This window comes from Lachnoanaerobaculum sp. ICM7, from assembly GCF_000287675.1.
Classification (GTDB): Bacteria; Bacillota; Clostridia; order Lachnospirales; family Lachnospiraceae; genus Lachnoanaerobaculum.
Genome location: NZ_ALJL01000023.1, coordinates 1 through 230,686, shown reverse-complemented (window position 1 = coordinate 230,686; position 230,686 = coordinate 1). Strand labels below are relative to the sequence as shown.

Genomic DNA, 230,686 nt, shown 5'->3' with positions numbered 1-230,686 from the left:
AGGCAATATTCAGCAACGGTGCTTGCCTACTATTTTTTGTACAAGCTTTTATTTCTATGTGAAAATATCTAAAAGCATAAAATATTGGCAAAATACTTTAATAACTTATAGAAAAATAAAAAGTAAAGGAGAGGAAATCGTGTTAAAGTATATTATCAAAAGGTTGATATTCGGAATAGCAACAATATTCATCGTATCAACCTTGACTTTTTTCCTGATGCAACAAGTTCCGGGTGGACCTTTCGCTGCGGATAAGTCAATTTCAAAAGCGGCTCAAAAAGCATTGGAGGTAAAATATGGCCTTGATAAGCCTATCACAGTGCAGTATATAAATTATTTTAAAAATGCATTGAAAGGTGATTTTGGAATAAGTATAAAGCAAAGAGGAAGAGACGTAGCTCAGATAATATCCACAAAATTTCCTGTTTCTGCCAGAGTGGGTGGAATATCTATAGTCCTTGCATTAATATTCGGAGTGCCTTTGGGTTCCATTGCCGCACTTAACAGAGGAAAGGTACTTGACAGACTTATTATAATGTTTGCAACTTTGGGAATAGCGGTACCGAGTTTCGTTGTTTGTACTATTCTAATGTACTTCTTAGGCGTAAAGCTTGAACTTTTGCCTACATATGGACTTACATCACCGTTAAACTACATTATGCCGGTACTTGCGCTTTCATTTTATCCTACAGCTTATATTGCAAGACAGATGAGATCTTCAATGCTTGACGTACTTGGACAGGACTATATGAGAACAGCAAGAGCAAAGGGTCTCTCAGAGAATGTTATTTTGTTTAAGCATGCGCTCAGAAATGCTATTTTGCCTATCATTACATATATGGGTCCGCTTGTAGCGTATACACTTGTAGGAAGCTTTGTTGTAGAGAAGATATTTACCATTCCGGGACTTGGGGGTGAATTTGTAAGTTCTGTTATAAATCAGGACTATACAGTTATCATGGGAACCACCATATTCCTGGCAACTCTTATTATTTTTATGAACGTAGTGGTAGATATCACATATACGATCGTAGATCCTAGAATAAAACTTAAGTAAAGCCTATAAGAAAGGAGAAGGTTGTCACAAGTACTTTGTGGCATCCCTATATATAATGAGCAAACATATTATTTCAGGGCATTTAAATTTATCGCCTGAAGATTTTTTGCCTGCCAGCAAAGAAGAAAAAGAAAGTCTGGTAGTGATGCGTCAAAGTGTCAGCTTCTGGCAGGACGGATTTCGAAGACTTTTAAAGAATAAAGTGGCACTTGCATCTTTGGCAGTATTTTTTGTTATATTGATACTTGCATTTATAGTGCCGATATTTTACCCATATAACTATGCAATACAGTTAAAGGGTAGTGAGAGACTTATGCCTATGCAGTATTCTGCAGGAGAACTTGCAAGAATCGCTGCAGGAGAGAAGGTATTTCCACATATACTAGGAACTGACAGTCTTGGAAGAGACTATGCCATAAGAGTAATGATGGGAGCCAGAATTTCACTTATAGTAGGACTTTTGGCATCATTTATCGTGCTTATAATCGGTTCAATTTACGGTTCCGTTGCGGCATTTACCGGCGGATGGGTTGACCTTATAATGATGAGAATTGTAGATATAATATATACAGTTCCTGATATATTACTTATAATACTTCTTACATTTGCGCTTAAGAAGCCTATGAAGCTTTTGGCGTCTGCACCTGGATTTGGTTGGATCAATGTTCTCGGTATAAACCTTATAAGTATATTTATAGTTTTTGCCCTTCTTTACTGGGTAGGTATGGCAAGAATTGTCCGTGGACAGATACTTGTATTAAAGGAGCAGGAGTATGTAACAGCTGCAAGAGCACTTGGTGCAAAGAGCGGCCAGATTATCAGAAAGCACTTGCTTACAAATACTATCGGTACATTGATTGTTACAACTACATTGCAAATACCTTCTGCTATATTTACAGAAAGTTATTTGTCATTTTTGGGACTTGGTGTGGCTGTTCCTATGCCGTCTCTCGGTTCACTTGCTTCCGATGCAATAACAGGATTGCAGTCATATCCACATCTTTTGTTCGCACCGGCAATACTTATCAGTTTGATAATACTTAGTCTTAACCTTTTGGGAGACGGACTCCGTGATGCATTTGACCCTAAGCTAAAGAATTAAAGGAAGGTAATTATGAGTAAACATCTTGTAGATATAGAACATGAGAGACTTTCCTTCTTTACTCCGGCAGGAGAGGTGAAAGCCTTAGATGATGTTTCCTTCTATGTAAACGAAGGAGAAGTGCTGGGAGTAGTAGGAGAGTCAGGCTCCGGAAAGAGTGTTACAAGCTATTCTCTTATGGGGCTTATAGCAAATCCGGGAAAGATCATAGGTGGAGATTTATACTTCAACGGATATCATATCAATGAAATGAGTGAAAAAGAAATGAGAAAAATCCGTGGAAATGAAGTTTCAATAATTTTCCAGGATCCTATGACCAGCTTGAATCCGGTATATACTATCGGAAACCAGATAATGGAAGTTATACTTCTGCATACAAATAAGAATAAAAAAGAGGCTAAGGAAAGAGCAAAAGAGCTTCTTACTTTGGTAGGAATAAACGAGCCTGATAAGAGACTTAAGCAATATCCTCATGAGCTCTCCGGAGGTATGAGACAGAGAGTTATGATTGCGATGGCGCTTGCCTGCGAGCCTAAACTTCTGATAGCGGATGAGCCTACAACAGCGCTTGACGTTACTATTCAGGCACAGATTATAGAGCTTATGATTGAGCTTAAGAATAAGCTTGGCATGGCAATTATTATGATTACACATGACCTTGGTGTAGTTGCAAATATCTGTGACAGAATAGCGGTTATGTATGCGGGAAAAATTATAGAGAGCGGTCTTACAGACGATATTTTTTACAATCCTAAGCATGAATATACAAAGGGACTTTTAAAGAGTATTCCTAAGATGTATGAGGCTGATTATGAAAGACTTGTACCTATCGAAGGTACACCGGTGGATATGCTTAATCCGCCGAAGGGTTGTCCTTTTGCTTCCAGGTGTGATTCTTGTATGAAGATATGCTTAAGAGAAATGCCGCCTGTTAAGGATTTCAGTGAAACTCATTATTCACAGTGTTGGTTAAATGAGTTGGAAGAAGATAATAATACAGAGGGAGAATCAGTATGTCTGAAAAAATAATTAGAGTTGAACATTTACAACAATTCTTCCCTGTTGGAGGTTTTGGTAAAAATAAAAAATATGTAAGAGCTGTGGATGACGTTTCTTTCTATATTGAAAAGGGAGAAACTCTGGGACTTGTAGGAGAGTCGGGTTGCGGTAAAACCACAACAGGTAGATCTTTACTTAGACTCTATGAGCCTACAGACGGAAGAATAATGTACAAAGACCAAGTGCTTTTTGACAGCGGAAAGGTACCTCTTGTAGATGAGAACGGTAATGATATTATCGAAAACGGTGTACCTAAGCTTGGAAAAAAGACAGCGGTAAATATGTATCCTTACAGAAAAAAACTTCAGATAGTTTTCCAGGATCCTTATGCATCACTTGATCCGAGAATGACAGTCGGAGATATTATCGGTGAAGCTATCGATATCAATAAGATTGCGGCTTCAAAAAAAGACAGACAGGACAAAATTATTGAAGTTTTAAAGACTGTAGGTCTTAACTCCGAGCATGCCAACAGATATCCTCACGAGTTCTCAGGAGGACAAAGACAAAGAGTAGGTATTGCAAGAGCGCTTGTAGTAGATCCTGACTTTATCGTTGCAGATGAGCCTGTATCAGCACTTGACGTTTCCATTCAGGCTCAGGTTGTAAATATGTTTGAGGATTTACAAAAGGAAAGAGGGCTTACTTATCTGTTTATCGCTCATGACCTTTCTATTGTAAATCATATAAGTAACAGAATCGGTGTTATGTATCTTGGAAGAATGGTCGAGCTTGCAGATTCAGGAGAGATTATATTCAGACCGCTTCATCCATATACAAAGAGTCTTATCTCTGCAATACCTGTAGCAGATCCTAAGGTATCAAGAGAAAGATCGAGAATTGTACTTGAAGGTGAAGTGCCTTCACCTCTTAATCCGCCAAGCGGATGCCATTTCAGAACCAGATGTAAATATGCTACAGAGCAGTGTGCAATGGAAGTTCCGAAGTGGAGAGAAGTGGAAAAAGGACATTTTGTAGCCTGCCACAATATTGAGAGGATAAACTAGAAATTAGAACCTGTTGGTTTTGATAAAAATATTTAGGAGGATTTATGAAGAAACAATTGGTTTTAGCTACATTGATTCTTACCGGTGCACTTGTACTTGCAGGTTGCGGCGGTGGCGGATCAAAGTCGGCTACAAAGGCGGGAGGCAAGATTCTTACTATCGAATTGGGACCGGAAGTGGAATCAATTGACCCTGCACTCAATACAACAAATGACGGAGCAAACTATCTCACATATCTTTTTGACAACTTGTTAAGAATTGACAAGGAAGGTAAGGTAGCTCCAAGTTTGGCTGAAAAATATGAAGTAAGTGATGACGGACTTACATGGACATTCCACTTAAGAGACGGCTTAAAGTGGTCGGACGGTTCAGATCTTACAGCAAATGACTTCGTATATAGCTGGCAGAGAATGATCGACCCTGAGGTTGCCGCACCATATGCGGAGATAACTCTCGGAATGTTGGAAGGTTATGAGGAGGCTATAGGTAAACCTGATGCCGACGGTAATCCTACGATAGATCCTGATGTTACAAAACTCGGTGTTGAGGCAACCGATGACAAGACTTTGGTTGTTCATATGTCATCACCTACACCTTATTTTGACAAGCTTGCAACATTTGCCGCACTTTCACCTGTAAAGAAGGATGTGGTAGATGCAAATCCTGACGGATGGACACTTGATCCTAAGACATATATATCTTCAGGCCCGTTCAAGCTTACAGAGTGGAAATCAGGCAGCTATTTAATGCTTGAGAAAAATGAGAATTACTGGAACAAGGATGCCGTAAAGCTTGACGGTATCAAATGTCTTCTTATGCAGGATCAAAATGCCGCATTCAGTGCATATGAGTCGGGAGATGCTTTAATGATTAAGGATATTCCTACACAGGAAATTACAACATTGCAAAAGAGATCTGACTATCACCTTGATCCACAGCTTGGAACATATTTCATCGACTTGAACAACACATTGGATGAGTTCAAGGATGCAAGAGTTCGTCAGGCGCTTTCACTTGCACTTGACAGAAAGTATATCTCAGAGACTATTACAGCAGGTACATATACTCCTGCAAGCGGATTTGTAAGTGCCGGTACATCAGACTGGGACGGCTCACTTTGGGCAGATAATATTACAGATCCTTCAGTATATATAAATGTTGACGATTTCGCAGGTAACCTTGCAAAGGCTAAGGAGCTTTTGGCTGAGGCGGGACATCCGAACGGTGAAGGACTTCCTACACTTACATACTCAACAAATGATTCGGCTTATCACAAGAAGATTGCCGAGTATTTACAGCAGGCATGGAAAGAGCTTGGAGTTAATGTAGAAGTTAATATAGTTGAGTGGAAGTCATTTACACCGCAGAGAAGATCCGGAAACTATCAGATTGCAAGAGACGGTTGGGTAATGGATTACAACGATCCTTCAAATATCCTTCAGCTTACACAGACAGGAAACGGAAATAACAGCTCAAAGTATTCAAATCCTGAGTATGATGCACTTTTAGAAAAAGCCGCTAAAGAGGTGGATCCGCAGACAAGATTCGGATATTTCCATCAGGCTGAGGAGATGCTTATGAGAGACATGGGTGTAACACCGCTTCTTTACTACAATGAGATGTATCTTCAGAGCGATAAGGTAAAAGACAGCTATCATACGGCTGACGGTATATATCACTTTGAGTATGCCGATATTGCAGAATAAAAAATATTAGAATTTTAGGAGAATTTATGAGAAAAAGATTGTTTTTGGCTACACTGACAATTGCTGCAGCAGTAGCACTTTCAGCATGTGGAGGTTCAAAATCCGCAAGTAAGAGCGGAAAGATCCTTACTATTGAGGAAGGACCTGATGTTGAAACAATTGACCCTGCACTCAATCAGTCAGCTGACGGTGCAAACTATTTAACAATGATATCAGACAACTTGCTTAGACTTGATAAGGGCGGCAAGATAGCGCCAAGTTTGGCTGAGAAATATGAAGTAAGTGATGACGGACTTACATGGACTTTCCATCTAAGAGACGGACTTAAGTGGTCAGACGGTTCAGCGTTCAGTGCTAACGACTTTGTATACAGCTGGCAGAGAATGGTTGACCCTGAGGTTGCAGCACCATATGCAGAGACTGTACTTGGAATGGTAGAAGGATATGATGAGGCTATCGGTAAGCCTGATGCGGACGGTAATCCTACAATAGATCCTGATGTCACAAAGCTTAAGGTAGAGGCACCGGATGATAAGACTTTGGTTGTTCATATGTCACATCCTGCACCTTATTTTGACAGACTTGCGGCATTTGCAGCACTTTCACCTGTAAAGAAAGATGTAGTAGAGGCAAATCCTGACGGATGGAGTCTTGATCCTAAGACATATATCTCAACAGGTCCTTTCAAGCTTACAGAGTGGAAGCAGGGAAGTTATTTATTGGTTACAAAGAATGAAAATTACTGGAATAAGGATGCCATAAAGCTTGACGGTATTAAATGTCTTCTTATGCAGGATCAGAATGCGGCTTTCAGCGCATATGAGTCTGGAGATGCATTAATGATTAAGGATTATCCTGTACAGGAGATAACAACAATACAGAAGAGACCGGATTATAAGTCCAGTCCTAAGCTTGGAATATCATATATCGATATCAACAATGATTTGGATGAGTTTAAGGATCCTAAGGTGAGAGAGGCACTTTCACTTGCACTTGACAGAAAGTATATGGCGGAAACTATTTCAGCAGGTATACTTGCACCTGCAACAGGTTTTATACCTGACGGTGTAGTGGATTGGGACGGAAGCGCATGGGCTGATAATATCACAGATAAGTCTGTATACTTTGATAATGACAATTTTGATGCAAACCTTGCAAAGGCTAAGGAACTTTTAGCAGAGGCAGGACATCCAAACGGAGAAGGCCTTCCTGCTATGTCATATACAACAAATGATGCAGGCCTTAACAAGAAGGTTGCAGAGTACTTACAGCAGGCTTGGAAAGAGCTTGGAATAAATGTTGAAGTAAATATCGTTGAGTGGAAGTCATTTATACCACAGAGAAGATCCGGAAACTATCAGATAGCAAGAGACGGATGGGTAATGGATTACAACGATCCTTCAAATCTTCTCGAGTGTGCATACAGCTCAAACGGAAACAACAGCTCAAGATACAAAAGTCCGGAGTTTGATGCGCTCCTTGATAAGGCTGCACAAGAGTCTGATGCAAAGACAAGATTCGGATATTTCCATCAGGCTGAGGAACTTCTCTTAAAGGATGCCGGAGTTATTCCGATACTTTATCAAAATGAGACATATCTTCAGAGCGATAAGATAACAGACAGTTTCTATACATCAGACGGTATTTGGCATTTTGAGTATGCCGATATAGCAGAATAATATATTATATTTTAGAGTCGGAATTTGCTTTCCGACTCTTTTTGTATAAATATTGATAATCTTTGATGCATAAATTTGAGTTTCTAATGTTTTAACTTGTCAAGATATTATTTATTTAATTTAAAGGGTAGACAAAGATATTCAATTATGGTATATTTATTCACATAATTGAATAAAGTTAAAAATGGAGGAGGAATTAATGAAAAAAAGATTTATTGTTGCCGCATTGGCAATAGCCGGTGCAATGGCCCTGTCAGGGTGTGGCGGTTCAAAATCAGGCGGTGAAGGTACAAAAAGTGGTGATACTACACAAACAGCTGCAGGTAAGAAGATACTTACAATTCAGCTCGGACCCGATGTAGAGTCAATTGACCCTGCACTCAACTCTGCCGTAGACGGTGCAAACTATATATTGTTTGCTTTTGACAATCTTTTAAAGATGGATAAAGACGGAAAAGTTGTACCGGGACTTGCCGAGAAGTATGAAGTAAGTGATGACCAGCTTACATGGACATTCCACTTAAGAGACGGCTTAAAGTGGTCTGACGGTTCAGTTCTTACAGCTGATGATTTTGTATACAGCTGGCAGAGATTGGTTGATCCGAATGTTGCCGCACCTTATGCACAGACCGTACTCGGAATGGTGGAAGGCTATGATGATGCCATCGGAAGACCTGACGCTGACGGAAATACAACAGTAGATTCGGATCCTACAAAGTTAAAAGTAGAGGCACCGGATGAAAAGACTTTGATTGTACATATGGCAAAGCCTACACCATACTTTGATAAGCTTGCCGCATTTGTTTCTCTTTCACCTGTTAAGAAGGATGTTGTAGAGGCAAATCCTGACGGTTGGAGTATCGATCCTAAGACATATATCTCAACAGGCCCTTTCAAGCTTACAGGATGGGAACCGGGTAGTTACCTTATGTTTGAGAAAAACGAGAACTATTGGGATGCGGATTCCATAAAGCTTGACGGTATCAAATGTCTTCTTATGCAGGACCAGAACGCAACTTTCAGTGCATATGAATCAGGTGATGCTTTAATGATTAAGGATGTTCCTACACAGGAAATCACAACATTAAAGGAAAGATCTGACTTCCATATCGATCCTATACTTGGAACATACTATCTTGATTTAAACACTACCTTAGATGAGTTTAAGGATCCGAAAGTAAGAGAGGCACTTTCACTTGCTTTAGACAGAAAGTATATTTCAGAAACAATTACATCAGGTACATATACTCCTGCAAGCGGCTTTGTAAGTGAAGGTGTAACAGACTGGAACGGCACAGCATGGCAGGATAATATAACAGATAAATCCGCTTATATAAATATCGACGATCATGCAGGCAATCTTGCAAAGGCTAAAGAGCTTTTAAAAGAAGCAGGATATGAGAACGGTGTCGGTTTACCTGAGATGGTTTACTCAACAAATGATGCAAGTTATCACAAAAAGATTGCCGAGTATTTACAGCAGGCATGGGGTGAGCTTGGTCTTAAGGTACAGGTAAATATAGTTGAGTGGAAGTCATTTACACCACAGAGAAGATCGGGTAACTATCAGATAGCAAGAGACGGTTGGGTAATGGATTATAATGACCCTTCAAATATCTTGGAGCTTGCATTAACCGGAAACGGAAATAACAATGCCAAGTACAGCAATCCGGAGTTTGATGCTCTTATGAGTAAGGCGGCTACAGAGAAAGATCCACAGACAAGATTCGGATACTTACATCAGGCTGAAGACTTTATAATGAAGGATACAGCTATGGTTCCGCTTCTTTATTACAATGATTTCTATCTTCAGAGTGATAAGATAACAGGAAGCTGGCATTCACCTGACGGCTTCTGGCACTTTGAATATGCCGATATAGCAGAGTAAGAATTGAATAGTAAAGCATACATTTTAGTATAAAAGCGGGTTGTCGTTAATTTTAAACGACAACCTGCTTTTTGAATTCAGGTATTTTTATTCATCTATAAATTCGGTCATATACTTTCTTTTTCTTAGAGGACAATTTTGTCTTTGCAGATTCACATTTTCCCTTTCCTCTATTGAAATGTTTTCAAAGAATACTTTCCACAGTTTTGAATAAGGATTTTTAATGTCATTTAATTTCGTAGCGGCTTCAAGTTCATTTTTTTCAATGCTTTGAAGATAACATTCACTGTCTTTTGGGTGAATAAGAGCAATACTTCTTGAAGAATCTATAATGATCCAGTTAAGAGAAGGCATTCTATCTTTAAAATGATAGGAGAGCTCGGCAAGTATATTATGCTTCGGTTCTATAGTTGCCAAAAACAGATCCTTATCCACCTCTTTAAATCTTGTCACCTCCTTATAGGAGTGAATCTCACGACTTACTGCTGTTTGAAACTTTAAAAGCTTCATTACAATTTCCTCACCCGACATATAGTTGATTTTTTTGCCATGTTTAAAAGCAAGTCTCAGGTAATTATAAATATCATTTCCCGTATCTTTATAATACAAAAAAGCCATATAAACAGTCTCATATGTCTGTATGGAAAGCTTGCATTTAATACTTTCTATAACCTTTTTTGCTTTATTAATATCAGTGCTTACATATATAATTTCAGAAAACAGATCTTGCTGTGTAAATAAATGTTTTTGCAGTTTTATACTTTCATCCTTGTGGCAAAGACTGTATTCCCAAGCTGTGTATATACATGATGCCAAGGCGTAGAAGTTATCATCGTATGTAAATATTTTCATTATTTCAACCCAAAATCATCAAATAGGGACAACTGTTTTTCGGTGCTGTATTGATAGTTCTCATTACCGTTTAATCCGATAAGTCTATTTGTTATATATTTTTCATCCAATAAGGTTTTGTACATCATTTTGCCGTTACAGGTTAAAAAGTACTGTGCCCTTTTTAATACTACACCCATCTTGGCAATGGAATTAAAGTCAAGAATTGAGTATCTGCGAGAATTTACAATTCTTTTTGCCGCCTTAGGACCAATACCCGGTACTCTAAGTAAGCTTGCCATGTCGGCTGTCTGTATTTCTACAGGGAAGAACTCCAAATGCTTAACAGCCCAATTACATTTAGGATCCATATAGGTGTTAAAGTCCGGATTATCTTTACTTAGAAGTTCCTGTGCATTAAAACCGTAAAATCTAATAAGCCAATCAGCTTGATAAAGCCTGTGTTCTCTTAAAAGCGGCACAGGTGTGCCGAGATTTGGCAGGGCTGAATCCTCATTAATAGGAATATATGCGGAATAAAATACTCTTTTTAAATCAAAGCTTTTATACAGATTTTGCGCAGTCATAAGGATAGTATAATCGCTGTCATCACCGGCACCGATAATCATTTGTGTGCTTTGTCCTGACGGTACAAACGGGCGGATATTAGCTTGTTTAGTACTGAGTGGCGATTTTAAAATATTATCACCTTCAATTTGGGCTACATCATTAAATATACTTCCGGGAAGATATTTATTTATATTGCTTCTTGGGAGCTTTGAACTCTTTCCGATACTTAACCTATTCATCTCTATGGAATCCTTTATTTTTTTCATGGGATCTGCTATAAGATTAAAGCTTTTATTGGGAGCGTATTTTTTAAGGCTTGATTCACTAGGGAATTCAATATTAACACTCATTCTGTCTGCAAGAGAGCCGGCCTGTAAAAGTAATTCATCCAAAGCACCGGGTATTGCCTTAACATGGACATAGCCGTTAAACATGTATTCGTTCCTTAACAGCATGAGAGTTTCACAGATCCTTTCCATAGTAAAGTTCGGACTGTTAATTATACCGGAACTTAAAAACAACCCTTCAATATAATTCCTTTTGTAAAATTCCACAGTCAACTCACAGATTTCTCTAGGGGTAAAGCATGCACGGCGTATATCATTACTTTTTCTGTTGATACAATATTTACAATCAAAAATACAATGGTTTGTCATAAGTATTTTAAGCAAGGAAATACATCTTCCGTCTCCACTGAAAGTATGGCATATCCCTGAGGCTACACTGTTACCAAGCATTCCTCCTTTTCCCTTTCTATCCACTCCGCTTGAGGTGCAGGCAACATCATACTTAGCAGCATCTGATAGTATTTCAAGCTTTTTAAAAATATCATCATTAGAACATATGTTTATCATAAATAAATTATACACAAACATATGTTCGCGTGTCAAGCTGTTAAAAGTTGCAGCAATCTATGGTGCAATTCCGGCATTAAAGCCTATGAAAGTACTTAGGGAGGGTAATATATAATGAAAAAGGGGGAGAAAAGCCAAGTGAGTGTAGAGCCGGAAAAAGAAAAGACCATAATAAATGGGCAGAAACTTCATAGATTGGGGTTTCTGCTTTTTTATATTTATATTGACTTTTTCGCTACAAAAAATTAAAATTGTAGCGAAAGAGGTTGAGAATATGGATGAAAGAAATATTATTGATAGGTTACTTGAAGAACGGAACGGTTATATTAGACTGGTTGAAGCTCAAAATGAAGGATTGTCAAAGTATTATGTTTTGGATTATGTCCGTAAGAATGAAATGGAAAAGATTGCACCCGGAATATACATTTCACCTGATGCATGGGAAGACAGACTTTATTCGATTCAGCTAAGGAATAGAAAAATTGTTTTTTCCCATGAAACAGCCCTGTATATTCATAATCTTTCCGACAGAGAGCCTTTTTCACCGGTAATTACTGTTGGACGAGGTTATAATGCGAAGCATCTAAAAAATAGCGGTGTTGTTGTACATACGGTAAGACAGGAATGGTTAGATCTGGGCTTGACAAAGGCGCAGACTTTTACCGGTAATACTGTGAGAATCTACGACAAAGAGCGTTGTATATGTGATATTATCAAGAATAAGAAAAGAATGGATATTCAAGTATTCCAAAAGGCTTTGACATCATATTTTTCAGATAGTGAAAAAAATATTCATAATCTCATGAAATATGCAGGTATTATGGGGGTCTCAGATAAGGTGAGGCAATATGCAGAGGTATTGTTATGATTAAAAGTGCTACAGCTTTAAAGGCAAAGATAAAAAATAAAGCAGGTCGTGACAGTGACAAATCGCAGATAATACTAAGAATATATCTGATGGAGCGACTTCTGGAGAGAGTTTCTTTATCACAATATAGAGACAACTTTGTGTTGAAAGGGGGGCTTTTAGTATCTTCTCTGGTAGGTGTAGATATGCGTTCAACTATGGATGTAGATACTACGGTAAAATCACTTCCCTTAAATAAGAGGTCAGCACAGAAGATTTTGGAAGAAATAATAGCAGTTAAATTAGAGGATAGAGTTGCTTTTCGTATAACCAAGGTACAGGATATTATGGAAGGTCATGAGTATGAAGGTATTCGTTGTATGATAGAATGTACGATAGATAAGTTAAAACAGACTATTAAGGTCGATATCTCAACAGGCGATGAGATTACTCCGAGAGCGATAGCATATAAGTTACCACTTATTATTGAGGACAGATCAATTAATATTTGGGCGTACAATTTGGAGACACTTCTTGCAGAAAAACTTGAAACCATCATGGTAAGAGCCGAAGCTAATACAAGAATGAGAGATTTCTATGATATACATGTTTTACTTGAGCAAGATGTAGTGACTATTGACAGAGATACAATGAAATCTGCATTTTATGCTACATGTAAGAGACGAAAGTCTACTGAGCGGATTGTGACGATAGATGATGTTATAAATAAGATTGCTGATGATGAAGTGACGAAGCAGCAATGGAAGAACTACCGAAAAACCAACTATTACGTAGGTGCATTAGAATGGGATGATGTAATAGAAAGCACGAGAACATTAAGAACAATGGTTAAGTAAAAAATAACGATATTGTAGATTGTTCCTGAAAATGAGATATTTTTTATATAGTTCTGTCTTTGACAGTTTTGAAATATAAAATACACTTCAAACCCTGTGTTTTAGCGGCTTTGAAGTGTATTTGCATTTCGTTTTGAAACTATAAAAATAGTATTTTATATTAACGGGTAGTAAGTTTTTTGCCAATTGCAAGTTTATTTATTGTTTCTATACCGGTATTACATCCACATTAAATTCTTGCAATTGTAGATTTTGAAACATGAAATATTTCAGTAAGTTGTCTTTGAGGCAGTCCGGTACTTGCAACATTGAGAGAGCTTTCTAAAATAGTTTTTTCATTCAGGTATCCGTTTTTGAAGTCATTGTTTTTTAGCTCATCATTTAAATAATCATCAAATTTAACATTAGCCATCATTACTCTCCTTAAATTCTTTTTTAAGCATATCTGAATGATAGCATATATAGGTCAGAACTACAAATTTAAAGGTATAGTTAAAGAACTATAATATATGTGTTAAAAATACAAATAAGAAGCCGTCTGAAATGTATCCGGCATCTACAATACATATATTAGTAGAAGAAATAAAAAAAGTAGAAAGTCCGGAATAATTTACTTTTTAGCTACCAAAATTTAAAATAGTAGCGAAAAGGGCTGATAATATGGATGACAAAATACCCTTACCTGCATTGTAGATTATATCTGCTTTGCAGGTATTTTGCGTTGAGATACACAAAAATTGATTGACAACTTGTCAGTTAAAGTGTATTATATGACTGAGCGGAGGTATAAAATGAGAGATGTAAAAGAACCTGAAATACGGCGTACCGAGATTATGGATGCTGCAATGATACTTTTTATGGAGAAGGGGTATACCAATACAACAACTCAGGATATAGTCGATAAAGTAAATATATCAAGAGGATTATTATATTATCATTTCAAAAATAAGGAGGATATTTTATATTGTCTTGTAGAAAGATATTCAGAGAGATTGTTGAAAGATATTTACAGTATCGTCTATGATGAAGATAAATCCGCTATAGAAAAAATCAGGTCTTTTATAGATATCACAATTATATCTTCACAAAATATTACTGCAGAGGATACGGTACTGCAAAAAACAGTTGAACTTAAAGAAAATCAATATATGATAGATAAGTTATCCCATAAGCTGGTTGAAAAGCTTACAGTATATTTTGAAAAAATTATAAATCAAGGGATAGCGGAAAAGAATTTTTCTGTAAAATATCCGACAGAAACGGCAGAGTTTCTTATGACGGCATATGTTTTTGTATCAAATAACATGAGCATAAAATGTTCAAAAAAAGAACCTGTCAATAATTACTTAAATGCATTTAAGACAATGCTTGAACAAAGCTTAAATGCGAAAAGGCTCTTTAGAGATTAAAGATAAGAGATTGATTTTTATATACATAAAAAAATCGACAGCTGATAATATGCTGTCGTTTATTTTAAAGAATAACTGACAATTTGTCAATAAAGGAGAATTATGTTGGAGATAAAGAATTTCAGTAAATTTTACGGAGATAAAAAAGTAGTCGATAACCTGTCAATTTCTGTACAGTCCGGAGATATTTATGGTTTTATAGGGGCAAATGGAGCCGGAAAAACCACAACAATAAAAGCGGTAGTCGGCATTCATGACTTTGAAGGTGGAAGTATAACCGTTGGCGGGCATTCAATTAAATCACAACCTGTGATTTGTAAAAAAATGATGGCATATATTCCGGATAATCCCGACCTTTATGAACATTTGACAGGGTTTCAGTATATAAATTTTATTGCTGACTTGTTTGAAGTTTCTACTGAAATACGTAAAGAAAGAATTCAAAAGTACAGTGATTTATTTGAGATGACAAAATATCTTTCAGGATTGATATCTTCGTATTCACATGGTATGAAACAACGAACGGCAATTATTTCAGCACTGGTACATGATCCGAAGTTGTTTATTTTGGATGAACCTTTCGTTGGACTCGATCCGAAGGCGGCTTTTTGTTTGAAGAGTATAATGCATGAATGTGTGTCAAACGGTGGAGCGGTTTTCTTTTCAACACATGTATTGGAAGTTGCAGAAAAATTATGTAATAAGATTGCAATTATAAAAAACGGGAAGTTAATAGCAAGCGGTAATATAGGAGATGTAAAAGGAGATAAATCCTTGGAAGCTTTTTTTATGGAGGTAGAGGATAATGAAAGAATTGTGGATACTTATTAGAGTGCAAATATATAATTTCTTTCCGATAAACGAAATCAGATATTCGAAAAATAATAAAAGCTCCGGTAGTATTACAAGCTTTGGAATAACTGTGCTTTTTGTATTTTCATTTATATATAATATCATGACAGCAAAAACGCTGGTGCAAGTAGGGCAGCAGGAATTGATACCTGCATATATGTTGGCAGTATCAAGTTTTGCTATATTATTTTTGACAATATTTTATTCTAACGGGATTTTATTTGGTAGCCGTGATATGGAAGCACTCTTATCTTTGCCGGTGAAAAACTCAGATATCATAAGCAGTAAATTCATGTTTATGTATTTATTGAACTTTTTTATAGGTTTGATGTTTATGCTTCCCGGAGGAATTGTTTGGGTAGGGAGTGAAAGCTTAGGGTCGGAAGAAATTATCCTGTTTTTTCTGTCTATATTCTTTGTACCGTTGATACCTATGTGCATAGCGTTATGTATGGGAATAATTATCGTTGTTGCCTCATCCTTTTTTAAAAGAAAAAATATTGTTGCTCTGATTTTTTCATTTACGATGATATGTACAATAGGATATATTGCAGTAACAGCCATGGGTAATGAAAACAGCATCGGCATTATACTTGCCAAGCAAATCACAGGACTGTATCCGATATCTAAGCTGTTTATGCAATATTATAATTTCCCTATGTACATTAGAGAAGGATTTTTTATTTTTCTTTCAACAGCAGTTTTTTATATATTTATAAAAATTGTTTCGGTGAAGTATAGACTGCTCAATACTTTTGTGAAAAGAACACCCGGATATGCCGACAACAAAGAAACATATAAGAGAAAACTGGTATTTATTGCCCTATATAAAAAAGAAGCGGGTCGATTTTTAAACTCTTATATGGAGATGTTGAATGCAGGGTTTGGAGTAATACTTTTATGTATTTTCAGTATATTTTTATTGTTTAATTCTGTGGAACAAATTGGAGGGTATATGGGAGTTGAAAATATAAATGAATATTTTTCAAATCTGTCTCCACTTTTTATTGCGGCTATGTTGGTTATCAGTTGTCCGGCAGCTTCAGCCATATCTTTAGAAGGAAAAAATATTTGGATTTTGCAAAGTTCTCCTGTCAAGGTAAAAACAATATTAAATTCAAAGATAGCGCTAAACCTTACACTTCATATGATAGGATATATAATTTCAGTATTTGTATTCATATTAAAACTTGATATGAACTTTATTCAAATACTTAACCTGATTATTGTTCCTATATGCTATTCGCTTTTTATAACAGTGACGGGAGTTGCCTTAAATAAAAAACACCCCAACTATAATTGGGAAAGTGAAATGATAGTGGTAAAGCAGAGTATGCCTGTTATTTTATCCGGGCTTATAGGGATTGTTGCACTCATTATTCCGATTTTTCTTTATTTAGTTTTAAAGCTTATAATAACATATACATTGCAAGCGACATCGATTTTTTTACTTGTTATTTCAAGTGTGGTTTATAAAAATTTGAGCAATTCAAAATTTATTTAATTTAATAAGGAAATAAATGGTTTATAATACTACGAAAATCATTCTTAAAAAAGAAGCTCCACAGATATAATATAATATATCCGGAAGCTTCTTTTCACATTATGATATAACCTTCTTATTTTGTTCTTTCAAATTCTTCTGTGCTGTTGCAAGCATTAGCTTAATTCTGTTGAGCTGGTTTACTTCCGAAGCACCCGGATCATAGTCTACCGCTATGATATTTGCTTCAGGATGTGAACGGCGAAGCTCTTTTATAACACCTTTACCCACAACATGGTTTGGCAGACAACCAAAAGGCTGTGTACAAACAATATTTGGAGTGCCGGTCTCTATAAGCTCAAGCATCTCTCCGGTAAGGAACCAACCCTCACCTGTCTGATTTCCGACAGATACATAGTCCTTTGCCATATTTGCAAGATGATCTATTCTTGAAGGTGCGATGAAATGCTTACTCTTATCAAGTGCCCTTCTTGCATCACTTCTAAGTGCCTCAAGTACTTTGATACCTACATTTGCCATAAATGCAGACTTCTTTGACATACCGAGGTTCTCAGCTTTAAAGTTACTGTTATAGAAACTGTAAAGCAAAAAGTCCAAAAGGTCAGGCATTACAGCCTCAGCCCCCTCTTTTTCAAGCAAATCAACTATATGGTTGTTTGCAAGAGGAGAGAACTTAACAAGAATCTCACCTACAATACCAACTCTAGGCTTTTTGATATTGAGTCTTGGGAGATTATCAAAATCCTTTACAATAGCTCTTATATTTCTTTTAAACTCACCGAAGTTCGGCTTTCTTACAGAAAGTGAATCAATAACACGATTTCTCCACTTTTTATGAAGTCTGTTGGCAGCTCCTCTTTCCTTTTCATAAGGTCTTGTAGCATACAAGACTCTCATAAAGAGATCACCGTATACGACAGCCTGCATTGCTTTTATTATCATTGCAGGGGTCATCTTGAATCCCTCATTTGTCTCCATACCGTTGGCATTTACTGAGATTACCGGGATCTGTTCCATATCAACTTTTTCAAGAGCTCTTCTGATAAAGCCGATATAGTTGCTGGCTCTACATCCGCCACCGGTCTGACTCATAAAAATGGCAGTCTTATTCGGATCGTATTTTCCTGAAAGAAGTGCCTCCATTATCTGTCCTACAACTATAAGTGAAGGATAGCAGGCATCATTGTTTACATATTTAAGACCACAGTCTATAGCGGAACGTGAATCATTTTGGAGTACCTCTACATGGTAGCCGAAGGCATTTAATGCCGGCTCTAAAAGGTCAAAATGTATAGGAGACATCTGTGGACAAAGAATTGTATATTCATCCTTCATCTCCTTGGTAAACACTTTTCTGTGATAAGCGGAAGATTTTATTTTTCTTTCAAAATTTTTCTTATCTCTTACACGGAGTGCAGCGATGAGTGAACGTATACGAATTCTTGCTGCACCGAGATTGTTTACCTCATCGATTTTAAGTACAGTATAGATCTTTCCTGAACCTGTAAGTATATCACTTACCTGATCTGTGGTAACGGCATCAAGTCCGCAACCGAAGGAGTTTAGCTGTACAAGGTCAAGACAATCATCCTGCTTTACAAGGCTTGCGGCAGCATAAAGTCTGGAGTGGTACATCCACTGATCGCTTACGATAACAGGTCTTTCTATCTTTGCAAGATGAGAAACGGCATCCTCTGTAAGTACAGCAATACCGAATGAAGTGATCATATCAGGAATACCATGATGTATTTCAGGGTCCACATGATATGGTCTTCCGGCAAGAACTATACCGTGGCGGTTGTTCTTATGAAGCCACTCTATAGTCTTTTCACCTTCTCTTTCGATATCTTTCTTTGACTGAATAAGCTCTGTCCATGCCGCATGTGCAGCGAACTTTACTTCTCTTTCGTTTATGTCAAATTCCTGCTTCATTACCTTGATAAGCTGATTTGTAAGTACCTCTTCATTTGTAAATGCCATGAAAGGATTCAAGAATCTGGTATTTGTCTCTCTGATTTCTTCCACATTATTCTTGATATTCTCAGCATACGAAGTAACGATAGGGCAGTTGAAATGGTTACCGGCATCCGGCTGTTCATTTCTTTCATAAGGTATACATGGATACCATATTGTACGAACTCCATTCTTTATGAGCCATGAAATATGTCCATGAGTAATCTTTGCAGGATAACATTCAGACTCACTTGGGATGGATTCAATACCCAGCTCATATATCTTCTTTGTTGACATAGGAGAGAGCACTGTTCTAAATCCAAGGTTTCTAAAGAATACAGCCCAGAACGGGAAGTTCTCATACATATTTAAAACTCTCGGTATGCCGATAGTACCTCTGAATGCCTTGTCGGCTGTAAGCGGCTCATAGCCGAACATACGATTATATTTATATTCATAGAGGTTTGGAACATCCTTTTTAACTCTGTCCTTACCAAGACCTCTTTCACATCTGTTTCCTGATATGAAGTTTCTTCCACCTTCAAATTTGTTTACTGTCATTACACAGTTATTGTTACAGCCACGGCATCTGGTCATGGATGTGTCATACTGCAGTGATATGATATCATCAAGAGCGAGCATGGTGGTCTGCTTTCCTTCATATCTTTCTCTTGCTATAAGTGCCGCACCGAATGCACCCATTATTCCGGCAATATCCGGTCTTGTAACAAAACCGCCTGAGATCTTTTCAAGTGCACGGAGTACCGCATCATTGTAGAATGTACCACCCTGTACAACTATATGTTTTCCAAGATCTGCCGCATTTGAGATCTTAATAACCTTAAATAAAGCATTTTTTATAACTGAATAGGCAAGACCTGCTGAAATATCGGCTACAGTAGCACCTTCCTTTTGTGCTTGCTTAACATTTGAGTTCATGAAAACGGTACATCTGGTACCGAGGTCTACAGGATTCTTTGCAAATAGTGCTTCTTTTGCAAAGTTTTGAACTGAGAAGTTCAAAGAGCCGGCAAAGGTCTCGATAAATGAACCGCAACCTGCAGAACAGGCCTCATTTAGCTGAACAGAGTCTACTGTACCGTCCTTGATACGGATACATTTCATATCTTGACCTCCGATATCAAGTATACAGTCGACATTAGGCTCAAAGAATGCTGCCGCATAGTAGTGTGCAATAGTCTCAACTTCACCTTCATCAAGCATAAAGGCGGCTTTTAGAAGTGCCTCACCATATCCTGTAGAACATGAATATACAATCTTTGCTTCAGGATTGATTTTTTCTTTTACCGACTTTATAGCTGAGATAGCTGTAGCCAGCGGTGAACCGTTATTATTTGAATAGAAATTCCAAAGAAGGCTACCGTCTTCACCTACCAAAGCAATCTTTGTGGTGGTGGAACCGGCATCTATTCCAAGGAATATATTTCCCTTGTAATCCTCAAGATCTGCAGTTTTTACACTGTGACCGAAATGTCTTCCGCTGAATTCCTCATAATCAGCCTCGGTCTCAAAGAGCGGATCAAGTCTGGCAATCTCATGTGCCATCTCAATACCTTCTTTAAGCTTGGCAATAAGATCTGAAATACCGATCATAGCATCCTTGCTTTCACAGTTAAGTGCCGCACCTATGGCTGCAAAAAGATGTGAATTGTCAGGATCTACAATATATTCATCTGTAAGATTCAGAGTTCTTATAAATGCCTGCTTAAGTTCTGAAAGGAAGTGCAGTGGACCACCGAGGAATGCCACATGACCTCTTATAGGCTTACCGCATGCAAGACCTGAAATAGTCTGATTTACCACCGCCTGGAAAATGGAGGCGGAAAGGTCCTCTCTTGTAGCTCCCTCATTAATAAGCGGCTGTACGTCAGTTTTTGCGAAAACTCCGCATCTTGCGGCTATAGGATAAATTGACTTATAACTCTTTGCATATTCGTTAAGTCCTATAGCATCTGTTTGGAGGAGAGAAGCCATCTGATCGATAAAGCTTCCTGTACCTCCGGCACATATACCGTTCATTCTCTGGTCGATACCGCCTGTGAAGTAGATGATTTTTGCATCTTCTCCACCAAGCTCTATTGCAACATCTGTTTGAGGTGCAACAGCCTTCAGTGCGGTTGCAACTGAAACAACTTCCTGTACAAAGGTTGACTTTAGATGCTTTGAAAGGGTAAGACCGCCTGAGCCGGTGATCATCGGAATGATATTCACTTCCCCTATTTTTTCGAAGGCATCTGAGAGCTGTGCTGCCAAAGTCCCCTGTATATTTGCATAATGTCTGCGATAATCTGAAAATACTACTTCATGCTTGCTGTCAAGAATAGCAATTTTGACCGTAGTCGAACCTATGTCTATACCAAGTACATAGGTTTTCTCTGTGTTTTGCATATTATAACCTCTTTTATAAGCTTGTGATTATATAATATGGGGCTATGCCCCTGTGAAACCCGGTTGCAGGATTATACCTTACAATCCGTTAAAATCAGTAGCTTGAACATGCCTTTTATTTTGAAAAATAAAATTGCACACAAAACCACACATGTGAAAACATGATTTTATATCATAGCATATTGCTAGGAATAAGGCAATGAATAAGAGGTTAAAAGTGTATTAAAGATTACAAAATGGCGTCTTTCATCTCTTTTACATATGCTCCGATATATGAGGGAGCTTTGGTTTTGTACTGTTTTAAGAGCTTGATAATAGCTGAACCTACTATTACTCCGTCTGCAATCTGGCTCATATCTCTAGCCTGCTCGGGAGTTGAAATACCGAAGCCTATAGCACATGGAATATCGGTGTTTTCTCTTACTATCTTTACTATGGAGTTCAAATCGGTAGTGATCTCGCTTCTGGTTCCGGTTACACCAAGGCTTGATACAATGTATAAAAATCCTTTGGCTTCTTTTGCAATCATTGCAATGCGGTCATCGGATGTAGGTGCAATAAGAGAGATGAGATCTATGTTATATTTTTTTGATATCTCAAGGAATTCATTTCTCTCTTCAAAAGGAATGTCGGGAAGTATAATACCGTCAATACCCACCTCGCTGCATTTTGCAAAGAACTTTTCAGGATCGTAGGAGAATACTACATTTGCATAGGTCATAAACACAAGAGGAATAGTGACTTCTTTTCTAAGTTCTACGACCATATCAAATACTTTATCTGTTGTAATACCGGCTGCAAGAGCACGAATATTTGCACCCTGTATAACTACGCCCTCAGCTGTAGGATCAGAGAAGGGTATACCTATTTCTATTAAATCGGCTCCGTTTTTTACCATTTCAAGTATTGCCGCTTTTGTAGTTGCCACATCAGGATCACCACAGGTTATAAAAGGAATAAATGCCTTTTTATTTTTTAATGCTTCATATATCTTATTCATGTAAGTCTTCTCCTTTATATCTGGCGATAGCCGCACAATCCTTATCACCTCTTCCTGAGATGGTAATTACAATGATTTGGTCCTTATTCATGGTAGGTGCTATTTTCAGGGCATGAGCAACGGCATGAGCGGACTCTATAGCAGGTATAATTCCTTCCATCTTAGAGAGGTATTCAAATGCCTCTACGGATTCATCATCTGTTACAGGTACATAGCTTGCTCTTTTTATATCATGAAGATATGAATGCTCAGGTCCTACACCCGGATAGTCAAGTCCGGCAGAGATGGAATATACAGGCGCTATCTGTCCGTATTCATCCTGACAGAAATAGGATTTCATACCGTGGAAAATACCAAGTTTTCCTGTATTTATAGTAGCGGCTGTTTCAAATGTATGAATTCCCTTTCCGGCAGCTTCACAACCGATAAGTGCCACATCCTTGTCTTCAATAAAATTGTAAAAGCTTCCTATGGCATTTGAGCCTCCACCTACACAGGCAAGTACGGCATCAGGTAATTTGCCTTCTTTTTCAAGGATTTGTTCCTTGATTTCTTTTGAAATTACAGCCTGGAAATCTCTGACTATAGTAGGGAAAGGATGAGGTCCCATTACAGAACCGAGACAGTAATGAGTATCGTCTATTCTGCTTGTCCATTCTCTCATAGCTTCTGAAACGGCATCTTTTAGAGTTTTTGTTCCGCTTGTAACAGGAATAACTGTAGCACCAAGCAGTCTCATCTTATATACATTAAGTGCCTGACGAATAGTATCTTCTTCACCCATAAATACTACACATTCCATGCCTATTAAAGCGGCGGCTGTTGCGGTTGCAACACCATGCTGTCCTGCACCTGTTTCTGCAATAAGTCTCCTCTTGCCCATCTTTTTTGCAAGTAGTGCCTGTCCGAGAACATTGTTTATCTTATGAGCACCTGTATGTGTAAGGTCCTCACGCTTTAAATAAATCTTTGCACCTCCAAGGTCTTCAGTCATTTTCTTTGCAAAATAAAGTTTTGAAGGTCTGCCTGCATAATCATTTAGAAGATAATTAAGTTCTTTGTTAAACTCAGGGTCATTTTTATAATGATTATATGCTTTTTCCAATTCTATTACTGCATTCATAAGAGTTTCAGGGATATACTGTCCGCCATGAACTCCAAATCTTCCTTTATTATCTGTCATTGTCTACCTCTCTTACTAAACTCACAAATTTTCTTATCTTAGCGGCATCTTTTTTGCCCTCGGTTTCTATTCCGGAGCTTACATCCACACCGAATGGATACAGTTTAATTATTTTTTCCTTTATATTATCTATGGATAGTCCGCCTGCTAAAAAATATTCATTATCAAAGCCTTCAAGTAGTGCTTCATCAAAGGTCTCTCCACAGCCTGCTCCGGCATCCAGCAAAATAAAATCAGTGTCATTTTTGACTGATTTTATATCAGCCTTTGATTTTATTTGATAGGCATATATTATAGGTACATTTATCTTTGTCTTTAATGTATTTATATAGCTCTCATCTTCATTTCCATGAAGCTGTACAATATCAATGATTTTATTTTTCACAAGATAAGCTATGTTTTCAATATCTTCATTTACAAATACACCCACAGCCTTTACTCTGTTATCAAGCTTGCTTTTCAGTGTATTTGCCGTATCAAATGATATATATCTTTTGCTTTTCTCGGCAAATACAAAGCCTATATAATCCGGTAATACTTCATTTATTACCTTGATATCATCTTCACTTTTTATGCCGCAAAGCTTAATTTTTGTCATATCTACCCTTTAACCAATCCAAAGCGAATTTCTTATTTTCCGCACGCATAAGGACTTCACCTACCAAAGCGGCATCAGCTCCCATATCGATGATATTTTTTATATCTTCAGGGCTGTTTACGCCGCTTTCGGAAACAAATAAGATATTCTTAGGCACAAGGTCTCGAAGTCTTTTACTGTTATTCGTGTCTACGGAAAAGTCCTTTAGATTTCTGTTATTTACTCCGATCATGCGGGCATTTATCTTTAAGGCTTTTTCGATTTCAGATTCATCATGACATTCCACAAGTGTGGAAAGTCCCAAATCATCACTGATATCTTTGAAATACTTCATTTCTTCAAGCGAGAGTATGGAGCAGATTAAAAGGATGCAGGAAGCTCCCATTGCCTTGGCTTCATATATCATATATTCATCAACAGTAAAATCTTTTCTAAGCAGTGGAAGATTAACGGTGTTTGATATTTCCTTTAAATACTTATCACTTCCAAGAAACCACTTAGGCTCTGTGAGCACGGATATACAGTCTGCACCCGCCTCCTCATATTCTTTTGCGATTGCAAGATATGGGAAGTCCTTTGCAATAATACCTTTAGACGGAGAAGCCTTCTTACATTCACATATAAAAGACAGTCCCGGTTTTTTTAAAGCATTTTCAAAAACAAACTTTGGTGCTTGAATATTTTCAGCCTCAGACCTTATTAAAGACAGCGGAATGTTTTTCTTTTGCTCTTCGATTCGCCATTTTGTATATGTGGCTATTGTATCTAAAATAGTTGTTTCTTTACTCATTGCTTGCCCTTATAAAATCTTCCAAAACCTTAAGCGCTCTTTTGCTTTCGATAAGATTTCTTGCAAGATCTATTCCTTCCTGTATACTGCCTGCTTTATCACCTATATAAAGAGCCGCTCCGGCATTTAAAAGTACGGCATCTGTTTTAGGTCCCTTTTCACCATTTAATATGGCAAGAGTAATGGCTGCATTTTCCTTAGGATCGCCACCTGCCAAATCTCGTCTTTCACAGCGTGTAAGTCCGAAATCTTCAGGTTTTATCTCATAGGTGGTAAGCGAGCCGTTATTTATCTCGCAAACCTTGGTAGGAGCGGAGAGTGATATTTCATCAAGCTTATCCATACCGTATACGACCATGCCTCTTTTAACTCCAAGATCTACAAGCACTTTTGCAAGAGGTTCTATAAGGTATTCATCATATACTCCAAGAAGCTGGCGATTCGGTTTTGCCGGATTTGTAAGAGGTCCCAGTATATTAAAAACTGTTCTAAAACCAAGCTCCTTTCTGATTGCTCCTACATATTTCATGGAGCTGTGATATTTTTGAGCAAAGAAAAAGCATATACCGACCTTTTCCAAAAGCTCTTTGCATTTTTTTGGGTCTTCTTCAATATTTACACCCAATGCTTCCAAACAGTCCGCTGTACCGCATTTTGAAGAAGCCGCTCTGTTTCCGTGTTTACTTACTTTCATACCACCGGCAGCAGCAACTATAGCTGAGGTGGTGGAGATATTAAAGCTTCCGGCATTGTCACCGCCTGTACCCACTATTTCAAAGAGGTCAAAATCCGTATCAACAGCAGTGGCATGCTCTCTCATAGCCATGGCACAACCTGCGATTTCCTGTGTGGTTTCCGCTTTCGCACTCTTTGTAGAAAGAGCTGCAAGAAATGCGGCATTTTGTGTAGGTGAAGTCTCACCGTTCATAATCTCATTCATTACAGCATAAGCTTCATCAAAAGTTAAATCTTCTTTATTTACAATCTTTACAATAGCTTCCTTAATCATAGTATCCTTTCAGTTCATTATCTTATAGGTTTTAAAGTTTGTAATCCCAATCGCAGTTCTTTCTTAAAGCTTCGTAGGATTTTACGCAACCTGCGGAACTCGTTTGTTCGCTTGAAGAACAGCGAACTACACTCAAACAAGTCCTCGGTTGCTTAATCCTATCTCGCTTTTGCGAAAGAACTAATCGCTACAGGGATTACAAAATAAAACCTATAATGTATGGCTAAAATTTCAATTCTGTAAAAAATTCCTCAACATTTCCTTTCCATATTCTGTCATTATGGATTCCGGATGGAACTGTACGCCGTAGATTGGGTAATGTCTATGTTCCACCGCCATTACTTCACCGTCATCTGTTTTTGCTACCACTTTTAAATCGTGAGGAATGGTATCGTTACTTGCGGCAAGTGAGTGATATCTGGCAACCTTGCTTTTATTTGGAAGCCCTGAAAAAATAGTACTGTCGGTATCAAAATATGTAAGAGAGTCTTTTCCATGCATAAGCTCTTTGGCATAGGTTATAGTTGCCCCAAATGCCATACAAATTGCCTGATGTCCAAGACAAACTCCGAGGATCGGAATACTTTGTCCAAGCTCCTTTACTACATCTATAATTACACCTGCATCCTCAGGCCTTCCGGGACCCGGAGATATAATAATTTTTGCGGGAGCAAGAACTTTTATTTCTTCCACATTCATTTCATCATTTCTTATTACTTTTATATCAGGATTAATTTCACCTACCATTTGAAACAGGTTGTAGGAAAAACTGTCATAATTATCAATCAATAAAATCATTTGTTTATCTCCTGAGCCTTTCTTAGTGCATCTACTACAGCACCTGCCTTATTTATGCTTTCCATATATTCCTTATCAGGTTTGGAGTCTGCTACAATACCGGCACCGCTTCTGATAAATACTTTTCCGTTTTTCTTATAGGCAAGTCTGATAGCAATACAGGTATCCATATTTCCGGTAAAATCAATATATCCTATAGCTCCTCCGTAAACCCCTCTTTTGTTGTTTTCAAGTTCACCGATAAGCTGACAGGCACGAATTTTTGGTGCTCCTGAGAGGGTACCTGCAGGAAGAACAGCTTCAAGTGCATCCAGTGCATCATTTTCAGGTCTTATTTCACCCCTGACTGTAGAGCCTATATGCATTACATGTGAATATCTTTCTATAGAGTGGAGTTTTTCCACCTTTACACTTCCAAATTTGCTTATCTTGCCAAGGTCATTTCTTCCCAGGTCTACCAGCATATTGTGTTCAGCCAGTTCCTTTTTATCAGCCAGGAGTTCTTCTTCCAAGAGAAGGTCCTCTACCTCATTTTTTCCTCTGGGTCTTGTACCGGCAAGTGGGAAGGTATGTAGTATTCCGTCTTCAAGTTTTACCAAAGTTTCAGGTGAGGCTCCTGCAATCTCAACATCGGTACCTGAAAAATAAAACATATACGGTGAAGGGTTTACTGTTCTAAGTACTCTGTAGGTATCAAAAAGGCTTCCGCAAAAGTCCGCCTGCAATCGATTTGAAAGCACTATTTGGAAGATATCGCCTTCTTTGATATGATGCTTTGCTTTTGCAATCATTTCTGAGAATTCTTTTTCTGAAAACAAAGGTTTTACTTCAGAGAGCAATTTCCCTGTTTCATATGATTTTTCACCTGTAAATAAAAGGATCTTTATTTTTTCAAGTTTTTTAACAGCTTCCTCATAGGCTATAGTAGTATCTTCATCCAGTGAAATATTTGTAATAAGGATGATTTTTTGCTTTACATGGTCAAATACAATAACATCCTTAAAAAGCATTACATCAATATCTTTAAAGCCCTCAGAATCATCTACATTCCTTTTTATACTTGGTTCCTTGTAGTTTATATAGTCAAATGAAAAATATCCGACCAGACCGCCTGTAAAAGGAGGTAAAGAGGCGAGTCTTGGACTTTTATATTTTTTCAACAAATCTCTTAGATAACCGGTAGGATCGGAGCAGGTAAATTCCTCACCGTCCACATTCATTTGTTTATCTATGCAGCTTATGGAATGCTCAGGGTCAAAGCCAAGGAATGTGTACCTACTCCAGTTTTCGTTAGCCTTTGCAGATTCCAACATATAGGCATGAGTTGAGGCCTTTTTTAGAATTCTTATCGCTTCAATAGGTGTGATAAAGTCGGATAATATTTCCATACTGATCGGTGCGAGAGTATATTCTTTATTTTCTTTTATCTTTTCTATTTCATTTAATGTAGGGTAATACATACTATAATGTCCTTCCTTCAAGTACAACTCTTTTTTTGATTTCATCCATAAGCGCTGCAAACTGATCAAGGTCAAGTGATTGTGCACCGTCACATAATGCCTTTGCGGGATCATTGTGTACTTCAACCATAATACCGTCTGCACCTACAGCAAGTGCTGCTTTTGCAAGCGGCGGTACGAGTGATCTGATACCTACCGCATGACTTGGATCAACCAACACCGGAAGATGAGTTTTCTCTTTTAAAAGTGCGACTGCTCCAAGGTCCAAAGTATTTCTTGTGGCGGTTTCAAAGGTTCTGATACCTCGCTCACAGAGTATGACATTTTCATTGCCGGAAGCCATGATATATTCGGCGCTCATAAGGAATTCCTCAACAGTGTTACAAAGCCCACGCTTTAAAAGTATAGGTTTTTTCAACTTTCCGACTTCTTTAAGTAAATCAAAGTTTTGCATATTTCTTGCACCGATTTGAATAATGTCAACATTCTCAAACAGCGGTAACTGTGTCTGATTCATTACCTCTGAAATAATCGGAATATTTACTGCGGCCTTGGCACTTTCCAAAAAGTCAATTCCTTCCTTGCCAAGTCCCTGGAAAGCATAAGGAGAAGTTCTCGGTTTAAATGCGCCTCCACGAAGTATTACAGCTCCACTGTCTTTAACACTTCTTGCGACCATTGTAATCTGTTCGCTTGTTTCCACACTGCAAGGTCCTGCAATAACGGTAAATGTTCCGGTACCTATACTGATATCGTTTACCTTTATGACGGTATCATCAGGATGAACGGTTCTGCCTGCCGCTTTATATATTTCTGTAACCCTTTTTCCATAGTCAACTATCGGATGAGTTGCCACAATGGTGTCCATATCTATTTTTGAAGTGTTCCCGATTAAGCAAACTGCCGTATGTTCTGTTCCGGGTGCATATATTGTATCAAATCCTATATCTTCAAATTCTTTTCTAAAGTTTTGTATCGCCTCTTCACTGATGCCTGCTTTTAATATAAAAACCATAAGTCCTCCTGAGTAAATAAAAAAGTCCCTGACAAATAAAAACCTAAAAAGGCTGATATTTGTCAAGGACGAAATTTCAACAATAAAAAATCGCGGTGCCACCTTGATTCACAGTATGACCTGTGCACTTTAAGATACCTACATATCCCTTGCAACTGACGTATGCGTACGTTGTAGTATACTTTGCCGAAGCATTTGACTACACCCTCCATGGTCCATTTGCTAGACTGTTTCTTATCCGGCTCTCACCTTCCCGGACTCTCTGTGAAGTCATGACTAACTTTATCTCCATATCAACGGTTTGATTATTTTTTTGAATTCTAATATAAAAATTTTCTTATGTCAACAAAAATATTTTTAGGTGTATACTAAGAACTCAAATCATTTACATACAAGCAGTATAAATGTTATAATAGGCGCGTGTTCTTTGGCAAAAGGCTTTAATACACAAAGTCCATCAAAAAATAGATGTAGGAAAGGAGTGCGATGGGTTTTTTAGAAAAATTGGAAAGAAAAATCGGCAGGTACGCTATCAAAAATTTGATGATGTATTTGACTGTATTATATAGTATAGGTTTTGCTATATCTCTGATAAATATAGAAATATATTATAATTATTTATCACTGGATATACCTAAAATACTCTCGGGTCAGGTGTGGAGAATTCTTACATGGACTATGTATGCACCGGATCAAAGTATATTTTTCGGAGCTATAATGCTGTATTTGTATTATAATCTCGGAAGCAATCTTGAAAGGGTTTGGGGAAGTTTCAGATTTAATCTCTATATGTTTATGGGATATTTCTTCCTTATTGTCGGAGCATTTGTGCTGTATGCAATATACGGAGATTTTGTAAGTTATTATCCTCTAACACCCGACAGCCTTAATATGTCAATATTTTTGGCTTTTGCCGTAACTTATCCTGAGATGAGCTTTTATGTATACTTTGTACTACCGATAAAGGCAAAATATTTGGCATTTGTATATTTACTTATTGAAGCATATAGCTTTATAATGGGTGGCGTCATTACAAAGGTATCAATAGGGCTTAGCTTGTTTAACTTTGTAATATTCTATTTACTTACAAGAAATTGGTATAGAATATCACCGAAGAGTATAGCCGGAAGGGCGAAATTTAAAAAGGCGGCCAAAATAAGACCGGCAGGAGAGTCGATACATAAATGTGCGGTTTGTGGAAGAACCGAAAAAGATGACGATACACTGGAGTTTAGATTCTGTTCTAAATGTAAGGGGAATTTGGAGTATTGCTCAGACCATTTATATACACATATTCATGTGGAATAGAGTTTACATCCGTATTTTGAAGTATTATTGGTTTGCCGTTCATTTTTAAATATATCTTGATACATTTAAAAATGAGTGGTAGTATTTACGCTTATAAAAATAAAGAGGAAAAGAAATGAAGAGAACAAAGATTATCTGTACCATGGGTCCAAACACAAACGATAAAAAACTTATGAAAGATATGGCGATTGCAGGAATGGATGTTGCCAGATTCAATTTTTCACATGGCGATTATGAGGAGCATCTGGGCAGACTGAATATACTGAGAGAAGTAAGAGAAGAGACAGGAAAGCATGTTGCGGCTCTTCTTGATACAAAGGGTCCTGAAATAAGAACAGGTTTACTTGAAGGCGGTCAGAAGGTAACATTAGTAGCCGGAAATGAATATACACTCACAATAAACGAATGTGTAGGAAATGATAAGAAAGGCTTTATCAATTACAGCGGTCTTAACGATGATGTAAAGGCGGGAGACAGGATACTTATAGATGACGGTCTTATCGAGCTTGAGGTAGAAGCTGTTGAAGGATCCGATATACATACTAAAATTCTAAACGGCGGCGAGCTTGGAGAGAAAAAGGGTGTGAATGTACCGGGAGTCTCTATAAAGTTGCCTGCACTTACAGATAAGGATATCGAAGATGTAAAGTTTGCCTGTGACAACGGATTTGATTTTATTGCGGCTTCCTTTATAAGAAACGGAGATGCGGTTCGTCAGATTAGAGAAATATTAAAGGAGAAGGGTTCAACTATCCAGATTATTTCAAAGATTGAAAACCAGGAAGGCATCGAAAATATGGATGATATCATTGAAGCAAGCGACGGTATAATGGTTGCAAGAGGTGATATGGGTGTTGAGATAGATGCCGCAAAATTGCCTTTTATACAGAAAAAGATTATTGAAAAATGTTCTGTAGCAGGAAAGCCTGTAATTACAGCTACACAGATGCTTGATTCGATGATAAGAAATCCAAGACCTACAAGAGCCGAGGTTTCAGACGTTGCAAATGCTATATATGACGGTACCGATGCAATAATGCTTTCAGGTGAGTCCGCAATGGGTAAGTATCCTCTTGAGGCACTTAAAATGATGGTAAAGATAGCAAAAGAGACTGAGATACATCTTGATCATGCACTTTACAGAGGCAGAAAAGTAAATAAGATGGACAAGAAGAATATTTCAAATCAGGTTGGCTATGCAGCAGTATATACAGCAGACCAATTGGATGCAAAAGCAATCATAGCACCTTCAATTACAGGATTTACCACAAGAATGCTTTCAAAGTGGAGATCAAGTATACCTGTTTACGGAATGAGTCCAAGTATTTCAACGGTTCGTCAGATGCAGCTTTTCTACGGTGTAGTTCCTGTATGGGCAAAGAGAGCGGATACTACAGATGAGCTTATATCATCTTCAGTTGAGACATTAAAATCAGGAAAATACATTAAAGAAAATGACCTTGTAGTAATTACAGCAGGCATCATACCTGAGAAAATTGAGAGAGGACCTGCAAAATATACAAATACAATGCAGGTAGAAATAGTAAAATAATTAATAGATAAAATAAAAAACCAAATAAAATATCCTACTTTTTTATACAAAAATAAGTAGGAATATGGTAAAATACAGATAAATGAATGACCGTAGAGGTCCTATAAATAAAGTCACAAGGATGCATACATTCGAGTGACTTTATTGGGATTATAAAGGAGAGAAAACATGAAAAACCCAATAGTAACATTAACAATGACAGACGGCTCAGTAATCAAAATCGAACTTTATCCTGAGGTGGCTCCAAACACTGTAAGAAACTTTATCAGCCTGATTAATGAGAAGTTCTATGACGGACTCACATTCCACAGAGTAATTTCAGGATTTATGATACAGGGCGGATGCCCACAGGGAAACGGAATGGGTGGTCCGGATTATCAAATAAAGGGAGAGTTTAACCAGAACGGATTTCAGAATGATTTGGCACATAGCAGAGGAGTTATATCAATGGCAAGAGCTATGAGCCCAAATTCAGCAGGTTCACAGTTCTTTATAATGCATCAGGATGCACCTCATTTAGACGGAGCATATGCTGCATTCGGAATGGTAATCGAGGGAATGGATGTAGTAGATAAAATAGCGGCTGTAGATACAGATTACAATGACAGACCGAATACAGAGCAGAAGATTGCAACTATGACAGTGGATACATTCGGCGAGACTTATGAAGCTCCTGAAAAGTGTTAATATTTCAGGACAGCATTGTGATATATTGATATCAGATGAGAATGTGGCTTTGTGGGAGGCATTTAACTCCCACAAAGCCACAATTGCTATACTTGGTAAAGAAGATATAGATATATCGGTTTCAAAATATGCAGTGGAAAGTCTTGGAGATATTGATGATGAATATATAAAGAAGGTTGCCTACAGAACTTTGGGTATGCCTTTTGATATAGGCAAAGTGGAAGGTATAAATATTCGTGAGATGAGACCCGACGACTTTGAAATTTTATCTTCTTTTAAGGAATTTCCTTTTAAAACCAAAAATGACTTACAGGAATATATTTCTCTTCACTATGATTTTTACGGCTATGGATTATATGTATTTGAAAACGATAAAGAGTTCATGGGTCTGGCAGGATTTTATAATAAAGACGGAAAATGTTATATTTCATATATGACTGAAGAAAGATACCGAAGGTGCGGATACACATTTAAAGTTTGCAGATATTTACTGGATTACCTAAGAGAGTCGTTAAAAATAATTGATGTATATGCACAAATAGACAAATCAAATATAGCATCTGTTAATTTTGCTAAAAAACTTGGAGTGATAATAAATGAATGCTTCAGCAAAAATTAGGATATTTGTATTAAATCATTTGGTTGATTTTAATAGAGTGATGTTTAGTTGTATATGCGGGTTAGAAAAACCTAACTGTTGTTTTTATACAAATTTTAATGTATAATTTTAGGAACAATATTTTTAGGGGCAGTAAAATACAGAGGTTTATTGAATGAAAGTAAGGGCATTTGCAAAAATTAATTTATGCTTGGACGTACTGAGAAGAAAAGAAAACGGCTACCATGAAGTAGAAATGGTTATGACAAATGTTGATATATTTGACGTACTTGAAATAAAAGAACTTGAAGAAAAAAAGATATTACTTAAATCATACAATACGGATTTGGCAATGGATGAGACCAATCTTATATACAAGGCCATAGTGCTTTTGCAAAATGAAACCGGTAAAGATTTTGGTGTTGAAGTTTTGCTTGAGAAGAATATCCCGATGGAAGCCGGAATGGCAGGTGGAAGTGCGGATGCGGCGGCAACATTAAAAGCGGTGAATGAACTTTTTAAACTTGGCGTAAGCGATGAGAGACTTTTGGAACTGGGAGCAAGTCTTGGTGCCGATATACCTTTTTGTATAACGGGAGGAACGGTACTGGCAAGGGGAATCGGAGAAAAGCTTAGGCACTTAAGTCCCTTACCTAAAATGAAACTTTTAATAGTAAAACCGAAAGCGGGGCTTTCTACAAAAACGGTATATGAGAGTCTTGATATAGAAGGACTTAACAAGGCAGGTTTTAAACATAAAGATGTACGGGAAATGGTTTCCGTCATAGAGAGTGATGAAGCCGATAAGACAAAGATAGAAAAAATTGCAAAGCGACTTGATAATATTTTGGAGGTACCTTCCATAAAGCTTTTGCCTTTGATATCGGATATAAAGCAAAAAATGCTTGAGAATAATTGTCTGGGAGCTCTTATGAGTGGAAGCGGAACCGCAATATTCGGTATCTATGAAAATGATGAGGATATGCAAAAAACCAAAGAGATATTGGAAAGAGACGATAGAATAAATTATATACAGATTACAAATACGCTATAGAAAGATGTATGGAGGATACAATGACAGCTTTTTCGCATGCAGATGGAGATGAATATATGCCACTGAGAGATGTGGTTTTTAAAACTTTAAGACAGGCAATTCTAAGAGGAGAGTTGCAGCCGGGTGAGAGACTTATGGAGATAGCTCTCTCAAAGAAGCTTGGAGTGTCAAGAACACCTATAAGAGAAGCTATTAGAATGCTTGAACTTGAAGGCCTTGTGCTTATGATTCCGAGAAAGGGTGCAGAGGTTGCAGGGATTACCGAAAAGAATCTTAGAGATACTCTGGAAGTAAGAAGAGCCCTGGAGGAGCTTGCAATAGAACTTTCATGTACAAAGATTACGGATGAGGAGCTAAATGAGCTTGAGCAGGCTGAAGAGGAATTTGTTGATTCAATAGAAAATAAAGATATTATTGATATTGCACGTGCAGATGAGAAATTTCATGATATAATATTTACAAGCACAGGCAATGATAAGTTGGTTCAGATGATAAATAATCTACGTGAGCAGATGTATCGTTACAGACTTGAATATGTAAAGGCTGAAGCAACAAGAAATCAGCTTATGGAAGAGCATGAAATGATATTAAAGGCATTAAAGAGTAGAGACAAGTCGGAGGCTAAGAGAATCATTGCCGAGCATATAAATAATCAGGAGGTCAATGTTTCCAAGAAGATTAAGGAAACACCTACAAAATAATGAGGAAATTAGCGATAATATTCGGAGGACAGTCCTCTGAACATGAGATATCTGTAATATCTGCAACCAATATATCAAAACAGGTGGATACTGATAAATATGAGCTCATTTTAATCGGTATCACCAAGGAAGGTAAATGGCTCAAGGTTGAGAATATATCTTCAATGGAAGACGGAAGTTGGATTAATTCAAGAACAAGTGCATTTATTTTGCCTGATGCGACAAAAAAGTGTATAATAGTAGAGACAGATGGGGAATATAAAGAAATTCATATGGATGTGGTATTCCCTGTGCTACATGGACTTTATGGTGAAGACGGTACTATTCAAGGGCTGTTGGAACTTGCAAAGATTCCCTATGTAGGATGTGGAGTTTTGGCCAGTGCCGTAGGTATGGACAAGCTCTATACAAAACTTGTAGTTGACAAGCTCGGTATAAGACAGGCCGCATATGAGCCGGTACTTGACTATGAAGCGAGGAAGGATTTTGAAGGAGTAATAAAGAGGATTGAAAACAGATTTGATTATCCTGTATTTGTAAAGCCTTCAAATGCCGGTTCTTCAAGAGGTGTATCAAAAGCTTCAAACAGAGAGGAACTGGAAAACGGAATAAGAGAAGCTCTAAATCATGACAGAAAAGTTCTTGTGGAAGAGACTATAGTTGGACATGAGGTGGAATGTGGAGTGCTTGGTAAACCGGGAGATGTAATGGCAAGCGGAGTGGGTGAGATAAAATCTGCGGCAACATTTTATGATTACGATGCAAAATATAAGCTTGATTCACTTACATTGCTTGATTCAAAGCTTCCTGACGGAGTAAGAGAAAAACTTCCTGAGTGTGCAAAAAAGATTTTTACAGCTTTGGACGGATTTGGACTTTCAAGAGTGGACTTCTTTGCAAGGGAAGACGGAGAGATTGTATTTAATGAGATAAATACAATGCCCGGATTTACCGCAATAAGTATGTATCCTATGTTATTTGAGGCTGCAGGTATAGGAAAGAAAGAGCTGATTGACAAACTCATTGATTTGGCTTTTGAGAGAAGGTGATTTTTCTTGAATTTACCTATAGGAATATTTGATTCGGGTGTCGGAGGGCTTACGGTAGCAAGGGAAATAGTGTCGCAGATGCCAAATGAAAGTACTGTTTATTTTGGAGATACGGCAAGAGTTCCATACGGCTCCAAGTCAAGAGATACTATTATCAAATACTCCGGACAGATTGTAAAATTTTTACAGACAAAAAATGTAAAAGCTATTGTAATTGCGTGCAATACCGCCAGTGCTTTTGCGCTTGACATATTAAAGACAGAGATTGATATACCGATTATGGGTGTTATTCATGCAGGTGCCATAACTGCCGCCAAAACTACAAAGGTGGGAAGGATTGGAGTTGTGGGTACCAGCGGAACCATATCAAGCGGTATATATGAGAAAACTATTCATCAGATAAATAATGAACTTGAAGTAATACAAAAGGCCTGTCCGCTTTTGGTTCCTTTGGTAGAAGAGGGACTTATAAATGACAGAGTTACAGATGAGATTATTTCAAGGTATGTTAGTGAATTAAAGAGCAGACATATTGACAGTCTGGTATTGGGATGCACCCATTATCCTTTACTGTATAAGACTTTCGGAAGGATTATGGGAGAGGAAGTTTCCCTTGTAAATCCTGCATATGAGACCGCGAAAGAGTTGAAATCTTTGTTGGAGAGTGAAAATCTTTGTGCTGTGGATGACGGCGAAGTTTTTCATGACTTCTATGTTAGTGATATGGCGGAAAGATTTAGTGATTTTGCATCTTCTATTATGCCCGGCATAGTAAAGAAAGCCGGTATAGTCAATATAGAGGAATTTTAGTGATAATAAACGATATTGTTACGATTAAAAAACATTTAAAGCTTTGCAGAATGCATACAAATTGGATTGGCTAGACAAGAGTGTACATAAAGCAGACAGGCATTCTTTGTTGAGCATAGTTATCAGTTTTTTATTTAAGGTTATTTTATATAGAATAGTGGGGAGATACATTTTTCTAGTAAACTATCATTCTTTTATTTTAAACTTGATATTTGCATAACAACCAGTGGTAGCTTAGGGTTGGGTAGAGACCGCATTGCGGCTTCTACTATGGTTTTAAGGTAGAAGATTATGAAAGAATTTGTAGATATTGAGATTAGCGGCTCTCATTTGAGGTATGATGAGAACGATCCTATTGCCGTGAATATTTCAGGAAATCACTATATTGATGGTGATATACACAAAATAACTTACGTGGAAGAAGCCCAAGGTTTTGATGAAATTATCCTTAATACAATAATAGTAGAGAAGAACAGGGTTGAAATTATCAAAGAGGGTGTGGTGAATTCCAAGATGGTATTTGCCAATAACAGTAGGTACAAAACAATATATGACACTCCCTTTGGAAGATTGGATATGGAAACAGAGACAAAGCTTTTACTCATAGATATGAGTGAAGATGAGATAAATGTCTATGTTGAATATATACTCTACATAGAGGGAGATAGGGCATCTAATTCCAAGATGCGCATTCACATAGTTGAAGCTGTGGATAGAGTAGATAATAAGGGTGGTTGATCCACCCTTTTTTTAGAACAGGTTAGTTAAACCTAAGTTGAGGAGAAAATATGGATAATAAATTAAAAATTTCATTTAATTCACCGATTATTTTGGGCTTTGTTATTTTAAGCTTTATAGTATTTGTGGCAGACATTATTACAGGCGGACTTTCTACAGGATTGTTCTTTAGTGTTTACAGATCGTCTTTTATAAGTCCTCTTACATATATCAGATTCTTCGGTCATGTACTTGGTCATGCAAACCTTGATCATTTCCTTGGAAATATAATGCTTATACTTGTAATCGGACCGATGCTTGAAGAAAAGTACGGTTCGGCAAATATACTTTTTGTTATTCTGGCAACAGCACTTGTAACAGGATTGGTACATTTCTTTGTATTCCCGTCTTCAGGATTGCTTGGGGCAAGCGGTGTAGTATTTGCATTTATACTGCTTTCATCATTTGCAGGATTTAAAGAAGGAAAAATTCCTTTTACATTTATTCTTGTAGCACTTTTATATATCGGAGAGCAAATATATCAAGGATTCTTTGTACAGGACAATATTTCAAATCTTACTCATATCCTCGGAGGTATAGTAGGTGCCCTGCTTGGATTTGTGATGAATAAGGGGAGAATGAACAGGTACTAGGGCATTTATGGAGAGAGAAATTTTATCACTCATCTACATATGAATTGATGAGTAAAGGGATTTCCGATATGCATTGTATGAGTGATGAATATTTGATTGAGGATTTGGAGCGAGAATATAGTGGCGAGTATGGAAATAGGAAAGCTATATGAAATATATTCAACAGATGATGAGTGCTTTAGCGTAGGATATCTGCTATACCAAAATGACGATATCTGTATATTTAAAGCTTTTGATGATCAAGGAAGAGAAGCGGGGATTTATGCTTTTAAAAAAGAAATAATAAGCGTATGCCTTACGGGTACGGAATATTTAGCTAAAATGAAATTATATATAGATTACTGGAAGGATAAAGATATAAAAACGCTATCTATGAATGACTTGGACGGTGAAATATCTATTAGAAATATCCTCGAATATATAATTTCGAGTAAGAAAATAGCAACTATTATGATAAATTCGGATGATGATATGTATACAGGCTTTTTTTCAGAATCAGATGCCGTATCGGTGGCTATGGAATGTGTAGATATATCAAATGCAAAAGTTTATGATAAAATAAAAATTAATGTAGAAGATATATGCTTTATAGAATTTAACAGCGCGGACAATGATGTGCTTTTATATGCGAACAGGAATCTTAACGGAAAGCATGACTGTTGCAAATAGATTATCTACAAGTGGTCTATTGTTTAAAAGGGAGATATCACAAAAAATATATACTTTGTGATATCTCCCTTTATATTAATTATAGTGTCCACGACAGGATAGAATTTCTAAAACTCCATCAGAAATTCTATATATTAATCTATTGGTATCATCGATACGCCTGCTCCAAAAGCCGCTGAATTCACCTTTAAGAGGCTCAGGTTTGCCTATACCGTCAAAATAATTGCGTTCAATATCCTTGATAAGCCCATTAATACGTTTTATAGTTTTTCTGTCTTGGCTTTGCCAATAAAGGTAGTCTTCCCATGCTTCATCAAACTATATTTTATGCATAAGTTTTACTCCTCTATAATATCATGCTCTACACCAAGTCCGGCATTAAGGGCAGTCACTCCTCGGCGTAAATGAGCTACATTACTCTCCGAATAAAACGGATCCATAGAGACTTCAAAAGGTATACGATGCTCTCTGCCAACTTTCTTGGCAAATATAGTAAAGGCCGCACTCATAGAAAGTCCAAGCTCATTACAAACATTTTCCATTCTCTTTTTATCCGCCTCATCGAGACGAAAGTTTACATTAACTGTCTGTGCCATAAAACTTCTCCTTTCTTATATTCTTGAATTTATTATAGCATTTGTAAAGAAAAATACAAGAAGAATAATATAAATTATATTTGCATAATGTAATAAATATTGATTTTTACAGATACTCTCCAATTTCCAAAAATATGATATAATATAATAAGTATTGAATGAAAAAGAGGAGAAATATGTCTTTTACACATCTACATGTACATACAGGATATTCATTATTGGACGGATCCTGTAAGATAAAAGAGATAATAAGTAGAGCAAAAGAACTCAATATGACATCACTTGCCATTACAGATCATGGAGTGATGTATGGAGTCATAGATTTTTATAAAGAGGCAAAGGCACAGGGTATCAAACCGATACTTGGTTGTGAAGTGTATGTAAGCCCTTCATCAAGATTTGAAAAGCAGGCAAAGCAGGGAGACAGATACTATCACCTTATTTTACTGGCAAAAAATAATAAGGGCTATGAGAACCTGACAAAGATAGTTTCAAAAGGTTTTACCGAAGGTTTTTATTATAAACCGAGAATAGACTTTGAACTGTTACAGGAATATCATGAGGGTATAATAGCGCTTTCAGCCTGTTTGGCAGGTGAAATCCCAAAGCTTATATCAAGAGGCAGAGAGGATGATGCAAGAAAGGCCGCACAAAAATATAAGGATCTGTTTGGCGAGGATTCTTTTTATTTGGAGCTTCAAAACCATGGAATTCCCGAGCAAAAGTATGTGAATCAGGTTCTGGTAAAAATCGGAAAAGAGCTTGATATTCCGCTTGTGGCAACCAATGATATACACTATATAAATGCTGAAGATGCAAAAGCACATGATATACTCTTATGTATACAGACCGGTAAGACAGTGTCCGATCCCGACAGAATGAGATATGATGGCGGACAATTTTTCTTAAAGTCCGAAGATGAGATGAAGGCACTATTTCCATATGCAACAGATGCTGTTGAAAATACCGGTAAGATAGCGGATATGTGTGATGTGGAAATAAAATTCGGTGAGACCAAATTGCCTGAATATCCTGTGCCGAATCAAATGTCGGCAAAGGAATACTTGGAAAGTCTGTGTCAAAGCGGTTTTGAAAGAAATTACCCGGACGATTATCCAAACAGAGAAGAAATAAAGAGCAGAATGTACTATGAGCTTGGCGTAATAGAAAAAATGGGTTATATAGACTATTTTTTGATAGTTTGGGACTATATAAATTACGCAAGAAGCAAGGGTATCTCAGTAGGACCCGGAAGAGGGTCCGCAGCAGGAAGTGTAGTATCATACTGCCTTGGAATTACTGATATTGATCCTATAAAGTATAATCTTATTTTCGAGAGATTTTTAAATCCCGAGAGAGTTTCCATGCCCGATATAGACGTGGACTTTGCGGATGAAAGACGTGGTGAAGTTATTGAATACGTGGTAAACAAATACGGCAGTGAAAGAGTATGCCAGATAATCACTTTCGGTACATTGCAGGCAAGAGGTGTTATAAGAGATGTCGGAAGAGCTATGGAGATTCCATATGCCCGATGTGACAGCATTGCAAAGATGATACCTATGGATAAGGATATCACATTGGGGCTTGCACTTGAGAGAAATAAGGAACTAAAAGAGCTTTATGACAGTGATGAAGTGGTGCATGAACTTATAAATTACAGCTTGAAACTTGAGGGACTGCCAAGACATGCAAGTATTCATGCTGCAGGTGTTGTAATATCCAAAAAAGCGGTTGAAGAATATGTACCGCTTGCACTTGGAGTGGATAATGCGGTTACAACACAATTCACCATGACGACTTTGGAAGAACTGGGCCTTTTAAAGATGGACTTTTTAGGACTGCGTACGCTTACAGTTCTACAAAATGCACTGGCGATGATAAGGAAAAATTATGATGTAGATATCGATTTAAAAAATATAGATTATGACGATAAGAAGGTATATGATTTTATATCCACAGGAAGGACCGATGCGGTATTTCAGTTGGAGAGCGGCGGAATGCAAAGCTTTATGAAAAGACTCAAGCCTGAAAACCTGGAGGATATAATTGCCGGTATTTCACTTTATCGTCCGGGTCCTATGGACTTTATTCCAAAATATATTGCAGGTAAGAACAATAAAGGTAAGGTAAGTTATGATACTCCGCAACTTATTTCCATACTTGAGCCGACCTACGGCTGTATAGTTTATCAGGAGCAGGTAATGCAGATAGTACGTGATCTGGCGGGATATACCATGGGCGGAAGTGATGAGGTTCGCCGTGCCATGAGCAAGAAAAAGGCACATATTATGGAGATGGAACGAAAGAACTTCGTATACGGAAATGAAGAAAAGGGTATCAAGGGTTGTATAAATAACGGTATAGGGGAAGATGTGGCAAACAAGATCTTTGATGAAATGATAGACTTTGCGAGTTACGCCTTCAACAAATCACATGCAGCCTGTTATGCGGTTATCTCATATCAAACGGCTTATCTTAAATATTATTATCCGAAGGAATTTATGGCGGCTTCACTTACTTCAGTAAGTGATAACCCGACCAAGCTTATTGAATATATGGGCGGTCTTGCCGATATGGGTATAAAGATATTACCTCCGGATGTAAATCTTGGTGAGGGAGCATTCAGTGTAGATAAGGATGGCATAAGATTCGGACTGTCCACCATAAAAGGTGTAGGAAAAGCGGTATCTGATGCGATTGTAAGAGAGAGGACTTTAAACGGAAAATTTCTTTCTCTTGAAAACTTTATAAACAGGCTTCCGCAAAAGGATTTGAATAAGAGAAGTATTGAAGGCTTTATAAAGTCGGGAGCGCTTGACGGTATGGAGGGAAACAGACATGAAAAGATCTTGAATGCGGAACTTTTCATAGATAAGAAGTCCAAGGAGAGCAAGGCGGTAATACCGGGTCAGATGTCATTTTTTGATGTGGTAAGTGAAGAGGATAAGGATAGCTTTGTGTCTGAACTCATTCATATAGAAGAGTATCCGAAAGAAGAACTTCTAAAATATGAGATGGAAGTTATGGGAATGTACGTCAGCGGGCATCCTCTGGAAGAATATATTTTACTTTTGGAAAAACACTCCGATGCAAGAAGCATTGACTTTTATCCGGATGAAAACGGAGAGATTCCTTTAGAGTCGGGAATTAAGTTGACCATTGGCGGATTGCTGGTTGAGGTAAATAAAAGATTTACCAAAAAAGGCGATATGATGGCAATATGCACTCTGGAAGATCTGTATGGGAGAGTGGAACTTGTTGTATTTCCTAAAGCATTTGAAAACTACGGCAATGAGCTGGTAGAAGGTGGAAAAGTATTTGTTAAGGGGAGAGTTGACACCTCGGGAGAAGAGGAAGGCAAACTCATAGTAGATACTGTAAGAGAGTTCGGAAGAGTTAAAAAAGAACTTTGGATACAGTATGCCGATAAGGAAAGCTATGAAGAGGATCTTGGAAATCTTCTTACAGATATAGGTATGATGAGCGGAAATGACAGCGTAATTATATATCTGAAAAAAGAAAGAGCAAAAAAGGATCTTGGCGGTGAGTGGGGAGTGCCGGCAGATGATGCTGTCAGAATACTTGCAGAGAGACTTGGCAACGACAATGTAAAGGTTGTGGAGAAGATTTAAAATATAAAAGTCAGATATGTAACAAAACGCATAGAAAAATATTGATTATTTTAGTATAATTACTTTGTGCTCAATAGAGTAATCATAAAAGTAAGAAAGGAAATCATAGACAAAAGTCTATGCGGTTTTAATATGGCAAATAATGAATTTAGGGAAGAACTTGACCCTCAAAGCAGTGTAAACAAAGTAATAGGTATTGTTTCCGGAAAAGGTGGAGTAGGTAAAAGCCTTGTGACATCATTGATGGCTGTTAAGGCAATGTCAAAAGGTTTTAGAGTAGGTATTATAGATGCCGATATTACAGGACCTTCCATACCTAAGGCATTCGGTCTTAGCGGCAAGCTGGGAGTTACATATGATCAGCTTATGATTCCGGCAGCTACCAATACAGGAATCAATGTAGTAAGTACAAATCTCATCTTAGAGAATGAGACAGATCCGGTTATATGGAGAGGTCCTGTAATAGCAGGTGTTGTAAAGCAGTTTTGGAAGGATACAGTATGGAATAATATCGACTATATGTTTGTTGATATGCCACCCGGTACAGGTGATGTTCCGCTTACAGTTTTCCAGTCAATACCGGTTGACGGAATTATAATAGTTACAAGTCCTCAGGAGCTTGTTTCGATGATAGTTGCAAAGGCTGTAAACATGGCTAAGAAGATGAATGTTCCGATACTCGGACTGGTTGAAAATATGAGCTATTTTGAATGTCCTGACTGTGGAAGCAGACATGAGATATTTGGAAAGAGTCATATTGATGAGATTGCAAAAAAAGAAGGTTTAAAGGTGCTTGCAAAACTGCCTATAGACCCTGAGGTGGCAAGACAGGTGGATGCAGGTCTTGTGGAATATGTTGAGGCACCGTGGTTTGATGAGGCGGCAGATTATATTTTAAAATAATTATTTTGACCGGCATATACCGGTAAGAGTATGCAAAAGAAGTGGAGAGCTTATGTATATATCAAATAACCCGAATAACGAATTGGAGCAGTCCATTGTACAAGTTCCCGATTTGGTACAGATACCTGAAGAAATACACGAAATGGCACAGAAATTTCAAGAGGCCATGATGATGTATACCTGTGCGATCAGGGAAGTAAAGACAAAGTTGGAAGTTTTAAACGATGAACTGTCTGTTAAAAACAGAAGAAACCCTATAGAGGTGATAAAATCAAGAGTAAAAAAGCCGAAAAGCATTGTGGAAAAGTTAAAAAGGCGCGGACTTCCGCTTACACTTGATTCAATAGTCAATAATCTGGATGATGTGGCAGGTATAAGAGTTATCTGTTCATTTCTTGATGATATTTATGAAGTGGCGAATATGCTTACAAGACAGGACGATGTAAAACTGATTGCTGTAAAGGATTATATAAAAAAGCCGAAGGAAAACGGATATCGCTCTTACCATCTTATTATCGAGATACCGGTATTTTTCTCGGAGAAAAAGCAGCCTATGAGGGTTGAGGTACAGATAAGGACTATTGCCATGGATTTTTGGGCGAGCCTTGATCATCAGCTGAAATACAAAAAAGATTTTATTGATTCCGATGATGTTGAAAGACAGCTTAAGGAATGTGCCGATGTGATAGCAAATACGGACCAACAAATGCTTAATATAAGACAAAGCATAGAGTCAAGAGGTATAGAAGTAAGAAAACCGAGATAAAAAGTGGGGCTGTAACTTATGAAAAATTAAGTTACAGCCTTTTTGTTAATCAATAGTATATATATTGGATTTTAACCAAAGCTTCATCTTGCTGAAGCCGAACATATATATCAAAAACAGTGTGCTGGTTATTATCCATGAAAGCGGATAAGCCCAGAGTATTGTATAGAAATTCGGGAATTTCGGTACCATTACAATTATCCAGACTATTCGAAGTACGCATACACCTCCGGCGGTCATTATCATAGGTATCCAGCTGTCACCGATTCCTCTGAGAGACCCTGAGAAGATCTCAATAATAATGTATGCCGGGAAGGCGACAACCATAAAATTCAGCATATCCGTACCTATCTTTAACACATTCTCGTCCTTGGTAAACAGGGTATAAATACTTCTTCCAAAGAGCTTTAACATTATCATTACTATTCCGGTAACTACGACAGATAAAATCATTCCGTATATTATTCCTTTTTTTACTCTTTCTTTATTACCGTAGCCGAAGTTTTGTCCGGTGAAGGTGGTAACGGAGATTCCGAGAGACTGTATAGTCATCCAAAAGAGAGTGTCTATTTTACCGTAGGCGGTAAAGGCGGCAATTGTATCGGTACCGAGACTGTTTATAGATGCTTGAATAAGTATATTTGCAATGGTGTACATGGCAGACTGCATTCCTGCGGCAGTACCTATACTTATCATTTTCCTGAGCTCCGAAAAATTTATTTGTAAATTTTTTAATCTTAATTTTAATGCATCATTTCTTTTATAGAGCACTATAATAACCAATACTGCACTGATTATTTGCGATGTAACGGTTGCAATTGCTGCACCTGTTACGCCCATATTCATATAGCGTATCAATATAATGTCTAAAACTATATTCACAAAACAGCTTATAACAAGGAATATAAGCGGAGTTTTGGAATCACCTACAGCACGAAGAAGTCCGGCTCCCATATTGTAGATAAGATTAGGTGCAAGTCCCAGAAAGTATATTTGAAGATAGGGTAATGCCATAGACATCATATCATCCGGAATATTCATATTTGCAAGCATTGTCTTTGAAAATATTATACCTAATATACTGACTATGATTCCCACTATAAGTGAAAATGCAATTGAAGTATGAACGCATATACTTACAAGCCTATCATTTTTTGCACCATAGTGTTGTGAGACGATTACACTGAAACCGGAGGATAATCCTACAAAAACGCCTATAAAAAGATTGATTATTGTACTTGTGGTTCCACCTACGGCCGCAAGTCCGAGCTTTCCGACATTTTGACCTACGATAACGGCATCTGCAGTGTTATACAGCTGTTGGAAGAAAGTTCCAAGGAGTATGGGGAAGAAGAATAATAAAAGCCCGAAGGTAATATTCCCCTTGGTCATATCCTGCTTCTTGGTTTGTTGCATAAATATCCTTTCTTTTATATCATTTCTTCAGGTTTAAATACCTCATCAAATTTTTCCTCTGTCATAAGATTCATGACAAGAGTCGCCTCTTTCAGAGAAATATTTTTCTCATGTGCAAGCTTGGCAACTTTTGCAGCGTTCTCATATCCGATATATGGACTGATTGCGGTTACAAGCATCAGTGAATTATGCAGATTTTCATGCATTTTTTGTTTGTTTGCCTTGATACCGCACACACAGTGAACTCTGAATGAGTCCATTCCTTCAGATAAAATTCTGACAGACTGAAGGAAGTTATGGATAAGCACAGGCATAAATACATTCAGCTCAAAATTTCCCTGGCTTGATGCCATATTTACAGCCGTATTATTTGACATTACCTGTACACATACCATAGTCATTGACTCACACTGAGTCGGATTTACTTTTCCGGGCATTATTGAGCTTCCGGGTTCGTTTTCAGGAATAAATATTTCACCCAAACCGCATCTTGGACCGCTTGAAAGCCATCTTATATCATTTGCTGTTTTCATCAAATCGCCTGAAAGAGATGAAAGTGCTCCATGTACAAAGGCAAGTTCGGATTTTGAAGTTAAAGCATGGAATTTATTGCTGTCGGTGACAAAATCTTTACCGGTAAGTTTTGAGATATTCTTTGCAACCAGAGTGTCAAATCCCTTAGGAGCATTGAGGCCCGTACCTACAGCAGTGGCACCGAGAGCAAGCTTTTTTATAAAGGGAAGCGCACTTTCTATTTGCTTGTAATCATTTTCAAGGGAAGCCCTCCATCCGCTTATCTCCTGTGAAAAGGCGATAGGAGTGGCATCCTGTAAATGTGTTCTTCCGGATTTTACAATTCCTTTATTTTCCTCTTCAAGTTTTTTAAATGCCAGTATAAGCTTCTCTAAAGAAGGCAGGAGTTTATCCTGTACTTCCAAGACTGCGGCTATATGCATTGCGGCGGGGAAGGTGTCGTTTGAACTTTGTGACATATTTACATCATCATTCGGATGCAAAAGCTTTTTACCCAAAATCTTATTTCCTCTATTGGTAATTACCTCATTTACATTCATATTGCTTTGAGTACCGCTGCCGGTCTGCCATACGGAGAGCGGAAAGTGCTCGTCAAGTTTACCTTCAAGTATTTCATTGCAAACCTTACTTATAATGTTTGACTTTTCCTCCGTCAATTTTCCAAGTTCAAGATTTGTAGCGGCACAGGCTGATTTCAGATATGCAAATGCTCTTATAACCTCCATCGGAATTTTTTCGGTACCGATTTTAAAGTTTGAAAGACTTCTTGCTGTTTGAGCGCCGTAATATTTGTCCACAGGTACTTCAATACTGCCCATAGAGTCATGCTCTATACGATATTCCATAGTTTTCTCCTAACATCATTTATGCTATAATCAGTTTAACAAAAAACAAAATAAAAAAACAGGTCAATAAATGAAAATAAAAAAACAAGAGTCAAGATTTTTAATAATACTGGACATATTGATGCAATTGGCAGTGATACTTTCACTTGCATGGTTTGTGGTGTATATATTTGGAGCAAAAACCTTTATGGTCGGTCAGTCCATGTCACCGCAGATAGAGCAGGGAGAGGCTGTACTTATAAATAAAGCCACATATACTTTTTTAAAACCTAAAAGATATGATTTGATAGCATTTCAAAATACAGACGGAAGAGTGTGTATCAGAAGAGTCATAGGGCTTCCCGGTGAAAGTGTTAATATAAGAGAAGGTTTGGTTTATATAGACGGTGAAGTATTGGATAAATTTTTTGAGGCTTCATCAGGCGGTTTGGCTGCAGACGAAATTAAGTTGGCAAGTAATGAATATTTTGTATTGGGTGATAACAGAGTCGGAAGTGAAGACTCAAGGATCTCAACAATAGGAAATGTGACGGAAGATATGATCATAGGTAATGCATGGATTAGAGTATTGCCTGTAAAAAGGATAGGTTTTATAAAATAGAGCCTTATGAAAGGATAGTTTATGAAGATACAATGGTACCCGGGTCATATGACTAAGGCAAAAAGAGCCATGTCGGATGCTATAAAACTTGTGGATATTATTATAGAGATGACGGATGCCAGAGCACCTGAGGCTACAAGAAATCCGGAAATTATGGAACTTGGATCCAATAAGTCCAGAATTATTATATTAAATAAAGCCGATCTCTCCGATGAGAGTGCGAACAACAGATGGGCAAGCCATTATAAGGAGCAGGGTTATGAGTGCATGTTTATGGACTCCAGAAAGAAAAACGGAGTAAATGTTTTGATAAAGGCTATAGAGAATGTTTCAAAGGATAAGAGAGAAAGAGACGCCAAGAGAGGAATTAAAAACAGACCTGTAAGAGCAATGGTGGCAGGTATTCCGAATGTCGGCAAGTCAACACTTATAAACTCGGTTTCAGGTAGAGCAATGGCAAAGACCGGAAATAAGCCGGGAGTAACTAAGGGAAATCAGTGGATAAAACTTAAAGGTCAGATAGAACTTTTGGATACTCCGGGAATACTTTGGCCAAAGTTTGAAGATGAAAACATCGGAGAGATGATTGCATTTATCGGCTCTATAAACGATATGATCATAGATATTAGAGAGCTGGGGCTTGAACTTATTAAATGGTTTATAAAGAATAAGCCTGAGATACTTACAGAAAGATTTGAGATGGAAGACGGTGATGATGAAAATGCCGTTTTAATAAAAATAGCAAACTTAAGAGGTTGTACAAAGAAGGGCAATGAGCTTGACTATGATAAGGCCGCAGGTATCTTTGTAAATGAGTTCAGGTCGGGAAAACTTGGAAGAATTACATTACAAATGCCGTAGGGAAACAGGATGAGGAAAATAAGTGAAGAAAAACTTGCCCTTGAGAGAGTAAGACTTGAGGGCATGAGAGAATTTGAAAATAAATACAGCGATTTAGCATATGTGGCAGGTATAGACGAGGCAGGAAGAGGGCCGCTTGCAGGTCCTGTGGTGGCAGCAGCGGTAATTTTACCGAAGGATATATTCCTTCCTTTTTTAAATGATTCCAAAAAGGTGACGGAAAAAAGAAGAGATGTTTTATTTGATGAAATAAAGCAAAACGCCATAGCATACGGTATAGGTATTGCTTCAAATACTTTGATAGATGAGATAAATATATTACAGGCTACTTATGAGGCAATGAGAGAGGCTATAAATGCACTGGAAAAAACACCTGATGTTTTACTGGTGGATGCCGTACATATACCTGATATAAATATAAAGCAGGTGGGTATAGTAAAAGGAGATGCCAAGAGTGTAAATATAGCTGCAGCAAGTATACTTGCAAAGGTCACCAGAGACAGGATTATGGTAGAGTATGATAAAATTTATCCGGAGTACGGCTTTGCATCAAACAAGGGTTACGGTACGGCAACACATATAGCGGCTTTAAAGGAAGTAGGACCATGTGCTATACACAGAAAATCATTTATAGGAAATTTTGTAAGTGAATAAAAGAGGAATAGGAAACAAGGGGGAGGCAATTGCTGCCTCTTTTCTTGAAAATAACGGGATTGTAATACTTGAAAGAAACTACCAAAACAGATTCGGTGAGATAGATATTATCGCCAGAGAAGGAAATGTATTATTATTTATAGAAGTAAAGTACAGGAAAGATGAAAGCTTCGGATATCCGCTTGAGTCTGTAGGATATTTTAAGCAACAGAAAATAAGAAAACTTGCAAGGTACTATCTTAATGAAAAGCATTATTTCATGCACAGTATAAGATTTGACTGTATAGGAATAATGGGCGAGAAGATAGACTGGATAAAAGGAGCATTTTATTGAGTATAAAGATATTAAAAAAGAATGATAAAAATATTTTGAAACTGAAAAAGGCGGAAAACGGAGTGGAATATTTTTCGTTTGAAGCATTGGAAAAATATACCGAGCTTATTAACGGGTTTTCCACAAGGATAGGAGGAGTAAGTGAAGGACCTTATGCCTCCATGAATTTAAGCTTTAGCAGAGAGCCTGATAATAAAGAGGGTGTGCTTGAAAATTATAAAAGAATGGCAAAAGCCCTTGGCGTAAAAGAAGACAGTTTTGTGCTCTCATATCAGGAGCATTCCACCAATGTAAGAGTAGTGGATAAAAGTGATATGGGTAAGGGAGTATCGGTTGAAAGAGACTACAGAAATATTGACGGACTGATAACTGATGAGAGAGGCATTACCTTGGGAGCTTTTTTTGCAGACTGTATTCCGCTTTATTTTTATGACAAAGAAAAACAGGTGATAGGACTTGCGCATTCGGGGTGGAGAGGTACATGTAAGAAAATGGGTGCGGTAATGATAGATGAGATGGCAAAAAAATTCGGTACGGATGCAAAGGATGTAATTGCCTGTATAGGTCCGGGGATTTGTCAAGACTGCTATCAGGTAAGCGAAGATGTGTATGAAGAGTTTTCAAAAAACTTTAAAAGTGAAGATATCGAGAGTATTTTCAGAGAAGACGGAGAGGATCATTTCAGACTTTCACTTTGGAAAGCAAATGAAATAGTATTAAAAGAGGCGGGAGTTTTACCTGAGAATATATTTACATCAAATATTTGTACCGCCTGCAATCCGGATTTACTTTATTCCCATAGAATAATGGGAGATATAAGAGGAAATATGGCCGCATTTTTGGCGTTAAAATAAATTATTGTCTAACTGTAACCTTGGACTTGCTAAAAGTCGATAAAGTAATTATACTGTTAATATTTGAATAAAGGAGGCTATATGGAAGATTTTTTCAAGAAGTTAAGCATATATGGAAGTATTGCTAAAGAAGAAGGACAGAAAATAGCACAGAATGCTTTAAATAAGGGCAGAGAAATTGCCGATATTACAAAGCTCAAAAGAGACATAAAGATAGAAGAGGATATTATAAAGTCCTACAAAATGGTTATAGGAGAGTATGTAGCAGCCAATGATCTTTTAAAAGATGATGAGCTGGTATTTGATCAGAGATCAAAGATACTTGAATGCCAAAAGAAATTAGATGAGTTGAATGCAAAGCTTGAAGAAATGAGCAAAAGCAATAGATAGGTATAAGGAGAATATGATGAAACCATACGCAGAATTGACAAAAGAGGAACTTTTGGAGCTTAAGAAAAGCTTGAAGGCTGAATATAAGGCAATGCAAAACAGAGACTTAAAGCTTGATATGAGTAGAGGAAAGCCTTCACAGGAGCAGCTTGATATCTCTATGGGACTTATGGATGTACTTACATCAGATAAGGACCTTATGAGCGAGAACGGTTCGGATTGCAGAAACTACGGTGTACTTGACGGTATCCCTGAGGCAAAGGAACTTATGGGTGATATGATGGAGGTTCCTGCAGATAACCTTATTATCTATGGAAACTCAAGTCTTAATGTAATGTATGACTGTATTTCAAGATCATATACTCATGGAGTAATGGGCTCTACACCTTGGTGTAAGCTTGACAAGATAAAATTCCTTTGTATAGTACCCGGTTATGACAGACATTTTGCAATAACTGAGTATTTCGGATTTGAGAATGTATGCGTACCTATGCTTGAGAGCGGTCCCGATATGGATATGATAGAGGAGCTTGTACAAAAAGATGATTCCATAAAGGGAATCTGGTGTGTACCGAAGTATTCAAACCCTACAGGAAACTCATACTCTGACGAAGTTGTAAGAAGATTTGCAAGATTAAAGCCGGCAGCTAAGGATTTCAGAATTTACTGGGATAATGCATATACAATTCACCATCTCTATGATCTTGATCAGGATCATCTTATAGAGATTTTGGCTGAGTGTAAGAGAGCGGGAAATCCGGACCTTGTGTATAAGTTTGCTTCAACATCTAAGGTTACATTCCCGGGTTCAGGTATTGCGGCACTTGCCACATCACATAACAACCTTGAGGATATTAAAAACCAGTTAAAGAATCAGACAATCGGTCATGACAAGGTAAATCAGCTCAGACATGTAAGATATTTTAAGGATATTCACGGTATGGTAGAGCATATGAGAAAGCATGCCGACTCACTCAGACCTAAGTTTGAGATGGTAATAGATACACTTGAAAAAGAGCTTGGCGGTCTTGGTATAGCAAGCTGGACAAAGCCGAAGGGCGGATACTTTATCTCTTTTGATACAATGGACGGATGCGCAAAGGAAGTTGTATCAAAATGTAAAAAAGCAGGTGTTGTAATGACAGGTGCAGGAGCTACATTCCCTGGTGGAAAAGATCCTGATGATAAGAATATTCGTATCGCTCCTTCATTCCCGCCTGTAGCGGATTTGGAGATAGCCGCAAACCTTCTGTGTCTATGTACAAAGATGGCGGCAGTTGATAAACTCTTAGGAGAATTATAATGATTAGTGCAAATGGAATAACCCTCAGATTAGGGAAGAAAGCCCTTTTTGAAGATGTTAATATAAAATTTACACCGGGTAACTGCTATGGACTTATAGGTGCAAACGGTGCGGGAAAGTCAACATTCCTTAAGATACTCTCAGGACAGATAGAACCTACAAACGGTGATATAGTAATAACACCGGGAGAGAGACTTTCATTCTTGGAGCAGGACCATTTCAAATATGATACATATACTGTTTTGGATACAGTAATAATGGGAAATGCAAGACTGTATGAGATAATGAAGGAAAAAGATGCAATATATGCAAAGCCTGACTTTACCGAAGAAGACGGTATAAAGGCGGCTGACCTTGAAGGTGAGTTTGCAAATATGAACGGTTGGGAGGCCGAATCCGATGCGGCGGCACTTCTGAACGGACTTGGAGTCGATACGGAACATCACTATACACTGATGAGTGATATGCCGTCAAACCTTAAGGTGAAGGTACTTCTTGCAAAGGCACTCTTCGGTAATCCTGATATACTCTTACTTGACGAGCCTACAAACCACCTTGATTTGGATGCTATTGCCTGGCTTGAAGAGTTCCTTATAAACTTTGAAAACACAATTATAGTTGTATCTCATGACAGATATTTCCTTAATAAAGTCTGTACAATGATTGCAGATATTGACTATGGCAAGATACAGCTCTATGCCGGAAACTACGATTTCTGGTATGAGTCAAGTCAGCTTATGGTTCGCCAGATGAAGGAAGCCAACAGAAAGAAAGAAGAAAAGATCAAGGAGTTGCAGGAATTTATCCAAAGATTCTCTGCAAATGCTTCAAAATCAAAGCAGGCTACATCCAGAAAGAGAGCTTTGGAAAAAATCGAGCTTGATGATATTAAGCCTTCTTCAAGAAAATATCCATATATCGACTTCAGGCCTGCAAGAGAGATAGGTAATGAAGTTCTTACAGTTGAGAATCTTTCAAAGACTATCGACGGAGAGAAGATACTTGATAATATCAGCTTTGTGTTAAACAGAGAGGATAAGGTAGCACTTGTAGGACCTAATGAGAAGGCAAAGACTGTACTTTTTAAAATCCTTGCAGGAGAGATGGAGCCTGACAGTGGAAGCTATAAATGGGGTCTTACCACTACACAGAGCTATTTCCCTAAGGATAATACAAAGGATTTCTCGGGTGATGAGACAATAGTTGACTGGCTTACAGGATATTCTGAGATAAAGGATGCTACATATGTAAGGGGCTTCCTTGGAAGAATGCTCTTTGCAGGTGAAGACGGTGTAAAGAAAGTGAATGTACTCTCAGGAGGAGAGAAGGTTCGTTGCATGCTCTCAAAGCTTATGATAAGCGGAGCAAATGTACTTATACTTGACGAGCCTACCGACCACCTTGATATGGAGTCTATTACAGCACTCAATACAGGACTTGAAAAGTTCAAGGGTGTACTTATTTTCTCATCAAGAGATCATCAGGTAGTTCAGACTACTGCAAACAGAATTATGGAGATCATTAACGGAAGTCTTATAGACAAGATTACAACCTATGATGAATACCTTGAGTCTGATGAGATGGCAAGAAAGAGATTTACATATACAGTTTCAGCAGATGAAGAGAGTGATGATTGATATGGCAAGTACAAAGAAAATGATTTCATGGAATGTCAACGGACTTAGAGCCGCTGTTACCAAGGGATTCTTAGACTTCTTTAGAGATATTGATGCCGATATTTTTTGCATACAGGAGTCAAAGCTCTCAGAAGGTCAAATAGAGCTTGATTTGCCGGGATATTATGACTATTGGAACTATGCGCAAAAAAAAGGTTACTCCGGTGTAGCTGTTTTTACAAAAGATAAGCCACTAAATGTAACTTACGGCATCGGTATAGAGGAACATGATAATGAAGGAAGAGTTATTACGGCGGAGTATGAGGACTTTTATCTTATCACCTGCTATACTCCAAACTCTCAAAGGGGCCTTACAAGACTTGACTACAGAATGACTTGGGAGGATGCTTTCCTCTCCTATATCTTAAAGCTTGAAGAAAAAAAGCCGGTAATATTCTGTGGTGATTTGAATGTTGCTCATAAAGAGATAGATTTGAAGAATCCTAAGACCAATAGGAAAAATGCCGGATTTACAGATGAGGAAAGAGGCAAGATGGATGTTATTTTGACCTCAGGCTTTTGTGACAGCTTCAGAGTACTGTATCCGGATAAAACGGATGCTTACTCATGGTGGTCCTACATGGGCGGTGCAAGAGCAAAGAATGTCGGTTGGCGTATTGACTATTTTATAGTTTCTGATAAATTAAAAGATAGAATAAAGGAAGCTAAGATACATAGTGATATCTTAGGTTCGGATCATTGTCCGGTAGAACTGGATATCGAAATATAAATATATAATTTAAAGGAGGTGCGTTATGGTAGTTCAGAAGGAGAGAGGTAGAAGTTATTCTTATCCGCTTGGTATAACTGTGACGCCCTCTTATTTTTGTGTAAAGGTTATAAGAAAATGTGAACGACTTTATTTAAACCTTTATGAAAGAAATGAAGAAGCTCCTGTAGAAAGAATAGAGTTTCCTAAGGAATCAAGAATAGGAGATGTGTGGTTTTTACAGATAAATACACGTCTTAAGAAAACTTTTGAGTATGCTCTTGAAGATGAAAAAGGACTTTTTCCGGATGAATACGGTAAATGTTTTTCAGGTAGAGACAGTTTCGGTAAAACAAGCCTTATGGATAATCCAAGAAGATGTCCGGTATTTATAAGTGAATTTGATATGGAGAATGATCTTGAAAATAACTTGGATAATAAAACTTTGGATGAAGCATTTATTTACAGGCTTCATATAAGAGGTTTTACAAAATCAAACAGCTCAAAGGTTGTGGACAAGGGTACATTTAAAGGACTTATAAGTAAGGTAGACTACTTAAAAGACCTTGGCGTGGATTTTGTGGATATAATGCCTGCTACCGAATTTGATGAATTTATAAGAGTCGGTGGAAGCTGGATTTCTCTTTTTGATAAGGAGAAGAAGGTAAAACAGGAAAAAATCAGAATAAACTATTGGGGATACGCAAACAGTTTAAACTTTGCACCTAAGGCTAGCTTTTCTACAAGAAAAAACAGAAATCCTGTAAATGAATATAAGCTTATGGTGAAATCTCTGCATGAAGCAGGTATCGGAGTTATACAGGAATTTTTCTTTGCCAAGAAGAATATCAGCTATATAATTGATGTATTAAGATACTGGAAAATAGAATATCATATAGACGGTTTTCATCTCACAGGAGTTGACTACTGTGAGGATATTGTAAAAGATCCTTATCTTCTTGAGTGCAAATTTATCTTTACAAATAAGATATATGAAAGTAAGAACAAAAACATTATCTCTATGGATTATGATTATATGAATAATATGAGAAAATATCTGAAGGGTGATGAGGGAATGGTTCCTTTCGTTGCGAATGTGATTGCAGATAAGAGTAATTATATGAATTTTATTGCAGATATCAACGGATTTTCATTTGCTGATATATACAGATATGATTATAAGCATAATGAAGACAATGGAGAGGACAATGCAGACGGATCAAATATGAACTTCTCCTGGAACTGCGGATTTGAGGGTGATACCAAAAAAACTCAGGTGCTTAATCTAAGAAAAAGGATGTATTTGAATGCGGTTTTACTTTTGATGATATCAAAAGGTACTCCATGTATATGCAGCGGCGATGAGGTACTACAGTCAAAGAACGGAAATAATAATACATACTGTCAGGACAATGATATAAGCTATTTCAATTGGAAGCTCGTAAACAAGAATAAGGATTTTCTTGACTTTGTAAGGGCTATGCTTGAATTCAGAAGAGAGTATATTTTGGGTGGGGAAAAGTCGAAAACCTCTGTTCACGGTATGCAGGTGTGGAAACCGGATTTTGAATACTATAACAGACAGATGGGAATACTTATAGAAGGAAAACAGGATATATATATTATCTTAAATATGCATTGGGACAGACATGAGTTTTCTCTTCCTACTATAAAGAGGGGAAGCTCTTGGAAGATATTGGTAAATACGGATGATATAAATACTCCTTTTAAGAAAGAAGCTGTAAATACAAAAGACCAAAGAAAGATATCGGTTGAAGGCAGAAGCTGTATGGTACTTATTGCCGAAGAAGATAAAAAGGCGGATGTAAGAAAGAAGAAGGTATGAATGTAATTATTATAGCGGCAGTTGCGGTAGCGACAATAACGGTTTCTCTAATGATGAATATATCAAGGCCTAAGAGTTCCGAGGATGATATGGCTGAATACTCAAAGTCTAAAGAGGATAAAAAAGAGTTTTCAAAGCCAAGCCTTAAAAAGGGATTTCAGGAAGAGGCAAGTGTAAAATGCATGGTTGCAAATGCCACATGTTCCCGTTTAAAATATATGGATTTTAAAGGCGATATTTATGATGTGAAGTATGACGGTAAAAATGTTAACATCGAAAGAGAAACCGAAAAAGATGATACATTAAAGGATTATAAGATAGAAAAAGCCTATATGCAGGGAGGTTTTTCTCTTATAGAGGGCAATGAAACAGCCGAGAGAATAAATAACTTCAATCAAAATATGAAGCATATAAGGGTTTATGATAAAGACGACAATGAGTATAAGTCCATAACCTTTAAACAGGGTATAAATGATTTTGTCGATATAAAAACTCTTGATGAACTGTGCGACTTTTTGAAAAAAGAAGTTCCACAGGGCGGTATTGTTTTAGATAAACTTGTAAAAATAGGATTCGGAAAGAGAAACTTGTGGACAACCTTCAGCTATGATTACGGGGACGGCAGAAGTAAAGTTATAAAAAAAGATGATACCCTGAAGTTTGAAGATTTGTTTGAAAGATGGGAATAAAGAGAAGTCACAAAAGTTGAAGCTTTTGTGACTTTTTTAGTGGGATAACATTGATAAAAATTATACAATAATTATTAAATTTAAATATATATTTATAAAAATTGGGTTGAAAAGCATAATGTTTTCATATAAAATAGAGATAAATAATTAAATATCGTAACAAAATTAAGGAGGGAATATGAGAAAGAGCTTAAGAAATTTAGGCAGTTTGTTATTGGTATGTAGTTTGGTCGGCATGAGTTTGACAGGTTGTTCACAGAAAGCGGAGGAAAAGACGGCAAGTGATACTGCGAGTGAGGCGGTAGCAGAGAACAAAGAGTTCTCTTATCCTATGAAAACAGATAAGACATTGACTTATTGGATTCCACTTAATGTCAATGTTTCGGCTAATTACGGAAATCTTGGAGAAACCGATTTTTATAAAAATCTGCACGAGCAATCCGGAATTGCTGTAGAGTACAAGCATCCTGCACTTGGTCAGGAAAAAGAGCAGTTCAATCTTATGCTGCTGGATGAGGAGTTACCCGATATTGTAGAATGGGAGTGGTTCGGATATGAAGGCGGACCGCAAAAGGCTATTGATGACGGTGTAATAATTCCTTTGAATGATGTATTTGACAAGTATTGCCCGAATATAAAGGCATATTTAAAGGATCATCCGGATGTGGACAAAATGATAAGAACAGACAATGGTGATTATTACTGCTTCCCGTTTATAAGAGGCGGAGACCTTCTGCTTACAAGTATGGGACCGATGCTTAGAGGTGACTGGCTTGATGAACTTGGTCTTGAAGTACCGAAGACCGTGGATGAATGGGAAACAGTGCTTACAGCTTTCAAAGAGAAAAAGGGGGCTACAGGAGCATTTGCCTACTGGTATTCAGTACCGGATCTTACAAACAACAATCCTTTTGCCTGTGCATATGGTGCAAGAAGAACATTCTATTTAAAGGACGGTAAGATTGTATACGGTGCTATAGAAGATTCATATAAAAATTATCTTCAAAAGATGAGTGAGTGGATGAAGGCCGGACTTTTAGATCCGGATCTTGCAACACTTACAAACGATCAGGTAGCGGCAAAGATAACAAGCGGAGCAGCAGGTGCATCATTTGCCTGGGGCGGCAGCGGCATGGGAAACTGGACTAAGGCCGGAAAAGAGACAAATCCTGATTTCAGACTTGTCGGAGCGCCATATCCTACACTGGAAGCAGGACAGAAACCTGAAATGGGACAAAGAGATAATTTCTATCCGGGCGGACTTGGATGTGCGGCAATTACAACAAGCTGTAAGGATGTGGAAGTGGCAGCAAGACTCTTGGATTACGGATACAGTGAAGCCGGACATGTGCTTTTTAATTTCGGTAAAGAGGGAGTGAGCTATGAGATGAAAGACGGCAAGTATACATATACAGACCTCTTACTCAATAATCCGAATATGTCTATAACTCATTCTATGGCAGGACATGTAAGAGCAAATTATAACGGACCTTTTGTTCAGGATGAAGAATACATACTACAGTATTTCTCACTGGATGAACAAAAAGAGGCACTAAAGCTTTGGTCGGATACAAATATGAAGAAGTATACAATACCGCCTATAACTCCTAACGCGGAAGAGAGTAAGGAGATAGCAAGAATAATGACTGAAGTAAATACATATAGAGATGAATGTACATTAAAGTTTATTCTTGGAACTATGGATATGTCTGAATGGGACAATTATGTAAGTACAATAAAGTCAATGGGAATTGACAAGGTATTGGAAATGGAGAATGCGGCATTGGAAAGATATAATGCAAGATAGTAAAATATGATATTTGACAGGCCGATGCTTTTTTGCATCGGCTTGCAAAGGTGATAATATGAAGAATACGATATTTTCTAAAATAAAAAAAGATTTAAAACTGAATAAAAGTTTGTATATTTTAGTTCTACCGGTTTTGATATTTTATATTATATTTCACTATAAACCAATGTATGGTGCGGTTATTGCATTTATGGACTACAATCCGAGACTTGGAATAAAGGGAAGTGAATGGGTAGGTTTTGCGCAGTTCATAAGATTTTTTAACAGCCCGTATTTTGTAAGAATACTGAGAAATACAGTTTTATTGAGCGTATACGGAATTATCTTCGGATTTCCCGCACCTATAATACTTGCGCTGCTTTTAAATGAATTGAAACAAAAGAAGTTTAAAAAGACTGTTCAGACAGCAACATATTTGACGCATTTTATTTCATTGGTTGTGGTAACCGGAATTATAAAAGAGTTTACACAAAGCACCGGACTTATAAATGATATAATTGAGTTTTTCGGCGGTACAAGAACATCGCTTATTCAAAATCCTGCACTTTACAGGACAATATATATCACCTCTGATATATGGCAGGAAATAGGTTGGGGTTCAATAATATATCTGGCGGCATTGTCAGGTATAGATGAGCAACTGTATGAGGCGGCATCTATAGACGGTGCAAACAGATGGGATAAACTTTTACATGTTACTTTGCCGGGAATAAGCACAACTATAATTATTATGCTTATATTAAGGCTTGGTCAAATCCTTGGATCAAGCTATGAAAAGACAATACTTTTATATAATGAGGCAACTTATGAAACAGCGGATGTTATTGCCTCATATATTTACAGAGTGGGTATATTAGAGAGAAACTGGAGTTATTCAACAGCAATAGGTCTGTTTAATTCAGGTATAAATTTTATATTCCTGCTGGTGGCAAATAAACTGAGTAAAAAAATCAGTGAAACAAGTCTGTGGTAAGGAGGGATAATGAAAAAGAAAAATTCTAATTCATTCAGTATATTTAATCTGTTTAATATATGTATTTTATCCATACTTGCTTTGTTATGTATATATCCCATATGGTATGTTCTGACGGCTTCTCTATCAAACGGAAATCTGATCATGCAGCACAGCGGTTTACTTTTGCTCCCGATAAAGCCGAATATAGCGGCATATATTGCGGTGTTTAAAAATAAAATGATTTTATCAGGTTATTTGAATACTATAAAAATTCTTATTATAAGTTTGATATTGCAAATAACAATGACATCAATAGGAGCTTACTTCTTTTCAAGAGAGAGAGTATTATTCAAGAAGCCTTTGATGTTTATTATCACTCTGACTATGTTTATAAGCGGCGGAATGATACCTTTTTATCAAAACTTAAGATCATTACATTTGATGAACAGCCATTGGGGGCTTATTCTTCCTTTTATGATAAGTACCTACAATATGATTATTTTAAAGACATCATTTGAAAGTATACCGAAGTCACTCAGTGAGGCTGCAAGAATAGACGGAGCAGGACATATAAGAATTCTGTTTTCAATAGTATTGCCGCTTTCAAAGCCCGTACTTGCGGTTATGCTTTTATACTACGGTGTAGGTGTATGGAACGGATGGTTTTGGGCTTCCACAATACTTACAGACAGATCCATGTATCCGCTTCAGGTTATACTTAGAGAGATACTTTTATCAAATGATACTTCGGTTATGACACAGGGAGTATCTTCAGGAGATTTGGAAGCGGTGGGAGCAACGATAAGGTATGCGACCGTTATCGTTGCAACTTTGCCGATACTATGTGCATATCCTTTCTTACAAAAGTATTTTACAAAGGGTATTATGATAGGTGCAGTGAAAGAATAAATTATGAAATATTTTGAAGCAATAAGAATACATTTTGAAGAATTTAAGAGGGATATAGAAAACTATAGCAGGGAATTATTGTATAAAGAGTTACCTGTACTTAGTGATGAAGATTTTTTACTGTATGAACAGACCGGAAACAGACTTATATATGAAAAACTATATTTTGAGAGAAGAAAATTTTTGAATGTATTCTTCTTTGTCACATTATGGCATAAGGAAAAGATATATATAAAAAAGCTTGAAGAGATAATATACACAATATGTAAAGAAGATACATGGGCTTTGCCTGCACATGTTGATATGAGTAAAGACGACAGAAAGTATACAATAGATTTATTTGCGGCTGAAACTGCGCAGGCCCTGTCATGTATATACCATTATTTGGGTAAGATATTATCTGAGGAATGTACGGACATTATAAAAGAAAATGTGTGGAATAGGATAATAAAACCTTATGTGGAAAGCGAATACGGATATCACAGATGGGAAAACCTGGATAACAACTGGATTTCCGTATGTGCATCAAGTATAGGCAGCGCTGTATTGTATCTGCCTGATGATAAAGGTATAAGAGATAAAATACTTGACAGAGTCAAACTTTGTCTGGACAAATATATCGGAGGATTCAGTGAAGACGGTGTATGTCTTGAGGGGATGAGCTATTTTACATATGGTATGGAATATTTTTTCGGCTTTGCAAGGCAGCTGTATGAATATACGGATGGTGAAAAAAACTTGTATACCGATAAGAGACTTGAAAATATTGTATTGTTTCAGCAAAACTGCTTTTTACCGGGTGGTAACACTATAAGTTTTTCCGACGGCTTGGCCAATGACAGATTCAGACTTGGACTCAGTTGCTTTTTAAAGAGTAAATTTAAGGGCTTTGAAATTCCACCTATAGATTTTGCTATGAAATTTGACACTGATAGTTGCTATAGATTTATGGCAAATCTTCAAGATGATTTATGGGTGAGTGAATTTTTAGAAGATAAAAAAAATGAAGAGCACATAAAAAAAGATGAGTACAAATTTATCCTTTATAAGGAAGCACAGTGGGCTGTATGGAATAGTGGTGATACCGGATTGGCGCTTAAAGGTGGAAACAATAATGAGCCTCATAATCACAATGATATCGGAAGTTTTATACTAAGCTATGCCGGAGAAATATTCCTTACAGATCTTGGATGTGGTGAGTATACAAAGGATTATTTTAAAGATGATACAAGGTATAAAATATTTAATAACAGAAGTATTTCGCATAATGTACCTCTTATAAACGGCAAGGAGCAAAAAGCGGGTGACAAATATAAATGTTCAAGTTTTGAATCGCCAAAAGTCGGACAGGTTAAAATGTCTTATGCAAAGGCTTATGGTTTTGAGAATATTAAACTTTACAGGAATGTGGAATGCTACAGTCATGATAAGTATATTGTTATAGAGGATATATTGGAAAGCCGCTCTGAGAAATACAGTTTAACTGAAAATCTGGTGACAAATATAAAGCCTGAAATTAAAGACAACAGAATCCTTTTACATGGAAAAAGGGCATTGCTATGTATAGATGTAGAAAATAAAAGAAATATAAATATAAATGAAGTATGTTTCAGTAACCACAACGGTGTGGAAGAGAGAGTATGGCAGATACAGTTTGACTGCGAAACTAAGGATGACAATTGTCGTATTGAGCTTAAGTTAAGTTTTCACAAAAAAATTAAGTAAGTTTTCAATTTACTATTGACAAAACTGACCTGATAGAGTATCCTATTAAAGTCAGTTTTGGGTTATCGCCAAATGGTAAGGCACTGGACTCTGACTCCAGCATTTCTAGGTTCGAATCCTAGTAGCCCAGCTTTTACAACTCCCATTCAAACAAAGATGTTTGTGGGAGTTTTTTAGTATATACAGACGAGGATTTTTTATGAAGAAGGTAGCACTTGCAGGGACTGAAAGCTTGACAAATTATATAGATGCATTAAAAGAAAACGATATAGAAGTTATCGCAACTCTTGATGTGGATGAAGCCATAAAATGTGACGGTTTGCTTCTTCCCGGTGGTGGAGATATAGATCCTGTTTACTATGGTGAAGAAATGAACGGATCAGACGAGCCTGATAGAGAGCTTGACAAAGCACAAAGAGATATTTTGGATGCATTTGTAAAGGCAAAAAAGCCTATCTTAGGCATTTGCAGAGGTATGCAGCTTATAAATATATACTTTGGCGGAAGTTTACATCAGGATCTTGTAACAAGAGATATCCATACAAGAAAAAATGATAATGACAGCATACACAGTGTAAAAAGTGTAGAAGAAGGAAATTTGTTTGAAAAATTTTACGGTAAAACTTTCAATATAAACTCCGCACATCACCAAGGCGCAAAAAAACTCGGGAAAGGACTGAAAGAGGTTTTACGCTCCGAGGACGGAGTATGTGAAGCCGTTATACATGAAGAATTACCGATTATAGCTACACAGTTTCATCCTGAGAGAATGTCTTATAAACAAAGAAGAGATGATGCGGTAGTAGGTGAGGAAATTTTTGAGTATTTCAAATCTCTTTTAAAATAAGAGACTGTGAGGTAAGGTAGTCAAATGTATTCATTTAATGAAAGAATCAGATATAGTGAGTTGGGGGAGAATGGAGAGCTGTCTTTGGTAGGACTTTTGAATTTGTTTCAGGACTGTTCAACATTTCAATCCGAGGACCTTGGACTTGGAATAAAATATTTACAAGGAAAAAAGGAAGCCTGGTGGGTTAATTCCTGGCAGATAGATATAAGCAGATTGCCGGGGCTTGCACAAAAAGTGGAAGTAGGCACATTTGCCTACAACTTTAAAAGCTTTTACGGATATAGAAATTTCTTTTTAAAAGATGAAAACGGTGAGTTTTTGGTAAAAGCGGATTCCATATGGTTTCATTATGACTTGGACAATAAAAGACCTACCAAACCTACAGATGAAGCTTTAAAAAGATATTTGGCAGGAAACGAGAAACGCCTCGATATGACGGAGATTGTCAGAAAGTTTGATATACCGACAGAATATGAGCTTGGCAGTGAAATCGTGGTAAGTAAAAATGATTTGGATACAAATCATCATATGAATAATGCAGTATATGTAAGTAAAGCAAAAAATATTATTGAAGAAGATTTCAAAGTAAAAAAAATAAGCGTACAATACAAGAAGGCGGCCGTATTGAATGATGTGATTTTACCTAGAATTACAAAGAATGAAAATTCATATATTGTAAATCTGGCAGATCCAAATGGAGATACATATGCTATCGTCAGATTTGAATATTAAGGGGGATTTATGGAATTAGGAAAAATACAGAGCCTTAAAGTTGACAGAAAAAAGGATTTCGGTGTATATCTTACGGACGGAAACGGTGAAGATGTACTTCTGCCTATGAAGGAAGTGCCGGAAGGTTGTGAAGTAGGAAGTGAGATAGAAGTATTTGTATATCGTGACAGTAAAGACAGACTTATTGCGACTACAAGAAGACCTAAAATTTTAGTTGGAGAAGTTGGAAGACTCTTGGTAAAATCTACCACAGGAATAGGAGCATTTCTTGATATAGGACTTGAAAGAGATGTGCTTTTGCCTTTTAAGGAGACTGTGAATAAGGTAAAAGAGGGAGATGAGATACTTGTATATCTTTATGTGGATAAGAGTAACAGACTTGCAGCCAGTGCAAAGGTCTATTCACATCTTTCGCCAAACAGCCCGTATAAAAAGGATGACGAGGTAGTCGGAACAGTATTTGAAATTAAGAAGATGGGTATATTTGTAGCTGTAGATGACAAGTACAACGGTATGATTCCGCCAAATGAGAGTTTTGAGGACATCAAAATCGGTGACAGACTTGAAATGAGAGTTATAAGGGTAAGAGAAGACGGAAAGCTTGACTTGAGTCCGAGAAAGAAGGCTTACAGACAGCTGCTTACAGATGCGGATATTCTTTACAATATAATTGAAAGCAGAGGCGGAAGTTTAGGTTTTGATGAGAGCGTTTCTCCGGATAGAATAAAGGTGGAGCTTAAGCTTAGCAAGAATGCTTTTAAAAGAGCGGTAGGACATCTTTTGAAAGAAGGCAAAATAGAAATAGTTGACGGAGACATCAAATGTCTTTAATCGATGATGTGATAAATAAAGCAAAGGAATACATAGGGGTTACTGAAGAACCGCCGGAAAGCAATAATGTGGTATTTAATACAGATTATTACGGGCAGGAAGTGTATGACGGCAGTGTGGCAACATATCCATGGTGTGTGACTTTTCTTTGGGATATTTTCAGGATATCCGGAGCGGAACATGTTTTTTGTGACGGAATGAAGACCGCTTCCACAGAAAGCGTATACAGTTATTACAAAAATAAAAATATGCTTTTTGATAAGGGACAAAGAGGAGATATCATTCTTATTCTGACTGCAGAGGCATCAAAATCAAGAAGAGTAAATCATGCGGGAATTGTAGTATCGGCAAACAGAGACGGTACATATGAAACCATAGAGGGTAATACCGGCAGCGGAAATATCGCAAACGACGGTATGGTAATGACAAGAAAGAGAAGCTTTGAAGGTAAAGGCTATACAATAGTGGGGTTTGCAAGGCCAAGTTATGAAAATAAGGTTGCTAAACAAAACTCTAAAAATACAGGGTTTAATGAAATCCCGGTAAGTGCAAGATTAACTGTTACAGGTAATAGTGTAAGAGTCAGAACAGCACCAGATACTTCTTCTTCCATAGTAAAAAACTTAAGTGAAGGAGAAATGTTAAAGGCTGTCGGCAGGATTGCAAGCAGACACAATCCTTGGTTTCATATATCCGAAGGCTATATAAGCGGAAACTTTGTAAGGGGATGGATAAAGGATTACAATGATAATAACAGATGGTGGTATGTGGATAAGGACTACAAATATGCCAAAGCGGAGTGGAAAACTATAGAAGGAAAGGATTACTGCTTCGGTAAGGACTCATATTTGTTTGTAAAATGCTATATTAAATCATCTGTAAACGGTACTTATTACTGGGTAGATGATGACGGTATTTACCAAAAGCGCTATGATACCGAAAGCCCAAGCCCAAAATACAGAATAGTGGAAAATTATAAGAGTGAGAATGCTTATAAGATATAAAAAAGGTCCGGCAGTTTGTTGCCGGACCTTTTTAGGTAAATATATTTTATTCACCTTGATACATGAACTTTATTATTCTTTCAACGTCTTCTTTATCATGTGCTACAAGATCGAGTTCCTTGATATAGCCGTTTGAAAAGATGTTTGCCATTGAAAGATACTGTGTAAGCTTACTCTTAAGGTTGATTCTGTCACCTTCAGGGGAAACAAGCTCAACTGTTCCTTTGCATTCATCGATTACCTTGAAAAAAGCATCAACATCTTTGATATTTTGTACTTTCACATAAACCTCCATACAAATATATTTTTCTACAGTATAGCAAAATAGACATGCAGAGTAAAGAAGTGAATTTCTTAGATATGGCAAATATAAGTTTATTGTGCTACAATAGGCAGATGTCACGGGGTGACATAATATGAGTATTTCAATAATGGAGATGGAAATGCAGATAATAATTGTAGGCTGTGGCAAGGTTGGTTCGACTATTGCGGAGCAACTTAGTGCAGAAGGACATGATATAACAATAGTTGATACAGATGAAGCGGTTGTAAAGGCTTTGGCGGCCAGACTCGATATAATGGGTGTTACAGGAAACGGAGCAACACATACTATATTGGAAGAAGCCGGAATAGAAGATTCCGATCTTTTGATTGCAGTTACCGAATCGGATGAGTTAAACCTTCTATGCTGCATGGTAGGAAAAAAGGCCGGAGCGGAGCATACCATAGCCAGAGTAAGAAATCCGGAGTACAGTCAGGATATAGGTTTTATGAAAAAAGAACTTGGACTTGCTATGACCATCAATCCGGAGTATGCGGCTTCTACAGAAATGGCAAGACTTTTAAGATTCCCTTCAGCTATAGAAATAGATACTTTCGGAAGAGGAAGAGTAGAGCTTTTGGAATATAAGATTTCCGAGGGCAATATACTTGTCGGAAAGAGCCTTATAGATGTCGGAAGAAATATAAAGTCGGATGTACTTATATGTGCAGTGGAAAGAGAAGATGAGGTAATTATACCTAACGGAAGCTTTGTATTACAAAGCGGTGATATTGTAAGTATTGTGGCCTCCACAGAAAATGCAAAGGACTTCTTTAAGAAAGTCGGATGCAACAGTAGCGGTGTAAGAGATACCATGATAGTCGGTGGAGGAACAATCGCCTACTACCTGGCAAAGCAGCTCTTACCTCTTGGAATAAAAGTAAAGATAATAGAAAAATCATATGAAAGATGTGAGGAACTTTCCGCAATGCTTCCGAATGCGGTCATTATCCACGGCGATGCGGCCGACAAAGATGTATTATTGGAGGAGGGAATAGAGAAATGTTCATCCTTTGTTTCGCTTACCGGAATTGATGAAGAGAATGCATTCCTTTCACTTTATGCAAAGAGTGTTTCAAATGCCAAAATAGTTACAAAGATAAATCGTATTGCATTTGATGATATTATAGAGAAGTTCGATCTTGGAAGTATGATCTATCCTAAGCATATCACGGCGGAATATATTGTAAGATACGTAAGAGGATTACAAAACAGTGTAGGAAGCAATAATGTCGAGGCACTTTATAGGATTATACATGGCAAGGTAGAAGCTTTGGAGTTTTATATAAAGGAAGATTCGGGTATGACAGGTGCCACCTTGGAGGCATTACCGATAAGAGAAGGTGTACTTGTTGCCGGTATTATCAGAGACGGAAAAGTGATGATACCTAACGGTAAGTCAACATTACAAAGAAATGATTCTGTTATTATAATAACAAGAATTACAGGTATGCAAAATTTAGAGGATATATTAAAGTAATGAACTATTCAATTATATTATATATAGTGGGAAAGGTGATGATGCTGGAGTCTGCCTGCTTTTTGATACCGGCGGTAACATCACTTATATACGGTGAACACGAGGGCATGGCGTACTTGATTGTGGGTGCTGTGTCTGCAATTATAGGATACCTTATTTCCAGTAAGAAAAAATTTGAAAATGTTTTTTTTGCAAGAGAAGGTTTTGTAATGGTTGCCCTATCATGGATAGTACTCAGTGTGGTGGGAGCAATTCCATTTGTACTTACCGGTGAGATTCCGAATATGGTAGATGCTTTATTTGAAACGGTATCAGGATTTACCACAACAGGAGCAAGTATACTTGAAGATGTGGAGAGCCTCAGTCATACATCACTTATCTGGAGAAGCTTTACACACTGGGTAGGCGGTATGGGAGTTATTGTACTTCTTCTTGCCATACTTCCTATGGCAGGCGGCTACAATATGCATCTTATGAAGGCGGAAAGCCCAGGACCGGTAGTCGGAAAACTGGTTCCAAGACTTAGAGATACCGCAAAGATTCTTTATCTTATATATCTGGCAATGACGGTTATAGAGTTTGTTATTTTACTGTTTGTAAAGATGCCGGTATTTGATGCCCTCTGTATTACTTTCGGTACGGCAGGTACCGGAGGTTTCGGTATAAAGGCGGACAGCCTTGGAAGTTATTCCTATGCGATACAGGTGGTGGTGACCGTCTTTATGATACTTTTCGGTGTTAACTTTAATGCTTACTTCTTGCTGCTTGGAAAGCATAAAAAAGATGCCTTCAAGATAGAGGAGGTCAGATGGTATTTCGGAATAATCTTTGCTGCAATTATTATTATTACAATAAATATCAGAGGCTATTTTGAAAATATTTTGACAGCACTAAATCATGCGGCATTCCAGGTAGGATCGATTATTACCACCACAGGATATTCAACCACAGATTTTGATTTGTGGCCGCAACTTTCAAGAAATGTAATAATTTTCCTTATGATGTGCGGTGCCTGTGCAGGAAGTACAGGTGGTGGAATTAAGGTTTCAAGAATTATAGTTATGTTAAAATCGGTATTCCAGGAGATAGGTTACTATATTCATCCAAGAGGTGTAAAAACTATAAAAATGGACGGTAAGGTACTTGAAAAGCCGGTACTTACCAGTATAAGAGTATTTATGCTCACATACATCATGATATATGTAATATCAATGTTTTTACTCTCACTCAATAATTTTGACTTTGAAACCAATTTTACAGCCGTGGCGGCTACATTCAACAATATAGGTCCGGGACTTGCAAAGGTGGGACCTATGGCAAATTTCAATATATATTCATATTTTTCAAAGCTGGTGCTAACATTTGATATGTTGGCGGGAAGACTTGAGTTATATCCGATGCTTCTTTTATTCAGCCCGGGAGTATGGAGGATAGGAAAAGATAAATAAATTTATTTTTAAAGCACTTGCAAAATCTTTGCAGGTGCTTTATAATTCCTACTAATATGATAGGAAAGAGGAAATAAAGATACAATGATTGAACTGAAAAATGTTACAAAGACTTTCAGTGCAGGAAGTAATACGGTTCATGCTGTGAAAGATGTATCTTTAGTGATAGAAAAGGGAGAGATATTCGGGATCATAGGATTTTCCGGCGCAGGAAAATCCACACTTGTAAGATGTATAAATCTTTTGGAAAGACCGAATTCGGGTAAAGTGTTTGTAGACGACAAGGATCTGACAGCCCTTTCAGCTAGAGATTTAAGAAAAGCAAGAAAAAAAATCGGAATGATTTTCCAGCACTTTAATTTGATGCCGTCAAGGACGGTGGCTGATAATGTAGAATATTCACTTTTTGGAAGCGGACTTACAAAGGCTCAAAAAAAGGCTAAGGTTAGAGAACTCTTGGCACTTGTAGATATAGCGGATAAAGAGAATTCATATCCGAGTCAGCTCTCAGGAGGTCAAAAGCAAAGAGTGGCGATAGCCAGGGCTCTTGCAAACGATCCTAAGGTGCTTTTATGTGACGAGGCGACTTCAGCACTGGATCCTCAGACCACGGCTTCAATTTTGGAACTTTTGCAAAGTCTTAATAAAAAGCTTGGAATCACAATAGTGGTCATTACACATGAGATGTCTGTTGTAAAGCAGATCTGTGACAGAGTGGCGGTAATGGAAAACGGTAATGTGGTGGAAGAAGGAGATGTATTCTCAATATTTGCAAATCCTAAACATCAGATTACAAAGGACTTTATAAAGACTACCTCAAATCTTCAAAAGATAGAGGGGCTTATAGCATCAGGTTCTGATGTGGTTAAGTTAAGTCCGGGAGAAGTTATACTTAGACTAAGTTATAAGAAAGCCAATACTTCGGAGGCTCTGATTTCGGAAGTTTCCAGAAAGTTTAATATAAATCTTAATATAATATATGCGGATGTGGAAATAGTAAAAGGAGCACCTATCGGCGGAACCGTGGCGATAGTCAGCGGTCAAAAGGCTGATATAGATGCCGCCATAAAGCATTTGCATGATAAGGAAGTAGGAGTGGAGGTGATAAAGGATGAAAGAATTTTTACACATTCTCTTACCAAACATATCGGCTAAACCGAATGAACTTGTCGAAGCTACTTTACAAACTTTGAATATGATGGTATTATCAGGTGCAATTTCACTTTTCTTCGGTCTTATATTCGGAGTTATGATAGTTGTGACCGCACCGAAGGGGATACTTAAGAATGCGTTTATCTATAATATTTTAGATAAACTTATCAATGTATTCAGATCCATACCTTTTGTAATACTTCTTGCGGCTCTTATACCTTTTACAAGAATGGTGGTAGGAACTGCAATAGGAACAAAGGGAGCTATACTTCCGTTAGTATTCGGTACGGTACCTTTCTTTACAAGACAGATTGAAAGTGCATTGCATGAAGTGGACAATGGCCTTATAGAGGCTGCACAGAGCATGGGTTCGTCACCTATAGAGATTATTTTCAGAGTGTATTTAAGAGAAAGTATGACCGGAATTATCAGAGGCGTGCAGATTACATTTATATCACTTTTGGGACTTACAGCAATGGCAGGAGCTATAGGCGGTGGCGGTCTGGGAGATTTTGCAATCAGATACGGACATCAAAGAAATCAAACTGATGTAACTTATGTAACGGTAATCATTATACTTGTAATGGTAAGCTTGATACAGGGCGTTGGAAACAGAGCAATAAAGAAAAACACACATTAACAGGATTTTATGCAGTGATTTGATTATATTCGGAGCACTGATAAAATATATATAATCATAAGGAGGTTTATTATGAGAAAATTAAGTAAATTATTGGCGGTAGGCGCTATCTTGACTTTGGGACTTACTGCATGCGGTTCAAATCAGAAGGCGGATACAAGTGCGGAGAGCACAAAGGCGGATGCAAGCAGTGCGGCAGAAGAAAGCACTAAAGCAGAAGAGAGCAGCAAGGCTGAGGGTGATACAACAATCAAAATCGGTGTTGTAGGTGAGAACAATGAGCAGTGGACTCCTGTAATAGATGCTATGGCAAAAGAAGGCATCACTGTAGAGCTTGTAAAGTTTGCAGACTATTCATTGCCGAACAGAGCTTTAAATGACGGAGAGATTGATTTAAACGCTTTCCAGCATAAGGCATATCTTGCAAATGATATAAAGGATAACGGATATAAGATTGAGGCAATAGGTGATACAATTGTTGCACCCCTTGGAGTATATTCAAAGAAGATCGCAGATCTTTCAGAGTTAAAGGACGGCGATACAATTGCAATCCCAAGTGATGCTACAAACGGAGGTAGAGCTTTAAAGGTACTTGAGAGCGCAGGAGTGATCAAAGTAAATCCTGATGCGGGATATACACCTACACTCAGTGATATTACAGAGAATCCTAAGAATATCAAGTTCACAGAAGTAGAGGCCGCAAATACACCAAGTCTTTTACCTGATGTAGCTGCCGCAGTAATCAACGGCGGACACGCTGTAGACAACGGTTTAAATCCTGAGAACGATTCTATCTTCCTTGAGAAGGTACAAGAGGGAACAGACAATCCGTATATAAATGTTATTGTTGCAAGAAGTGAAGACAAGGACAATGAGAATTACAAAAAGATTGTAAAGGCATATCAGAGTGATGATGTGAAGAAAGTTATTGAAGACGTATATAAGGGTGCTTATTTACCTGCATGGAAATAAATTTCTCTAAGAAATAAATAAAAGCTGTCGTATATTTCAAAGGTCGGAATATATGGCGGCTTTTTTTATAATAATACAGACTTGTGGAAGCGTTCATATATTGTTCATATCTAATTCAAAAACCTTTTACATAAAAAACAAACTTTAGCCACTTTTGTTTTCTATAATACAAAACATAGACGAGAGATAGCTAGTCTATAAAAATAAAAGATTTTTTTCATAATACTCGAGCCGATACATTTCGGCTCTCCTCCCAAAAAATACAAGCCGACAGAGATGTCGGCTTTTTTATTATATTTATTGACATTTATTACTTTAAAATATAAACTTGCTTGATAGTAAAAAAATAATGAGAGGATAGATTTACCTAATAATATATGGATCAGTTTGCAAGAACTCAGCTTTTACTTGGTAAAAAAGCTATGGAAAAATTAAAAAATTCAAGAGTGGCGATATTTGGAGTAGGCGGTGTAGGAGGATACAGTGTCGAGGCACTTGCCAGATCGGGCGTAGGAGCTATTGATTTGATAGATGACGACAAGGTATGCCTTACAAATATAAACAGGCAGATAATTGCAGATGTAAAAAGTATAGGAAAATACAAAGTTGATGTTGCAAAAGAGAGGATACTAAGTATAAACCCTAAATGTAAAGTAACTACACATCAGTGCTTTTACCTGCCTGAAAATGCCGGGGACTTTGACTTTTCACAATATGACTATGTAATAGATGCCGTGGATACCGTGACTGCAAAAATAAATCTTGTAATGCAGGCAAATGAAAGCAATGTAAAGATAATAAGCAGTATGGGTGCAGGAAATAAGCTCGACCCTACCGGCTTTATTGTGAGCGATATATATAAGACAAGTGTGTGCCCACTTGCAAAGGTTATGAGGCGTGAGCTTAAGAAAAGAAATATAAAAAAACTTAAAGTGGTATATTCAAAAGAAGCGGCAATAGTACCTTTTGAGGATGAAAGTATAAGTTGCAGTTCTCACTGTGTATGTCCTCCGGGAACTGAGAGAAAATGTACCGACAGAAGATCGATTCCCGGTTCTGTCGCTTTTGTACCTTCTGTTGTGGGACTTATAATAGCCGGAGAAGTAATAAAGGATTTGATAAAGGATGTTACAGAATAAGTATCATCAATTAAATAATATATTGAGAGGGAAATATGATTGAAACTATTACGAAGCTGAACGCGGCTCTAAGCGGGTTCATATGGGGTGTGCCGGCAATGATAGCGCTTATGGGTGTAGGCATATATTTGAGTATCAGGACAGGATTTTTACAGATAAGAAAATTCGGATATATAATGAAGACCACTGTAGGCAGAATTTTCAGGAAAAGAGATATAGCAGACGGTGCACTTTCTCCTTTCCAAGCTGCTACTACGGCACTTGCGGCCACAGTGGGAACAGGAAATATTGCAGGTGTTGCAGGTGCGATATCAATAGGCGGTCCGGGAAGTGTATTCTGGATGTGGATATCCGCAATACTTGGAATGTGTACCAAATTTGCAGAGGTTACTCTTGCCGTATATTTCAGAAAAACAAATAAGCATGGAGATCTTGTAGGAGGACCGATGTATTATATTCAAAACGGTCTTTCAAAAAGATGGCTGTTTTTGGCGTACCTTTTTGCAACATTCGGTACACTTACGGTATTCGGAACAGGAAATGCCACTCAGGTAAATACTATTACGGCAGCTATAAATGTAGCACTCGAAGGATATGGAATAGTAAAACCGGGTGGACATGAGACGATAAACCTGGTTATAGGAATCATTGTAACGATACTTGTGGGAATGGTTTTACTTGGAGGTATAAAAAGAATAGGATCGGTGACTGAAAAGCTCGTACCTTTTATGGCGCTTATATATGTAATATTGGCGCTTGGAGTTGTTGCTTTAAATATAAACAGAGTACCTGAGGTCTTTGGAAGTATTATATATGGAGCATTCAATCCAAGAGCGGTCACCGGAGGTATTATAGGAAGCTTTTTTTTAAGTATGAAAAAGGGAGTGTCCAGAGGTATATTCTCAAATGAGGCAGGACTTGGAACAGGCCCTATTGCACATGCATCAGCAGATACAGGCAAGCCGGTAAAACAGGGATTTTTCGGAATATTTGAAGTGTTTGCCGATACCATAGTTATATGTACACTTACAGCTTTGGTAATACTTTGCTCGGGAGTGAGTATTCCTTTCGGTTCGCCTTCAGGTGCCGAGCTTACCATAGGCGGATTTATAAAGACCTATGGAAACGGAGTATCAATATTTACAGCGATTGCTATGTGCTCATTTGCTTTCTCAACAATTATAGGATGGGGACTTTACGGTGCAAGATGCATAGAGTTCTTACTCAGTGAAAAGGTTATAAAGCCTTTTATGGTGGTATATTCTTTGACGGCAATAGTAGGTGCAACGATGGATCTTGGGCTTTTATGGGATATATCGGAGACTTTTAACGGACTTATGGCAATACCTAACCTTATAGCACTATTCCTTCTTTCAAATGTGGTTGTTAAGCTGACAAAGGAATATTTTGAGACAGAAGGAAAAGAAAAATAAAAAACGCTTGACAATAAAATAAAATTGTGTAAAATATAATTATAAGCTATTTAAGATTTGGAGGAAAAAAGTTATGGCAGTAAAGATAATTACAAGTGAAAATTTTGAAGCGGAAGTTTTAAATGCAAAAGAACCTGTATTGGTAGATATCTGGGCACCATGGTGTGGTCCATGTAAGATGCTTTCACCTATAGTTGATGAAGTGGCTGAGGAGGCAGACGGTTTCTCAGTAGCTAAGATCAATGCGGACGAGAATCCTGATTTGGTAAACAAATTCCATGTTATGTCAATACCTACACTCCTGGTATTCAAAAACGGTGAGGTTGTGAACAAGTCGGTAGGTCTTATAACAAAGGATGAAGTAAAGGCTTTGTTGGCATAATTGTAACTGATTAATAGCATTATCGCATATTCAGATATATTACATTAAAGAAAGAAGTGATTATATGTACGATATAGTAGTAGTCGGCGCCGGAACAGCCGGATTGTCAGCTGCAATATATGGAGTAAGAGCGGGAAAATCGGTACTCGTACTTGAAGGTGCATCTTATGGAGGGCAGATAATAAATACTCCTGAGATAGAAAACTATCCCGCTATAAAGAAAACTTCAGGTTTTGAATTTGCCACAGATTTATTCAATCAGGCAAAAGATCTGGGTGCTGAAGTAAAATATGAAAAGGTAGTGGGCATAAGCCTTGAAGGAAATATAAAGAAGGTAAAGACCGAAAAGGAAATCTATGATGCTAAATCGGTAATACTTGCTACCGGAGCAAAGAACAGACCTCTCGGTCTTCCTAATGAGAAAAAATTGGTTGGTTCAGGAATATCATACTGTGCAACTTGTGACGGAATGTTTTACAGAGACAGAGTTGTTGCCGTAAACGGTGGAGGTAATACAGCTATAGAGGATGCAACATTCTTAGCCAATGTTGCAAAGAAGGTATATGTGATACATCGTAGAGATGAGTTCAGGGCTGAGGAAGCTGTAGTGGCGGCTTTAAAGAAGAAGGACAATGTAGAGTTTGTTTTAAACTCAAATATTGTAGAGATAAAGGAAGAGTCTTTTGCAGTTACAGGAGTGATTGTAGAGGATAAAAATACCGGTGAAAAAAGAGAAATTGCAGTGGACGGACTCTTTGTAGCAATAGGTCAGGTGCCGGATAATGCGGCTTTTGCAGATGTGGTGGAGCTTGATAAGGCAGGTTATATCGTATCAGGTGAAGACTGTAAGACAAAGACGGAAGGCGTATTTGCGGCAGGAGACGGAAGAACAAAGGAAGTGCGTCAGCTTGTAACGGCGGCAGGAGACGGTGCTGTAGCAGGAATTGCAGCGGCAAAATATGCAGAAACACTTAATATATAATTAGGAGAAAAGATATGAATATATATGATTTTAAAGTAAAGAACAATAAGGGTGAGGAAGTCAGCCTTAGTGATTATAAGAACAAGGTAGTACTTATAATAAACTCTGCAACAGAGTGTGGATTTACACCACAGTATGAGCAGTTACAGAAGTTATATGAGGATTATAAGGATAAGAATTTTGTTATACTTGATTTCCCATGTAACCAGTTCGGACATCAGGCACCGGGAAGTGATGAGGAGATTGCTAAGTTTTGCAGCTCAAGATTCGGTGTAACTTTCCCATTGTTCTCAAAAATAGAAGTAAACGGTGACGGAGCTTGTGAGGTATTTAAGTATCTTAAGAGTGAGAAAGGTTTTGCAGGTTGGGGTGCTGATAATGATATGTCAAAGCTTCTTACAAAGATGCTTGGCGAGGCTGATCCCGACTATGCAAGCAAGCCTGATATCAAGTGGAACTTTACAAAATTCCTTATCGATAAGAATGGAAATGTTGTAAGAAGATTTGAGCCTACAGAGGGTGTTGAAGTAGTAGAAGAGGCTGTAAAAGCATTAATCTAATATAGAAAAGCAAAGGAGCGTTTATGAAAATAAAGGCTCCTTGAAGTTTTTTAAAGGAAAGAGGGAATACTAAAATGGCAGATAAGTACGACTTACTGAAACTTGAAAATCAACTTTGTTTTCCACTATATGCTTGCTCAAAGGAAATAGTAAGAAGATATAAGGTATATCTTGATAAGCTTGATCTTACATATACGCAGTATATTGTAATGATGGTAATGTGGGAAGATAAGGAATTGAATGTAAAAGAGTTGGGGGATAAGCTCTTCCTTGACTCCGGCACACTTACACCTGTATTAAAGAAGCTTGAATCAAAGGGTTATGTTACAAGAGAGCGCTCAAAGATAGATGAGAGAACACTTATAGTTACATTGACAAAAAGCGGAGAAGAGCTTAGAGAAAGTGCGCTTGACATACCGGTAGGTATGAGAGGCTGTTTGAATATAAATGATGAAGAGATGGCACAGCTTCGTACCATGCTGAAAAAAATCTTAAGTGAAATGGGAGATGTTGCATAGACATTGAAAGAGCTGACAATTTACAGCAACGGTAGGAAGAATGAGTGCAGAAAAAGAACTTTGGGACATATATGATGAAAACAGGATGCCTACAGGAGAGACTGTAGACAGGTATAATCTTTCTCTAAACCCTAAACAATTTCATCTGGTTGTAATAGGAATACTCTTTACAGAGGATAAAAAGGTATTGATTACCAAACGTTCACCTGATAAGAGATATGCAGGAGGACTCTGGGAGATACCCGGCGGTGGAGTAAGAGCGGGAGAGAATTCACAGGATGCAGTACGAAGAGAAATTTTCGAAGAAACGGGTATAAATCTTTACGACAGAGACTATGAAAAGCTGTATAACTATAAGAGGATAAATACTGAAAGCAACAGTTATTTTGTGGATATGTACTGTTATCTTATATCAGAGGAAGATATTCGAAATGTAAATATACAGGTAGAGGAAGTGTCCGCTTTTAAGATTTTAAGCATTTCTGAGATAAAGGAGATAGCAAAAAGAGGTGAATTCCTACATTTCGATAATGTAAAGGAAGTTTTATATAATTTATAATATATTTTTTGGAAGCTGCGAGAAAATCGCGGCTTTTTTGTATGTAAATCGTTATTTTATTTTACTTCTATTTAGGTTAAACTATATGTAATATTTATTACCGGAAAGGAGTAATGTATGAAAAAAAGAGTTTTTCTCGGATTGGTAGCAAGTACATTATTGATGGCTGTGCCTACATTTGGAGCAACCGGAGGTTGGAAAAGAGATAATAACGGATGGTGGTATCAGTTTTCTGACGGGTCATATGTAAGGTCATCATGGCTTAGTATAAACAATGTCTGGTATTATATGAACGGATCCGGCTATATGCAAACAGGCTGGTTAAAAGAAGGAAGAGACTGGTATTATCTGGATACAAACAACGGAGATATGAAAGTAGGCTGGGTCAATGTCAATAATACATGGTACTATATGAATCCTTTCAACGGCGGCAGAATGGATGTAAACACATATACACCTGATGGATACTTTGTTGATGCAAGCGGAGCATATCAGCCGGAAGGAAGAATGACGGAAACAAACGGCAGACAAAACAACAGTGCAAATACAACATCGGAATCGACTTCAAATCAGACTTCCACAGCCGCCTTTACGCAAAGAGTTATTGAGCTTGTAAATGAGGAGAGAGCACAGTACGGACTTTCACCACTCTCAGCCGACAGTGCACTTATGAACAGTGCAGGCATAAGGGCAAAGGAGCTTGTGACATTGTTCTCACATACAAGACCTGACGGTTCAAGCTATCGTACTTTAATGCCTTCAGGACTTATGACCTGGGGAGAAAATGTTGCAATGGGACAGAGAAGCCCTGAAAGCGTTATGGAATCGTGGATGAACTCACAGGGTCATAGAGAAAATATACTAAGTGATGATTTCAGTTTAATAGGTGTAGGGTGCTATAGCGACGGCAGTACACTTTATTGGGTTCAAAACTTCGGTGCAAGAAGGTAAATACTTTATAAGTATCAAAATCAACCTATACTTTAAAGCAGTATTTTGCTTTGAGGTATAGGTTTTTTTACTAAAGACTATACTATATTTGTAAAGATTTTTTGACATTATGCAGATATGAAAATAAATACTATAAACCTATAGACAAAAAGGGTTTATAGTGATATTATCATCTCCATAAAATAAATGCAGAGATACAAAGAGTATCTTGGAGAGTAACATTATGGATTTTGAATTTATAAAACAGGTGTTTCCCTTATACGTGCATGCAGCCATACTGACATTGAAAATAGGTATATTGGGAATCATACTTGCAATAATTGTAGGGCTCTTATGTACACTTGTTTTACATAAGAAGATACCGGTACTTAGTCAATTGGTAAGTGTATATATTGAATTGAGCAGAAATACACCGCTTATAATACAGTTGTTTTTTATATACTACGGTTTGCCGAAGCTTGGACTAAAGGTAGATGCCTTTGCATGTGGGGTATTCGGACTTGCATTTCTGGGAGGCAGCTATATGTGTGAGGCTTTCAGAAGCGGAATAGAAACTATAGATAAGATACAGGAAGAGAGTGCATTAAGTCTTGGACTTAGCCACAATCAGACACTCTTTTATATTTTACTTCCGCAGGCTGTTTCAATAAGCACGCCTGCATTTGTAGCCAATATAATATTTCTTTTAAAAGAAACATCTGTGTTCTCAGCTATCAGCTTGATGGATCTTATGTTTACCGCAAAAGATTTGATAGGCTTGTATTATAAAACTGTTGAGAGTCTTGTACTGCTGGTATTTTTCTATTTAATTATATTATTACCGGTTTCAATACTCGGTTCCTATGTAGAAAGGAGGGTACGATATGCCGGATTTGGGTCTTGATGTGGTATTTAAAGGAAAGAATGCAATAAGACTTCTTGGCGGACTTGGTATAGCACTTAGAATCAGTTTAATATCTGTGCTTATCAGTATTCCCTTGGGTATTTTGGTCGGTATTTTGATGACTTTTAAAAACCCTATTTTAAAAGCGGTACTTAGAGTATATCTTGAAATTATAAGAATAATGCCGCAGCTTGTACTTTTGTTTATAGTATTTTTTGGAAGTACAAGAGCACTTGGAATAGATATCTCAGCTGAACTTTCGGCAATCATAGTATTCAGCCTTTGGGGAACTGCGGAGATGGGAGATCTGGTAAGAGGTGCTATTATAAGTATTCCGAAACATCAGTATGAGAGCAGTGAAGCACTTGGACTCAGTAAGAAACAGACCTTTATTTATATCATAATACCTCAGACAATAAAGAGGCTTATACCTCTTTCGATAAATCTGATTACCAGAATGATAAAGACTACATCACTTGTACTTATGATAGGAGTTGTTGAGGTAATAAAGGTGGCACAGCAGATAACGGAGGCAAACAGAAATTCAAGTCCGAATGCGGCTTTTGGAGTATATCTGGTGGTGTTTATGATGTATTTTATCGCTTGTACCCCGATAAGCATGCTTGCAAGATATCTGGAAAAAAGAAATTAGTGTGATGGAAGGAGATAGTATGCCGGCATTATTGGAAATAAAAGATGTTGTAAAAAATTATGACGGAAAGAATGCAGTGCTTGACGGTGTAAGTCTTGAACTGAATAAAGGTGAGGTAATAGTACTGATAGGGCCAAGCGGTTGCGGTAAGTCCACATTACTTCGATGTATAAACGGTCTGGAAGAAATACAGGGTGGAAGTATAAGCCTTGACGGAAAAGTCATTGACTATAAGCAAAATGATTTGACGAAGCTCAGACAAAAAATAGGTATGGTTTTTCAAAGCTATGAGCTTTTTCCACATATGACAATACTTGAAAATATCATTTTGGCACCTACAAAGGTGGCAGGAGTAGGTAGAGAGAGTGCAAAGAAGGAAGCGATGGAGCTTCTTAAAAGAGTAGGTCTTGCACACAAATCAAATGCCTATCCGAGAGAGCTTTCAGGTGGACAAAAGCAAAGAGTAGCAATAGTAAGAGCATTGGCAATGCATCCTGAGATTTTATTATTTGATGAGGTTACAGCGGCTCTTGATCCTGAGATGGTAAGAGAAGTACTTGATGTAATGCTTGATTTGGCTAAACAGGGCTCAACTATGATTATTGTAACTCATGAGATGCAATTTGCAGAGGCTGTTGCAGACAGAGTGTATTTCCTTGATAAGGGAAATATAGTGGAGACGGGCAGGCCGAAGAGCTTTTTCACTTCACCGAAGACTGAAAGAGCAAGACAATTTTTGAATATTTTCGAATTTGAATCCATTAAGGATGATAAGGAAGAATATAATATATAGATTTTCATATAGGAGGAATATAAAATGAAAAAAGGTAAATTAATAGGATTATTAGGTATTTTGGCTGCAGGAGCTTTGGCACTCAGTGCATGTGGTTCATCTTCAAAGAGTGCGGCTAAGAATAAATTCAGAACTTTAGATGAGATAAAGAGTGCCGGAACTATAAATATAGGTGTTTTCTCAGACAAGCATCCTTTCGGATATGTTGATGAGAACGGTGAATATCAGGGATATGATATCTACTTCGGAAACAGACTTGCAGAGGACCTTGGAGTTAAAATCAATTATGTAAGTACAGAGGCTGCAAACAGAGTGGAATATCTTGAAACAGGTAAGGTGGATATCATACTTGCAAACTTTACAGTTACACCTGAAAGAGCTGAGGCGGTAGATTTTGCACTTCCATATATGAATGTAGGACTTGGTGTTATATCATCCGATAAAGACCCTGTAACAAGCCTTGACAATTGGAAGCCTGAGGATGAGATGATAGTTATTTCAGGAACAACAGCTGAGACTTATATGATTAAGAATTATCCTGATATTAAGCTTCAAAAGTATGATACATATGCAAATGCCAAGAATGCACTTTTAAACGGTTCAGGTAAGGCATGGGTAAATGACAATACTGAGGTTATCGCATTTGCAAAGAGCAATCCGGGATATACTGTAGGTATTGATAATCTTGGTGCTAAGGATACAATCGCACCGGCTGTAACAAAGGGAAATACTACATTACTTGAATGGATAAATACAGAGATTGAAGATCTTGGAAAAGAGAACTTCTTCCACAAGGATTATGAAGAGACACTTACAGATACTTATGGCAGTGAATATGCAGATACACTTGTAATAGAAGGCGGAAAAGCGGAATAAGGATTAAAGCGGGTTTTTGGAAAAAAGCCCGTTTTTTATTTATAAGTGTAAAAAATTAATATATAATATTAAGCAAATATATTTGCAAGAGGTGTAATATGAATGTAAGTGAAGTAATGGAGAAGATGATAAAAGAAAGTAAGGGCAGCTTTCGGGATATCAATCATTTTTTAAAAGTATGGGGATATGCAAGAAATATAGGAAAGGGAGAGAATCTGGATGATAATACTCAAAAAACACTTGAAATAGCCGCTATAGTGCATGATATCTCCTGTCCTTCGCTTAGAGAAAAGTATGGTGAAGCGGACGGTAAGAAGCAGGAAGAGGTGTCTTCACCGATGATTAGAAAATTTTTTGAAGGCAGTGATATATCAAAATCTATGGTAGACAGGATAGACTTTATGATAGCACATCATCATACATATACAGATATAGAAGGTATTGATTTACAAATTTTACTGGAGGCCGACTTTTTGGTAAATGCAGATGAGATGAAGTTGAAAAAAGAAGCAATAGAAGAGATGATGAGAAAGGTTTTCAAAACGGAAACCGGTATAAGATATCTGAAAGCATTATTTTTAGACAGATAGAAGAAGAACCCTCCAGGTTTTGGAGGGTCCTTTTAATTCAGTATTTAGTTTTGTTTAAGTATTTTTTATATAACAGATTATACAATCTTCGGATAAATAGTAAGATTCAATTCGCCGTTTACATATTCGCCGAGGAAAATATCCTGTATGTTTTCAATGCCCTGTTCATTGATTGAAGAAAGCAACCATTTTTCATCGTGTCCGATAACCTCAAGTATATCTTGGTTTATTCTGCCGTTTGAAATAATAGGGAACTTAGGTGTAGCTGATTGCATATCTATAATGGTAAGCTTACCGTTAGTTTCCATTATTGCAGACTTTACCTCTTTTGTAGAAAAGAGTCCTTCCATCCGTATATGCAGCATAAGCTGGTCTGCAGATATTCCTACTTTGGCGCAGTTTTCAACATTTACCTTACCGTTTTTTATAAGGATAACAGGATTTCCGACTACCAATGACTTTACAGTCTTAATATTGACCAGTAATTTTACGATAATAACAACTAAAGACCAGACCAAAATAAAAATAAGGAATGTTAAAATGGAAATGGAAGTGTTATAGATAACACCGCCTATAATTCCACCGAGTACATAGTTTTGTATCTGGTTTAGGGGAGTATTTATAGAGAATTCATACTTTCCAAGTATATGTATCTGTAAAATCATTACCATGATACCCAGAATAAATTTTATACCGACTAATAAATATATATTCATAAATTATCTCTCCCCGTTTATATATACATTATGATCTATCACATGTGTACGCTGCAAATTATAGGAGTTATTGTCATTATTTAGATGCACCGTATAGTCCTCGTCATTATATCGTACTATAATGCCGTCTTTTAAAGTGGTGGAATTTACCAGTACTTCTTCAGGTGATAAATGTGCATCGGTAGCTACACTCTCTATAAATTTTACCAGCACATGTGACTGGGAAAAGTCTTTGTGATTTTTAGTATAACTTTCCACATGGATGCCCAAAAGTATAAATGTAAAAACCGCAATACCTATAGAAATGTCTCTGAGCCTTGTCTTCATTCTGTCTCTCATAAAGCGAAAACCGGTGATTATAACAACAGCCAAGAGTAGAATGATAAAAGCGGATCTGATGATCATACCGATAGACTGGTGCTCTATAATATAGTCTAAAGTATAAAAATTCATATGATACTTGCCTTCCTTTTAATTATATTCGTAATTTATAGCATAAATTATATTTGTATTCAATCTGTTTTATTATATGAAATATTTAAATATTAATAAAACAGCATCCAATATATCAGTATATATCGGATGCTTCTATAAGTGCTTTTGTATATTCGTTTTCCGGGTGGTGGATTATTCTGCTTGTTACATCTTTTTCCACGATATGCCCATCTTTCATTACGGCTACATCATCACACATATAATGAACCAAAGATATATCATGGCATATAAAGAGTATTGCCATTCCCAATTCATCCTTCAGTTCACCCAGTAGTGATATTATTTTTCTTTGAACTATCATGTCAAGTGCCGAGGTTGCCTCATCACATATAAGAAGTTTCGGAGAACAGGCGATAGCTCTGGCAATAGCAGCCCTTTGACATTCACCTCCGCTTACCTCACCGGGATATTTATTATAGAAAGAAGAATCAAGACCGCAGCGGTTCAAAAGTGAAACTGCTTTGTTTTTATAATTGCCTCTAAAACCGAAGTTTTTTAAATTTAAAACTATGCTCTCGCCAAGGCTTCGTATCGGATTAAAGCTTTCTCTAGGAAGCTGAAAAATCATTTGAAGATCCTTATATATCATCCTGTACTGTGATGGAGAAAATTTGCTGATACATTTACCGTCAAATATCACTTCTCCGGACGTTACCGTTATCAGACCGGTAATTGCTCTTGCAAGAGTACTTTTTCCCGACCCGCTCTCACCTACAACACCAAGACAGCGTCCTGATTTTAATGTAAGATTAATATTTTCAATACTTGGCTTTGTCTCGCCGTCAAATTGCTTCGTAAGATTATTTATAATTAAAATATCATTCATATATACTCCGAAATAAAGAGATATCCTAACCGAAAGCGGAAAATATCAGCTCCTTTGTGAAATCGCTTTTAGGAGAGGAGAGTACTTCACATGTTTTTCCGTAATCAACCGTTTTACCGTTATTTAATACCAATATACTGTCAGTGATACTTCTTGCTATTTTTATATTATGGGTTACAAGTATAACAGCGGTATTGTATTTTTCACGCAGTGATTTCAGCTCGTTTACAATCTGCACTGCCACTATAGGATCAAGTGCACTTGTAGGCTCATCGGCTAAAATTAAAGAAGGATTGTTTAACATGGCAAGTGCTATACCAACTCTTTGATTCATACCTCCTGAAAGCTCAAATGGGTAAGCTCTTAAAATCCTTTTCGGGTCGGGTAATGAGAGGTTTTCAAAAATGCCTGTTGCAATATCAAGAGCTTCTTCTTTTGAAATCTGTCTATGCGCCTTCATACTTTCAAAAACAGTGTCACCTATAGTTTTTAAAGGATTGGTGTGAATACCGGATTCCTGAAAAACCATACTTATACGATTGCCACGAATCTTTCGCATTTCAGAAGCATTAAGTGATAAAAGGTCTGTGTTCTCAAAAATCATATTTCCGGTAAGTACCTTGGGGCCTGAAAGCCCCATAATACTTTTTAGCAATGTGGATTTTCCACAACCGCTGTTTCCGACTATACCCAGAATTTCACCTGAATTTAGAGAAAATGAAAGATCATATAAAATCTGTCTTTTTTCATATGAAATATTTATTTTCTCAAATTTCAAAAGTTCTTTCATTATTCGATTACCAGATCCTTGCTGAATTCATAATAGTCACTTGGCATAGGAGTAAGACCTTTAATATTTTTCTTGCTTACAAGACTCATTTGTAAGTGTGAAACAAATATAAAACCGCAATCATCCACTAAAATATCACTCATATTTTTTGCTATCTCTTCACGTTTCTCATTTTCAAATGTTGCTGAAAGAGTTTTGGCAAGTTCGTCAAGTTCGGCATTTGAGTAATGTCCTCTGTTCTTTGGTGACTCGGTAAGAGAAGTCATATCAAAGAAATACCCTTTGTTTCCGGTAGGATTTGTAACCATAGCACTGCCGAAGATATCCCAGGTAGTGCTATCCTTAATTACCTCAAGATAATTCTCAGTACTGTTTATATTAAGCTTGATACCTATATCCTTTAAGTTTGCCTGTATACTTTGTGCAAGTATAGGAAGCTCGGTTCTTCCAGGATATGTGATGTAGTTAAGTTCTAAATTTTTGCCGTCCTTATCTACATAGCCGTCATTATCACTGTCGCTCCAGCCTGCATTTGCAAGTAACTTCTTTGACTTATCAGGTGAAAAACCATAGCTTGAGACTTCGCCGTCTTTCATAGGGAACGGGCCGTTTGCAACCTTTCCATGACCTCCAAGTAAAACATTTACAAAGCCCTCCTTATCAATGGCCATAGCTATGGCATATCTGATATTTTTATCTGTAAGAAGCTTATTGTCAAAGTTTAACTGCAGGAAGAATGCTCTGCTTGTAGCCACAGAGTTTATATTATAATTGTCATTCTCAAAAAGCGGATAACTTGCATAAGGAAGTCCGGAGGTTGCATCAAGTTCTCCAGATTGAAGTCCCATAGTCAATGTGTCACCGTCTGTGATAGACTTTACGGTGATGTTTTTCTTTGAGACTTCACCGCCCCAGTAGTCATCTCTTGATACAAGGCTTATTTCACTGTCAGACACTGCAGTTGCCTTGTAAGGACCTGTACCCGAAACATTTTTGCTTGCATCCACACCTGCCTGCATATCTATAATTGCGGTATAAGGTTCCGCAAGGAAATTTAAAAGAGCAGGATTAGGCTCTGTAGTCACAAATGTAATTGTTTGACCGTCTGCCTTTATTTCCTGTATCTTCATATCCTTTGGAGCTCTGTCATGAACGGCTATCAAATCTTCAAAGCATTCTTTTGCAGCGGCTGCATCAAGCTTTCTGCCTGATGAAAAATTGATGCCGTCTTTGATTACAACTTCAAGAGTATTGTCATCTACAAACTTATAAGAGTCGGCAAGCCAAGGTACAAGTTCTATATCTTCATTTAATCTGAACAAAGTCTCACCGACACCATATTTTACACAGCTCCAGCCTGAGTAGTCCTCATGTGGATTAAGACCTGCATCCGACATACCTACACCGTAACTGCCGGTGCCGTATACAAGAGTCTTTGCAGTATCTGAAGTACCGACTGAAACTGAAGAGGTTTCAGTATTTGCAGAGCTCTCATTTGCGGTCTTTGAAGGAGAGGCACATGCTCCCAAAAGTAGTGTTGCCGCAAAGGCAACAGAAAGTGATTTTATTTGTTTTTTCATGTATGTAAAAACTCCTTTATATATTTACGGATAAACATATGTTTAACTGTTTATGTATTGTTTAATAATTTCAAAAGTACATTGACTTATACGTTGAAGTAATCTCTAAGCGATTCACCGAATATATTGAATATAGAGACTGTGATAAAGATAGCAATTCCCGGTGAAAGTGTGATCCATGGAGTTAGTTGAAGCAAACTCCTGCTTTCACTTATCATGCTTCCCCATTCAGGAGTGGGAGGGGTGGCGCCAAGTCCCAAAAATGACAGTGCAGCCATTTCCATAAGGCTTGTACCTATATCAAGGCTTGAGGTCACTACTATCGGCCCTATAATATTCGGAAGTATTTCTGTAAATACTATCTGTATTGTATTGCTACCGCTTATTTTAGCGGCATTTATGTATGTAGAGGTTTTAACGGAAAGCACCAGACCTCTTGATAGCCTTGCATATCTTGGCCAACCCACGGAGGCGAGAGCTATTATTGCGCCGAATATACCGTTTTTAAAAAGTCCGGCAGTGGCAATTGCAAGTACAAGACCCGGGAATGCCAAAAATATATCGGACAGACGCATAAGCAAAGTGTCTGCAATCCCTCCAAGGTATCCGCAAAATATCCCTATTACAACACCTATAACAGCCATCAAAAGTACTACAGCCAAAGCTGAAAATATACTGATCCTTGATGCGGCAATCACCCTTGAAAACATATCTCTGCCATATATATCCGTTCCCATTATATGAGGAAAGGATGGGGGAGATTTTGCCGTCATCAGGTTTTGCTCTGTAATATCAAATGGTGTAAGCATTGGAGAAAAGAATGCAAATATAAGCAGTGCAATCACCAAAAAAGACGGAAAGATTAATTTTTTAGTTCGCATATTTTCCACCTCCGATTCTAAGTCTCGGATCCAAGAAATAATATGAAATATCCGACATTAAATTTATAAATACATATATAAATGCCATCCACAGTACATATGCCAAAATCACAGGATAGTCACGTAAATTTATAGATTCAATAGCCAGCTTTCCTATTCCGTCCCACATGAAAATACTCTCAACTATGGAGCTTCCACCAAGAAGACTGCCGAAACTGAGTGACATTAATGTTATCAGAGTGAGAGATGTAAGCCTTAGTACATTAAAGAATATGATTGTGTTTTCTTTTATACCTCTTGCTCTTGCTCCGGTCACATAAGGCTTTGACAGCTCCGACACAATGAGTGCACGGATCTGTCTTATATACTTTGCGCTCATCGCCAGTGCAAGAGTAAGTGTGGGAAGTATCAGACTTTTTATGCTTGTTCCCTGTGAGATTACCGGCAGAAGTTTTAGCTGTAATGCAAAAATATATGAAAGCACAAGCGCCACAAAAAAGTTTGGCAGAGAATTGCCTACAAATGACAGGGCTTTTATAATATTGTCAAATACAGAGTTTTTCTTTACCGCTGAAAGTATACCAAGCGGCAGGGAGATAATTAGGGTAGTGAGCAAAGAGCTTACACTGAGTAAGAGAGTATTCGGAAGTTTAGAAAAGATATAGCCGAATACCGGCTTTCCCGACACATAGCTGATACCCATATCACCTTGAATTACACCCAAAAGCCAGCTTAAGTATTGAATAATAAAGGGACGGTTTAAACCCAGTTCCTCCCTCTTTTGATTTATAAGTTCCGGAGAAAGTACTCCGCCTATGGCTTCATATCTTACAGCCACCGCATCGCCGCCTGTAAAGTATATAAGCGCAAAGGATATGAAGCTTATGCCTATAAGTATAGGAATTAATGATAATAATCTTTTTAAAATATATTTAAACAATGTTTCCACCAAGAAAAGGTAAAATTTATTTGTTTAAGCAAAGCTGTAAACATGATAATAGAATATAAAAGAGAGAGGTATATGTCAAGAGAAAATGAAAATGAGTTTCAAATTAAAAGGCTTTATTTCTCAATATAAAATATTGAAAAATAAAGCCTGTATATTTATCTTATGTATAAAACAGAAGGATCAAATGAGTTTGTATCTTTCACACCTGTATACATCATAAGCTCAGAAAGCTCTTCATTCATTCTTTTTATTTTTTCAATAACACCGCTTTCACCTTCCTTTAAAAGTGGAGAAAGTATTCCCCTGCCGACAGATACGGCATCTGCACCAAGCGCCAAAGCCTTGTAGGCATCATATCCTGTATCCATTGAACAGTCTACAAATATCTCTATACAGCTTACCTCCGTTTTTATATCGGGAAGTATCATAATTGGCGGTATACCGAAAGGAATGCGACCGTGGTGGTGAGATACCACTATAGCACTGCAACCTGCCTGCTTTGCCTTTACGGCGTCTTGAACCGATAAAACTCCTTTTGCTACAAAAGGTATTTTTGCAAATTTTGCATATTCTGACAAATCGCTTTGAGTAACCGGGCCCAAGGCTATTCCGTCAACTATATCATATTTCCCGTCCGTTCCCGGAACATGGTCAATATCCACACCTACCGCAACAGCACCGCATTTTTTTGCAAACTCTATCTGTTCAAAGATAATATCATGGTCGGCAAAAGGTTTTATTATTCTTACTGTCTTGGCTCCTATATCCGCTATTTCTTTGAATTCATCATCAGGCTCCATACCTACCCAATTGAGTATATTTAATGCCTTTGCAGCCTTTGCATATTCAAGCATAGGCTTTTTGCCGTCCTTGCCGACCTTATTTAAATGAGAAAACGCAGGCATCATTATAGGAGAGTCAAATTCCGTCCCAAATATTTTTTTATGCTTATCGGGAAGTATTGCATCTATTATTCTCATCTCCACAAGAATATTATTTAAATAGTTTCTGTTGTGCACATTTGCATCTTCCGCCTTACCGCTGGTTACAGGAATAAGTCCTGCAGGTCCGGGCCATTTTACATTTTCTGACATAATTACCCTTTCTAAAAATATATTATCTATATATTGATTTTAGGTTAATAATAACACAGATGAAATTTTTTTTGCAAATTTTACAAAATTTTCTCTGATATGCACATATGTACGCTTACACTATATGGTAATAAAGCCATTGACCAAGCACAATATATTGTGTATACTATGAATTCGAGAGAGTTATATACTCTTAAAAAGGTACTTATAAGAACTGCGACAATAAGCAGATATTATGTAATAATAAAGAGAGGTTAGGTTACCGACATGAGGATCATTAAAAGAAGCGGCGCTGAAGTTGATTTTGATATTTCAAAGATTATTTCTGCAATCTATAAAGCAAATGCCGTAGTAGGTGAAGATGATAAATTAAAGAAAGCTCAGGTTGACCGTATTGCCAATACTGTAGAGAATCAGTGCATGAGTATGAACCGTGCGATGAGCGTGGAAGAAATACAGGATATGGTAGAGGACGGCATCATGAGAGAGAATGCTTATGAGGTAGCCAGAAGATATATTACATACAGATATGTTCAGAGTATAAAGAGAAAACAAAATACAACAGATGATAAGATATTGGCGCTTATAGAATGTGACAATGAGGAAGTAAAGCAGGAGAACTCAAATAAGAATCCTACTGTTGCCTCAGTGCAAAGAGATTATATGGCGGGAGAGGTTTCAAAGGATCTCACAGAAAGAATACTTCTTGATCCTGAGATAGTGGAAGCTCATAAGACAGGTATTCTTCACTTCCATGATGCGGATTATTTTGCACAGCATATGCACAACTGTGATCTCGTAAATCTTGAGGATATGCTTCAAAACGGAACTGTGATATCAGGCACATTTATTGAGAAGCCGCATAGTTTTTCAACAGCCTGCAATATTGCAACACAGATAATTGCACAGGTTGCTTCAAGCCAGTATGGCGGACAGAGTATTTCGCTGACACATCTTGCGCCTTTTGTAGATATAAGCAGACAAAAAATACGTGACGAAGTGGAATCCGAGATGTATGGTTTGAATGTCTCAAAGGAAAGAAAAGAAGAGATAATTGAAAAAAGACTTCGCAGAGAAATCACAAAGGGTGTACAGACTATACAGTATCAGGTAGTGACTTTGATGACTACAAACGGTCAGGCTCCGTTTATTACAGTATTTATGTATTTAAATGAAGCAAAGAATGAAAGAGAAAAAGAAGATCTTGCACTTATCATTGAAGAAATGATAAGACAGAGATATCAGGGTGTGAAGAATGAGGATGGTGTATGGGTAACACCTGCATTCCCAAAGCTTATATATGTTCTGGAAGAGGACAATATTCGCCCGGGAACCAGGTATTATCATCTTACAAAGCTTGCTGCAAAATGTACCGCAAAGAGACTTGTACCTGACTATGTTTCAGAGAAAAAGATGTTTGAGTATAAGGTGGATAAAAACGGTAACGGAAATTGCTACACACCTATGGGATGCAGAAGCTTCTTAACGCCTTATGTGGATGAGAACGGTAATCCTAAATATTACGGTAGATTTAATCAGGGTGTTGTAACTATAAATCTTGTGGATGTGGCACTTTCATCAGGCGGAGATACTACAAAGTTTTGGAATATCTTCGAGGAAAGACTTGAACTTTGCCATCGTGCACTCAAAGCAAGACATGAGAGATTAAAGGGAACACCTTCAGATGTTGCACCTATACTTTGGCAGCATGGAGCCCTTTCAAGATTAAAGAAGGGTGAGCCTATAGACAAGCTTTTGTATGGGGGATATTCAACCATAAGTCTTGGATATGCCGGACTTTATGAGTGCGTAAAGTATATGACCGGAAAGAGCCATACAGATGATGTGGCAAAACCTTTTGCACTCAGTGTAATGCAGAAGATGAATGATAAATGTAATGAATGGAAGCAGGCGGAGAATATTGATTATTCACCATATGGTACACCGCTTGAGTCTACTACATACAAATTTGCCAAGGCACTTCAAAAGAGATTCGGTATTATAGAAGGTATCACAGATAAAAACTATATTACAAACAGCTATCATGTACATGTATCTGAGGATATTGACGCATTTACAAAGCTTAAGTTTGAGAGTGAATTCCAAAAACTTTCACCGGGCGGTGCCATCAGTTATGTAGAGGTTCCGAATATGCAGGATAACCTTGAGGCGGTAATGAGTTTGCTTGGATTTATCTATGACAATATAATGTATGCTGAGCTGAATACGAAGTCAGACTATTGTCAGGAATGCGGATTTGACGGAGAGATAAAGATCGTTAAAGATGCGGGTAAGCTTGTATGGAAATGTCCTAAATGTGGAAATACGGATCAGAATAAGCTCAATGTGGCAAGAAGAACCTGCGGTTATATAGGAACACAGTTCTGGAACCAGGGAAGAACTCAAGAGATTGCGGACAGAGTACTGCATCTGTAAAAATAAATATAAAGTTAAAGGCTGTTGCACTAAAATGCGGCAGCTTTTTTAATGCAAAAAGGGACTGTCGGGAAATAAGTAATTTTGTTTTTCTATAATACTGTCTATTTTTGGGCATACCCCCCTTGGCTGAAATTTTGTCTTTAAATTTTTTCTTATGCGGTTTTCTCCTGTGGTTTGCCTTCAAATTTTTTTAGTTTTACATGGAGAAAACGATGATCTTCCTTCATTCGCATAAAGGTTGCCAATAGAATCCGGAAGACCTGCAAGATGACAATTAATGCTTCCACGCCATTCTTTTTGTAATCGTCTCATAAACTGATAGTTTAAGTCATCTAGGATATCTGAAGTAAGTTTCTTACTTTTAAATTCATAAAAAGCATCTCTTTTAGGCTTTCTCCCTTGTGTAAGCCATATAAAAGCAATATCTCTTTCACATAAATCCACAATACGATCAATAGAGCGTATTCCTCGCATATTTGTATAAGTAATAACTGCACACATCATGACCCGGTTGTACCCTGTTCTTCCCTTGTCCGAACAATTGGCTAACAGTCCGGAAAAATCTAAATCCTCCATAACTTTTTTTAGGGTATAGACCGGATCGTCATCGGGTAAGCTCAATTCATGGAAACTAAATATAAATTTACCTTGTAAGTATTGAAAATATCGTTTTCGTATGATAATCCTGTCTTTGACAGTTTCAAAACTTAAAAAATAGTATTTTATTTTCCTTTACTTTGTTTTTGTATTGTCCTCATTTGACTTTTTGTTATAAATTCAAAATCTGTATTAAAATGACAAATCTCATGCAGTTTATCTGTGAGCTCTGTTCGTTTATATAGAGGTATGAAACCTTGCTCTTTTATATATGCAAAATTAAAATCTTTTAAGGTCTTTAGAATTTATTCGCATGTATACTTGTGTTCTAAAAATTTTTCAAGATATCTGTAAATAATCAAGGCTAAAAAGCAGGTTAAGAAGTGATACGTAATTCTATCAGTTCTTTGTAAAAATAAAATTGAAACGTCTAGTTATTGAAAAAACGATAACTAGACGTTACAATAAAACAAGTGAATTATTTTTTAAATATCTGATAGTAAGAGAAAGTTCGAAAGGGATAATGAAATGAAAACTCCAAAGCTGTATAATGATTTGATCAATGAGAAAAAAATTACCAATGAAATTATTGCAGAATGTGTATATTATGTGAATAAATGAGCTAAAAATTATCGTGATAAAATTAAAGAATACAAAAATGGAAGGTCCCATCAGCATTTGGAGAGTAATATTGAAAAAGCGGAAGAGGAAATGGGGAAATACTATCAACTAAAAGAAGAATTTTTGAAAGTATTTACCCCGAATCTGATCCACAAACAATTCATTGGCGAAAAGAAAAAAAGAGTATATAGTTATGAAAAAAACTATGAGAAATTGTTGAAAGAAAAAACTAATGATATTTTTTGGAAAAATAGTTACTATGATTACGATAAAGATATGGAGATCGAGTTTTTTGATTATCATCTAGGAACAAAAAAATATCTATATTTCTTATATTGCGAAATTGGGGAATATAGTTTTCATTCACCCGTTTCTGAGAAAATTGCCGAAAGCAATACAGAATTAGAAATTCAAGAAATCGACGAAAATTTCAAAACCCATGGCTCTAAGATTGAAGGATTGCTGTCAATGCAATTTGTAAAAAAAGTCTTGGAATTACTGCAAAGCGAAGATTATACAATTGTGGATTAAGAGTAAAACAATGAAATGTGCATTATGTAAACAAATGGTCGAAGAATAAGATGATTAAACCAAAGGATTTAGTTGAATGCTTTATAAGACTAAATCCTTTTTGTTTAATTTTAATTAGCTAAGAATTATGATAAAATAAAGTAAGTATATTTTTATAGTTATAATTCTGTTTTTTCAAATCGATATTCAAAAATAGATTTTACTCAAACTGACTTTGATGTTGAGTTAATAAGAGGTAGATTGAAAACTGATCCAGATACGGCTTTTTTCTGGTCAGGACGAACAGATGGCATTGGAGGCATGGATGTTGCGAAAAAAATAGCAAAAAATAAAGGAGGAGTTACATTAGATCTACGATTGATGATACGAATATTGTAATGCCTGAATGGGATTTTAATACTCCTTCAAGTGTAACAGCTTGGGAGGAAGCTTCGAATGTATACGCAGCGCAAGTATCTGGTGAAATAAGAGCTGTAGTTGGTAGCGAACTACGACCAGGAAATATTTGGGAAAACATCGAACTACCAAGATTGAAGGCCAATCCAAATGTTACTAAGATTACAACAATAGATCCTAAAACAGGGGTAGAAAAAATTATATTCGAGAGGTAGAAATGAAAATTACAGGAACAAGATCAACAATTACTTTTGATTTAGAGAATGGTTTTCTCTTAAAAGCACAAGGAGAATTGCTGATCAATAAAAAATTTGTTGTTTATAAAGATAGTATGACACAATGGGAGCCCCCTCATGAGAATCTTCCGATAACTCAAAGAGAAATAGAAAATATTATTAATACAGCTAAAAAAATGGAGAGCAATCAAACTATTCAACTAGACTTTGTATAATTATGTTGTATTCTAGGAGAAATGAATCTCTATACAGCTGGTCAGTTTGCCTATCATGGGACCAAGTTTCTAGGTGGAAGCGAAGAAGACGCTCAAACCGCAAACTTTTTAGGGAACCTGATAGGAGGGTATACAGCTTCTTCAGCAACTAGCAAGTTTAGTCTCAATAAGGTGAAAGTAGATGTCGGAGTACCGAAGTATAACCGAGAGCAGATTCTAAAGAATATAGAAGAAAGCAGGCTTGCGAGAGAATCCAGCAACTTTGACCAATATTTGGCGAAGGAGAAACTCCAACGAAGCTTAAACAAATCCCCATTAGTTAGTCGGGAACTTCCGAAGGTAAAGGGTGTACACGATGTCGAAGTACCGAATGAATTAAAAGATAGATTGTTAAATCAATTCATCAATGCGAAAAATTCTCATGAGTTAATGAATATCTTGCATCATCAGGATGAGGAATTGAGAGGGAGTTTGTTGGAAATGATATTTACTAGCGAAAACTAATTGAGACATTTCGTACACAATGGTTATTCTTTAATAACTAATCATGTTTTAATGCGTAATAGTTTTACATCTCTATGCTTATTGGCTTGAATTGCACTAGCTACAAGCTTGGTATAGGGGTGTTTTTGTTTACTGAAGAAGATAAGTATGTTTTAAAGTTTGAAAAACTATTTTAAACTAAACAAAAGCAAATCTTTAGACGGTCGTGACCATTACTTTGTTTTTTCTATCAAGATGAACAAAGATAGTAGGGGCATTAGACAGTATGAATACCAGAGACATTGTTTTAGTTTGTAAGAACTAAATCCGACACTTTTAGAAGACTATAAAAAGGATATCAATGAAAGGCTCAGACAAATTCATGGCTATCAGTCCGCAAAAAAGCTGTTTGAGTTAAATCAAACAGCTTGATAGATACTCACTTAATCAGAGAAAAAACGGTGTTGCACTTATTCTTGCAATTTATCATGTACAAAACAATAACAATTTAAATGGTGTGAACTTTTTAGTAAATTCTAGCTCAATTCGTGTATTTTTAAGGTAAAATTCACACCATTCAATTGAAAGTTACTCAAATTAGATGAAATATTTCTTTCTGAAAACGTGGGAAAACATTGATTTTAAGCGGATATTGAAACTTATTCAAATAAAAATGTTTCCAACCAGGTCTTGCTTCAAACTCGGTTTTCATAATTCTAAAGCATTCTTCTATTTGCCAACGCTTTTCACTTATACTTAGTATTTCACTTACATTATCGTCAAGTAGGTCTGTTGAGACGGCATACATACCATCATACTTGGCTTCCTCATCTATTTTTTCTGTATTAAGATAGTTATATACATTTGCTGTTTCACCATCGTCAGTTACCACAATACTGCCAAGAAACCTGGCCGGATCATTAGGATTTCTTCTTTCTTTTTTGGTACTGCCTCTTTCAAGCATTAACTTAGCTCTTTCACCCATATGATTGTGCTTTCTTATTTTTTCCAAACCAAGTCCGGCATCACTACAGTAAATAAACTTTTGACAATCAAACTCTTTTAAAATTTTTTCTTCAAGTGGTTTAATAGAGGTTTGTTCATTTGTATTATAGGGTTTGGTCTATGTTCTTTGCTTTTGCCATATCTCTTAATGCCATCTTCATCCTCAATCTCAAAATAATAGTTAGTACAATCATAAAAAAGAAGTTTATCATTGCGCTTACCTACTAAATGACTATTTCTATAAGTTTCAGATTGTATAAGGTCACATTCTTTACCGAGTACATTTAAAGAGTGATATACATCATGTAATTGGTAAGATGGTGGCTCTAAAAATCCCATAGAACAAGAGTAACTTGAGCGTTTACCGGAAGGTTCGAGTATTCTTGAGTAAATCAAATCGGATAATATCGAGTTGATATCAAACTTGAAGTTATACTTATCCCTTATCTTTCTGCAAACTTTATGTAAGCCAAGTTTGCGTACATTTACAGAGGTGCTAACCCCTTTGTCATTTATAAAGTTTTTGGAAATGTAGAAGGACTCTGCATTTTTTGATTTTGATGTAGTAACTTTCATAGATAACTCCACACCTTATTATACTAGAAAATACTATATATTAAAACGAATATTTTGACAAAAATTTCAAGTGAGAAGTGTAGGCTATATGCGGGTTACAGGACTTTTTTTATGCTTATTTAGGCAAACAAACTGTCAAAGACCCGGGAAGATGAGGTTTAAACAAATTTAAAAAAATCAATTTTTTAAAATTATATTAAAAAAATGGAATTAGATTGACATAAAAAACATTCATGTATATAGTTATAATATAAATATTTAAGAACGGAATAGAAAGTCCTTTGTATAGAAGATGTAAATAATTGTGAAATAATGGACAATACAAAGATTCAAAGTATATTCAAGCACTGGCAGTATGGTTTCACAATGAAATGTTTTCTTATAGTGTTTGGGATGTTGTGGGTTGGTCATAAATGTTTAAATGTATAATAATTTCATTTGTATTAGGCTTATATTTTTTATTTTGCAAAGATAATAATATATCCAGAGCCTTGGCAAATATGAAAGCAGGATATTATAATTATAATAAGATTTCTAAACTACTATCTATCTACTTTTTTGGAATAGCTGCTTCAATGGCAGTATGTATAATAGGAATAATTGTTGATAGTTTATTTTTGAAAATATCAAGTTTTTTTCTTCTACTTGCTCTATATATATTTGTTTATATATATGAAGCAAATGATCATTTAAGATGATTTTTTGAAACATTATTTTTTTATGTAAAAACTTAGGGTGGTGTGACTCATTTTGAGCTACACCACCCTTTCTTATGACTATCATTTCCCGACAGCCCCTTAAAAAATTTTATTCTGATTTAACCTTGCAGAAGTTTTTCTTTCCTCTCTTAACAAGAAGTCCTTCGCCTGCAAAATCTTCTTTTGTAAAAGTTTTCTTTACATCATTTATAACGTCACCTTCTATGGAAACACCGCCCTGTTCGATATTTCTTCTGGCTTCGGATCTGGTCTTTGAAAGTCCGCTTACTACAAGCACACCTGAAAGATCTATAGTACCGTCTCTGTAATCCTCATCCTGCAAAACATATGTAGGAACATTGCTCATATCGCCACCGCCTACAAATAGAGACTTGCTGGCAGCATTTGCCTTATCGGCCTCTTCCTTGCCATGTACAAGCTCTGTAAGATGCATTGCAAGGATTTCCTTAGCTTCATTAAGTTTGGCACCTTCCCATTTAGACATTTCCTCTATCTGCTCAAGAGGAAGGAAGGTAAGCATTCTAAGGCATGTGAGAACGTCAGCATCAGGAAGATTTCTCCAGTACTGGTAGAACTCAAAAGGAGTTGTCTTATTCGGATCAAGCCAAACTGCACCGCCTACCGTTTTACCCATTTTCTTACCCTCTGAGTTCAGTAAAAGGGTAATAGTCATAGCATGTGCATCTTTTCCAAGCTTTCTTCTGATAAGCTCAGTACCGCCAAGCATATTTGACCACTGATCGTCACCACCGAACTGCATATTGCAACCGTAGTCAAGGAAAAGCTTATAGAAGTCAAAACTTTGAAGTATCATATAGTTAAACTCAAGGAATGAGAGTCCGTTTGCCATACGGTTTTCATAACATTTTGCTCTAAGCATATTGTTTACTGAAAAATGCGGACCTATATCACGGATAAATTCCATATAGTTGAGATCTCTAAGCCAATCGGCATTGTTTACCATTCTGGCTTTATCCTCACCGAATTCAATAAAGCGACTCATCTGCTTTTTAAAACATTCACAGTTGTGGTCGATATCTTCTATAGTAAGGACTTTTCTAAGGTCGCTTCTTCCTGAAGGATCACCGATCATACCGGTACCGCCACCTACCAAAGCGATAGGTTTATTGCCTGCCATTTGAAGTCTCTTCATAAGACAAAGTGCCATAAAATGTCCTACATGGAGACTGTCTGCAGTAGGATCAAACCCTATATAAAATGTAGCCTCACCATTATTTATCATCTTGCTGATTTCTTCTTCATTTGTAACCTGGGCAATAAGTCCTCTTGCCTTTAATTCATCATAACAATTCATACATATCCATCCTTTATTTATTGCAGCTTCGGCTGATAAAATTTCATAAAAAGAAGTATAACAAAGTAATGAAAAATTATCAAGCTTATACTTTGAAAATTTAAAGTTTAGAACTTTAAAGCAATAAAGACTTGATAATTTTTCACGATTATTTTATACTGTTAAAATGTCATATGGAGATACCATGTAACTGTAAGGAATACATAATAAAGTTTGGAGCTGTTGAAGTTCAAAACATATATAATGAAAGAGGCAATTATGGGAATAAAATATATCAGTAATCTACCAAGTCCGGAAGAAATCATAGATAAGTACCCTTTAAGTAAAGAACTTGAGGCAAAGAAAAAAGAATTTGATAAAGAAATAGCGGATGTAATCACAGGAAAAAGCAAAAAGTTTTTGGCTGTAATAGGTCCTTGTTCTGCAGACAATGAGGATTCCGTACTTGATTATGCAAGCAGGCTTACAAAAGTGGCGGAGGAAGTCAAGGATAAAATAATAGTTATTCCAAGAGTCTATACAAATAAACCGAGGACAAACGGAGACGGATATAAGGGACTTTTGCATCAGCCGAATCCTGAAAAAAATCCCAATGTACATGAGGGAATTATTGCAATCAGAAAGATGCATCTTAGAGTTATAGAAGAAACAGGATTATTTACTGCAGATGAGATGCTCTACCCGGATAACCTCGGATACTTGGACGATTTAATGAGCTATATTGCAGTCGGTGCAAGATCTGTGGAAAATCAGCAGCACAGACTTACATCATCAGGAGTCGATGTACCTGTAGGTATGAAAAATCCTACCAGCGGAGATATGTCCGTAATGCTGAATGCGATATATGCCGCACAACAGTCACATGAATTTATATATAGAAACTATGAGATAAAAACTGACGGAAATCCTCTATCACATGCGATACTCAGAGGTGCAGTAAATAAGCATGGCCAATGCTTGCCAAACTACCATTATGAGGACCTTAAGCTTCTTTTAGATCTTTATATGGAAAGAGATATTAAAAACCCTGCTGTTATTGTGGATGCAAATCATTCAAATTCAAATAAGAAATATAAAGAGCAGGTTCGTATAGTAAAAGAGGTGTTACACTCTATGAGATATTCACAGGAGATAGGAAATTTTGTAAAGGGTGTAATGATTGAGAGCTATATAGAAGAGGGAAACCAGAAAATTGAGGAGCATATATACGGAAAATCTATTACGGATCCATGTCTGGGATTTGAAGATTCAAAGAAGCTCCTTTTGGAAATGGCTGAAATGTTATAATGAATTATGCAAATATAAAATATGATGATATAGCAAACGGTCCGGGAGTAAGAACGTCTTTATTTGTATCAGGTTGTACACATGCGTGTAAAGGCTGTTTTAACGAGACGGCATGGGATTTTAAATACGGTGAAGAATTTACAGATGAAACCATAGGAGATATATTAAGGTCTGTAGAGCCCGAGTATATATCCGGTATTACCATACTTGGCGGAGAACCTATGGAAAAGGCAAATCAGAAGGGAATACTGCCGCTTGTAGAGGAGTTTAAAAAGAGATATCCTGATAAAAGCCTTTGGATATACTCGGGATACACTTATGATGTGGACCTTGTTCCCGGCGGAAGAGCCTATTTTGATGAAACATCAAAAATCTTATCGCTTTGTGATGTGATGGTGGACGGTGAGTTTGTACAGGAGCTCTATGATATTACATTGAGATTTAGGGGAAGTTCAAATCAGAGAATCATAGATGTGAAACAAAGTGTTAAAGAAGGGAAGACAGTACTTTGGGAGGGAGATGCCATATTTGCCGACCACAGCATGTAGATCAATTGAAAACGATCTTCTTATAAAAGATGATAAAAAATCGTATACAGGCGGAAATCAAGGTTGGTTTCTAAGCCTTGGATATAAAGATATAGCGGAATACGGTTGCGGAATAATTGCCATATGCAATTTTTTGATGTGCTTTTGGAAGTCTGTATACAAAAGTAAAAATACAGTCGGTAAAGATACATTTACAGCCTTTGTACTTATGGTCTACAGGAAGTATTTAAATATTCTTGATACACACATTATAAAGGGACTGACAGGATTTGCTCTTGCAAAAGCGGTTAATGCTTATTTCAAAGATAATAGGCTTCCAATGAAAGCAAGATGGGGATTCGGATACAATATACTCTTAAAAGTTAATAAGAGTTTGCAGGAAGGTATGCCTGTAATTTTGGGTGTAGGACCGGATCTTTTATCTTTTTTAAAAAAGGAAAAGGGTATAGAGGTTACAGATATTCAAACCGGTAATAAAGCAAAGATATATGCACATTATGTGCTGATTTATGACTGTAAAAAAGAAAACGGAGAAAGCTTTTTTTATATATCATCATGGGGGAGAGGCTATAAGCTTTCTTACAGTGATTTTATAAGATATCAAAAGAAAACATTTTTGGGATTTTTATTATCAAATATACTGGAAATACATAATATATAAATGAGGGATACTATGGAAGAAAAAAACTTTTTGTAGTATCCTTTTATTATATGTTTTTAGGATGGCATTTATGAGAAAAAAAGTTTTAAATCAATCGATAAAAGTAAAAATCGGTATTTTCATTATTGCTGTAGTTTCGGCATTGATAGTGAATTTATGTTTTGATTTTTTTGTTGTGGAATATACATCTTCAGGTTTCGGTGAGATAATAAATGAGATATCACTTTGTTATGAGTTGCAGGATGCGATGACAAAGGAAAAGGCGGACTTCAGTACTTTTATAAGAAACAGGGACAATATAGATGAATTGTTGGCAAGTTGTAAAAGAACGGATGAAATAGTTGATAAGTTGGAACTTGATATAATGCATATGGATAATGAAAGATATGCCAAAATATGGAGTATAAAAAACAGTTATCCGGTATATGCTGCCAAAAGACAGGAAATTCTGGATGATAAATATGAAGCTAAGGACTTTATAGAAAAAGTATATAATGTGTATGAAATGCAGGATTATCTGATAAGTTATGGGGAAAGACTGATGGATGTCACTCTCAGTGAGAACAATGTAATATATCAAAAGAGGGCTGAATTCTTTAAGAAAATGCCTCTTGTACTTGGGATAATACTGATACCTATCATAGTATTGATAATTTACATGGCATTCAAGCTACAGGCTCTGATAATCTCACCGATAAACAGGATGGTGGAGATATCAAAAAATATCGCAAAAAATGATTTTTCAGATAAGGATATAATAATACGCAATAAGGATGAGATGGGAGATTTGACAAACGCCTTTAACAAGATGAAGCATGCTACCTCCGTATATATTTCAAGCTTAGAGGAAAGATATGAGCTTTCGGAACTTTTGCACAAAGAGGCAATGGAAAAGATGAACATGGAAAAAAGGCTTAATGAGGCGAGATTTGACCTTCTTAAAAATCAGATAAATCCTCATTTTCTATTCAATACCTTAAATATCATAGCCGCATCCGCCAATCTGGAAGATGCCAAGGATACCGAGGATATGATAAGGGCACTTGGAAATATATTCAGATACAGCTTAAAGACCGATGAAAAGCAGGTAAGCCTTGAGAGGGAACTTAGCATCGTAAATGACTATATGTATATACAAAAGATGCGTTTCGGTGATCGTGTTTCATACGATATAGTTTCAAAAGTTGACAACGGCAATGTTTATATTCCGTCATTTTCACTTCAGCCTATAGTGGAAAATGCCATAGTCCATGGGATTTCCAAAAAGGAAGAGGGTGGTAAGGTAGTAATAAGAGTATGGGAAAAAGAAAATATGCTTCACATTATTGTTGCGGACACAGGTGTCGGAATGAATGCTGAAAGGCTTAAACAGCTGAAAGACTTTATGAGAGAGAGGCCTACGGCAAAACTCGGAATAGGTTTTGGAAATATTTATAAGCGTATAAAGAACATATATAAAACAGGTGATTTGAGAATATACTCCAAAGAAGGAAAGATGACAGTGGTATATTTTCTGATACCGCAAACCGTTTAGGAAGGAGAGAATGTGAATTTACTGATAGCGGATGATGAAAATCTTGAGCTGAAGGTACTTGAAAAGACAATTAAAAAGTTTTTTTTAAATGAGCTTGACATTTTCATGGCAAGTAACGGAAAGCAGGCGGCAGGTATAGTTGAAAATACAGATATAAATATTGCACTTTTGGATATTGAAATGCCGGGAATGAACGGAATAGAGCTGGCAAAGCTTATAAGAGAGAAAAATCACGATTGTATTATTATTTTTATAACAGCATATGACAGATTTGAATATGCCATAGAAGCGATGCATATAAAAGCATTTGACTATCTTTTAAAGCCGTGGAATGAGGAAAAACTTACAGGACTTATAAGTGAAGCTATATCAAGTATAAAAGAAATAAGTTCTGATGACGGTAAAAATGAAAATCTTCAAGATTCACAAAAAAGCATTATAAAAAAATATATAAAGGAAAATTATAAAAGAGATATAAGTGCCGGAGATGTGGCAGGTATACTTGGTTATTCGGATGTTTATTTTTCAAAGATATTTAAGCAGCTTTTTGACGATACATTTATAAATTATCTGACCAATCTGAGAATAGAAAAGGCAAAGGTACTTTTAAAGGATGTCAGTTTTAATATAAAAGAAGTTGGTGCAAGTGTGGGGTATACGGATTCAAACTACTTTACAAAGGTGTTTAAAAGAGCGGTAGGAATGAGTCCTTCAGAGTACAGAGGTAACATTTAATTTAAAGATTAAAAATTTACTTATTATATTAAAATATTACCATTCACATAAGTTTTTCTTAAATATAGAATATATAAAAGAGATGTAAGACTTTTTAGTCTTAAGTATTTATTTTTTGGAGGAACAATGAAAAAGAGATTTTTTGCATTAGCGATCGCTACATTAGCGTTATCAGCTTGCGGACTTAAGAGTCCTGAGACAACAACAACTGCTGCAAACGGTGGAGAGACAACTGCTGCAAAGGCAGACAGCGGTAGTGAGGGTGCAGAGGTAACCTTGGTTTATGCGGAGGTAAACCCGCTTGATACAATCGTAGGACAGAGCGGTACAGCATTCAAGGAGAAGGTAGAAGAGCTTTCAGGCGGAAAGATTCATATCGATGTTCAGGCAAGCGGTGTACTCGGTTCAGAGAACGATGTACTTGACGGAATGCTTGGCGGAACAGGTACAGTAGATATGTCAAGAATTTCAGCTTTCGCTCTTACAAGCTATGGTGCAAAGAAGGCTTCACTTCTTTCATTACCATACACGTTTAACTCAAGAGAGCATTTCTGGAAGTTTGTAGACAGTGATTTGTCAAAGGAGTTCTTAGAGGAAACATCAGATCTTAACCTCGGTATCAAGAGCTTGTACTATGGTGAGGAAGGTTTCAGACATTTCTTTACAAAGAATCCTGTAAATTCTGTTGAGGATTTAAAGGGAATGAAGATGAGAGTTTCAAATGACCCTGTAATGAACGGAATGGTTGAGGGACTTGGTGCATCTCCTACAGTAGTTGCATTTAACGAGCTTTATTCAGCACTTCAGACAGGTGTTGTGGACGGTGCGGAGCAGCCTATAACAAACTATAAGTCAAACGCTTTCCCTGAGGTGGCTCCAAATATCATCCTTGACGGTCATACACTGGGAGCATTCCAGGTAGTAATCACAGATGACGCTTGGAATAAGCTTACACCTGAGCAGCAGGATATCCTTGTTGAAGCAGGAAAGTATGTAGGTGAGGTAAACAGAGAAATCGCTCAAAAGGCGGAGGATAAGGTTTTAGAGGAGCTTAAGTCATCAGGTGTAAATGTTGTTGAAGTTACAGATAAAACACCTTGGAAAGAAGCTACAAAGAATGTTATCGAAAAGAATACAACTGATCAGAAGGAATTATATCAGCAGATAGTTGACTTGGATAAATAATATTATTGCCTCTTGGAGACTTCTCCAAGAGGTTTGTTGATAGAATAAGAGGTAATTATGTCAGATTTTTTTAAAGCGGTAGACAAAATAAAACCGGCATATGATGCTACATACAAATTTGTTCTGCTTATATGTAAACTTTTATTGATAGGAGATATTGCCATCACAACAATGGCGGTTGCCGGAAGATATATATCATTTATACCGGATCCTGCATGGAGTGAGGAGATAGTTCTTACATTTATGGCATATATGGCAGTGCTTTCAGCAGCACTTGCAATAAGAAGAGGTGCACATATCAGAATGACGGCCTTTGATCCATATCTTCCGAAGGGAGTGGTAAGATTTTTGGATGTACTTTCAGATATTGCAGTTTTAATACTTGCAGTGGTAATGATAGTTGTGGGCTGGAAATATGCTATGAAGATTGGTGCAAAGGGTACTTATGTAAGTATGCCGGGAGTTTCAAAATTCTGGCAGTACTTCCCGATACCTTTAGCAGGTGTTGCAATGTTAATATTTGAGCTTGAGGCACTTTATAATCATATAAAGGCTATTTGCTTAAAAGAAGATCCAAAGGAGGTGCAGGCATGAGTACAGGAGTAGCAATTGCTATATTACTTATAAGCTTTTTTGTAATGATATTTTTGCGTTTCCCGATTGCATATGCGGTAGCACTTTCATCTTTGCTCTGCCTTTTGGCACAGGGACAACCGCTTTCAACAATATGTCAGCAGATGGTTAAGGGTATTTCATCATTCTCACTTATGGCGGTACCGTTCTTTATAACAATGGGCTGCCTTATGGGAAGCGGCGGTATATCGGAGAAACTTATTGCACTGGCAAATGCCTGTGTAGGCTGGATGCGTGGAGGTATGGCGATGGTTAATATCGTGGCTTCATACTTCTTTGGAGGAATTTCAGGTTCAGCAGCGGCAGATACGGCATCACTTGGTTCAATCCTTATACCTATGATGGTGGATCAGGGATATGATGCGGATTTTTCCACAGCGGTTACAATTACATCATCATGCGAGGGACTTTTGGTACCTCCTTCACATAACATGGTTATATATGCTACCACAGCGGGCGGTGTATCGGTAGGAAGCTTATTTCTTGCAGGATATATTCCGGGTGCATTGCTTGCGGTATCACTTATGATCGGTTCATATATTATTTCAGTGAGAAAGAATTATCCAAAGGGTGAGAAGTTCTCGATGAAGGTGCTTTTAAAGCAGCTTAGTGTATCATTCTGGGCATTGGCGGCAGTACTTATCGTAGTAGTAGGTGTAGTAGGCGGTGTGTTCACAGCTACAGAGTCGGCTGCTATAGCGGTTATCTACAGCCTTATTGTCAGCGTATTCATATATAAAGGTCTTGACTGGAAGGGTGTATGGAAGACTCTTGATGAATGTGTAAATACATTGTCAATTGTACTTATCCTTATCTCAACATCAAGTATTTTCGGATATTGCCTTACAACACTTCATGTTCCGGATATGGCTGCAAGTGCAATCACAGGATTTACAAACAATCCTATAATACTTGCATTACTTCTTAACCTTATCTTGCTTATACTCGGATGTATCATGGATATGGCACCTATCATACTTATCGCCACACCGATACTTCTTCCTATTGCAAACTCTATAGGAATCGGACCGATACAGTTCGGTATCATGGTTATCTTAAACTGCGGTATAGGTCTTCTTACACCACCGGTTGGAGGAGTGCTCTTTATCGGTTCAGCCGTAGCAAAATTGCCTATGGAAAAGGTAGTAAAGGCAACATTGCCATTCTATCTGTGCATGATAATTACACTTTTACTTATAACATTTATACCTGTTATAAGCCTTGGACTTCCAATGCTTTTGGGTAGTTTATAAATAACAATATAATAGCGAGCTGTTGCAAAATAGACCGGAAATACATCTATGGGGCAGCAGCTCTTTTTATATTCATTGTATACAAAATATATTTTAAAAAATTTAACTGTACAAGCTCGAAAATACTTGTTAAAAGTTATAAAACATAGTACAATTTGTTAAAGAGATGACAATGAATTAAAGAGCTGTGTCTTAAAAAGACAGGGCCATTAAGTCAAAAATAAATATTATAATATATTTTGGAGGAAAATATGAGCAAGATAGTAGTAGTTGGAGCAAATCATGCCGGTACTTGTGCAATCAATACAATCACAGGATTCAATGAGGGAGATGAAGTAGTAGTATTTGATCAGAACTCAAATATCAGCTTTTTAGGTTGTGGTATGGCACTTTGGATAGGCGGCCAGATATCAAAGCCGGACGGACTTTTCTATTCAAATAAAGAAAAGCTTGAGTCTCAGGGTGCAAAAGTAAATATGAACAGCAAGGTTGAAAGAATAGATTTTGATAAAAAGTTCGTATGTGCAACTTTGGAGAACGGTCAGAAAGTAGAAGAGAGCTATGATAAGTTGATACTGGCTACAGGTTCACTTCCTATAGTACCACAGATACCGGGTAGAGACTTGGAGAACGTTCAGCTTGTAAAGCTTTTCCAGAATGCCGAAGAAGTAATTAAGAAACTTGAAAATCCTGATATCAAGACAATTGCAGTAGTAGGTGCGGGATATATCGGAGTGGAACTTGCAGAGGCGTTTGAGAGACATAATAAGAAGGTAATAGTTGTTGATATAGCAAATACTTCGCTTTCAAGCTACTATGATCCTGAGTTCAGTGCACTTATGGATAAAAATCTATCAGATCACGGTATTAAACTTGCTTTCGGTGAGACTGTAAAGGAGATTAAGGGTAACGGTAAGGTAGAGGCCATAGTAACAGATAAGAATGAATATCAGTGTGATATGGTTATTCTTGCTATCGGATTCAGACCTAATACGGAGCTTGGAAAAGATTATCTTGAAACAATGTCAAACGGTGCATATATCGTTGATGAAACTCAGCAGACAAGCAAGAAGGATGTATATGCAATCGGTGACTGTGCAACAGTACTTTTCAACTCTACAGGAGAGAAGTCATATATTGCGCTTGCAACAAATGCTGTACGTTCGGGAATTATAGCCGCATATAATGCCTGCGGCAAGAAACTTGAGACCATCGGCGTACAGGGATCAAATGCCATTTCAATTTATGATTTAAAACTTGTATCTACAGGACTCAGCGAACAGAAGGCAAAGCAGCTTGGTATGGATGTGCTTTCTACTTCATTTGAAGACTTACAAAAGGCAACATTCATTGAAACAACAAATCCTAAGGTAAATATAAAGATAGTATATGACGCAAAGACAAGAGTAATACTCGGAGCGCAGATGGCATCTACATATGATATGTCAATGGGTATACATATGTTCTCGCTTGCAATACAGGAGAAGGTGACTATAGACAAGCTCAAATTGCTTGATATATTCTTCCTTCCACATTTCAATCAGCCATATAACTACATCACAATGGCTGCATTATCCGCAAAATAAAACTTATAGTAAACCAAAAGGGAGCATATTTGATATGCTCCCCTTTTTATGAAGTGTGTTAATTATTATTTATTTTTAGCAAGTTTTTTGAACTCGTCCGCTACGAACTGAACTTTTGTACCGATAATAACCTGTACGGCAGTCTTTGAAGGCCTGATAACACCTGCAACACCTGCAGATTTAATCTTTTTTTCGTCAACCTTTGTATAGTCTTTGATCTCAAGACGAAGTCTTGTGATACAGTTATCAATAGATGTAAGGTTTTCAGGACCGCCTACACCCTCTAGGATAATAGCTGCAACTGCAGTAAAGTCATCATTAGCTAAAACAGCTTTCTTTTCTTCTTCCTCATCATCCTCTCTACCCGGAGTCTTTAAGTCAAACTTTGTGATAACGAAGCGGAAGATTGCATAGTAGATAGCACCGTAAACCACACCGATTGGAATCAAAAGAAGTGGATTTTGTGCAAATGGCGCCTTAAAACTAAGTACCCAGTCAACAAGACCTGCACTGAAGTTAAATCCTGCTCTTATAGGAAGAAGTGAAACTACGGCAAGTGAAATACCTGTTAAAAGAGCGTGGATAAGGTAAAGTACCGGTGCAAGGAACATGAATGCAAACTCCAGCGGCTCTGTAACACCTGTAAAGAATGATGAAAGAGCGGCAGCAAGTAAAAGACCGTAAGCGGCTTTCTTTCTTGCATCCTTAGCTGTGTGATACATAGCAAGTGCAGCGCCGGGAAGACCGAACATCATTACAGGGAAGAATCCTGACATATACATACCTGTCTGTCCGAGAACACCGCCTTCTGCGCTTCCCCAGAATTTACCGATATCATTGATACCTGCAACATCAAACCAGAATACTGAGTTAAGTGCATGGTGAAGTCCGAATGGAATTAAAAGTCTGTTGAGGAAACCGTAGATACCTGCACCTACAGCACCTGTGCTGAGAATTGCTTCACCAAAGCTTACCAATGCTCCATAAATAAGAGGCCAAATAAAGAATAAAACAATAGCTGCAATAAGTGAAAATCCTGCAGTAACAATAGCCACGCTTCTCTTACCGCTAAAGAAAGAGAGTGCGTCAGGAAGCTTTGTTGTTTTAAACTTATTATAGCAAGCTGCACCTATAAGACCACAAACAATTCCGATAAACTGAGTCTGTGTCTTACCGAAAGCTGCAGGGACAGCATCCGCTTCAACACCTGTAAACATAGCTACAGAACCCTTTGATAAAAGAGTTGTGATAACAAGCCATGAAACAAGACCTGCAAGTGCGGCGGCACCGTCACCGTCATCACTCATACCGACAGCAACACCTATGGCAAACAAAATAGCCATATTGTCGATGATAGCACCACCTGCCTTTAAAAGAAAAGCCGCTACTATATTATTTCCACCCCAACCGGTAGGATCGATCCAATAACCTATACCCATCAAAATCGCCGCCACAGGAAGGCAGGCTACAGGAAGCATCAAAGACTTCCCAAGTCGTTGTAAATACTTCATAAAAATTTCTCCTTATTATTTAAGATCATCCCTTTGCCGGCCGGTCAAAGAGAAAATTTATTATTTTGGTATTACTACCAATATTTCACTGTCCTTATTCACAGCTTTATCTGTGATACTTTCAACAGATTTAAAATCCATAGTATTGCAAATAAGCATCATGGTAATGGTATTAAATCCTGCCGATTTTATCTTTTCAAGATCTGCCTGTATAAGCGGATCTTTTGCTTTAACTCTATCTCCTGCTTTTACAAAGGAAGAGAATCCCTCACCGTTCATCTTTACTGTATCAAGACCGATATGTATGAGAATTTCCTCACCGGTATCGGCTAATATACTGACAGCGTGTAAGGTCTCAAAAACCATGGTCACCTTGCCGTCAGCAGGAGAGGTTACAAGACCGTCGTTTGGAACGATTGCTACTCCCTTTCCAAGCATCTCTGATGAAAATGTCTCATCAGGAACTTCTTTTATAGAAACACTTTTTCCGCTCATAGGGCTGAAAAATGCATTTTTCTTCTTCTTAAATAAACCAAACATATTTTACTCCTCTGCCATAGTTACTCTTTTTATATGAATTGCCAAATAGGTCATTTCCATTCGGGTTATTTTTGAACGGGTTTCAACCTCTATATATTCTGCAATTCTTTTTCCGCATTCAAATTCTTCGGGATATTTTTCCTTCATCATATCCTCAAAAATCGTATCATCATCATGGAGCATTTCATTTCTATAAAGTCTTTGAATAAGAAACTTTACGTGAGTTACAAACCTTTCATAATGAATAGAATTTTCATTAAGCTCTACATTCAATTCACTTTTTACAATATCCATTATATCTCTCATAAGATGTGGAAGGCTCAAAGTCTCCTTCATATGAGTGCTGTACTGCGCATTTACAAAATGAAGTGCAATAAAGCCTGCCTCCGAATCCGGAAGAGAAAGTCCTATTCTATCATTTATGAGTCTGAGAGTATAGAGTCCAAGCGCATATTCCTGAGGATAAAATCTTTTGATTTCCCACATCAGGGCATTCTCGGGAGTCATACCTTCTTTAAATCTTTCAATGGCAAAATTCACATGGTCAACCAGAGTAAGATAAATACTTTGGCTGAGTTTGAGCTTTTCTACATTGATTGCATATGAAATGACATCATCAGTAAGAGTTATTCTTTCAATAGGGATATCCGCAATCATATCCTGAAACTTAAGAAGCATTTCATTTTCCTTGATACGAAATACCTTCTCTATTTCAGCCTCCGATAGAGTATCTCCTTTTTTTCTGCCAAAGCCTATACCCTTACCCATGGCAATAATTTCCTTGTTTTTATGGTCATGGGTCAAGACGATATTATTATTTATAATTTTTTCAATGATCATCGCACCACCATAAAGCAATAAAAAAAACCAAATAAACCATAGTACTATGGTAAATTCGGTCTTGCCTGCGTCTCAGTAACAATCCTAAAATATTAGAATTTATGTAAGTATTATGACAGAATTCTTAAGATAAATCAATCGGCAAAATGTAGGAAATTATATTTGTAAAATTGGGGATAATAGATAAAGAATCAAGAAAATGTGATGAATACAGTAAAAATTAAAGTATTAATATATTGCTAATAAATACATTAAAAGCTAAAATATTTAATATAATAATTCGTAAAATCTATGTATTTATATCAGGAGGAATATGCTGGAGAAACTGAAAAAAGAGGTATATGAGGCAAATATGCTTTTGCCAAAATATGGTCTGGTGACATTTACATGGGGAAATGTATCGGGCATTGATGAAAGCGGAAAATACTTTGTAATAAAGCCAAGCGGAATAGAGTATGACAGACTTACACCTGAGGATATGGTGGTAATGGACCTTGACGGCAACCGTGTGGAAGGAAGATATAATCCTTCATCCGATACAAAGACGCATCTTATACTGTATCAAAACTTTAAGGATATAGGTGGGGTTGTACACACACATTCTCCCTATGCAACGGGATTTGCACAGGCAGGAGTGGATATTGCCTGTATGGGAACCACACAATGTGACTATTTCTATGGAGATATTCCATGTATAAGGCATCTTACAAAGGAAGAACTTGATGAGGACTATGAACTGAATACCGGAAAAGTTATAGTGGAAACCTTTAAGGATAGAAAGATTGATCCTTTATATATACCCGGATGTATATGTCACAGTCATGGCCCTTTTGCATGGGGCAAGGATGCATATACGGCAGTACATAATGCAGTGGTAATGGAAGAAGTTGCGAAAATGAATTTGTTTGCAATAAGTATAAATCCGGATGCGAAGAAAGCGCCGAAATATTTACAGGATAAGCATTTTTTGAGAAAGCATGGTAAGAATGCCTACTATGGTAATTAGAGGGAATATGGAAGTAAAAAAGATAATAGAAGCCGGAGATATATTCTTAGGAATTGAGTTCGGCTCTACAAGAATAAAAGCTGTATTGACTGATGAAAACGGAGAAGTACTGGGAACAGGTATACATGATTGGGAAAACAGCTTTATAGAGGGCATTTGGACATATCCTCTTGATGAGATACTCTTAGGACTTTCAAGCTGTTATACAAGTATAAAGTCAGATATAAAAGAGAAGTATGGAGTGACTATAAAGCAGATAAAATACATGGGTATAAGTGCTATGATGCATGGATATATGGCATTTGATAAGGATATGAATTTGCTTGCTCCTTTTCAAACTTGGAGAAACTCAAATACCGAAGAAGCTGCAAAGGATTTAAGTGAAAGCTTTAAGTTCAATATTCCGCTCAGATGGACAATAGCACATCTGTATCAGAGAATACTTGATAAAGAAGAGCATGTAGAGAAGCTTAATTTTGTTACAACATTGTCATCATATATTCACTACATGCTTACGGGTGAAAAGAACATAGGTATAGGCGATGCTTCCGGAATATTCCCCATAGATTCAACGGCTATGGATTATGATGCATCAATGCTTGATATTTTTGAAGAAAAGATTGCAGAGTACAAATTTCCATGGAAGATAAGAGAGATATTGCCAAAGGTAATGCCGGCAGGGCAAAGAGCCGGAGTACTCACAAAGTTGGGTGCAAGTCTTTTAGATAAAGACGGTGACTTACAAGAGGGAAGTATACTTTGCCCACCGGAGGGTGATGCAGGTACAGGAATGGTAGCGACCAACTCTATTAAAAAAGGCACAGGAAATATGTCTGCAGGTACAAGTATGTTTGCAATGCTTGTACTTGATAAGAAACTTAATGATTACTATGAGGAAATAGACATGGTGACTACACCGGACGGATATCCTGTGGCTATGTCACATGCAAATAACGGTACAAGTGATTTGAATGCCTGGGTTGGCTTATTTAGAGAATTTTCAAAGCTTTTCGGTATAAATATTTCAGATGGAGAATTGTTTGAAAAACTCTATACAAATTCATTAAACGGTAGTCCCGACTGTGGCAATCTGATGTCATTCGGATATTTTTCAGGAGAGGGTATTACGAAGCTAAATGAAGGAAGACCTTTATTTTTACGAAGCCCTAAGAGTGAGTTCAATCTGGCAAACTTTATGAGAGCACATTTATACAGCTCACTTACAGCAGTTAAAGTGGGGCTTGATATCTTAACAGAGAAAGAGAATGTAAAGATAGAGAAAATGATGGGACATGGAGGACTGTTCAAAACAAAAGGAGTCGGACAAAGATACCTTTCTGCAGCTATCAATGCTCCTGTAGAAGTGCTTGATACTGCAAGTGAAGGCGGTGCGTGGGGAATAGCATTGTTGGCATTATATGTCAGTCAGGCGGATAAGTACAGCTTAGATGAGTTCCTGTCTAATAAGATTTTTGACAAAAACACCGGAAGTGAAATTATGGCTGATGAAAAGGATGTGGAAGGATTTAAGACCTTTACACAGAGATATCTGAATGCTGTAGATATTGAAAAGTTTAGCGTGGAAAAATTCGCTGAATAATAGTGATACTAAATTTAATAAATATAATTATTCTACTTTTATTTTAATTATATTATGATAATGAAAAAGAGGATATAAGCTTATGAAAAAAGTATATTTTGGAACGAACTTAAAAATGTATAAAAACATACAACAGACTGTAGATTATTTGAAGGAATTAGAGAAAGGAACTGAATTAATAAATAGAGAAGAGTATGAATTTTTTGTTATTCCTTCATATATATCTTTACCAAGTGCAACTAATTCTGTTTCACAGGATAAAATAAGAATAGGTGCACAAAATATGGGATGGGAGGAAGAAGGACAGTACACAGGCGAAATTTCACCACGTATGCTTGATGAGATAAGTGTAAAACTTGTGATGGTAGGCCATTCAGAGAGAAGGCATGTATTTAGGGAAACAGATGAAGAGGAGAATAAAAAGGTTCTTTGTGGTTTAAAGCATGGTTTTACAATGCTTTTATGTATTGGAGAAACAGAGAATGAGAAGGAGTTTGGTATAAGCAATGAGGTGCTTCGTAGTCAACTTATAAAGGGACTTCATTGTGTAAGAAAAGAAGAAGTTAAAAAAATTTGGATTGCTTATGAACCTGTTTGGGCAATTGGAGTAAATGGTAAGCCGGCATCAGAGGAATACGCTAATTCTAAACATAAAGTGATAAAAGAATGTCTGATAGATATTTTTGGAGAATGTGGACTTGAAATTCCGGTGTTGTATGGTGGTAGTGTTAATCCTCAGAATGCTGATTCATTAATTACACAAGAGTATATTGATGGATTATTTGTAGGAAGAAGTGCTTGGAATGCGGAACAGTTTTCGTCCCTTATATTTAAAAGCATAGATACATTAAAAAAACATAATAAAAAGGTGATGTAATATATACTTAATGTATGTTTGATTGTTATATATAGAAGTATAAAAACTAAAAACAGATTAATAATATGGGATATAGGCTATCATAATAAGGTGATAGCCTATATTTCATAATATACATATTAATATATACTTATGTTAGATTATGATATACTTATAGTATAGGTAAGGATTTAATATACATTTTGGTGGTTAGGCATTATGGAAAAGAAGAAAGTATTAATTGTAGACGATGAATATTTTATTGGTAAATTAATATATAAATTAATTGCATGGGACGAGAAAAATTTAGAGTGTGTGAGTATTTTAGACAATGGAGAAGATGCAATAAATTTCATTAAGAATAATACTCCTGATATAGTTATAACCGATATAAGAATGCCCGGAGTCTCAGGACTGGATCTTATCAGGGAGACAAGAGATACTTCAAATAAAATTCAATATATTATCATAAGCGGATATCGTGAGTTTGAGTATGCCAGAGAAGCAATGAAATACGGTATAGATCATTATGTACTAAAACCTATAAATAAAGATGACTTAAGCGAAGCTCTGGATGATGTTATAAATATACTTGGCGAAATTGAAAACAAAGAAGCCAGAGAAAAAAGACTTATAGAAACAGTTGAGAATAGTAAAAAGATAATTAAATCAAGTATTTTGAAAGATATGATAGAAAATAATGATTATGATAACAGTATTTTTCTAAATAAAGATTCAAGGCTGTTTAGAGCCATAAATATAAAGTTGGATTATGAGAATATAGACCAGGTTTATAAAAGACAGGATAGTATAACGGTAGCCAAGGTGGTTGATATAGTAAATAAAATCCTCGAGGTAAATGTGGGAGAAGTCATAGGGTGTAATAAGGAATTTATGAATATATTCTTTTTATTTAACTATAGCATGGAAGAAGCAAAGTCTATAGGGAGTATACTAAATGCTATTCTAAGCAAAATAAATGAATATTTAATAGGATTTGAAAGATACCGTGCAACCATAGGAGTAGGTAATGAAAAGAGCGAGCTAAATGATATAAAAATATCAATTAATGAAGCGCGTTATACTGTAGAAAAAAGATTAAGTATTGGAATTAATAGGGTCATATATTTTGAGGACTTAAATAGGGTAAATTCATCTAATGAATATGTAGATATAATGAATGAATATAATGATGAATTAAAAAAAGGTATGGAATCATTCGATATAGAAAAAATAAAGTATATATTATCTGAGATTTTTAGAAAGATATCTGATGGACAAAATGAGGATATTGTTTATCAAATATATGACCGGATTTATGGGCTATTTAAAGATTATAGTGATGAAAAAATAGAGGAAGAGTATAGAGATGCATTATCGCTGCTTAATTCATGTTGTAATTTAAGCGATTGTAAAAAAGTTATATTAAAATATGTATTAGATTGCTTGGAATATATAAAAAGCAAATCGGAAGGTCGGGTATTAAAACCTATAAGAACTATGATTTCATATATTAAAGACAATTATAGGGAAAAAATCACTATTGAAGATATGGCAGAGATAGTAGATCTAAACCCGATATACTTGGGTAGTTTATTTAAAAAGGAAATTGGGTTAAACTTCTCTTCATATCTGATAAAAGTAAGGATAGATGCTGCGAAAAGTTTATTAATAGAAACAAATTATACTATTGCAGCAATAGGGAGTGAGGTGGGTTATAAAGATACCAGATACTTTAGCCAACTATTTGAAAAGACGGTGGGAATAAAGCCGGCTTTGTATAGAAAGATACATTCTTAGAGGGAGCCATATGAGATTTTTTATTAAAATTGTATGTATGGTGGGTATTGCTATAGTTCTTAGTGTTGCTGAAATCATCTATAGTACAAATGTGTTTTTTAAAATAACCAAAGAACTTATACTAATTGCTGTTTTTTTATATTTATTAAAAACCTTTTTGGAATATTCAAGACTGTTAAATACAATGAATGATGTATTTGAGGATAATTTGAAGGAAAATGATTTTTGTAATGAACTGATAAATTATATAGAAAAATATACAAATGAAAAAATCAAAAAAAATATCGTTGAAATTTTTAATAAACAAACTGAATTGACAGCATTACAAAGTCAAATAAATCCTCATTTTCTATATAATACGCTAGATTCAATAAGAGGAGAAGCATTATGTAATGATGATGATAATGTTGCAGATATGATAGCGACATTAGGATCTTTTTTTAGATATAGTATAAGTAAAAATGGAAATATGTCCAGGTTAAGAGATGAGTTGGAAAATGTTAAGAACTATATGAAGATACAGGAATATAGATTTAGGGGACGATTTCACTTGGAGATAGAAGTAGGGGAAGAGGACATAAACGTATATGATTGCTATGTTCCAAGGCTTATTCTGCAACCTATAGTAGAAAATGCAATTTATCATGGTCTTGAAGGAGTACGTAACGGTGGTGTTGTAAGGATAGAAGTGAACTTAATTGAAAAATATTTAATGATTATGATAATGGACAACGGAAGGGGAATGAAGGTAGAGGAACTAAAAGAACTTAATAGAAGAATATTTGAAGGAGACTATAGAAAGTTAGTAGATAATCCCAATTCAAATAATACAGGAATCGCTTTACCTAATATACATAAAAGAATTAATTTACTGTATGGAGAGGATTATGGGTTAACGGTGTATAGCAGTTTTGGACAAGGAACAGATGTTGAAATATTGCTACCGATACAGCTGAAAGCTTATGAGGATGAGTTATGATGAAAATCTTGTTTCAGGTAAAAAATTTGAGTTTGAAAAAAGAAAGCATGGGGAAACTATATAATGCTTCAATATCTTTTTTTGGTGGAATGATATATTCTCTTGCGGGTTTAGATTATTCAGGCAGAGATATTTTTCTGAAGATTATTAAAGGCAACATTGACGAGAAGAAATATGAAGGAGTGTTTTTTGTTGATAATAAACTATTGAATAGTGCAAAAAAAATTAAAGAGTATATATACATATTCTCATTACAAAACAAGATAATAGATGATTGGACCGTGGCTGAATATATATATTTGAGAGAGGGAAAATGGTTCTTAAGTAAAAATAACTTAAGAAATATGATAAAGAGAATAGAGGTGGTTTTAGGAGATTTTGGGTTAGATATTTCAGGTAGTAAAAAAGTAGGGGAGTTGGGTGTCCTGACAAGGTATCAGATAGAATTTATAAGAGCAATTATTCTAAATAAGAAGATTGTGATAATTGAAGATGAGTTTACAAATATGAAATATGAATATATAGAACTATTCTCAAAATGGATTAAAACAAATATGAAAGAGGATATGACAATAATATTGAATACATATTCACAAATGGCTTCATATAAATGTTCTGATATATTTGTTTGTTTCAAGAAGGGTTGCATAGTAAAAGTATGTAGAAAAGATAGTATCGAAGGTATAGATAAATTATATAATTTTATAGTTGGAAGTACTATGAATGAAAAAATAAGTAGTTTAAGTAGTGTATATACATATAATAGATTACATAGTAATGATGAAGTATATTCGGTAAGTGGGAATTTCTTCGGTAAAAATATTGAAACATATAGTTTTTCAAAGGGAAAGGTATATAGCTTTATAATAGAAGATCATAATAATAGATATAAATTTTTTGAGGCTATATCCGGAGTTAATAATAGAGATAAAAAATATTTTATAGAAGGATACTATCAAAAAGTTATACGTGTACAAGATTTAATTGAGAAGAAAATAATTTCCGTTGATGGGATAGGAGAGAGAGATTTTTTGGCTGAAAATATGAGTATAGAAGATAATCTTTTATTACCTTCTTTGAACAAAATATCTAATCTTAATTATTTAATAAATCAATATGAATTAAAAAGGGTTATATTTGAAGAATTAAAATCTAAGGATATAAATAAGTCGGATTTGGTGAGTGCATTAGATGTAAACCAAAAGATATGTGTTTCACTGGAAAGATGGCTTATTTTTAGACCAAAGGTTTTTATTATATTTGAGCCGTTTATATATTGTGATAACTATGGATTGTCGTTGATTAAAAATTATCTGAAAAAATTTGCTAAAGCGGGGACGACAGTAATAGTAATAAAATCAAGGACTGAGTATATGGAAGACATTTCAGATGAAATTATATGTATATAAAAGATAAACTATCTTGAATTACTCACACAAATTCTTTGTTTATTCACATTGTTTTAGAGTGATATTATAAGTATATTGTATATAAATAAAACAGTACGTAGGGAGGTAGTAATGAAGAGAAGAATTTTGGGAGCAATCGTTGGTTGTTGTTTGACATTCACACTTCTTGCAGGATGCTCAAATACAGGGGGCAAGGTAGAAAATACAGGGGCTAACACCGAAGCTGCTCAAACAGCTACAGGTGAGGGCAAAGATATGACATTTGTTATAGTTCCAAAGACTGTACATGCATGGTTTGATCAAGTAAATATAGGTGCTAAGAAACAAGCAGATATGCTCTCAGCACAAACAGGAAGAAAAATAACAATTGATTATCGCGCACCTGAGAATGCAGATGTGACTGAGCAGAACTCAACACTTGAGCAGGCGGCTGCAACTCATCCGGATGGGATTTGCCTTGACCCGGTAGATTATGAGGGCAGTAAGGCAGTTATTGAGGAGATAGAGGCTAGAGGCATTCCGGTAATACTTTTTGATGCACCAACTCCGGAAGGAAGTAATTTGACAAGCGTTGGAAATGATTTTTCGGAGCAAGCTACAATTGCTGCAGATAAACTGGCAGAGTTGATCGGCGAGAAGGGAAAAGTTGCAGTTATGCAAGGTGCACCATCGGCTCCAAATCATGCAGAGAGATATAAAGCACATTTAGAAGCATTGAAAAAGTATCCTAATATTGAAGTTATTGATGGTGGAATTGATAATGACAGTATAGAAACTGCAAAGACTCAAGCAGCAGCAGTTTTGGCCGCAAATCCTGATTTGGCAGGATTCTTAAACTGTGATGCCGGTGGTTCCGGTATAGCAGCAGCTATAGAGGAAGCAGGTAAGTCAGGTACAGTTAAGTTCGTAGCTATGGATAATCTTATTGAGATATTAGATTATGTACCAAATACTATTCAAGCTACATCATCAACAATGCCACAGATGCAGGGAGAATACGCAGTTCTTATGATGTGGCAAAAAGCAAATGGTATGGAAATTCCAAAGAAGATTGATACAGGAATTGGCTATATTGATGCTACAAATATAGATGAGTGGAAACAAATAGTATCAGGAAAATAGAATAAAATGTAGAAGATATGAGACCTATGGCTAATTAATTGGCTCATGGGTCTTTTTTAATACCAAAAATTATAAAAAGAGGTCAATGTGTCAGTATTAGAAGCAAAAAATATAAGTAAAAAATTTCCTGGGGTTTTGGCTCTGGACTCAGTAGATATTTCATTTGAACCTGGAGAAATACATGCAGTAATAGGAGAAAACGGAGCCGGAAAGAGTACATTGATAAAATGCCTTACAGGAGTATATACACCTGAAGAAGGAGAAGTTTTAGTAGAAGGAAGAAATGCAATAAAAAATAAGGACTTATTTAAAAAGGTTGCGTATGTACCGCAAGAGATAGATCTGTTTAAACATATGACTGTTGCAGAAAACTTGTTTATGCCTTTTGAAAAATTTGATATTAAGGGCACAATAAATCAAGGAGAATTAGGGAAAAAAGCGTTACCTATTTTAGAGAAGTTTAATATACCGGTAAGTCCAAGTGACTTGGTGAGAGATATTTCAGTATCATCACAGCAGTTACTTCAAATTGCAAGAGCCGTATCGAATGTAGATTATGAAGTTCTTATGTTGGACGAACCTACCACCAGCCTTACTGTTAAGGACACCAGAATATTATTTGATATTGTTAAAAGGATAGCAAGTGAGAATAAAGCTGTTGTTTTTATTTCTCATAAACTTGAAGAAATATTTGAGTTATGTGATGTAATTACAGTATTTAGAAATGGTAAGAGGATATCATATGCAAAGATAAGCGAAGTCGATGATAGCTGGATAGTAAAGCAGATGACAGGTAGAGAAAAAGTGCTTGATCAGAAGTTTTATTCAGAAAAAGTTAGCAATGAAAATATTATGGAAGTAAAAAAACTGAGTGGTGAAAGATTCCATGATGTCAGTTTTAATTTGAGAAGAGGGGAGATACTCGGATTTACAGGTTTGGTAGGAGCCGGAAGGAGCGAGTTAATGCAAGCTATTCTGGGAATACTACCTATATATTCCGGTGAAATCATATTTGAAGGTGAACCTTGGAAAAAGGGTGATAGTAATTGGAGCGTGTCTAAAGGGTATATTTATTTACCGGAAGAAAGAAAAAAAGATGGAATTCTTCCGATGCTTTCAATTAGAGAAAATATATCAATTACTGCTTTAGACAGTTTAAGGTCGGGTCTTGGCCTTTCAAGAACAAAAGAGCAAGACTTGGCGGATGATATAATTAAATTATATGATATAAAAACTCCTGATGCAGATAAGCAGATACAATTCTTAAGTGGAGGAAATCAACAAAAAGTAATTATCGGAAGATCCATGAATGCAAAACCTAAAGTTTTAGTATTTGATGAGCCGACAAAAGGAATAGATGTTGGAACTAAGATTGAAATATATAAATTGATGAAAAGGTTAGCAGAAGAGGAACAAATAGGAATAATAATGATATCTTCGGAAATGGAAGAAATAATGAAGTGTTCCAATAGAATCATAGCTCTTTATGATGGCCACAATGCAGGAGAATATGATGCATCAACTGATGATAGAACTCTACTTGGAGCGATAATAGGATTAAATAAGGTTAAACAGGTGACAAGTGATGAAAAATAAAAATAGCATTTTAAATATATTTAAGCGTAGCAATATGACTGCCATCGGAATGGTTTTAATTATAATGTTTGTTATTGCATGTATAGGATCTCCATATTTTCTGGATGTATATAATATTCAGTCTTTACTAAGAGATCTGGCTATAATAGGTATGATAGGTATTGCACAATCTTTATTACTTTTAGTGGGAGAACTTGATTTATCAGTTGGAAAGATAGCAACCTTATGTGGAATATTATCAGGAATGCTTATGATTTATGCAAAAATAAATCCTTGGTTAGCTCTTATATGTGGTTTAATATTTGGAATATTTTTTGGATTACTAAACGGACTTATTATAACAAAGCTTAGATTAAATTCAATGGTTGCCACAATAGGTATGCAGGGAGTTTATGGTGGAATAAACTTGGTCTTAACGAAGGGAAAGGCAATAACAGGAATACCGGAGCAAATTCAGTTTTTAGGCAAAGGAAGCCTTGGTATTGTGCCTATGCCATTTATCTTTTGTATAATAGTATTGCTACTTGTGTTATTTTTAGTAAAGAAAACTAAAACAGGTAGATATATATATGCTATAGGTAACTCAAGAGAAGCGGCAACTATTTTGGGTATAAAAGTAGATAAAATAAGGGTGTTCATTTACGTTGCAGTTGGTTTGATATCGTCATTGGCAGGATTGTTGTACGTTTGCAGACTTGGCTCCGCACAGTCTACATTAGGTGAAAGCTGGCCAATGAACTCAATTGCAGCATCAGTTATAGGTGGTGTTTCATTAAATGGAGGTATTGGAAATCCGGCCGGTGCATTAATAGGTGCAGCTATTATAAGCATAATATCAAATATGATAGTATTATTTGGAGTAAATGCATATTGGCAGCAAGCAGTAAGTGGAATAGTAGTGGTTCTTGCAATTTCTTTCAGTTCTATAATGGAAATAATTAGAGAAAGAAGGGCAAGATCATGAAGCTGGGTTTAAACTTATCGTTTGCTGTAAAAAGGTGGATGGAACCTGAAATATTAGCAAAAATATGTAAAGAAGACTTTAATATAGATCATATACAATTCTCATGGGACTTTATAGACCCATGGTGGAGTGAAAAAGAAAGAAACAGCATTGCCAGGCAGTACAGAGATGCTTTTAATAGCTTTGGATTGGTGATAGACAGTAATTTTGCAGGAAATGCCGCATACACATTTCCACATTTCTTGGGCCCGATAAAAGAACAGAGAAATTTGGCGTTAGAATACTTTAAAAGAGCTGTAGATGTTTCACTTGAACTTGGTACAGATATTATTGGAAGTCCTGTAGGCGGTATGTCAAATAAAGTTTCATACGACAGTAAATTAAGGGAGGAAGCATATAAGGAGTTGTTGGAATACTTGTTTGTTTTGGCAGAATATGCTTCCGAAAGCGGAATAAAAGAGATACAAATAGAAGCAACTCCATTGGAAACAGAGTTTCCGCACTCACCCGGAGCATCATTGAAACTTATGGAAGATTTGTCGGGAAGCAGTATACCATATAAGTTATTGATTGATTGGGGACATGCATTATTTAATCCGTTGTTAAAAGAAGAAGCAGATATTGATATATGGTTTGGAAAATGTAAAAAACATATAGGTGGAATACATTTACAACAAACAGATGGACTATATGATAGGCATTGGGATTTTACAAATCCAAATGGAATAATAACGCCGGAGAAAATCTTAGAGGCCACAAAAAAGTCCGGTTTGGATGACATTTATCAATATTTGGAAGTTGTTACAGCTTATGAAGAAAAGGATGAAATTGTTTTTGAAAACATGAAAAAAACAATGGACTTCTTACATAAGAATCTTGGAGTGTAAACTATGGAATATAAAAAGTTATATGAGGATATTTTACAAGAGCACCGAAGAGTATATGAAAGTTTGGATGAAAAAGACTTATATAGATTTATAGATACAGTAAAAAAATATAATAGGATATTTTTAATTGGTGTGGGTAGAGAGGGAATGGCAACCAGAGCGTTTGCTATGAGACTCATGCATATGGGAAAAGAGATACATTGGATATGGGATGATACTACACCTTCTATAAATAAAGGAGATTTGCTCATTGCTACATTAGGAGACGGTGAGATTGGACATATAAGGTATATTTGCCAAAAGGCAAAAGAAAATGGCGGATACATATATATGATTACCGGATCGAAATCGGGGAGTGCTGTAAAAGAACTGGCAGATGATGTACTATTCGTTCCGGCAAGTGTTTATAGAGGTAGAGATAAAGTTGTAGAATCGATTCAGCCAATGGGAAACCTATTTGAACAAACTTTATTTATTGTACTTGATATGGTAGTAATGATGATAGTAGACAGTTGTGATTTAACATTTGAGGATATGTCAAAGAGACATAGGAATGTGGAGTAATATATGTCAAAAAAAATTTTGAATAAAGATATTGGTAATTCAGTTAAAGAAATGTTGTCCGGATATGTATATGCTTATAATAGATATTATAAAAAGCCGGTAGATGAGAATTCTATTATATATAAAGGGCATAGAAAAGATAAGGTTGCCATCGTTATAGGTGGTGGAAGCGGACATGAGCCACTTTTTATAGGATATTGTGGAGCAGGTTTGGCAGATGCCGTAGCATGTGGAAATATTTGTGCATCCCCAAATCCTAAGTTGATTTTTGATACAGCTAAAGAGGTGGACCAGAGAAAAGGCGTTCTGTTTATATACGGATGTTATGCCGGTGATAACCTGAATTTCGATATGGCTGAAGATTTATGTAATAGTGTAGGTATTAAGACGAAGAACGTAAGGGTACAAGATGATTTCTCATCCGCACCCAAAGAAAGAAAATATGATAGAAGAGGAATTGCAGGAGATGTATTTGTATTTAAGATAGCCGGTGCGGCAGCGGACGCCGGTGAATCTTTAGAGGAAGTTCATAGGATTACTTCAAAAGCAAGAGATAATGTGAGTACTATCGGGTTAGCAACAAGTCCTGCAACACTTCCGGGAAATGATAAACCAACATTTGAGCTTGAAGATGATGAGATGGAATACGGAATGGGATTACATGGTGAGCCCGGAATTGAAAGAACAAAACTTGTAGATGCTGAGACCATAGTAGACAGGATGTATAGTGAAATAAAAAAAGAGATGGACCTGAAAAAAGGAGACGAGATTTGTGTCCTTATCAATGGTCTCGGATCCACGCCATTATTTGAATTAAATATAGTTTATTATAATTTATATAGACTTATGCATAAAGATGGTTTAAAGGTACATGATGCAGATATAGGTTCTTATTGTACATGTATGGAAATGGGAGGATTTTCAATTTCTGTATTCAGAATAGATGAAGAACTTAAAAAATACTATGATATGCCATGTTTCTCACCATATTATGCTAAGGGAAGTTATGTAAATCAGATAACCGAGTCTGATGATAGCGAAAATTTCTTTGAAGTGAAAAATGAAAATGTTGAAAATGAGTCAATTGAAAGAAGTAAATCCGGTGTATTGGAAACACTAAATGTAAGTGATACAAAAAATATGTTACTTTACATTGCAAATAAAATAATATCCAATAAGCCATATTTGACAGAAGTAGACAGTAAGATAGGAGATGGTGACCATGGTATAGGCATGGCGCTTGGAATGGAAGAAGTAAAAAAAGTATTACATAAACTAAATGGTGTAGACAGTGTATATAAATTGTTTGAAGAAGCAGGTAATGCTATGTTGATGTCAATGGGTGGTGCTTCAGGAGTGATTTTTGGAAGTATGTATTTAGCGGGTGCTAAAGATATGGCACCAAAAGCATCTTTAACAGCATTTGATTTGGCTGATATGGAAGAAAAGAGTTTAAATTCCGTGGTTGAGATAGGGCATGCAGGGCTTGGCGATAAAACAATGGTAGATGCATTGCATCCTGTAGTTATAACAATGAAGAATAATGCCGATAAAGGGTTATTAGAAATGCTTGTAGCTGCTGAGGAAGCTGCAAGAACAGGTGTAGAAAACACAAAGAAATATGTGGCTAAATTTGGAAGAGCTAAGTCTTTAGGCGAGAGGGCAGTTGGATTCCAAGATGCAGGAGCAACATCAGTATATTTGATAATACAAGGCATGAGAGAATTTGTTGAAGGGAAATTGGAGGTATAGATGATGAAAATAGCTATAGGTTCAGATCCAAATGCTGTTGAAGAGAAATATAGATTAATAGAATTTATAAAAAAAAGCGATTTGGGTGAAGTTACAGATTTTGGAAGTGATGATGCAATATATGCAAATGTTGCGATAGAAGTAGCAGAACAGGTTGCCAATAAAAAATTTGATAGAGGTATACTGCTATGTGGTACCGGTTTGGGGATGTCCATTGCTGCAAATAAAGTAAAGGGAGCATATGCTGCTTTGATTTCAGATATTTATTCTGCCAAAAGAGCTGTATTGAGTAATAATGCCAATATAGCATGTATGGGTGCATTTACTATTGGAGAAAAGCTCAGAGAAGAGTTGATATATGCATTTCTTACAAATGAATTTGATGAAGGAAGCCCTTCTAAAGAGAAGGTGGACGCATTTATTTCATATGATATGAACAGATAATTCAAGTAAAAAGAGTTCCGTGATTTTTATAAAATCACGGAACTCTTTTTTATTGCAATACAAACTTTTCGACATGTGACTATTACCAAAAAAGTTTTACTAGATATATATCTTATAGTGATATATAATAAGAAAGTAATAGAAAGTTTAAATCATAAATTAAATAAATTTTAATAGACGGCTCTAGGGGCTGTGCAGGGGAACGGTTTAATGGGTGGAAAAGAATGCTCCACATATATAAATATAAACGTATTGTGGAGAATAGCGGCTTTTATAATATCAACAGTATTTTATATTTCGGTTTCGGTATATAACAAAGAGAATATAAATCTGATTATTTTTTTGGGAATGTCAGTCTCATGTGCATTAAGTTGCTGGTTGTATAAAAAGGTCTGTGAGAACAGAATGCACTTTAGGATTATGTTCGTTTTGGAAGTATTTGCTTATGGGATATTTATATTTCTTAGCGGAGGATTTAACAGTCCGTATTTGTGGTATGAAGTCAACTGTATTTTATTGATGGTTGCTTTAGACAAAAATATCACAGTGACATTCATTGCATGTATCTGGTGTTTATTTTGTGCCATAGCCGGAAAGAGTATAGAAAATTCGTCTTATCAGGATATCAATATCATTCTGGGCATGGGTATGCTTATGTGTGAGTTTTATATAATCCGTTATTATGTAGCATACATAGGAAAGCAAAATGAAGAACTTGAAAGCTTGAATACGGAGTTGAATAAAGAAAAAGAACTTAGCAATTATGCCTTTGTAATGTTGACGGAGCTGAGTGAAAGCTTTGGACTTTTTGCAATGACGGATCCGAAAAAAATCATGGAAAAGCTGTCAATGCTGCTTAGAAATAACAATTTGTATCGGGAATTTGTGCTTGTAAAATTTGAACGTGATGATTTTCCTGAGATTATAGAGAGCTGCGGTATTGAAAAAGATGTATATGATGATATATCGGCAAAGGCAAAGTTTCAATATGAAGATTCCGGTAATGGTGAGAATATCGAAGTATTAAATATAGAGTCGGACGGTAATACTTATGAATTAATAAAAATAGGAGAGTCTGATTATCTAAGCGGTATTTTGATAAGGCGCGCATCGGAGTTGCATGATGACGGAAAGGATTTCTACTTACAGTTGATAAAGACGGTATTCAATAATCTGGATACCTACGCCCAAATAGAAAGATATGTAGCTGTAGAGGAACAAAATCGTATAGCAAATGAAATACATGACACGGTAATACAAAAACTTTTCGGAATCACCTGTAATCTGGCGGTTTTGGAAAGCAAGGCAAAGATGTCGGAGCAGTCCATAGAAAAAGGTGAGATAATAGAGTCTATACAGATGCTGAAAAAATCAGTGGAGAGCACGATGGCGGAACTTAGAGAAAGTATCTACGGAAAAAGATTCAAGGATAATATAAATACATTTATTCATGCGCTATATGCATATATGGAGGAACTTGAAAGGCTTAATGATGTAAAGATAAATTTAAATTTGGATGAAGAAGCGGATTATATAAAGATAGCGCAAAAGATAGCTCTATACAGAGTTGCATGTGAGGCTGTGAATAATGCTATAAAACATGGCAAGTCAAAAAATATAAATATAGAATTAAAAATGCAATCCGATACTGTAGAGCTTTTGATAGAAGATGACGGAACAGGTTTTTCAAGAGAGGATAAAAACTTCTCAGAAGGTAACGGATTGAGAAATATGCGAAATATAGCCGTTTTATTAAAAGGATATTTGAGTGTGGTATATGACGATAAAAAAGGCGTTAGAGTTAAACTTAGTTTACCAAGATAACAGGAGGACGGAATATGGTACTTGTTTTAGACGATCACCCTATTGCAAGACAGGGACTGGAATCAATTATAAAACTTCATAAGCCTGAGGAGGAGACTCTACAGGCGGGCACTGTCGGTGAAGCTATCGATTTGGTAGAGCACAAGCATATAGACATAGCATTTGTAGATTTGCATTTACATAATGAGAGCGGATTTGAGTTTTTGGAGTGGGTACAAAGACATGATAAAGCTATAAAGACATTTGTAATAACTTCATCTTCAAGTGAAAGCGACTTTGTAAAAGCAAAAAACCTCGGGATAGATGCGTATGTATTAAAGGATGCGTTTATAGACGATATTATGTATAGCCTCAAAGTTGTTGATAGGGGAGGAAAGTTCTACTCTTCAAATCTGGTTGACAATATGGGAAGCTTTACGGAAGAAGAAAAAAAGATAGAGACTTTGACAAAAAGAGAACTGGAAGTTGCATTGCTTTTAAGAGAGGGCTATACAAATGCAAAAATTGCAGAGGCCTTGTTTGTATCTGAAGGTACTGTAAAGAAACATATTTCAAATATATTCGGTAAGCTTGATATGTACAGCAGAACGGAAGTATTGGTATTTGTTGAAAGAAATATAGAGAAATTTGAGTTGGCTCTAAATTCGGTTGATTCAAATCATAATTTATAAATATAGAGATAGGATAGAGGGAGTATGCGCAGGAAAAAAATGTTTTCAAAAAAACCGTATGTATTTTTAATTTTATTTTTCGGATTGGCTACAATAGGAGGGGCTTATTCAAGTTGGCATTCGGCTTTATCGGCAGAGGTAAAGATGACAAGCGGAGTGTTGGATGTTTTATTTGATGAAGATGCTGATGAAAAGTATTCGGTATATCTGACTGATGAAAGTGGAGATAGTGAAAACTTGATAGGTGCCGAATTCAGAACAACAGATAAGGAAGTTGAGATTACATTTAATGAAGGGTTACCTGTGAATTCATTACTTGAAGGAAAACTCTTGAAATTGGATTTTCCTCTTACAACTTCAGAGGACAGTACCGTTAATAAATTAAATTATACAAAGCTTGATATGACAAAGACAGGAGAGGTCTTGGAGTTGAAAGCTGATAAGGCTGTGCTTGCATATGAGGGAGTGGCTTATTCTCTTGGAGAAGATGAGGCTGCTTTTATGCAACCTCTGCAGTTTGAAGTTTACAAGACTTTAAGTGAAGAGTCAAATGATGAGTTTGGCGGACAGATTTATTTAAAACTTCAAGCTGACAGTGCAGAAAAAATACTTGAATTGCCGGTAAGTTTCATTATAAACAGTGAGAAAATGCAGGAAAGTATAGATCTAGATTTTAATGAAGGAAATCTTGTAGCTTCAGTAGGAAACGGTGTAGTGGTGACATATTCCTGTGATATACCTTTTGATGTATTTCAGGGAGGATCTAAAGTGCAGGACGGCGGTAAATAGGAGAGGAATATGAAAAAAAGAATTTGTTTATGTATAGCCGCATCGGCAATGGCTTCAATATTCTGCCTGACTTCATGGGCATACTGGAAAGATGAGTTGAAGGTAAAAGCAAATGTTGCATTTATTTATGATGCACAAATAGAAGTAAAAGAAGAGGTAGAGACAAAAGAAGTTAAGTCGGATGAAAGTGCGACTATAAAAGAGGAAAAGGAAGATACAGTTAAAAAATCCGAACAAAATGATATTGTTAAGCCCGATCAAAGAGATCTTGTTATAAGGCCGAAAAAGTCTGCAGAAACATTACAGGAAAATTATAAACCTATAAATGAAGATAAGCCTGAAAATATCAAAGAATTAAAATAATATGAAAAAGATAAGCCTTGAAAAAAAATATATTATTTATGCAAGTATACTTTTATTATGTGTTATAATTCCGGCTTTACCATACCTTAAAGTAAAGAGCTCAGGTATGCCTTTTATTACATCATTATATTGGTGCACTCTTATAGGCATTATACTTTTTATTTTACCATGGCTTTATATACCTGTAAAAAATCCGGCAAGCAGATATCTTGTCGGATACGGTTTATCCGGGGGGATAATATTTATAGCACTGAAATTTGTGCCTGCTGTTTTTATGAAAAAGTTGGGAGCCAGCCCCTATGATACATCAATTTCAGGAATATTTGTAAATGCTTTGACAATAATACCTGCAATTACAGCAAAGGAAATGGTTAGGTATTATTCATTTGCGGCTGTATGTAAAACTTTAAAACATAAGAGAACAGCTATATTTCTTATAACAATAATAATGTGCCTTATAGAAATCAACTTTGGAAGTCTTTTGGCTATAAAAGAATTCAAAGAGTTGTTTATATACAGTACACAGATTTTATTGCCGATAGCGGCAAAGAATATTCTCATGTCTGTATTTGTATTCTACGGAGGTGTTTTGCCAAGTGTAGTGTATATCGGGATAATACAGATTTTTGAAAAATGCTTTCCGGTATTGCCGGAATTGTCATGGCTTCTTGACGGAGCTATAGGAATTGCTTTCCCGATTATCTATGCCGTGTTTATATCGGATCATGTTTTTGCAACCGGAAGAAAAAGTATAGAAAATAAAAAAAGTGATGTGATGTATCTGATTTCACTTTTAGTTGCAACAGCTTTTGCCTGGTTTTGCGTGGGGGTATTTCCGGTATATCCTTCTGTAATACTTACAGGGAGTATGGAACCTTTAATAATGCCGGGAGATGTGGTACTTGTGCATAAAATATCAAATGAAGATGAAATATATGAGCTTTCAGAGGGTGATATTATAAACTTTAAGCGGGGGAATATCATAATAACCCATAGAATTAAAGAAGTATTTAAAGACGAAGCGGGTAATGTAAGCTTTGAGACTAAGGGAGATAACAATAATGCGGTTGATGAAGAGAAAGTACAGCCGAATGATGTAAAGGGTACAGTGATAAAAGTTGTACCTAAGATTGGTTTGCCGACATTGATACTGAAAGGACAGGATAAAATTCCGGAGGGAGTTATAGACAATTAATGAAAATCATAAAAGAGAACAAGAAAAAGACAAAAGATGTACATACCTTGGAACAGGATAAAAAAGAAGATATTAAATTGACAAAAAATACAAGAATTTTTCTTTATACTGTAGGCGGTATATTGTGTCTGATAAGTTTGATACTTTTATTTATAAATATAAGACCGCATACCCGGACAGAGGAAGTGGTGGTAAATTCCTATAATATAACAACAGGTGCTTCTTATAGGGTACATCTGAAAGAAAACAATGTTTTTGAAGAAGAGTTTTTGGAAGAAGGAAGGGTATATCCAAGTGCGATTACGGATTTTATAAATATTGATTTTAATTCTGAAATAGCTATGACAAATGCTGTCAGTATATCCGGAGACTACATTATACAGGCTGTTTTGGAAGGATATCAAACCGGAAAAGATGAAGATAAAGTTCCTGTATATGAAAAAATATATCCTGTTATTGAGGGCAGGGTGATTGAGAGTGTTACAAGCAGTGCATCAATAAATGAAAGTCTAAGTATAGACAGAGCAACATACAGAAATTATGCACAGGAGATAGAAGATGCACTTGGCGGAGAAACAGGAAAGGATTTCTATGTTGAGCTTAGCGGAAAATATACTGTGGACGGAGAGGAAAAGCCTTTTTCATACAGAATTGATATACCTATAAACAATGATAAATTCTATGAAATAAGAAAGTCCGAGCTAGAGGAGGACAGTGGTGATATTAAAGAGTCAAATCTTGTTAATGTTATGCCTGCTTTCAGTTCTTATGCGATATTTATATTATTGCTTTTTGTAGCTGCAGGTATTATTGTATTTGTAAGATTCTTTACTTCAAATATGGAGGGAAAGGAACTTGAACAAAAGAAACTTTCAGAGTTGATGAGAAAGTACGGCAGCAGAATGGTTTGCATCGAGAATATACCGGATATTTCGCAAAAGTCTGAAATAAGAGTAAAAAGTATTACAGATCTGATAGAATTGGCAGATGAAATCAGAGAGTCCGTACTTTATATTGAAGGTGAAAACAAGCTGCCTAAGGACGGTAAGATATACATACTTTCAAAGGAATATATATACTTCTTTGAGAGTAATGTTTAGATTTGATATTCATATACTACTTTAGTGGTAGTCCAAATTATGACTTGAGTACATTTTATAAATGTAACAAATGCTATACAATTGGGACATAAGTGAAAAACGAGAAAATACCCGTTTTTCAAAAATTGAAATCATGATTCACAATTTAATATCCGATTTTTAGGAGGGAAAGATGAGAAAATCAAGAAGAAACACATTAGTTGGTGGAATAGTAGCATTGGGGTTAGTATTGGCAGGAACAGGTTATGCTTATTGGACAGATTCATTAAACGTAACAACTAAGGCAACAACAGGAGATTTCGGTGTAAGGTTCGTTGACCTTGGATTATACGGACAGTACTCAGATGAGACAATGAAGGGCGCAGGCTGGTCAATCGTAGACGGTATAGATGAGTCGGGATTTGTTGGTGATCAGTTCTTCTTAAGAGGTCCTAAGGACTACAACAGTATTGCGGCACCGGGAACAATCGACGCTTACAAAGAGAGATCAAAGGGATACAACAGTGTTGAATTCAATGCAGAACTTGTAGACAAAGAGGGATTATCAAAGAAAGTTGGACCATACAATAAGGCAGTTACAGATGCAAGCGGTAAGATTCAGATAACAGTTGACAATATGTATCCGGGATATGCACAGGTATTCCGTTCAGATATCGTAAATGTCGGTGATATCGCAGCAAAGCTTAGCAATATTAAGTTTGAAGCAAAGACACTTGATAAGAAGGATATGGGAAATCTTGAGGATATGATCGGTGTTGCCGTATATATTCACAGAGAGCAGTATAATCCTAAGAATACAGGAAATGAAGATACATTCAAACTTGCTAAGGCCGTAGCAAGCGAAGTACCTAATGATGACAGATTCTTCACAGTTGGCGGTGTTGACTTTGTTAGATTGTCAGCTCTTGATGATGTAGATTTAAAGAAGGCTTTACAGAACAACATTATTAAGTGTGCACCTGCTACAGATCAAAGACTTGATATCTTCGTTGGTGTAGCTATGGATCCTGATGCAAAGGGTGTTTACACAACAGGTACAACAGAGAACAGAACAGATAAAGATGATAAGTTAAGCCAGGGCAAGGGCGTTCAGCTTTCAATGGATCTTCTTTGGGATCAGTTCAATGCAGGCAAGGATGCAGGAACAACAAATATCTTGGTAAACCAGAATAAGGCTGCTAAGTAATAACAAAAAAGTAATAGAAAAGGCTTTGACATCAGGGACGGGTTGAAATTCAACCCGTCTTTTTTATGTGGGAAAACTTGAATATTGGTATTTAAAATAAATAAATATAATATAATAAAATATATAAAGAGCATTAGAAGTGGCTTGTCAAAATAGGAAAAATATGCTATAGTGCAATCGTACCGCGTAAGTTGTACGGAATAGCGCAGTATACTATATTTAACGGGTGATTTAATCGGAATAATGCGAAAGGTTGGAATACTTATGACAGAGTATGAAGAATTAGGTTATAGCTCGGAAGAAGAGTTTATCGAGGAGCTGCTTGGGTGCGATAATGAATACACTCTCGATGATTTTTATGACAGCTATGATCCAGATTAACAAGAGAAGTGGCTAAGCAGAAATGCTCCACCAATGAAAGGAGAGAGATGTGGAAAGAATACAATTATACCCGCCAGAGAACCTAAAAAATGTGATACAGAAGGATGCCGAGGTAAAAGGACTTAGTATAAGTCAGTTAACAGTTGATATTTTGATGCAGCATTACGGACTTGCAGTTCCTACTGAAAATAAGAAGGCTTTACCTGAAATAATTGATGAAGTAATCGAAGAGGTTAAAGTATTTATCAAAGAAAATCCGGCAGGGACTACATTTGATTTACTTACTGCTTCTGAAACATTTAAGAATATACACATGGTGTCAGATGGAAAACCATCAACAAATCGCGCTACTGTAGGAAAAGTATTTGTGTCTAAATTAGGTAAGAATGAATTTAAGAATGTAGCTATAGTTAGAACCCAATCTGGCGCTGCGAAGAAGAGTGTAAATAGGGCAACTTTGTATGAGATTTTATAAGGAGGAATTTGGTTATGAAAAGAAATAATAGTATTGTTTGTTACAATGAGAATGGTCACAGACCAGTAAATAAAACTATATCATTCGATCAGAAACTTAAAGATACAGCAAAAGGTATAAAGGAGACATATGAATTTCCTTTGATAGTTATGTTTCAAGAGATCTTAGCGGGTTGCAACAATAAATTCTTGACTTCGCTTAGGTCACTATATCCGGAGTATGAATTATTCGTTCCGGCTGGATTTGATTATGTCAAGCATTTCAAATCGATTATGTCTGTAACATTGATTAGGCGAGATGCACTTGGTAGTTACCGAGTAGTTGAATTAGATTCAGAGCTTCCTAATAGAACGTGCTATGTTGTAGCAGAATTGAATGGAGTTGAAACACATATAATTAATTCGCATCTTACCCAGATCCAGAACTTTAAGTATCAGGCTGACTGGTACATTGCAGAGAGAAGAAGGCTGCACGATCGGCAGTGGGAGTTATTACATGAGGCACTTCACAATAATAAGGATGCAAATGTAATTTTTGCAGGAGATATGCAGGAATCGAAGAGTTCATCAAACTTAAATAAACTGATGGAAGATGGATACATTGTTTCTGGTGCATCTGGAACAAAGGCTGTAAGAAATAACTTCTTTAACGAGGAATCATGTATAGATCACATCATTCTTAGCACAAGTGCTAGAACTGCTTTTGGAAAAGACACTGAAATTATTTATAACTGTAGTGGTGTAGGCAAGTATAGCGACCACACATTACTCTGCTTATGTTAATAGATTTTGAAGAAGCCAAACTGAGAATAGAAAGCAAAATAAAAGTTGTTGCATATGATACCTGTGGCAGCGGAACTGGTTTTTTAAAACGGAAGCTGGATTAAAGAAGAAACGAGATTGTATTATACTCATATTTGATTTATTTTTGGTTGTTATAGCACTTTTAATATAAGGAGATGATTTTTGAATAAGACTGAAGCAAGACGAAAAATGGTTACTTATCTTAGAGAAAGAAATATTAAGTATTTTGAACATCTACATAACGGGGATGGTAGCATTGTAATGGCCTTTGAAGGATATACTACATGCCCTGACAAAGTACTGGAATGTAGTATTGAATTCCTAGATACTTATATGGAAACAAGGGTTTTCTTTACAGAGAACGCATCTAGCTGGATTAAAGAACGTTCAGAAGACTTAGCTGATATTTATAGACTCTTAAATTTTATAAACGCAAGAGTCTGGCCTTCTTCTCATGATGGTATTGAAGGTAAATTGTATGCTCCCAATCATTTACAGACACCTCGCATTTATATTACAGAAGACGGATATTATGATATTACAGCAACTACTATTATTGACTATGATCTTTTTGAGATGGCACCATTGGAAACAGAGGATTACTGTACTGCCACTATTCCAGAGCTCATGTCTAAGCTGTCGCTTCCGATGTTTTTCTTGCTCATGAAGAAAGTAACAGTAGAAGGTGCTATTAATTTAATAAAGAGGGGTGTTTTATCAGAAGAATCATAATGAAATTGTGATTATTTGAAAAAGGAATTAGATGAGAAGCTTCAGGACACCTTTGCATGGTTAAAGGGACTTGAACTTCACGTCGATAAAGCATGCGAGTTTGTTAAAGGCTATACTCTTTGTGAAAACTATGGTTTCGAGGTTGGAGATGGGTGGTATAAATTACTTTTTGACCTTTGCATTAGAATTGAAGAGATTTATAAGGAATATAATCAACCAGTTACAATAAGGGTTGTCCAGGTTAAATCCAAATTTGTACAGCTCAGATTTTATTTTGTTCTTCCAGGAAAAGAGCTTGGAATTCAGGTTTTTGATTTTATGGGTGCTGGAAGTATTAGAATGTTTCCAGATGGAGAATAGGATTCATTAGAGAGAAAGATAGCTGAGTGTGTGAGAGTAGCAGAAGCTAAATCTAAAAGTATTTGTGAACAATGTGGTTCTGAAAATACAGAACTTTGCAATTAGCCACCAGTTTTTAGGTAGATTAGTACATTGTACTCAGATTGTAAGGAAGCAAGAATTTCTTTATATAATAAGAAGATGTAAGAATGAGAACGTTTTAAATAAGAAATGCTGAAGAAAAAAAGCAGATAGTACAGATTAATATTATGAAAAGACTTATAGCAGTCACTTTGAAAGAGGTGGCTGTTATTTTTGTATTTTTTATGATTGGCCTGGAAAAATGAAAACCAACTTTACTTAGGATATTAGAGGATGAAGTCCTAACAACAATTTAACGAAAGTGAGATGAGACCGATGGGGAGTGGTTTCAAGAATTAGGAAGGGTACTTTGACCCGACTGCAGGACAGGCTATTGTACAGGTGATTAGGGTCTTGTTTATATCTGTTCATCATATTATAGTGGAAGTATATTTATGTGGAGGTGTACTTGAATTGACGATTACAAATCATTAATATAATACATTCAGAGAAAAAAACTATAATATACAAAAATATTTAATTAAAACATATCAAAAAATTAAAATACATAAATTATAAAAGGATAATATGTAATACAACACAATAAAACTTATATATTTAACTAAAAATACAATTTATAAACAAAGTATATTGAAATACAAAAAAATATATAATATACTACATTTAATAAGTACGACGAACGAACTAAATCCACTATGAATTATAGGGGGAATAATGACTCATCAACAAGTTATAAAGAATAAAAATAAGAAGAATTTATACAATATAATATCTAACAACGAGGGTATATCCAGAGCAAGACTTGCAAGTAAAACCAAACTCAGTAAATCAACGGTATCATTGTTGGTGGATGAATTGATAAATGAAAAAATGCTTGTAGACATTGGTACAGTAGAGAGTGGAGTACAAGGACGTAAACCTAATGGACTAGTAGTGAATAAAGATAGATTTATATTGGTAGTCAATATAATGAAAAAAAGTGTAGAAATAGACTTGATCACACTATCATATGAGGTACGAGAAAACTACAGCTATACATATAAAGGTAAAATATATGTAAAGTATCTATCTGATATTATAATAGAAAAATTGAAAAAGTACGCATCAGAAATATTAGGTGTATGTATAGTATTACCGGCAATAATAGATAATGTTAATAGGAATATAATCACTATGGTTCTTGATATGGAAAAGAATGAAACATTTATAGATGATTTGAGAGATTATATTCCACGAGAATATGGACTTGCTTTTTTTAATGATACTACGAGTTTAGCATATGCAGAAAATACTTTTGGTTCTGTGGAGAGTGCAAACTATGCATATATAAATATAAATGAAGGAGTGGGAGCAAGTTTTATACATGATTCAAAAATACTTAGAGGAACTACGGGATTAGCTATGCAGTTGGGACATATGTCAATTAAAAAGGACGGTGTACCATGTAGTTGTGGGAATAGGGGGTGTTTAGAAAATTATATAGGAGAGCTATCTCTTAGAAGTAGAGCTATCGAGTATGGTCTTATAGATAAAGATTTTGATAGTGATTTCTTGTTTAGGGACCTTGAAGAGATGTCGTCTAAGGGGAATGAAAAAGCAGATGCTTTAATATATGAATTAGCAGATGAGTTGAGTGATGCTTTGGGGAAAATTATTGTGATTTTAAATCCAGAAATAATTGTGATAGGAGGAATTGGTAGGAAACTGGGAGAGAAGTATTTGAATAGGATACAGACAAATATAAAAATTAATGGGTTTACACAGTTTTGTAAGAATATAAACATAAAGTATACAAAACTGAAAGATTCAGCAATATTTATAGGAGCTGCAAAGTATTATATTGATAAGCATTTTGATTTTAGCAAGAATTCAGAGGGAGATTTGTTTTTGAGTTAGGAAAAAGAGAGTATGGAAAGAATTATAGCTGTAAATACAAACACATATCATGGTTTTGGTATAGAGGAAACACTTTATGAAATAAAAAAAGCCGGATTTAAATATATAGAACTTACGGCCACTAAGGGATGGACGGAACATGTATATAAAGATATGAGCTTTGAATATCTACAAAGCATAAAGGACTTAATGCATAGATTAAATCTGGAATGTGTAGGATTTAGTGGGCATTCTAATCTTTTGGATAAGGACAGGTTGAAAGATTTTATATGTAATATACATCTTGCTAAATTTTTTGGAGCTAAATATATAGTATCTTCTGTGGGAGAGGCACATTTAAAAGATAAAGAGTGTGAAGATGCGGATTTAATAAAAAATATTAAAGAATTAATAGAAATATTAGAGTCAGAAGATATACAACTTGTACTAGAAACTCATGGTGAGCATTCAAATGCAAGAGTATTAAAGGATATAATTGATAAAGTGGGTAGTAAGTATGTAGGTATTAATTATGATACTGCAAATGTTATTTTTTATAGTAATGTAAGGCCGGAATTCGATATAGATTTTTGTATAAAGGATGTAGCATATATGCACCTTAAGGATAAGGTTGGAAAAAATAATGAGTGGAATTTTCCTGCATTAGGAAAAGGGAATATAGACTTTGATATAATATTTAAGAAGTTAGGGCTGGAAAATAATAATTGTCCTTTCAGCATAGAGATAGAGTTTACAGAAAAAGGTGTAAAGGACATAGAGGATGTAACTAAGGCTGTTATAGATTCAGCAGCTTATTTAAAGAAAAAAGGTTTTTCATTTTAGGAGGGAAATATGAGAAAAAGTAAATTATTGGTTGCACTTGGTTGTATGGTATTAGGTATTGGTTTAGCTGCATGTGCTAAAGATAGTGGTAATGTAGGAGATGACAAGCAACAAGCTACAGAGAAGGCTGAAACAAAAGATGAATATACTTTCGGATATATTGCTTATGATATGAAGGATATATGGAATGAATATTCAGCCAAGGCTTTTGAATATGCTGCAACAAAACAAGATGTAAAGGTGAAAACGGTAATTCTTGATTCTCAAAATAGCTTAGAGGAGTCGGTTGCAGCGATGGAGTCATTAATACAGCAGGGTGTAGATGGTATTTCTATATTTCCTATATCCACAGAACAAGGAAGTACATTGGTAAAAATGGCGAATGAAGCAGGAATACCTGTAACTGTGGAAAACTTTGAGATGAATGATGATTCAGGTGACTACATTGCAAGTATAGCCTGTAAATATGATGATATAGGATATGCGGCTATAAAATATATTGCAGAGACTAAACCTAATGCAAAAGTCTTTTTCTGTGCAGGACAAGAGGGTGCAGGAGTGTATGAGAAGTATCAGGAAGGTGTAGATAGAGCGTTAAAAGAATTTGGCGATAAGGTAAGTGTGGTTTCTACCTTACATGGAGATTGGCAAACAGAAAAGGCATATAATATTACTACAGACCTAATATCATCAGGTAAAGAGTTTGATTATATATTTGCAAATAATGGATTGATGGCTCAGGGATGTTATAAGGCGGTAAAAGATGCAGGTTTAGATAATATTCCTATAGTTTCAACAGGCGGATCACCAGATGATTACAAAATGCTGCAGGATGGTATAGAAAGTGCAAATATGACAGCACCGGTAAGTATACAAGGTATAACAACATTCCAGAATCTTTATGACAGCGTGGTTTTAAATAAGGAGGTAGAGAAATTTAAGGCTCTTCCAATAATACCGGTTGGTGCGGATAAATTAGATGATTTTATAGCTTGGGATGATTATAATGCCGCATATAATTATGTGTATACTAAGTAATGGAAAGAATAATGAGTGATGAAAAGTTATTGGAAATCAAGGGATTAAAAAAGAGCTTTTCAGGAATATATGCTTTATCAGATATTAATTTTAATCTTATAAAAGGAGAGATACATTGTCTGGTTGGAGAGAACGGTGCAGGTAAATCAACTTTTATGAAAATACTATCAGGAGCATATATTCCTGATAGTGGAGATATAAATATTCTGGGAGAAAATTATACAAAGCTGAATCCCAATTTATCTAAAAGTTTAGGTATAAGTATAATCTATCAAGAGAATGATTTGGTACAGAATATGTCTATAGCTGAAAATATATTTATAGGAAATGAGATAAAGAAAAACGTTATTTTTTATGATAGTAAGGCAGCTATAAATAAGACATCCGAGTTTATAAGAGATTTAGGAATAAACTTAAATCCTTTAGATAAGGTTGCTGATATATCGGTGGCAGATAAACAGTTTGTAAAAATATTAAAAGCTCTTGTAACTAATCCTAAAATACTTATTATGGATGAACCTACTTCGATGTTTAATATTAAAGATGCAAAAAGAGTATTAAACTTGGTTAAGAGAATATCTGATAAAGGTGTTGGTATAATATATATTTCTCATTTTCTGGAGGAAGTTAGAGAAATAGCTGATAGGATAAGTGTTATAAGAGATGGTAAATCAATTTGTACTTATGAAAATTCAGGTAAAGACATAGACTTAAGAGTAATTACTAAAGACATGGTGGGAAGATCTATAGATAGTTTTTATACTAGAGAGAAAAATCAGATAGGTGATGTAGTACTTGAAGTAAAAGATTTAAAGCTATATGAAGAGTTTGAACCTATAAGTTTTTCTTTAAAAAGAGGTGAAATACTTGGATTCTCCGGAATGGTTGGTTCCGGTAGGACGGAGATAGTTAGAGCAATAACTGGAGCGGACAGTTTTTATAGTGGTGAAGTCTATGTTAATGGTAGTTTGGTGAAAATAAAATCGCCTAAGGATAGTATAAAAGAGGGATTTGCACATATAACAGAAGACAGACAGGCACTTGGACTTGGCTTGAGGGCAAGCGTTCTGGATAATATCAGTTTGGTAGCTATAGGTAAAATATTTAAAGGGATATTTAATAATGTAAAGAAACAAAAAGAGGCTATTTCTCCTTTGATAAATGACTTGCATATAAAAGTTCCAAGTTTAAATACAGAAGTTATATATTTATCAGGTGGAAACCAGCAAAAGGTGGTATTAGCTAAATGGTTATTGATGGACCAAAATATTTACATTTTTGATGAACCAACGAGAGGTATAGATATTGGTGCTAAGTCGGAGTTTTATAGCCAGATGTCAAAACTTTGTAAAGAGGGAAAAAGTATAATAATGATAAGTTCAGATATGCCGGAGCTTATTTCTATGAGTGATAGAGTGTTAGTTATTAGGGACCATAAAATAGAAACAGAGCTGATAGGTGATGAGATAAATGAAGAAAATATCATAGAAAAAGCTTTAGGAGTAAATTAATTATGAAAGAGAATAAGTTTATACTTAAAGATCAAAGGATACTTTTGCTATTTGTGATATTTGCAATAATAGCTTGTGTTACAGTTATAAATCCTAAATTTATAACTATAAAAAATATAGTTACTATTTTGGGTCAAATATCCGTAATAGGTGTACTTACTATGGCTATGAGCATGTTACTTATAAGTGGTGGAATAGATCTCTCTCTTGGAAATATAATGGCACTTTCTTCAGTTGTAATGGCTGCATTGCTGGCAAAGGGACAAAATATTTTTATAGTGATATTTGGTGGAATCATTATAGGCTTGGTTTGTGGACTATTAAATGGTTTTATAATAGCAAAATCAAAATGCATTCCACTCATAATAACTTTAGGAACCAGCCAAATATTTTATGGTCTATCCCTTACAATATCTAAGGGAAGAATAATGAGTTTCTCAGGTGTGTTTGATGTTTTAAGCAAAACAAAATTTTTTGGGGTTTTTCCTGCAATGCTTATAGTGCTGATTCTTATGATTATTTTGGCCTATATTCTAATGAATAAAACTATTGTTGGAAAGCGGCTGATGGCTATTGGTGGAAATGAGAAAAATGCTTATTTATGTGGAATAGAAATAGACAAGTACAAGATACTGATATATTCATTATCAGGAATATTTTGCTCTGTGGCAGCTATAGTTTTTTCAGCCCGAATAGATTCTGTAACCGCAAATGCAGGTTTGGGTTACGAAACAAGTGCGTTGACTGCAGCGATTATAGGTGGAGTTACATTTGAAGGTGGAAAGGGAAGCATAGCAGGTGCTTTTCTAGGATGTATTTTGATGGGCGTTATAAGTAATGCTATGAATATTTTACAGGTAGAAACTTATATACAAACAATTATAACAGGCATCATTATTGCAGCAGCAGTAGTTTTTAGTAACGTAGCGAGTATGAGGGGAAGAAAATGTTAAGGGTATTAATTATAGGTGCAGGGTTTATGGGACAAACTCATGCATCCATATACAATAGCATGGATGAAGTTGAGCTTGTTGGTATTGTAGATAAGGATAAAGAAAAAGGGGAAAAGTTTGCCAAAGAATATAATTGTCTTTACAGTCAGGATTTATTAGATACTTTTAATTTAAAAACTGTAGATTTTGTGGATATATGTCTTCCGACATTTTTACATGAAGAGTATATTATAAAAGCAAGTGAATACGTAAAGTATATAATATGTGAAAAGCCAATAACTCTGAGTATGAGTTCATTAGAGAATATATTTCAGGTACTTGAAAAAAATAATACAAAACTGTATTTAGGCCAAGTGTTAAGATTTTGGGAAGAGTATATAAATGCAAAGAGTATATATGAGACAGGACTACTAGGTAAATTAAGGTATATAGAAGCTGACAGACTATCTGAGCCACCAAGTTGGAGTTTATGGTATAAAAAGGCCGATAAGAGTGGTGGTGGATTATTTGACTTGCATTTACATGATATAGATTTCTTGGTGTATCTGTTTGGAAAACCTGTCACTGTATATGCAAATGGTATTAAGGACGAAAATGATGCTTGGAATTTTGTTAACACAAGTATGACTTTTTCTGAAAATTTGATTGCGAGTATTCATGGAGTAATAAGCATGAGTGAAAATTATCCATTTACTATGAAGTTGTGTATGGTTGGAGATGATGCTAGTTACGAATATGAAATGAAAGCCGGTAAAAACCTTGAAAATAGAGAAAGTGCAATAAGGTGTTCTAGTGTTTATAGTAAGAACGGTATAGAAGAAATCGTTACGTATGGTGTTGATGCATATCAATCAGAGTTGAAACATTTTGTAGAATGTATTAATGAAGATAGAGATTCGGAAATAGTAAGCTTAAAGAGTATTAAAAATACAATGCAGGTTATGGAGGCTATAAAGGAGTCTTTAGAGACAGGAAGAATAGTCGCACTCGGAGATAGTATATGAAATTAGGATATAGCCTGTTCTCTTTTTCCGAGAACATAGATTTAAAGAATGTCTTTTCTGATATAAGTCGTATGAAATATGATGGAGTTGAACCGGTACTTAGCAAGGAAGGGTATCTAAATCCAAGTATGAGAGAAGGCGAAGTGTTGGAAATCAAAAAAATGGCAAATGCAAATGGTTTGGAAATACCTAGCGTCGGTGTTTGGTCTTTGTGGGATAATAATCCTGTTTCAAATGATTTAAGCATTAGAAAAAAAGCCGAAGATATTATAGAAAGACAATTAGAGTTTGCAAGTATACTTGGTGCTGATACTATTTTAGTAATTCCCGGATATACGAATTGTAGTTTTGCGAAAAATCCTGAAAAGGTATCGTATGATCTAGCATATGATAGAGCGTATGAATTATTTTTTAAATTGGAAAAAGTAGCCAGAAAGTATAAAGTATCTATAGGTATAGAGAATGTATGGAACAAGTTTTTGCTATCTCCACTAGAGATAAAACAGTTTTTGGATGATATAAACTCTGAATATGTGGGTGCCTATTTTGATGTTGGAAATATTATGTACATAGGTGATCCAAGTGATTATATAGAAATATTAGGCGGACATATTAAAAAGATTCATATAAGCGATTATAGAGTAGAGCAAACCGGTTTGGGGGCATTTGTGGATATATTTGCAGGGGATGTAGACTTTTTGGAAGTTATTAAAGCACTAAAGAAAATAGGATATGATGATTACTTGACATTAGAAATGTTACCAAATTATAAAAGGCTTCCTGAACTATCAATTTATTCAAATAAGCCGGCTATGGATAGACTAAAATCCATGTATGAAAAAATATAAAGTTACTATTAACTAAAAAATTATAGTAGCCATTATACAGCCATGTCAAAAGCATGGCTGTGTTCTATTTAGTAAGAGTACTTCCTGTTTGCTAATACTGGGTTTTTGATATAAAATATAAAAATGAGTATGAATTTCACACTAAAACATGGAGGCCCTATGAATTACAAATTTCACTACAAGAATACAGCTTTTGAGCTATTTAAGCTGTCGTTCTTTTTTCTATATTCTTCACTTGCGGGAATTGTGAATATTATTTTTACTTTTGCAATGCTTGCACTTATAAGTTCAAGATGGCATGAAGTAAACAATTTTCTTAGAGCAATACTTGTATTTGCTCTACTTTTCTTTGTGCTCTTTCAACCGTTTATGATGTATAACAGAGCAAGAGGAAATGTAAAATCACTGAAGGAATTGACACTTGAACCGGGTGAAAAAGGAATAACCGTAGAGGTGGAGGGGAAGCACGAGTATATTGACTGGAGCAGAGTCAAAGCCGGAAAGAGATTTCCGGGAATGCTTATAATTTTTACCGACAATACAAACGGGTATATTTTGACAAAGAGAATTGTAGGTAAAGACCACAAAAAAATATTTAATGATATTTTGGGAAAAATAAAAGGATGAAGAGAAAACTGATATGGCTTTTAATCATTACGGTTGTGATTATTAATACTTCATGTGTGAGAAAAAAGCCGACTACCGAGTATGTTTTTACATATGCGGAAAACCACCCAAAGGATTATCCTACTACTCTCGGAGCGTTTGAGTTTGCCAGACTTGTAGAGGAAAAGAGCAATGGAAGAATAGCAATAGAAGTAGTATATGACGGTAAACTTGGAGACGAGCTAAGTGTTATAAAACAGCTGAAGTTTGGCGGGATTGATTTTACAAGAGCCTCTATTTCACCGCTTTCAAATGATATTGCTATTTTGAATGTTTTGCAGATGCCTTATTTATACAGGGATGAGGAGCATATGTGGAATGTACTTTACAGTGAGATAGGAGATGAGATTCTTGCACAGTTTGAAGGTTCCGGTATTGAGCCGCTGTCATTTTATACTGCCGGTGCAAGAAACTTTTATAATAATGTGAGGCCGATAGAAGATATATCGGATCTTTCAGGATTAAAAATCAGAGTACAGCAATCAGATCTCATGAAAGATATGATAAGAGCTTTGGGTGCTGAGCCTGTAGCGCAGGAGTACAGTCTGGTTTACGGCTCTCTTGAAAGAGGTGTGATAGACGGTGCGGAGAATAATATTCCGTCTTATATATCGGCTATGCACTATCAATATGCAAAATATTACACAAAGGATGAGCACACAAGAGTTCCTGAAATGCAACTTTGCTCTGATGTCACATGGAGTAAGCTTTCAGAAAAAGACAGAGCAATTATAAAGGAGGCTGCCATAGAGAGCAGCATTTATGAGAGAGAAATTTGGGAGGAACAGGAAAAGATATATGAGAAGGAGCTTGTTGATAAAGGGATAGAGATAAATACTTTATCAGGCGAGGAGAGGATGAAATTCAAGAGTATTTTAGAACCACTCTATGAAAAATATTGCAAGGACTATATGGACTTAATAAAGAGAATAAATGAAATGTGAGGTAGTGTATGCAAAAGTTCAATTATTATTCACCTACAAGAATTGTTTTCGGTAAAGGAACAAGAGAAGAAGTGGGAAATCTTATTGAAGGTTTCGGGGCAAAAAAGGTGGCTGTTATCTATGGTGGAAACAGTGCAAAGAAAAGCGGCCTGATTGATTTGGTAGAAGAAAAGATAAAGTCTGAAGGTATAGATGTACTCTTACTTGGAGGAGTTGTACCGAATCCGCTTTTAAGTAAGGCAAAGGAGATGACAAAGGAGGCTGTAAAGTTTGGAGCCGAGTTTGTATTGGCTGTGGGTGGCGGAAGTGTAATAGATACCGCAAAGTTTGTGGCAATAGGTGTGGCAAATCAAGGTACCGATATAGAAGAGTTTTTCTTTCAAAGAAAAAAGGTAGAGAAGTCTTTACCAAGCGGTAGCATACTTACAATATCAGCAGCAGGCTCTGAAACCAGTGACTCAGCTGTTCTGACAGATGATGTAACAGGAAGCTGTATAAAGAAGGGAATAACAACTGATTTTAACAGATGCAAGTTTGCGATAATGGATCCGGAACTTACATACACTTTACCGAAGTATCAGATAGGTGCAGGTGTGGCAGATATTTTTATGCATACAGCCGAGAGATATTTTACAAATATTCTCGGAAATCATTTGACTGATGAAATGGCCGAGGGACTTTTTAGAGATATTATAAAGTTTGGAGTAAAGGCTGTAAAAAATCCAACTGACTATGAAGCGATGAGTGAAGTTATGTGGTGTGGAAGTGTATCGCATATAGGACTTACAGGTCTTGGAGCAAAAGGTGATACTCCAAGAGACGGTGACTGGTCATGTCATCAGCTTGGAATGGCTATATCAGCGCTCTTTGACTCCACACATGGTGCAACTCTAAGTGCGATTTGGGCTTCTTGGGCAAATTATGTAAAGAATGAAAATATAGAGCGATTTGCAAATTTTGCAAGAAAGGTATATGGAGTAGTTGAGGCTGATGATAAAAAGGCGGCTGATACAGGTATTGAAAAGACTGTTGAATTTTTCAAATCCGTCGGAATGCCTGTAAGCCTACATGAGCTTCTTAACAGAGAGGTAAGTGAAAAAGACTGTGAGGACTTGGCAATAAACTGTTCCTATAAAAAATCAAGAAGTATAGGAAGTTTCAAATCACTTGACTATAATGATATGTATAATATCTATATGGCTGCGAGATAATGCAAAAAGAAGGCTTTAGGATTAGGTTCCCGGAGCCTTTTTTATATTCAAATTAGGCTTTGCTATCTTTGACTCTATAATTATAATATGCTATAATTCTATTATTACTTCTTATAAATAGAAGTAATAACAGGAGAAAGCTTATGATTGTTATGTATGTAAAGTTGAAGAATATTTGTGCGTTTGATGATTTTTATGCAAATTTTTCATACCCTAAAAAGATAGTGAACAGCTCTATAGAAAGAGAGTATTTACCCGGGTTTCCTAATTTCAGATATAAGAAAGTTAATATACTTATGGGTACTAATGCAAGTGGAAAAACCTCTTTTGGGAAAATGTTAATGTATATATTTAACTTTATGAAGAGGAAGGAATTGTTAAATATAACTGATAGAATATCTGATAATAAAAAAGAAAGTATTTTCTCAATCGACTATGTTTCCGACAAGAATACTTTATATTCGCTGGAAGTTATTATACCTCCCGAAGAGGAAGAATATTCTATTGAACGATGCAAAATATCGTTGAAGTGTGTAAATATTAAAAAAGGTGACAGCTATGAAAAGTGTGTTGAGAGATTAAAAATTGGAAAAGAAGTAGAGGTGTTTGAGGGAATAGAGGCTTTAGATAAAGTTTCAAAATCAAGTAGACTTGGATGGAATTTTACATATCCTATGGATTCCAATTACTATATTCGAGACATAAAAGTTGATGACTTGGAGAATGAATTGTATTTAAAAGTTTTGAAAAATGTGTTGATGACATTAGACAATTCAATTGTCGATATAAAAAAAGTTGACAAAATTGAACATACTTATGCCATAGTGATGAATAATAAAAATCTTATAATACAGGAAGGAAAAGTACTGGACCCTAACAATATTCTTTCAAGCGGAACGAAAGCAGGAATTGAAATAGCAGGCTTTCTTACTGCGCTTATGGAGCATAGAAATGGATTTTATTATTGTGATGAGAAGTTTTCGTATATACACAGCGATATTGAGAAAGCTATCCTATCAGTAATGATATCTAAACTCGGTAGTGGAGAGCAGATGTTCTTTACAACACATAATATGGACATTACAGATATGGACTTACCTAAGCATTCTTTTTTGTTCATGAGAAAGGAAAATATAGGTGGTGAATTTTTTATTTCGTGTGAGTCTGTATCAAACAGACTAAAGAAAGCAACAGATTCGGTAAGGAATGCAGTAGATAATGATATTTTTGCAGTGGCACCAAGAATTGAGTTAATATATGATTTGGCATATGAAGATGATATAGATGATGTATTAGATGAAGATGCGGGGTGAAATCAATGGAATTAGGTCAATACCATTATTATGTGGAAGGCGAGAACGAAAGAGTTCTTGTAGAGATATTGAGTAAGTGTAAGGATGAAAAATTTAATGTTATAAGACCAGGAAAAATAGATGTATTTAATGTTGTTGAACGAGAGATAAAAAGTACTCATATGTTGAACTTAAAAGATAATACGGTAGTGGTGTTGGTATTTGATACTGATACAAAAAGTAGAGCTATTTTGGATAAAAACACTAAGTTTTTAGAGAAACATAAAAAGATAAAGGATGTTATACTTATACCACAAGTTTACAATTTAGAGGATGAGTTGATTAGAAGCTGTAATATAAAGAATATACTGCAATTGCTTGGAAGCAAGTCGAAGAAGGAGTTTAAAAGTGACTTTAATAAGGTTAATAATTTAAATGAGCATTTGATTAAAGCGGAGTTTACATTTAATAAATTGTGGAGAAAGAAAACAAACGGTGTATTTGCCGGGATTAAAAACGGTATACATAAAATAGAAAAATAAAAAGGATTTGAGCAAAAGCTCAAGTCCTTTTTTAGTATCTCCACTTAAGTAATCCGTACTTGGATATATATGAGTTGTGGTATCTGCCGTCCGTGGTAACGTCTTTGCCGAACCATTCAGGAGGAATAAAATTATTTGCTTCTTCTACCGAGCCAAACTCCACCTCTACCAGTTTGAGACTGTCAAGATCACCTTTGAAAATATCAAGTTCTGCAATCAAGCCATTTTCAAGCGGTATTTTATATCTGCTTTTTGATATAATAATACCGTCACATTTTTTTAGTAAATGTTCAAAGGACTCTTCATTAAGCGGAAGATTATATTCGCTTCGTGACAGCAATCCGCTTCCTTTATAAGTAAGAACATAATCATCATTTTCTTTTCGGATTCTGACTACAGGATTTGTATTTAAATATCCTTGAGTCATATCTATTCTTTCAAAGGTGTCAAGTTTATCGGGGATTTCCTTTACAAGAAATTTTCTTTCTATTTCTATATTTTCCATAGTACTCCTTCGTATTATAAGTTGATTCTGCTTTATAAATTGTCTTATGCTTAAATTATAAGCCTGTTCCGGTTCAAAATTAGTATACATAATTTCTTGCACTAATTAAAGAAAATATTTGAATATAAACGACATAGAAACATTGTAGACTTAAACCATATTTGTTATAATATTCGTGCCTTTAATATATAAAGTGCAGGAAATATTTTTGGAGGAATTATGAATAATACATTTTTAATTGTTGCGATTGTAGTTGTAGTTTGGGCGGTGCTCTTTGTTATTATGATGAGCTTTAATAAAAAGAGACAGGCAAAGGCTAATGAATTTAATAATGAGAATAGAGACAGAGCCATTGTACATCTATATGGAAAAGATTTAAAGATTGACGGAAATGATATTTCACATTTTGATACGACTACCGGTGAGAGTCTGGAAAAGGTTGTAGCGCTTGATGCCGGTAAACATAGCTTTGAGGGTGTTTTTGAAACTACAGCGGTAGGTGCTGCAGGAAAAAATATAAATATAAAGACAGAAAATTTGCAGTTTGAAGTGGATTTGCAGAGCGGACGTATTTACTCGGCAGGTATATATGATTATTCACCTGAGGATAGAGAGCGCTATGTAAAGGAATATGGCAGCAGGGTGGAGGATATTCTTGTGATGCCTTTAAGTCTTTACAAGGAGAGTGATTACGCAAGAGGCTGCCTGGTAGTAACATGCGATAAGTAATTTTCATTCTAAAACTTTTTAATGACTGTTGTATGAGATTTATCTTTATGTTATAATGGTTAATTAGATATGCCTCTTTTGGGCATTTATGAAACAAGGAGAAACTTTAATGAGCGTAGAAGTACAAAAATTAGAAAAAAACATGGCAAAGCTTACAGTCACAGTAGAAGCTAAAGAATTTGATAAGGCTATAGCTGATTCCTTTAAGAGAAATAAAAATAAATTCAATGTTCCGGGATTTAGAAAAGGACATGTTACACAGGAAGTTTTTGAGAAGATGTATGGTTCAGACAACCTGATTCCTGATGCTATAGATTTTATGCTTGATGCAACATACCCAAGCGCAGTAAGAGACAGTGAGCTTGAAATCGTTTCAAGACCGCAGATAGAGATTAAGAATGCTAAAAAAGGCGAAGATTTCGTATATGAGGCATTGGTTGCAGTTAAGCCGGCAGTAACTCTTGGTGAGTACAAGGGTATCGAAGTAAAGAAGGCTGACGAAGTTGTTAACGACGAGGATATAGCAAGTGCATTAAAGAGCGAGCAGGAGAAGAACGCAAGACTTATCACTGTTGAGGGAAGAGCTGTAGAAAACGGAGACAATATTTCACTTGATTTCGAGGGAAGCATTGACGGAGTTCCTTTTGATGGCGGTAAGGGCGAGGATTATCCTCTTGTTATCGGTTCAGGTGCATTTATTCCGGGATTTGAGGATCAGATCATAGGACATAATGTTGGAGAGGCTTTTGATGTAAATATCACTTTCCCTGAGAACTATCAGATGAAGGACCTTGCAGGTAAGGCTGCAGTATTTGCCTGTACCGTAAAGGAAATAAAGAAGAAAGAACTTCCTGAGCTTGATGATGATTTCGCAAGCGAGATCAGCGAGTTCGATACATTGGCTGAGTACAAGGAAGATTTGAAGAAGCAGCTTTCAGAGGCTAAGGCAAAGAGAGCGGCTACAGAGAATGAGAATGCTGTTGTGGATAAGTTGATTGAGACTTCTACTATGGATATTCCTGAGCCTATGGTTGAAGCACAGGTTGAAGGACTTGTGGCAGACTATGGCAGAAGAATGGAGAGCCAGGGTATTACACTTGATCAGTACCTTCAGATTACAGGTATGACAAAGGCTGATTTAAACAATCAGTTTAAGCCTCAGGCATTAAAGCAAATCAAGACAAGACTTGTACTTGAGGAAGTTGCAAAGGCTGAGAAGATTACTGTAAGCGAGGCCGAGATAGATGAAGAGCTTCAGAAGATAGCAGATTCTTATAAGATGGACTTGGAAAAGATTAAAGGATTCTTTGGCGAGAATGAGAGAAAGCAGATGACTGATGATCTTGCAGTTCAAAAAGCTATTGACTTTTTAGTAGAAAATGCTAAATTAGTATAAACCAATTTAAAAATAAGTCAGCCATAAGGCTGGCTTATTGGAGTATTAAAGGATTTTAAAAAATTCTTAAAGAATAGGAGAGTTATGAGTTTAGTACCTACAGTCATTGAGTCTACAAGCAGAGGCGAGAGAGCTTTTGATATATACTCAAGACTTTTAAAGGATAGAATAATTTTCTTAGGAGAAGAGGTAAATGATGTTACTGCAAGTCTTGTAGTCGCACAGATTCTTTTCCTTGAATCGGAAGATCCTACAAAGGATATCAATCTTTATATAAACAGCCCGGGCGGAAGTGTTGTGGCAGGTATGGCTATATATGATACAATGCAATATGTAAAATGTGATGTATCAACCATATGTATGGGTATGGCTGCAAGCATGGGCGCATTCCTTTTGGCAGGAGGCACAAAGGGTAAAAGATATGCTCTTCCAAATGCCGAGATAATGATTCACCAGCCTTCAGGCGGCGCACAGGGTCAGGCCAGCGATATAAAAATTGTTGCAGAACAAATATTAAAGACAAAACAGAAATTAAATAAAATATTGGCGGAGAATACAAATCAGCCGATAGAAGTCATAGAAAGAGATACTGAAAGAGACAATTATATGTCTGCCGAGGAGGCTCTTTCTTATGGAATCATAGATAAGGTTATAGAACACCACTAAGGAGGTATCATGGCCAATAAGGACAAAATATGTTGCTCATTTTGTGGAAAAACATCAGATCAGGTTAGACGACTTCTTTCAGGTCCGAACGGAGTATATATTTGTGATGAATGTATAGAATTATGTTCAGAGATACTTGAAGAGGAGCTTGACGGAGTATCTGACTACTATGATGCTTCAAATGAAATAAATCTTTTAAAACCTAAGGAAATCAAGAATTTCCTTGATGATTATGTAATCGGACAGGATGATGCCAAGAAGGTATTGTCTGTAGCGGTATACAATCATTATAAGAGAATTAAATCAAAGAAAAGCTCGGAAGTTGAGATTCAAAAGAGTAATATACTTATGCTTGGACCTACAGGTTCGGGTAAAACATATTTGGCACAGACTCTTGCAAAGATTTTAAATGTACCTTTTGCTATAGCAGACGCTACTACACTTACAGAGGCGGGATATGTCGGAGAAGATGTTGAGAATATTCTTCTTAAACTTATTCAGGCGGCTGACGGTGATGTCAAGAGAGCTGAATATGGAATCATTTATATAGATGAGATAGATAAAATAACAAAGAAGTCTGAGAATGTATCTATCACCAGAGATGTGTCGGGTGAGGGTGTACAGCAGGCTTTACTGAAAATACTGGAAGGCAGTGTGGCTTCGGTACCGCCACAGGGCGGAAGAAAGCATCCTCAACAGGAACTTATCCAGATAGATACTACAAATATACTGTTTATATGCGGCGGTGCATTTGACGGACTTGAAAAAATAGTTGAGAACAGACTTTCAAAGGGCAGCATAGGATTTAATTCAGATGTTGTGGAAAAGGGCTCAAAGTCTATAGATGAGCTTTTCAAGATGGTACTTCCGGGAGATTTGACCAAGTTCGGTCTTATACCTGAGTTTATAGGACGTGTACCCGTAACAGTATCACTTGATATGCTTGATAAAGATGCGCTTGTACAGATAATGACAAAGCCTAAGAACGCCATTACTAAGCAGTATCAAAAGCTTTTTGAGCTTGATGACGTTAAGCTTGAGTTTGATCAATCTGCGGTTGAAGAAGTGGCCAACCTTGCGCTTGAGAGAAAAATCGGTGCCAGAGGCTTAAGATCTATACTTGAGGGTGTGATGACGGATATGATGTATGAAATACCTTCAGATCCGAATATAGGTATTTGTACTATTACAAAAGAAACGATTGACGGTGGAGAGCCTGATATTGTGTACAGAGATAAATCTGTAAGATCAAAAAAGAGAAAAGAAACAGACGAAAACAGCGAAATTGCTTAAATTTAATTTTACCCTCGGATATCAGCCGGGGGTATTATATTAGGGAGTAAATGAATAAATTAAAAACAATATTGATAAGGAATCAAATCATCTTTCCGGGAGAGGTGATAGGGTTTTCATCCGCAGACAGCAATATAATAAAGGCACAGCTGGATGCTTATGAGAATGATGAAGAACTTTTTATTTTAAGATACAAAGCGGACAATGAGGAAGAGAGAAAAGACAGTGCATATACTGAGACCAACGGTGTAATTGCGAAGGTTGAGAGTGTAAAAAACAAAGATAACGGTGTAATAGAGGTTGTAGTAAGAGCCTTAAGACGCGGTAAGTTGATTTCTCTGAATAATTATGCCGAAAATGAATATGAGGCGGAAGTAGAAGAGTATATACAGTCGGATGAAGGCTTTGACAGAATGTTAAACAGTCTGCAGCTGACTATGAGAGGCTATAGCGATGTAAATGAGAGATTTAAAAAACATATCTTAAACGAATTACTTGCTATCGATAATCTGCCTGAGCTTTTGGACAGATTAAGACTTGCTCTAAACCTTGATTATGAGAAGAAAAAGATTATAAATGCCGCAAAGACACCTGTTGAAGAGTCTATGCTGCTTATGGAGATTATGAGCGAGGCCATAGACAGAAAAGAGATTGCGGAAAAAATAAAATCGGAAGTAGATAAGGACATTTCAAAGAATCAAAGAGATTATATTCTCAGAGAACATTTGAAGGTAATCCAAAATGAAATGGCAAAAAACAGCGGCTATGAGACTGTTTCCGACGAGTACGAAGAGAAACTTAAAAACTTGGCGCTTGCTGATGAATATAAAGAGAAGATAAAAAAAGATATTTTCAGACTTAATACAGCCGGCAGTAACGGTGCAGAGGGAAATGTAATCAGAACATATCTGGACACTGTTTTTGAAATGCCTTTCGGTGTATACAGTGATGATTTTAATGATATTATTCGGGCAAAAAATATTTTGGATGAGGACCATTACGGACTTGAAAAAGTAAAGGACAGAATACTTGAATATCTATCTGTAAGAATATTAAATCCGACAGGAAATTCACCTATACTTTGTCTTGTAGGCCCACCGGGAACAGGTAAGACTTCAATTGCAAAGAGTGTTGCAAAGGCACTTGGTAGAAAGTATGTAAGAATAAGTCTTGGCGGAGTGGGAGATGAGGCGGAAATCAGAGGACATAGAAGAACCTATGTGGGTGCTATGCCGGGAAGAATAGTGGAAGCTATAAAGCATGCCAAAGTTGCAAATCCGCTGCTTTTGTTGGATGAGATAGATAAAAGTTCAAAAGATTATAAGGGTGATGTATCAGCCGCACTTTTGGAGGTGCTTGACGGAGAACAAAATAAGACCTTTAGAGACAGATATCTTGAAATACCTCTTGATTTGTCTAAGGTTTTATTTATAGCTACAGCAAATACTTTGGATACTATTCCGAGACCGCTTCTTGACAGAATGGATATAATTGAAATCAGCTCATATACTGAAAATGAAAAATATCATATTGCCAAGAGCTACCTTGTTCCGAAGGAAGTGGAAGCAAACGGCATGAAGGATAAGGGAATTCATTTCAGCGATAAGGCTATAAAGAAGATAATCCATAATTATACAAGAGAGGCCGGAGTAAGAAACCTTTCAAGAAGGATCGGAGATATCTGCAGAAAATGTGCCAGAGAATCACTTGAGGGTAAAAAGAGTTTTAAAATCACAGAGAAAAACATCGGCAAATACCTTGGAAAAGAAAAAGTAAGACATGATGAGGTTGAAAAAGAGCCACAGGTCGGAATGGTAACAGGACTTGCATGGACAAGTGTGGGCGGAGATACTTTAAGTATCGAGGTAAATATAATGCCCGGAAAAGGAGTACTTACACTTACAGGAAATATGGGTGATGTAATGAAGGAGAGTGCCGGAATTTCAAAGAGTCTTGTAAGAAGCATGGCAAAGGAATATGATGTAGAAGAAGGATTCTTTGAAAAGAACGACATACATTTGCATATACCGGAGGGTGCAGTACCGAAGGACGGTCCAAGTGCCGGAGTGACGATGACCACCGCAATCATTTCAGCTATCACAGGAAAAAGAGTGAGAGCCGATGTGGCAATGACAGGAGAGATAACACTAAGGGGAAAGGTGCTTCCTATAGGCGGTCTAAAAGAAAAGCTTCTGGCTGCCAAGCTTGCGGGAGTAAAGACGGTATGTGTGCCTAAGGAAAATGAAGCTGATGTATCCGAATTGTCGTCAGAAATCACAGGCGGTTTGGAAATCGTATATGTCAAGGATATAAAAGAAGTCCTAAAGACAGCGCTGACAGATTAAAATTTCGATGTAATAATAAAAGAATATAAATGAGGTACTTATGATAATAAAAAAAGCGGAGCTGGAGACGGTATGCGGTATTACCAGTACATTTCCTGAAAATACAGACCCGGAAATAGTCTTTGCAGGCAAGTCAAATGTAGGAAAATCATCATTGATAAATTCTCTTATGAACAGGAAATCTTTGGCAAGGACATCAAGTCAACCGGGAAAGACGCAGACAATAAATTATTATAAAGTGAATGATGATCTATATTTCGTTGACCTTCCGGGGTACGGCTATGCCAATGCAAATCTTGCCACGAAGGAAAAATGGGGTAAGATGATAGAAAAGTACCTACATACTTCAAAGCAAATCAGATGTATATTTTTGCTGATCGATATAAGGCATGAGCCGGGTAAAAATGATAAGCAGATGTATGACTGGATTGTATATAACGGATTTCAGCCTGTAATTATAGCTACAAAGCTTGATAAGTTAAAAAGAAGTCAGGTGGCTAAATGCGTTAAGGTCGTTAGAGAAGGACTTGGATTACCTAAGAACGGCGTGCTTATACCCTTCTCATCACAGACCAAACAGGGCAGAGAAGAAGTATATGAATTTATAGAAAATCTTTTGGCAGAAGAACAGGTTTAATTTAATGAAGATATTTATTGTGGAAGATGATGAAAATATAGTGGAACTTTTGGGAGATGAACTCAGAGCGTGGGGATATGAAACAATGTCTGTGAAAGACTTTAATAATGTGGCAGAAGAGGTGGAAGAGTTTAAGTCGGATCTTGTACTTATGGATATCACTCTACCATACTACAACGGATTTTACTGGACCCGGAAAATCAGAGAAAGTTCAAATGTACCTATAATTTTCATCTCTTCTCACAATAATTCTATGGATATGGTATCCGCAATGCAATTTGGAGCCGATGACTATATTACAAAGCCTATTGATATCAACCTGACAAGAGTAAAAATACAGGCAATTTTAAGAAGGACTTATGAATATACAATGCAGGTCGATAAATTGACATTTGAAGGAATAAGTCTGGATACTTCAAGGGCAAAGCTTATTGGTGAAAGCTTTGATATAGACCTTACAAAGACCGAGCTTCTTATACTTGAGGCACTGTTTAATGCGAAAGGACAGATAGTAAGAAGAGAGGACATTATGGATCACTGTTGGCAGGGTGATGATTTTATAGATGACAATACTTTGGCGGTGAATATTACAAGGCTTAGAAAGAAACTTGATAATGTCGGATATAAAGAATTTATACAGACTAAAAAAGGTATGGGATATTATCTTGTGAGGTAGATATGGACAGATTATGGTCTTTTTTAAAAAATGAATATCGTATTTTTATTACCCTTCTATATGTATGTTTAATATTTGGAGGGGTATTTTTATTTGCAAATCTTGATATGCAATATTTTATCTTAAGTCTTGAGCTTATATTGTTTTGCATGTTTGTTTTTCTTATTATAGAGTGGATATCTTATGTAAAGAGAGAAAAAATGTCTGAGGAAATTGAAAGGCTTCAAATTGAAAATAATACTCTCAGAAATAAGATAATTGATGAAAGAAAGGATTTGGAGGAGTACTTCTTACTTTGGATACATCAAATCAAAACACCTATCACGGTCTGCAATCTTATTTTGGATAAATCGGGAGCTGACAAAAGGCTTAAAGAGCAGATATTTTATATAGAGGAATACACAAATATGGCTATGAACTATTTAAAGCTGAAAGACAGAAGTACGGATATGGATATATATGAAGTGGATCTGGATGAGGTATTAAACAGTGTTATAAAGAAGTATTCTCTTATCTTTATTGAAAAGAAAATAAAACTTGAATACATAAAAACCGGTGAAAGAGTAGTAAGTGATGCAAAATGGCTTTCCATACTGTTGGAGCAGATTATTTCAAATGCACTTAAATACACAAAACATGGCAGTATAAGTATATTCTATGATAAAGAACTTTCAAAGTTAAGTATAAAAGATACCGGAATAGGAATTCCTTCAAAGGATATCAAAAAAATCTTTGACAGGGGTTATTCTGGATTTAACGGCAGAATAAATGAAAAATCAAGCGGTCTCGGACTTTATATGGTAGGAAAGACAGCCGAGATTTTGAATATTGAAATAGAAGTAAAATCTGAGCTTAATGCAGGCAGTGAGTTCTCCTTTATATTTAAAAACAGATAATTATATTTAAAATTCGGTCTAAGCTTACAAGATTGTAAGATTAAACCGGATTTTGTCATATTAGATAAATGCAGAAATTTTTCTGCGGATGTAGAATAGGCAATATAAAGGAGGAAAGAAATGACAATATTAGAATGTAAAAATATAAAAAAGCTGTATAAGACAAAGAATGTCACTACCGAGGCATTAAAGGGTGTGAACTTCTCTGTGGAAAAGGGAGAGTTTATTTCTATAATGGGTGAGTCGGGAGCAGGCAAAACCACGCTTTTAAATATTATTGCAACATTGGATAAAGCCACTTCAGGTACTTTAATGCTAAACGGTAATGATATCGGAACATTAAAAACAAGTGATATATCGATATTTCGAAGAAAAGAATTGGGTTTTGTATTTCAGGACTTTAATCTTTTGGATCAGTTTAACAACAGAGAAAATATTTATCTGCCTTTGGTATTGTCTGATGAAAAGCCGGATTTGATGAAAGAAAGACTTGATGAGATACAGGAAAGACTTGGTATAAGGGAAATTTTGGATAAATACCCTTATGAAATATCGGGTGGACAAAAACAGAGAGTGGCTATTGCCAGAGCAATTATCACAAAACCGGCATTGCTTTTGGCAGATGAACCGACAGGGGCACTGGATTCAACATCTTCAGAGATGATTTTGAATTTATTTCATCAAATAAATGAAGAAGGACAGACGGTTTTACTTGTAACACATTCACTCCGTGCGGCAGCCTATGCAAAGAGAGTATTATTTATTCGTGACGGAGTTGTTTTCCATGAGATTTACAGAGGTGAGGATGAGAGCCGAAATAACTTTATGGAAAGAATAAGTCAGGCGGAGTTTATGATTGGCAGAGGTAAGAAAGCATGAGTTTTTCAATGGCAAAAAAATTTGCTCTTCAAAACCTTAAAGCAAATAAATTGCTTGAGATTCCTTTTGTACTTTCATCAGGCGTGATGCTGATACTTTTTAATATAACGGCAAGCTTGGTAAACAACAATTATGTCAGAACAAGGCATGTGGTTTTGCCGACGCTTATAAAGTTCGGAATAGTCATTCTGGCAATATTTACATTTATATTTGTACAGTACGCCGCCACCTTTTGGCTAAAGAGAAGAAGTAAGGAGTTTGCACTTTACGGCATCTTAGGTCTTGAGAAGAAACATGTAGGCAAGATTATCAGTATTGAATTTCTTATACTGTTTGCAATCATATGGTTTGCAGGTATAGTAGGCGGATATATATTCGGACAGCTTTGCTTTTTATTCCTAAACTTTTTAATGAAGGATGTGTCCGGAAGACTGATGGATTATCCTTTCAGTATTTCGGCACTTATAAATACTACAGCTTTGGTAGTGGTACTCTACCTGATTATTATTATCGGAAGTGTATTTAGAATATATATGTCCACACCTATGGAGCTCTTACAAAGAACTCACAAAGGTGAGGGTGAGCCGAAGTCAAGAATCATAATAATGCTTACAGGATTTCTACTGTTGGCAGCGGGTTACGGTATTGCACTGTTTGTAGGCGGATTGCTTTCCTCTATTAACTATTTCTTTGTAGCGGTGCTTGCCACCATATTTGCAACTTACCTTTTATATGCAACTTTTACGGTATTTATGTTGAAAGCGCAAAGAAATAATAAGAGCTTTTATACACCGAAGAGATTTTTGAGTATAAGCGGTCTTTTATACAGAATGAAAGGGAATGCAATATCGCTTGCAAGTATCTCTATTCTAAGTGCCGGAGTTATTATCAGTCTGTCCACTACGATAACGATATACTCAAACTATATAAAGCTTGGGGACAGTGTAATGCCAAGAGAATACAGGATTGCAGCCGGAAGTGAGAATATAAGCAATGAGGATATGGCAAAGAGACTGCAAAGCCTTGTGGAGTCAAGTGTACCGGATGCGTCAATGATTAAAGATGAGTACACTATATTTGATATGACTACAGCTGCAGTAAAGACAGGTGATACAATAGCTGAATATCAAAGAGACAGCAAAGCTGATCCTATATTTGTGATTGCAAGCGACCTTGACGGATACAATTGGAGGACGCATCAAAATTTTAAACTTGATGAAGGAGAAATTTTACTGGGAGATAATAAAAATAATAAAATCGGTGATACATTAAAAATAGGAGACAGAGATTTTAAGGTCAGAAAAATAGACAGTATATTTCCTTATGAATATTCAGGAGTGGAAGGATACAGTATTGTTGTTAAGGATATGGCTACTCTGGAATTTTTAAGAGAGGCTTTGGACGGTTTGGATATAAATTGCAGTGTATATTGGGATGTAGACGGAGTAGATGATAAGGAATATGAGGATACATTGGTAAAGCTTAAAGACGGCATAAAGAATCAGCTTACAGGTGCTGGCAGAAGTGTGTATGATGTAAGCAGTCGTAGTGAGATGATACACAATCAGTATGAGGTAAACGGAGGATTTTTATTCCTTGGAGTTTTGATAGGTATTATCTTCCTCACAGGAACGGTTCTGATTACTTATTATAAGAGAATCAGTGAAGGTTTTGAGGACAGAGAAAAGTATCAAATCATGAAAAAACTGGGGCTTTCAGATGATTTGATAAAGAAAACCACCGACTCTCAAATCTGCCTGATGTTTTACGGACCTCTTATTGTAGCGGCTATTCATTGTATTGTGGCGTCAAAGATTATCTTCAGACTTTTGGGGCTGTTTGGAGTATCGGACGCTTTACTGTATATGATATGCCTTGGGGATGTGCTGTTAATATTTGCACTTATTTATTTTGTTATTTTCAAACTCACATCAAAAGTTTACACGAATATAGTCAGATAAATTTAAGTTCATTAAATATTTAAATATAAGAATCATAATAAATTTAGATAATACAGATAGGGTTTTCTATGGTATAATGCAGTATTAAGATGACATTATAAGATAGAAAGAGGCTGTATGGATATTTTAAGAGATTTGATGGATTTTTTGGATTCATCAGTGACAATGTTTCATGCGATAAATGAATGCGAAAAAGTTTTACAAAAATCAGGCTTTACTTATCTGCCCGAGAATGAGAAATGGAATATAAACAAAGGAAAGTATTATACAAAAAGGAACTCATCAAGTCTTATAGCTTTTGATATAGCTGAGGGAGATTATCATTTTCAGATAAGTGCCGCACATTCCGACTCACCAACATTTAAACTGAAGGACAGGCCGGTAATAGAAGCAAACGGCTATTTAAAGCTGAATGTGGAAGGTTATGGCGGTATGATAAATGCCACATGGCTTGATAAACCTCTGACACTGGCAGGAAGAGTTATGGTAAATACAGACAAGGGTATTGAAACAAGACTTCTTCATATAGATAGAGATTTACTTATTATTCCTAATGTACCTATACATTTTAACAGGGAGATAAATAAGGGATTTGCTTTCAACAATCAAGTTGATATGCTTCCGATACTCAGTGCAGGTAATCTTAAAGAAGCCGACTTTGACAATATTCTTGCAAAGGAACTGGATATAGAGGCTGAGGCCATACTTGCAAAAGATTTATATCTGGTAAACAGACAAAAGGCGGCGGTTATCGGATTTGACAATGAGCTTATATCAAGCGGAAGACTTGACGATTTGGAGTGTGTTTACACATCGCTTAGAGGATTTGTTGAGGCTGAAAATAAAAATCATATAAATGTCTTTGCGGTATTTGACAATGAAGAGGTGGGCTCCGTTACAAAGCAGGGGGCCATGTCTACATTCCTTGCAAGCACACTTGACAGAGTAAATACTGCACTTGGAAAATCAAAGGAAGAGTATTACAGGGCTATAGCAAAGAGTATGCTTATCAGCTGTGATAATGCACATGCCGTTCATCCAAATCACCCTGAACTGTTTGATGTAAAGAACAGACCGGTTTTAAATCAAGGAATTGCAATTAAAGAAAGTGCAAATCAAAAATATACAACAGATGCATTCAGCAGAGCAATACTTAAAAAGATTCTTGAAAAGAAAAATATACCTTATCAGACTTTTGCAAACAGAAGTGATATTGCAGGTGGTTCAACTCTTGGAAATCTTTCAAATACCGTTGTAAGTATGAATGCTGTGGATATCGGATTGCCGCAGTTGGCAATGCATTCCGCATATGAGACTGCAGGTGCAAAGGATGTAGGATATGCTTTTGAGACACTTAAAGCCTTTTTTGAAGCAAATATTGATATAAAAGATGACAAGGTCGCTGTAGAGGTTTAAATGGAAGAAAATAAGAATGACATATATTTTAAATGGGGTTTAACAGCAGTTGCGGTTATAGTAATAGCCCTTGTAATATCTTTGATTTTCAGTAAACTTGGGCCTATTGCTACAGCTATAAGCACCATAATATCAACCGTTTCTTCAGTGCTTTACGGTGTGGTTATGGCGTTTTTGATGGCACCTGTATATGATCGTATCGGCATATGGGTGGGTGAGATATTATCATCACTGTTTCCAAAGTGGAAGAAATCCGATAAGTATGCGAAGATGATAGCTACTCTGGCCTGCCTCGTAATACTTATTTTGGTAGTGTTTACATTGATAATGATGATTATACCTGAGTTGGTAAACAGTATCACAAATGTTATAAGCTACGCACCTTCGGGTACACAGAATTTGGAAGCCTGGCTTAAGGATATACTGAATAAAAATCCGAATCTGGAGAAACTTATAATCGGGAATTATCTGGATATCAGTGAGAGACTCAGTGATATAGCCACTACAACGGTATTGCCTAATGTAAATACCTATATAAAGAATCTCTCAAGCGGTGTAATCAATGCTCTTGGTGTGGTTGTAAATATTATTATAGGCTTAATGGTAATGATGTATCTTCTAAATATGAAAACCACGCTGGCATCACAGGCAAAGAAAATAGTGTATGCGGTTGCAGGAGTAAAGATAGGAAATGAAATAGTTACAGAGGCCAGATATATCAAGAACATGTTTGAAAAGTTTATTGTAGGTAAGATAATAGATTCTATTATAATAGGAATAATAAACTATGTATTTATGGCCATAATACATATGCCATATGCCTTGCTTATAAGTGTGGTGGTAGGTGTAACCAATGTAATACCTTTCTTCGGACCTTTTATAGGTGCAATTCCAAGTATTATACTTTTGCTTCTTATATCGCCTGTTACGGCACTTCAGTTTGCCGTATGGATTTTGGTATTACAGCAGGTGGACGGAAATATTATCGGACCTAAGATACTGGGACAGACTACAGGACTTCCAAGCTTTTGGGTACTGTTTTCGATACTTCTGTTTGGCGGACTTTTCGGTATTGTGGGAATGATAATAGCTGTGCCTACTTGGGCTATAATATACAGGACTATAAGCAGGCTTGCAGAGCATTTCTTAAAGAAAAAGGGATTGGAGTCTGACAGCAAACATTACATGGACCTTGATCATATAGATGAAGAAACAAAGAAATATATAAAATTGGAATAATTTATTTGCCCCTCATTTGATAAAAATAATGAGGGGTATTTTTTAGGAGTAAAAATGACAAAAGAAAACTTAAAGTATATAGAAAATGTAAAAGTCGAGGATATACCTTGGCACAGAATAACCACAACTTATAAAAGAGCTACCGACTTTCCGGAGTGCTTTGAAATATTAAATGAAATGAAGGATAAAAAGTCTATAGAGACGGCAGGAGAGGAGATAGCCATGGGAATTGAACATCAGTCTACACTGTGGCATGCAACACCTTTTGCCTGTATATTCCTATACAGAGTCTTTAAAAAGGCTTTAAAGGACAGAGATAAAAACCCTGTAGCAGACTACCTTGTACCGGAGCTTGCGGAATTGTTCGGATATATAGCTGAAGCGGTAAATATTGTAGAAAATATGGAACATGCAGATCCTTTACCGAACTTTAAAGATATGATTGATGAAAAGTATCTTTGGTCCGAAGTTTATGATGAAGAAGAGGATGAAATGAGATGGGAAGAAGAAGACGTATTTCCTGATGATTTATTTTACAGCTTTTATTATTATTCAAAACAGGTGCTGCTGCTTTTAAAACCTTTATTAAAACAGGCGGATGATGAATGTTCTAAGAAATTATATGAGCTTATAAAAGAATAGGAGACAATATGAAGACATTAAAGAGAATTTTACTTGGTTTTGTAATTATTATATCGGCAGTAACTTGTTTGTGGTTTGGCAGATTTAAAGTGGAAGATATAAGTGCTCATAAAAAAATAGCGGATATAAATTCATATATGAAGACTGTGGATGATATAAAAGTATCGGATAATGTAAATGTAGTTGCGATAGGAGAGGCGGCTCACGGCTGTAAGGACTTTCAGGAACTTAAACTTTCGGTATTAAAGAAAATGGTGAAAGATTATGACTTCAGAGCGTTTGCACTTGAGGCTGACTATGGTGAGTGTGCCACAATAAACAGATATATTCAAGGCGGTGACGGAGATATAGAAAGTATTGTAAAGACATTCTCATTTCCGATATATCGTACAAAACAGATGGAAGAGCTTATTTCATGGATGAGGGAATACAACAGTACTGTAAGTGAAGGTGAGAAGCTTAGATTCTACGGCTTTGATATGCAAAATCCCGAAACAAGTTATGAGTTTTTAAAAAGTTACTGTACATCAAAAGGACTTACAAGTGCAGATGAGTTTGATAAAAAACTTGACTGTATAGAAAAAGGTGAGATAAGCGTAGAGAGTGCAAAAGCCGTTATTGATTTCGTTACCGGCTTGAAAGAAAAAATCGGCGATATAGATGTGGCAAATGCAGATGACAGAGATGCGGTATTTGAGTTAAATACTGTAAGACAGTCAATGGAGACTTTCACTAACAGCAATGAATCGTATTATACTCTCAGAGACAGTGATATGGCAGGCAATATAGAAGCTGTTTTGGATATAGAAAAGAAAATAGGTAGCGGAAAGCTTGTTATAGCGGCACATGACGGACATATAGCAAAGATCGGTAACGGATATACATCTATGGGTGCCGTTTTATCAAATGATCTTAAAGATGCTTACTACAGTATAGGTACCGATTTTTGGAAGGTTACAGACAATATTAAGGTCCTTGAAAAGAAAAAAAGAAGTATACAAAGTTTTATTTCAGCCGATCCGTTTGCGGCACAGGCAAGATTTGCAAAAGATAAGCAGTATTTATTGGACTTTTCCGATATAAAGGAGGGCAGCAGTCTATACAGTCTGATAAATTCTCCGTTAAGAATGGGATCCCTTGGAGAAGGGTATACATGGATGATGAGGATAGTACAGAGTAGTTACAGACCTAAGGCGATGCCAAGCGGCCTGTATGATGCAATGATTTTTGTATACGAAGGTAGTCCGATAGAGATAATAGAATAATATTGTATTAAAATTTAAATAGAAACTTGTTTTTTGAGAACAAAGTGATATACTCCTAGTTAGCGATATCTAACTGGGAGGTTTTTTAATGAATATAGTAAATATAATTATAGTATTAATTGTCGCGGCAATAGTTGTATTCGGTTCAATCAACTATATAAAGAAGTTGAAAAAAGGCGGAGATTGCTGTCCTGAGCATGAAGAAGCCACCAAGTCCGTAAAAGTAAAGGATAGAGATAAGTCACATTATCCGTATGAAGCAAAGCTTGCCATTGACGGTATGAGTTGCAATAATTGCGTAAGAAATGTAGAGAATGCATTAAATGCTCTTGACGGAACTTGGGCAACTGTGAGTCTTGAAGATAATATGGCGACAGTCCTTTTAAAAAATCCGCCTGATATTGAGAAGCTCTCAAAGGCGGTAGCGGATGCGGGATATATGGTATTAAAGAGAAAATCAAAGATATAGCCTTAATGATATGTATATGTTATAATAAATATTACAAAGTATGAATATATCATATACTGTGAGTAGAAAGGAAAAAGTCTATGTCAAAGAAGATTAAAGTTTTTTATGATTATACCTGTCCGTTTTGTTATAAAGGTTTAAAGGAACTTGGAGATATTCTTCCGGATTATAAAACTGTAGAGATTGAATGGTCACCATGTGAAGCTCATCCAAGCCCCGAACCTGCAAGAGTGCATTCGGATTTGGCCGCACAGGTAGGATTTTATTTGTCGGAAAACGGCTTGAATATCAAAAAGTACAATGATTCCGTATTTGAAGCACATTTTGAGAATCAGCAAAGAATTGATGATATAGAGCTTTTGGCGGATTTGGCTGAAGCTGCAGGAGCAAAGAAAGAAGATATCATTGCCTTACTTAATGAGAACAGGAATGCAAAGAAGGTGGAAGATTCAAACATTGAAGTTTGGCAGACTCTGGAGATTCAGGCTGTACCTTCTTATGTATATGGCGATAAGATGGCGGCATCGGGAGGCGGACTTTTGGTTCCTATCACCAAAGTTGCAGAGCTTTTTAAGCTTGCTTCAAAGGGTGAATAAAATGTGATTTTGTGTAGAAATTTACAAAAGTTACTTAAAAAATATTTAACAAAGTTTTATAGATAACATAAGAGATATCACGTTATTATATATAATTAATGTATTTTAACGTGATTTTTTTATGCATAAAAACCGAAAAAAATAGAGTGGCTGAGCCTTTTTTAATGCTTTGCAAAGAGAATGCAACATTTTCTTATTGACATTTAACATTTATGTAATATAATTAGTGTATCCCGACGAACAAAAGATTCGTTCTTTGCAAGAAAGGAAGTAAATGATAAATAAAATAAAAAAGGTTACTTTAGCAGCATTTGTATTTTCCGCATTGATGGCAGGAAGTGCTTATGCGGCTACACAGGCGGAGGTTGATAAAGTTACAGGTCCTGCATTCGGTTTGAATGCCGATCAGTATGAAACAACGCTTGACTCATATAAACAACAGCAGGAAGCTGAGCTTGTAGCAAAGGAGGATGCAGAAATAGCTGCTCTTAGAGAAGCGGCTAAGGGAAGATCCGTAGGTAAATTTAAAGCCTATGCCTACTCACATGATTGTGATCCTTCAAATATAACAAAGTCAGGTACAACACCGGTTGTTGGAAGGACTATTGCGGCTGACTGGTCAGTGCTCCCAAGGGGTACAAGAGTCCGCATCGGAAATAGTGATACTATCTATGTTGTTGAGGATACAGGCGGCAATATTAAGGGAAAGACCATTGATATCTATATGAACAATGATAGTGAAGCCAGAGCGCACGGAGTAAGATATCCGGAACTTTATATTGTTGAAGGCGATGCGAAGGAAGCTCAGCAAAAGATTGATGCAATCTTGGCAAGAAGAGCTGAAAGACAGGCCGGACAGAATCAGTAAAAATAGAATACAGCAAATAAGTTAATATAAAAGAACAGTTATACATAGTTACAGCAGGTAACGTGAGCAATATTAAAGTATATATAGCTCAGAGGCCTCTTTATAAAGAAGGGGTAATATAGTTAATACATTTGCAAAAGGGATATTAGAGAGAAAATCATTTCGGTTTTCTCTTTTTTATATTGTGTGTATTGAAAAAAGGTCTTAATTCATTCCGAAGCAATAAAACGGAAAAATTAAGACCTTTATATATTATTTTGCAAACTGTCTTGGTGGTGTATTTTCATTAAGAAGCTCAAACTTATATCCGTCAGCCTGAAGTCTCTCAATGATTGTAGGGAGAGCATCGTGTACGAATGCTGTATTCGGCATATCATGCATAAGTAAAATAGAGTGAGTATTCTCATTTACCTGTCTGATAGTCTGGTCGATAAGTTCCTGACCTCTCTTGCCCTCTACGTCACCGTCAAATGAATTCCAGTCAAAGTATACTATTCCTCTGTCTCTTACAGCCTGTAAAAGCTGAGGTCTGATAGCTTTATTATAGCTTGCATTGCTTCCGCCCGGGAAGCGAAGCATAGTACTGTGCTGACCTGTAGCCTTAAATATAAGATCGTCCATAGCGTCATAGTCTGCCATAAAAGCATCCACAGAAGCATATATCTGCTTATAGTTATGTGTCAAACTGTGAACGGCTACATTATGTCCTCTGTCTTTTATCTGCTTAAGCATATTTATCAGAGGTTCAGTATCCATATACTGTGCGGTAACAAAGAAACAAGCCTTGATATTGTACTTATCCAAGATATCCAAAAGTCTTGGAGTACCTGTCCAAGGACCGTCGTCAAATGTGAAATAAACAACCTTTTCATCCGGACCGGGATTGCTTGCAGGTACTGTGGTGGTTTCAGCCGTTGTATCCGTCTCACTCTCAGATATTGCATTGATTTCGCCGTCGGTTGAAGTTTCGCTTTGATTTACTTCTACAGTTTCATTTGCATTCTTTGAGGAATCGGCTACTTTTACATTTTTTTTACGTGACTGCCATCCATAGGCAACCATTGCCGTAAAAATACAACAAAAAATTAAAACTACAATTGGGACAAAAATATTTTTTCGTCTTCTTCTACTTCTCTTTTTCATTTCTACCTTCCTTAGATAAATTGAATGCCCTGAGTTGTGTGGAATCTACGATAGACAAAATATAAGATGTAGATGACATACAGAGTATTCGATACATTTACCTAGTATAGCAGATAATACTATATTTGTGTTGATAAATTTCTTAAATACTTTTAAAGGAATATGTAATTGCTCTTTAATTAGTAGATGAATAGAAATAAAGTTTATTTTTAATACTTATGTTGACAATCTGAAAATATATAGATATTATGTCTGTGTTCAGTTTTTAATGTAAAGGAATGGTTTTATGGTATATATATGGCTTATTTTGGGCTTCGTATGTCTTGTGGGAGGAGCTAATTTTTTTGTTGAGGGTGCTTCGGGAGTAGCAAGAAAGTTGAATGTCCCTTCGGTTGTAATAGGGCTTACTATAGTGGCTTTCGGAACAAGTGCACCTGAGGCGGCGGTAAGTATTGATGCTGCATTAAAGGGCAGCAATGCAATAGCTTTGAATAATGTAATCGGATCGAATATATTTAATCTTCTGGCTGTTGTGGGAATTTGCGGAATAATACATGCTATGCCGGTGGATAAGGCACTTTTAAAATTTGATTATATTGTAAATATTGTTATAACAATATTGTTGCTTGGATTTGTGTTCTTTTTAAGCGGCATAGACAGAATTGCCGGAGTTATTTTCCTGCTGATTTTTATAGCGTATATGATATACACTATAAGAATTGCATTAAAGGGAAGCAATGATGCAAAGGATGAAAAGAAAAAGAATTTACCTATACCTTTGGCCATTGTTTATATAGTAGGGGGACTTGCTCTTGTAGTGTTTGGCGGTGACAAGGTAGTGGAGTCCGCTTCCGAAATAGCATTGATGTTCGGAATGAGTGAGACTTTGGTCGGACTTACAATAGTCGCCATAGGAACATCACTTCCTGAGCTTGTGACAAGTATTGTAGCATCAAGCAAGGGAGAGAATGCGCTCGCCCTTGGCAATGTGGTAGGTTCAAATATATTCAATATAATATTTATTCTGGCATTTTCATCAGTACTTAATCCTATAGGTGCGGAAGTTGTGGCTGTATACGATACATTCTTTTTGCTTTGTGCAAGTTTGATGGTATATATACTTGCCAAGAATGACGGTGAGATATCAAAAAAAGAAGGCCTCGCAATGGTAGCGTCCTATATAGCGTATACTGTATATATTATTTTAAGATAAGAAAAAAGTACCGGTTGTGAGCCGGTACTTTTTATGTTTATGCCAGGAACGGGACGAGGAATAGGAATCCGCATCCTATGATTATTCCTGTTACAATAAGAACTATAGCACAATATCCCATAATATCTCTTGCACCGAGACCTGCTATACCGAGAGCCGGGAGAGCCCAGAACGGCTGAAGCATATTTGTCCATGCATCACCCCATGCAATAGCCATGGCTGATACTGCAGGAGAAACACCGAGAGCGTTTCCGGCAGGCATTACGATAGGAGCCTGTACAGCCCACTGACCGCCACCTGAAGGTACGAAGAAGTTTACAATACCTGCTGAGAGGAAAGTAAACAACGGGAATGTAGTCTGATTTGATATATTTACAAAGAAATCACTTATGGCACCTGCAAGTGACTGACCTGTAGGACCTGTAGCAGTCATAATGCCCATGATACCTGCATAGAACGGGAACTGTAATATAATACCTCCGGCACTCTTTGCGGCATCTGTAATAGCGTTTACATAACTTATAGGTGTTCCGTGGAATATAATTCCAAGTGTTAAGAAAATTAAATTTACTACATTAAGAGAGAGTGTGATACTTCCCTTGGTTTTAAATGTATACACTAAATACAATATGGCAAGTATTGCCACAAGTATTGAAAGCAGAGGGAATCTCTCAAGCCATTCAGCCGGTGTCACTGTTTTATCCGTAACTTTGGCAGTTTCGGTTTCTGCCAATAGCTTAGGATCTACAGTAACGGTATCCTCAGGAGTGGGATGCATCTGTGCATTTACAAATGCTATAACTATAATTATAGCTATAACAATTATAAGATTCCAAGCTGAGAATATTGTCTGTGAAGTAGGTATTGATTCTGTTACAGCACCTGCTGTTTGTGTACCTATAGCTTCACTGTATGACGCAAGTTGAAGAGGTATGGAACCTGAGAAACCTGCATGCCATATTACGAAACCTGAATAAGCCGATGCGATAAGAAGTCTGTAGTCAACGCCTTTTACTTTTTTTGCAATTTCCTTTGCAAGTATGGCACCGACTACAAGTCCGAATCCCCAGTTAAGCCAGCAGGCAATCATTGAAACAACGGTAATAAAAATAATTGCCGATGTAGGAGATTTTGGAACTTCCGCAGCCGCATTTATAGCTTTCTTTACCAGCGGTGCGGTAGCAAGTGCCGTGCCGAGAACAAGCACCAAAGCCATCTGCATTGAGAATCCGAGCAATAACCACATACTATCGCCCCAAGCATTGGCTATTTCAAATGGGTTCATTTTACTTACCGGCATTGCAGCGACAAAAACAAGGATAGTAAGTACGATACAAAAAATAAATGCATCAGGCAAAAATTTTTGAACTATATTTACACATGCGTTTGTAAATTTCTTAAACATTTATCTGCCTCCTTTTGCAAATTGTTTAATTATTAACATTATTATATCAATCCGATATCCGTTTTTCCAGTCTGAAAAATAACGAAAATGTATAAATATATTATATATATCACACAAAAATATCTTTATAATTAGTATTTTCTGATACTGAAATCATCCGATATGAGATTATAAAAGACCGGAATGCCGATCTTAAAAGAGAACAGTCCTTTAAATACGGCATCCCGGTCATGGGAATTTAAATTATACTAAAATAAATTAGAATGTCTTTAAATCATCTGCAACCTTAAGAGGTGCCTCTGTCTTTGCTATAACATCTTCCACACTTACGCCCTCAGCTAATTCTGTAAGCACAAGACCTTCATCGGTAACCTTTATTACAGCTAATTCGGTGACAATTTCATCAACTGCATGAATAGCGGTAGCAGGGAGTGTGATGTCCTTTAAAATCTTTGGAGCACCGTCTTTTGCGGTATGTGTCATAGCGACAACAACTTTCTTTGAACCTGTAACAAGATCCATAGCACCGCCCATACCCGGAACCATCTTGCCCGGAACTATATGGCTTGCAAGATTTCCGTGAGCATCTACCTGCAATGCACCTAAAACAGTCATATCAACATGGCCGCCTCGAATAATCATAAATGAGAATGCACTGTCAAAGTATGCGGCACCGGGAAGTACGGTAACATTTTGTCCGCCGGAATTAATTAAATGTTTATTTGCTGTTGCACTTGAAGCCAAGGGACCCATACCGAGAATACCGTTCTCTGACTGAAGTGTAATTTCTATACCCTCAGGTACATAGTCAGCCACCATAGTAGGAAGTCCTATACCTAAGTTTACTACGTCACCATCGTTTAAATCTCTTGCAACACGTCTTGCAATTCTCTCTTTTGACATTATGACTCACCTCCTACAAGATAATCTACAAATATTGCAGGTATTGCAACATTTTCAGGCTGGATATCGCCTACAGGAACTATAAGTTCAGCGCCCGCAATAACAACATCGGCAGCGGTTGCCATAACTGTATTGAAGTTTTTGCTTGTAGCCGTAAAATAAAGATTTCCCTTCTCATCGGCTATTGTAGCACCGATAAGTGCAAAGTCGGCTCTTAAAGGTTTTTCCAAAAGATAATCTTTACCGTCAATATTTAAAACCTGCTTACCTTCGGCAACCTCGGTACCCACACCGGTAGGTGTAAGTACACCGCCAAGTCCTGCGCCGCCTGAACGTATTCTCTCTGCAAGTGTACCCTGAGGAGAAAGCTCAACCTCCATAGTACCGTCATTCATCTTTTGTCCTGTTATAGGATTTGTACCTATATGTGTTGCAATAACTTTTTTTACCTGATTGTTGGCAACCAGTTTACCGATACCTGTGGTAGGAGTGGCGGTATCATTACAAATAAGTGTTAAGTCCTTTACACCTTTTTCAACTAATGCATCAATAATCGGTTCGGGTGTACCACATGCTAAAAATCCGCCTACCATGATTGTGGCGCCGTCATTGATACCTGCAATAGCATCTTTGATTGAAACTATTTTCATTTTGTCTCCCTTTCTACAACAATTGCTGTGCCCATTCCACCACCTATACACAGTGTAGCAAGGCCACATTTAACATCTCTTTTTTGCATCTCAAAGAGTAAAGTGGTGAGTATTCTTGCACCTGATGCTCCGATAGGATGTCCAAGTGCGATTGCACCGCCGTTTACATTTGTAATTTCTCTCTTAAATCCAAGTTCGTTGCATACTGCAAGAGCTTGTGCCGCAAAAGCTTCGTTTGCCTCTATAAGTTCAAGATCGTCGGCTGTGATACCTGCTTTTTGCATTGCTTTTTGTGATGCCGGAATTACTCCGAGTCCCATTACGCTTGGGTCAACACCTCCTGAAGCATATCCCTTTATAGTAGCCATAATAGGAAGTTTAAGCTCAAGTGCCTTTTCCTTTGATGCGATAATGAACATTGCGGCACCGTCATTGATACCTGAAGCATTACCTGCAGTTACAGTACCGTCTTTTTTAAATGCCGGTTTAAGCTTTGCAAGATTTTCGATTGTAGTATTGAACTTAGGATATTCGTCTGTATCAAATACCTTAGGATCGCCTTTTCTTTGTGGAATAAGTACAGGAACTATTTCATCTTTTAATCTTCCGGTCTCTATAGCTACCTGTGCTCTTCTCTGGCTTTCAACAGAGAATACATCCTGATCTTCTCTTGTTATTCCTTTTTGTTCAGCAATATTTTCCGCTGTCACGCCCATGTGGTAGTTGTTGTAAGCATCCCAAAGACCGTCTGTAATCATCTCGTCAATCAATGTTTGATTACCCATCTTAACGCCGAATCTTGCGCCTTTAACAAGATATGGAGCGTTTGACATGCTCTCCGTACCGCCTGCAAGAATGATATCCGCATCACCGGCCTTTATAATCTGTGCTGCAAGTTCAACAGTTCTAAGACCTGAACCGCAAACCTTATTTATTGAAAATGCGGGTGTTGTATTTGGCAATCCCGCTCCGAGTATTACCTGACGAGCGATATTCTGGCCAAGTCCTGCGCCTAAAACATTTCCTATAACGGCTTCGTCGATAAGAGAAGCGTCAATGCCTGCACGTTCAATAGCTCCCTTTGCTGCAGTTATACCGAGGTCTACTGCACTTACACCTGCCAATGAACCGCCGAAACTACCAATAGCTGTTCTTGCAGCACTGACGATAACTACTTCTTTCATATTTTTCACCTCACTTATTCTATAAAAGTGGACAATACCGATTGAGTAAACTTTTTTGTATTGTCAGATATATGTATCACCTATAGCATATCACAAGTGAAATCAATTATCCACCCCTTGGTTATTCAAAATTGCTATAAAAAAAATAATATGTTTTTATATATATCTTATTTAAACAATGTGTTATAATAAATAAAAATATTGATATGTAAAAAATATTAAAGATGAGTCGTGTTTAATCTTTTATGGATAATAAAAAGGACAGCAAAATAATTTTGCTCAATATAAATGAAAAAAATATATGTTTTAAGCATGATGATATTTCGATTTTAGAATATTGTTATGCAAAATAGATATAATAATTAATCAAAAAAACTGATTGATTGTCGGATACATATATGTTATATTTTTATCATATGGATTTACATGTCAAGCTTGATTCCTGACATGCAATATTGACAAGGAGGTGTTTTATGGGTTTTGTAAGGTTTGATACAGAAGGTGCCGTAGGTATTGTTACAATAGACAGACCGAAGGCGCTCAATGCTTTGAACTCTGAAGTACTGGCTGAGCTTGATGCTTGCTTTGACAGTATTGACACTAATACAATCAGAGCCGTCATTTTGACAGGTTCAGGAGATAAGTCTTTTGTAGCAGGTGCCGATATAGGTGAAATGAGCAAATTAAGTCCGGCAGAGGGTGAGGCTTTCGGTAAGAAGGGAAATGATGTATTCAGAAAGATAGAGACTTTCCCTGTTCCTGTGATAGCTGCCGTAAACGGATTTGCACTTGGCGGAGGATGTGAGATTGCTATGAGCTGTGATATTCGTATATGCTCGGATAATGCAATGTTCGGTCAACCTGAGGTGGGACTTGGAATCACACCTGGATTCGGCGGAACACAAAGACTTGCAAGAATAGTCGGCGTAGGAATGGCAAAGCAGTTGATTTATACAGCTAAGACAATAAAGGCTGAAGAAGCTTTAAGAATAGGTCTTGTAAATGCCGTATATACACAGGAAGAGCTGCTTGGAGTTGCAAAGAAGATGGCGGCTGCTATAGCACAGAATGCTCCTATTGCAGTTCGTGCATGTAAGAAAGCTATAAATGACGGACTTGACGCAAAGATGGACGATGCAATTGTGATTGAAGAGAAGCTCTTTGGAAGTTGCTTTGAAACACATGATCAGATAGAGGGTATGAACGCTTTCCTTGAAAAGAGAAAAGAGAAGAATTTTACTAATTCATAAATACCGGTTTAATATAAAAATATAATTAAAGTCAAAATATATGTTTTAATTCAGAAAGGATAAAAAAATGAAAGTTGGTATTATCGGTGCAGGTACAATGGGTTCAGGAATTGCTCAGGCTTTTGCAATGACAGAAGGATATGAAGTAAGACTTTGCGATATTAAGGAAGAATACGCACAGGCAGGTTTTGCAAAGATTCAAAAGAACATCAATTTCCTTGTAGGAAAAGAGAAAATATCAAAAGAGGCCGGAGATGCAATTATTTCAAAAATAAAAGTAGGCCTTAACGATATCTGCAGTGACTGTGATTTGATCGTGGAAGTAGCGCTTGAAAAGATGGAAGTTAAGCAGCAGATTTTCAAAGAGCTTCAGAATATAGTTCCTAAGGATTGCATTTTCGCTTCAAATACTTCATCACTTTCTATCACAAGAATCGGTGAGGCACTTGACAGACCTGTAGTAGGTATGCATTTCTTTAACCCTGCGGACAGGATGAAACTTGTTGAAGTAATCGGTGGAGAGAAGACACCTGCAGAATTGGTGGAAAAGATTAAGAAGATATCTGAAGATATCGGAAAGACTCCTGTACAGGTTAAAGAAGCACCGGGATTTGTAGTAAACCGTATCCTTGTTCCAATGATCAATGAAGCAATCAATGTATGGGCTGCAGGTACAGCAGATGCTGAAGGTGTAGACACAGCTATGATTCTGGGATGTGCACATCCTATGGGACCTCTTCATTTGGCAGACCTTATCGGACTTGATATTTGCCTTGCCATTATGGAAGTTATTCACAATGAGACAGGGGATGACAAGTATTTACCGGCTCCAAAGTTAAAAGAGCTTGTAGCTGCAGGTAAGCTTGGTAAGAAGACCGGAGAAGGAATATTCTCTTATAAGTAAAATATTTATCCCCTTTTTACAGTTAAAATGTAGAAAGGGGTTTTAATGTGAGATAGATACAAAAGGCGGGTTTGTATTTACTATATAGGTGAAAGAAAACTAAGAAAGGATAACGCAAACAAAGACTTTCACTATTTATGTTTGCACTTGGATTTATTCAAGTAGGTATGATTCATGGATTTTACTTTAGACAAGAAACATGAGATGGCAAGATCCCTTTTCAGGGAGTTTGCTGAAAAGGAAGTAAAACCTCTTGCAATAGAGGTGGATGAAACGGAAATATTTCCAAGAGAGACTGTAACAAAGATGGCAAAGTACGGTTTCCTTGGTATTCCTGTAGCAAAGGAGTATGGAGGACAGGGAGCCGATCCTCTTGCATATGTAATGTGTGTAGAAGAGTTGTCAAAGGTTTGTGCGACAACAGGTGTTATTGTTTCCGCTCATACATCACTTTGTGCAGATCCTATCGCTATGTACGGTACACCTGAGCAGAAGGAAAAATATCTTGTTCCTTTGGCAAAGGGAGAGAAACTTGGCGCTTTCGCACTTACAGAGCCTAATGCAGGTACGGATGCACAGGGTGCGGTTACAAAGGCTGTGCTTGACGGTGACGAGTATGTACTTAACGGTTCAAAGATTTTTATTACAAACGGTAAAGAGGCGGATATCTATGTTGTAATTGCATGTACAGAGATAAAGGTGGATGCAAAGGGCAGACAAAAGAAGATCTTCTCCGCATTCATAGTTGAGAAAGATACACCGGGATTCGGATTCGGAACAAAGGAAAAGAAGATGGGTATCAGAGGTTCATCTACTTATGAACTTATTTTTACAGATTGCAGAGTTCCGAAGGAAAATATGCTCGGTCCTGCAGGTAAGGGATTCGGTATTGCAATGCATACTCTTGACGGTGGTCGTATCGGTATTGCCGCACAGGCACTTGGTATCGCTGAGGGAGCACTTGAGAGAACTATCAACTATGTAAAAGAGAGAAAGCAATTCGGAAGATCCATCGGAGCATTCCAGAATACTCAGTTTGAGCTTGCAAATATGGCAACCAAAGTAAAGGCGGCACAGATGCTTGTATATAGAGCAGCTATGGCTAAGGCAACACAGAAGACATATTCAGAGGAAGCGGCTATGGCTAAGTTATTTGCTGCAGAAGTGGCAATGGAAGTTACCACAAAGGCAGTACAGCTTCACGGTGGATATGGATATACAAGAGAATACGAAATTGAAAGAATGATGCGTGATGCGAAGATTACAGAAGTATACGAAGGTACAAGCGAAGTACAAAGAATGGTAATTTCAGGCGCATTGCTTAAATAATTGTGCTATTACGAATGGAGGATGTCATGAAGATAGTTGTTTGTATTAAACAAGTGCCGGATACAAAGGGCGGTGTTGTTTTTAACCCTGACGGCACATTAAACAGAGGAGCTATGCTTACAATTATGAACCCGGATGACAAGGCGGGTCTTGAGGCTGCTCTTAGACTTAAAGATAAATACGGTGCAGAAGTTACAGTAGTTACTATGGGACTTCCAAAGGCTGATGAAGTACTTAGAGAAGCTTTGGCAATGGGAGCCGACAATGCTGTACTTATAACAGACAGAGTGCTTGGCGGAGCCGATACATGGGCTACATCACAGACTATAGCCGGAGCACTTAGAAAATTAGAGTATGATCTTATTATTACAGGTCGTCAGGCTATAGACGGAGATACTGCACAGGTAGGACCGCAGATTTCAGAACATCTGGATTTACCTGTTATCAGCTATGCACAAAAGATAGAGATTGATGGAGACAGTGTTGTGGTAGAGCGTCAGTTTGATGACAGATATCATGTTTTAAAAGCAAAAATGCCTGTACTTATTACAGCTTTATCAGAGCTTAATGAGCCAAGATATATGACTCCGGGTGGTATTTTTGATGCTTATGACAAAGAAGTAACTGTACTCTCAAGAGCGGACCTTATAGATGTAGATGATTCAAATATCGGTCTTAAGGGTTCACCGACACAGATTGCAAAAGCATCCGATAAGGTAAGAAAGGGTGCAGGAGAGCAGGTAAACCTTGGTGCATCAGAGTCTGTTGACTACATCATAGGCAAGTTAAAAGAAACACATATCATCTAAAAAGGAGTCGTTTATGAGACAAAATACAGAAGAATACAGGGGAGTGTTTACATTTGCCCAGCAGGTAGACGGCAAATTGAGCGGTATTTCCCTTGAACTTATAGGAAAAGGTAAGGATTTGGCTGCTGATCTCAATACCGAGGTTACAGCAGTATTACTTGGATCTGATATAAAAGGACTGGTTGAAGAACTCGCCGAGCACGGTGCTGATAAGATAATAGTTGTAGATGATCCTAAACTTAAAGAGTACCGTACAGAGCCTTATACACAGGCATTATCAGCAGTTATAAACGAGTTTAAGCCTGAGATATTCATTATTGGAGCTACAGCAATCGGTAGAGATTTGGGACCCAGAGTATCAGCAAGAGTCGGAACAGGACTTACAGCAGACTGTACACAGCTTGAAATCGGTGATTATCCTTTAGTGGCTATTGCAGGAAGAGAGCAGAAGCATAATCAGCTTCTTATGACAAGACCTGCATTTGGTGGAAATACAATAGCTACTATTGCATGTCCGGAGAACAGACCGCAGATGGCAACAGTTCGTCCGGGTGTTATGCAAAAGAAGGAAAGAGTTGCAGGAGCAAAGGCGGAGGTAATAGACTTTGATGCCAAGCTTGAAGAGAACAGCAAGTATGTTGAAATCTTGGAGATTGTAAAGAATGCCAAGACAACAGAAGATATCATGGCTGCAAAGATTTTGGTATCAGGCGGTAGAGGTGTAGGTTCTGCTGATAACTTTAAGATACTTAAGGATTTGGCAGATGCACTTCACGGTACTGTTAGCTGTTCAAGAGCTGTAGTTGATGCAGGTTGGATGTCAAAGGATATTCAGGTAGGACAGACAGGTAAGACAGTTCGTCCACATCTTTATTTTGCAATAGGTATTTCAGGTGCTATACAGCATTTGGCAGGTATGGAAGAGAGTGACATTATCATCGCTATCAATAAGGATGAGAATGCGCCTATCTTCAGTGTTGCAGACTACGGTATAGTAGGTGATTTGAACAAGATAGTTCCTGCACTTACAGAGAAGATAAAAGCAGAGCTTGCTAAAGAAGATTAATGCTAAATAAGATTAATATAGACATATAAAATAAATCGCTATAAACCGAGAACCGGTTTTATAGCGATTTTTTGTTTTTAAAAGAGTACAAATTACTGCTTGACATGGAATGAAAAATATTTTATAATCAAAAAACCTTAAAACATACTAAATTAATAGGTAAATAGGTTTCTTGTTGTAAAGTAGGAAGGAATGCTCATGGGAAAGAAAGAACTCAGTCACGAACATAATCATAATCACGAACACAATCATAGTCACGAACATAATCATGAACATAAGCATGGAGTTGACCATATTCACAGCCATAGAAATTTGATAGGATTTGATGAACATGGAGTGCCGACAATTACATTAAAGTCGGACCATGAAGAGGACGGAGACGATAAAGCATTTATCAGAGATTATATGAATGCTGTATCTGAGTACAGAAAGACTTTTCCGTCAAAGGATGAGGTTTTGGAAAATACTCCGGATCCGGCAGTAAGAGAGATGATTTTGCGCCAGAATCAGCTGGGATTTGATACTACATTTGACAGATTTGACAGTCAGCAGCCACAGTGTGGTTTCGGTATGGCCGGAATATGCTGTAAGATCTGTAATATGGGTCCATGTAAGATAACTTCAAAGAGTCCCAAGGGAGTCTGTGGTGCGGATGCAGACTTAATAGTGGCAAGAAATTTGCTTCGTTCAGCTGCTGCAGGTGCGGCTCAACACGGTATGCACGGTAGAGAAGTTATTCTGTCTCTAAAGTGGGCTGCTGAAGGAAAGCTTGATTTACCTATACTGGGACAACAAAAGATAAAGGATACCGCAAAAGCATTCGGAATAAAGACGGAAAGAAGAAGTATAAAAAAGATTGCTTCAGAACTTGCAGATATACTTTTAGAGGATATGAGCCGTACAGTACCGGGAGATTATAAAATCATAGAGGCACTTGGTTCAGAGGAAAGGAAAAAAGTGTGGAAGGAGCTTGATATTCTACCTATCAGCGCCTACCATGAGGTATTTGAGGCTTATCATAAAACAGGTGTAGGTACTGACGGTGACTGGAAGAGCATTATGCAACAGTTTCTTCGTTGTGGACTTGCATTCACATACTCGGGTGTTGTAAGTACATCAATAGCAACTGACGGTCTTTTCGGAGTTGGAGACAGAGTTACATCAAAGGTAAATATCGGTGCTTTGAAAAAAGGATATGTGAATATTGCGGTTCACGGTCATCTGCCTACCCTGGTAAGTGAGATTGTAAGAGTCGGTCAGGAAGAGAAGTTTATAAATCTTGCAAAAGAAGCGGGTGCAAAGGGAATAAGATTCTACGGAATCTGCTGTTCAGGACTTTCAGCAATGTATCGCTATGCAGGAGTTATTCCTCTTTCAAATGCAGTATCTGCTGAGCTTGTACTTGGTACCGGAGCACTTGATCTTTGGATTGCCGATGTTCAGGATGTATTCCCGTCAATAATGGAAGTTGCAAAATGCTTCAGAACTACAGTTGTTACAACCAGTGAGTCTGCAAGATTACCGGGTGCCGAGAGATTTGAATATGATCATCATCATTCAAATATAGGAGAGACAAGAGAACTTGCAGAAAAAATAGTGCTCAGAGGTATAGAAAGCTTTAAAGACAGACAGGGTATACCTGTATACATTCCGCCATATGAGGTGGATGCCGAAGTCGGATTTTCACCTGAGTATGTGCATAAGCACTACGGCTCTATGAAGCCTTTATATGAGGCTGTAAAGGAAGGTAAGATACTCGGTATTGTAAACATAGTGGGCTGTAACAATCCTAAGGTTGTATATGAGAAATGTGTTATTGATGTAGCAAATGCACTTCTTAGAAACAATATTTTGATACTTACAAACGGATGTGCCTCATTCCCGCTTATGAAGATGGGATATTGCAATGTTTCGGGACAGGAGCATGCAGGTGAGAGTTTAAAAGAATTCCTTGGAGATTTACCACCGGTATGGCATGTGGGTGAGTGTATAGACAATACCAAGTCAAGCGGAATCTTTGCAGGTGTAGCAGGTGAGGCCGGTAAGCCGCTTTATGAAATGCCTTTTGCATTTTCATCTCCTGAGTGGAGTAATGAAAAGGGAATAGATGCGGCTCTTGGCTTCAGACTTATGGGAATCAATTCATATCACTGTGTGGAAGCTCAAATTCACGGTTCAAAGAATGTAATAGAATTTTTGAAAGAGGGCACAAAGGAATTACTTGGTTCTGTGATGGTTGTAGATACAAATCCCGACTCTCTGGGAGAAAAAATAGTTGCAGATATCATTGAAAAGAGAAAGGCCCTCGGTTGGGTGGTACCTGATAAGATAGTGCATAAAGATGAAGAATTAGCCTTAGTATAAGTCGGTCAGAAATAGATTGAATTAAAAATACATAAAGCCTACAAATAAGACACAGCTATTGACAACTGATTTATAAGATGTACAATGAAATTAAATAAAAGCTTCGTGAAAGTTTGTATGGGGAATGAGGAGGAATCTTATGGATATGCAGTTGTTTTGGGACTCTGTAATAACAGTTGTCAGTGTAGTCGGATATATAGGATCTTGGGTTGCCCTTGGACTTCTTATAAGGTGGTTTATAGTAAAGTCTAAGAGATAATAAAACAGCAAAACAGATTTATATCTTGTATTAAAAAGAGCAGTTTACCTTTTGCGGTAAACTGCTCTTTTTACATTCTCCTTATTTCCGCCTGTATCATATTTCCTACCAATGAGGCAAAATTATTAAGCGATTTTACTTTTACAAAACTTCGGCCGAAGATTTTCTGGACATTCGGCAGGTCGGCGTCATCACCTGTAAAGGCGCAGAGGACATAAATGTTTTCAAGCTTTGCTTTATGCACAAGCTCAGTCATATCCTCTATAGCGATATCACCGCTGTAATTTCTTGATTTACCCTTGACCTCGAGCATATCATTCGGCTTTATATCTGTAAGCCATATCACAACTCTGTGAGAAGCATTGTTTTTCTTCATCTGCTCCATTAAAGCGTTAAGCGCAAGCCCGTCTCTGTTGGCACCTGTTGTAAAGAATCTGAATATTTCATTGTTCTTTGAGGTCTCATTGTAATCTCTGTAAAGATTCATTACAGTGTAGCCGTTCATAGATGAATATCCCCATACCCTTACAGGAACATGGCAGTTATCAAGTGCTTTTGAAATAATATAGCCCTGTGTGGATACTGTGTCCATACGATGAATCTGTGAAGCCGAGGCATCCAGTAAAATATCGACACTTATATTGCCGCTACCTTCCGCAACCTGCTTTTCAAAAATTTTATTATTGTTAAGATACAGAGCCTTCCAGACAAGAGCAGGATTTAATTTACCTGTCTTTGAATAAACTGTAGTAGGCTCAAGCTGAGTCAGCAGAGCATTTTTGATACGATTTGTAAGTTCCAAGATGACAGCATTATTACTTCCTATATTGTCAGAGAAAAATTCTTTGTTTTTAGTATACTGCTTTTGCATTTCTTTTCGCATCTTTGCGGCAAATCCGCTTACCTTGTCTTCACTTTCACCTCTTGTAAAAAATATTCTGGTACCTTCGTGATTACCGGTACAGCACTCTCTTTGTATTTTCTCTGAAGTCTTATCATCATAGATGGACTTTCCGAAATAGCTGCTGATATATTTTCTAAGTCCTTCTTCCGTGATTCTGTTAAATTTTTCAGAGTCTGTTTCAAATGCGGAGGCGTCGGTTCCTCCCTGATTTTCGACATAGCCAAGTACAAGCTTGGTGACGCCTTCAATTTCATTTGATACGCCTGCCTTTTTGCCGAAGAAGAGTCTTGGAACAGGGATTTTAAATCTGCGCTTTTGACCCTTTGCACTGACACCGGGAAGATAGGTAAAATACTTTGCAAGAGTATTGGAGAGACTCCGAATAAAACCTTCAGTATCCACATCCGCACCGATTTCAACCTCACTTAAGAGCTTCCTGTCTACCAAATCGGGCAGCCCGCTGTCCTCACCCATAGAGGTTCTGTAATGCCCTTCAAGTATCCATCCCTCTCTGCTTTCAGCAATACTCGGCATAAACTCTATAAGCTTTTGTTTGCAGTACTCTTTCCTAAGGAGTGGAAGACTTGGTCTTGAATCCTTTTCCTTTTCAAAGGTGGAATTTTCAAGTGCAATCCAAAACAATGCTTCATAGGTTCCCTGCCCTATTGTTTCATGGAAGGTATTGTAAAACTCTTTTAACCTTTTCCAGTCAAAATGTGCATAGCTGCCGCCAAGTATGGTATTCCAGTAAAGATCCGCTTTCGCATCATTGTCATACATACGAAATCCGACGGAAACATCATAATTTCCTGCAGCATTCCAAATCATGTTTGCGGCTCTCTTTTTTTCAAACTCCGTCAAGATCATGAAAAGATACTCTCCCCCAAAAGACTTTCAGGCAATCTGGCGCTTACAATATCAAGTACAAGCTGTCTTTCATACTCATCAAAGCATTTATTGATAAGTCCCATTTCGAGAGCCTTTGTAACTCCAAGTCCCTTTTTCATCATTCCTATACAGGAGATAAGACCTCTAAGATCAAGGCTTCTTGTAGAGATTTCGCCACCCTCACATTTTTTTCTTATTTCATCAAAGAGAGTGGCAAATTGTGATATGTACTCAGGTTTTAGAGTAGGATATTTATCCTTTATAAGCTTTTGTAAGTTTTCTGCCGATATAACAGGCATATGAAGTACCATAAATCTTGAAGCAAGAGCTTCGTTCATCTCTCTGGTGCCGGCATAGCCGTAGTTCATTGTACCTATAAATCTTGTGGCTTCATGAAGATTTATTCTGTCATATCCAGGTAAATCAATGGTTCTTCTAAAGTCAAGTACCGCATGAAGTACGGCAAGAGATTCATTCTTTGCCATATTTATTTCATCAAGCACGCCGAAACCTCCCTTTATGGCACAGTTTAATATAGGTCCTTTTCTAAGCTTGACTTCACCGTTTTCAAAGGTGTCCGAGCCTATAAGAGATGAAGCGTCTGTATTTATATAAAGTGATATGTCCCACTGAGGTCTTGCAAATGCCATGGCAAGATTTTGTGCCAATACGTTCTTTCCTGTAGCTTTAGGACCGTCAAGCAAGATATTTTCACCTGCTATTATAGCTGTAGCTGCTTCTTCCCAAATCTCTTTTCCGTAGTAAAGATATGAATCCTTCGGGATTCTTCTTTCATCCTCGGCTTCAAGCTTATAAAAGCTTCTGAACGACTTTATCTCTGAAATGATTTTATCCGATATATTTTCCTGTTTTAAAAATTCTAAAATTTCCATATTTCCTCTGTCTAATAAAAAATAATAAAAAACTCCCAAGACAGTATTATATTACAACTGTCTTGGGAGGAGCAATAATTTTATTTACTTTACAGGATCGGCAGGAGTGTATCCACCCTTTTTACCTCTCAGGATAGTAAGAACTGCGTATAAAGCGGCAATTACAGCACCGCCGATATAAGCAATATTCCAGCTTAAACCGAAGCCAAGCTTTGCATTCAAGATATAGCATGCACAAATAAATGTGTAGAAGACACCCGGTATGAGAGTCATCCATGCCCACTTTCCTCTCTTATTTATTATCAAATAAATAGTAGCGGCGGCAAGTGGGAAGAGTGCCATTGTCTGGTTAGACCATGCGAAATATCTCCAAAGAATATTGAATCCCTTAGGATCAATCTTTGCCCAAACAAGGATTGCACCTACTATAACGAAAATAGGAACGGCAAGACTTAGTCTTCTTGCATTGTTATCCTGCTTGATATGGAAAGTATCTGCAATAGTAAGTCTAAGTGCACGAAGTGCTGTATCTCCTGATGTTATAGGAAGTATAATAATACCGATAAGTGCTACGGCACCTCCGATAGGTCCAAGAGCATATCTACATACTACACCTACAACACTGGTAGGAGAAATAGCAACAAGCTCGCCTCCTTTTTGGATCATATACTGCCATACACCCTTGTCACTAAGCTGCATTGTGATACCGCCATGCTCGGCTGTGAACTGGATAAGTGCCATTGTGCCGGCAGCCCATACCATAGCGATAAATCCTTCAACAACCATCATATTGTAGAAAGTCATACGACCTTCTTTTTCGCTCTTAATTGTACGAGCTACAAGAGCTGTCTGTGATGAATGGAATCCTGAAAGGATACCGCAGGCTACAGTAACGAAGAAAATCGGAATAAAATGTCCTGCTTTAAAATATGCGGCATAGTCAAATGACTGTGTTGCCCAGCTTCCCCAAATATCTACAAGCGGATAATGGAAGATAACCATTGCACCGAATACACCAAGTGCAGAGAATACCAAAATCGCACCGAAGATAGGATATACACGTCCGATAATCTTATCAATCGGGAATACTGTTGCAATAAGGTAATAAGCAAAAATCACAGCGTAAATGACCCATGTAGAAACTTCTGTAGGAGCACCGCTGAAACCGAAAACCTGAGTTGCTGCTATATCACCGGGTGTATAAATAAATACTGTACCTACAAGTAAAAGTAAGAGGCATACAAATACATCATAAATCCAGAATACGGTTTTACTTGTATATTTGCGAACCATCTCAGGCATCTGAGCGCCGCCGTCTCTTGTACAAATCATACCTGCAAAATAGTCATGAACTGCACCGCCGATTACATTACCTATCGGTATTGTAAGAAGTGCTATAGGTCCGAAAAGAATACCCTGAATAGGTCCGAGAATCGGTCCTGTTCCTGCGATATTAAGTAGGTTGATAAGTGCATTTTTCCATGTAGGCATAGGCACATAATCTACACCGTCCTGCTTAGAATAGGCCGGTGTTTCTCTGTCGTCAGGCTGAAAAACATGGTCACATAACTTGCCCATGATAAGTCCGCCTACGATTAGAATCACAAGGCCGATCATAAATGTTGCCATAGAAAATTCCTCTCTTTCTATCTATGTTTAATTAATACATAATAAACATACTACTTGAAAATAAGTTTTTCAAGTTTTTTTAATAAAACATGGAAATATCTTTCATAAAAAAATAAAAATTATAGAAAAGCAGACAGCTGTCTTTTATTTAAGTAAATAATAATTAATGAAAAAATGTATGGTTAGAGGCTGCTAACTATGCTAATATAACATAAAAACGTAGTGTATTCGGAAAGGAGGAATCTGTGAAAATAGGAGATATTCTGATAAATAAAGGGGAAAAGAAAAAATTCACACTTGGGAATATAAGCGGAACAGCTTTTTGTGGGAGAAATACAGGGAAAACTTTAGTTATAACTGCAGGAGTACATGGCGGAGAATATGTGGGAATAGAAACTGCTCTAAGACTTATAAAAGAACTTGAAGCTGAAAAATTATCCGGAAATATTATTATCTGCCCTGTTTTAAATACCGAAGGATTTTATGACGGGGTAAAACAGATATCAACATCGGATTATAAAAATTTAAACAGGGAATTTCCGGGTGATGAAAAAGGTACAAGTACACAAAGGATGGCTTTTGATATAGAAAAATATCTCTACCCGACAGCTGATTTTATAGTGGATTTGCATGGGGGAGATATTAATGAGAATCTCATTCCTCTTATCTTCTTTCCTTACGGCTCCGGTGAAGATATGAAAAACTATGTGAGAGATATAGCTTCGAGAATGAGCGTGAATTTTAGAGTAGGATCATATGCGGATAATGGTCTGTACAGCTATGCTGCAAAGAAAAATATTCCCGCAATGCTCTATGAAAGGGGGGCACATGGTATATGGAGTGAAGAGGATGTGCTTGCCGAAAAGAAAGATATGTTTAAGCTTATGGAGATACTTGGGATAATAAAAGAAGGACATGATATAAGTGTAAATAAAAAACAAAAAGAGATAGTGAGTGCGGAGTATGTAGAGGCGGAGTGTGACGGGCTTTGGTATCCTTATGTTAAACATGAACAGAGAGTAAAAAAGGGAGAACTGCTTGGAGTTTTAAAAAATATAGAAGGTGATGAACTGCAAAGAGTCGAAGCAAAATTTGATGCCACTGTGTTGTACTATACATTATCCTTGGGGGTAAGAAAGAAAGATGCATTAATAGCATACGGAACTGAATGAACAAATCACTTGACAAATTTATGTAGTAAAATTAAAATACTTTGAGTATCAAACTATTTGCTTTGGTATTCAAAGTATTTTTTGTTTTGATGAAAGTCTTATGAAAGGACTTATGAAGGATGAAGATAGCACTTGCAGGAACAGGCTCAAAGCTGCCTTCTAAGGTTTTGACAAATGATGATTTGAGTAAAATCGTAGATACAAGTGATGAGTGGATCAGCCAAAGAACCGGAATCAAAAAAAGACATATCATAGGTGAAAACGAAAATCTGGTAAGTCTGGCATTTGCAGCCGGAAAAGAAGCATTAGAATCTGCAAATATTGACGGTAAGGATTTGGGACTTATTATAGTGGGTACCTCCACTCAGGATAAGAGACTTCCAAATACCGCATGTGAGTTGCAGCCTCTACTTGGTGCAAAGGACTGTGCATGTATGGATGTAAGCTCCGCGTGTTCCGGATTTATATATGCACTGAGTATTGCATATTCCATGATGAATACTCTGGATATTGAGTATGCTCTTGTAGTAGGCGGCGATGTACTTTCAAGAGAGATGGATTGGACTGACAGAACCACCTGTGTACTTTTTGGTGACGGTGTGGGAGCGGCAGTACTGAAAAAAGCGGATATCGAAGAGGGATTTTTAAGCTTTGATATCGGAGCTGACGGAAGTAAGGGATTTGCACTGTATGATAATTCTTACGGTGATGACAGATATATAAGAATGGACGGACAAGAGGTCTTTAAATTCACTGTCAGAACGGTGCCTCACAGCATTGAAAATGCTATACAAAAGGCCGGGGTACATAAGGATGATATAGATTTATATCTTTTACATCAGGCAAATTTGAGAATACTTGAGGCCGTATCCAAAAAGCTGGATATACCTATTGAAAAGTTACCGCACAATCTGGAAAATACCGGAAATACTTCGGCAGGAAGCATACCTTTACTTCTTGATGAGGTAATAAAAAAAGGTATTGCAAAAAAAGGTGATTTGATTTTGCTTTGTGGATTCGGAGCAGGATTAACCTGGGGAACTTGTGTATTAAGATTGTAATATTTTACAACTTAAATATAAATAAAATAAACATTTAAAAGGATGGAGAAAATTATGTCAGAGAAAATGAAATCAATTATTGCAGAGCAGTTAAATATCGATGCGTCAGAAATCACATTGGAGTCAAGCTTCAAGGATGATTTAAATGCAGACTCACTTGACCTTTTTGAGATGGTAATGGCACTTGAGGATAACTACGGTGTTGAAATACCTTCTGAGGATTTAGAGAAGCTTTTAACTGTAGGTGATGTGGTAAATTACCTTAAGGACAAGGGCGTAGACAATTTATAAAAAATAAAAAACGCCTACGGGCGTTTTCTTAAAAAAGGCAGAGGAAATTAATGCAAACAGAAATAACAAAACTATTAGGTATAGAATATCCGATAATTCAAGGCGGTATGGCGTGGGTTGCCGAGCATCATTTGGCTGCAGCGGTAAGTGCGGCAGGCGGACTTGGACTTATTGGCGGAGCAAATGCACCGGCAGAGGTTGTAAGAAATGAAATAAGAGAGGCAAGAAAGCTTACAGATAAGCCTTTTGGAGTAAATGTAATGCTTATGTCACCTCATGCGGAAGAAATTGCCAAGGTAGTTGTGGAAGAAGGTATAAAGGTAGTTACTACAGGCGCAGGTTCACCTGAAAAGTATATGCAGATGTGGAAGGAAGCCGGAATAGTGGTAATTCCTGTAGTTGCGAGTGTTGCACTTGCAAGAAGAATGGAAAGATGCGGAGCGGATGCCGTTGTGGCGGAAGGTACCGAGAGTGGCGGACATATAGGTGAAGCTACTACAATGACCTTGGTTCCACAGGTTGTAAATGCGGTAGATATTCCTGTTATTGCGGCAGGCGGTATTGCAGACGGAAGAGGTTTGGCTGCGGCACTTATGCTTGGAGCAAAGGCTGTACAGATAGGCACAAGATTTGTGGTTGCAAATGAGTCTATTGTACATGAAAACTACAAAGACAGAGTAATCGCCGCAAAGGACATCGATTCTGCCGTAACAGGCAGAAGTCACGGACATCCTGTAAGAAGTCTAAGAAATGCCATGACCAGAGAATACACGAAGCTTGAGGCTGAGGGTAAGAGTTTTGAGGAACTTGAGTATTTGACTCTCGGTACACTCAGAAAGGCTGTTATGGAAGGTGATGTTGTAAACGGAACCGTTATGGCAGGTCAGATAGCAGGACTTATAAACAAAAAGCAAAGTGCAAAAGAAATCATTGACGAGATAATAAGTGAGGCAACTAATCTTTTAAAGAATGCAGGGAGCTTAGTATAAATTATGAAGATAGCATTTTTATTCCCGGGACAGGGAGCTCAAAAACAAAATATGGGCAAGAGTTTTTATGAAAATGATGCGGATTCAAGGGCGGTTTTTGACAGTGTCAAAACAGTCACGGGGATAGATGCATGTGATCTGATTTTCAAAGAAAATGATGAATTAAACAATACAAGATATACACAGATAGCCATGGTGGCAACAGGTATTGCCATGTTAAAGGCTGTAGAAAAAACGGGACTTAAGGCTGATATATGTGCAGGTTTAAGCCTTGGAGAATATGAAGCACTGTATTTAAGCGGTGCCATAAGTGCTGAGGATGCCATTTCGGTAGTGGATAAAAGAGGTCAGTACATGTCGGAAATAAAGGGTGGTGCAATGAGTGCCGTACTTTCACTTTCCAACGAGACCATCAAGTCTGTAGTTGATGACATAGACGGATGTTGGGTGGCAAATTATAACTGCCCGGGACAGACTGTAATATCAGGCACTGAGGAAGCGGTTGCTCTTGCAGGTGAAAAATTAAAAGAAGCCGGTGCAAAAAGAGTACTGCCTTTAAAGGTAAGCGGTGCTTTTCACTCGGGACTTATGAAGGAAGCCGGAGAAAAACTTTCAAAAGTACTCGACGGTGTCGAAATAAGAGATATTCAGATACCTTATGTGGCAAATATCAATGCGCAAATTGTTACAGATAAGAATGAAATCAAGAAAAATTTGATAGATCAGGTATCCGGAAGTGTACATTTGGAACAGAGCATAAGAAAAATGATTGAATGGGGAGTTGATACATTTGTAGAAATCGGTCCCGGTAAGACCATGGCAGGTTTTGTAAAGAAAATTGATGCACAGGTAAAAATGTTCAACATTGAAGAGTATGCGGATGTGGCAAGTGTTTGTAGTCAGATTTTGGAGGCAAAATGAAAAGATTAGAAGGCAAAACAGCTTTGGTAACAGGTGCGGGCAGAGGCATCGGAGCCGCTATAGCAAAGAAACTGGCAGCTGACGGAGCACTGGTATATGTAAATTATGCGGCATCAAGTGAGGCTGCAAAAAGTGTTGCAAAAGAGATAGAGGATAATGGCGGAAGGGCAAAAATCTGCCAATGTGATATATCAGATTATGAGAGTACCAAGCAGATGATCGAAAATATCATTTCAGAGGATGGCGCTGTAGATATACTGGTAAACAATGCCGGTATTACAAAAGATAATCTGATGATGAGAATGAAACCTGAAGAGTTTGATGCGGTAATAGCCACCAATTTAAAGGGAAGCTTTAATACCATGCAGGTGGTTTCAAAATACATGATTAAGAAAAGAGCCGGAAGAATAATAAATATTTCTTCCGTTAGCGGTGTGATGGGCAATGCAGGTCAGATAAACTATGCGGCATCAAAGGCTGGAGTTATAGGAATGACAAAGACTGCGGCAAGAGAGATGGCAAGCAGAAATATTACCGTAAATGCCATAGCACCGGGATATATAAGAACAGATATGACGGATGCCATGACGGATGATGCCAAGGCAAAAATAAATTCATTTATTCCGTTGGGATATCAAGGTGAGGTAGAGGATATTGCAAATATGGTAGCATACCTTGCCGGTGAAGAGGGCAGATATATTACAGGTCAGGTCATCAAAATAGATGGCGGAATGAGTATGTAATCAAGAAGGATTGAAAGAACAACTAAAAAAGAGGTGACTATGAGAAGAAGAGTTGTTATTACAGGTTTGGGCGCTATCACACCGATAGGTCTTAATGTCAATGATTTTTGGAAAAACATAAAAGCGGGTGTACACGGTATAGGACCTATAACATACTTTGATACAACAGACTATAAGGCAAAGCTGGCAGCTGAAGTAAAGGGCTTTGATGCCAAGAACTATATGGATCCAAAATCTGCCAGAAGAATGGAGCAGTTTTCACAGTTTGCCGTAGCGGCAACAAAAGAGGCCATTGAAGATGCTAAGCTTGATATGTCAAAGGAAGATCCTTATATGGTAGGGGTTGCGGTAGGATCGGGAATCGGATCACTGCAGTCTATGGAAAAGGAATACGGAAAACTTTTGGAAAAAGGGCCAAGCAGAGTGGCACCACTTTTGGTACCTATGATGATTTCAAATATGGCGGCAGGTAATGTAGCGATTGCCTATGGATGTAAGGGAAAGAATATAAATGTAGTAACGGCTTGTGCCACAGGAACAAACTGTATAGGTGAGGCATTCAGATCTATTGTTTACGGAGAGGCTGATGTAATGCTTGCCGGAGGTACGGAAAGTTCCATTACTCCTATAGGTGTGGCAGGATTTACTTCACTCACAGCACTTAATACTGTAGATGACCCTGACAGAGCATCAATACCTTTTGATAAGGACAGAAACGGATTTATCATGGGAGAGGGAGCAGGAGTTTTAGTTTTAGAAGAACTTGAGCATGCTAAAAAAAGAGGTGCACATATATACGCCGAGATGGCAGGATATGGTGCAACCTGTGATGCATTCCATATTACTTCACCTGCAGAGGACGGCTCGGGCGCTGCAAAGGCTATGGAGCTTGCAATAAAGGATGCAGGTATGAAGCCTGAGGATATTGACTATGTTAATGCACATGGTACAGGAACTCATCACAATGATTTATTTGAGACAAAGGCAATAAAGACAGCTCTTGGTGAGCATGCAGATAAAGTCGGAATAAGTTCTACAAAGTCAATGGTCGGACATCTTCTTGGTGCAGCCGGAGGTGTTGAGGCAATTGTATGTGTAAAATCTATAGAAGACGGATTTATGCACAAGAATGTGGGGCTTATAAACAAGGATCCGGAGTGCGATCTGGACTTTTTGACAGAGTCAAAAGAGGTGGAAGTTAACGGAACAATAAGCAACTCCCTTGGCTTTGGCGGTCACAATGCAAGTATAGTTATAAAAAAATTCGTGGAGTAAACCTATGAAGATAGATGAGATTATAAAACTTATAGAGACAGTAAGTAAGAATGATGTTGATACATTAAACTATGCTACAGATTCTGAAAAAATTGTTATAAAGAAAAATAAAACAAAACTTGTAGCAGGAGAGGTTCAGGCCGTACCGGTAGCACAGAGTGTAAGTTTTGAAGCTGCAAACACGGTAGAGAACACAAAGGTTGCAGGTCATACCGTAACATCACCGCTTGTAGGAACTTTCTACAGTGCACCTTCACCTGATTCACCAAGCTTTGTAAATGTAGGTGACAGAGTAAAGAAAGGCCAGGTAATAGGTATCATTGAGGCAATGAAACTTATGAATGAGCTTGAGAGTGATTTTGACGGTGTTGTAAAAGAGATCCTTGTTAAGGATGAGGATGTGGTAGAGTTCGGACAGCCGCTGTTTATTTTGGAGTAAGGAATATGTTGGGAATCAAGGAAATTCAAGAGATAATACCTCACAGACATCCGTTTTTACTTATTGATTGTATTGAGGAGCTGGAGCCCGGCAAAAAAAGTGTCGGATATAAATGTATAACATATAATGAGTCTCAGTTTTTGGGACATTTTCCCGAAGAGCCTGTAATGCCGGGAGTACTTATGATAGAGGCATTGGCGCAGACAGGCGCTGTTGCTATATTGTCAGTACCTGAGAATAAGGGTAAGACAGCATATTTCGGAGCTATAAATTCCGCTAAGTTCAAAAGAAAAGTTGTTCCGGGAGATAAGTTGAAACTTTCCTGTGAGATAATCAGATCAAAAGGAAGAATAGGAATAGGTAAAGCTATAGCAAGTGTAGACGGTGAGATAGCGGTAGATGCCGAACTTACCTTTATCATTGGAGAATAAATGTTTAGAAAAGTATTGATAGCAAACAGAGGAGAGATTGCAGTCAGAATAATCAGAGCACTTAGAGAAATGGGTATCATAAGTGTTGCCGTATATTCTGAGGCGGATAGAGACAGCTTACATACTATGCTCGCAGATGAGGCTATTTGTATAGGACCTGCACCTGCGATGAAGAGCTATCTGGATATGGAGAGAATACTCAGTGCGGCTATTACAACGGGTGCCGAGGCTATTCATCCGGGATTCGGATTTTTATCGGAGAATGAGAAATTCGCAAGACTTTGTACTGAAGTCGGAATAAAGTTTATCGGACCTAAATCTGAAACAATTGCTAAGCTTGGTGATAAGGCTGTAGCCAGAGCAACTATGCAAAAAGCACATATTCCTGTAATACCGGGAACTGACGGAAGTGTCAAGGATGTGAATGAGGCATTAAAGCTTGCCAAAAAAGTAGGCTTCCCTGTAATGATAAAGGCGGCTCTTGGCGGTGGCGGAAAGGGTATGAGAATATCAAGGAGCGAAGATGATTTTGCCGAGAACTTTATGACTGCAAAGGCTGAGGCTCTTAAAGGCTTTTCGGACGACTCAATGTATATTGAAAAATATATAGAAAGACCGAGACATATCGAGTTCCAGATTTTGGCCGACAGCTATGGAAATGTAATACATCTTGGCGAAAGAGATTGCTCCATACAAAGAAGACATCAAAAGGTGTTGGAGGAGGCCCCATCAGTATTCCTTGACAGTAAGCTCAGAGAAAAGATGGGAAAGGCTGCTGTAAGTGCGGCAAAGGCTGCCGGATATGAGAATGCCGGCACCATTGAGTTTTTGGTGGATAAGAACAAGAACTTTTACTTTATGGAGATGAATACAAGAATTCAGGTAGAGCATCCTGTAACAGAGATGATCACCGGTATAGATCTTATAAAGGAGCAGATCAGAGTAGCTGCGGGAGAGAAGCTTTCCCTTACTCAAAAGGATGTAAAGATTGAAGGACATTCCATAGAGTGTAGAATTAATGCCGAAAACCCCGATAAGAATTTTGCGCCTTCACCGGGAAGAATTGAGAGTATGCATTTGCCGGGCGGTAACGGTGTAAGAATAGATACACATATTTATGAAGATTACACAGTATCACCTTTTTACGATTCCATGCTTTTAAAATTGATAGTTCATGGAAAAACAAGACAGGAAGCTATTGCAAAGATGAGATCCGCTCTTGGTGAGATAGTAATTGAAGGTGTGGATACAAATATAGACTTTAACTATGAGATTATTAATAATCCTTACTTTATAGATGCTGATATAGATACTTCATTTATAGAAAAACAGTTTAAAATGTAGCAATGAAAGTTTTGAGGTGTTGTCATGTTTAGAAATATGTTTAAAAAGACATATGCAAAGATAGAACCGGAAAGTGAAAAGATAGATATCCCGGAGGGACTTTGGAAAAAGTGCAGAATCTGTAAAGAGCCGATTTTTGCTGAAGATGTAAAGTCAAATCTTTATACATGTCCGAAATGCGGCGGATATTTTAGAGTTCATGCATACAGAAGAATAGAAATGCTTGTGGATGACGGAAGCTTCATCGAGTGGAATAAGACAATGCCTATATCAAATCCTTTGGATTTCCCGGATTATGAGACTAAGCTGGAAGAGGAAAGACAAAAGAGTAAGCTCAATGAAGCTGTAGTTACCGGAGAGGCTACTATAGGTAATGTAAGAACAGCTATAGCCGTATGTGATGCAAGATTTATGATGTCTTCCATGGGAAGAGTGGTTGGAGAAAAGATAACGGCAGCAGTGGAAAAGGCTACAGAAGAGAAAATGCCGATTATTATTTTCTCATGTTCAGGCGGTGCCAGAATGCAGGAGGGTATGATTTCACTTATGCAGATGGCAAAGACCTCAGCGGCATTAAAAAGACATCATGAGGCAGGACAGCTTTTTATAAGCTTCCTCACAGATCCCACAATGGGTGGAGTAAGTGCTTCATTTGCAATGCTTGGTGATATTATACTGGCAGAGCCTAAGGCACTTATAGGATTTGCAGGCCCGAGAGTAATTGCACAGACTATAGGAACAAAGCTGCCGGAAGGTTTCCAGAGTGCAGAGTTTTTACTTGAGCATGGATTTATAGATGCTATAGTGGAAAGATCTGAACAAAGAAGCGTATTAAAGAAGATACTAAGAGCTCATACCTCAGGATTTAAGAAGGTTGCACGTCAGGAAAGTCAGGATGAAAACACCGAAAAGGTCGCAGAGAAGCGCCAGAAGGTAAAGGCACCTAAGACTGCCTGGGACAGTGTACTCTTATCAAGAAGACCTGACAGACCTACTGCAAAGGATTATATTGACAGAATGTTCAGTTTCTTTTTGGAATTACATGGTGACAGACTCTCAGGAGATGACGGTGCCATTGTCGGAGGTATAGCAAACTATTATGGAAAACCTGTAATGGTTGTGGCAGAGCAAAAGGGTAAGAGCATAAAAGAAAATAAAATCAGAAATTTCGGTATGCCAAATCCAAGCGGATATCGTAAGGCGCTAAGACTTATGAAGCATGCGCAGAAGTTTAATATGCCAATCATTTGCATAGTGGATACCCCGGGAGCATTTTGCGGAATAGAAGCCGAGGAGAAGGGACAGGCCGAGGCAATAGCCAGAGCACTCTTTGAAATGAGCGATATGACAGTACCTATACTCTCTGTTGTAATAGGTGAAGGCGGATCCGGAGGTGCACTTGCACTTGCCGTAGCCAATGAAGTTTGGATGCTTGAACATTCAATATACTCAATACTTTCACCGGAAGGTTTCGCTTCCATATTATATAAAGATGCAAAAAAGAGCAAAGAAGCTGCTGAGGTTATGAAAATCACCTCAAAGGAACTCTTAGCTTTGGGTGTAATAGACAGAGTTATAAAGGAAGATATACCTTTGACTGTAGACACTATGGATACTGTAATAGAAGAGATGGTTTCAAATATGGACGATTTCTTTGAGAAGAATTCTTCAAAATCCAAGGAAGAAATTGCAGAGGACAGATACAACAGATTCAGAAAGTTTTAAATAGCTGAAAGGGGAATATGGAATTCTTAAAAATAGGTGATAAAAGTTTGCTCTATCCCATTATCCAAGGCGGTATGGGTGTAGGAATAAGCCTTTCATCCCTTGCGGCACATGTGGCAGGCAATGGAGGAATGGGAATCATATCAACAGCACAGATTGGATTCAGAGAGGATGATTTTTATAAAAATCCTATAGAAGCAAATCTTCGTGCCGTAAAGACCGAACTTCAAAAAGCCAGAGATATTGCGGCGGAAGTATTTGAAAACAGATTTAAGGTTTCAAAACAGGCTTCTAAATTTTTGGAAAAATTAAAAAATTATAATCCTTTTATAGGCTTCAATATAATGGTGGCAACGAATAAATATGCGGACTATGTAATAGAAGCCGTAAAAGCCGGTGCGGATATTATAATATCCGGAGCCGGACTGCCTATAGAATTGCCGGAGCTTGTAGCAAAGGGACAGGCGCTAAGCGAAAACGCAAAAAAGACCTGTATTGCACCGATAGTATCAAGCAGAAAAAGTGCAAAAGTTATTTTAAAGATGTGGGACAGAAAATATAACACCACAGCTGATGCTGTAGTAATAGAAGGACCGCTTGCGGGAGGACATCTTGGATTTTCCTATGATGAGCTTCATGAGCTTGGTGCTGATACTATGGCAAGTAAAAATTATAAAAGAGAAAAATATGATGCCGAAATAAAAGAAATCATAGAGGAAGTAAGAATCTATGAAGAAAAGTTCGGTAAAAAGATTCCGGTATTTGTAGCAGGCGGTATATACACAAAAGAAGATATGGATCATGCCATAAGTTTGGGTGCGGACGGAGTACAGATGGGTACAAGATTTGTTACCACATATGAATGTGATGCACCTGATGATTACAAGCAGACATATATTGATGCAAAAGAAGAAGATATAGTTATCACAAAATCACCTGTAGGTATGCCGGGAAGAGCCATAAGAAACGACTTTATGGACAGACTGAAGACGGGTCCTATACCGATAAGACATTGTCATAACTGTTTGGCATTGTCTGTATGTGACAGAAAGACAATACCATATTGTATAACCGATGCACTGTGTTCTGCAGCAAACTCGGATGAAAGTCACGCATTGCTTTTTTGCGGTTCAAATGCCTACAGAGCTACAGCGCTGGAGCATGTTGAAGATATAATGAAAGAGCTTACGGAAAAATAAATAATTAAGATTTGATAAGATTCGGACTTTAAAAGGTCCGAATTTTTGCATTTGATTTTGAAAGCGCGGAGTTTTAGATTATAAATATAAGACGGATTTAAAGACAAATGTTCATTGATTTTCAGATAAGTTTTTATTAGACTGTTAGAGATACTTTACCCGGGAAATGCAGTTTAGCAGAATGTCATAGGTATGTAAGATTTACTTAATACTTATGTGCCATATTTGTGATATAGTATTAATAAGTTAGAGGGTAAATTTTAGAATTAAAGTGAGTATAAAAAATGAAAATCAAAAAAATTATAGCCGGTGGACTGTCAATATTATTGGCGGTAGGAGCGATAAGCTTTGCACCGGGGAACGGAATGGTAACATATGCAGCTACTCCTCCAAACATAGCATCGCAGGGAGCTGCACTTTACAATGCAAATACAGGTGAATTCCTGTATGAAAAAGATGGGAATAAGCAGTTTTTCCCTGCCTCGATCACTAAGATTATGACAACATTGCTTGCTTTGGAGCAGGCGGATCTTGATGACACTGTGGTGTTTTCAAAGAGTGCAACTACAAATCTGGAATCGGGAGCTACAAACTTAGGTGTAGTGGAAGGTGACAGAATAAGTGTAAGAGATGCGCTTTACGGAACAATGCTTGCCTCGGCAAATGAAGTTGCAAACGGACTTGCCGAGCATGTCGGAGGTTCAATACCGGGCTTTGCAAATATGATGAATGCGAGAGCCAGAGAAATAGGTGCAAAAAACACAAATTTTGTAAATCCGAGCGGTTTGAACAATCAAAACCATAAGACTACAGCTAAGGATATGGCATTGATTGCCGCTGAAGCGTTTAGGAATCCTAATTTCAGAGCTATTGCAAGTACAAGAAATTATACATTTCCCGCAACAAAGGGAAAACCTGCCACTTCAATTGCAATGCATCATAAGATGATTCAGACCAATGACAACAGATATTATCCGGGTGTAATAGGCGGAAAGACCGGATATACAAAGAGTGCGGGAAATACTTTGGTAACATGTGCGGAGAGAAACGGTGTAAGACTGGTAGTTGTAATACTAAAGAGCCAGGGAACTCACTATACCGACACAAGAGCCTTGCTTGACTACGGCTTTGAGATAGCTTCAACAGGCGGTGTGGATATCGCATCAAAAGATGTAAGTGTGAAAAAGAGCATTACCGGGGTCGCAGTGCAGGCTGCAAAAAAGGAAGTGGTGGCAAGAACAGAATCTGCACAGCAAGTTCAGGTAACAAATGCGGACAGTGCAAAAGTGGATGCCGCACCGAAGTCAATTGCCACATCTGATGTAAGGGCTGAAAACTACGGTCCGGGTATGGCACCGGATATAGGTTGGAAAGAGAGCAATGGAAGCTGGTTTTATGTAAAATCAGATAGAACAAGTGCCAGAGCGGAAGTTTTAAATATTAACGGAAAAAAATACTGGTTTGATGCGGACGGAAGAATGGCAAAAGGCTGGAGACAGGATACAAGCGGATCCTGGTATTTTATGGAGGATTCCGGAGCGATGAATTCTTCAGGCTGGCTTAAGTACAACGGACTATGGTATTATTTGGGAAGTGATGGTAAAATGTTGACAAATACCACCACACCTGACGGATACACTTTAAACAGTGACGGCGTTTGGGTAAGCTAGGAGTTTGATGAAAAATATATTTTCTAAAATTATAGGATTAGGAGCAGTGGGGAGTATTTCCTTGCTGCTCCGTTCTTTTTATGAAAGAAAGAACTTTAAAACGGTACAATACAGTATAAGCAGTGAAAAGATTAAGAGTGAAAAGAAAATAGTCTTTTTAACAGATTTACATAATAACAGTTTCGGAAAAAACAATGAAAAGCTTTTTGCGGCTATAGATGATATATCACCTGATTTGGTACTTATAGGCGGTGATATGATAACTGTAAAGGGGCGACTTGGTATAGAAAATGTGCTTGTGCTTTTAAAAAGACTTTCGAGTAAGTATAAATGTATATATGCCAACGGAAATCATGAACAAAGACTGAGTGAGAACAGATTCGGATTAAATTACAGGCAATATAAGCAGATAATTGAGGATATGGGAATAGTATATCTTTCAAATAAAAGCTATGATTCGGATGATAATATATGCGTTCACGGATTGGACCTCGAGAAAAAATATTATTTGAGAAGATTTAAAAAGCCTCTGGATCAGGGTTATATAGATAAGCGCATAAGTATAGATGAATCAAAGTTTAATATATTATTGGCACATTCACCACTGTTTGTAAAAGACTATGCAGACAGTCATGTGGATTTGGCACTTGCAGGGCATTTTCACGGTGGAACGATAAGGCTTCCCGGCGGTATAGGCGTAATGACACCACAGTTTCATTTCTTTAACAGATTGGTTGTAGGAATGAAAAAAGTGGGAAATATGGTTCAGATAATAGGAGCGGGACTTGGAACTCACAGTATAAATATCAGATTGAATGATATGTCGGAGCTGATTGTGATTAATCTTAAGTGTCGCAATAAAGCTTGAAATTTGTTACAATAGTAAGGTTGAGTGATATCTATATATGAGAGGTGAGTATGGAGATTTCATACAAATTGGAGAGGTTTGAAGGACCGCTTGATTTGCTTTTATATCTTATAGAAAGGGATAGAGTAGATATATATGATATTCCGATTGTGAGTATTACGGAGCAGTATTTAAACTATATGAACGAGCTGGAAACCGATGACCTTGACTTGATGAGTGAATTTATTGTAATGGCTACCACGCTTCTTGATATAAAGGCAAAGATGCTTTTACCGCTTGAAGAAGATGAGGAGACAAAGGAGATCATTGACCCGAGAGCGGAGCTTGTGGCAAGACTGCTTGAATATAAAAAATACAAGATGATGGCAAATGAGCTTGCCGGAAGATATTTTGACGCCGGTAAAATACTTTTTAAGGAGCCAAGTATTCCGGCTGAAGTGGAAGAATATAAGGAGCCTGTAAACCTGGATGAGCTTTTCGGCGGTTTAAATTTACACAAGTTAAAAGAAGTATTTGACCGTGTAATGAAGCAAAAGGAAAACAGGATAGATAAGGTAAGAAGTAATTTCGGCACTATAAAAAAGGAACCTGTATCTTTGGAAACCAAGATAACGGAGGTTATGGCATATGCCAGAAAGCACAGAAAATTTACCTTTAAATCACTCCTTGAAAGTCAGGTAAGCAAGCTTGAAGTTGTTGTTACATTTTTAAGCGTATTGGAACTTATGAAAATAGGTAAAATAGCTCTTTTACAGGAGGAGACTTTCGGAGAAATGCAAATAGAAACTTTGGAAGAAGAGGGAAAGGAGGAGACGCTGGATCTTAGCGATATATTAGATGGCTAAATTAAGTAAAACAGAAGCGGCGATTGAGGCAATACTTTTTGCCTTGGGAACATCTGTAGAAATAAGACAATTATGTGCCGCTCTTGATATGAAAGAGAATGAAGTGATTCAAAATCTCGAATCATTAAAAGTAAAGTATAATAATGATAATAGAGGAATACAGATAATTGATCTGGGAGATTGTGTTCAGATGTGTACAAAGACAGAGTACTATGAACAACTTATAAAGGTATGTAAGACACCCAAAAAGCAGGTGCTTACCGATGCCCTGCTTGAGACATTATCAATTATTGCCTACAAACAGCCTATTACAAAGGCTGAAATAGAACGTATAAGAGGTGTCTCATCGGACCATGTGGTTAGCAGGCTGGTAGAGTTCGGACTTGTTTATGAAGCCGGAAAACTTGATGCACCCGGAAGACCTTCACAGTTTGCAACTACCGAAGAATTCCTAAGAAGATTTGGAGTTGAGTCAAAAGAATCATTGCCAAGACTCAATTCGGATCTTGAAGCCGAGATAGTGCATGAGGTTGAGGAAGAGACCGGATGGAAGTTCGGCTTTGAAAGTGAAGTAAACGGAGTAGGGGAAGATAATTAATATGAAGATAAAGATAAAATATTTCAGTGAAGAGATTGAAAAACTGAAATTTATAGATGGAAAAAGTGACTGGATAGATTTAAGAGCCGCTGAAAGAGTTGAGATGAAGTCGGGAGATTACAAGCTTATCAGACTTGGAGTGGGAATGGAATTGCCGTCCGGATATGAAGCATTGGTGGTACCCAGAAGTTCCACTTTCAAAAACTTCGGAATCTTACAGACCAACTCAATGGGAGTTATCGATGAGTCATATTGCGGTGACAATGATGAATGGAGATTTCCGGCATTGGCAATGAGAGATACTGTTATAGAAGTAAATGACAGAATATGCCAGTTTAGAATAATAAAGCATCAGGATGCATTTGAATTTGAAGAAGTGAATAAATTGGATGGAGTAGACAGAGGTGGCTTTGGCAGTACAGGGAAAAATTAAAAATATATTTGTATTAGGCATATTATCTCTTGTTTTACTAAGCGGCTGTGGCGTAAATGAAAAGAAATACTTTGAAAGCGGCAAGGCCCTACTTGAAGAAGGTAAATATGCACAAGCTGTAGAAGTCTTTGATAAGGCTATAGGCGTACATGGAAGCAAAAATATCAGAGGTCTTGAAATAGATATACTCAGATACAGAGCGGAAGCCGAGTATAAAGCCGGAGATTACAAGGCTGCAGAGCATACATACAGACTTCTTATATCTGCAGATGAAGAAAGAATGGAATACTTGGATATGCTGGCTATCATATATACTAAACTCAGCAATGTAGATATGGATATAGATATAGCAGATGCCGTGGCAATGTATGATAAGGCACAGAGTCTGGATGACAGAGGTGAATTACATATCAATGCCGGTATCAGTATAGTACAGTATTATGAGGATATGTATGATAAGAGTTCAGATTCATCATATCTTGATAAGGCGGAAGAGTTTTTAGAAAAACAGTTAAAAGAAACCAATAGAAAGAGCGCCAAAGTGCTGGCTGTTTATGCAAAGCATTTGTCAAAGAGAGAAGATTATGACAAGGCACTTGAAGCTGTGGAAGAAGGTATGGCACTTTTGGAAAATAAGACTTTAAATGCACATGATGATGAGACCTTAAAGTCTTTGATGTTTTCAAAAGGATCATGCTATGAATATATGAGCGATTATAATAAGGCTTTGGAATGTTTCAATGCATATATTGAAAAATACGGCGAGGATGAAGAGGTTTCTCATGAGGTGGCTTTTTTAAAGTCCAGAATCAGATAGGTAGTATATGAGTACATATGAAACAAAAGAAATAGTTGAAAAGGTAGTTTTGCTGGGAGTTGATGTGGGTGATGATACAAAGGAATCCATGAAAGAACTGGCAGAGCTTGTGGATACTGCAGGTGCAACAGTTCTTGACAGTATTATACAATCCAGAGAAAGGATGCATCCCGGCACCTACATAGGTAAGGGTAAGATAGAGGAAGTCAAAGACAGAGTTATAGAACTTGGAGCTACCGGAGTGGTATGCGATGATGAGCTTACACCTGCACAGCTGAGAAATCTTGAGGATCTTTTAGACACCAAGGTAATGGACAGAACAATGGTCATTCTGGATATATTTGCAAAGAGAGCAACAACAAGTGAAGGAAAGATTCAGGTAGAATTGGCACAGTTAAAATTTTCTTCTGCAAGACTGGTAGGACTTAGAAGCAGTCTCTCAAGACTTGGTGGCGGTATCGGTACCAGAGGCCCGGGAGAGAAGAAGCTTGAGATGGATAGAAGACTTATTCATGAGAGAATTTCTCAGTTGAAAGCAGAGCTCAAAAAGGTTGAAAACCATAGAGATCTGATAAGAAAATCCAGAGATGAAAATCTTGCCTTTAATGTGGCAATAGTGGGATATACCAATGCCGGAAAATCCACTTTGCTCAATAAGCTCACAGATGCAAATATTTTGGCAGAGGACAAGCTCTTTGCAACTCTTGACCCCACTACCAGAAAGTTAAAACTTGGAAGCGGTCAGGAAATACTGGTAACAGATACTGTAGGTTTTATAAGAAAACTTCCGCATCACCTTATAGAAGCATTCAAATCCACTCTGGAAGAGGCAAAGTATGCAAATCTTCTGATACATATGGTGGATGCTTCAAATGAAGAGGCATCATCACAGATGTTGGTGGTATACGATACACTAAGGAGCCTTGATGTGGTTGATAAGGACATAATTACAGTATTTAATAAGACAGATTTGATGGAAGAGAATATGGAGCTTCCAAGAGATTTCCACGCAGATAAAGTTTTAAAGATGTCGGCAAAGACCGGAGAGGGTATAGAGGATTTAAAAAAGACTGTTGAAGATATTTTACAAAAGCAAAGAGTTTATCTTGAGCATGTATTCCCGTATAAGGATGCCGGTAAAATAGCAATTGTCAGAAAATTCGGTGAAATTCTCAGTGAAGAATATATTGACGAAGGAATCAGTATAAAAGCATATATTCCGGCTGAAATTTTCGGAAAAGTAATTTCCACTTGAAAAATTAACATATGTAATATATATTAGTATTACCTAACTTAGCAAAGCCTAACTTGGTAAATGTTATATATTACTTGGAGTGGATATGTTATTAGCACTTTTGATTGCCGGTAAGATGTTGATGGGAACCGGTGGTGACAGACCGAACAGAGAAGAGAAAATTTACGGTAAGCAACATTTTTGGAGAGATAAAAAAGAAGAAATGGGCTATAGATTGCAGTACAGTCTTCTTGACGGTCATGCAAGGATTCTTGATAAAAATAATATAAGAAAAGCTACCGGTACAATGAGTGCTATGGAAGAGAAATTTGAAAGATTGGTTTCAGGCAGTTTCCTAAAGCCCGGAGATGTGATTGGAGTATCCAGAGCATTATATGATCACTACGGTATTTATATAGGAGACGGTAAAGTTATTCATTATGCGGACAAAACCAAGGATTTTGGAAGGAATGTCAGCATATACGAGACTGATTTAAAGGAATTTACCGAAGGGTCACAGGATTATTTTGTACTTCATTTTCCAAAGACGGGCGGCCCGCCAAGGAAACTCAGGAGCAGTACAAACTTTGATAAAAATCCGAGAGAACAGACCGGCATATTTGATTTTTTATTTAAAGCAAAGTATAAGCTGTTTTCACCGGAGGAGACTATAGAGAGGGCAAAATCAAGGCTTGGAGAAAGAGCCTACAATTTTACCAGAAACAATTGTGAGCATTTTGCACTTTGGTGTAAAACAGGAGTATCTTTTTCACGTCAGGTGGATATGGTACTTTCAATATAGTAAGTTTAAGAGCTTTCGGGTTTTTTAACCCGGAGGCTTTTTTTATTAGCCTTTTTATTTTATCAAACATTTGTTATAATACCTTGGTGAAACAGGAGAGTAGGTCTATGAAAATCATTCTGGAAAATAATGAAGCCGAGATTGTAGAAAAGAAATCAAGATTTATAGCAAATATTGCTATGGTAAGCTCTGAAGAAGAGGCACTTGAATTTATAGATAAAATAAAGAAAAAGTACTATGATGCCAGGCATAATTGCTATGCATATATCATAGGAGAAGAAGGAAATAAGAAAAAATGTTCGGACGACGGTGAACCGCAAAGAAGTGCCGGAATGCCTATGATGGAAGTACTGGAAAATCAAGGTTATTTTGATATAGTGGCAGTGGTTACGAGATATTTCGGAGGAACTTTGCTTGGTGTGGGCGGACTTATACGTGCATATCAGGGAGCGGTTATAGAGGCGCTTGTCAATACTAAAACAGGAGAGATCAGAGACGGTTTTAGAGTACAGTATAAATTCGGATATGATTTTTACGGAAAGATAAAGTATATAGCAGACAGTGAAAATATAGTTATAGAAGATACCGTATTTGATGAGATGGTGACCATAAGTCTGATATTTGAAAAGGAGACTTGCGAAAGACTTCAAAAGAAGCTTGTGGAAGAGACCGATGCCAATATAGAACAATTACTTATTGAAAAGATAAAATATATTACAGTTGATGATAAATGGTATAAGGAATACAAATAGAAAAGGTTAATACACTCAGAGGTTTAATAGATGCAGTTATATTTGGGAGAAGAGGGAAAAAAGTATTATTGGAAAGTCGTAGATGTCAGTAATATTGCCGATGTGGAGACTTTGGAAACAAAATTTGATTTGACAGAGGAAATGGCTGAATATGTTCTTGACTCAAATGAAAGAGCGAGAGTGGAATATGACGGAAAAAATCTGCTTGTGGTAATACATGTGCCGGCATTTACACAAAACAACGGACATTATGAGACAAGGTCAATAAAGTTTTTTGTAGATTCAGAGAGTATATTTATGTTCGTTACCTATGATACGAACTATATAGTTCCGCTTATTGAAAAGTATATACAGGCTGAAGAAGCAAGCAGTCCTATGATGCTTTTGTTTTTAAGCCTTTTTGTTATATCGGATTCATTTTTACCGATACTGGATAAGCTGAATGAAGAGAGATTGCATCTTAACAGAAGACTCAGAATGAACACAAATGATAAGGGAATCTGGGATCTGTCAGACCTTGAGGTAGGTCTTATCTATCTTGGTGCCGCAACAAGACAGAATGTTGTTGCAATAAGACAGATGAGGATAACTTCGGCAATTAAAAAATGTAATGAAGCGGAAAAAGAAGAGCTGGAAGATGCGTACATAGAGGCAAAGCAGGCAAGTGATATGGCCGAGATGGCGACAAGCATAGTGGAGCAGATGAGCGGTATGTACAATAACCTGATAAATATAAAGTTGAATGAAACAATGCGTATTATGACCATATGGTCACTTCTTATGACAATACCTACAGTTATATCGGGATTTTTCGGTATGAATGTTGATCTGCCTCTGGCAAAAGTAGAGGGTGGATGGATAATTATAACTGTAATAACCGCAGTTTTGTTATGGGCGATGTGGAAATTTATTTGGAATAAACTTTAATAAAGATAATAGTTATATCAGTCAAAAAGAATGACTAATGTAACTATTATTTTTTTGCAAATTTTAGTAAATTATTTTTGAAAGGGGGCAATATGGACAGAAAAATAATAGTTGCAGGCCATATATCCTATGATATTACACCTCAAATATATGATACAAAAGGGAAAAACTTCGGCAAGCTTTTAAAACCCGGAAAACTTATAAATGTGGGTAGGGCGACAGTGGCAAATGGCGGAGCTGTAAACAATACAGGTATGGCATTGCACAAATTCGGAGCAAATGTTGATCTTATTGCCAAGGTCGGAGATGATGAGTTCGGTCGTCAGATAATAGAAAAATGTGAAGAAAAGGGAGCAAAGACAAACTTTATAAAGGCTGTGGGGGAAGATACTTCATATACTATAGTATTATCACCACCGGGCTTTGACAGAAGTTTCTTACATTTCCCCGGAACAAATGATACCTTTAAATTTTCAGATTTAAATATGGAAAAAATAAAAAATGCTTATTTCTTCCACTTCGGTTATCCCACATTGATGGCCGGATTTTATAAAAACAATGCAAAAGATCTTATAGAAATGTATAAGAGTATAAAGGAAGCCGGACTTATTACAAGTCTTGATGTGGCGGCTATAGACCCTGAGGGCGATGCCGGAAAACTTGACTGGAAAGAAATCCTAAAGCAGGTACTTCCCTTTGTGGATGTATTTGAGCCGAGTTTTGAAGAACTTTTATGTATGACGGATGAAGAAGCATATGAAGATCTTTTGGAAAGAGCGGGAGAAGAAGATGTGTGCATGTGCTTAAGCCTTGAAAAGGATGTGCTGCCGCTTGCAAAAAAGATCATGGAATTTGGAGTTTCAATTTTGCTTATAAAATGCGGTGTGGCAGGTATGTATCTTTGTACAGCAGATGATGTTTCAAAAAAGCTTGGACTTGGCAGAGAATGGGACAGCTTTAAATATTTTCAAAAGAGCTTTAAACCTGACAGGATAAAATCTGCAATAGGAGCGGGAGATACTGCTATAGCGGCATTTATTTACGGAATAGTAAATGAATATTCTCCAAAATCCACTATAGAGATAGCGGCAGGTACAGGTGCGATGTGTATTACGGAATACGATACTTATAGCGGTTTAATTGATATAAAGGAACTTGAAGAAAAGATAAAAAACAACTGGGAAACTCAGGATTTTATAAAGGAGTAAGATTATGTTAATAACACTTAGGAATATTTTGGATATAGCGGAAAGTAAAAATATGGCTGTGGCTGCATTTAATGCAACTTCACTTGAGGGTATAATGGCTGTAATAGAGGCTGCCGAAGAGGAAAATGCACCTGTAATATTGCAGTTTGCCAATGCCGCACATGGAAAATATGTACCGCTTGAAAAGATTGGAAAAATAATGGTGATGCTTGCTGATGAGGCAAAGGTACCTGTATGTGTACATCTGGATCATGGTGATAATTTTTCTGAGATAAAGACTGCACTGGATCTTGGATTTACAGGAATAATGTATGACGGATCCGCATTGCCTTTTAAAGAAAATGTGGCAAATACAAGATATGCGACGGCTCTTGCAGATGAATACGGTGCAAGTATAGAGGCTGAGCTTGGTGCTATGGGGGCTGAAGGTGCAGAAGAGAATGTTATGGGCGCCTATACGGATCCGGAGCTTGCAAAAATCTTTGTAGAGGAAACAGGTATCGATGCGCTGGCGGCCTCATTCGGAACGGTACATGGAATATACAAGAGTGAACCCAAGCTTGATTTTGAAAGAATAGAAAATATCAGAGAACTGACAGGAGTTCCTGTTGTAATGCATGGAGGATCCGGCATAAGTGATGAAGACTTCAGAAGATGTATTGACCGTGGAGTAAGAAAGATAAACTTCTATACCTATGCGGCAAAATTTGCAGGAGATGCGATAAGAAAAATGGCCGAGGAGACAAGAGGAAATCTGTATTCACATGATGTATTTGTTACTGCAAGAGAGAGTATGAAGCAGACTTACAGGGATGCTATAAGAGTATTTAAGAATGAAAAATAGTATATGACAATTGTCATATGATACCCATTACAAAAAACAATTATATGAAAAAACTTTTATTGATATTATTACATCATCAGCCTGAGGGCATTAAAAGGAGGTCTTATGAGAAGAAAATTAATGGCAGGTGCATTGGCACTCGCAATGGCAGGTAGTTTGGTGGCTTGTGGTGGCGGAGAGAAAAAGGCCGCATCCGAGGGAGAGAGCAAAGAGGCTGCTACAACAGCACAGAGTAGTGAAAGCAAAAGCGGAGAAAAGAAGCATTATAAGTTCGGATACACATGTATGGACGGAACAAACCCATTCTTCGTTACCATTCAGGATAAAATCAAGGAAATGGTAGAGGCAAACGGTGACGAACTTATAGTAACAGATCCGGGAAATGATGTTACAAAGCAGATTTCACAGGTTGAGGATATGCTTTCACAAAATCTTGACGGATTGTTTATGAATCCGGTGGATGCACAGGGTATTATACCTGCACTTGATCTTGCAAAGGATGCAGGAGTTCCTATGGTGGGATTTGATACAGAAGTAGGAGATATGTCATACCTTGTATCATACACAGGATCTGATAACTACAATGCAGGAAAAGTAGTTGGAGAGGACCTTGTTAAGAAGGCACCTAACGGAGGAAAGATTATAGTTCTTGACTCACCTACTATGCAGTCTGTTGTAGACAGAACAAACGGTTTTATGGATGCTATAAAAGATCATGGATTTGAAGTTGTAGCACAGCAGGATGCAAAGGGAAATCTTCAGGTAGCAATGGGTATTGCAGAGGATCTTTTACAGTCAAATCCTGATGTTGTTGCAATCTTCGGTGGAAACGATCCTACAGCTCTCGGTGCATTGGCAGCGGCAAATGCGGCAGGCATCAAGAATTGTATGATTTACGGTGTTGACGGTTCACCTGACATAAAGTCGGAGCTTGCATCAGGTAATTCTTTAATAGAGGGTACCGGTGCTCAATCTCCTGTTTCTATCGCAGAGAAGGCAGTTAAGATTATGTATGATTATGTAGAAGGAAAGCAGGTTGAAGAGAGATATCCTGTAGAAACATTCCTTATCACATCAGACAATGTAGCAAAGTACGGAACAGACGGCTGGCAGTAAGCTTTAGCGGTATTTAACGAAACTACTATTAAATAACACAATTTAAGGCATCCCAAGGGATGCCTTATTTAGAAAATAAGAGCAGGTGAAACAGTGGCAGACAATATTTTATTGAAAATGAAAAACATATCTAAGAGTTTCCCGGGAGTTAAGGCCTTAGATAAAGTAAACCTCGAGTTAAAGTCCGGGGAAGTGCATGCACTGTTGGGGGAAAATGGTGCCGGAAAATCAACTCTTATAAAAGTGCTGGGTGGAATATACAGCCTTGATGAGGGAGAGATAGAGATCGAAGGCAAGAAAGTATCGATTGAGTCGGTTCATGATGCCTCAAAAAACAATATTGCGATAATACATCAAGAACTTGTTTTGGTGCCGTATATGACAGTGGCGGAAAATATATATTTGGGTAGAGAATCAGGAAAAGGATTTACTGTAAATATTTCAAAAATGGAAAAAGATGCTCAAAAGATTCTGGATGATTTGGGCATGGATATAGATGCAAGAGAACTTGTTATGAACCTTCCTATAGCGAAGCAGCAGATGGTGGAAATAACAAAGGCGGTATCGGTAAATGCAAAGATACTGGTTATGGATGAGCCTACATCTTCCATAAGTGACAGAGAGGTTGAAAATCTTTTCAACATCATGAGGAATCTGACAAAGAAGGGTGTCGGAATAATCTACATATCACATAAGATGAGCGAGCTTGAAGAAATATGTGACAGAGTGACGGTAATGAGAGACGGAGAATATGTAGGAACAAAGGTTGTAAAGGAGACCAACAAGGACGAGCTCATCGCCATGATGGTTGGAAGAACTTTGACAAACTACTATGTAAGGGATTTTATACCGTCAAAGGAAGTTATACTTAAAGTAGAGAATTTAAAAGACGGCGATAGGGTAAAAGATGTCAGCTTTGAGTTAAAGAAAGGCGAGATAATAGGTTTTGCAGGGCTTGTAGGTGCAGGAAGAAGCGAGGCTATGCAGGCGATATTCGGACTGTCAAAGGATGTTTCCGGAGATATATACATTGAGGGAAAAAAGGTAAATATAAAAGATCCAAAAGATGCGATAAAAAACGGCCTTGCTCTTGTACCTGAGAGCAGAAAAGAACAGGGACTGTATCTGCTTCAGGATATAAAATATAATACCACTATTGAAGTTCTTGATAAGTTTATAAAAAATTTGAATGTAAACTCTAAAAAAGAGTCTGAGATAACACAAAAATATATAGATATGATGGCGACCAAGACACCTTCACAGGAGCAGGTGATCGGTAATCTCTCAGGTGGAAATCAGCAGAAAGTAATGATTGGAAGATGGCTTGCCACAAATCCTAAAATCCTTATTATGGATGAGCCTACAAGAGGAATAGATGTAGGAGCAAAATCAGAGATATACAGAATAATGAATGATTTGGTAAAGCAGGGTGTTTCAATCATTATGATATCCTCGGAACTGCCGGAAATTATCAACATGAGCGACAGAGTATATGTTATGGCGGCAGGAACAATAAGAGGCTGTATAGATCATGAAGAAATATCACAAGAGAGTATTATGGCATTGGCAGCTATATGATGGAGGTAAAAAGTGAAAAAAGCGAATAATTTAAAGGCGTTAAATTTTTTCAAAGAGAATATGGGAATCATAATCGCATTGCTGGTGCTGGCAATATTCCTTACGGTATTTCCTGCTACAAGCAGTTCATTCCCTACAACAAAGAATGTTTTCAATGTACTTAGACAGATATCCACAAATATGCTTCTTGCATGTGGAATGACTATGGTAATCATACTTGGCGGTATTGACTTGTCGGTAGGTTCCGTAATAGCACTTTCAGGCGTATTTGCTGCAGGATGTGTATCCAGATACGGCATGAATATTTACCTTGCTATGTTTATCGGAGTAATTATCGGAATAGTAATAGGTGCATTTAACGGTTTTGTTATTTCAAGAACAACGATCCCGCCATTTATCGTGACTCTGGCAACAATGAATATTGCAAGAGGTCTTGCAGGTGTTTATACAGGAGGTTCACCGGTAAGAGTGGTTTCCAAAGAATGGCAGTGGCTGGGTGCCGGATATATCGGTATTTTCCCTGTACCTGTTATTATAATGATAATTATATTTATAATATCGGTTCTTATAATGAACAGAACAAAAATCGGTAGATATATATATGCAGTCGGTGGAAATACACTTGCGGCAAAGTTTTCAGGCATAAGTGTTTCAAAAGTAAAATTCATGGTGTATACTTATTCAGGACTTATGGCAGGTCTTGCAGGAGTTATCTTAGCTTCACGTATGTATTCCGGACAGCCTACAGCAGGTGACGGAGCCGAGATGGATGCCATAGCTGCGGTAGTAGTCGGCGGTACATCAATGTCAGGTGGATATGGAAAGCTTGGAGGTACATTGGTAGGTGCCCTTATCATAGGAATTTTAAGTAACGGACTTAACCTTATGAATGTAAACTCTTTCTGGCAGACTGTTGTAAAGGGTATTGTAATATTACTTGCAGTATTTATCGACTATATTAGAAATTTAAAAAAGAGTAAATAATGAAAAAAATAGACAAAAACAGGCTAAGGGCATTTTATATGCTCTTAGCATATGTTTTTTTATTGTGTTTATCGGTATTTTTGCTTAAATTAAAAACTGAAGACAAGAAAATTGTTTTCGGATCGACATTTATGACAATGAATAATCCTTACTTTAATGTACTCAATGAAAATATAAGAGACACTATTGAAGCAAACGGTGATATACTTATAACAAGAGATCCGGCGCAAAGCCAGGAAAGACAAAATGCTCAAATAATGGATATGTTAAATGAAGGAATTGATTTTCTGTTTGTAAATGCCGTGGACAGGAGCGGAATAGAAAGTGCATTGCTTGAATGCAAAAAAAGAGGGGTTCCGATAATTTTAATTGATACGGATGTTGATAACAGAATCGGTGTAATAAGTGCAATACAATCGGATAATTATGAAGCCGGGGTACTCTTGGCACAGGATTTGATAAGAAAAAAGCCTGAAGGTGCAAAGATACTTATTGTTGAGAATCTCATAGCATTATCCATGATACAAAGAAGGCAGGGATTTATTGACACTATAAAGGATAATCAAAAGTATGAGATTGTAGAGGAAATAGACGGTGTAAGTGAGATCGAGACTGTAAATCATGCTGTAATTGATTATATTGAAAATAATGATAAGGATTTTGATGTTATATTCGGACTGAACGATCCTACAGCAATCGGTGCAGTTGCGGCACTTAGAGAAACGAGTGAAAAGAAGGTTTTAATCTACGGAGTTGACGGATCGCCCGATGCGAAGGAACTGATAAGGCAGGGGCTTTTTACAGCCACAGTTGCACAACATCCCATATATATGGGTAAGGAAGCGGCTAAAGCGGCATATGATTATCTAAACGGAAAAGAAATAGAATCCGACATAAGCATAAATGTGGACTTGATAAATGCAGGCAATTTAACAAGATTTGATATATCGAAGTGGCAATAAGATGAAAAGTATAGGAAACTTTAAAATAAATACAATACAGGAAATAATGCTGGTCATATCTCTTGCGGCAGTTATTTTGATTTCAGGTTTTATATGGATAGTTACACAAAGAGTTGTAAGTATACATGAGGCAAAGCTGTTTTTATCAAATGCTGTAAATGTGCCCGGCAATACTCTGCATATATTTATATTTGCAATTATTTCATCAGTATGTTTCATACTGACCTTTTGTATAAGAAACAGTAATATAATAAATGATACGGGAATTATATTTGCAACCTTTGTATTGGAATTTGTACTGGGGCTGATATGCATTGTACTGTTAAACTTTAATTATAACGGAATACTGCTTTGGACTTTTGCAAATGCACTGATGTATTTAAAGAGAAATAAATATATGCTCATGGTAGTTATTATTGCTATGATAAGCTATCTTTTAACAACTCATGAGCTGGTGAAACTCTTTATAAACGTTTTCGATATTTCAACTTACATAGAGGTATGCAGTCAGAGTATACAGACATTAATATACTTTATATATAATGCGCTAAATCTTATGACTGCGGTATGTTTTATATTATTCTGTATTATTATAATAGTAAGTAAGGAAGAGATAATAGAAAAGAATCTGGAGCTGAATAAAAGACTTGAGATAGCAAATACAGATTTGCAAAGGACAAATGAAGAACTTGAGAAGTCTTTGATGGACAATGCAAGACTTGCCGAAATCAGAGAGAGAAACCGTATTGCCAGAGAAATTCATGATACTCTGGGACATACACTCACAGGGTTGGCAGCAGGTATAGATGCCTGTATAGCATTGGCGGGAGATGATAAACCGGCTTTAAGAAATCAGCTGGATTTACTTTCAAAGGTCAGCAGAAACGGTATAAAAGATATCAGAATGAGTGTAAGTTCATTAAGACCGGATGCACCTGAAAGACTGAATTTGAAAAATGCAATAGAAGAACTTGTAGAGAATACAAAAAGGGTTGCCGGTGTAAATATAAAACTTGATTGTGATATTATTAATCTAAAGTTTGATGAAGACGAAGAGATGGCTATATACAGGATAGTACAGGAAAGTCTTACAAATGCTATAAGGCATGGAAAAGCAAAAAATATAGATGTATCCATTAAGAAAAACTATGGAAGTATCAATCTTTTGATATGTGATGACGGAATAGGATGCGAAGATATCAAAGCAGGATTTGGACTCAGGCATATCAGAGAAAGAGTAAATATGCTAAAAGGACAGGTGAATTTCAGCAGTGAAGATGGCTTTAAAGTGGAAGCTATGATACCGATAAGATGGGGAGAGGAATATGATTAAAGTTTTAATTGCAGACGATCAGGAATTGATAAGAGAAAGCTTAAAGATAATCCTTGACAGTAAACCTGATATAGAGGTAACGGATGCCGTGTCTGACGGACTTGAAGTAATCAGGAGTGTCAGAGAAAACAAGCCTGATATAATACTTCTGGATATCAGAATGCCAAGACTTGACGGAGTGTCCTGCACAAAGATTATAAAAGAAGGTTATCCGGATATAAAAATTATTATACTCACCACATTTGATGATGATGAATATGTTTTTAACGCTTTAAAATACGGGGCAAGCGGTTATCTCTTAAAAGGTATAAGCATGGACAGCCTGGTAGAGGCGATAAATACGGTATATCAGGGACAGGCAATGATAAATCCCGATATCGCTTCAAAGGTTTTGAAGTTTTTCTCAAAGCTGGCTGTAAACAATGAAACCATACATGTAGAATCCGAGAATATAAAGACTGTTACAAAGAATGAATGGGCTATAATAGAAGAGGTGGCAAAGGGAAAGAGCAATAAAGAAATTGCAAAAGACCTGAGTTTTTCAGAGGGTACGGTAAGAAACTATTTATCAACGATTCTTGACAAACTTGAACTTCGTGACAGAACGCAGCTTGCTATATGGGCAATAGGCAGAGGTGAACTGTGAGAAAGAAAAGAAAACTTTTTTTGGGAGCAATTCTTTTTATAGCGATACTTGGTATATTTTTTTATATATGTAGGCCCAAAGAAACAGTAATAGAATTTGCCATGTTTAACGGAAGCAATTGGGATGTGGCTGTACAGGAAAGCTATTCTGTAATTGATAAGGCAATAGAGAAGTTTGAAAAAGAGCATAAGGGTGTAAAGATAAATTATTCCGGAGGAATACAAAAGGAAGACTACAGCGAATGGATGTCTGAGAGAATATTGAAGGATAAAATGCCGGATATATTTATGGTACTGGACGAGGATTTTGAAAATTATATAAATCTCGGACTTATAGAAAATCTGGACAGATATGTGATGGAAGATAAAGACTTTGATATAGACAAATATTATACTGAAATTGCAAACTCGGGAGTTTTTTCGGGACATAGATATGCTCTTCCTTATGAAGCCATGCCGACTCTTATGTTTGTAAACCGTACACTGCTTGAAAAGCTGCATGTTGATATACCGGGAAATGACTACACATTTGATGATTTTTACAGAATGTGCAGAATGATAACTTTGGACAGGGACCTTGACGGCAGCCCGGATTACTTTGGAATATACAAATATGACTGGATCAATGCGGCACTTTCAAATAATGTTGTACTTTTTTCAAAAGACGGAAAGAAGTCATATTTCAATCAAGAAAAGTTTGCAGAGTCAATAAGATTTGTAAAGAGCCTGGAATCATTAAACGGAAATAAGAATATAACCAAGGAGCAGTTTGACAGCGGAAAGGTGGCTTTCAGTCAGATGTCACTTGCCGAATACAGGACTTATAAGTCATATCCTTACAAGATAAAAAAATACACCGGATTTGCATGGGATTGCATACCTATGCCGGCAGGTAATTCGGGTAATAATGTAAGTATGATAGACAGTCTTGATATTGCAATAAGTTCAAGGTCAAATAAGAAGAAACTGGCATGGGAATTCTTAAAAACACTCACCTATGATACTGAAATACAGCAGACATTGTATAATGAGATGCCCGTAGCATCGGTGCTTAAGGAAGTAATGGAAAGTAAGGAATCGGAGAATATATTTAAAGAAGATGAAGATATCATAGATTCCAAACTGATATGCCATATACTTGAAAACGGTATTGCAAAACCGAAATTCAGCGGTTATGAAGGAGCGATATCTCTGGCGGATTCAAAAATTTCAAAGCTGAATCTGGGAGATGATATAGAAAATACGCTTAGAATATTGCAAAGACAAATGAGCAAATATTTGTTACAAGAAAGGGGAAAGACATGAAGAGATCACAAATTAACAGCATCATAAGAGAGATGGAGGAGCTTATAAAAGAGAACGGATTTCATCTGCCGCCATTTTGCAACTGGACACCAAAAGATTGGGAAAACAAAGGTCATGAATATGATGAAATAAGAGATAATATGCTCGGATGGGATATCACAGACTTCGGACTCGGAGATTTTGATAGGATCGGTTTCGGACTTATTACACTCAGAAACGGAAACAGAAACAATGAGAAGTATAAAAAAGTCTATGCAGAGAAGCTTTTATTCTTAAGAGACGATATGATGGCACCTATGCACTTCCACTGGTTTAAATCGGAGGATATCATAAACAGAGGTGGCGGTACACTTCTTATAAAAGTATATAATGACGACGGTAAGGGCGGACTTGCCGACTCGGATGTACTTATAAACTCAGACGGAAGATCATACTATGTAAAGGCGGGAAGTCTTGTAAAACTTTTGCCGGGAGAGAGCATCACCATATGGCCGCATCAATACCATGAGTTCCATGTGGAGCCGGGAAGCGGAAGTGTGCTTATAGGTGAAGTCTCCCAATGTAATGATGACAATATAGACAACAGATTCTATGAAGATATAGGCAGATTCCCTGAGATAGAAGAGGATGAAGAGCCTTACAGGCTACTTTGCAATGAGTATCCGGTAGCAAAGGATTGAGGAAATATATAGGTTGAGAAATAAATAAATTATGTAAAATCCCCTTTTTGTGATATATTTATAGATAGGGGATTTTGTATTTATAGAAGTATAGTTATATCAGGAGAGTATAGTGGAATTAAAAATTAGAAACGTTGGAAAGATAGATTCGGCAGATATAGAAATTAAAGGGATCACAATAATAGCAGGACTGAACGGCACCGGAAAGAGTACAGTTAGTCGTAGTTTATTTGCAATGTTCCATTCATTCAGTAATATATCCGGTAAAGTGAAATTAGAGAAAGAATTTGCTATTAAAAGGTTGTTTTTACTTTCACAACACTTTGCAGATGCATATGTTATAAATGGAATGGATAAAAAGATTGAAGAATTACCATCTATTTTAGCAGGAGAAACTGATGAAAATATTATTCGTGACATCTTAGTAAGAAACTGCAATGTGCCTAAATTTGTGGATGATGTAATTTCCGGTATTATAAAAATAAACGCTCCTGCAGATGAATTACTTCAAAACGAAATTATATCAGAAATTTTCTTAGATGAATTTAATGGACATATTACAAATATACGTAGTCATAAAGATAGTAAAATAGAATTAAAAATAAAGGACTTTAAAATAAAAATTATTTTTAATAATAATGATGAATTATTAGAGGTAAAAGAAAGAAAAGAGCTGGAACATGAGATTGTATATATTGACGATCCGTTTATTATAGACTTTCATAATATCAGAAAAGATGGTGAAACTAACTCATTTCTTAGTAGGACAAGTGGAAATACTACTAATCACAGAAGGTCATTGCTGTCGCATTATATGAATAATAAAGCTTTAACATTAGTAGATAAGGCTAATTTAAAAGATAGATTGACATTAGTTTACAAAAAAATCAATAATATATTAGGTTCTGATATGTCATTGTTTGAAACCAATAACGATGGTATGTCAAGAGTTACAAGAACTAAAGGCTTATCTTTAGATAGTTTATCGTCAGGTATGAAAACATTTTATTTGATTAAGAGCTTAATAGATAACGGAACCATAGTGCAAAATGGAACTTTAATACTTGATGAGCCTGAGGTTCATCTTCATCCTGATTGGCAGGTTACACTGGCTGAGGTTATAGTACTACTACAAAGAGAGATGGGACTACATATTTTGATAAATACTCATAGCCCATATTTTTTACGTGCGATTGAGGTGTTTTCCGGAAAGTATGACACAGAAGATGTAATTAAATATTACCTTTCATATAATGAAGGTGATAATGCAAAAATGAAGGATGTTACTTTTAATATCTCTGAAATTTATAAAGTATTGTCCGGCCCGTTACAACGAATTGAGAATGAGGGGTATAATGACAGAGATTAGCGACAGAATTGAGAGAGAAATATTTATAAAAAACAAAAAATCTTTATTTGAAGTGTCTTTGGACGATTCGGATGAAAAAAATCCTGTTAATATGGTTGATATTGATAGAGATATTTCAAAAGATATTGTAATTGATTTTGATGATGTAAAAACTGATTTCTGCAGAAAGTTTCATAAATCTAATGAGGTTTTTAAATCAGCAGATGCATTGTTTTATAGTGAAACTAAAAACAAACTTATATTTGTAGAATTTAAGAATGGTAAGGTTAGAGATGTTAAGACGAAACTTAAAGATTCACTTCTTGTTTTTTCTAATATAGTAGATGTAGACCTTAAATTCTGTCGCAAATATTTAGAATATATTGTGGTATATAATTACGAAAAAAATAAAAAGTATGTTGAACAGGAAAAAGGTAAATACAGAAGAGAAGAGCAAAACAAGTCCCAATCGCTTAGTAAGGAGTATATAGAAGGATTTGTTAAGCCTCTATTTAGGTTAGCAAAAAATGAAATCATTCTATGGGACCTGGAATTAATGCAGGATATTTGTGTATCAGAGGTTCATACATATACTGTGAATGAATTTTTAGAATATTATTCAAAAAATTGCAGTAGATAAAAATGAGTATATTTGATGTATAAAATAGCTGTATAAGTAAATAAAAGAGTAAGTTTAATTAATTTACTCTTTTTATTTTTATAACTTACAAGTAAAAGCAGAGCGATTTATGTAAAAGGAGAGAAACTCCTTATTAAGTAAAGGGGTGGTTACAGTAATGGAAAGAAAATATAAAGGCATAATATTCGACCTTGACGGAGTAATATGCCATACAGACAGGTATCACTATATGGCATGGAAAAACATGGCAGACGGTTTGGGTATATACTTTGATGAAGAAATAAATAACAGACTCAGGGGAGTAAGCCGTATGGAGAGTCTGGAAATAATACTTGAAAGGTCTGATAAAAAGTACAGCAACAAGGAAAAAGAAGAGTTTGCAAATAAAAAAAATGAGCTGTATAAAGAACTTTTAAATGAGATGAGTGAGAAAGATCTTGATAAAAAAGTTAAAGACACTTTAGATATTTTAAAACAAAGGGGATATAAGACGGCAATAGCTTCATCAAGTAAAAATGCAAAGCTTATACTTTCAAAGTTAAATCTTATTGATTTTTTTGATATTATAGTAGATGGAAATGATATAAAATATTCAAAGCCTGACAAAGAAGTGTTTGAAAAAGCGGGGATAGGTCTGAAACTTTTACCAAACGAATGTCTGGTTGTTGAAGATGCAGCTTCGGGAGTAGAGGGGGCAATAAGAGCCGGAATGCAAGTTGCAGGAATAGGGGATGCAAAAAAGCTCGGTGATGTGAGTTACAGTTTGGAAAGCTTTGAAGATTTGCAAAAGTATTGTATATAGAAAGAGAGAAAAATGGTAAATACAAAGGCGGCAGAAGCTTCAATAATTAAAGGAAATAATTATCGCATAAGTATTCTTACTGATAGACTTATAAGGTTTGAATACAGTAAAAAAAATATATTTGTTGATGAAGAGACGGCGGCTGTTACAAACAGAAAGTTCCCGAAAGTAAAGTTTGATATTTTAGACAGTGAAGACAAACTGGTTATAGTTACAGATTATCTAAGAGTAATATATGATAAAAAAGAATTCTCAGGCGAAGGCTTAAGGATCAATGTAAGCGGTAACTACGGAACAACTTCAAGTGTATGGCATTATGGAGATAAGAATGAGAGTTTAAAAGGAACAACCAGAACACTGGATGCCATAGATGGAGAAACAGAGCTTGGAGAGGGAATTGTTTCAAGGCAGATGTGGTCTGTGGTGGATGACAGCAGTTCCATGCTTATAACGAAGGACGGATTTAAGCTGAGGGAGGATGAGGAAGAAACAGATCTGTATTTCTTTGGTTACGGCCTTGACTATTTGACAGCACTTAAAGACTTTTACACTCTCAGCGGAGAACTTCCTCTGCTTCCAAGATTCACTCTTGGTAACTGGTGGAGCAGATATTATAAATACACTCAAAAGTCATATCTGGACTTGATGGACAGATTTGACAGTGAAGATATTCCGTTCAGTGTGGCGGTTATCGATATGGATTGGCATATTACGGATGTGGAGGGTAGATTCGGTACAGGATGGACAGGTTATACATGGAATAAGGAACTTTTCCCAAGTCCAAAAGAATTTTTAAGTGAACTGCATACAAGAGGATATAAGGTCTTACTGAATGTACATCCGGCAGACGGTATAAGGGCATATGAAGATTGCTATAAGGATATGGGAGAATTTATGGGTGTAGATATTAAAAAAGAAGAACCTGTACTTTTTGATATTGCCAATGATAAATTCAGAGAAGGATATTTTAAACATGTTCATCATCCGCTTGAAAAGCAGGGAGTCGATTACTGGTGGATAGACTGGCAACAGGGGGAAAATTCAGGACATAAGGGACTTGATCCTCTATGGCTTTTAAACTATTTTCACTATAAGGATTCTGAGAGAGAAGACCGTGGAAGAGGTCTTATACTTTCAAGATATGCAGGAGTGGGAAGCCATAAATATCCTATAGGTTTTTCGGGAGATACCATTATCACATGGGAAAGTCTTGATTTTCAGCCTTATTTTACAGCTACAGCATCAAATATCGGATATGCATGGTGGAGTCATGATATCGGCGGACATATGAACGGTATAAGAGATGACGAGATGTTTGTAAGATGGGTACAACTTGGAGTATTCTCACCGATAATGAGATTGCACAGTACCTGCAATGAATTTTCCGGAAAAGAGCCTTGGAAGTACAATCAGATTGCCGAAAGAATAGTTAAAAGATATTTGAGACTTCGTCACAGACTGATACCATATCTTTATACCATGAACAAAAGAGCAAATGTGGATAAGCTTCCTTTGATACTGCCACTTTATTACTATGAGCCTGCAAATGATAAGGTTTATAATTATAAAAATGAGTATTATTTCGGAGAGGATCTGATAGTATGTCCTGTGACAAGAAAAATTGATGCAGAGAGCGGATTGGCAAAGACCAGGATATGGCTTCCGGAGGGTGAATGGTTTGATATCTTTACCGGAGTAAGGTATAGAGGAAATCGTGAACTTGAAATCTACAGAAATCTGGAAGATATCGCCGTATTTGCAAGAGAGGGAAGTATCTTGCCTCTTGATGTAAATGTAAGTACAAATGAGATATCAAGTCCTGCAGAAATGGATCTGTTTATTTTTGCCGGTAAGGACGGAGAGTTCACTCTTGCCGAAGATGAAAAGGAATTTAATACGTATGTCGAGTCTGACTGGGCATATACAGGATATGAGATTCTGGAAGGCAATGCAAAGAGAATATTTAGAATAAACCCTGTTTCGGGAAATAAAAATGCTGCAAGGGAGAAGAGAAGATATAATCTCTATTTCTACGGTGCAGGAAAAGAAAGTGAATTTGATATTTTACTCGATAAAAAGAAAATAGAACCTGCAAGTATTGAATATGATGAAACAAAAAATGTTTTAATTATAAGATTGCCGGAGATTTCATCATCATCTGCTTTAGAAGTGGAAATTGATGATAAAGAGAGCCCTTCACATAGCAGTATACAGAGCAGAGTATTTGATATACTTAATAAGGCACAGATAGAATATGATTTAAAGACAAAGGTAATGGAGGTAGTACGAAAGTATAATTCCAAAAATGCAGGTGAAGTAATGGGTGAAATTTACAGTGTCTGTGAAAACGAGTTTGTTAGAGGAGCTATAATAGAGCTTTTATCTGCAAAATAGAGAATGCAATAAAGAAGAAAGTGAAAAGTATTACAGACTGCTTTGTAATGAGTATCATGAAGTGGGAAAATAAATTTTTAATTGTATAGATAATAACATAGAAAAATGTTAGAATATAATATATATTATTGAGAGAGTATTGGTCACATGGAGAAATAATGAGATATACTGAAAGCTACTATAATCTAAGCCATGGGACAGATATTGCATCTGCAGAAGATATTAAAACCAATGGCTTCACTTTAAGAGGAGATAAGACAAGTTGGTGTGGAGAAGGTGTATATTTCTATGATATAAAGGCGAAAGCCTGGTGGGCAGCTAAAAGAAAATGCAATGAGTTAAAGCAAAAGGGCAAAGGTAGTATTAAGGCAACAGTTATTTTAGCTGATATAGAAGATATATACAAGGATGAAACATTTGACTTAAGGGTAAAAAAAGACGTGGACGATTTTGAAAGCTTTGTCAATTCAACGTTATCAGATGATTATAAAATTATTATTGAAGGAGTTGATGATGAAGTAGAGAGGAAAATTTTATTGAGGTCTATGTTGATTTCGTTTTATGCTGAAGAAAAACATTACAGGTTGATAATAGGTAATTTTAAACAACGTCCACAACCATTATATGAGCACACAATTGAGTTTGCAGATTCATTAGACATGGTTTTTGGAGTAGAGACAATATATTGTGTAAAAGATACCGGTATAATCAGCAATATTCGAATAGGAGGTAAGCAGGGTGAATAGTTTGATGGACAAGTTTATAATGTATGCGAAAGAGCAGTTTGGATATGATATTTCACTGACAGAAGCTGATACTCCGGATACATTTGAGTCATTATTTGGAGTAAGCTTCATCGCAGAAGAAGAAAATACAGCAGTATCCTATGATGAAAAATTTATATATAAGAATGATTCAGCTATAGTAGCGAATATGGATACAGTATATTTAGATGATGGCTGTATACAACAGGATATTGGCTTAGCTGCTTAGTGAGGTGAGAATGGATATTAAGGACATTAGATCAAGCCTACAAATGAAGAACTTTTATTTTAGCAAATTTTCATTTGTGAGGGATAAGGTTATTAAAAATGGTGAACTTAATGCAGATATAAAGAAGGGTATCATTCCTATCGGTAACCATGAATACAATGTAATATTGACAACTAAAATTGAGAAGGATGATATGAACATAGAATTGGTAGCGGAAGCACAATTTTTATATGAGTCGGAGGATCATTCAAGAGAAGAGTCAATAATAAATACAAATACGGTTGCGATAATGTTTCCATTTATTAGAAGTCAAGTTACCCTATTGACATCGCAGCCCGGTATGGCTCCGATTATACTTCCGCCGATTAATACGCAGAAGTTAAAGTGATATATAGTATATCTAAAAAACAGTATTAAAAAAATAGTTTGGCTTTATTTTAAGCCGGACTATTTTTAGTTTATTAAAGGAGGAGATTTTATGTTAGTATTTCATTATCCGAAATGTTCAACTTGTGTGAAGGCAAGAAAGTGGCTAAGAGATAAAAATGTGGAGTTTACGGAAAAGAATATTGTGGAGGAGACTCCAAGCGTGGAAGAGTTAAAGAAGGTTTTGGAGTATTCAGGCCTTCCTATAAAGAAGCTTTTTAATACAAGCGGTATGCTCTACAGAGAGCTGAATATCAAAGAAAAAATGGATACTATGAGTGATGACGAAAAGCTTAAATTGCTTGCAGAAAACGGAATGCTCATAAAAAGACCTATAGTTTTGGGAGACGATTTTGCTTTGGTAGGTTTTAAGGAGAGTGAGTGGCAGAACAAATGGCAGTAAAGTCATAGGATAGAATTTATAAAAATAATAAAGCATAGAAAGTTCAGAAAATGATTTCAAAATAATTATTTTTATTGAAAAACTATTCAATGAGTGATATTCTAAGCTTATAATTATATGATGGAGGGTCAAAGATATTTGACCCTCTTGGTATTATCTCTACAATAAGGAGGCATTATGAGAAATTTAGATAAGTACAAGGGAGTCATTCCGGCATTTTATGCATGTTACGATGATAACGGGGAGATCAGTCCTGAGAGAGTAAGAGCTCTTACAGAGTACTTTGTGGATAAAAAGGTCAGAGGAGTATATGTAAACGGTTCTTCGGGTGAATGTATTTATCAGAGCGTTGAAGATAGAAAAGTTGTTCTTGAGAATGTAATGAAGGCTAAGGGTGATCTTACAATAATTAACCATATAGCATGTAATAATACCAAGGACGGTATGGAGCTTGCAGCTCATGCAGAGAGTCTTAAAGTAGATGCAATTGCTGCGATTCCGCCTATTTATTTTAAGCTTCCCGAGTATGCCATTGCACAGTATTGGAATGATTACAGCAGTGCCGCGCCGAATACAGATTTTATTATATACAATATACCACAGCTTGCCGGAGTGGCTTTAAGCAGAGGCCTTTATGCAAAGATGAGAGAAAATAAGAATGTTATAGGTGTAAAGAATTCTTCTATGCCTGTATTTGACATTCAAGGCTTTGTAAGAGACGGCGGTGATGATTATATTGTATTTAACGGTCCGGATGAGCAGTTTGTTTCAGGCAGAGTAATAGGCGCAAAAGCAGGTATCGGTGGAACATATGGAGCAATGCCTGAGCTTTTTCTTGCAATGGATGAGTGCATAGAGGCAGGCGATATGAAGAGGGCAAATGAGATTCAGTACTGCGTAAATGACATTATAGCGGCTCTTACTTCAGGATATGGAAATATGTATGCTATGATAAAGGAAGTTCTTAGAATTAATGAGGGACTTGATATCGGTAGCGTAAGAAAACCTTTGGTTGCATTGACAGATGCTGATAAAGAGATTGCAAAATCAGCGGCAAAAATGATAGTTGACGCCAAGAAGAAATTTTTATGATGAATAAAGTGTATTTGGGAATTGATATAGGTGGAACCGCAGCGAAGTTCGGACTTGTTGATGAGAACGGCAACATACTTCACAAGGATGAGTTCTCGGTTTCATTTGACGGATATGAAACTCCAATACTTAAGACTGTTTTGGAAAAAACGGAGTATTTTGTGGCTTCAAGCGGACTTGCTTTCACTGAAATATCAGGAATAGGTGTATCCGCTACAGGGCAGATAGATTCCGAAAAAGGCGAAGTTATCGGAAGCGCGGGACATATAAAGAATTGGGTAGGATCAAAGATAAAGGAAAGCTTTGAAAAGAAATATTCTGTCAAAACTATAGTTATAAATGATGCAAACAGTGCAGCGCTCGGTGAAAAATGGATAGGAGCGGGAAGAGGCTATAAAAATATCGTTGCTATAACCATAGGAACCGGAGTTGGCGGCGGTATTATAGTTGATGATAAGATCTTGCTTGGTAAAAGAGGATTGGCAGGAGAGATAGGACATATAGTGATACATGGAAGCGGAGAGGGCTGTTCATGCGGAAATGTAGGTTGTCTTGAAAGATATGCATCCACAACAGCGCTTGTAAGGAGTGTATCAAAACTGCAAAAGGAAAATCCGACAGCTTTTCCGAAAGACTTTGAAGAAAATATCAACGGTAGAAAGATATTTGATGCCTTACCTGCAAACAGTCTGTTAAGGCAGGTAGTTGATAATTGGGTGGATGATATTTCACTTGGAATTATTTCACTTGTTCATATCTTTAATCCTGAACAGGTTATTATAGGCGGTGGAGTAAGCGGCAGAAAAGAGTTTATAGAAGTCTTGAGTAAAAAGGTACATGAAAAGGTAATGCCAAGATTCTTGGAAGGACTTGAAATAGTACCTGCAAAACTTGGTAATGATGCCGGCCTTGTCGGTGCGATATATTATTTGATAGAGAATAAATAAAATAGGGCTTTATTTCATAATCTTGTACTATGAAATAAAGCCCCTTATTCTTTACTCTACCTTTGGCAACATAGCTGCATATTTTTTAAGTTCCTCATCTGATGGGACAGTGTCATCCATCTTTCCGTCATGGAATTTCTCATAAGCAACCATATCAAAGTAGCCTGTACCTGTAAGTCCGAATACGATGGTTTTTTCTTCACCGCTCTCTTTACATTTCTTAGCTTCTTCAATAGCCGCATAGATAGCATGTGAGCTCTCAGGAGCAGGGAGAATACCCTCAGTTCTTGCAAAATATTCTGCAGCCTTAAATACATCCGTCTGATTTACTGAAGCTGCCTCCATATAACCGTCATGATAAAGCTGTGAGAGAGTAGAACTCATTCCATGATATCTGAGACCGCCGGCATGGCTTGGTGAAGGAATAAAATCACTTCCCAAAGTGTACATCTTTGCAAGCGGAGTCATCATACCTGTATCACAGAAGTCATATGCAAATGTTCCTCTTGTAAAGCTTGGACATGATGCGGGTTCTATAGCAATGATTCTTACATCACTTTCACCTCTTAGCTTTTCACCCATAAATGGAGATATAAGACCGCCAAGGTTTGAACCGCCACCTGCACAGCCTATAATAATATCAGGTTTGATATTATACTTATCAAGTGCGGCCTTAGTCTCAAGACCGATAATTGATTGATGCAATAAAACCTGGTTAAGTACGCTGCCAAGAACATATCTGTATCCTTCAGTGGTTGTGGCCTTTTCTACAGCCTCCGATATAGCACATCCAAGACTTCCTGTGGTGCCGGGATGTCTTTCCAGAATTCTTCTTCCTACTTCTGTTTCCATAGACGGTGAAGGTGTGACGGTAGCACCGTATGTTCTCATAACCTCACGTCTGAAAGGCTTCTGCTCATAGGATACCTTAACCATATATACCTTACAGTCAAGTCCAAAGTATGCACATGCCATAGAAAGTGCCGTACCCCATTGTCCTGCACCGGTCTCTGTGGTAACACCTTTAAGTCCCTGCTCTTTAGCATAGTAGGCTTGAGCTATAGCTGAGTTTAACTTATGGCTTCCGCTGGTATTATTTCCCTCAAATTTGTAATAAATCTTTGCAGGTGTGCCCAGCTTTTCTTCCAGACAGTATGCTCTTACAAGTGGAGCAGGTCTGTACATTCTGTAAAATGATCTGATTGCCTCAGGTATCTCAAAATAAGCGGTGGTATCATCAAGCTCCTGCTTAACAAGCTCGTCACAGAATACATGTGACAGCTCTTCATAAGTCACAGGTTTATGTGTTCCGGGATTTAAAAGCGGAGCCGGCTTATTTTTCATATCAGCTCTTACATTGTACCAATATTTTGGCATCTCATTTTCTTCTAAATAAATCTTATAAGGTATCTCCATACACTCTCTCCTTTCATGTGAAATTTGCCGGAATGTCGGCAAATATTATACTCTAAAGTATACATGGATAGTAGATTTAAGTCCAGTGAAGAATTGGTGAAATCTTACAATGCAGGTGAATATGATTTCAAGTATGTTAAATAATTAAATAATCTACCGGGAAATAATGAATTTTATTCCCTGCAGAACCAACCGGAAATATCTTTGGTAAGAATATTATAGTGGAGACTTATTGTGACAGAGAGATATTTTTATATGAATATACATTATAAAAATAGAACAAAAAACAAATGAAAAATAGCATAGGATTTGATATAATTAAGGTAATATTATGAGCGTGTAAAAAAATTTATGTAGTAGGAGAATGCTATGGCATAAATGTTATTAAATATAATAAGATACTATTAAATATGTAATAATAGAGGAATTAAAAGAGATAGCATCAGATATTATAAATGTGAGGTAATAAATGATGAATTATAAAAATAGGAAAAGAATAATATTGCTTTTATTTATAATAACCAGCTGTAGCATATATAAAAAAGATATTACAAATGAAATTAATAAAGAGGGATATGCTGTAAATTTTATAGAATATGATAAGAAATACGAAATTGACATTGATAATGATGGTGAGACAGATTCAGTAAAGGTATTTATTGATGCGGATGGCTATATATCAGTAGAGGTAAATAATCATAAAAAAACAATAGGCTATGGTGAAGAGGGTGTGAAAAGTGTAATTATAAATGATAACAATGGTAATTATTGTATTGGCATAGCAATTCACTATGTTAATGATACACGAATAAGTGAGTTCTATAGATTGAATAAAGAAAATATAGTATATATGTCAGCTGTAGACGGATATATAAAATCTGCATATCAAAATTTGGGTTTATATGTGGAAGATAGAAAATATATTATAGGCTTTCAAAATACAACAGGCATATATTTAATAAATTCTGATTTGAAGCTTAGTTTAGAAGGTAATTATAGTATAAATGATTCTAAGCATACATTAGTGAAAGAGCTTAAAGCATATAAGTATAATGATAAAACAGCTGTTTATGAAATAACTACATATCATAAAGGGGAGGCTTTGTATTTATACGAAACAGATATGCAAAACTTAATATATTTTAAAACGGAGAATGGGGATAAGGGATATATTAATGCAACAAAAGATGATTATGAAAGTTCTACAGGTGAATTTTATATAGAGGAAGAGAGATTAGTTGATTATTTTGATGGAGAAGAAATATCATGGGCAGGTTAATAATAAGAAAGTTGACACAAATAATTGCTAAAACCTATGAAGATAAGAGTATATAAGAACCTTTCAAAATGAAGGAGTCAAGTTTTTTATAGGACTTCCAAGCATATAAGGATAAGTGGAGAAAATGGAGCAGGAAAAATCATAGATGAATATGTGGTATTGTATTTGGGAGATCTATTCAAAAAGTATTAAAGCAGTTTTGGCTAAGGAGAATATATGAATGTGGTTGAGAAAAATAAACTTAAGATAATCCTAATAATTACAAGTATATTGACTTTAGTGTTTATAGTGATAGTTGGCATAGAGTATTTGAATGAAAAAAGAAGAGATAGAGCACTTAAATACTATAATGAAATATCTACTACAGTAATTTTAGCAGGTACACTGGGAATGGACTTGGAATGCAGTGATAATAAAGGGAATACTTGGGTTATAAACGGGAGTGATATAAGTTTACTTGACATAGTTACTAAGGATATTACAGATTATATATCAGGGGAGAAGCAGAGTCTTTACAACTACAAAATTATAAAAAATGAATATATACAGAAATATATAGATAATTTTAATGACAATATGAAGCATATAAGAATAAGTGGAGAGAACGGAGCAGGAATTCCTATCCCACCAAAGACTATATCTGAGGGAGAGGGAATGGAGGAGTTTCAAGAAATAAAGAATTTAGATGAACTGACAACATATATGCACAAATTAACAAAAAATGGTGAATATTATCTGTATGCTCTTTATGTGGTTGGATTAGACGGAACGGGATTTAGTGGTAGAATAACATATAAATCAGATACTGGAGAAGAAAAAATCATATATGAATATGGGGTATTGTATTTAGGAGATTTATTCGAAAAATATTAAAATAATTTCGATTAAAGTATTATGGAAATATTTTAACTAAGGGGAATATATGAATGCGATTGAGAAGAATAAACTTAAGGTAATCCTAGTAATTACAAGTATATTGACTTTAGTGTTTATAGTGATAGTTGGCATAGAGTATTTGAATGAAAAAAGAAGAGATAGAGCACTTA

222 protein-coding genes, 1 tRNA gene, 6 pseudogenes and 1 other annotated feature are annotated in these 230,686 nt (G+C 36.7%); of the genes and pseudogenes, 187 read left to right on the top strand and 42 right to left on the bottom strand.

Annotated features, from left to right (window positions below):
- The first annotated feature begins 139 nt into the window (after nucleotides 1-139).
- The 7 genes from HMPREF1140_RS08130 to HMPREF1140_RS08100 all read left to right on the top strand — a co-directional run bounded on the left by HMPREF1140_RS08130 (nucleotide 140) and on the right by HMPREF1140_RS08100 (nucleotide 9,498).
- Nucleotides 140-1,057, top strand: a complete 918-nt coding sequence (locus HMPREF1140_RS08130; RefSeq protein WP_009663267.1) for an ABC transporter permease — start codon at nucleotides 140-142, stop codon at nucleotides 1,055-1,057.
- Between the two features lie 55 nt (nucleotides 1,058-1,112).
- Nucleotides 1,113-2,159, top strand: coding sequence for an ABC transporter permease (locus tag HMPREF1140_RS08125; RefSeq protein ID WP_009663228.1), 1,047 nt, complete (start codon nucleotides 1,113-1,115; stop codon nucleotides 2,157-2,159).
- A 12-nt stretch (nucleotides 2,160-2,171) separates the two neighbouring features.
- Nucleotides 2,172-3,188 carry an ABC transporter ATP-binding protein gene (locus HMPREF1140_RS08120; RefSeq protein ID WP_009663234.1) on the top strand — a complete coding sequence of 339 codons (1,017 nt, stop codon included), beginning with the start codon at nucleotides 2,172-2,174 and terminating at the stop codon, nucleotides 3,186-3,188.
- On the top strand, nucleotides 3,173-4,225 hold the full coding sequence (locus tag HMPREF1140_RS08115) for an ABC transporter ATP-binding protein (protein WP_009663194.1): 1,053 nt from the start codon (nucleotides 3,173-3,175) through the stop codon (nucleotides 4,223-4,225). The genes HMPREF1140_RS08120 and HMPREF1140_RS08115 overlap by 16 nt, the downstream gene beginning before the upstream one ends.
- Nucleotides 4,226-4,269: 44 nt before the next feature.
- On the top strand, nucleotides 4,270-5,931 hold the full coding sequence (locus HMPREF1140_RS08110) for a peptide ABC transporter substrate-binding protein (RefSeq protein WP_009663394.1): 1,662 nt from the start codon (nucleotides 4,270-4,272) through the stop codon (nucleotides 5,929-5,931).
- A gap of 26 nt (nucleotides 5,932-5,957) precedes the next feature.
- Nucleotides 5,958-7,610: a peptide ABC transporter substrate-binding protein gene (locus tag HMPREF1140_RS08105; RefSeq protein WP_009663388.1), complete on the top strand. Its 1,653-nt coding sequence runs from the start codon at nucleotides 5,958-5,960 to the stop codon at nucleotides 7,608-7,610.
- Nucleotides 7,611-7,809: 199 nt separating this feature from the next.
- Nucleotides 7,810-9,498, top strand: coding sequence for a peptide ABC transporter substrate-binding protein (locus HMPREF1140_RS08100; protein WP_009663231.1), 1,689 nt, complete (start codon nucleotides 7,810-7,812; stop codon nucleotides 9,496-9,498).
- 87 nt (nucleotides 9,499-9,585) lie between these two features.
- On the opposite strand, the gene HMPREF1140_RS08095 is transcribed toward HMPREF1140_RS08100, so the two are convergent.
- Together HMPREF1140_RS08095 and HMPREF1140_RS08090 are read right to left on the bottom strand one after the other, a co-directional pair.
- Complete coding sequence (locus HMPREF1140_RS08095) at nucleotides 9,586-10,350, bottom strand: TIGR03915 family putative DNA repair protein (protein ID WP_009663299.1); 765 nt, start codon at nucleotides 10,348-10,350, stop codon at nucleotides 9,586-9,588.
- The gene (locus HMPREF1140_RS08090) at nucleotides 10,350-11,774 is read right to left on the bottom strand and encodes a putative DNA modification/repair radical SAM protein (RefSeq protein WP_035620137.1); all 1,425 of its coding nucleotides are present in this window, start codon (nucleotides 11,772-11,774) and stop codon (nucleotides 10,350-10,352) included. The genes HMPREF1140_RS08095 and HMPREF1140_RS08090 overlap by 1 nt, the downstream gene beginning before the upstream one ends.
- Nucleotides 11,775-11,867: 93 nt before the next feature.
- Here HMPREF1140_RS08090 and HMPREF1140_RS13835 point away from each other — a divergent pair, with 93 nt between their 5' ends.
- From HMPREF1140_RS13835 to HMPREF1140_RS08080, 3 genes are read left to right on the top strand one after another with little or no spacing between them, the layout of a single operon-like run.
- Nucleotides 11,868-12,002 carry a hypothetical protein gene (locus HMPREF1140_RS13835; protein ID WP_009663182.1) on the top strand — a complete coding sequence of 45 codons (135 nt, stop codon included), beginning with the start codon at nucleotides 11,868-11,870 and terminating at the stop codon, nucleotides 12,000-12,002.
- A gap of 25 nt (nucleotides 12,003-12,027) precedes the next feature.
- On the top strand, nucleotides 12,028-12,621 hold the full coding sequence (locus HMPREF1140_RS08085; protein WP_009663252.1) for a type IV toxin-antitoxin system AbiEi family antitoxin domain-containing protein: 594 nt from the start codon (nucleotides 12,028-12,030) through the stop codon (nucleotides 12,619-12,621).
- Nucleotides 12,618-13,457 carry a nucleotidyl transferase AbiEii/AbiGii toxin family protein gene (locus HMPREF1140_RS08080; RefSeq protein WP_009663191.1) on the top strand — a complete coding sequence of 280 codons (840 nt, stop codon included), beginning with the start codon at nucleotides 12,618-12,620 and terminating at the stop codon, nucleotides 13,455-13,457. Before HMPREF1140_RS08085 ends, HMPREF1140_RS08080 begins: the two co-directional genes overlap by 4 nt.
- Before the next feature lie 229 nt (nucleotides 13,458-13,686).
- Here HMPREF1140_RS08080 and HMPREF1140_RS08075 read toward each other — a convergent pair whose 3' ends face one another.
- The gene (locus tag HMPREF1140_RS08075; RefSeq protein ID WP_009663409.1) at nucleotides 13,687-13,869 is read right to left on the bottom strand and encodes a hypothetical protein; all 183 of its coding nucleotides are present in this window, start codon (nucleotides 13,867-13,869) and stop codon (nucleotides 13,687-13,689) included.
- 379 nt (nucleotides 13,870-14,248) lie between these two features.
- Between HMPREF1140_RS08075 and HMPREF1140_RS08070 the strand changes: the two genes are divergently transcribed.
- From HMPREF1140_RS08070 to HMPREF1140_RS08060, 3 genes are all read left to right on the top strand, one after another.
- Nucleotides 14,249-14,866: a TetR/AcrR family transcriptional regulator gene (locus tag HMPREF1140_RS08070; RefSeq protein ID WP_009663374.1), complete on the top strand. Its 618-nt coding sequence runs from the start codon at nucleotides 14,249-14,251 to the stop codon at nucleotides 14,864-14,866.
- A 102-nt stretch (nucleotides 14,867-14,968) separates the two neighbouring features.
- The gene (locus tag HMPREF1140_RS08065) at nucleotides 14,969-15,697 is read left to right on the top strand and encodes an ABC transporter ATP-binding protein (protein WP_009663300.1); all 729 of its coding nucleotides are present in this window, start codon (nucleotides 14,969-14,971) and stop codon (nucleotides 15,695-15,697) included.
- Nucleotides 15,672-17,222, top strand: coding sequence for a hypothetical protein (locus tag HMPREF1140_RS08060; RefSeq protein ID WP_009663201.1), 1,551 nt, complete (start codon nucleotides 15,672-15,674; stop codon nucleotides 17,220-17,222). The genes HMPREF1140_RS08065 and HMPREF1140_RS08060 overlap by 26 nt, the downstream gene beginning before the upstream one ends.
- A 99-nt stretch (nucleotides 17,223-17,321) precedes the next feature.
- Here HMPREF1140_RS08060 and HMPREF1140_RS08055 read toward each other — a convergent pair whose 3' ends face one another.
- The 9 genes from HMPREF1140_RS08055 to aroF all read right to left on the bottom strand — a co-directional run bounded on the left by HMPREF1140_RS08055 (nucleotide 17,322) and on the right by aroF (nucleotide 29,437).
- Nucleotides 17,322-21,584 (bottom strand): 2-hydroxyacyl-CoA dehydratase, encoded by a 4,263-nt coding sequence (locus HMPREF1140_RS08055; protein ID WP_009663354.1) that lies wholly within the window; start codon nucleotides 21,582-21,584, stop codon nucleotides 17,322-17,324.
- A 229-nt stretch (nucleotides 21,585-21,813) separates the two neighbouring features.
- On the bottom strand, nucleotides 21,814-22,584 hold the full coding sequence (trpA, locus tag HMPREF1140_RS08050) for a tryptophan synthase subunit alpha (protein ID WP_009663318.1): 771 nt from the start codon (nucleotides 22,582-22,584) through the stop codon (nucleotides 21,814-21,816).
- On the bottom strand, nucleotides 22,577-23,767 hold the full coding sequence (trpB, locus tag HMPREF1140_RS08045; protein ID WP_009663262.1) for a tryptophan synthase subunit beta: 1,191 nt from the start codon (nucleotides 23,765-23,767) through the stop codon (nucleotides 22,577-22,579). Before trpB ends, trpA begins: the two co-directional genes overlap by 8 nt.
- Nucleotides 23,757-24,365: a phosphoribosylanthranilate isomerase gene (locus HMPREF1140_RS08040; RefSeq protein ID WP_009663211.1), complete on the bottom strand. Its 609-nt coding sequence runs from the start codon at nucleotides 24,363-24,365 to the stop codon at nucleotides 23,757-23,759. The genes trpB and HMPREF1140_RS08040 overlap by 11 nt, the downstream gene beginning before the upstream one ends.
- A complete protein-coding gene (gene trpC / locus HMPREF1140_RS08035; protein ID WP_009663258.1) occupies nucleotides 24,352-25,155 on the bottom strand; it encodes an indole-3-glycerol phosphate synthase TrpC in 804 nt (267 codons plus the stop codon). Before trpC ends, HMPREF1140_RS08040 begins: the two co-directional genes overlap by 14 nt.
- Nucleotides 25,148-26,164 (bottom strand): anthranilate phosphoribosyltransferase, encoded by a 1,017-nt coding sequence (trpD, locus tag HMPREF1140_RS08030; protein WP_009663198.1) that lies wholly within the window; start codon nucleotides 26,162-26,164, stop codon nucleotides 25,148-25,150. The genes trpC and trpD overlap by 8 nt, the downstream gene beginning before the upstream one ends.
- A 231-nt stretch (nucleotides 26,165-26,395) precedes the next feature.
- Nucleotides 26,396-26,962, bottom strand: a complete 567-nt coding sequence (locus HMPREF1140_RS08025) for an anthranilate synthase component II (RefSeq protein ID WP_009663271.1) — start codon at nucleotides 26,960-26,962, stop codon at nucleotides 26,396-26,398.
- The gene (trpE, locus tag HMPREF1140_RS08020; RefSeq protein ID WP_009663310.1) at nucleotides 26,959-28,422 is read right to left on the bottom strand and encodes an anthranilate synthase component I; all 1,464 of its coding nucleotides are present in this window, start codon (nucleotides 28,420-28,422) and stop codon (nucleotides 26,959-26,961) included. The genes HMPREF1140_RS08025 and trpE overlap by 4 nt, the downstream gene beginning before the upstream one ends.
- Before the next feature lies 1 nt (nucleotide 28,423).
- Nucleotides 28,424-29,437 (bottom strand): 3-deoxy-7-phosphoheptulonate synthase, encoded by a 1,014-nt coding sequence (gene aroF, locus HMPREF1140_RS08015; protein WP_009663344.1) that lies wholly within the window; start codon nucleotides 29,435-29,437, stop codon nucleotides 28,424-28,426.
- A 61-nt stretch (nucleotides 29,438-29,498) separates the two neighbouring features.
- Nucleotides 29,499-29,743: a binding site (T-box leader), on the bottom strand.
- A 180-nt stretch (nucleotides 29,744-29,923) separates the two neighbouring features.
- Between aroF and HMPREF1140_RS08010 the strand changes: the two genes are divergently transcribed.
- From HMPREF1140_RS08010 to HMPREF1140_RS07960, 12 genes and pseudogenes are all read left to right on the top strand, one after another.
- Complete coding sequence (locus HMPREF1140_RS08010; RefSeq protein WP_009663313.1) at nucleotides 29,924-30,745, top strand: membrane protein; 822 nt, start codon at nucleotides 29,924-29,926, stop codon at nucleotides 30,743-30,745.
- Nucleotides 30,746-30,860: 115 nt separating this feature from the next.
- Complete coding sequence (gene pyk / locus HMPREF1140_RS08005) at nucleotides 30,861-32,297, top strand: pyruvate kinase (protein ID WP_009663179.1); 1,437 nt, start codon at nucleotides 30,861-30,863, stop codon at nucleotides 32,295-32,297.
- A gap of 168 nt (nucleotides 32,298-32,465) precedes the next feature.
- Complete coding sequence (locus HMPREF1140_RS08000) at nucleotides 32,466-32,984, top strand: peptidylprolyl isomerase (RefSeq protein WP_009663199.1); 519 nt, start codon at nucleotides 32,466-32,468, stop codon at nucleotides 32,982-32,984.
- On the top strand, nucleotides 32,962-33,603 hold the full coding sequence (locus tag HMPREF1140_RS07995; protein WP_009663321.1) for a GNAT family N-acetyltransferase: 642 nt from the start codon (nucleotides 32,962-32,964) through the stop codon (nucleotides 33,601-33,603). Before HMPREF1140_RS08000 ends, HMPREF1140_RS07995 begins: the two co-directional genes overlap by 23 nt.
- Nucleotides 33,604-33,757: 154 nt before the next feature.
- Entirely contained in the window at nucleotides 33,758-34,636 is an 879-nt protein-coding gene (gene ispE / locus HMPREF1140_RS07990) for a 4-(cytidine 5'-diphospho)-2-C-methyl-D-erythritol kinase (RefSeq protein WP_009663393.1), read from the top strand.
- 20 nt (nucleotides 34,637-34,656) lie between these two features.
- A complete protein-coding gene (locus tag HMPREF1140_RS07985; protein WP_009663297.1) occupies nucleotides 34,657-35,337 on the top strand; it encodes a GntR family transcriptional regulator in 681 nt (226 codons plus the stop codon).
- The gene (locus HMPREF1140_RS07980) at nucleotides 35,337-36,386 is read left to right on the top strand and encodes a D-alanine--D-alanine ligase family protein (protein ID WP_009663280.1); all 1,050 of its coding nucleotides are present in this window, start codon (nucleotides 35,337-35,339) and stop codon (nucleotides 36,384-36,386) included. The genes HMPREF1140_RS07985 and HMPREF1140_RS07980 overlap by 1 nt, the downstream gene beginning before the upstream one ends.
- A 6-nt stretch (nucleotides 36,387-36,392) precedes the next feature.
- Nucleotides 36,393-37,196, top strand: a complete 804-nt coding sequence (murI, locus tag HMPREF1140_RS07975; protein WP_009663359.1) for a glutamate racemase — start codon at nucleotides 36,393-36,395, stop codon at nucleotides 37,194-37,196.
- Nucleotides 37,197-37,487: 291 nt separating this feature from the next.
- Nucleotides 37,488-37,934: a DUF1934 domain-containing protein gene (locus HMPREF1140_RS07970; protein WP_009663207.1), complete on the top strand. Its 447-nt coding sequence runs from the start codon at nucleotides 37,488-37,490 to the stop codon at nucleotides 37,932-37,934.
- A gap of 50 nt (nucleotides 37,935-37,984) precedes the next feature.
- Complete coding sequence (locus tag HMPREF1140_RS07965) at nucleotides 37,985-38,566, top strand: rhomboid family intramembrane serine protease (protein ID WP_009663278.1); 582 nt, start codon at nucleotides 37,985-37,987, stop codon at nucleotides 38,564-38,566.
- A 20-nt stretch (nucleotides 38,567-38,586) separates the two neighbouring features.
- Nucleotides 38,587-38,718: pseudogene (locus tag HMPREF1140_RS14050) on the top strand (DUF3791 domain-containing protein); the annotation flags it as partial.
- Nucleotides 38,696-39,235, top strand: coding sequence for a hypothetical protein (locus HMPREF1140_RS07960; RefSeq protein WP_242822876.1), 540 nt, complete (start codon nucleotides 38,696-38,698; stop codon nucleotides 39,233-39,235). The pseudogene HMPREF1140_RS14050 and the gene HMPREF1140_RS07960, both read left to right, overlap by 23 nt.
- A 75-nt stretch (nucleotides 39,236-39,310) precedes the next feature.
- On the opposite strand, the pseudogene HMPREF1140_RS13280 reads toward HMPREF1140_RS07960, so the two are convergent.
- Together HMPREF1140_RS13280 and HMPREF1140_RS07955 are read right to left on the bottom strand one after the other, a co-directional pair.
- Nucleotides 39,311-39,550: pseudogene (locus tag HMPREF1140_RS13280) on the bottom strand (Txe/YoeB family addiction module toxin); the annotation flags it as partial.
- A 23-nt stretch (nucleotides 39,551-39,573) separates the two neighbouring features.
- Nucleotides 39,574-39,831 carry a type II toxin-antitoxin system RelB/DinJ family antitoxin gene (locus HMPREF1140_RS07955; protein ID WP_009663383.1) on the bottom strand — a complete coding sequence of 86 codons (258 nt, stop codon included), beginning with the start codon at nucleotides 39,829-39,831 and terminating at the stop codon, nucleotides 39,574-39,576.
- A 176-nt stretch (nucleotides 39,832-40,007) separates the two neighbouring features.
- Here HMPREF1140_RS07955 and HMPREF1140_RS07950 point away from each other — a divergent pair, with 176 nt between their 5' ends.
- The 3 genes from HMPREF1140_RS07950 to HMPREF1140_RS07940 all read left to right on the top strand — a co-directional run bounded on the left by HMPREF1140_RS07950 (nucleotide 40,008) and on the right by HMPREF1140_RS07940 (nucleotide 45,135).
- Entirely contained in the window at nucleotides 40,008-43,466 is a 3,459-nt protein-coding gene (locus HMPREF1140_RS07950; RefSeq protein WP_009663212.1) for a DNA polymerase III subunit alpha, read from the top strand.
- A 132-nt stretch (nucleotides 43,467-43,598) separates the two neighbouring features.
- On the top strand, nucleotides 43,599-44,369 hold the full coding sequence (locus tag HMPREF1140_RS07945) for an Mrp/NBP35 family ATP-binding protein (protein ID WP_009663282.1): 771 nt from the start codon (nucleotides 43,599-43,601) through the stop codon (nucleotides 44,367-44,369).
- Between the two features lie 52 nt (nucleotides 44,370-44,421).
- Nucleotides 44,422-45,135 carry a GTP pyrophosphokinase gene (locus HMPREF1140_RS07940; RefSeq protein ID WP_009663330.1) on the top strand — a complete coding sequence of 238 codons (714 nt, stop codon included), beginning with the start codon at nucleotides 44,422-44,424 and terminating at the stop codon, nucleotides 45,133-45,135.
- A gap of 45 nt (nucleotides 45,136-45,180) precedes the next feature.
- Here HMPREF1140_RS07940 and HMPREF1140_RS07935 read toward each other — a convergent pair whose 3' ends face one another.
- Together HMPREF1140_RS07935 and fumC are read right to left on the bottom strand one after the other, a co-directional pair.
- A complete protein-coding gene (locus tag HMPREF1140_RS07935; protein ID WP_009663277.1) occupies nucleotides 45,181-46,551 on the bottom strand; it encodes an MATE family efflux transporter in 1,371 nt (456 codons plus the stop codon).
- Between the two features lie 14 nt (nucleotides 46,552-46,565).
- A complete protein-coding gene (gene fumC / locus HMPREF1140_RS07930; RefSeq protein WP_009663351.1) occupies nucleotides 46,566-47,930 on the bottom strand; it encodes a class II fumarate hydratase in 1,365 nt (454 codons plus the stop codon).
- A 70-nt stretch (nucleotides 47,931-48,000) separates the two neighbouring features.
- On the opposite strand from fumC, the gene lepB reads away from it, so the two are divergent.
- The 20 genes from lepB to HMPREF1140_RS07830 all read left to right on the top strand — a co-directional run bounded on the left by lepB (nucleotide 48,001) and on the right by HMPREF1140_RS07830 (nucleotide 66,663).
- Complete coding sequence (gene lepB, locus HMPREF1140_RS07925; protein WP_009663364.1) at nucleotides 48,001-48,531, top strand: signal peptidase I; 531 nt, start codon at nucleotides 48,001-48,003, stop codon at nucleotides 48,529-48,531.
- 21 nt (nucleotides 48,532-48,552) lie between these two features.
- Nucleotides 48,553-49,392, top strand: coding sequence for a ribosome biogenesis GTPase YlqF (ylqF, locus tag HMPREF1140_RS07920; RefSeq protein WP_009663257.1), 840 nt, complete (start codon nucleotides 48,553-48,555; stop codon nucleotides 49,390-49,392).
- Between the two features lie 9 nt (nucleotides 49,393-49,401).
- Nucleotides 49,402-50,046, top strand: coding sequence for a ribonuclease HII (locus HMPREF1140_RS07915; protein ID WP_009663319.1), 645 nt, complete (start codon nucleotides 49,402-49,404; stop codon nucleotides 50,044-50,046).
- Nucleotides 50,039-50,380 carry a YraN family protein gene (locus HMPREF1140_RS07910; RefSeq protein ID WP_009663403.1) on the top strand — a complete coding sequence of 114 codons (342 nt, stop codon included), beginning with the start codon at nucleotides 50,039-50,041 and terminating at the stop codon, nucleotides 50,378-50,380. Before HMPREF1140_RS07915 ends, HMPREF1140_RS07910 begins: the two co-directional genes overlap by 8 nt.
- Nucleotides 50,377-51,234 (top strand): peptidoglycan editing factor PgeF, encoded by an 858-nt coding sequence (pgeF, locus tag HMPREF1140_RS07905; RefSeq protein WP_009663195.1) that lies wholly within the window; start codon nucleotides 50,377-50,379, stop codon nucleotides 51,232-51,234. Before HMPREF1140_RS07910 ends, pgeF begins: the two co-directional genes overlap by 4 nt.
- Nucleotides 51,235-51,315: 81 nt before the next feature.
- The gene (locus HMPREF1140_RS07900) at nucleotides 51,316-51,624 is read left to right on the top strand and encodes a hypothetical protein (RefSeq protein WP_009663248.1); all 309 of its coding nucleotides are present in this window, start codon (nucleotides 51,316-51,318) and stop codon (nucleotides 51,622-51,624) included.
- Nucleotides 51,625-51,640: 16 nt separating this feature from the next.
- Nucleotides 51,641-52,927 (top strand): aminotransferase, encoded by a 1,287-nt coding sequence (locus tag HMPREF1140_RS07895; RefSeq protein WP_009663328.1) that lies wholly within the window; start codon nucleotides 51,641-51,643, stop codon nucleotides 52,925-52,927.
- A complete protein-coding gene (locus HMPREF1140_RS07890) occupies nucleotides 52,927-54,564 on the top strand; it encodes an ABC-F family ATP-binding cassette domain-containing protein (RefSeq protein WP_009663317.1) in 1,638 nt (545 codons plus the stop codon). Before HMPREF1140_RS07895 ends, HMPREF1140_RS07890 begins: the two co-directional genes overlap by 1 nt.
- Complete coding sequence (locus tag HMPREF1140_RS07885) at nucleotides 54,545-55,333, top strand: exodeoxyribonuclease III (protein ID WP_034211461.1); 789 nt, start codon at nucleotides 54,545-54,547, stop codon at nucleotides 55,331-55,333. Before HMPREF1140_RS07890 ends, HMPREF1140_RS07885 begins: the two co-directional genes overlap by 20 nt.
- Before the next feature lie 25 nt (nucleotides 55,334-55,358).
- Nucleotides 55,359-57,158 (top strand): type II secretory pathway glycosidase, encoded by a 1,800-nt coding sequence (locus HMPREF1140_RS07880; protein WP_009663192.1) that lies wholly within the window; start codon nucleotides 55,359-55,361, stop codon nucleotides 57,156-57,158.
- A complete protein-coding gene (locus tag HMPREF1140_RS07875; RefSeq protein WP_009663264.1) occupies nucleotides 57,155-57,847 on the top strand; it encodes a hypothetical protein in 693 nt (230 codons plus the stop codon). Before HMPREF1140_RS07880 ends, HMPREF1140_RS07875 begins: the two co-directional genes overlap by 4 nt.
- A 178-nt stretch (nucleotides 57,848-58,025) precedes the next feature.
- Nucleotides 58,026-59,654: an extracellular solute-binding protein gene (locus HMPREF1140_RS07870; RefSeq protein WP_009663171.1), complete on the top strand. Its 1,629-nt coding sequence runs from the start codon at nucleotides 58,026-58,028 to the stop codon at nucleotides 59,652-59,654.
- A 58-nt stretch (nucleotides 59,655-59,712) separates the two neighbouring features.
- Entirely contained in the window at nucleotides 59,713-60,630 is a 918-nt protein-coding gene (locus tag HMPREF1140_RS07865) for an ABC transporter permease (RefSeq protein ID WP_009663237.1), read from the top strand.
- 9 nt (nucleotides 60,631-60,639) lie between these two features.
- Nucleotides 60,640-61,521, top strand: a complete 882-nt coding sequence (locus tag HMPREF1140_RS07860; RefSeq protein WP_009663341.1) for a carbohydrate ABC transporter permease — start codon at nucleotides 60,640-60,642, stop codon at nucleotides 61,519-61,521.
- Nucleotides 61,522-61,524: 3 nt separating this feature from the next.
- Nucleotides 61,525-63,246 carry a heparinase II/III domain-containing protein gene (locus tag HMPREF1140_RS07855; protein WP_009663402.1) on the top strand — a complete coding sequence of 574 codons (1,722 nt, stop codon included), beginning with the start codon at nucleotides 61,525-61,527 and terminating at the stop codon, nucleotides 63,244-63,246.
- Nucleotides 63,247-63,304: 58 nt separating this feature from the next.
- A tRNA-Gln gene (locus tag HMPREF1140_RS07850) sits at nucleotides 63,305-63,376 on the top strand.
- 69 nt (nucleotides 63,377-63,445) lie between these two features.
- Entirely contained in the window at nucleotides 63,446-64,093 is a 648-nt protein-coding gene (locus tag HMPREF1140_RS07845) for a gamma-glutamyl-gamma-aminobutyrate hydrolase family protein (protein WP_009663367.1), read from the top strand.
- A 24-nt stretch (nucleotides 64,094-64,117) separates the two neighbouring features.
- The gene (locus HMPREF1140_RS07840) at nucleotides 64,118-64,828 is read left to right on the top strand and encodes an acyl-[acyl-carrier-protein] thioesterase (RefSeq protein WP_009663260.1); all 711 of its coding nucleotides are present in this window, start codon (nucleotides 64,118-64,120) and stop codon (nucleotides 64,826-64,828) included.
- 9 nt (nucleotides 64,829-64,837) lie between these two features.
- Nucleotides 64,838-65,659: a CvfB family protein gene (locus tag HMPREF1140_RS07835; protein WP_009663323.1), complete on the top strand. Its 822-nt coding sequence runs from the start codon at nucleotides 64,838-64,840 to the stop codon at nucleotides 65,657-65,659.
- Nucleotides 65,650-66,663: a CHAP domain-containing protein gene (locus HMPREF1140_RS07830; RefSeq protein ID WP_009663164.1), complete on the top strand. Its 1,014-nt coding sequence runs from the start codon at nucleotides 65,650-65,652 to the stop codon at nucleotides 66,661-66,663. Before HMPREF1140_RS07835 ends, HMPREF1140_RS07830 begins: the two co-directional genes overlap by 10 nt.
- 46 nt (nucleotides 66,664-66,709) lie before the next feature.
- On the opposite strand, the gene HMPREF1140_RS07825 is transcribed toward HMPREF1140_RS07830, so the two are convergent.
- Complete coding sequence (locus HMPREF1140_RS07825; protein WP_007595311.1) at nucleotides 66,710-66,946, bottom strand: hypothetical protein; 237 nt, start codon at nucleotides 66,944-66,946, stop codon at nucleotides 66,710-66,712.
- Between the two features lie 160 nt (nucleotides 66,947-67,106).
- On the opposite strand from HMPREF1140_RS07825, the gene trkA reads away from it, so the two are divergent.
- From trkA to HMPREF1140_RS07735, 18 genes are all read left to right on the top strand, one after another.
- Complete coding sequence (trkA, locus tag HMPREF1140_RS07820; RefSeq protein WP_035620157.1) at nucleotides 67,107-68,465, top strand: Trk system potassium transporter TrkA; 1,359 nt, start codon at nucleotides 67,107-67,109, stop codon at nucleotides 68,463-68,465.
- Nucleotides 68,465-69,913, top strand: a complete 1,449-nt coding sequence (locus tag HMPREF1140_RS07815) for a TrkH family potassium uptake protein (protein ID WP_035620132.1) — start codon at nucleotides 68,465-68,467, stop codon at nucleotides 69,911-69,913. Before trkA ends, HMPREF1140_RS07815 begins: the two co-directional genes overlap by 1 nt.
- Before the next feature lie 84 nt (nucleotides 69,914-69,997).
- Nucleotides 69,998-71,068: a methionine ABC transporter ATP-binding protein gene (locus tag HMPREF1140_RS07810; protein ID WP_009663167.1), complete on the top strand. Its 1,071-nt coding sequence runs from the start codon at nucleotides 69,998-70,000 to the stop codon at nucleotides 71,066-71,068.
- Nucleotides 71,025-71,705, top strand: coding sequence for a methionine ABC transporter permease (locus HMPREF1140_RS07805; protein ID WP_009663220.1), 681 nt, complete (start codon nucleotides 71,025-71,027; stop codon nucleotides 71,703-71,705). The genes HMPREF1140_RS07810 and HMPREF1140_RS07805 overlap by 44 nt, the downstream gene beginning before the upstream one ends.
- Before the next feature lie 72 nt (nucleotides 71,706-71,777).
- Nucleotides 71,778-72,677, top strand: a complete 900-nt coding sequence (locus tag HMPREF1140_RS07800) for a MetQ/NlpA family ABC transporter substrate-binding protein (protein WP_009663162.1) — start codon at nucleotides 71,778-71,780, stop codon at nucleotides 72,675-72,677.
- Between the two features lie 377 nt (nucleotides 72,678-73,054).
- A complete protein-coding gene (locus tag HMPREF1140_RS07795) occupies nucleotides 73,055-73,816 on the top strand; it encodes a tRNA threonylcarbamoyladenosine dehydratase (protein WP_009663362.1) in 762 nt (253 codons plus the stop codon).
- 35 nt (nucleotides 73,817-73,851) lie between these two features.
- Nucleotides 73,852-75,249, top strand: coding sequence for an alanine/glycine:cation symporter family protein (locus tag HMPREF1140_RS07790; protein ID WP_009663336.1), 1,398 nt, complete (start codon nucleotides 73,852-73,854; stop codon nucleotides 75,247-75,249).
- A gap of 73 nt (nucleotides 75,250-75,322) precedes the next feature.
- The gene (gene trxA / locus HMPREF1140_RS07785) at nucleotides 75,323-75,631 is read left to right on the top strand and encodes a thioredoxin (protein ID WP_009663190.1); all 309 of its coding nucleotides are present in this window, start codon (nucleotides 75,323-75,325) and stop codon (nucleotides 75,629-75,631) included.
- A 64-nt stretch (nucleotides 75,632-75,695) separates the two neighbouring features.
- Nucleotides 75,696-76,613: an NAD(P)/FAD-dependent oxidoreductase gene (locus HMPREF1140_RS07780; protein WP_009663256.1), complete on the top strand. Its 918-nt coding sequence runs from the start codon at nucleotides 75,696-75,698 to the stop codon at nucleotides 76,611-76,613.
- Nucleotides 76,614-76,627: 14 nt separating this feature from the next.
- Nucleotides 76,628-77,173, top strand: a complete 546-nt coding sequence (locus tag HMPREF1140_RS07775; RefSeq protein WP_009663324.1) for a glutathione peroxidase — start codon at nucleotides 76,628-76,630, stop codon at nucleotides 77,171-77,173.
- A 74-nt stretch (nucleotides 77,174-77,247) separates the two neighbouring features.
- Nucleotides 77,248-77,691: a MarR family winged helix-turn-helix transcriptional regulator gene (locus tag HMPREF1140_RS07770; RefSeq protein ID WP_009663365.1), complete on the top strand. Its 444-nt coding sequence runs from the start codon at nucleotides 77,248-77,250 to the stop codon at nucleotides 77,689-77,691.
- A gap of 40 nt (nucleotides 77,692-77,731) precedes the next feature.
- Nucleotides 77,732-78,250, top strand: coding sequence for an NUDIX hydrolase (locus tag HMPREF1140_RS07765; protein WP_009663254.1), 519 nt, complete (start codon nucleotides 77,732-77,734; stop codon nucleotides 78,248-78,250).
- A gap of 117 nt (nucleotides 78,251-78,367) precedes the next feature.
- Nucleotides 78,368-79,201: a CAP domain-containing protein gene (locus tag HMPREF1140_RS07760; RefSeq protein ID WP_009663312.1), complete on the top strand. Its 834-nt coding sequence runs from the start codon at nucleotides 78,368-78,370 to the stop codon at nucleotides 79,199-79,201.
- Nucleotides 79,202-79,424: 223 nt separating this feature from the next.
- On the top strand, nucleotides 79,425-80,084 hold the full coding sequence (locus tag HMPREF1140_RS07755; RefSeq protein ID WP_009663202.1) for an amino acid ABC transporter permease: 660 nt from the start codon (nucleotides 79,425-79,427) through the stop codon (nucleotides 80,082-80,084).
- On the top strand, nucleotides 80,065-80,736 hold the full coding sequence (locus tag HMPREF1140_RS07750; RefSeq protein WP_009663405.1) for an amino acid ABC transporter permease: 672 nt from the start codon (nucleotides 80,065-80,067) through the stop codon (nucleotides 80,734-80,736). The genes HMPREF1140_RS07755 and HMPREF1140_RS07750 overlap by 20 nt, the downstream gene beginning before the upstream one ends.
- Nucleotides 80,737-80,755: 19 nt before the next feature.
- The gene (locus HMPREF1140_RS07745; protein ID WP_009663356.1) at nucleotides 80,756-81,529 is read left to right on the top strand and encodes an amino acid ABC transporter ATP-binding protein; all 774 of its coding nucleotides are present in this window, start codon (nucleotides 80,756-80,758) and stop codon (nucleotides 81,527-81,529) included.
- A 24-nt stretch (nucleotides 81,530-81,553) separates the two neighbouring features.
- A complete protein-coding gene (locus tag HMPREF1140_RS07740) occupies nucleotides 81,554-82,405 on the top strand; it encodes a transporter substrate-binding domain-containing protein (protein ID WP_009663407.1) in 852 nt (283 codons plus the stop codon).
- A 98-nt stretch (nucleotides 82,406-82,503) separates the two neighbouring features.
- On the top strand, nucleotides 82,504-82,995 hold the full coding sequence (locus HMPREF1140_RS07735; RefSeq protein WP_009663316.1) for an HD domain-containing protein: 492 nt from the start codon (nucleotides 82,504-82,506) through the stop codon (nucleotides 82,993-82,995).
- Between the two features lie 77 nt (nucleotides 82,996-83,072).
- Here HMPREF1140_RS07735 and HMPREF1140_RS07730 read toward each other — a convergent pair whose 3' ends face one another.
- The 8 genes from HMPREF1140_RS07730 to HMPREF1140_RS07695 all read right to left on the bottom strand — a co-directional run bounded on the left by HMPREF1140_RS07730 (nucleotide 83,073) and on the right by HMPREF1140_RS07695 (nucleotide 90,326).
- A complete protein-coding gene (locus HMPREF1140_RS07730) occupies nucleotides 83,073-83,711 on the bottom strand; it encodes a DUF421 domain-containing protein (protein ID WP_009663272.1) in 639 nt (212 codons plus the stop codon).
- 3 nt (nucleotides 83,712-83,714) lie between these two features.
- Entirely contained in the window at nucleotides 83,715-84,164 is a 450-nt protein-coding gene (locus HMPREF1140_RS07725) for a DUF3290 domain-containing protein (RefSeq protein ID WP_009663392.1), read from the bottom strand.
- Nucleotides 84,165-84,279: 115 nt separating this feature from the next.
- The gene (locus HMPREF1140_RS07720) at nucleotides 84,280-85,032 is read right to left on the bottom strand and encodes an ABC transporter ATP-binding protein (RefSeq protein ID WP_009663306.1); all 753 of its coding nucleotides are present in this window, start codon (nucleotides 85,030-85,032) and stop codon (nucleotides 84,280-84,282) included.
- A 25-nt stretch (nucleotides 85,033-85,057) separates the two neighbouring features.
- On the bottom strand, nucleotides 85,058-85,822 hold the full coding sequence (locus tag HMPREF1140_RS07715; RefSeq protein WP_009663240.1) for an ABC transporter ATP-binding protein: 765 nt from the start codon (nucleotides 85,820-85,822) through the stop codon (nucleotides 85,058-85,060).
- Nucleotides 85,822-87,402 carry an ABC transporter substrate-binding protein gene (locus HMPREF1140_RS07710; protein WP_009663184.1) on the bottom strand — a complete coding sequence of 527 codons (1,581 nt, stop codon included), beginning with the start codon at nucleotides 87,400-87,402 and terminating at the stop codon, nucleotides 85,822-85,824. The genes HMPREF1140_RS07715 and HMPREF1140_RS07710 overlap by 1 nt, the downstream gene beginning before the upstream one ends.
- An 86-nt stretch (nucleotides 87,403-87,488) precedes the next feature.
- Entirely contained in the window at nucleotides 87,489-88,283 is a 795-nt protein-coding gene (locus HMPREF1140_RS07705) for an ABC transporter permease (protein WP_009663187.1), read from the bottom strand.
- Complete coding sequence (locus HMPREF1140_RS07700; RefSeq protein WP_035620130.1) at nucleotides 88,273-89,223, bottom strand: ABC transporter permease; 951 nt, start codon at nucleotides 89,221-89,223, stop codon at nucleotides 88,273-88,275. The genes HMPREF1140_RS07705 and HMPREF1140_RS07700 overlap by 11 nt, the downstream gene beginning before the upstream one ends.
- A gap of 164 nt (nucleotides 89,224-89,387) precedes the next feature.
- On the bottom strand, nucleotides 89,388-90,326 hold the full coding sequence (locus HMPREF1140_RS07695) for an FMN-dependent dehydrogenase (protein WP_009663193.1): 939 nt from the start codon (nucleotides 90,324-90,326) through the stop codon (nucleotides 89,388-89,390).
- A 267-nt stretch (nucleotides 90,327-90,593) separates the two neighbouring features.
- On the opposite strand from HMPREF1140_RS07695, the gene nrdD reads away from it, so the two are divergent.
- Entirely contained in the window at nucleotides 90,594-92,762 is a 2,169-nt protein-coding gene (gene nrdD, locus HMPREF1140_RS07690) for an anaerobic ribonucleoside-triphosphate reductase (protein ID WP_009663379.1), read from the top strand.
- A gap of 234 nt (nucleotides 92,763-92,996) precedes the next feature.
- Here the strand turns inward: nrdD and HMPREF1140_RS13275 are convergent.
- Both HMPREF1140_RS13275 and HMPREF1140_RS14045 read right to left on the bottom strand, forming a co-directional pair.
- Nucleotides 92,997-93,449: pseudogene (locus HMPREF1140_RS13275) on the bottom strand (transposase); the annotation flags it as partial.
- A 38-nt stretch (nucleotides 93,450-93,487) separates the two neighbouring features.
- Nucleotides 93,488-93,781 (bottom strand): annotated as a pseudogene (locus HMPREF1140_RS14045) (IS1634 family transposase); the annotation flags it as partial.
- 259 nt (nucleotides 93,782-94,040) lie between these two features.
- On the opposite strand from HMPREF1140_RS14045, the gene HMPREF1140_RS07680 reads away from it, so the two are divergent.
- The 6 genes and pseudogenes from HMPREF1140_RS07680 to HMPREF1140_RS13540 all read left to right on the top strand — a co-directional run.
- Nucleotides 94,041-94,514, top strand: coding sequence for a hypothetical protein (locus tag HMPREF1140_RS07680; protein ID WP_198007465.1), 474 nt, complete (start codon nucleotides 94,041-94,043; stop codon nucleotides 94,512-94,514).
- A gap of 377 nt (nucleotides 94,515-94,891) precedes the next feature.
- Complete coding sequence (locus HMPREF1140_RS13755) at nucleotides 94,892-95,125, top strand: hypothetical protein (RefSeq protein ID WP_035620126.1); 234 nt, start codon at nucleotides 94,892-94,894, stop codon at nucleotides 95,123-95,125.
- Between the two features lie 2 nt (nucleotides 95,126-95,127).
- Nucleotides 95,128-95,361 (top strand): Imm74 family immunity protein, encoded by a 234-nt coding sequence (locus HMPREF1140_RS07670; RefSeq protein WP_003007814.1) that lies wholly within the window; start codon nucleotides 95,128-95,130, stop codon nucleotides 95,359-95,361.
- Between the two features lie 21 nt (nucleotides 95,362-95,382).
- On the top strand, nucleotides 95,383-95,865 hold the full coding sequence (locus HMPREF1140_RS13545) for a hypothetical protein (RefSeq protein ID WP_035620124.1): 483 nt from the start codon (nucleotides 95,383-95,385) through the stop codon (nucleotides 95,863-95,865).
- Between the two features lie 159 nt (nucleotides 95,866-96,024).
- Nucleotides 96,025-96,162 (top strand): DUF5960 family protein, encoded by a 138-nt coding sequence (locus HMPREF1140_RS14145; RefSeq protein ID WP_408610082.1) that lies wholly within the window; start codon nucleotides 96,025-96,027, stop codon nucleotides 96,160-96,162.
- A pseudogene (locus HMPREF1140_RS13540) lies at nucleotides 96,163-96,276 on the top strand (IS30 family transposase); the annotation flags it as partial. It abuts the gene before it with no gap.
- Nucleotides 96,277-96,529: 253 nt separating this feature from the next.
- On the opposite strand, the pseudogene HMPREF1140_RS14040 reads toward HMPREF1140_RS13540, so the two are convergent.
- Nucleotides 96,530-97,425: pseudogene (locus HMPREF1140_RS14040) on the bottom strand (hypothetical protein); the annotation flags it as partial.
- An 807-nt stretch (nucleotides 97,426-98,232) separates the two neighbouring features.
- A complete protein-coding gene (gene tyrS, locus HMPREF1140_RS07645; RefSeq protein ID WP_009663170.1) occupies nucleotides 98,233-99,459 on the bottom strand; it encodes a tyrosine--tRNA ligase in 1,227 nt (408 codons plus the stop codon).
- A 258-nt stretch (nucleotides 99,460-99,717) separates the two neighbouring features.
- Here tyrS and HMPREF1140_RS07640 point away from each other — a divergent pair, with 258 nt between their 5' ends.
- From HMPREF1140_RS07640 to nox, 9 genes are all read left to right on the top strand, one after another.
- Entirely contained in the window at nucleotides 99,718-100,746 is a 1,029-nt protein-coding gene (locus tag HMPREF1140_RS07640; protein WP_009663236.1) for a 3-deoxy-7-phosphoheptulonate synthase, read from the top strand.
- Entirely contained in the window at nucleotides 100,746-101,294 is a 549-nt protein-coding gene (gene nrdG / locus HMPREF1140_RS07635; RefSeq protein ID WP_009663225.1) for an anaerobic ribonucleoside-triphosphate reductase activating protein, read from the top strand. The genes HMPREF1140_RS07640 and nrdG overlap by 1 nt, the downstream gene beginning before the upstream one ends.
- A complete protein-coding gene (locus HMPREF1140_RS07630) occupies nucleotides 101,266-101,955 on the top strand; it encodes a hypothetical protein (protein WP_009663305.1) in 690 nt (229 codons plus the stop codon). Before nrdG ends, HMPREF1140_RS07630 begins: the two co-directional genes overlap by 29 nt.
- Nucleotides 101,956-102,025: 70 nt before the next feature.
- Nucleotides 102,026-103,489, top strand: a complete 1,464-nt coding sequence (locus tag HMPREF1140_RS07625) for a sensor histidine kinase (protein ID WP_009663221.1) — start codon at nucleotides 102,026-102,028, stop codon at nucleotides 103,487-103,489.
- A 12-nt stretch (nucleotides 103,490-103,501) separates the two neighbouring features.
- Nucleotides 103,502-104,224, top strand: coding sequence for a response regulator transcription factor (locus tag HMPREF1140_RS07620; RefSeq protein ID WP_009663348.1), 723 nt, complete (start codon nucleotides 103,502-103,504; stop codon nucleotides 104,222-104,224).
- Between the two features lie 126 nt (nucleotides 104,225-104,350).
- Complete coding sequence (locus HMPREF1140_RS07615) at nucleotides 104,351-105,409, top strand: TRAP transporter substrate-binding protein (RefSeq protein ID WP_009663200.1); 1,059 nt, start codon at nucleotides 104,351-104,353, stop codon at nucleotides 105,407-105,409.
- Nucleotides 105,410-105,466: 57 nt separating this feature from the next.
- Nucleotides 105,467-106,003: a TRAP transporter small permease gene (locus tag HMPREF1140_RS07610; RefSeq protein WP_009663259.1), complete on the top strand. Its 537-nt coding sequence runs from the start codon at nucleotides 105,467-105,469 to the stop codon at nucleotides 106,001-106,003.
- A complete protein-coding gene (locus HMPREF1140_RS07605) occupies nucleotides 106,000-107,295 on the top strand; it encodes a TRAP transporter large permease (RefSeq protein WP_009663286.1) in 1,296 nt (431 codons plus the stop codon). Before HMPREF1140_RS07610 ends, HMPREF1140_RS07605 begins: the two co-directional genes overlap by 4 nt.
- A 251-nt stretch (nucleotides 107,296-107,546) precedes the next feature.
- Nucleotides 107,547-108,881 carry a H2O-forming NADH oxidase gene (gene nox, locus HMPREF1140_RS07600; protein WP_009663360.1) on the top strand — a complete coding sequence of 445 codons (1,335 nt, stop codon included), beginning with the start codon at nucleotides 107,547-107,549 and terminating at the stop codon, nucleotides 108,879-108,881.
- A 65-nt stretch (nucleotides 108,882-108,946) separates the two neighbouring features.
- On the opposite strand, the gene nagE is transcribed toward nox, so the two are convergent.
- Genes nagE through licT form a run of 3 tightly spaced genes read right to left on the bottom strand, consistent with a single transcriptional unit; the run spans nucleotide 108,947 to nucleotide 111,772 of the window.
- Complete coding sequence (nagE, locus tag HMPREF1140_RS07595) at nucleotides 108,947-110,392, bottom strand: N-acetylglucosamine-specific PTS transporter subunit IIBC (RefSeq protein ID WP_009663210.1); 1,446 nt, start codon at nucleotides 110,390-110,392, stop codon at nucleotides 108,947-108,949.
- Between the two features lie 60 nt (nucleotides 110,393-110,452).
- On the bottom strand, nucleotides 110,453-110,932 hold the full coding sequence (locus HMPREF1140_RS07590; RefSeq protein WP_009663412.1) for a PTS sugar transporter subunit IIA: 480 nt from the start codon (nucleotides 110,930-110,932) through the stop codon (nucleotides 110,453-110,455).
- 3 nt (nucleotides 110,933-110,935) lie between these two features.
- A complete protein-coding gene (gene licT, locus HMPREF1140_RS07585) occupies nucleotides 110,936-111,772 on the bottom strand; it encodes a BglG family transcription antiterminator LicT (RefSeq protein ID WP_009663369.1) in 837 nt (278 codons plus the stop codon).
- A 313-nt stretch (nucleotides 111,773-112,085) separates the two neighbouring features.
- Here licT and HMPREF1140_RS07580 point away from each other — a divergent pair, with 313 nt between their 5' ends.
- The 37 genes from HMPREF1140_RS07580 to HMPREF1140_RS07405 all read left to right on the top strand — a co-directional run bounded on the left by HMPREF1140_RS07580 (nucleotide 112,086) and on the right by HMPREF1140_RS07405 (nucleotide 149,438).
- A complete protein-coding gene (locus HMPREF1140_RS07580) occupies nucleotides 112,086-112,778 on the top strand; it encodes an L-ribulose-5-phosphate 4-epimerase (protein ID WP_009663238.1) in 693 nt (230 codons plus the stop codon).
- A gap of 7 nt (nucleotides 112,779-112,785) precedes the next feature.
- Entirely contained in the window at nucleotides 112,786-114,378 is a 1,593-nt protein-coding gene (locus HMPREF1140_RS07575; protein WP_009663308.1) for a xylulokinase, read from the top strand.
- 82 nt (nucleotides 114,379-114,460) lie between these two features.
- Entirely contained in the window at nucleotides 114,461-115,255 is a 795-nt protein-coding gene (locus HMPREF1140_RS07570) for a triose-phosphate isomerase (protein WP_009663355.1), read from the top strand.
- Between the two features lie 198 nt (nucleotides 115,256-115,453).
- Nucleotides 115,454-117,034, top strand: a complete 1,581-nt coding sequence (locus HMPREF1140_RS07565) for a response regulator transcription factor (protein ID WP_009663227.1) — start codon at nucleotides 115,454-115,456, stop codon at nucleotides 117,032-117,034.
- 10 nt (nucleotides 117,035-117,044) lie between these two features.
- Nucleotides 117,045-118,013 (top strand): sensor histidine kinase, encoded by a 969-nt coding sequence (locus HMPREF1140_RS07560; RefSeq protein WP_009663175.1) that lies wholly within the window; start codon nucleotides 117,045-117,047, stop codon nucleotides 118,011-118,013.
- A complete protein-coding gene (locus HMPREF1140_RS07555) occupies nucleotides 118,010-119,422 on the top strand; it encodes a hypothetical protein (RefSeq protein WP_009663349.1) in 1,413 nt (470 codons plus the stop codon). The genes HMPREF1140_RS07560 and HMPREF1140_RS07555 overlap by 4 nt, the downstream gene beginning before the upstream one ends.
- Before the next feature lie 111 nt (nucleotides 119,423-119,533).
- On the top strand, nucleotides 119,534-120,544 hold the full coding sequence (locus HMPREF1140_RS07550) for a substrate-binding domain-containing protein (RefSeq protein WP_009663273.1): 1,011 nt from the start codon (nucleotides 119,534-119,536) through the stop codon (nucleotides 120,542-120,544).
- Between the two features lie 87 nt (nucleotides 120,545-120,631).
- Nucleotides 120,632-122,140, top strand: coding sequence for a sugar ABC transporter ATP-binding protein (locus HMPREF1140_RS07545; RefSeq protein ID WP_009663233.1), 1,509 nt, complete (start codon nucleotides 120,632-120,634; stop codon nucleotides 122,138-122,140).
- Nucleotides 122,130-123,104 carry an ABC transporter permease gene (locus tag HMPREF1140_RS07540; protein WP_009663413.1) on the top strand — a complete coding sequence of 325 codons (975 nt, stop codon included), beginning with the start codon at nucleotides 122,130-122,132 and terminating at the stop codon, nucleotides 123,102-123,104. Before HMPREF1140_RS07545 ends, HMPREF1140_RS07540 begins: the two co-directional genes overlap by 11 nt.
- Nucleotides 123,101-123,991 carry a sugar phosphate isomerase/epimerase family protein gene (locus HMPREF1140_RS07535; RefSeq protein WP_009663387.1) on the top strand — a complete coding sequence of 297 codons (891 nt, stop codon included), beginning with the start codon at nucleotides 123,101-123,103 and terminating at the stop codon, nucleotides 123,989-123,991. The genes HMPREF1140_RS07540 and HMPREF1140_RS07535 overlap by 4 nt, the downstream gene beginning before the upstream one ends.
- A gap of 3 nt (nucleotides 123,992-123,994) precedes the next feature.
- Nucleotides 123,995-124,555 carry a 6-phospho-3-hexuloisomerase gene (hxlB, locus tag HMPREF1140_RS07530; protein ID WP_009663206.1) on the top strand — a complete coding sequence of 187 codons (561 nt, stop codon included), beginning with the start codon at nucleotides 123,995-123,997 and terminating at the stop codon, nucleotides 124,553-124,555.
- Between the two features lie 3 nt (nucleotides 124,556-124,558).
- On the top strand, nucleotides 124,559-126,307 hold the full coding sequence (gene dhaL / locus HMPREF1140_RS07525) for a dihydroxyacetone kinase subunit DhaL (protein ID WP_009663320.1): 1,749 nt from the start codon (nucleotides 124,559-124,561) through the stop codon (nucleotides 126,305-126,307).
- Nucleotides 126,308-126,751, top strand: a complete 444-nt coding sequence (locus HMPREF1140_RS07520) for an RpiB/LacA/LacB family sugar-phosphate isomerase (RefSeq protein WP_009663386.1) — start codon at nucleotides 126,308-126,310, stop codon at nucleotides 126,749-126,751.
- Between the two features lie 210 nt (nucleotides 126,752-126,961).
- A complete protein-coding gene (locus HMPREF1140_RS07515) occupies nucleotides 126,962-128,575 on the top strand; it encodes a sensor histidine kinase (protein ID WP_009663216.1) in 1,614 nt (537 codons plus the stop codon).
- A gap of 14 nt (nucleotides 128,576-128,589) precedes the next feature.
- Nucleotides 128,590-129,246 (top strand): response regulator transcription factor, encoded by a 657-nt coding sequence (locus HMPREF1140_RS07510; RefSeq protein ID WP_009663251.1) that lies wholly within the window; start codon nucleotides 128,590-128,592, stop codon nucleotides 129,244-129,246.
- A 24-nt stretch (nucleotides 129,247-129,270) separates the two neighbouring features.
- Complete coding sequence (locus HMPREF1140_RS07505; protein ID WP_035620120.1) at nucleotides 129,271-130,035, top strand: hypothetical protein; 765 nt, start codon at nucleotides 129,271-129,273, stop codon at nucleotides 130,033-130,035.
- Nucleotides 130,036-130,044: 9 nt separating this feature from the next.
- Entirely contained in the window at nucleotides 130,045-130,398 is a 354-nt protein-coding gene (locus tag HMPREF1140_RS07500; protein WP_009663390.1) for a hypothetical protein, read from the top strand.
- A gap of 1 nt (nucleotide 130,399) precedes the next feature.
- Nucleotides 130,400-131,593 carry a signal peptidase I gene (locus HMPREF1140_RS07495; protein WP_009663218.1) on the top strand — a complete coding sequence of 398 codons (1,194 nt, stop codon included), beginning with the start codon at nucleotides 130,400-130,402 and terminating at the stop codon, nucleotides 131,591-131,593.
- On the top strand, nucleotides 131,593-132,693 hold the full coding sequence (locus HMPREF1140_RS07490; RefSeq protein WP_009663311.1) for a DUF5305 domain-containing protein: 1,101 nt from the start codon (nucleotides 131,593-131,595) through the stop codon (nucleotides 132,691-132,693). Before HMPREF1140_RS07495 ends, HMPREF1140_RS07490 begins: the two co-directional genes overlap by 1 nt.
- A 172-nt stretch (nucleotides 132,694-132,865) precedes the next feature.
- Complete coding sequence (locus HMPREF1140_RS07485; RefSeq protein ID WP_009663410.1) at nucleotides 132,866-133,879, top strand: hypothetical protein; 1,014 nt, start codon at nucleotides 132,866-132,868, stop codon at nucleotides 133,877-133,879.
- A gap of 243 nt (nucleotides 133,880-134,122) precedes the next feature.
- Nucleotides 134,123-134,260 carry a hypothetical protein gene (locus tag HMPREF1140_RS13405; protein ID WP_156789899.1) on the top strand — a complete coding sequence of 46 codons (138 nt, stop codon included), beginning with the start codon at nucleotides 134,123-134,125 and terminating at the stop codon, nucleotides 134,258-134,260.
- 49 nt (nucleotides 134,261-134,309) lie between these two features.
- Complete coding sequence (locus tag HMPREF1140_RS07480; protein WP_009663160.1) at nucleotides 134,310-134,735, top strand: hypothetical protein; 426 nt, start codon at nucleotides 134,310-134,312, stop codon at nucleotides 134,733-134,735.
- A gap of 14 nt (nucleotides 134,736-134,749) precedes the next feature.
- Nucleotides 134,750-135,517 carry an endonuclease/exonuclease/phosphatase gene (locus HMPREF1140_RS07475; protein ID WP_009663223.1) on the top strand — a complete coding sequence of 256 codons (768 nt, stop codon included), beginning with the start codon at nucleotides 134,750-134,752 and terminating at the stop codon, nucleotides 135,515-135,517.
- A gap of 183 nt (nucleotides 135,518-135,700) precedes the next feature.
- The gene (locus HMPREF1140_RS07470; RefSeq protein WP_009663395.1) at nucleotides 135,701-136,270 is read left to right on the top strand and encodes a hypothetical protein; all 570 of its coding nucleotides are present in this window, start codon (nucleotides 135,701-135,703) and stop codon (nucleotides 136,268-136,270) included.
- Between the two features lie 15 nt (nucleotides 136,271-136,285).
- Nucleotides 136,286-136,630, top strand: coding sequence for a hypothetical protein (locus HMPREF1140_RS07465; RefSeq protein WP_009663196.1), 345 nt, complete (start codon nucleotides 136,286-136,288; stop codon nucleotides 136,628-136,630).
- Between the two features lie 795 nt (nucleotides 136,631-137,425).
- On the top strand, nucleotides 137,426-138,607 hold the full coding sequence (locus tag HMPREF1140_RS07460) for an ROK family transcriptional regulator (RefSeq protein ID WP_009663372.1): 1,182 nt from the start codon (nucleotides 137,426-137,428) through the stop codon (nucleotides 138,605-138,607).
- Nucleotides 138,608-138,619: 12 nt separating this feature from the next.
- Nucleotides 138,620-139,429, top strand: a complete 810-nt coding sequence (locus HMPREF1140_RS07455) for a sugar phosphate isomerase/epimerase family protein (protein ID WP_009663303.1) — start codon at nucleotides 138,620-138,622, stop codon at nucleotides 139,427-139,429.
- Between the two features lie 9 nt (nucleotides 139,430-139,438).
- Nucleotides 139,439-140,467: a sugar ABC transporter substrate-binding protein gene (locus tag HMPREF1140_RS07450; protein WP_009663276.1), complete on the top strand. Its 1,029-nt coding sequence runs from the start codon at nucleotides 139,439-139,441 to the stop codon at nucleotides 140,465-140,467.
- Between the two features lie 11 nt (nucleotides 140,468-140,478).
- Entirely contained in the window at nucleotides 140,479-141,978 is a 1,500-nt protein-coding gene (locus HMPREF1140_RS07445) for a sugar ABC transporter ATP-binding protein (protein ID WP_009663213.1), read from the top strand.
- A 2-nt stretch (nucleotides 141,979-141,980) separates the two neighbouring features.
- Nucleotides 141,981-142,931, top strand: a complete 951-nt coding sequence (locus tag HMPREF1140_RS07440; protein WP_009663279.1) for an ABC transporter permease — start codon at nucleotides 141,981-141,983, stop codon at nucleotides 142,929-142,931.
- Complete coding sequence (locus HMPREF1140_RS07435; protein WP_009663333.1) at nucleotides 142,925-143,935, top strand: Gfo/Idh/MocA family protein; 1,011 nt, start codon at nucleotides 142,925-142,927, stop codon at nucleotides 143,933-143,935. The genes HMPREF1140_RS07440 and HMPREF1140_RS07435 overlap by 7 nt, the downstream gene beginning before the upstream one ends.
- A complete protein-coding gene (locus HMPREF1140_RS07430; RefSeq protein ID WP_009663253.1) occupies nucleotides 143,932-144,783 on the top strand; it encodes a sugar phosphate isomerase/epimerase family protein in 852 nt (283 codons plus the stop codon). The genes HMPREF1140_RS07435 and HMPREF1140_RS07430 overlap by 4 nt, the downstream gene beginning before the upstream one ends.
- A gap of 159 nt (nucleotides 144,784-144,942) precedes the next feature.
- Nucleotides 144,943-145,410: a YcxB family protein gene (locus HMPREF1140_RS07425; protein ID WP_009663209.1), complete on the top strand. Its 468-nt coding sequence runs from the start codon at nucleotides 144,943-144,945 to the stop codon at nucleotides 145,408-145,410.
- A complete protein-coding gene (locus HMPREF1140_RS07420; RefSeq protein WP_009663400.1) occupies nucleotides 145,407-146,393 on the top strand; it encodes a TRAP transporter substrate-binding protein in 987 nt (328 codons plus the stop codon). The genes HMPREF1140_RS07425 and HMPREF1140_RS07420 overlap by 4 nt, the downstream gene beginning before the upstream one ends.
- A gap of 8 nt (nucleotides 146,394-146,401) precedes the next feature.
- The gene (locus HMPREF1140_RS07415; protein ID WP_009663275.1) at nucleotides 146,402-147,604 is read left to right on the top strand and encodes an iron-containing alcohol dehydrogenase; all 1,203 of its coding nucleotides are present in this window, start codon (nucleotides 146,402-146,404) and stop codon (nucleotides 147,602-147,604) included.
- A gap of 143 nt (nucleotides 147,605-147,747) precedes the next feature.
- The gene (locus HMPREF1140_RS07410; RefSeq protein ID WP_009663174.1) at nucleotides 147,748-148,917 is read left to right on the top strand and encodes an AAA family ATPase; all 1,170 of its coding nucleotides are present in this window, start codon (nucleotides 147,748-147,750) and stop codon (nucleotides 148,915-148,917) included.
- Between the two features lie 5 nt (nucleotides 148,918-148,922).
- The gene (locus HMPREF1140_RS07405; protein ID WP_009663368.1) at nucleotides 148,923-149,438 is read left to right on the top strand and encodes a hypothetical protein; all 516 of its coding nucleotides are present in this window, start codon (nucleotides 148,923-148,925) and stop codon (nucleotides 149,436-149,438) included.
- 31 nt (nucleotides 149,439-149,469) lie between these two features.
- Here the strand turns inward: HMPREF1140_RS07405 and HMPREF1140_RS07400 are convergent, their stop codons facing one another.
- Nucleotides 149,470-149,943, bottom strand: a complete 474-nt coding sequence (locus HMPREF1140_RS07400) for a CYTH domain-containing protein (RefSeq protein ID WP_009663284.1) — start codon at nucleotides 149,941-149,943, stop codon at nucleotides 149,470-149,472.
- A gap of 219 nt (nucleotides 149,944-150,162) precedes the next feature.
- Here HMPREF1140_RS07400 and HMPREF1140_RS07395 point away from each other — a divergent pair, with 219 nt between their 5' ends.
- The 17 genes from HMPREF1140_RS07395 to HMPREF1140_RS07315 all read left to right on the top strand — a co-directional run bounded on the left by HMPREF1140_RS07395 (nucleotide 150,163) and on the right by HMPREF1140_RS07315 (nucleotide 167,916).
- A complete protein-coding gene (locus HMPREF1140_RS07395) occupies nucleotides 150,163-150,672 on the top strand; it encodes a hypothetical protein (RefSeq protein WP_009663217.1) in 510 nt (169 codons plus the stop codon).
- 109 nt (nucleotides 150,673-150,781) lie between these two features.
- Nucleotides 150,782-152,068 carry a trigger factor gene (tig, locus tag HMPREF1140_RS07390; protein WP_009663294.1) on the top strand — a complete coding sequence of 429 codons (1,287 nt, stop codon included), beginning with the start codon at nucleotides 150,782-150,784 and terminating at the stop codon, nucleotides 152,066-152,068.
- 84 nt (nucleotides 152,069-152,152) lie between these two features.
- Entirely contained in the window at nucleotides 152,153-152,734 is a 582-nt protein-coding gene (gene clpP, locus HMPREF1140_RS07385; RefSeq protein ID WP_007595427.1) for an ATP-dependent Clp endopeptidase proteolytic subunit ClpP, read from the top strand.
- A 9-nt stretch (nucleotides 152,735-152,743) separates the two neighbouring features.
- Complete coding sequence (gene clpX, locus HMPREF1140_RS07380; protein ID WP_009663342.1) at nucleotides 152,744-154,027, top strand: ATP-dependent Clp protease ATP-binding subunit ClpX; 1,284 nt, start codon at nucleotides 152,744-152,746, stop codon at nucleotides 154,025-154,027.
- 50 nt (nucleotides 154,028-154,077) lie between these two features.
- Complete coding sequence (gene lon, locus HMPREF1140_RS07375) at nucleotides 154,078-156,372, top strand: endopeptidase La (protein WP_009663396.1); 2,295 nt, start codon at nucleotides 154,078-154,080, stop codon at nucleotides 156,370-156,372.
- A gap of 40 nt (nucleotides 156,373-156,412) precedes the next feature.
- Complete coding sequence (gene yihA / locus HMPREF1140_RS07370; protein ID WP_009663406.1) at nucleotides 156,413-157,009, top strand: ribosome biogenesis GTP-binding protein YihA/YsxC; 597 nt, start codon at nucleotides 156,413-156,415, stop codon at nucleotides 157,007-157,009.
- A gap of 4 nt (nucleotides 157,010-157,013) precedes the next feature.
- On the top strand, nucleotides 157,014-157,685 hold the full coding sequence (locus HMPREF1140_RS07365) for a response regulator transcription factor (protein ID WP_009663208.1): 672 nt from the start codon (nucleotides 157,014-157,016) through the stop codon (nucleotides 157,683-157,685).
- 2 nt (nucleotides 157,686-157,687) lie between these two features.
- On the top strand, nucleotides 157,688-158,581 hold the full coding sequence (locus HMPREF1140_RS07360; protein ID WP_009663235.1) for a sensor histidine kinase: 894 nt from the start codon (nucleotides 157,688-157,690) through the stop codon (nucleotides 158,579-158,581).
- A gap of 120 nt (nucleotides 158,582-158,701) precedes the next feature.
- A complete protein-coding gene (locus HMPREF1140_RS07355) occupies nucleotides 158,702-159,460 on the top strand; it encodes an ABC transporter ATP-binding protein (RefSeq protein WP_009663389.1) in 759 nt (252 codons plus the stop codon).
- Complete coding sequence (locus HMPREF1140_RS07350) at nucleotides 159,457-161,421, top strand: FtsX-like permease family protein (protein WP_009663350.1); 1,965 nt, start codon at nucleotides 159,457-159,459, stop codon at nucleotides 161,419-161,421. The genes HMPREF1140_RS07355 and HMPREF1140_RS07350 overlap by 4 nt, the downstream gene beginning before the upstream one ends.
- Before the next feature lie 117 nt (nucleotides 161,422-161,538).
- A complete protein-coding gene (locus HMPREF1140_RS07345; RefSeq protein ID WP_009663172.1) occupies nucleotides 161,539-162,837 on the top strand; it encodes a M18 family aminopeptidase in 1,299 nt (432 codons plus the stop codon).
- Entirely contained in the window at nucleotides 162,838-164,076 is a 1,239-nt protein-coding gene (locus HMPREF1140_RS07340) for an AI-2E family transporter (RefSeq protein ID WP_009663397.1), read from the top strand.
- 54 nt (nucleotides 164,077-164,130) lie between these two features.
- Nucleotides 164,131-164,718: a hypothetical protein gene (locus HMPREF1140_RS07335; protein ID WP_009663345.1), complete on the top strand. Its 588-nt coding sequence runs from the start codon at nucleotides 164,131-164,133 to the stop codon at nucleotides 164,716-164,718.
- An 8-nt stretch (nucleotides 164,719-164,726) separates the two neighbouring features.
- A complete protein-coding gene (locus HMPREF1140_RS07330) occupies nucleotides 164,727-165,983 on the top strand; it encodes an erythromycin esterase family protein (protein ID WP_009663380.1) in 1,257 nt (418 codons plus the stop codon).
- An 88-nt stretch (nucleotides 165,984-166,071) separates the two neighbouring features.
- Entirely contained in the window at nucleotides 166,072-166,452 is a 381-nt protein-coding gene (locus HMPREF1140_RS07325; RefSeq protein ID WP_007595446.1) for a heavy-metal-associated domain-containing protein, read from the top strand.
- An 80-nt stretch (nucleotides 166,453-166,532) separates the two neighbouring features.
- The gene (locus HMPREF1140_RS07320; RefSeq protein ID WP_009663224.1) at nucleotides 166,533-167,048 is read left to right on the top strand and encodes a DsbA family oxidoreductase; all 516 of its coding nucleotides are present in this window, start codon (nucleotides 166,533-166,535) and stop codon (nucleotides 167,046-167,048) included.
- A 274-nt stretch (nucleotides 167,049-167,322) separates the two neighbouring features.
- Complete coding sequence (locus HMPREF1140_RS07315; protein ID WP_009663309.1) at nucleotides 167,323-167,916, top strand: 3D domain-containing protein; 594 nt, start codon at nucleotides 167,323-167,325, stop codon at nucleotides 167,914-167,916.
- A gap of 252 nt (nucleotides 167,917-168,168) precedes the next feature.
- Here the strand turns inward: HMPREF1140_RS07315 and HMPREF1140_RS07310 are convergent, their stop codons facing one another.
- Nucleotides 168,169-169,059 carry a polysaccharide deacetylase family protein gene (locus tag HMPREF1140_RS07310; RefSeq protein ID WP_009663230.1) on the bottom strand — a complete coding sequence of 297 codons (891 nt, stop codon included), beginning with the start codon at nucleotides 169,057-169,059 and terminating at the stop codon, nucleotides 168,169-168,171.
- A gap of 286 nt (nucleotides 169,060-169,345) precedes the next feature.
- Between HMPREF1140_RS07310 and HMPREF1140_RS07305 the strand changes: the two genes are divergently transcribed.
- Nucleotides 169,346-170,272 carry a calcium/sodium antiporter gene (locus HMPREF1140_RS07305; RefSeq protein ID WP_009663215.1) on the top strand — a complete coding sequence of 309 codons (927 nt, stop codon included), beginning with the start codon at nucleotides 169,346-169,348 and terminating at the stop codon, nucleotides 170,270-170,272.
- A 37-nt stretch (nucleotides 170,273-170,309) separates the two neighbouring features.
- On the opposite strand, the gene HMPREF1140_RS07300 is transcribed toward HMPREF1140_RS07305, so the two are convergent.
- From HMPREF1140_RS07300 to HMPREF1140_RS07285, 4 genes are all read right to left on the bottom strand, one after another.
- Nucleotides 170,310-171,677 carry a short-chain fatty acid transporter gene (locus tag HMPREF1140_RS07300; protein WP_009663249.1) on the bottom strand — a complete coding sequence of 456 codons (1,368 nt, stop codon included), beginning with the start codon at nucleotides 171,675-171,677 and terminating at the stop codon, nucleotides 170,310-170,312.
- Between the two features lie 258 nt (nucleotides 171,678-171,935).
- On the bottom strand, nucleotides 171,936-172,580 hold the full coding sequence (locus tag HMPREF1140_RS07295) for a 3-oxoacid CoA-transferase subunit B (RefSeq protein ID WP_009663315.1): 645 nt from the start codon (nucleotides 172,578-172,580) through the stop codon (nucleotides 171,936-171,938).
- Nucleotides 172,580-173,230, bottom strand: coding sequence for a CoA transferase subunit A (locus tag HMPREF1140_RS07290; RefSeq protein WP_009663214.1), 651 nt, complete (start codon nucleotides 173,228-173,230; stop codon nucleotides 172,580-172,582). The genes HMPREF1140_RS07295 and HMPREF1140_RS07290 overlap by 1 nt, the downstream gene beginning before the upstream one ends.
- The gene (locus tag HMPREF1140_RS07285; protein WP_009663408.1) at nucleotides 173,227-174,414 is read right to left on the bottom strand and encodes an acetyl-CoA C-acetyltransferase; all 1,188 of its coding nucleotides are present in this window, start codon (nucleotides 174,412-174,414) and stop codon (nucleotides 173,227-173,229) included. Before HMPREF1140_RS07285 ends, HMPREF1140_RS07290 begins: the two co-directional genes overlap by 4 nt.
- Before the next feature lie 473 nt (nucleotides 174,415-174,887).
- Here HMPREF1140_RS07285 and HMPREF1140_RS07280 point away from each other — a divergent pair, with 473 nt between their 5' ends.
- From HMPREF1140_RS07280 to cooS, 6 genes are all read left to right on the top strand, one after another.
- Nucleotides 174,888-175,664, top strand: a complete 777-nt coding sequence (locus tag HMPREF1140_RS07280) for an enoyl-CoA hydratase-related protein (RefSeq protein ID WP_009663244.1) — start codon at nucleotides 174,888-174,890, stop codon at nucleotides 175,662-175,664.
- Between the two features lie 67 nt (nucleotides 175,665-175,731).
- Nucleotides 175,732-176,568, top strand: coding sequence for a 3-hydroxyacyl-CoA dehydrogenase family protein (locus HMPREF1140_RS07275; RefSeq protein ID WP_009663166.1), 837 nt, complete (start codon nucleotides 175,732-175,734; stop codon nucleotides 176,566-176,568).
- A 174-nt stretch (nucleotides 176,569-176,742) separates the two neighbouring features.
- Nucleotides 176,743-177,897, top strand: coding sequence for an acyl-CoA dehydrogenase (locus HMPREF1140_RS07270; protein WP_009663371.1), 1,155 nt, complete (start codon nucleotides 176,743-176,745; stop codon nucleotides 177,895-177,897).
- 26 nt (nucleotides 177,898-177,923) lie between these two features.
- On the top strand, nucleotides 177,924-178,706 hold the full coding sequence (locus HMPREF1140_RS07265) for an electron transfer flavoprotein subunit beta/FixA family protein (RefSeq protein WP_009663329.1): 783 nt from the start codon (nucleotides 177,924-177,926) through the stop codon (nucleotides 178,704-178,706).
- A gap of 13 nt (nucleotides 178,707-178,719) precedes the next feature.
- A complete protein-coding gene (locus HMPREF1140_RS07260; protein WP_009663325.1) occupies nucleotides 178,720-179,772 on the top strand; it encodes an electron transfer flavoprotein subunit alpha/FixB family protein in 1,053 nt (350 codons plus the stop codon).
- Between the two features lie 192 nt (nucleotides 179,773-179,964).
- A complete protein-coding gene (gene cooS / locus HMPREF1140_RS07255; protein WP_035620115.1) occupies nucleotides 179,965-182,136 on the top strand; it encodes an anaerobic carbon-monoxide dehydrogenase catalytic subunit in 2,172 nt (723 codons plus the stop codon).
- 329 nt (nucleotides 182,137-182,465) lie between these two features.
- Here cooS and HMPREF1140_RS07250 read toward each other — a convergent pair whose 3' ends face one another.
- From HMPREF1140_RS07250 to HMPREF1140_RS07240, 3 genes are all read right to left on the bottom strand, one after another.
- The gene (locus HMPREF1140_RS07250) at nucleotides 182,466-184,166 is read right to left on the bottom strand and encodes a hypothetical protein (protein ID WP_009663243.1); all 1,701 of its coding nucleotides are present in this window, start codon (nucleotides 184,164-184,166) and stop codon (nucleotides 182,466-182,468) included.
- Complete coding sequence (locus tag HMPREF1140_RS07245; protein WP_009663296.1) at nucleotides 184,163-185,080, bottom strand: AAA family ATPase; 918 nt, start codon at nucleotides 185,078-185,080, stop codon at nucleotides 184,163-184,165. Before HMPREF1140_RS07245 ends, HMPREF1140_RS07250 begins: the two co-directional genes overlap by 4 nt.
- Nucleotides 185,081-185,164: 84 nt before the next feature.
- Nucleotides 185,165-186,709, bottom strand: a complete 1,545-nt coding sequence (locus HMPREF1140_RS07240) for a carbon starvation CstA family protein (protein ID WP_009663332.1) — start codon at nucleotides 186,707-186,709, stop codon at nucleotides 185,165-185,167.
- Between the two features lie 245 nt (nucleotides 186,710-186,954).
- On the opposite strand from HMPREF1140_RS07240, the gene HMPREF1140_RS07235 reads away from it, so the two are divergent.
- From HMPREF1140_RS07235 to HMPREF1140_RS07030, 42 genes are all read left to right on the top strand, one after another.
- On the top strand, nucleotides 186,955-187,881 hold the full coding sequence (locus HMPREF1140_RS07235) for a succinylglutamate desuccinylase/aspartoacylase domain-containing protein (RefSeq protein ID WP_009663335.1): 927 nt from the start codon (nucleotides 186,955-186,957) through the stop codon (nucleotides 187,879-187,881).
- A 119-nt stretch (nucleotides 187,882-188,000) separates the two neighbouring features.
- Nucleotides 188,001-188,942, top strand: coding sequence for a beta-ketoacyl-ACP synthase III (locus HMPREF1140_RS07230; RefSeq protein ID WP_009663381.1), 942 nt, complete (start codon nucleotides 188,001-188,003; stop codon nucleotides 188,940-188,942).
- Between the two features lie 54 nt (nucleotides 188,943-188,996).
- On the top strand, nucleotides 188,997-189,233 hold the full coding sequence (gene acpP / locus HMPREF1140_RS07225) for an acyl carrier protein (RefSeq protein ID WP_007595511.1): 237 nt from the start codon (nucleotides 188,997-188,999) through the stop codon (nucleotides 189,231-189,233).
- 50 nt (nucleotides 189,234-189,283) lie between these two features.
- Entirely contained in the window at nucleotides 189,284-190,222 is a 939-nt protein-coding gene (fabK, locus tag HMPREF1140_RS07220; RefSeq protein ID WP_009663177.1) for an enoyl-[acyl-carrier-protein] reductase FabK, read from the top strand.
- A 3-nt stretch (nucleotides 190,223-190,225) separates the two neighbouring features.
- Nucleotides 190,226-191,143, top strand: a complete 918-nt coding sequence (gene fabD, locus HMPREF1140_RS07215; protein ID WP_009663173.1) for an ACP S-malonyltransferase — start codon at nucleotides 190,226-190,228, stop codon at nucleotides 191,141-191,143.
- Nucleotides 191,140-191,886 carry a 3-oxoacyl-[acyl-carrier-protein] reductase gene (gene fabG / locus HMPREF1140_RS07210; protein WP_009663298.1) on the top strand — a complete coding sequence of 249 codons (747 nt, stop codon included), beginning with the start codon at nucleotides 191,140-191,142 and terminating at the stop codon, nucleotides 191,884-191,886. Before fabD ends, fabG begins: the two co-directional genes overlap by 4 nt.
- Nucleotides 191,887-191,925: 39 nt before the next feature.
- Nucleotides 191,926-193,161, top strand: coding sequence for a beta-ketoacyl-ACP synthase II (fabF, locus tag HMPREF1140_RS07205; RefSeq protein WP_009663288.1), 1,236 nt, complete (start codon nucleotides 191,926-191,928; stop codon nucleotides 193,159-193,161).
- 4 nt (nucleotides 193,162-193,165) lie between these two features.
- Complete coding sequence (gene accB, locus HMPREF1140_RS07200; RefSeq protein ID WP_009663338.1) at nucleotides 193,166-193,600, top strand: acetyl-CoA carboxylase biotin carboxyl carrier protein; 435 nt, start codon at nucleotides 193,166-193,168, stop codon at nucleotides 193,598-193,600.
- Nucleotides 193,601-193,605: 5 nt separating this feature from the next.
- Complete coding sequence (gene fabZ, locus HMPREF1140_RS07195) at nucleotides 193,606-194,031, top strand: 3-hydroxyacyl-ACP dehydratase FabZ (RefSeq protein ID WP_007595523.1); 426 nt, start codon at nucleotides 193,606-193,608, stop codon at nucleotides 194,029-194,031.
- Entirely contained in the window at nucleotides 194,032-195,375 is a 1,344-nt protein-coding gene (locus HMPREF1140_RS07190) for an acetyl-CoA carboxylase biotin carboxylase subunit (RefSeq protein WP_009663363.1), read from the top strand. It abuts the gene before it with no gap.
- 24 nt (nucleotides 195,376-195,399) lie between these two features.
- The gene (locus HMPREF1140_RS07185) at nucleotides 195,400-197,100 is read left to right on the top strand and encodes an acetyl-CoA carboxylase carboxyl transferase subunit (protein ID WP_009663337.1); all 1,701 of its coding nucleotides are present in this window, start codon (nucleotides 195,400-195,402) and stop codon (nucleotides 197,098-197,100) included.
- Nucleotides 197,101-197,117: 17 nt separating this feature from the next.
- Entirely contained in the window at nucleotides 197,118-198,299 is a 1,182-nt protein-coding gene (locus HMPREF1140_RS07180; RefSeq protein ID WP_009663165.1) for an NAD(P)H-dependent flavin oxidoreductase, read from the top strand.
- A gap of 284 nt (nucleotides 198,300-198,583) precedes the next feature.
- Nucleotides 198,584-199,969 (top strand): serine hydrolase, encoded by a 1,386-nt coding sequence (locus HMPREF1140_RS07175; RefSeq protein ID WP_009663339.1) that lies wholly within the window; start codon nucleotides 198,584-198,586, stop codon nucleotides 199,967-199,969.
- Nucleotides 199,970-199,976: 7 nt separating this feature from the next.
- Nucleotides 199,977-200,837, top strand: a complete 861-nt coding sequence (locus tag HMPREF1140_RS07170) for a metallophosphoesterase (protein ID WP_009663266.1) — start codon at nucleotides 199,977-199,979, stop codon at nucleotides 200,835-200,837.
- A 50-nt stretch (nucleotides 200,838-200,887) separates the two neighbouring features.
- Nucleotides 200,888-201,682, top strand: a complete 795-nt coding sequence (locus HMPREF1140_RS07165; protein ID WP_035620112.1) for a segregation and condensation protein A — start codon at nucleotides 200,888-200,890, stop codon at nucleotides 201,680-201,682.
- Nucleotides 201,675-202,280, top strand: coding sequence for an SMC-Scp complex subunit ScpB (gene scpB / locus HMPREF1140_RS07160; protein WP_009663361.1), 606 nt, complete (start codon nucleotides 201,675-201,677; stop codon nucleotides 202,278-202,280). Before HMPREF1140_RS07165 ends, scpB begins: the two co-directional genes overlap by 8 nt.
- A 1-nt stretch (nucleotide 202,281) precedes the next feature.
- Nucleotides 202,282-202,713, top strand: a complete 432-nt coding sequence (locus HMPREF1140_RS07155) for a dUTP diphosphatase (protein WP_009663404.1) — start codon at nucleotides 202,282-202,284, stop codon at nucleotides 202,711-202,713.
- Nucleotides 202,685-203,530, top strand: coding sequence for a tetratricopeptide repeat protein (locus HMPREF1140_RS07150; RefSeq protein WP_035620111.1), 846 nt, complete (start codon nucleotides 202,685-202,687; stop codon nucleotides 203,528-203,530). The genes HMPREF1140_RS07155 and HMPREF1140_RS07150 overlap by 29 nt, the downstream gene beginning before the upstream one ends.
- A 7-nt stretch (nucleotides 203,531-203,537) precedes the next feature.
- Nucleotides 203,538-204,785: a GTPase HflX gene (gene hflX / locus HMPREF1140_RS07145; RefSeq protein WP_009663239.1), complete on the top strand. Its 1,248-nt coding sequence runs from the start codon at nucleotides 203,538-203,540 to the stop codon at nucleotides 204,783-204,785.
- 85 nt (nucleotides 204,786-204,870) lie between these two features.
- Nucleotides 204,871-205,566 carry a lecithin retinol acyltransferase family protein gene (locus HMPREF1140_RS07140; RefSeq protein WP_009663295.1) on the top strand — a complete coding sequence of 232 codons (696 nt, stop codon included), beginning with the start codon at nucleotides 204,871-204,873 and terminating at the stop codon, nucleotides 205,564-205,566.
- Nucleotides 205,567-205,673: 107 nt separating this feature from the next.
- A complete protein-coding gene (locus tag HMPREF1140_RS07135) occupies nucleotides 205,674-206,318 on the top strand; it encodes a YigZ family protein (protein ID WP_009663416.1) in 645 nt (214 codons plus the stop codon).
- A gap of 30 nt (nucleotides 206,319-206,348) precedes the next feature.
- Nucleotides 206,349-207,245 carry a magnesium transporter CorA family protein gene (locus HMPREF1140_RS07130; RefSeq protein WP_009663289.1) on the top strand — a complete coding sequence of 299 codons (897 nt, stop codon included), beginning with the start codon at nucleotides 206,349-206,351 and terminating at the stop codon, nucleotides 207,243-207,245.
- A gap of 92 nt (nucleotides 207,246-207,337) precedes the next feature.
- Nucleotides 207,338-208,453 (top strand): carbohydrate kinase family protein, encoded by a 1,116-nt coding sequence (locus HMPREF1140_RS07125; protein WP_009663270.1) that lies wholly within the window; start codon nucleotides 207,338-207,340, stop codon nucleotides 208,451-208,453.
- 4 nt (nucleotides 208,454-208,457) lie between these two features.
- The gene (locus HMPREF1140_RS07120) at nucleotides 208,458-209,297 is read left to right on the top strand and encodes a class II fructose-bisphosphate aldolase (RefSeq protein WP_009663188.1); all 840 of its coding nucleotides are present in this window, start codon (nucleotides 208,458-208,460) and stop codon (nucleotides 209,295-209,297) included.
- A gap of 105 nt (nucleotides 209,298-209,402) precedes the next feature.
- Nucleotides 209,403-210,413: a sugar ABC transporter substrate-binding protein gene (locus HMPREF1140_RS07115; protein WP_009663353.1), complete on the top strand. Its 1,011-nt coding sequence runs from the start codon at nucleotides 209,403-209,405 to the stop codon at nucleotides 210,411-210,413.
- Nucleotides 210,414-210,506: 93 nt separating this feature from the next.
- Entirely contained in the window at nucleotides 210,507-211,991 is a 1,485-nt protein-coding gene (locus HMPREF1140_RS07110; RefSeq protein WP_009663180.1) for a sugar ABC transporter ATP-binding protein, read from the top strand.
- Nucleotides 211,992-212,003: 12 nt separating this feature from the next.
- Entirely contained in the window at nucleotides 212,004-212,975 is a 972-nt protein-coding gene (locus HMPREF1140_RS07105; RefSeq protein ID WP_009663232.1) for an ABC transporter permease, read from the top strand.
- Nucleotides 212,975-213,937, top strand: coding sequence for a sugar ABC transporter substrate-binding protein (locus tag HMPREF1140_RS07100; RefSeq protein WP_009663415.1), 963 nt, complete (start codon nucleotides 212,975-212,977; stop codon nucleotides 213,935-213,937). The genes HMPREF1140_RS07105 and HMPREF1140_RS07100 overlap by 1 nt, the downstream gene beginning before the upstream one ends.
- A gap of 1 nt (nucleotide 213,938) precedes the next feature.
- The gene (locus HMPREF1140_RS07095; RefSeq protein WP_009663285.1) at nucleotides 213,939-215,270 is read left to right on the top strand and encodes a sensor histidine kinase; all 1,332 of its coding nucleotides are present in this window, start codon (nucleotides 213,939-213,941) and stop codon (nucleotides 215,268-215,270) included.
- Nucleotides 215,263-215,916 (top strand): response regulator transcription factor, encoded by a 654-nt coding sequence (locus HMPREF1140_RS07090; protein ID WP_009663357.1) that lies wholly within the window; start codon nucleotides 215,263-215,265, stop codon nucleotides 215,914-215,916. Before HMPREF1140_RS07095 ends, HMPREF1140_RS07090 begins: the two co-directional genes overlap by 8 nt.
- The gene (locus HMPREF1140_RS07085) at nucleotides 215,913-217,220 is read left to right on the top strand and encodes an ABC transporter substrate-binding protein (protein WP_009663281.1); all 1,308 of its coding nucleotides are present in this window, start codon (nucleotides 215,913-215,915) and stop codon (nucleotides 217,218-217,220) included. The genes HMPREF1140_RS07090 and HMPREF1140_RS07085 overlap by 4 nt, the downstream gene beginning before the upstream one ends.
- A complete protein-coding gene (locus tag HMPREF1140_RS07080) occupies nucleotides 217,217-217,900 on the top strand; it encodes a D-lyxose/D-mannose family sugar isomerase (RefSeq protein ID WP_009663185.1) in 684 nt (227 codons plus the stop codon). The genes HMPREF1140_RS07085 and HMPREF1140_RS07080 overlap by 4 nt, the downstream gene beginning before the upstream one ends.
- Before the next feature lie 112 nt (nucleotides 217,901-218,012).
- On the top strand, nucleotides 218,013-219,269 hold the full coding sequence (locus HMPREF1140_RS07075; protein WP_009663307.1) for an ATP-binding protein: 1,257 nt from the start codon (nucleotides 218,013-218,015) through the stop codon (nucleotides 219,267-219,269).
- Nucleotides 219,256-219,888 carry a hypothetical protein gene (locus HMPREF1140_RS07070; protein ID WP_009663245.1) on the top strand — a complete coding sequence of 211 codons (633 nt, stop codon included), beginning with the start codon at nucleotides 219,256-219,258 and terminating at the stop codon, nucleotides 219,886-219,888. The genes HMPREF1140_RS07075 and HMPREF1140_RS07070 overlap by 14 nt, the downstream gene beginning before the upstream one ends.
- A 157-nt stretch (nucleotides 219,889-220,045) precedes the next feature.
- Nucleotides 220,046-220,690 (top strand): beta-phosphoglucomutase, encoded by a 645-nt coding sequence (gene pgmB / locus HMPREF1140_RS07065; protein WP_009663399.1) that lies wholly within the window; start codon nucleotides 220,046-220,048, stop codon nucleotides 220,688-220,690.
- 12 nt (nucleotides 220,691-220,702) lie between these two features.
- On the top strand, nucleotides 220,703-223,084 hold the full coding sequence (locus HMPREF1140_RS07060) for a glycoside hydrolase family 31 protein (RefSeq protein WP_009663292.1): 2,382 nt from the start codon (nucleotides 220,703-220,705) through the stop codon (nucleotides 223,082-223,084).
- Between the two features lie 158 nt (nucleotides 223,085-223,242).
- Nucleotides 223,243-223,830, top strand: coding sequence for a hypothetical protein (locus HMPREF1140_RS07055; RefSeq protein ID WP_009663219.1), 588 nt, complete (start codon nucleotides 223,243-223,245; stop codon nucleotides 223,828-223,830).
- A complete protein-coding gene (locus HMPREF1140_RS07050) occupies nucleotides 223,823-224,077 on the top strand; it encodes a hypothetical protein (RefSeq protein ID WP_242822875.1) in 255 nt (84 codons plus the stop codon). Before HMPREF1140_RS07055 ends, HMPREF1140_RS07050 begins: the two co-directional genes overlap by 8 nt.
- A 10-nt stretch (nucleotides 224,078-224,087) precedes the next feature.
- Complete coding sequence (locus HMPREF1140_RS07045; RefSeq protein ID WP_035620108.1) at nucleotides 224,088-224,465, top strand: protein-export chaperone SecB; 378 nt, start codon at nucleotides 224,088-224,090, stop codon at nucleotides 224,463-224,465.
- Between the two features lie 90 nt (nucleotides 224,466-224,555).
- Nucleotides 224,556-224,906, top strand: a complete 351-nt coding sequence (locus HMPREF1140_RS07040; RefSeq protein WP_009663304.1) for an arsenate reductase family protein — start codon at nucleotides 224,556-224,558, stop codon at nucleotides 224,904-224,906.
- A 177-nt stretch (nucleotides 224,907-225,083) separates the two neighbouring features.
- The gene (locus HMPREF1140_RS07035; protein WP_009663384.1) at nucleotides 225,084-225,998 is read left to right on the top strand and encodes a dihydrodipicolinate synthase family protein; all 915 of its coding nucleotides are present in this window, start codon (nucleotides 225,084-225,086) and stop codon (nucleotides 225,996-225,998) included.
- A complete protein-coding gene (locus HMPREF1140_RS07030) occupies nucleotides 225,995-226,945 on the top strand; it encodes an ROK family protein (protein ID WP_009663314.1) in 951 nt (316 codons plus the stop codon). The genes HMPREF1140_RS07035 and HMPREF1140_RS07030 overlap by 4 nt, the downstream gene beginning before the upstream one ends.
- A gap of 51 nt (nucleotides 226,946-226,996) precedes the next feature.
- Here the strand turns inward: HMPREF1140_RS07030 and HMPREF1140_RS07025 are convergent, their stop codons facing one another.
- Nucleotides 226,997-228,361 carry a TrpB-like pyridoxal phosphate-dependent enzyme gene (locus HMPREF1140_RS07025; RefSeq protein WP_009663265.1) on the bottom strand — a complete coding sequence of 455 codons (1,365 nt, stop codon included), beginning with the start codon at nucleotides 228,359-228,361 and terminating at the stop codon, nucleotides 226,997-226,999.
- A 469-nt stretch (nucleotides 228,362-228,830) separates the two neighbouring features.
- On the opposite strand from HMPREF1140_RS07025, the gene HMPREF1140_RS07020 reads away from it, so the two are divergent.
- Complete coding sequence (locus HMPREF1140_RS07020; protein WP_009663229.1) at nucleotides 228,831-229,640, top strand: hypothetical protein; 810 nt, start codon at nucleotides 228,831-228,833, stop codon at nucleotides 229,638-229,640.
- Between the two features lie 216 nt (nucleotides 229,641-229,856).
- Nucleotides 229,857-230,513 (top strand): hypothetical protein, encoded by a 657-nt coding sequence (locus HMPREF1140_RS07015; RefSeq protein WP_009663340.1) that lies wholly within the window; start codon nucleotides 229,857-229,859, stop codon nucleotides 230,511-230,513.
- The last annotated feature ends 173 nt before the right edge of the window (nucleotides 230,514-230,686 follow it).

What these genes read in the sequence shown, in the direction of transcription:
- HMPREF1140_RS08125 (WP_009663228.1), top strand. Translation starts at nt 1,113, where the DNA reads ATGAGCAAACATATTATTTCAGGGCATTTAAATTTATCGCCTGAAGAT.
- HMPREF1140_RS08120 (WP_009663234.1), top strand. Translation starts at nt 2,172, where the DNA reads ATGAGTAAACATCTTGTAGATATAGAACATGAGAGACTTTCCTTCTTT.
- HMPREF1140_RS08115 (WP_009663194.1), top strand. Translation starts at nt 3,173, where the DNA reads ATGTCTGAAAAAATAATTAGAGTTGAACATTTACAACAATTCTTCCCT.
- HMPREF1140_RS08110 (WP_009663394.1), top strand. Translation starts at nt 4,270, where the DNA reads ATGAAGAAACAATTGGTTTTAGCTACATTGATTCTTACCGGTGCACTT.
- HMPREF1140_RS08105 (WP_009663388.1), top strand. Translation starts at nt 5,958, where the DNA reads ATGAGAAAAAGATTGTTTTTGGCTACACTGACAATTGCTGCAGCAGTA.
- HMPREF1140_RS08100 (WP_009663231.1), top strand. Translation starts at nt 7,810, where the DNA reads ATGAAAAAAAGATTTATTGTTGCCGCATTGGCAATAGCCGGTGCAATG.
- HMPREF1140_RS08095 (WP_009663299.1), bottom strand. Translation starts at nt 10,350, where the DNA reads ATGAAAATATTTACATACGATGATAACTTCTACGCCTTGGCATCATGT.
- HMPREF1140_RS08090 (WP_035620137.1), bottom strand. Translation starts at nt 11,774, where the DNA reads ATGTTTGTGTATAATTTATTTATGATAAACATATGTTCTAATGATGAT.
- HMPREF1140_RS13835 (WP_009663182.1), top strand. Translation starts at nt 11,868, where the DNA reads ATGAAAAAGGGGGAGAAAAGCCAAGTGAGTGTAGAGCCGGAAAAAGAA.
- HMPREF1140_RS08085 (WP_009663252.1), top strand. Translation starts at nt 12,028, where the DNA reads ATGGATGAAAGAAATATTATTGATAGGTTACTTGAAGAACGGAACGGT.
- HMPREF1140_RS08080 (WP_009663191.1), top strand. Translation starts at nt 12,618, where the DNA reads ATGATTAAAAGTGCTACAGCTTTAAAGGCAAAGATAAAAAATAAAGCA.
- HMPREF1140_RS08075 (WP_009663409.1), bottom strand. Translation starts at nt 13,869, where the DNA reads ATGGCTAATGTTAAATTTGATGATTATTTAAATGATGAGCTAAAAAAC.
- HMPREF1140_RS08070 (WP_009663374.1), top strand. Translation starts at nt 14,249, where the DNA reads ATGAGAGATGTAAAAGAACCTGAAATACGGCGTACCGAGATTATGGAT.
- HMPREF1140_RS08065 (WP_009663300.1), top strand. Translation starts at nt 14,969, where the DNA reads ATGTTGGAGATAAAGAATTTCAGTAAATTTTACGGAGATAAAAAAGTA.
- HMPREF1140_RS08060 (WP_009663201.1), top strand. Translation starts at nt 15,672, where the DNA reads ATGAAAGAATTGTGGATACTTATTAGAGTGCAAATATATAATTTCTTT.
- HMPREF1140_RS08055 (WP_009663354.1), bottom strand. Translation starts at nt 21,584, where the DNA reads ATGCAAAACACAGAGAAAACCTATGTACTTGGTATAGACATAGGTTCG.
- trpA (WP_009663318.1), bottom strand. Translation starts at nt 22,584, where the DNA reads ATGAATAAGATATATGAAGCATTAAAAAATAAAAAGGCATTTATTCCT.
- trpB (WP_009663262.1), bottom strand. Translation starts at nt 23,767, where the DNA reads ATGACAGATAATAAAGGAAGATTTGGAGTTCATGGCGGACAGTATATC.
- HMPREF1140_RS08040 (WP_009663211.1), bottom strand. Translation starts at nt 24,365, where the DNA reads ATGACAAAAATTAAGCTTTGCGGCATAAAAAGTGAAGATGATATCAAG.
- trpC (WP_009663258.1), bottom strand. Translation starts at nt 25,155, where the DNA reads ATGAGTAAAGAAACAACTATTTTAGATACAATAGCCACATATACAAAA.
- trpD (WP_009663198.1), bottom strand. Translation starts at nt 26,164, where the DNA reads ATGATTAAGGAAGCTATTGTAAAGATTGTAAATAAAGAAGATTTAACT.
- HMPREF1140_RS08025 (WP_009663271.1), bottom strand. Translation starts at nt 26,962, where the DNA reads ATGATTTTATTGATTGATAATTATGACAGTTTTTCCTACAACCTGTTT.
- trpE (WP_009663310.1), bottom strand. Translation starts at nt 28,422, where the DNA reads ATGTATTACCCTACATTAAATGAAATAGAAAAGATAAAAGAAAATAAA.
- aroF (WP_009663344.1), bottom strand. Translation starts at nt 29,437, where the DNA reads ATGGTTTTTATATTAAAAGCAGGCATCAGTGAAGAGGCGATACAAAAC.
- HMPREF1140_RS08010 (WP_009663313.1), top strand. Translation starts at nt 29,924, where the DNA reads ATGGGTTTTTTAGAAAAATTGGAAAGAAAAATCGGCAGGTACGCTATC.
- pyk (WP_009663179.1), top strand. Translation starts at nt 30,861, where the DNA reads ATGAAGAGAACAAAGATTATCTGTACCATGGGTCCAAACACAAACGAT.
- HMPREF1140_RS08000 (WP_009663199.1), top strand. Translation starts at nt 32,466, where the DNA reads ATGAAAAACCCAATAGTAACATTAACAATGACAGACGGCTCAGTAATC.
- HMPREF1140_RS07995 (WP_009663321.1), top strand. Translation starts at nt 32,962, where the DNA reads ATGAAGCTCCTGAAAAGTGTTAATATTTCAGGACAGCATTGTGATATA.
- ispE (WP_009663393.1), top strand. Translation starts at nt 33,758, where the DNA reads ATGAAAGTAAGGGCATTTGCAAAAATTAATTTATGCTTGGACGTACTG.
- HMPREF1140_RS07985 (WP_009663297.1), top strand. Translation starts at nt 34,657, where the DNA reads ATGACAGCTTTTTCGCATGCAGATGGAGATGAATATATGCCACTGAGA.
- HMPREF1140_RS07980 (WP_009663280.1), top strand. Translation starts at nt 35,337, where the DNA reads ATGAGGAAATTAGCGATAATATTCGGAGGACAGTCCTCTGAACATGAG.
- HMPREF1140_RS07970 (WP_009663207.1), top strand. Translation starts at nt 37,488, where the DNA reads ATGAAAGAATTTGTAGATATTGAGATTAGCGGCTCTCATTTGAGGTAT.
- HMPREF1140_RS07965 (WP_009663278.1), top strand. Translation starts at nt 37,985, where the DNA reads ATGGATAATAAATTAAAAATTTCATTTAATTCACCGATTATTTTGGGC.
- HMPREF1140_RS07960 (WP_242822876.1), top strand. Translation starts at nt 38,696, where the DNA reads ATGGAAATAGGAAAGCTATATGAAATATATTCAACAGATGATGAGTGC.
- HMPREF1140_RS07955 (WP_009663383.1), bottom strand. Translation starts at nt 39,831, where the DNA reads ATGGCACAGACAGTTAATGTAAACTTTCGTCTCGATGAGGCGGATAAA.
- HMPREF1140_RS07950 (WP_009663212.1), top strand. Translation starts at nt 40,008, where the DNA reads ATGTCTTTTACACATCTACATGTACATACAGGATATTCATTATTGGAC.
- HMPREF1140_RS07945 (WP_009663282.1), top strand. Translation starts at nt 43,599, where the DNA reads ATGGCAAATAATGAATTTAGGGAAGAACTTGACCCTCAAAGCAGTGTA.
- HMPREF1140_RS07940 (WP_009663330.1), top strand. Translation starts at nt 44,422, where the DNA reads ATGTATATATCAAATAACCCGAATAACGAATTGGAGCAGTCCATTGTA.
- HMPREF1140_RS07935 (WP_009663277.1), bottom strand. Translation starts at nt 46,551, where the DNA reads ATGCAACAAACCAAGAAGCAGGATATGACCAAGGGGAATATTACCTTC.
- fumC (WP_009663351.1), bottom strand. Translation starts at nt 47,930, where the DNA reads ATGGAATATCGTATAGAGCATGACTCTATGGGCAGTATTGAAGTACCT.
- lepB (WP_009663364.1), top strand. Translation starts at nt 48,001, where the DNA reads ATGAAAATAAAAAAACAAGAGTCAAGATTTTTAATAATACTGGACATA.
- ylqF (WP_009663257.1), top strand. Translation starts at nt 48,553, where the DNA reads ATGAAGATACAATGGTACCCGGGTCATATGACTAAGGCAAAAAGAGCC.
- HMPREF1140_RS07915 (WP_009663319.1), top strand. Translation starts at nt 49,402, where the DNA reads ATGAGGAAAATAAGTGAAGAAAAACTTGCCCTTGAGAGAGTAAGACTT.
- HMPREF1140_RS07900 (WP_009663248.1), top strand. Translation starts at nt 51,316, where the DNA reads ATGGAAGATTTTTTCAAGAAGTTAAGCATATATGGAAGTATTGCTAAA.
- HMPREF1140_RS07895 (WP_009663328.1), top strand. Translation starts at nt 51,641, where the DNA reads ATGAAACCATACGCAGAATTGACAAAAGAGGAACTTTTGGAGCTTAAG.
- HMPREF1140_RS07890 (WP_009663317.1), top strand. Translation starts at nt 52,927, where the DNA reads ATGATTAGTGCAAATGGAATAACCCTCAGATTAGGGAAGAAAGCCCTT.
- HMPREF1140_RS07885 (WP_034211461.1), top strand. Translation starts at nt 54,545, where the DNA reads ATGAAGAGAGTGATGATTGATATGGCAAGTACAAAGAAAATGATTTCA.
- HMPREF1140_RS07880 (WP_009663192.1), top strand. Translation starts at nt 55,359, where the DNA reads ATGGTAGTTCAGAAGGAGAGAGGTAGAAGTTATTCTTATCCGCTTGGT.
- HMPREF1140_RS07875 (WP_009663264.1), top strand. Translation starts at nt 57,155, where the DNA reads ATGAATGTAATTATTATAGCGGCAGTTGCGGTAGCGACAATAACGGTT.
- HMPREF1140_RS07870 (WP_009663171.1), top strand. Translation starts at nt 58,026, where the DNA reads ATGAGAAAGAGCTTAAGAAATTTAGGCAGTTTGTTATTGGTATGTAGT.
- HMPREF1140_RS07865 (WP_009663237.1), top strand. Translation starts at nt 59,713, where the DNA reads ATGAAGAATACGATATTTTCTAAAATAAAAAAAGATTTAAAACTGAAT.
- HMPREF1140_RS07860 (WP_009663341.1), top strand. Translation starts at nt 60,640, where the DNA reads ATGAAAAAGAAAAATTCTAATTCATTCAGTATATTTAATCTGTTTAAT.
- HMPREF1140_RS07855 (WP_009663402.1), top strand. Translation starts at nt 61,525, where the DNA reads ATGAAATATTTTGAAGCAATAAGAATACATTTTGAAGAATTTAAGAGG.
- HMPREF1140_RS07845 (WP_009663367.1), top strand. Translation starts at nt 63,446, where the DNA reads ATGAAGAAGGTAGCACTTGCAGGGACTGAAAGCTTGACAAATTATATA.
- HMPREF1140_RS07840 (WP_009663260.1), top strand. Translation starts at nt 64,118, where the DNA reads ATGTATTCATTTAATGAAAGAATCAGATATAGTGAGTTGGGGGAGAAT.
- HMPREF1140_RS07835 (WP_009663323.1), top strand. Translation starts at nt 64,838, where the DNA reads ATGGAATTAGGAAAAATACAGAGCCTTAAAGTTGACAGAAAAAAGGAT.
- HMPREF1140_RS07830 (WP_009663164.1), top strand. Translation starts at nt 65,650, where the DNA reads ATGTCTTTAATCGATGATGTGATAAATAAAGCAAAGGAATACATAGGG.
- trkA (WP_035620157.1), top strand. Translation starts at nt 67,107, where the DNA reads ATGCAGATAATAATTGTAGGCTGTGGCAAGGTTGGTTCGACTATTGCG.
- HMPREF1140_RS07815 (WP_035620132.1), top strand. Translation starts at nt 68,465, where the DNA reads ATGAACTATTCAATTATATTATATATAGTGGGAAAGGTGATGATGCTG.
- HMPREF1140_RS07810 (WP_009663167.1), top strand. Translation starts at nt 69,998, where the DNA reads ATGATTGAACTGAAAAATGTTACAAAGACTTTCAGTGCAGGAAGTAAT.
- HMPREF1140_RS07805 (WP_009663220.1), top strand. Translation starts at nt 71,025, where the DNA reads ATGAAAGAATTTTTACACATTCTCTTACCAAACATATCGGCTAAACCG.
- HMPREF1140_RS07800 (WP_009663162.1), top strand. Translation starts at nt 71,778, where the DNA reads ATGAGAAAATTAAGTAAATTATTGGCGGTAGGCGCTATCTTGACTTTG.
- HMPREF1140_RS07795 (WP_009663362.1), top strand. Translation starts at nt 73,055, where the DNA reads ATGGATCAGTTTGCAAGAACTCAGCTTTTACTTGGTAAAAAAGCTATG.
- HMPREF1140_RS07790 (WP_009663336.1), top strand. Translation starts at nt 73,852, where the DNA reads ATGATTGAAACTATTACGAAGCTGAACGCGGCTCTAAGCGGGTTCATA.
- trxA (WP_009663190.1), top strand. Translation starts at nt 75,323, where the DNA reads ATGGCAGTAAAGATAATTACAAGTGAAAATTTTGAAGCGGAAGTTTTA.
- HMPREF1140_RS07780 (WP_009663256.1), top strand. Translation starts at nt 75,696, where the DNA reads ATGTACGATATAGTAGTAGTCGGCGCCGGAACAGCCGGATTGTCAGCT.
- HMPREF1140_RS07775 (WP_009663324.1), top strand. Translation starts at nt 76,628, where the DNA reads ATGAATATATATGATTTTAAAGTAAAGAACAATAAGGGTGAGGAAGTC.
- HMPREF1140_RS07770 (WP_009663365.1), top strand. Translation starts at nt 77,248, where the DNA reads ATGGCAGATAAGTACGACTTACTGAAACTTGAAAATCAACTTTGTTTT.
- HMPREF1140_RS07765 (WP_009663254.1), top strand. Translation starts at nt 77,732, where the DNA reads ATGAGTGCAGAAAAAGAACTTTGGGACATATATGATGAAAACAGGATG.
- HMPREF1140_RS07760 (WP_009663312.1), top strand. Translation starts at nt 78,368, where the DNA reads ATGAAAAAAAGAGTTTTTCTCGGATTGGTAGCAAGTACATTATTGATG.
- HMPREF1140_RS07755 (WP_009663202.1), top strand. Translation starts at nt 79,425, where the DNA reads ATGGATTTTGAATTTATAAAACAGGTGTTTCCCTTATACGTGCATGCA.
- HMPREF1140_RS07750 (WP_009663405.1), top strand. Translation starts at nt 80,065, where the DNA reads ATGCCGGATTTGGGTCTTGATGTGGTATTTAAAGGAAAGAATGCAATA.
- HMPREF1140_RS07745 (WP_009663356.1), top strand. Translation starts at nt 80,756, where the DNA reads ATGCCGGCATTATTGGAAATAAAAGATGTTGTAAAAAATTATGACGGA.
- HMPREF1140_RS07740 (WP_009663407.1), top strand. Translation starts at nt 81,554, where the DNA reads ATGAAAAAAGGTAAATTAATAGGATTATTAGGTATTTTGGCTGCAGGA.
- HMPREF1140_RS07735 (WP_009663316.1), top strand. Translation starts at nt 82,504, where the DNA reads ATGAATGTAAGTGAAGTAATGGAGAAGATGATAAAAGAAAGTAAGGGC.
- HMPREF1140_RS07730 (WP_009663272.1), bottom strand. Translation starts at nt 83,711, where the DNA reads ATGAATATATATTTATTAGTCGGTATAAAATTTATTCTGGGTATCATG.
- HMPREF1140_RS07725 (WP_009663392.1), bottom strand. Translation starts at nt 84,164, where the DNA reads ATGAATTTTTATACTTTAGACTATATTATAGAGCACCAGTCTATCGGT.
- HMPREF1140_RS07720 (WP_009663306.1), bottom strand. Translation starts at nt 85,032, where the DNA reads ATGAATGATATTTTAATTATAAATAATCTTACGAAGCAATTTGACGGC.
- HMPREF1140_RS07715 (WP_009663240.1), bottom strand. Translation starts at nt 85,822, where the DNA reads ATGAAAGAACTTTTGAAATTTGAGAAAATAAATATTTCATATGAAAAA.
- HMPREF1140_RS07710 (WP_009663184.1), bottom strand. Translation starts at nt 87,402, where the DNA reads ATGAAAAAACAAATAAAATCACTTTCTGTTGCCTTTGCGGCAACACTA.
- HMPREF1140_RS07705 (WP_009663187.1), bottom strand. Translation starts at nt 88,283, where the DNA reads ATGCGAACTAAAAAATTAATCTTTCCGTCTTTTTTGGTGATTGCACTG.
- HMPREF1140_RS07695 (WP_009663193.1), bottom strand. Translation starts at nt 90,326, where the DNA reads ATGTCAGAAAATGTAAAATGGCCCGGACCTGCAGGACTTATTCCTGTA.
- nrdD (WP_009663379.1), top strand. Translation starts at nt 90,594, where the DNA reads ATGAGGATCATTAAAAGAAGCGGCGCTGAAGTTGATTTTGATATTTCA.
- HMPREF1140_RS13755 (WP_035620126.1), top strand. Translation starts at nt 94,892, where the DNA reads ATGCCTGAATGGGATTTTAATACTCCTTCAAGTGTAACAGCTTGGGAG.
- HMPREF1140_RS07670 (WP_003007814.1), top strand. Translation starts at nt 95,128, where the DNA reads ATGAAAATTACAGGAACAAGATCAACAATTACTTTTGATTTAGAGAAT.
- HMPREF1140_RS13545 (WP_035620124.1), top strand. Translation starts at nt 95,383, where the DNA reads ATGAATCTCTATACAGCTGGTCAGTTTGCCTATCATGGGACCAAGTTT.
- tyrS (WP_009663170.1), bottom strand. Translation starts at nt 99,459, where the DNA reads ATGAATTGTTATGATGAATTAAAGGCAAGAGGACTTATTGCCCAGGTT.
- HMPREF1140_RS07640 (WP_009663236.1), top strand. Translation starts at nt 99,718, where the DNA reads ATGGGAATAAAATATATCAGTAATCTACCAAGTCCGGAAGAAATCATA.
- nrdG (WP_009663225.1), top strand. Translation starts at nt 100,746, where the DNA reads ATGAATTATGCAAATATAAAATATGATGATATAGCAAACGGTCCGGGA.
- HMPREF1140_RS07630 (WP_009663305.1), top strand. Translation starts at nt 101,266, where the DNA reads ATGCCATATTTGCCGACCACAGCATGTAGATCAATTGAAAACGATCTT.
- HMPREF1140_RS07625 (WP_009663221.1), top strand. Translation starts at nt 102,026, where the DNA reads ATGAGAAAAAAAGTTTTAAATCAATCGATAAAAGTAAAAATCGGTATT.
- HMPREF1140_RS07615 (WP_009663200.1), top strand. Translation starts at nt 104,351, where the DNA reads ATGAAAAAGAGATTTTTTGCATTAGCGATCGCTACATTAGCGTTATCA.
- HMPREF1140_RS07610 (WP_009663259.1), top strand. Translation starts at nt 105,467, where the DNA reads ATGTCAGATTTTTTTAAAGCGGTAGACAAAATAAAACCGGCATATGAT.
- HMPREF1140_RS07605 (WP_009663286.1), top strand. Translation starts at nt 106,000, where the DNA reads ATGAGTACAGGAGTAGCAATTGCTATATTACTTATAAGCTTTTTTGTA.
- nox (WP_009663360.1), top strand. Translation starts at nt 107,547, where the DNA reads ATGAGCAAGATAGTAGTAGTTGGAGCAAATCATGCCGGTACTTGTGCA.
- nagE (WP_009663210.1), bottom strand. Translation starts at nt 110,392, where the DNA reads ATGAAGTATTTACAACGACTTGGGAAGTCTTTGATGCTTCCTGTAGCC.
- HMPREF1140_RS07590 (WP_009663412.1), bottom strand. Translation starts at nt 110,932, where the DNA reads ATGTTTGGTTTATTTAAGAAGAAGAAAAATGCATTTTTCAGCCCTATG.
- licT (WP_009663369.1), bottom strand. Translation starts at nt 111,772, where the DNA reads ATGATCATTGAAAAAATTATAAATAATAATATCGTCTTGACCCATGAC.
- HMPREF1140_RS07580 (WP_009663238.1), top strand. Translation starts at nt 112,086, where the DNA reads ATGCTGGAGAAACTGAAAAAAGAGGTATATGAGGCAAATATGCTTTTG.
- HMPREF1140_RS07575 (WP_009663308.1), top strand. Translation starts at nt 112,786, where the DNA reads ATGGAAGTAAAAAAGATAATAGAAGCCGGAGATATATTCTTAGGAATT.
- HMPREF1140_RS07570 (WP_009663355.1), top strand. Translation starts at nt 114,461, where the DNA reads ATGAAAAAAGTATATTTTGGAACGAACTTAAAAATGTATAAAAACATA.
- HMPREF1140_RS07565 (WP_009663227.1), top strand. Translation starts at nt 115,454, where the DNA reads ATGGAAAAGAAGAAAGTATTAATTGTAGACGATGAATATTTTATTGGT.
- HMPREF1140_RS07560 (WP_009663175.1), top strand. Translation starts at nt 117,045, where the DNA reads ATGAGATTTTTTATTAAAATTGTATGTATGGTGGGTATTGCTATAGTT.
- HMPREF1140_RS07555 (WP_009663349.1), top strand. Translation starts at nt 118,010, where the DNA reads ATGATGAAAATCTTGTTTCAGGTAAAAAATTTGAGTTTGAAAAAAGAA.
- HMPREF1140_RS07550 (WP_009663273.1), top strand. Translation starts at nt 119,534, where the DNA reads ATGAAGAGAAGAATTTTGGGAGCAATCGTTGGTTGTTGTTTGACATTC.
- HMPREF1140_RS07540 (WP_009663413.1), top strand. Translation starts at nt 122,130, where the DNA reads ATGAAAAATAAAAATAGCATTTTAAATATATTTAAGCGTAGCAATATG.
- HMPREF1140_RS07535 (WP_009663387.1), top strand. Translation starts at nt 123,101, where the DNA reads ATGAAGCTGGGTTTAAACTTATCGTTTGCTGTAAAAAGGTGGATGGAA.
- hxlB (WP_009663206.1), top strand. Translation starts at nt 123,995, where the DNA reads ATGGAATATAAAAAGTTATATGAGGATATTTTACAAGAGCACCGAAGA.
- dhaL (WP_009663320.1), top strand. Translation starts at nt 124,559, where the DNA reads ATGTCAAAAAAAATTTTGAATAAAGATATTGGTAATTCAGTTAAAGAA.
- HMPREF1140_RS07520 (WP_009663386.1), top strand. Translation starts at nt 126,308, where the DNA reads ATGATGAAAATAGCTATAGGTTCAGATCCAAATGCTGTTGAAGAGAAA.
- HMPREF1140_RS07515 (WP_009663216.1), top strand. Translation starts at nt 126,962, where the DNA reads ATGGGTGGAAAAGAATGCTCCACATATATAAATATAAACGTATTGTGG.
- HMPREF1140_RS07510 (WP_009663251.1), top strand. Translation starts at nt 128,590, where the DNA reads ATGGTACTTGTTTTAGACGATCACCCTATTGCAAGACAGGGACTGGAA.
- HMPREF1140_RS07505 (WP_035620120.1), top strand. Translation starts at nt 129,271, where the DNA reads ATGCGCAGGAAAAAAATGTTTTCAAAAAAACCGTATGTATTTTTAATT.
- HMPREF1140_RS07500 (WP_009663390.1), top strand. Translation starts at nt 130,045, where the DNA reads ATGAAAAAAAGAATTTGTTTATGTATAGCCGCATCGGCAATGGCTTCA.
- HMPREF1140_RS07495 (WP_009663218.1), top strand. Translation starts at nt 130,400, where the DNA reads ATGAAAAAGATAAGCCTTGAAAAAAAATATATTATTTATGCAAGTATA.
- HMPREF1140_RS07490 (WP_009663311.1), top strand. Translation starts at nt 131,593, where the DNA reads ATGAAAATCATAAAAGAGAACAAGAAAAAGACAAAAGATGTACATACC.
- HMPREF1140_RS07485 (WP_009663410.1), top strand. Translation starts at nt 132,866, where the DNA reads ATGAGAAAATCAAGAAGAAACACATTAGTTGGTGGAATAGTAGCATTG.
- HMPREF1140_RS13405 (WP_156789899.1), top strand. Translation starts at nt 134,123, where the DNA reads ATGCGAAAGGTTGGAATACTTATGACAGAGTATGAAGAATTAGGTTAT.
- HMPREF1140_RS07475 (WP_009663223.1), top strand. Translation starts at nt 134,750, where the DNA reads ATGAAAAGAAATAATAGTATTGTTTGTTACAATGAGAATGGTCACAGA.
- HMPREF1140_RS07460 (WP_009663372.1), top strand. Translation starts at nt 137,426, where the DNA reads ATGACTCATCAACAAGTTATAAAGAATAAAAATAAGAAGAATTTATAC.
- HMPREF1140_RS07455 (WP_009663303.1), top strand. Translation starts at nt 138,620, where the DNA reads ATGGAAAGAATTATAGCTGTAAATACAAACACATATCATGGTTTTGGT.
- HMPREF1140_RS07450 (WP_009663276.1), top strand. Translation starts at nt 139,439, where the DNA reads ATGAGAAAAAGTAAATTATTGGTTGCACTTGGTTGTATGGTATTAGGT.
- HMPREF1140_RS07445 (WP_009663213.1), top strand. Translation starts at nt 140,479, where the DNA reads ATGAGTGATGAAAAGTTATTGGAAATCAAGGGATTAAAAAAGAGCTTT.
- HMPREF1140_RS07440 (WP_009663279.1), top strand. Translation starts at nt 141,981, where the DNA reads ATGAAAGAGAATAAGTTTATACTTAAAGATCAAAGGATACTTTTGCTA.
- HMPREF1140_RS07435 (WP_009663333.1), top strand. Translation starts at nt 142,925, where the DNA reads ATGTTAAGGGTATTAATTATAGGTGCAGGGTTTATGGGACAAACTCAT.
- HMPREF1140_RS07430 (WP_009663253.1), top strand. Translation starts at nt 143,932, where the DNA reads ATGAAATTAGGATATAGCCTGTTCTCTTTTTCCGAGAACATAGATTTA.
- HMPREF1140_RS07425 (WP_009663209.1), top strand. Translation starts at nt 144,943, where the DNA reads ATGAATTACAAATTTCACTACAAGAATACAGCTTTTGAGCTATTTAAG.
- HMPREF1140_RS07420 (WP_009663400.1), top strand. Translation starts at nt 145,407, where the DNA reads ATGAAGAGAAAACTGATATGGCTTTTAATCATTACGGTTGTGATTATT.
- HMPREF1140_RS07415 (WP_009663275.1), top strand. Translation starts at nt 146,402, where the DNA reads ATGCAAAAGTTCAATTATTATTCACCTACAAGAATTGTTTTCGGTAAA.
- HMPREF1140_RS07410 (WP_009663174.1), top strand. Translation starts at nt 147,748, where the DNA reads ATGATTGTTATGTATGTAAAGTTGAAGAATATTTGTGCGTTTGATGAT.
- HMPREF1140_RS07405 (WP_009663368.1), top strand. Translation starts at nt 148,923, where the DNA reads ATGGAATTAGGTCAATACCATTATTATGTGGAAGGCGAGAACGAAAGA.
- HMPREF1140_RS07400 (WP_009663284.1), bottom strand. Translation starts at nt 149,943, where the DNA reads ATGGAAAATATAGAAATAGAAAGAAAATTTCTTGTAAAGGAAATCCCC.
- HMPREF1140_RS07395 (WP_009663217.1), top strand. Translation starts at nt 150,163, where the DNA reads ATGAATAATACATTTTTAATTGTTGCGATTGTAGTTGTAGTTTGGGCG.
- tig (WP_009663294.1), top strand. Translation starts at nt 150,782, where the DNA reads ATGAGCGTAGAAGTACAAAAATTAGAAAAAAACATGGCAAAGCTTACA.
- clpP (WP_007595427.1), top strand. Translation starts at nt 152,153, where the DNA reads ATGAGTTTAGTACCTACAGTCATTGAGTCTACAAGCAGAGGCGAGAGA.
- clpX (WP_009663342.1), top strand. Translation starts at nt 152,744, where the DNA reads ATGGCCAATAAGGACAAAATATGTTGCTCATTTTGTGGAAAAACATCA.
- lon (WP_009663396.1), top strand. Translation starts at nt 154,078, where the DNA reads ATGAATAAATTAAAAACAATATTGATAAGGAATCAAATCATCTTTCCG.
- yihA (WP_009663406.1), top strand. Translation starts at nt 156,413, where the DNA reads ATGATAATAAAAAAAGCGGAGCTGGAGACGGTATGCGGTATTACCAGT.
- HMPREF1140_RS07365 (WP_009663208.1), top strand. Translation starts at nt 157,014, where the DNA reads ATGAAGATATTTATTGTGGAAGATGATGAAAATATAGTGGAACTTTTG.
- HMPREF1140_RS07360 (WP_009663235.1), top strand. Translation starts at nt 157,688, where the DNA reads ATGGACAGATTATGGTCTTTTTTAAAAAATGAATATCGTATTTTTATT.
- HMPREF1140_RS07355 (WP_009663389.1), top strand. Translation starts at nt 158,702, where the DNA reads ATGACAATATTAGAATGTAAAAATATAAAAAAGCTGTATAAGACAAAG.
- HMPREF1140_RS07350 (WP_009663350.1), top strand. Translation starts at nt 159,457, where the DNA reads ATGAGTTTTTCAATGGCAAAAAAATTTGCTCTTCAAAACCTTAAAGCA.
- HMPREF1140_RS07345 (WP_009663172.1), top strand. Translation starts at nt 161,539, where the DNA reads ATGGATATTTTAAGAGATTTGATGGATTTTTTGGATTCATCAGTGACA.
- HMPREF1140_RS07340 (WP_009663397.1), top strand. Translation starts at nt 162,838, where the DNA reads ATGGAAGAAAATAAGAATGACATATATTTTAAATGGGGTTTAACAGCA.
- HMPREF1140_RS07335 (WP_009663345.1), top strand. Translation starts at nt 164,131, where the DNA reads ATGACAAAAGAAAACTTAAAGTATATAGAAAATGTAAAAGTCGAGGAT.
- HMPREF1140_RS07330 (WP_009663380.1), top strand. Translation starts at nt 164,727, where the DNA reads ATGAAGACATTAAAGAGAATTTTACTTGGTTTTGTAATTATTATATCG.
- HMPREF1140_RS07325 (WP_007595446.1), top strand. Translation starts at nt 166,072, where the DNA reads ATGAATATAGTAAATATAATTATAGTATTAATTGTCGCGGCAATAGTT.
- HMPREF1140_RS07320 (WP_009663224.1), top strand. Translation starts at nt 166,533, where the DNA reads ATGTCAAAGAAGATTAAAGTTTTTTATGATTATACCTGTCCGTTTTGT.
- HMPREF1140_RS07315 (WP_009663309.1), top strand. Translation starts at nt 167,323, where the DNA reads ATGATAAATAAAATAAAAAAGGTTACTTTAGCAGCATTTGTATTTTCC.
- HMPREF1140_RS07310 (WP_009663230.1), bottom strand. Translation starts at nt 169,059, where the DNA reads ATGAAAAAGAGAAGTAGAAGAAGACGAAAAAATATTTTTGTCCCAATT.
- HMPREF1140_RS07305 (WP_009663215.1), top strand. Translation starts at nt 169,346, where the DNA reads ATGGTATATATATGGCTTATTTTGGGCTTCGTATGTCTTGTGGGAGGA.
- HMPREF1140_RS07300 (WP_009663249.1), bottom strand. Translation starts at nt 171,677, where the DNA reads ATGTTTAAGAAATTTACAAACGCATGTGTAAATATAGTTCAAAAATTT.
- HMPREF1140_RS07295 (WP_009663315.1), bottom strand. Translation starts at nt 172,580, where the DNA reads ATGTCAAAAGAGAGAATTGCAAGACGTGTTGCAAGAGATTTAAACGAT.
- HMPREF1140_RS07290 (WP_009663214.1), bottom strand. Translation starts at nt 173,230, where the DNA reads ATGAAAATAGTTTCAATCAAAGATGCTATTGCAGGTATCAATGACGGC.
- HMPREF1140_RS07285 (WP_009663408.1), bottom strand. Translation starts at nt 174,414, where the DNA reads ATGAAAGAAGTAGTTATCGTCAGTGCTGCAAGAACAGCTATTGGTAGT.
- HMPREF1140_RS07280 (WP_009663244.1), top strand. Translation starts at nt 174,888, where the DNA reads ATGGGTTTTGTAAGGTTTGATACAGAAGGTGCCGTAGGTATTGTTACA.
- HMPREF1140_RS07275 (WP_009663166.1), top strand. Translation starts at nt 175,732, where the DNA reads ATGAAAGTTGGTATTATCGGTGCAGGTACAATGGGTTCAGGAATTGCT.
- HMPREF1140_RS07270 (WP_009663371.1), top strand. Translation starts at nt 176,743, where the DNA reads ATGGATTTTACTTTAGACAAGAAACATGAGATGGCAAGATCCCTTTTC.
- HMPREF1140_RS07265 (WP_009663329.1), top strand. Translation starts at nt 177,924, where the DNA reads ATGAAGATAGTTGTTTGTATTAAACAAGTGCCGGATACAAAGGGCGGT.
- HMPREF1140_RS07260 (WP_009663325.1), top strand. Translation starts at nt 178,720, where the DNA reads ATGAGACAAAATACAGAAGAATACAGGGGAGTGTTTACATTTGCCCAG.
- cooS (WP_035620115.1), top strand. Translation starts at nt 179,965, where the DNA reads ATGCTCATGGGAAAGAAAGAACTCAGTCACGAACATAATCATAATCAC.
- HMPREF1140_RS07250 (WP_009663243.1), bottom strand. Translation starts at nt 184,166, where the DNA reads ATGATCTTGACGGAGTTTGAAAAAAAGAGAGCCGCAAACATGATTTGG.
- HMPREF1140_RS07245 (WP_009663296.1), bottom strand. Translation starts at nt 185,080, where the DNA reads ATGGAAATTTTAGAATTTTTAAAACAGGAAAATATATCGGATAAAATC.
- HMPREF1140_RS07240 (WP_009663332.1), bottom strand. Translation starts at nt 186,709, where the DNA reads ATGGCAACATTTATGATCGGCCTTGTGATTCTAATCGTAGGCGGACTT.
- HMPREF1140_RS07230 (WP_009663381.1), top strand. Translation starts at nt 188,001, where the DNA reads ATGAAGATAGCACTTGCAGGAACAGGCTCAAAGCTGCCTTCTAAGGTT.
- acpP (WP_007595511.1), top strand. Translation starts at nt 188,997, where the DNA reads ATGTCAGAGAAAATGAAATCAATTATTGCAGAGCAGTTAAATATCGAT.
- fabK (WP_009663177.1), top strand. Translation starts at nt 189,284, where the DNA reads ATGCAAACAGAAATAACAAAACTATTAGGTATAGAATATCCGATAATT.
- fabD (WP_009663173.1), top strand. Translation starts at nt 190,226, where the DNA reads ATGAAGATAGCATTTTTATTCCCGGGACAGGGAGCTCAAAAACAAAAT.
- fabG (WP_009663298.1), top strand. Translation starts at nt 191,140, where the DNA reads ATGAAAAGATTAGAAGGCAAAACAGCTTTGGTAACAGGTGCGGGCAGA.
- fabF (WP_009663288.1), top strand. Translation starts at nt 191,926, where the DNA reads ATGAGAAGAAGAGTTGTTATTACAGGTTTGGGCGCTATCACACCGATA.
- accB (WP_009663338.1), top strand. Translation starts at nt 193,166, where the DNA reads ATGAAGATAGATGAGATTATAAAACTTATAGAGACAGTAAGTAAGAAT.
- fabZ (WP_007595523.1), top strand. Translation starts at nt 193,606, where the DNA reads ATGTTGGGAATCAAGGAAATTCAAGAGATAATACCTCACAGACATCCG.
- HMPREF1140_RS07190 (WP_009663363.1), top strand. Translation starts at nt 194,032, where the DNA reads ATGTTTAGAAAAGTATTGATAGCAAACAGAGGAGAGATTGCAGTCAGA.
- HMPREF1140_RS07185 (WP_009663337.1), top strand. Translation starts at nt 195,400, where the DNA reads ATGTTTAGAAATATGTTTAAAAAGACATATGCAAAGATAGAACCGGAA.
- HMPREF1140_RS07180 (WP_009663165.1), top strand. Translation starts at nt 197,118, where the DNA reads ATGGAATTCTTAAAAATAGGTGATAAAAGTTTGCTCTATCCCATTATC.
- HMPREF1140_RS07175 (WP_009663339.1), top strand. Translation starts at nt 198,584, where the DNA reads ATGAAAATCAAAAAAATTATAGCCGGTGGACTGTCAATATTATTGGCG.
- HMPREF1140_RS07170 (WP_009663266.1), top strand. Translation starts at nt 199,977, where the DNA reads ATGAAAAATATATTTTCTAAAATTATAGGATTAGGAGCAGTGGGGAGT.
- HMPREF1140_RS07165 (WP_035620112.1), top strand. Translation starts at nt 200,888, where the DNA reads ATGGAGATTTCATACAAATTGGAGAGGTTTGAAGGACCGCTTGATTTG.
- scpB (WP_009663361.1), top strand. Translation starts at nt 201,675, where the DNA reads ATGGCTAAATTAAGTAAAACAGAAGCGGCGATTGAGGCAATACTTTTT.
- HMPREF1140_RS07155 (WP_009663404.1), top strand. Translation starts at nt 202,282, where the DNA reads ATGAAGATAAAGATAAAATATTTCAGTGAAGAGATTGAAAAACTGAAA.
- hflX (WP_009663239.1), top strand. Translation starts at nt 203,538, where the DNA reads ATGAGTACATATGAAACAAAAGAAATAGTTGAAAAGGTAGTTTTGCTG.
- HMPREF1140_RS07140 (WP_009663295.1), top strand. Translation starts at nt 204,871, where the DNA reads ATGTTATTAGCACTTTTGATTGCCGGTAAGATGTTGATGGGAACCGGT.
- HMPREF1140_RS07135 (WP_009663416.1), top strand. Translation starts at nt 205,674, where the DNA reads ATGAAAATCATTCTGGAAAATAATGAAGCCGAGATTGTAGAAAAGAAA.
- HMPREF1140_RS07130 (WP_009663289.1), top strand. Translation starts at nt 206,349, where the DNA reads ATGCAGTTATATTTGGGAGAAGAGGGAAAAAAGTATTATTGGAAAGTC.
- HMPREF1140_RS07125 (WP_009663270.1), top strand. Translation starts at nt 207,338, where the DNA reads ATGGACAGAAAAATAATAGTTGCAGGCCATATATCCTATGATATTACA.
- HMPREF1140_RS07120 (WP_009663188.1), top strand. Translation starts at nt 208,458, where the DNA reads ATGTTAATAACACTTAGGAATATTTTGGATATAGCGGAAAGTAAAAAT.
- HMPREF1140_RS07115 (WP_009663353.1), top strand. Translation starts at nt 209,403, where the DNA reads ATGAGAAGAAAATTAATGGCAGGTGCATTGGCACTCGCAATGGCAGGT.
- HMPREF1140_RS07100 (WP_009663415.1), top strand. Translation starts at nt 212,975, where the DNA reads ATGAAAAAAATAGACAAAAACAGGCTAAGGGCATTTTATATGCTCTTA.
- HMPREF1140_RS07095 (WP_009663285.1), top strand. Translation starts at nt 213,939, where the DNA reads ATGAAAAGTATAGGAAACTTTAAAATAAATACAATACAGGAAATAATG.
- HMPREF1140_RS07090 (WP_009663357.1), top strand. Translation starts at nt 215,263, where the DNA reads ATGATTAAAGTTTTAATTGCAGACGATCAGGAATTGATAAGAGAAAGC.
- HMPREF1140_RS07080 (WP_009663185.1), top strand. Translation starts at nt 217,217, where the DNA reads ATGAAGAGATCACAAATTAACAGCATCATAAGAGAGATGGAGGAGCTT.
- HMPREF1140_RS07070 (WP_009663245.1), top strand. Translation starts at nt 219,256, where the DNA reads ATGACAGAGATTAGCGACAGAATTGAGAGAGAAATATTTATAAAAAAC.
- pgmB (WP_009663399.1), top strand. Translation starts at nt 220,046, where the DNA reads ATGGAAAGAAAATATAAAGGCATAATATTCGACCTTGACGGAGTAATA.
- HMPREF1140_RS07060 (WP_009663292.1), top strand. Translation starts at nt 220,703, where the DNA reads ATGGTAAATACAAAGGCGGCAGAAGCTTCAATAATTAAAGGAAATAAT.
- HMPREF1140_RS07055 (WP_009663219.1), top strand. Translation starts at nt 223,243, where the DNA reads ATGAGATATACTGAAAGCTACTATAATCTAAGCCATGGGACAGATATT.
- HMPREF1140_RS07045 (WP_035620108.1), top strand. Translation starts at nt 224,088, where the DNA reads ATGGATATTAAGGACATTAGATCAAGCCTACAAATGAAGAACTTTTAT.
- HMPREF1140_RS07040 (WP_009663304.1), top strand. Translation starts at nt 224,556, where the DNA reads ATGTTAGTATTTCATTATCCGAAATGTTCAACTTGTGTGAAGGCAAGA.
- HMPREF1140_RS07035 (WP_009663384.1), top strand. Translation starts at nt 225,084, where the DNA reads ATGAGAAATTTAGATAAGTACAAGGGAGTCATTCCGGCATTTTATGCA.
- HMPREF1140_RS07030 (WP_009663314.1), top strand. Translation starts at nt 225,995, where the DNA reads ATGATGAATAAAGTGTATTTGGGAATTGATATAGGTGGAACCGCAGCG.
- HMPREF1140_RS07025 (WP_009663265.1), bottom strand. Translation starts at nt 228,361, where the DNA reads ATGGAGATACCTTATAAGATTTATTTAGAAGAAAATGAGATGCCAAAA.
- HMPREF1140_RS07020 (WP_009663229.1), top strand. Translation starts at nt 228,831, where the DNA reads ATGATGAATTATAAAAATAGGAAAAGAATAATATTGCTTTTATTTATA.
- HMPREF1140_RS07015 (WP_009663340.1), top strand. Translation starts at nt 229,857, where the DNA reads ATGAATGTGGTTGAGAAAAATAAACTTAAGATAATCCTAATAATTACA.